198 protein-coding genes and 2 pseudogenes (1 of these 200 only partly in view) are annotated in these 229,245 nt (G+C 66.3%); 91 read left to right on the top strand and 109 right to left on the bottom strand.

Features of this window, described 5'->3' with window-relative positions; all coding sequences use genetic code 11:
* Positions 1–1,451, bottom strand: the 5' portion of a protein-coding gene (locus DEQ92_RS13355) for a pectate lyase (protein WP_199522913.1). Its footprint begins 649 nt before the window's first position; only the first 1,451 of its 2,100 coding nucleotides appear in the window; it begins with the start codon at positions 1,449–1,451; its stop codon lies off the left edge, out of view.
* Between the two features lie 375 nt (positions 1,452–1,826).
* Between DEQ92_RS13355 and DEQ92_RS13350 the strand changes: the two genes are divergently transcribed.
* Positions 1,827–2,975, top strand: a complete 1,149-nt coding sequence (locus DEQ92_RS13350; protein ID WP_049968777.1) for a Gfo/Idh/MocA family protein — start codon at positions 1,827–1,829, stop codon at positions 2,973–2,975.
* Positions 2,976–2,998: 23 nt separating this feature from the next.
* On the top strand, positions 2,999–4,375 hold the full coding sequence (locus tag DEQ92_RS13345; RefSeq protein ID WP_004041218.1) for a DUF362 domain-containing protein: 1,377 nt from the start codon (positions 2,999–3,001) through the stop codon (positions 4,373–4,375).
* Between the two features lie 48 nt (positions 4,376–4,423).
* Here DEQ92_RS13345 and DEQ92_RS13340 read toward each other — a convergent pair whose 3' ends face one another.
* The 3 genes from DEQ92_RS13340 to DEQ92_RS13330 form a co-directional block, all read right to left on the bottom strand.
* Positions 4,424–5,962 (bottom strand): glycoside hydrolase family 28 protein, encoded by a 1,539-nt coding sequence (locus DEQ92_RS13340; protein WP_115820949.1) that lies wholly within the window; start codon positions 5,960–5,962, stop codon positions 4,424–4,426.
* Between the two features lie 117 nt (positions 5,963–6,079).
* Entirely contained in the window at positions 6,080–7,135 is a 1,056-nt protein-coding gene (locus tag DEQ92_RS13335; protein WP_115820948.1) for a S9 family peptidase, read from the bottom strand.
* 490 nt (positions 7,136–7,625) lie between these two features.
* On the bottom strand, positions 7,626–7,868 hold the full coding sequence (locus tag DEQ92_RS13330) for a hypothetical protein (RefSeq protein WP_229722663.1): 243 nt from the start codon (positions 7,866–7,868) through the stop codon (positions 7,626–7,628).
* A gap of 154 nt (positions 7,869–8,022) precedes the next feature.
* Between DEQ92_RS13330 and DEQ92_RS13325 the strand changes: the two genes are divergently transcribed.
* On the top strand, positions 8,023–10,119 hold the full coding sequence (locus DEQ92_RS13325) for an ABC transporter substrate-binding protein (RefSeq protein WP_008097178.1): 2,097 nt from the start codon (positions 8,023–8,025) through the stop codon (positions 10,117–10,119).
* A gap of 207 nt (positions 10,120–10,326) precedes the next feature.
* Positions 10,327–12,453: an ABC transporter permease subunit gene (locus DEQ92_RS13320; protein ID WP_115820947.1), complete on the top strand. Its 2,127-nt coding sequence runs from the start codon at positions 10,327–10,329 to the stop codon at positions 12,451–12,453.
* Positions 12,454–12,687: 234 nt separating this feature from the next.
* On the opposite strand, the gene DEQ92_RS13315 is transcribed toward DEQ92_RS13320, so the two are convergent.
* The gene (locus DEQ92_RS13315) at positions 12,688–12,906 is read right to left on the bottom strand and encodes a hypothetical protein (RefSeq protein ID WP_004971551.1); all 219 of its coding nucleotides are present in this window, start codon (positions 12,904–12,906) and stop codon (positions 12,688–12,690) included.
* Between the two features lie 215 nt (positions 12,907–13,121).
* Here DEQ92_RS13315 and DEQ92_RS13310 point away from each other — a divergent pair, with 215 nt between their 5' ends.
* Together DEQ92_RS13310 and DEQ92_RS13305 are read left to right on the top strand one after the other, a co-directional pair.
* A complete protein-coding gene (locus tag DEQ92_RS13310) occupies positions 13,122–14,183 on the top strand; it encodes an ABC transporter ATP-binding protein (RefSeq protein ID WP_050460214.1) in 1,062 nt (353 codons plus the stop codon).
* Positions 14,180–15,295 carry an ABC transporter ATP-binding protein gene (locus DEQ92_RS13305; RefSeq protein WP_004971547.1) on the top strand — a complete coding sequence of 372 codons (1,116 nt, stop codon included), beginning with the start codon at positions 14,180–14,182 and terminating at the stop codon, positions 15,293–15,295. The genes DEQ92_RS13310 and DEQ92_RS13305 overlap by 4 nt, the downstream gene beginning before the upstream one ends.
* 113 nt (positions 15,296–15,408) lie before the next feature.
* Here the strand turns inward: DEQ92_RS13305 and DEQ92_RS13300 are convergent, their stop codons facing one another.
* The 7 genes from DEQ92_RS13300 to DEQ92_RS13270 all read right to left on the bottom strand — a co-directional run bounded on the left by DEQ92_RS13300 (position 15,409) and on the right by DEQ92_RS13270 (position 23,900).
* Positions 15,409–16,530, bottom strand: coding sequence for a Gfo/Idh/MocA family protein (locus DEQ92_RS13300; protein WP_115820946.1), 1,122 nt, complete (start codon positions 16,528–16,530; stop codon positions 15,409–15,411).
* A 157-nt stretch (positions 16,531–16,687) separates the two neighbouring features.
* Positions 16,688–18,553, bottom strand: coding sequence for a hypothetical protein (locus tag DEQ92_RS13295; RefSeq protein WP_115820945.1), 1,866 nt, complete (start codon positions 18,551–18,553; stop codon positions 16,688–16,690).
* Between the two features lie 194 nt (positions 18,554–18,747).
* Positions 18,748–19,773, bottom strand: a complete 1,026-nt coding sequence (locus DEQ92_RS13290; protein ID WP_115820944.1) for a Gfo/Idh/MocA family protein — start codon at positions 19,771–19,773, stop codon at positions 18,748–18,750.
* Positions 19,774–19,900: 127 nt separating this feature from the next.
* Positions 19,901–21,085, bottom strand: coding sequence for an MFS transporter (locus tag DEQ92_RS13285; protein WP_115821012.1), 1,185 nt, complete (start codon positions 21,083–21,085; stop codon positions 19,901–19,903).
* Between the two features lie 150 nt (positions 21,086–21,235).
* Complete coding sequence (locus DEQ92_RS13280; RefSeq protein ID WP_115820943.1) at positions 21,236–22,405, bottom strand: UxaA family hydrolase; 1,170 nt, start codon at positions 22,403–22,405, stop codon at positions 21,236–21,238.
* Positions 22,402–22,713, bottom strand: coding sequence for a UxaA family hydrolase (locus DEQ92_RS13275; protein ID WP_004971538.1), 312 nt, complete (start codon positions 22,711–22,713; stop codon positions 22,402–22,404). Before DEQ92_RS13275 ends, DEQ92_RS13280 begins: the two co-directional genes overlap by 4 nt.
* Positions 22,710–23,900 carry a UxaA family hydrolase gene (locus DEQ92_RS13270; protein WP_004971537.1) on the bottom strand — a complete coding sequence of 397 codons (1,191 nt, stop codon included), beginning with the start codon at positions 23,898–23,900 and terminating at the stop codon, positions 22,710–22,712. The genes DEQ92_RS13275 and DEQ92_RS13270 overlap by 4 nt, the downstream gene beginning before the upstream one ends.
* Before the next feature lie 86 nt (positions 23,901–23,986).
* On the opposite strand from DEQ92_RS13270, the gene DEQ92_RS13265 reads away from it, so the two are divergent.
* The 3 genes from DEQ92_RS13265 to DEQ92_RS13255 all read left to right on the top strand — a co-directional run bounded on the left by DEQ92_RS13265 (position 23,987) and on the right by DEQ92_RS13255 (position 25,723).
* Positions 23,987–24,670, top strand: a complete 684-nt coding sequence (locus tag DEQ92_RS13265) for a carbohydrate-binding family 9-like protein (RefSeq protein WP_004971534.1) — start codon at positions 23,987–23,989, stop codon at positions 24,668–24,670.
* 93 nt (positions 24,671–24,763) lie between these two features.
* Positions 24,764–25,417: a ThuA domain-containing protein gene (locus DEQ92_RS13260; RefSeq protein WP_115820942.1), complete on the top strand. Its 654-nt coding sequence runs from the start codon at positions 24,764–24,766 to the stop codon at positions 25,415–25,417.
* Positions 25,418–25,477: 60 nt separating this feature from the next.
* Positions 25,478–25,723 (top strand): hypothetical protein, encoded by a 246-nt coding sequence (locus DEQ92_RS13255; RefSeq protein WP_004971529.1) that lies wholly within the window; start codon positions 25,478–25,480, stop codon positions 25,721–25,723.
* Positions 25,724–25,779: 56 nt separating this feature from the next.
* Here DEQ92_RS13255 and DEQ92_RS13250 read toward each other — a convergent pair whose 3' ends face one another.
* The 6 genes from DEQ92_RS13250 to DEQ92_RS13225 all read right to left on the bottom strand — a co-directional run bounded on the left by DEQ92_RS13250 (position 25,780) and on the right by DEQ92_RS13225 (position 32,627).
* Positions 25,780–26,862 (bottom strand): LLM class flavin-dependent oxidoreductase, encoded by a 1,083-nt coding sequence (locus DEQ92_RS13250; RefSeq protein WP_115820941.1) that lies wholly within the window; start codon positions 26,860–26,862, stop codon positions 25,780–25,782.
* An 83-nt stretch (positions 26,863–26,945) separates the two neighbouring features.
* The gene (locus DEQ92_RS13245) at positions 26,946–28,379 is read right to left on the bottom strand and encodes a glycoside hydrolase family 4 (protein WP_050459983.1); all 1,434 of its coding nucleotides are present in this window, start codon (positions 28,377–28,379) and stop codon (positions 26,946–26,948) included.
* 65 nt (positions 28,380–28,444) lie between these two features.
* Positions 28,445–28,894, bottom strand: a complete 450-nt coding sequence (locus DEQ92_RS13240; RefSeq protein WP_008097155.1) for a universal stress protein — start codon at positions 28,892–28,894, stop codon at positions 28,445–28,447.
* Positions 28,895–29,013: 119 nt separating this feature from the next.
* Complete coding sequence (locus DEQ92_RS13235; protein ID WP_115820940.1) at positions 29,014–30,150, bottom strand: mandelate racemase/muconate lactonizing enzyme family protein; 1,137 nt, start codon at positions 30,148–30,150, stop codon at positions 29,014–29,016.
* A 98-nt stretch (positions 30,151–30,248) separates the two neighbouring features.
* Positions 30,249–31,490 (bottom strand): mandelate racemase/muconate lactonizing enzyme family protein, encoded by a 1,242-nt coding sequence (locus DEQ92_RS13230; RefSeq protein ID WP_115820939.1) that lies wholly within the window; start codon positions 31,488–31,490, stop codon positions 30,249–30,251.
* Between the two features lie 84 nt (positions 31,491–31,574).
* Complete coding sequence (locus DEQ92_RS13225) at positions 31,575–32,627, bottom strand: Gfo/Idh/MocA family protein (RefSeq protein ID WP_004971515.1); 1,053 nt, start codon at positions 32,625–32,627, stop codon at positions 31,575–31,577.
* Positions 32,628–32,741: 114 nt separating this feature from the next.
* On the opposite strand from DEQ92_RS13225, the gene DEQ92_RS13220 reads away from it, so the two are divergent.
* The 3 genes from DEQ92_RS13220 to DEQ92_RS13210 all read left to right on the top strand — a co-directional run bounded on the left by DEQ92_RS13220 (position 32,742) and on the right by DEQ92_RS13210 (position 37,012).
* Positions 32,742–33,680, top strand: coding sequence for a dihydrodipicolinate synthase family protein (locus DEQ92_RS13220; RefSeq protein WP_115820938.1), 939 nt, complete (start codon positions 32,742–32,744; stop codon positions 33,678–33,680).
* Positions 33,681–33,864: 184 nt separating this feature from the next.
* Complete coding sequence (locus DEQ92_RS13215; RefSeq protein ID WP_004971510.1) at positions 33,865–35,799, top strand: hypothetical protein; 1,935 nt, start codon at positions 33,865–33,867, stop codon at positions 35,797–35,799.
* Positions 35,800–36,289: 490 nt separating this feature from the next.
* Entirely contained in the window at positions 36,290–37,012 is a 723-nt protein-coding gene (locus tag DEQ92_RS13210; protein ID WP_004971509.1) for a ThuA domain-containing protein, read from the top strand.
* A gap of 197 nt (positions 37,013–37,209) precedes the next feature.
* Here the strand turns inward: DEQ92_RS13210 and DEQ92_RS13205 are convergent, their stop codons facing one another.
* Positions 37,210–37,635: a DUF5518 domain-containing protein gene (locus DEQ92_RS13205; RefSeq protein WP_115820937.1), complete on the bottom strand. Its 426-nt coding sequence runs from the start codon at positions 37,633–37,635 to the stop codon at positions 37,210–37,212.
* A gap of 253 nt (positions 37,636–37,888) precedes the next feature.
* On the opposite strand from DEQ92_RS13205, the gene DEQ92_RS13200 reads away from it, so the two are divergent.
* Together DEQ92_RS13200 and DEQ92_RS13195 are read left to right on the top strand one after the other, a co-directional pair.
* The gene (locus DEQ92_RS13200; protein WP_004971504.1) at positions 37,889–38,242 is read left to right on the top strand and encodes a hypothetical protein; all 354 of its coding nucleotides are present in this window, start codon (positions 37,889–37,891) and stop codon (positions 38,240–38,242) included.
* A gap of 42 nt (positions 38,243–38,284) precedes the next feature.
* Entirely contained in the window at positions 38,285–39,115 is an 831-nt protein-coding gene (locus tag DEQ92_RS13195; protein ID WP_115820936.1) for a carbon-nitrogen hydrolase family protein, read from the top strand.
* Positions 39,116–39,142: 27 nt separating this feature from the next.
* Here DEQ92_RS13195 and DEQ92_RS13190 read toward each other — a convergent pair whose 3' ends face one another.
* The 7 genes from DEQ92_RS13190 to DEQ92_RS13155 all read right to left on the bottom strand — a co-directional run bounded on the left by DEQ92_RS13190 (position 39,143) and on the right by DEQ92_RS13155 (position 47,868).
* Entirely contained in the window at positions 39,143–41,446 is a 2,304-nt protein-coding gene (locus tag DEQ92_RS13190; RefSeq protein WP_050459990.1) for a pentapeptide repeat-containing protein, read from the bottom strand.
* A gap of 201 nt (positions 41,447–41,647) precedes the next feature.
* Positions 41,648–42,619 (bottom strand): hypothetical protein, encoded by a 972-nt coding sequence (locus DEQ92_RS13180; protein ID WP_050459991.1) that lies wholly within the window; start codon positions 42,617–42,619, stop codon positions 41,648–41,650.
* 22 nt (positions 42,620–42,641) lie between these two features.
* On the bottom strand, positions 42,642–43,172 hold the full coding sequence (locus tag DEQ92_RS13175) for a hypothetical protein (protein WP_115820935.1): 531 nt from the start codon (positions 43,170–43,172) through the stop codon (positions 42,642–42,644).
* A 6-nt stretch (positions 43,173–43,178) separates the two neighbouring features.
* Positions 43,179–45,014, bottom strand: a complete 1,836-nt coding sequence (locus DEQ92_RS13170; protein WP_115820934.1) for a spermidine synthase — start codon at positions 45,012–45,014, stop codon at positions 43,179–43,181.
* A gap of 58 nt (positions 45,015–45,072) precedes the next feature.
* Positions 45,073–45,798, bottom strand: a complete 726-nt coding sequence (locus DEQ92_RS13165) for a hypothetical protein (RefSeq protein WP_004971491.1) — start codon at positions 45,796–45,798, stop codon at positions 45,073–45,075.
* A gap of 93 nt (positions 45,799–45,891) precedes the next feature.
* A complete protein-coding gene (locus DEQ92_RS13160) occupies positions 45,892–46,482 on the bottom strand; it encodes a hypothetical protein (protein ID WP_004971489.1) in 591 nt (196 codons plus the stop codon).
* A 123-nt stretch (positions 46,483–46,605) separates the two neighbouring features.
* The gene (locus DEQ92_RS13155; RefSeq protein WP_115820933.1) at positions 46,606–47,868 is read right to left on the bottom strand and encodes a glycosyltransferase family 2 protein; all 1,263 of its coding nucleotides are present in this window, start codon (positions 47,866–47,868) and stop codon (positions 46,606–46,608) included.
* Positions 47,869–48,073: 205 nt separating this feature from the next.
* Here DEQ92_RS13155 and DEQ92_RS13150 point away from each other — a divergent pair, with 205 nt between their 5' ends.
* From DEQ92_RS13150 to DEQ92_RS13140, 3 genes are read left to right on the top strand one after another with little or no spacing between them, the layout of a single operon-like run.
* Positions 48,074–48,547, top strand: coding sequence for a molybdopterin-dependent oxidoreductase (locus tag DEQ92_RS13150; protein ID WP_115820932.1), 474 nt, complete (start codon positions 48,074–48,076; stop codon positions 48,545–48,547).
* 4 nt (positions 48,548–48,551) lie between these two features.
* On the top strand, positions 48,552–49,514 hold the full coding sequence (locus DEQ92_RS13145) for an extracellular solute-binding protein (protein ID WP_115820931.1): 963 nt from the start codon (positions 48,552–48,554) through the stop codon (positions 49,512–49,514).
* Entirely contained in the window at positions 49,495–50,304 is an 810-nt protein-coding gene (locus DEQ92_RS13140; protein WP_115820930.1) for a molybdenum ABC transporter permease, read from the top strand. The genes DEQ92_RS13145 and DEQ92_RS13140 overlap by 20 nt, the downstream gene beginning before the upstream one ends.
* A gap of 181 nt (positions 50,305–50,485) precedes the next feature.
* On the opposite strand, the gene DEQ92_RS13135 is transcribed toward DEQ92_RS13140, so the two are convergent.
* From DEQ92_RS13135 to DEQ92_RS13125, 3 genes are all read right to left on the bottom strand, one after another.
* Positions 50,486–51,157, bottom strand: a complete 672-nt coding sequence (locus DEQ92_RS13135) for an SdpI family protein (protein WP_115820929.1) — start codon at positions 51,155–51,157, stop codon at positions 50,486–50,488.
* Positions 51,158–51,285: 128 nt separating this feature from the next.
* On the bottom strand, positions 51,286–53,466 hold the full coding sequence (locus tag DEQ92_RS13130; protein WP_115820928.1) for a cation-translocating P-type ATPase: 2,181 nt from the start codon (positions 53,464–53,466) through the stop codon (positions 51,286–51,288).
* 123 nt (positions 53,467–53,589) lie between these two features.
* Positions 53,590–54,018 carry a universal stress protein gene (locus DEQ92_RS13125; RefSeq protein WP_004971475.1) on the bottom strand — a complete coding sequence of 143 codons (429 nt, stop codon included), beginning with the start codon at positions 54,016–54,018 and terminating at the stop codon, positions 53,590–53,592.
* A 318-nt stretch (positions 54,019–54,336) separates the two neighbouring features.
* On the opposite strand from DEQ92_RS13125, the gene DEQ92_RS13120 reads away from it, so the two are divergent.
* On the top strand, positions 54,337–55,545 hold the full coding sequence (locus DEQ92_RS13120) for a CBS domain-containing protein (protein ID WP_115820927.1): 1,209 nt from the start codon (positions 54,337–54,339) through the stop codon (positions 55,543–55,545).
* Between the two features lie 331 nt (positions 55,546–55,876).
* Here DEQ92_RS13120 and DEQ92_RS13110 read toward each other — a convergent pair whose 3' ends face one another.
* Positions 55,877–56,305: a hypothetical protein gene (locus tag DEQ92_RS13110; protein WP_049904867.1), complete on the bottom strand. Its 429-nt coding sequence runs from the start codon at positions 56,303–56,305 to the stop codon at positions 55,877–55,879.
* A 24-nt stretch (positions 56,306–56,329) separates the two neighbouring features.
* Between DEQ92_RS13110 and DEQ92_RS13105 the strand changes: the two genes are divergently transcribed.
* Positions 56,330–57,016, top strand: a complete 687-nt coding sequence (locus DEQ92_RS13105; RefSeq protein ID WP_004971469.1) for a diadenylate cyclase — start codon at positions 56,330–56,332, stop codon at positions 57,014–57,016.
* 38 nt (positions 57,017–57,054) lie between these two features.
* Here the strand turns inward: DEQ92_RS13105 and DEQ92_RS13100 are convergent, their stop codons facing one another.
* The gene (locus DEQ92_RS13100) at positions 57,055–57,294 is read right to left on the bottom strand and encodes a hypothetical protein (protein ID WP_049904866.1); all 240 of its coding nucleotides are present in this window, start codon (positions 57,292–57,294) and stop codon (positions 57,055–57,057) included.
* Between the two features lie 381 nt (positions 57,295–57,675).
* On the opposite strand from DEQ92_RS13100, the gene DEQ92_RS13095 reads away from it, so the two are divergent.
* On the top strand, positions 57,676–57,891 hold the full coding sequence (locus DEQ92_RS13095; RefSeq protein WP_004971465.1) for a hypothetical protein: 216 nt from the start codon (positions 57,676–57,678) through the stop codon (positions 57,889–57,891).
* An 88-nt stretch (positions 57,892–57,979) separates the two neighbouring features.
* Here DEQ92_RS13095 and DEQ92_RS13090 read toward each other — a convergent pair whose 3' ends face one another.
* Positions 57,980–58,543 (bottom strand): hypothetical protein, encoded by a 564-nt coding sequence (locus tag DEQ92_RS13090; protein ID WP_233516867.1) that lies wholly within the window; start codon positions 58,541–58,543, stop codon positions 57,980–57,982.
* Between the two features lie 316 nt (positions 58,544–58,859).
* Here DEQ92_RS13090 and DEQ92_RS13085 point away from each other — a divergent pair, with 316 nt between their 5' ends.
* The 4 genes from DEQ92_RS13085 (at position 58,860) to DEQ92_RS23895 (ending at position 61,396) form a co-directional block, all read left to right on the top strand.
* Positions 58,860–59,597, top strand: a complete 738-nt coding sequence (locus tag DEQ92_RS13085) for a sporulation protein (protein ID WP_115820926.1) — start codon at positions 58,860–58,862, stop codon at positions 59,595–59,597.
* A gap of 81 nt (positions 59,598–59,678) precedes the next feature.
* A complete protein-coding gene (locus tag DEQ92_RS13080) occupies positions 59,679–60,689 on the top strand; it encodes an aldo/keto reductase (RefSeq protein ID WP_050460006.1) in 1,011 nt (336 codons plus the stop codon).
* 171 nt (positions 60,690–60,860) lie between these two features.
* A complete protein-coding gene (locus tag DEQ92_RS13075) occupies positions 60,861–61,202 on the top strand; it encodes a type II toxin-antitoxin system death-on-curing family toxin (RefSeq protein ID WP_004972278.1) in 342 nt (113 codons plus the stop codon).
* Between the two features lie 53 nt (positions 61,203–61,255).
* Positions 61,256–61,396 carry a hypothetical protein gene (locus DEQ92_RS23895; RefSeq protein ID WP_169330631.1) on the top strand — a complete coding sequence of 47 codons (141 nt, stop codon included), beginning with the start codon at positions 61,256–61,258 and terminating at the stop codon, positions 61,394–61,396.
* 100 nt (positions 61,397–61,496) lie between these two features.
* Here DEQ92_RS23895 and DEQ92_RS13070 read toward each other — a convergent pair whose 3' ends face one another.
* Positions 61,497–62,516, bottom strand: coding sequence for a GNAT family N-acetyltransferase (locus DEQ92_RS13070; protein ID WP_004972276.1), 1,020 nt, complete (start codon positions 62,514–62,516; stop codon positions 61,497–61,499).
* Positions 62,517–62,801: 285 nt separating this feature from the next.
* On the opposite strand from DEQ92_RS13070, the gene DEQ92_RS13065 reads away from it, so the two are divergent.
* Positions 62,802–63,194, top strand: a complete 393-nt coding sequence (locus DEQ92_RS13065; protein WP_004972274.1) for a pyridoxamine 5'-phosphate oxidase family protein — start codon at positions 62,802–62,804, stop codon at positions 63,192–63,194.
* Between the two features lie 47 nt (positions 63,195–63,241).
* Here the strand turns inward: DEQ92_RS13065 and DEQ92_RS13060 are convergent, their stop codons facing one another.
* Genes DEQ92_RS13060 through tenA form a run of 3 tightly spaced genes read right to left on the bottom strand, consistent with a single transcriptional unit; the run spans position 63,242 to position 66,287 of the window.
* Positions 63,242–64,771: a sodium:solute symporter gene (locus tag DEQ92_RS13060; RefSeq protein WP_004972271.1), complete on the bottom strand. Its 1,530-nt coding sequence runs from the start codon at positions 64,769–64,771 to the stop codon at positions 63,242–63,244.
* Positions 64,765–65,625: a TenA family protein gene (locus DEQ92_RS13055; RefSeq protein WP_004972269.1), complete on the bottom strand. Its 861-nt coding sequence runs from the start codon at positions 65,623–65,625 to the stop codon at positions 64,765–64,767. Before DEQ92_RS13055 ends, DEQ92_RS13060 begins: the two co-directional genes overlap by 7 nt.
* Positions 65,622–66,287, bottom strand: a complete 666-nt coding sequence (tenA, locus tag DEQ92_RS13050; protein WP_115820925.1) for a thiaminase II — start codon at positions 66,285–66,287, stop codon at positions 65,622–65,624. The genes DEQ92_RS13055 and tenA overlap by 4 nt, the downstream gene beginning before the upstream one ends.
* Before the next feature lie 284 nt (positions 66,288–66,571).
* On the opposite strand from tenA, the gene DEQ92_RS13045 reads away from it, so the two are divergent.
* The 3 genes from DEQ92_RS13045 to DEQ92_RS13035 all read left to right on the top strand — a co-directional run bounded on the left by DEQ92_RS13045 (position 66,572) and on the right by DEQ92_RS13035 (position 70,563).
* Complete coding sequence (locus DEQ92_RS13045; RefSeq protein WP_004972266.1) at positions 66,572–67,138, top strand: TATA-box-binding protein; 567 nt, start codon at positions 66,572–66,574, stop codon at positions 67,136–67,138.
* A 919-nt stretch (positions 67,139–68,057) separates the two neighbouring features.
* Positions 68,058–69,290, top strand: a complete 1,233-nt coding sequence (locus tag DEQ92_RS13040; RefSeq protein ID WP_004041152.1) for a Cdc6/Cdc18 family protein — start codon at positions 68,058–68,060, stop codon at positions 69,288–69,290.
* Positions 69,291–69,405: 115 nt separating this feature from the next.
* Positions 69,406–70,563: a M20 family metallopeptidase gene (locus DEQ92_RS13035; protein ID WP_050460009.1), complete on the top strand. Its 1,158-nt coding sequence runs from the start codon at positions 69,406–69,408 to the stop codon at positions 70,561–70,563.
* A gap of 60 nt (positions 70,564–70,623) precedes the next feature.
* On the opposite strand, the gene DEQ92_RS13030 is transcribed toward DEQ92_RS13035, so the two are convergent.
* On the bottom strand, positions 70,624–71,043 hold the full coding sequence (locus tag DEQ92_RS13030; RefSeq protein WP_115820924.1) for a heme-binding protein: 420 nt from the start codon (positions 71,041–71,043) through the stop codon (positions 70,624–70,626).
* Positions 71,044–71,285: 242 nt separating this feature from the next.
* On the bottom strand, positions 71,286–72,533 hold the full coding sequence (glyA, locus tag DEQ92_RS13025; protein ID WP_050460010.1) for a serine hydroxymethyltransferase: 1,248 nt from the start codon (positions 72,531–72,533) through the stop codon (positions 71,286–71,288).
* Between the two features lie 372 nt (positions 72,534–72,905).
* Here glyA and ilvA point away from each other — a divergent pair, with 372 nt between their 5' ends.
* Positions 72,906–74,147, top strand: a complete 1,242-nt coding sequence (gene ilvA, locus DEQ92_RS13020) for a threonine ammonia-lyase (RefSeq protein WP_004972259.1) — start codon at positions 72,906–72,908, stop codon at positions 74,145–74,147.
* A gap of 122 nt (positions 74,148–74,269) precedes the next feature.
* The gene (locus DEQ92_RS13015; protein ID WP_004972257.1) at positions 74,270–74,650 is read left to right on the top strand and encodes a Rid family detoxifying hydrolase; all 381 of its coding nucleotides are present in this window, start codon (positions 74,270–74,272) and stop codon (positions 74,648–74,650) included.
* A 6-nt stretch (positions 74,651–74,656) separates the two neighbouring features.
* On the opposite strand, the gene DEQ92_RS13010 is transcribed toward DEQ92_RS13015, so the two are convergent.
* Positions 74,657–75,529 carry a hypothetical protein gene (locus tag DEQ92_RS13010; protein ID WP_049904922.1) on the bottom strand — a complete coding sequence of 291 codons (873 nt, stop codon included), beginning with the start codon at positions 75,527–75,529 and terminating at the stop codon, positions 74,657–74,659.
* A 248-nt stretch (positions 75,530–75,777) separates the two neighbouring features.
* Here DEQ92_RS13010 and DEQ92_RS13005 point away from each other — a divergent pair, with 248 nt between their 5' ends.
* Complete coding sequence (locus DEQ92_RS13005; protein ID WP_004972252.1) at positions 75,778–76,428, top strand: helix-turn-helix domain-containing protein; 651 nt, start codon at positions 75,778–75,780, stop codon at positions 76,426–76,428.
* Between the two features lie 31 nt (positions 76,429–76,459).
* Here the strand turns inward: DEQ92_RS13005 and DEQ92_RS13000 are convergent, their stop codons facing one another.
* A complete protein-coding gene (locus tag DEQ92_RS13000) occupies positions 76,460–76,834 on the bottom strand; it encodes a hypothetical protein (protein WP_004972251.1) in 375 nt (124 codons plus the stop codon).
* Positions 76,827–77,969: an aromatic ring-hydroxylating dioxygenase subunit alpha gene (locus DEQ92_RS12995; RefSeq protein WP_004972249.1), complete on the bottom strand. Its 1,143-nt coding sequence runs from the start codon at positions 77,967–77,969 to the stop codon at positions 76,827–76,829. Before DEQ92_RS12995 ends, DEQ92_RS13000 begins: the two co-directional genes overlap by 8 nt.
* A gap of 198 nt (positions 77,970–78,167) precedes the next feature.
* Between DEQ92_RS12995 and solA the strand changes: the two genes are divergently transcribed.
* From solA to DEQ92_RS12980, 4 genes are all read left to right on the top strand, one after another.
* Complete coding sequence (gene solA, locus DEQ92_RS12990) at positions 78,168–79,310, top strand: N-methyl-L-tryptophan oxidase (protein ID WP_004972248.1); 1,143 nt, start codon at positions 78,168–78,170, stop codon at positions 79,308–79,310.
* Positions 79,311–79,594: 284 nt separating this feature from the next.
* Complete coding sequence (locus tag DEQ92_RS12985; protein ID WP_004972245.1) at positions 79,595–81,349, top strand: BCCT family transporter; 1,755 nt, start codon at positions 79,595–79,597, stop codon at positions 81,347–81,349.
* Between the two features lie 34 nt (positions 81,350–81,383).
* Positions 81,384–81,542: a hypothetical protein gene (locus DEQ92_RS23890; protein ID WP_199522912.1), complete on the top strand. Its 159-nt coding sequence runs from the start codon at positions 81,384–81,386 to the stop codon at positions 81,540–81,542.
* 140 nt (positions 81,543–81,682) lie between these two features.
* The gene (locus DEQ92_RS12980) at positions 81,683–84,199 is read left to right on the top strand and encodes an FAD-dependent oxidoreductase (protein WP_004972239.1); all 2,517 of its coding nucleotides are present in this window, start codon (positions 81,683–81,685) and stop codon (positions 84,197–84,199) included.
* A gap of 152 nt (positions 84,200–84,351) precedes the next feature.
* On the opposite strand, the gene DEQ92_RS12975 is transcribed toward DEQ92_RS12980, so the two are convergent.
* The gene (locus DEQ92_RS12975; protein ID WP_115820923.1) at positions 84,352–84,762 is read right to left on the bottom strand and encodes a hypothetical protein; all 411 of its coding nucleotides are present in this window, start codon (positions 84,760–84,762) and stop codon (positions 84,352–84,354) included.
* A complete protein-coding gene (locus DEQ92_RS12970) occupies positions 84,759–85,622 on the bottom strand; it encodes a ParA family protein (protein WP_115820922.1) in 864 nt (287 codons plus the stop codon). The genes DEQ92_RS12975 and DEQ92_RS12970 overlap by 4 nt, the downstream gene beginning before the upstream one ends.
* Before the next feature lie 262 nt (positions 85,623–85,884).
* Here DEQ92_RS12970 and DEQ92_RS12965 point away from each other — a divergent pair, with 262 nt between their 5' ends.
* From DEQ92_RS12965 to DEQ92_RS12940, 6 genes are all read left to right on the top strand, one after another.
* Positions 85,885–87,255 (top strand): SLC13 family permease, encoded by a 1,371-nt coding sequence (locus DEQ92_RS12965; RefSeq protein WP_004972233.1) that lies wholly within the window; start codon positions 85,885–85,887, stop codon positions 87,253–87,255.
* Positions 87,256–87,400: 145 nt separating this feature from the next.
* A complete protein-coding gene (locus DEQ92_RS12960) occupies positions 87,401–88,054 on the top strand; it encodes a helix-turn-helix domain-containing protein (RefSeq protein ID WP_004972231.1) in 654 nt (217 codons plus the stop codon).
* Between the two features lie 183 nt (positions 88,055–88,237).
* Positions 88,238–90,103 carry an ABC transporter substrate-binding protein gene (locus DEQ92_RS12955; RefSeq protein ID WP_004972229.1) on the top strand — a complete coding sequence of 622 codons (1,866 nt, stop codon included), beginning with the start codon at positions 88,238–88,240 and terminating at the stop codon, positions 90,101–90,103.
* A gap of 51 nt (positions 90,104–90,154) precedes the next feature.
* Positions 90,155–91,150, top strand: a complete 996-nt coding sequence (locus DEQ92_RS12950) for an ABC transporter permease (protein ID WP_004972227.1) — start codon at positions 90,155–90,157, stop codon at positions 91,148–91,150.
* Positions 91,147–92,067 (top strand): ABC transporter permease, encoded by a 921-nt coding sequence (locus DEQ92_RS12945; RefSeq protein WP_004972224.1) that lies wholly within the window; start codon positions 91,147–91,149, stop codon positions 92,065–92,067. The genes DEQ92_RS12950 and DEQ92_RS12945 overlap by 4 nt, the downstream gene beginning before the upstream one ends.
* Entirely contained in the window at positions 92,064–94,178 is a 2,115-nt protein-coding gene (locus DEQ92_RS12940) for an ABC transporter ATP-binding protein (RefSeq protein ID WP_004972222.1), read from the top strand. Before DEQ92_RS12945 ends, DEQ92_RS12940 begins: the two co-directional genes overlap by 4 nt.
* A gap of 386 nt (positions 94,179–94,564) precedes the next feature.
* Here the strand turns inward: DEQ92_RS12940 and DEQ92_RS12935 are convergent, their stop codons facing one another.
* Positions 94,565–95,605, bottom strand: a complete 1,041-nt coding sequence (locus DEQ92_RS12935; RefSeq protein ID WP_004972220.1) for a zinc-binding dehydrogenase — start codon at positions 95,603–95,605, stop codon at positions 94,565–94,567.
* Positions 95,606–95,703: 98 nt separating this feature from the next.
* Here DEQ92_RS12935 and DEQ92_RS12930 point away from each other — a divergent pair, with 98 nt between their 5' ends.
* The 4 genes from DEQ92_RS12930 (at position 95,704) to DEQ92_RS12915 (ending at position 100,239) form a co-directional block, all read left to right on the top strand.
* Entirely contained in the window at positions 95,704–96,477 is a 774-nt protein-coding gene (locus tag DEQ92_RS12930) for an SDR family NAD(P)-dependent oxidoreductase (RefSeq protein WP_004972217.1), read from the top strand.
* Positions 96,478–97,216: 739 nt separating this feature from the next.
* Positions 97,217–98,086 carry a fumarylacetoacetate hydrolase family protein gene (locus tag DEQ92_RS12925; RefSeq protein WP_115820921.1) on the top strand — a complete coding sequence of 290 codons (870 nt, stop codon included), beginning with the start codon at positions 97,217–97,219 and terminating at the stop codon, positions 98,084–98,086.
* On the top strand, positions 98,083–99,201 hold the full coding sequence (gene gfo6, locus DEQ92_RS12920; RefSeq protein WP_115820920.1) for a D-xylose 1-dehydrogenase Gfo6: 1,119 nt from the start codon (positions 98,083–98,085) through the stop codon (positions 99,199–99,201). Before DEQ92_RS12925 ends, gfo6 begins: the two co-directional genes overlap by 4 nt.
* Positions 99,202–99,261: 60 nt before the next feature.
* Positions 99,262–100,239, top strand: coding sequence for a D-xylose 1-dehydrogenase (locus DEQ92_RS12915; protein WP_115820919.1), 978 nt, complete (start codon positions 99,262–99,264; stop codon positions 100,237–100,239).
* Between the two features lie 27 nt (positions 100,240–100,266).
* On the opposite strand, the gene xacC is transcribed toward DEQ92_RS12915, so the two are convergent.
* Positions 100,267–101,121 carry a pentonolactonase XacC gene (gene xacC / locus DEQ92_RS12910; RefSeq protein ID WP_049904914.1) on the bottom strand — a complete coding sequence of 285 codons (855 nt, stop codon included), beginning with the start codon at positions 101,119–101,121 and terminating at the stop codon, positions 100,267–100,269.
* A 77-nt stretch (positions 101,122–101,198) separates the two neighbouring features.
* Positions 101,199–101,960 carry an SDR family oxidoreductase gene (locus DEQ92_RS12905; protein ID WP_169330630.1) on the bottom strand — a complete coding sequence of 254 codons (762 nt, stop codon included), beginning with the start codon at positions 101,958–101,960 and terminating at the stop codon, positions 101,199–101,201.
* Positions 101,961–102,060: 100 nt separating this feature from the next.
* Between DEQ92_RS12905 and DEQ92_RS12900 the strand changes: the two genes are divergently transcribed.
* The 6 genes from DEQ92_RS12900 to xacK all read left to right on the top strand — a co-directional run bounded on the left by DEQ92_RS12900 (position 102,061) and on the right by xacK (position 108,683).
* Positions 102,061–102,825: an L-arabinose 1-dehydrogenase gene (locus tag DEQ92_RS12900; protein WP_004972189.1), complete on the top strand. Its 765-nt coding sequence runs from the start codon at positions 102,061–102,063 to the stop codon at positions 102,823–102,825.
* 297 nt (positions 102,826–103,122) lie between these two features.
* On the top strand, positions 103,123–104,433 hold the full coding sequence (locus DEQ92_RS12895; protein ID WP_193363449.1) for an ABC transporter substrate-binding protein: 1,311 nt from the start codon (positions 103,123–103,125) through the stop codon (positions 104,431–104,433).
* 55 nt (positions 104,434–104,488) lie between these two features.
* Positions 104,489–105,442: a xylose/arabinose ABC transporter permease XacH gene (gene xacH / locus DEQ92_RS12890; protein ID WP_004972184.1), complete on the top strand. Its 954-nt coding sequence runs from the start codon at positions 104,489–104,491 to the stop codon at positions 105,440–105,442.
* A 2-nt stretch (positions 105,443–105,444) separates the two neighbouring features.
* Positions 105,445–106,374, top strand: a complete 930-nt coding sequence (gene xacI, locus DEQ92_RS12885) for a xylose/arabinose ABC transporter permease XacI (RefSeq protein WP_004972182.1) — start codon at positions 105,445–105,447, stop codon at positions 106,372–106,374.
* Positions 106,375–106,377: 3 nt separating this feature from the next.
* Positions 106,378–107,529: a xylose/arabinose ABC transporter ATP-binding protein XacJ gene (xacJ, locus tag DEQ92_RS12880; RefSeq protein WP_050460031.1), complete on the top strand. Its 1,152-nt coding sequence runs from the start codon at positions 106,378–106,380 to the stop codon at positions 107,527–107,529.
* Positions 107,530–107,531: 2 nt separating this feature from the next.
* Complete coding sequence (gene xacK / locus DEQ92_RS12875; protein ID WP_050460033.1) at positions 107,532–108,683, top strand: xylose/arabinose ABC transporter ATP-binding protein XacK; 1,152 nt, start codon at positions 107,532–107,534, stop codon at positions 108,681–108,683.
* Positions 108,684–109,035: 352 nt separating this feature from the next.
* Here xacK and DEQ92_RS12870 read toward each other — a convergent pair whose 3' ends face one another.
* Entirely contained in the window at positions 109,036–110,274 is a 1,239-nt protein-coding gene (locus tag DEQ92_RS12870; RefSeq protein WP_004972176.1) for a xylonate dehydratase, read from the bottom strand.
* Positions 110,275–110,454: 180 nt separating this feature from the next.
* Between DEQ92_RS12870 and DEQ92_RS12865 the strand changes: the two genes are divergently transcribed.
* Entirely contained in the window at positions 110,455–111,903 is a 1,449-nt protein-coding gene (locus DEQ92_RS12865) for a 2,5-dioxovalerate dehydrogenase (RefSeq protein ID WP_115820918.1), read from the top strand.
* Between the two features lie 312 nt (positions 111,904–112,215).
* On the opposite strand, the gene xacR is transcribed toward DEQ92_RS12865, so the two are convergent.
* From xacR to cobN, 14 genes are all read right to left on the bottom strand, one after another.
* A complete protein-coding gene (gene xacR / locus DEQ92_RS12860) occupies positions 112,216–112,971 on the bottom strand; it encodes an HTH-type transcriptional regulator XacR (protein ID WP_004972172.1) in 756 nt (251 codons plus the stop codon).
* Between the two features lie 615 nt (positions 112,972–113,586).
* On the bottom strand, positions 113,587–115,014 hold the full coding sequence (locus DEQ92_RS12855) for an MATE family efflux transporter (protein ID WP_050460036.1): 1,428 nt from the start codon (positions 115,012–115,014) through the stop codon (positions 113,587–113,589).
* Positions 115,014–115,862: a polysaccharide deacetylase gene (locus DEQ92_RS12850; RefSeq protein ID WP_004972168.1), complete on the bottom strand. Its 849-nt coding sequence runs from the start codon at positions 115,860–115,862 to the stop codon at positions 115,014–115,016. The genes DEQ92_RS12855 and DEQ92_RS12850 overlap by 1 nt, the downstream gene beginning before the upstream one ends.
* Complete coding sequence (locus DEQ92_RS12845; RefSeq protein ID WP_004972167.1) at positions 115,859–117,838, bottom strand: IucA/IucC family siderophore biosynthesis protein; 1,980 nt, start codon at positions 117,836–117,838, stop codon at positions 115,859–115,861. The genes DEQ92_RS12850 and DEQ92_RS12845 overlap by 4 nt, the downstream gene beginning before the upstream one ends.
* Positions 117,835–119,208 (bottom strand): lysine N(6)-hydroxylase/L-ornithine N(5)-oxygenase family protein, encoded by a 1,374-nt coding sequence (locus DEQ92_RS12840; protein ID WP_004972165.1) that lies wholly within the window; start codon positions 119,206–119,208, stop codon positions 117,835–117,837. The genes DEQ92_RS12845 and DEQ92_RS12840 overlap by 4 nt, the downstream gene beginning before the upstream one ends.
* On the bottom strand, positions 119,205–119,894 hold the full coding sequence (locus DEQ92_RS12835; RefSeq protein WP_115820917.1) for a GNAT family N-acetyltransferase: 690 nt from the start codon (positions 119,892–119,894) through the stop codon (positions 119,205–119,207). The genes DEQ92_RS12840 and DEQ92_RS12835 overlap by 4 nt, the downstream gene beginning before the upstream one ends.
* On the bottom strand, positions 119,891–121,672 hold the full coding sequence (locus tag DEQ92_RS12830; RefSeq protein WP_115820916.1) for an IucA/IucC family siderophore biosynthesis protein: 1,782 nt from the start codon (positions 121,670–121,672) through the stop codon (positions 119,891–119,893). The genes DEQ92_RS12835 and DEQ92_RS12830 overlap by 4 nt, the downstream gene beginning before the upstream one ends.
* Positions 121,669–123,222, bottom strand: a complete 1,554-nt coding sequence (locus DEQ92_RS12825) for an aspartate aminotransferase family protein (RefSeq protein WP_115820915.1) — start codon at positions 123,220–123,222, stop codon at positions 121,669–121,671. Before DEQ92_RS12825 ends, DEQ92_RS12830 begins: the two co-directional genes overlap by 4 nt.
* Entirely contained in the window at positions 123,219–124,649 is a 1,431-nt protein-coding gene (locus DEQ92_RS12820; RefSeq protein ID WP_255564068.1) for a diaminobutyrate--2-oxoglutarate transaminase, read from the bottom strand. The genes DEQ92_RS12825 and DEQ92_RS12820 overlap by 4 nt, the downstream gene beginning before the upstream one ends.
* Positions 124,650–124,845: 196 nt before the next feature.
* On the bottom strand, positions 124,846–126,672 hold the full coding sequence (locus DEQ92_RS12815; protein ID WP_049904913.1) for an IucA/IucC family siderophore biosynthesis protein: 1,827 nt from the start codon (positions 126,670–126,672) through the stop codon (positions 124,846–124,848).
* Between the two features lie 99 nt (positions 126,673–126,771).
* Positions 126,772–127,968 carry an ABC transporter substrate-binding protein gene (locus DEQ92_RS12810; RefSeq protein WP_115820913.1) on the bottom strand — a complete coding sequence of 399 codons (1,197 nt, stop codon included), beginning with the start codon at positions 127,966–127,968 and terminating at the stop codon, positions 126,772–126,774.
* A gap of 75 nt (positions 127,969–128,043) precedes the next feature.
* Positions 128,044–128,868: a cobalt-precorrin-7 (C(5))-methyltransferase gene (locus DEQ92_RS12805; protein ID WP_115820912.1), complete on the bottom strand. Its 825-nt coding sequence runs from the start codon at positions 128,866–128,868 to the stop codon at positions 128,044–128,046.
* Positions 128,861–129,541: a precorrin-8X methylmutase gene (locus tag DEQ92_RS12800; RefSeq protein ID WP_115820911.1), complete on the bottom strand. Its 681-nt coding sequence runs from the start codon at positions 129,539–129,541 to the stop codon at positions 128,861–128,863. The genes DEQ92_RS12805 and DEQ92_RS12800 overlap by 8 nt, the downstream gene beginning before the upstream one ends.
* Positions 129,534–133,394 carry a cobaltochelatase subunit CobN gene (gene cobN / locus DEQ92_RS12795; protein WP_115820910.1) on the bottom strand — a complete coding sequence of 1,287 codons (3,861 nt, stop codon included), beginning with the start codon at positions 133,392–133,394 and terminating at the stop codon, positions 129,534–129,536. The genes DEQ92_RS12800 and cobN overlap by 8 nt, the downstream gene beginning before the upstream one ends.
* Before the next feature lie 44 nt (positions 133,395–133,438).
* Between cobN and DEQ92_RS12790 the strand changes: the two genes are divergently transcribed.
* Positions 133,439–135,559 carry a VWA domain-containing protein gene (locus tag DEQ92_RS12790; RefSeq protein ID WP_115820909.1) on the top strand — a complete coding sequence of 707 codons (2,121 nt, stop codon included), beginning with the start codon at positions 133,439–133,441 and terminating at the stop codon, positions 135,557–135,559.
* A gap of 36 nt (positions 135,560–135,595) precedes the next feature.
* Here the strand turns inward: DEQ92_RS12790 and DEQ92_RS12785 are convergent.
* The 11 genes and pseudogenes from DEQ92_RS12785 to cbiT all read right to left on the bottom strand — a co-directional run bounded on the left by DEQ92_RS12785 (position 135,596) and on the right by cbiT (position 144,273).
* A pseudogene (locus DEQ92_RS12785) lies at positions 135,596–136,851 on the bottom strand (PQQ-binding-like beta-propeller repeat protein).
* Between the two features lie 6 nt (positions 136,852–136,857).
* Positions 136,858–137,235 (bottom strand): DUF3209 family protein, encoded by a 378-nt coding sequence (locus tag DEQ92_RS12780; protein WP_115820908.1) that lies wholly within the window; start codon positions 137,233–137,235, stop codon positions 136,858–136,860.
* A gap of 2 nt (positions 137,236–137,237) precedes the next feature.
* A complete protein-coding gene (locus DEQ92_RS12775; RefSeq protein WP_004972139.1) occupies positions 137,238–138,458 on the bottom strand; it encodes a CbiX/SirB N-terminal domain-containing protein in 1,221 nt (406 codons plus the stop codon).
* Positions 138,455–139,126 carry a cobalamin biosynthesis protein gene (locus DEQ92_RS12770; protein ID WP_115820907.1) on the bottom strand — a complete coding sequence of 224 codons (672 nt, stop codon included), beginning with the start codon at positions 139,124–139,126 and terminating at the stop codon, positions 138,455–138,457. The genes DEQ92_RS12775 and DEQ92_RS12770 overlap by 4 nt, the downstream gene beginning before the upstream one ends.
* Positions 139,123–139,377, bottom strand: a complete 255-nt coding sequence (locus tag DEQ92_RS12765) for a ferredoxin (RefSeq protein WP_004972134.1) — start codon at positions 139,375–139,377, stop codon at positions 139,123–139,125. Before DEQ92_RS12765 ends, DEQ92_RS12770 begins: the two co-directional genes overlap by 4 nt.
* 1 nt (position 139,378) lies before the next feature.
* Entirely contained in the window at positions 139,379–140,359 is a 981-nt protein-coding gene (cobJ, locus tag DEQ92_RS12760; RefSeq protein ID WP_115820906.1) for a precorrin-3B C(17)-methyltransferase, read from the bottom strand.
* Between the two features lie 3 nt (positions 140,360–140,362).
* Positions 140,363–141,220 (bottom strand): precorrin-3B C(17)-methyltransferase, encoded by an 858-nt coding sequence (locus DEQ92_RS12755; RefSeq protein ID WP_049968713.1) that lies wholly within the window; start codon positions 141,218–141,220, stop codon positions 140,363–140,365.
* Positions 141,217–142,185, bottom strand: a complete 969-nt coding sequence (cbiG, locus tag DEQ92_RS12750) for a cobalt-precorrin 5A hydrolase (protein ID WP_049968712.1) — start codon at positions 142,183–142,185, stop codon at positions 141,217–141,219. Before cbiG ends, DEQ92_RS12755 begins: the two co-directional genes overlap by 4 nt.
* Positions 142,182–143,018, bottom strand: a complete 837-nt coding sequence (cobM, locus tag DEQ92_RS12745; protein ID WP_115820905.1) for a precorrin-4 C(11)-methyltransferase — start codon at positions 143,016–143,018, stop codon at positions 142,182–142,184. Before cobM ends, cbiG begins: the two co-directional genes overlap by 4 nt.
* Complete coding sequence (locus DEQ92_RS12740; RefSeq protein WP_008097003.1) at positions 143,015–143,722, bottom strand: cobalt-factor II C(20)-methyltransferase; 708 nt, start codon at positions 143,720–143,722, stop codon at positions 143,015–143,017. The genes cobM and DEQ92_RS12740 overlap by 4 nt, the downstream gene beginning before the upstream one ends.
* Entirely contained in the window at positions 143,719–144,273 is a 555-nt protein-coding gene (cbiT, locus tag DEQ92_RS12735) for a precorrin-6Y C5,15-methyltransferase (decarboxylating) subunit CbiT (protein WP_004972122.1), read from the bottom strand. The genes DEQ92_RS12740 and cbiT overlap by 4 nt, the downstream gene beginning before the upstream one ends.
* Positions 144,274–144,443: 170 nt before the next feature.
* Between cbiT and DEQ92_RS12730 the strand changes: the two genes are divergently transcribed.
* The 4 genes from DEQ92_RS12730 (at position 144,444) to DEQ92_RS12715 (ending at position 146,447) form a co-directional block, all read left to right on the top strand.
* Positions 144,444–144,629: a CbtB domain-containing protein gene (locus tag DEQ92_RS12730; protein ID WP_004972120.1), complete on the top strand. Its 186-nt coding sequence runs from the start codon at positions 144,444–144,446 to the stop codon at positions 144,627–144,629.
* 2 nt (positions 144,630–144,631) lie between these two features.
* Positions 144,632–145,486: a CbtA family protein gene (locus tag DEQ92_RS12725; protein WP_115820904.1), complete on the top strand. Its 855-nt coding sequence runs from the start codon at positions 144,632–144,634 to the stop codon at positions 145,484–145,486.
* Positions 145,486–145,827, top strand: coding sequence for a ferredoxin (locus tag DEQ92_RS12720; protein ID WP_008096999.1), 342 nt, complete (start codon positions 145,486–145,488; stop codon positions 145,825–145,827). The genes DEQ92_RS12725 and DEQ92_RS12720 overlap by 1 nt, the downstream gene beginning before the upstream one ends.
* A gap of 125 nt (positions 145,828–145,952) precedes the next feature.
* The gene (locus DEQ92_RS12715) at positions 145,953–146,447 is read left to right on the top strand and encodes an Lrp/AsnC family transcriptional regulator (protein ID WP_008096998.1); all 495 of its coding nucleotides are present in this window, start codon (positions 145,953–145,955) and stop codon (positions 146,445–146,447) included.
* Positions 146,448–146,504: 57 nt separating this feature from the next.
* Here the strand turns inward: DEQ92_RS12715 and DEQ92_RS12710 are convergent, their stop codons facing one another.
* Together DEQ92_RS12710 and DEQ92_RS12705 are read right to left on the bottom strand one after the other, a co-directional pair.
* Positions 146,505–147,917 carry an APC family permease gene (locus DEQ92_RS12710; protein WP_115820903.1) on the bottom strand — a complete coding sequence of 471 codons (1,413 nt, stop codon included), beginning with the start codon at positions 147,915–147,917 and terminating at the stop codon, positions 146,505–146,507.
* A 260-nt stretch (positions 147,918–148,177) separates the two neighbouring features.
* On the bottom strand, positions 148,178–149,557 hold the full coding sequence (locus DEQ92_RS12705; RefSeq protein ID WP_115820902.1) for an NAD-dependent succinate-semialdehyde dehydrogenase: 1,380 nt from the start codon (positions 149,555–149,557) through the stop codon (positions 148,178–148,180).
* Between the two features lie 259 nt (positions 149,558–149,816).
* Between DEQ92_RS12705 and DEQ92_RS12700 the strand changes: the two genes are divergently transcribed.
* Entirely contained in the window at positions 149,817–151,127 is a 1,311-nt protein-coding gene (locus DEQ92_RS12700) for an aspartate aminotransferase family protein (RefSeq protein ID WP_115820901.1), read from the top strand.
* 33 nt (positions 151,128–151,160) lie between these two features.
* On the opposite strand, the gene DEQ92_RS12695 is transcribed toward DEQ92_RS12700, so the two are convergent.
* The 10 genes and pseudogenes from DEQ92_RS12695 to DEQ92_RS12650 all read right to left on the bottom strand — a co-directional run bounded on the left by DEQ92_RS12695 (position 151,161) and on the right by DEQ92_RS12650 (position 162,565).
* The gene (locus DEQ92_RS12695) at positions 151,161–151,691 is read right to left on the bottom strand and encodes an Lrp/AsnC family transcriptional regulator (RefSeq protein ID WP_004972105.1); all 531 of its coding nucleotides are present in this window, start codon (positions 151,689–151,691) and stop codon (positions 151,161–151,163) included.
* A gap of 205 nt (positions 151,692–151,896) precedes the next feature.
* Positions 151,897–153,012, bottom strand: a complete 1,116-nt coding sequence (locus tag DEQ92_RS12690) for a DUF917 domain-containing protein (protein WP_115820900.1) — start codon at positions 153,010–153,012, stop codon at positions 151,897–151,899.
* Complete coding sequence (locus DEQ92_RS12685) at positions 153,009–154,097, bottom strand: DUF917 domain-containing protein (protein WP_007274224.1); 1,089 nt, start codon at positions 154,095–154,097, stop codon at positions 153,009–153,011. Before DEQ92_RS12685 ends, DEQ92_RS12690 begins: the two co-directional genes overlap by 4 nt.
* Complete coding sequence (locus tag DEQ92_RS12680; RefSeq protein ID WP_004972098.1) at positions 154,097–155,641, bottom strand: hydantoinase/oxoprolinase N-terminal domain-containing protein; 1,545 nt, start codon at positions 155,639–155,641, stop codon at positions 154,097–154,099. Before DEQ92_RS12680 ends, DEQ92_RS12685 begins: the two co-directional genes overlap by 1 nt.
* Positions 155,634–156,725 (bottom strand): DUF917 domain-containing protein, encoded by a 1,092-nt coding sequence (locus DEQ92_RS12675; protein WP_115820899.1) that lies wholly within the window; start codon positions 156,723–156,725, stop codon positions 155,634–155,636. Before DEQ92_RS12675 ends, DEQ92_RS12680 begins: the two co-directional genes overlap by 8 nt.
* A complete protein-coding gene (locus DEQ92_RS12670; protein ID WP_004972095.1) occupies positions 156,722–157,795 on the bottom strand; it encodes an ABC transporter ATP-binding protein in 1,074 nt (357 codons plus the stop codon). Before DEQ92_RS12670 ends, DEQ92_RS12675 begins: the two co-directional genes overlap by 4 nt.
* On the bottom strand, positions 157,788–158,900 hold the full coding sequence (locus DEQ92_RS12665) for an ABC transporter ATP-binding protein (RefSeq protein ID WP_115820898.1): 1,113 nt from the start codon (positions 158,898–158,900) through the stop codon (positions 157,788–157,790). Before DEQ92_RS12665 ends, DEQ92_RS12670 begins: the two co-directional genes overlap by 8 nt.
* Positions 158,897–159,796, bottom strand: coding sequence for an ABC transporter permease (locus DEQ92_RS12660; RefSeq protein ID WP_004972091.1), 900 nt, complete (start codon positions 159,794–159,796; stop codon positions 158,897–158,899). The genes DEQ92_RS12665 and DEQ92_RS12660 overlap by 4 nt, the downstream gene beginning before the upstream one ends.
* Positions 159,793–160,823 (bottom strand): annotated as a pseudogene (locus DEQ92_RS12655) (ABC transporter permease). Before DEQ92_RS12655 ends, DEQ92_RS12660 begins: the two are co-directional and overlap by 4 nt.
* Positions 160,820–162,565 carry an ABC transporter substrate-binding protein gene (locus DEQ92_RS12650; RefSeq protein ID WP_004972087.1) on the bottom strand — a complete coding sequence of 582 codons (1,746 nt, stop codon included), beginning with the start codon at positions 162,563–162,565 and terminating at the stop codon, positions 160,820–160,822. The pseudogene DEQ92_RS12655 and the gene DEQ92_RS12650 overlap by 4 nt, the downstream one beginning before the upstream one ends.
* Before the next feature lie 747 nt (positions 162,566–163,312).
* On the opposite strand from DEQ92_RS12650, the gene DEQ92_RS12645 reads away from it, so the two are divergent.
* Positions 163,313–164,176 carry an SMP-30/gluconolactonase/LRE family protein gene (locus tag DEQ92_RS12645; RefSeq protein WP_115820897.1) on the top strand — a complete coding sequence of 288 codons (864 nt, stop codon included), beginning with the start codon at positions 163,313–163,315 and terminating at the stop codon, positions 164,174–164,176.
* Positions 164,177–164,260: 84 nt separating this feature from the next.
* Here the strand turns inward: DEQ92_RS12645 and DEQ92_RS12640 are convergent, their stop codons facing one another.
* The gene (locus DEQ92_RS12640; RefSeq protein ID WP_004972082.1) at positions 164,261–164,677 is read right to left on the bottom strand and encodes a heme-binding protein; all 417 of its coding nucleotides are present in this window, start codon (positions 164,675–164,677) and stop codon (positions 164,261–164,263) included.
* A 169-nt stretch (positions 164,678–164,846) separates the two neighbouring features.
* Positions 164,847–166,463: a glycosyl hydrolase family 28 protein gene (locus tag DEQ92_RS12635; RefSeq protein WP_304999704.1), complete on the bottom strand. Its 1,617-nt coding sequence runs from the start codon at positions 166,461–166,463 to the stop codon at positions 164,847–164,849.
* Between the two features lie 56 nt (positions 166,464–166,519).
* Between DEQ92_RS12635 and DEQ92_RS12630 the strand changes: the two genes are divergently transcribed.
* Both DEQ92_RS12630 and DEQ92_RS12625 read left to right on the top strand, forming a co-directional pair.
* Positions 166,520–167,947 (top strand): sulfatase, encoded by a 1,428-nt coding sequence (locus DEQ92_RS12630; protein WP_082220701.1) that lies wholly within the window; start codon positions 166,520–166,522, stop codon positions 167,945–167,947.
* 131 nt (positions 167,948–168,078) lie between these two features.
* The gene (locus tag DEQ92_RS12625) at positions 168,079–169,209 is read left to right on the top strand and encodes an enolase C-terminal domain-like protein (RefSeq protein ID WP_004972077.1); all 1,131 of its coding nucleotides are present in this window, start codon (positions 168,079–168,081) and stop codon (positions 169,207–169,209) included.
* Positions 169,210–169,362: 153 nt separating this feature from the next.
* On the opposite strand, the gene DEQ92_RS12620 is transcribed toward DEQ92_RS12625, so the two are convergent.
* The 7 genes from DEQ92_RS12620 to DEQ92_RS12590 form a co-directional block, all read right to left on the bottom strand.
* Positions 169,363–169,581: a hypothetical protein gene (locus tag DEQ92_RS12620; RefSeq protein WP_049904912.1), complete on the bottom strand. Its 219-nt coding sequence runs from the start codon at positions 169,579–169,581 to the stop codon at positions 169,363–169,365.
* Between the two features lie 138 nt (positions 169,582–169,719).
* Complete coding sequence (locus tag DEQ92_RS12615; protein ID WP_004972073.1) at positions 169,720–170,781, bottom strand: ABC transporter ATP-binding protein; 1,062 nt, start codon at positions 170,779–170,781, stop codon at positions 169,720–169,722.
* The gene (locus DEQ92_RS12610; protein ID WP_004972071.1) at positions 170,778–171,848 is read right to left on the bottom strand and encodes an ABC transporter ATP-binding protein; all 1,071 of its coding nucleotides are present in this window, start codon (positions 171,846–171,848) and stop codon (positions 170,778–170,780) included. The genes DEQ92_RS12615 and DEQ92_RS12610 overlap by 4 nt, the downstream gene beginning before the upstream one ends.
* A gap of 45 nt (positions 171,849–171,893) precedes the next feature.
* Entirely contained in the window at positions 171,894–172,919 is a 1,026-nt protein-coding gene (locus DEQ92_RS12605) for an ABC transporter permease (RefSeq protein ID WP_004972068.1), read from the bottom strand.
* 2 nt (positions 172,920–172,921) lie between these two features.
* On the bottom strand, positions 172,922–173,926 hold the full coding sequence (locus DEQ92_RS12600) for an ABC transporter permease (protein WP_233516863.1): 1,005 nt from the start codon (positions 173,924–173,926) through the stop codon (positions 172,922–172,924).
* A gap of 73 nt (positions 173,927–173,999) precedes the next feature.
* Entirely contained in the window at positions 174,000–175,856 is a 1,857-nt protein-coding gene (locus tag DEQ92_RS12595; RefSeq protein WP_004972063.1) for an ABC transporter substrate-binding protein, read from the bottom strand.
* 123 nt (positions 175,857–175,979) lie between these two features.
* Complete coding sequence (locus tag DEQ92_RS12590) at positions 175,980–176,201, bottom strand: hypothetical protein (RefSeq protein ID WP_004041061.1); 222 nt, start codon at positions 176,199–176,201, stop codon at positions 175,980–175,982.
* A gap of 171 nt (positions 176,202–176,372) precedes the next feature.
* On the opposite strand from DEQ92_RS12590, the gene DEQ92_RS12585 reads away from it, so the two are divergent.
* A complete protein-coding gene (locus DEQ92_RS12585; protein WP_004972061.1) occupies positions 176,373–176,834 on the top strand; it encodes a universal stress protein in 462 nt (153 codons plus the stop codon).
* A 138-nt stretch (positions 176,835–176,972) separates the two neighbouring features.
* On the opposite strand, the gene DEQ92_RS12580 is transcribed toward DEQ92_RS12585, so the two are convergent.
* Positions 176,973–178,625 carry a right-handed parallel beta-helix repeat-containing protein gene (locus DEQ92_RS12580; RefSeq protein ID WP_115820896.1) on the bottom strand — a complete coding sequence of 551 codons (1,653 nt, stop codon included), beginning with the start codon at positions 178,623–178,625 and terminating at the stop codon, positions 176,973–176,975.
* A 141-nt stretch (positions 178,626–178,766) separates the two neighbouring features.
* The gene (locus DEQ92_RS12575) at positions 178,767–179,606 is read right to left on the bottom strand and encodes an NAD(P)-dependent oxidoreductase (RefSeq protein ID WP_004972056.1); all 840 of its coding nucleotides are present in this window, start codon (positions 179,604–179,606) and stop codon (positions 178,767–178,769) included.
* A 226-nt stretch (positions 179,607–179,832) separates the two neighbouring features.
* On the opposite strand from DEQ92_RS12575, the gene DEQ92_RS12570 reads away from it, so the two are divergent.
* The 4 genes from DEQ92_RS12570 (at position 179,833) to DEQ92_RS12555 (ending at position 185,038) form a co-directional block, all read left to right on the top strand.
* The gene (locus tag DEQ92_RS12570) at positions 179,833–180,771 is read left to right on the top strand and encodes a dihydrodipicolinate synthase family protein (RefSeq protein WP_081605174.1); all 939 of its coding nucleotides are present in this window, start codon (positions 179,833–179,835) and stop codon (positions 180,769–180,771) included.
* Positions 180,772–181,409: 638 nt separating this feature from the next.
* Positions 181,410–182,444, top strand: coding sequence for an SGNH/GDSL hydrolase family protein (locus DEQ92_RS12565; RefSeq protein WP_004972051.1), 1,035 nt, complete (start codon positions 181,410–181,412; stop codon positions 182,442–182,444).
* A 98-nt stretch (positions 182,445–182,542) separates the two neighbouring features.
* A complete protein-coding gene (locus tag DEQ92_RS12560) occupies positions 182,543–183,451 on the top strand; it encodes an AEC family transporter (protein ID WP_004972049.1) in 909 nt (302 codons plus the stop codon).
* A gap of 135 nt (positions 183,452–183,586) precedes the next feature.
* Positions 183,587–185,038: an aldehyde dehydrogenase family protein gene (locus tag DEQ92_RS12555; protein WP_004972046.1), complete on the top strand. Its 1,452-nt coding sequence runs from the start codon at positions 183,587–183,589 to the stop codon at positions 185,036–185,038.
* A gap of 19 nt (positions 185,039–185,057) precedes the next feature.
* On the opposite strand, the gene DEQ92_RS12550 is transcribed toward DEQ92_RS12555, so the two are convergent.
* Positions 185,058–185,831 (bottom strand): IclR family transcriptional regulator, encoded by a 774-nt coding sequence (locus tag DEQ92_RS12550; RefSeq protein ID WP_004972043.1) that lies wholly within the window; start codon positions 185,829–185,831, stop codon positions 185,058–185,060.
* A 188-nt stretch (positions 185,832–186,019) separates the two neighbouring features.
* Between DEQ92_RS12550 and DEQ92_RS12545 the strand changes: the two genes are divergently transcribed.
* On the top strand, positions 186,020–187,087 hold the full coding sequence (locus tag DEQ92_RS12545) for a glycoside hydrolase family 105 protein (protein WP_050460081.1): 1,068 nt from the start codon (positions 186,020–186,022) through the stop codon (positions 187,085–187,087).
* 102 nt (positions 187,088–187,189) lie between these two features.
* Positions 187,190–188,287, top strand: coding sequence for a Gfo/Idh/MocA family protein (locus DEQ92_RS12540; RefSeq protein WP_115820895.1), 1,098 nt, complete (start codon positions 187,190–187,192; stop codon positions 188,285–188,287).
* Positions 188,288–188,828: 541 nt separating this feature from the next.
* On the opposite strand, the gene DEQ92_RS12535 is transcribed toward DEQ92_RS12540, so the two are convergent.
* Entirely contained in the window at positions 188,829–189,131 is a 303-nt protein-coding gene (locus DEQ92_RS12535) for an L-rhamnose mutarotase (protein ID WP_004972034.1), read from the bottom strand.
* A gap of 79 nt (positions 189,132–189,210) precedes the next feature.
* On the opposite strand from DEQ92_RS12535, the gene rhcC reads away from it, so the two are divergent.
* The 9 genes from rhcC to DEQ92_RS12490 all read left to right on the top strand — a co-directional run bounded on the left by rhcC (position 189,211) and on the right by DEQ92_RS12490 (position 199,980).
* Positions 189,211–190,080, top strand: coding sequence for an L-rhamnono-1,4-lactonase (rhcC, locus tag DEQ92_RS12530; RefSeq protein WP_050460082.1), 870 nt, complete (start codon positions 189,211–189,213; stop codon positions 190,078–190,080).
* Between the two features lie 183 nt (positions 190,081–190,263).
* Positions 190,264–191,298, top strand: coding sequence for a 2-keto-3-deoxy-L-rhamnonate dehydrogenase (gene rhcE / locus DEQ92_RS12525; RefSeq protein ID WP_004972030.1), 1,035 nt, complete (start codon positions 190,264–190,266; stop codon positions 191,296–191,298).
* Between the two features lie 185 nt (positions 191,299–191,483).
* Positions 191,484–192,689, top strand: coding sequence for an L-rhamnonate dehydratase (gene rhcD / locus DEQ92_RS12520; RefSeq protein WP_004972028.1), 1,206 nt, complete (start codon positions 191,484–191,486; stop codon positions 192,687–192,689).
* Between the two features lie 2 nt (positions 192,690–192,691).
* A complete protein-coding gene (locus DEQ92_RS12515; protein WP_004972027.1) occupies positions 192,692–193,720 on the top strand; it encodes a TIGR03560 family F420-dependent LLM class oxidoreductase in 1,029 nt (342 codons plus the stop codon).
* Between the two features lie 218 nt (positions 193,721–193,938).
* A complete protein-coding gene (locus DEQ92_RS12510; RefSeq protein ID WP_004972025.1) occupies positions 193,939–194,697 on the top strand; it encodes an IclR family transcriptional regulator in 759 nt (252 codons plus the stop codon).
* An 84-nt stretch (positions 194,698–194,781) separates the two neighbouring features.
* Positions 194,782–195,633: a 2,4-diketo-3-deoxy-L-rhamnonate hydrolase gene (gene rhcF / locus DEQ92_RS12505; RefSeq protein ID WP_004972023.1), complete on the top strand. Its 852-nt coding sequence runs from the start codon at positions 194,782–194,784 to the stop codon at positions 195,631–195,633.
* A 51-nt stretch (positions 195,634–195,684) separates the two neighbouring features.
* Complete coding sequence (gene rhcB, locus DEQ92_RS12500) at positions 195,685–196,482, top strand: L-rhamnose 1-dehydrogenase (protein ID WP_004972021.1); 798 nt, start codon at positions 195,685–195,687, stop codon at positions 196,480–196,482.
* Positions 196,483–197,327: 845 nt separating this feature from the next.
* Positions 197,328–197,951 carry a rod-determining factor RdfA gene (gene rdfA / locus DEQ92_RS12495; RefSeq protein ID WP_004972018.1) on the top strand — a complete coding sequence of 208 codons (624 nt, stop codon included), beginning with the start codon at positions 197,328–197,330 and terminating at the stop codon, positions 197,949–197,951.
* Between the two features lie 79 nt (positions 197,952–198,030).
* Positions 198,031–199,980 (top strand): archaea-specific SMC-related protein, encoded by a 1,950-nt coding sequence (locus DEQ92_RS12490; RefSeq protein ID WP_049904909.1) that lies wholly within the window; start codon positions 198,031–198,033, stop codon positions 199,978–199,980.
* A gap of 133 nt (positions 199,981–200,113) precedes the next feature.
* On the opposite strand, the gene DEQ92_RS12485 is transcribed toward DEQ92_RS12490, so the two are convergent.
* Positions 200,114–200,878 carry an IclR family transcriptional regulator gene (locus tag DEQ92_RS12485; protein WP_115820894.1) on the bottom strand — a complete coding sequence of 255 codons (765 nt, stop codon included), beginning with the start codon at positions 200,876–200,878 and terminating at the stop codon, positions 200,114–200,116.
* A gap of 362 nt (positions 200,879–201,240) precedes the next feature.
* On the opposite strand from DEQ92_RS12485, the gene DEQ92_RS12480 reads away from it, so the two are divergent.
* On the top strand, positions 201,241–202,653 hold the full coding sequence (locus DEQ92_RS12480) for an amidohydrolase (protein WP_004972013.1): 1,413 nt from the start codon (positions 201,241–201,243) through the stop codon (positions 202,651–202,653).
* A 78-nt stretch (positions 202,654–202,731) separates the two neighbouring features.
* On the opposite strand, the gene DEQ92_RS12475 is transcribed toward DEQ92_RS12480, so the two are convergent.
* Positions 202,732–203,436, bottom strand: coding sequence for a creatininase family protein (locus tag DEQ92_RS12475; RefSeq protein WP_049904908.1), 705 nt, complete (start codon positions 203,434–203,436; stop codon positions 202,732–202,734).
* A 161-nt stretch (positions 203,437–203,597) separates the two neighbouring features.
* Here DEQ92_RS12475 and DEQ92_RS12470 point away from each other — a divergent pair, with 161 nt between their 5' ends.
* The 4 genes from DEQ92_RS12470 to DEQ92_RS24450 all read left to right on the top strand — a co-directional run bounded on the left by DEQ92_RS12470 (position 203,598) and on the right by DEQ92_RS24450 (position 209,934).
* Positions 203,598–205,241, top strand: coding sequence for an ABC transporter substrate-binding protein (locus tag DEQ92_RS12470; RefSeq protein ID WP_049904919.1), 1,644 nt, complete (start codon positions 203,598–203,600; stop codon positions 205,239–205,241).
* 60 nt (positions 205,242–205,301) lie between these two features.
* Entirely contained in the window at positions 205,302–206,309 is a 1,008-nt protein-coding gene (locus DEQ92_RS12465; RefSeq protein WP_049904907.1) for an ABC transporter permease, read from the top strand.
* A complete protein-coding gene (locus DEQ92_RS12460; RefSeq protein ID WP_193493815.1) occupies positions 206,302–207,282 on the top strand; it encodes an ABC transporter permease in 981 nt (326 codons plus the stop codon). The genes DEQ92_RS12465 and DEQ92_RS12460 overlap by 8 nt, the downstream gene beginning before the upstream one ends.
* A gap of 180 nt (positions 207,283–207,462) precedes the next feature.
* On the top strand, positions 207,463–209,934 hold the full coding sequence (locus DEQ92_RS24450) for an ABC transporter ATP-binding protein (protein WP_115820893.1): 2,472 nt from the start codon (positions 207,463–207,465) through the stop codon (positions 209,932–209,934).
* A gap of 27 nt (positions 209,935–209,961) precedes the next feature.
* Here DEQ92_RS24450 and DEQ92_RS12450 read toward each other — a convergent pair whose 3' ends face one another.
* Positions 209,962–210,786, bottom strand: a complete 825-nt coding sequence (locus tag DEQ92_RS12450) for a polysaccharide deacetylase (RefSeq protein WP_004971999.1) — start codon at positions 210,784–210,786, stop codon at positions 209,962–209,964.
* Between the two features lie 97 nt (positions 210,787–210,883).
* Positions 210,884–211,837 carry a TIGR03560 family F420-dependent LLM class oxidoreductase gene (locus tag DEQ92_RS12445; protein WP_115820892.1) on the bottom strand — a complete coding sequence of 318 codons (954 nt, stop codon included), beginning with the start codon at positions 211,835–211,837 and terminating at the stop codon, positions 210,884–210,886.
* 174 nt (positions 211,838–212,011) lie between these two features.
* Between DEQ92_RS12445 and DEQ92_RS12440 the strand changes: the two genes are divergently transcribed.
* From DEQ92_RS12440 to DEQ92_RS12420, 5 genes are all read left to right on the top strand, one after another.
* Complete coding sequence (locus DEQ92_RS12440; protein ID WP_004971995.1) at positions 212,012–212,737, top strand: SDR family NAD(P)-dependent oxidoreductase; 726 nt, start codon at positions 212,012–212,014, stop codon at positions 212,735–212,737.
* 606 nt (positions 212,738–213,343) lie between these two features.
* A complete protein-coding gene (locus tag DEQ92_RS12430) occupies positions 213,344–213,751 on the top strand; it encodes a PPC domain-containing DNA-binding protein (RefSeq protein WP_004971991.1) in 408 nt (135 codons plus the stop codon).
* Positions 213,752–213,958: 207 nt separating this feature from the next.
* The gene (locus tag DEQ92_RS23445; protein WP_158546594.1) at positions 213,959–214,129 is read left to right on the top strand and encodes a hypothetical protein; all 171 of its coding nucleotides are present in this window, start codon (positions 213,959–213,961) and stop codon (positions 214,127–214,129) included.
* A 170-nt stretch (positions 214,130–214,299) separates the two neighbouring features.
* The gene (locus tag DEQ92_RS12425) at positions 214,300–215,163 is read left to right on the top strand and encodes a DUF6293 family protein (protein WP_050460093.1); all 864 of its coding nucleotides are present in this window, start codon (positions 214,300–214,302) and stop codon (positions 215,161–215,163) included.
* A gap of 78 nt (positions 215,164–215,241) precedes the next feature.
* Positions 215,242–216,471 (top strand): PQQ-binding-like beta-propeller repeat protein, encoded by a 1,230-nt coding sequence (locus DEQ92_RS12420; RefSeq protein WP_115820891.1) that lies wholly within the window; start codon positions 215,242–215,244, stop codon positions 216,469–216,471.
* 66 nt (positions 216,472–216,537) lie between these two features.
* Here DEQ92_RS12420 and DEQ92_RS12415 read toward each other — a convergent pair whose 3' ends face one another.
* The 4 genes from DEQ92_RS12415 to DEQ92_RS12400 all read right to left on the bottom strand — a co-directional run bounded on the left by DEQ92_RS12415 (position 216,538) and on the right by DEQ92_RS12400 (position 220,869).
* The gene (locus DEQ92_RS12415) at positions 216,538–218,166 is read right to left on the bottom strand and encodes a hypothetical protein (RefSeq protein ID WP_058567779.1); all 1,629 of its coding nucleotides are present in this window, start codon (positions 218,164–218,166) and stop codon (positions 216,538–216,540) included.
* The gene (locus DEQ92_RS12410) at positions 218,163–218,945 is read right to left on the bottom strand and encodes an ABC transporter ATP-binding protein (RefSeq protein ID WP_115820890.1); all 783 of its coding nucleotides are present in this window, start codon (positions 218,943–218,945) and stop codon (positions 218,163–218,165) included. The genes DEQ92_RS12415 and DEQ92_RS12410 overlap by 4 nt, the downstream gene beginning before the upstream one ends.
* Before the next feature lie 86 nt (positions 218,946–219,031).
* Positions 219,032–219,898: a hypothetical protein gene (locus tag DEQ92_RS12405; protein ID WP_050460097.1), complete on the bottom strand. Its 867-nt coding sequence runs from the start codon at positions 219,896–219,898 to the stop codon at positions 219,032–219,034.
* A 152-nt stretch (positions 219,899–220,050) separates the two neighbouring features.
* Positions 220,051–220,869, bottom strand: coding sequence for an alpha/beta fold hydrolase (locus tag DEQ92_RS12400; protein ID WP_115820889.1), 819 nt, complete (start codon positions 220,867–220,869; stop codon positions 220,051–220,053).
* Between the two features lie 133 nt (positions 220,870–221,002).
* Between DEQ92_RS12400 and DEQ92_RS12395 the strand changes: the two genes are divergently transcribed.
* Positions 221,003–221,689, top strand: coding sequence for a helix-turn-helix domain-containing protein (locus DEQ92_RS12395; RefSeq protein WP_115820888.1), 687 nt, complete (start codon positions 221,003–221,005; stop codon positions 221,687–221,689).
* Positions 221,690–221,732: 43 nt separating this feature from the next.
* Here the strand turns inward: DEQ92_RS12395 and DEQ92_RS12390 are convergent, their stop codons facing one another.
* Positions 221,733–222,956 (bottom strand): PQQ-binding-like beta-propeller repeat protein, encoded by a 1,224-nt coding sequence (locus DEQ92_RS12390; protein ID WP_050460100.1) that lies wholly within the window; start codon positions 222,954–222,956, stop codon positions 221,733–221,735.
* Entirely contained in the window at positions 222,953–224,242 is a 1,290-nt protein-coding gene (locus DEQ92_RS12385; protein ID WP_115820887.1) for a PQQ-binding-like beta-propeller repeat protein, read from the bottom strand. Before DEQ92_RS12385 ends, DEQ92_RS12390 begins: the two co-directional genes overlap by 4 nt.
* Before the next feature lie 129 nt (positions 224,243–224,371).
* On the opposite strand from DEQ92_RS12385, the gene DEQ92_RS12380 reads away from it, so the two are divergent.
* Complete coding sequence (locus tag DEQ92_RS12380) at positions 224,372–225,562, top strand: PQQ-binding-like beta-propeller repeat protein (RefSeq protein WP_115820886.1); 1,191 nt, start codon at positions 224,372–224,374, stop codon at positions 225,560–225,562.
* A complete protein-coding gene (locus DEQ92_RS12375) occupies positions 225,552–226,808 on the top strand; it encodes a PQQ-like beta-propeller repeat protein (protein ID WP_058567784.1) in 1,257 nt (418 codons plus the stop codon). The genes DEQ92_RS12380 and DEQ92_RS12375 overlap by 11 nt, the downstream gene beginning before the upstream one ends.
* A gap of 45 nt (positions 226,809–226,853) precedes the next feature.
* Here DEQ92_RS12375 and DEQ92_RS12370 read toward each other — a convergent pair whose 3' ends face one another.
* On the bottom strand, positions 226,854–227,246 hold the full coding sequence (locus DEQ92_RS12370) for a hypothetical protein (RefSeq protein ID WP_233516862.1): 393 nt from the start codon (positions 227,244–227,246) through the stop codon (positions 226,854–226,856).
* 51 nt (positions 227,247–227,297) lie between these two features.
* Here DEQ92_RS12370 and DEQ92_RS12365 point away from each other — a divergent pair, with 51 nt between their 5' ends.
* Positions 227,298–228,308, top strand: a complete 1,011-nt coding sequence (locus DEQ92_RS12365; protein ID WP_115820885.1) for a HEAT repeat domain-containing protein — start codon at positions 227,298–227,300, stop codon at positions 228,306–228,308.
* An 80-nt stretch (positions 228,309–228,388) separates the two neighbouring features.
* Here DEQ92_RS12365 and DEQ92_RS12360 read toward each other — a convergent pair.
* Positions 228,389–229,245 (bottom strand): ABC transporter ATP-binding protein (locus DEQ92_RS12360; protein WP_115820884.1); only part of this gene is annotated, 857 nt, incomplete at its 5' end.

The following is a 229,245-nucleotide window of genomic DNA, read 5'->3' as shown; positions in this document are numbered from 1 at the left end:
ACGAGGCAGTTCGAGACGGTCGTCTCCGCGGTCTCGTAGCCGACCGAGAGGCACTCGTCGACGCTCCACGAGGCGGAGACGTGGTCGATGACGTTGTTCGTCGTCTCGTCGGCCGTGTTGACCGTGTCGAGCGCCCAGTCCTCGGTCGCGTCCTCGATGCCCGCGTCGCCGAGTCGGACTCGAACGTGCTGGAGGACGCAGTCGCTCGCCCCGATATTCACGCGACCCTTGACCAGGGTGACGCCCGGCGAGGGCGCGGTCTGGCCCGCGATGTAGCACTTGTCGTACGGAATCGGGAGGTCGCGCACGCCGAGGTCGATTGTTCCGCTGGTCTCGAAGACGACCAGTCGCTCGCCGTCGATGGTGACCGCCTTTTCCAGTTGGCGGCGGGTCGGTTCGGTTATCACGATGATCGGGGTGTCGTCGTCGAGCCACGGTGCGGCCTCGGCGAACCCGTCGCTCGGTCCGAAGTAGGACACGCTGTCCGGGCCGGCGTGGGCCGGAACCTTGCTGTTCGACGGGTTCGGGGTGCTGAACGTGGAAACCGAACCCCGAGCGGTGTCGCCGTCGGCCGTGTCCGCCACCGCGCGAACCTCGTAGTAGCGACGCCGCGTCAGGTCGTCGGCGTCGACGCTGAACGCTCCCGACGAGGTGAGTTCCGTCGAATCCGTGTTCTTCCACGACTCGGTGGGTACCTCCCGGTACTCGAAGTAACACTCTGCGGAGTCGGCACCGCCGAGGTCGCCGAGGTCGCCGGTGAGCGTGGCGGACCCGGGGCCGATGTCGGTCACGTCGCCGGTCGAGACGAGCGGGACGCCCGTCGTGTTCTCCACGCTCCCCGCGACTTCGACGTCGCCGATATCGCGGTTCCGGTCGGGGTCGACCCCCGAGAGACTCTGGAACGTCGCCGTCGCGAGCGTCCCCGAGAGGTGGCTGGTGACTGCCAGTCCGACGTAGACGCTGTCGCCCAGCGAGATGTCGGCGGCGTCGAGCGTGTTAATCGACGTCCACGTCTCGCCGTCCGTGGAGTGGTAGGTCTCTATCGTGTCTCCGCTTCGCTTGAGACGGAGCCAGTCGGCCGGTGTGCCGCCGACGCTATCCGTCTCAGCGCCGTCTTCGGGCCGATACTGCATCGACGCCTCGCCGTTGGGCCGGCGACGGACCATGACGTTCTTCGAGTCGGGGTCGAGCGACTCGCGGACCATCGGGCCCGCCTTCGTCCAGCTTTCGACGTTGTCGATGCCGGTGTTCTGGACGGCGACGTCGAAATCGCCGCTCAGCTCCGTATAGTAGTAGTGAAACGCGTCGGCGGTGCCCCAGATGTCGTCGCCGCCGCCCTGCATCGAAATCACGGTCGCGGCCGCGGCGCTGCCACCGAAGAGGCCAGTCGTCGCCGCACCGATACTTCCTGCTCCGAGCACGCGGAGGAACGTCCGTCTGTCGGGTCTCATGAGTGCATCACTCGAACAGACAACATATTCAACGATTGTTATAATTTATGGCAGTCTGGACCGAGGCCGACACAGCATATAAAGTTCGAGAGTGTCGAACGAATGACGCCGGCGCTGGTTCGAAATGACGAGATGAGACATAAGATATTACACCAATATGTTTGTAACACATCGCCAATTCCTTATAAAATTCGGGATATTCGAATAGAGGCGTTCACTCACACACGTCCTCGATTACGCTCTGTCGGACATCGTCGTAATCGACGGTTCGCGGATGCAGGCGACGGTCAGGCGCGCGAATCGTTCCGGCGGAAACCGAAACCATGCAAAAGGTTATTACACTCCGACCAGCAGATTGGTGCAACGAGTCAGCACATGCAAGAGCTAGGTATCATCATGAACGGCGTGACCGGCCGGATGGGAACGAATCAGCATCTCATCCGCTCCATCGTCGCGCTGCGCGAGGAGGGCGGCGTGGAACTTCCCAGCGGGGAACGAGTAATGCCCGACCCGCTTCTCGTCGGCCGTAACGAACGCAAACTCCGCGAACTGAGCGAGGAACACGGTATCGACCGGTGGACCGTCGACCCCGACCTCGAGACGTGTCTCGACGGCGACGACGAGGTGTACTTCGACTCGCAGATAACCCCCCGCCGCCCGGACAGCGTCATGAAGGCCATCGACGCCGGAAAGCACGTCTACTGCGAGAAACCGCTGGCGAGCGACCTCAGCGCCGCGCTCGACGTGGCCGGGATGGCCGAAGAGAGCGACGTGAAACACGGTATCGTCCAAGACAAACTCTGGCTCCCGGGGCTGTTGAAGCTCCAGCGACTCATCGAACAGGACTTCTTCGGCGACATCCTTTCGGTGCGCGTCGAGTTCGGCTACTGGGTGTTCACCGGCCACGGCCAGGAGGCACAGCGCCCCTCGTGGAACTACCGCGCCGAGGACGGCGGCGGTATCGTCGACGACATGTTCTCCCATTGGAGCTACGTGCTGGAGAACCTCTTCGGCGAGGTGGAGTCCGTCCGCTGTCTCCAGAAGACCCACATCGACGAGCGAATCGACGAGGACGGCGAGCCCTACGAGGCGACCGCGGACGACGCCGCCTACGCTATCATGGAGCTGGAAGACGACATCGTCGCCCAGCTCAACTCCTCGTGGACCGTCCGCGTCAACCGCGACGACCTCCTCGAGATTCAGGTCGACGGGACCGAGGGAAGCGCGGTCGCCGGCCTGCGCGACTGCAAGACGCAGGGCCACGCGAACACGCCGAAGCCGGAGTGGAACCCCGACACGCCGAAGGAACACGACTTCTACGAGGACTGGACGGGCGTCCCGAACAATCAGGTGTTCGAGAACGCGTTCAAGCTCCAGTGGGAGAAGTTCATCCGGCACGTCGTCGCCGACGAACCGTTCCCGTGGGACTTCACCGCCGGGGCGCGCGGCGTCCAGCTCACCGAGGCGAGCTATCGGTCCTCAGAGGAGGGCCGCCGCGTCGTCCTCGACGACCTCAGCGTGTAGAAAGGCCCCCGACGAACAGTTTTATGTCGAACTCGGCCGTCGAGTTCCGCATGCACACAGATGGCGACGAGAACCCCGTAGACTGGCTCTCAGTCCCGGAAGACGTTATCCTCGAAGCGTGCGGTAACCCCTCGCTCCCCGAGTTAGGTATCATCGAACAGGTCTGGGAGACGAATCCGATTCCGGCGGCCGACGTTCCGGAGGCGGCCGCGAAGGCCGTCGCCGCGCTGTCGTTCGCGGCTGTTCCCGAGGGTGGCGAGGTCGCGCTCGGCGTCGGGAGCCGCGGTATCGCGAACATACCCGACATCGTCGCGGGCGTCGTCGACGCCGTCTCCGAGGCGGGCTACGAGCCGTTCGTCTTCCCCGCGATGGGGAGCCACGGCGGTGCGACCGGCGACGGACAGCGGGAGATGCTGAACGAACTCGGCATCACCGAGGAGCGAATCGGCTGCGAGATTCGGTCCAGTATGGAGGTCGTGGAGGTCGGGCGCACGCCGGACCGCGACGTGCCCGTCGTCGCCGACGCCAACGCCGCGGGCGCGGACGCCATCATCCCCATCAACCGCGTCAAGCCCCACACAGACTTCGACGGCGAGGTCGAAAGCGGGCTGTCGAAGATGCTCGTCATCGGCATGGGCAAACAGCGCGGCGCGCAAATCGCCCACAAGTGGGCCGTCGACTGGTCGTTCCGACGGATGATTCCCGAGATAACCGAGCAACTGCTGGACTCGCTTCCCATCGTGGGCGGCGTCGCCATCGTGGAAGACCAGCACGACGACACCACGCTCATCGAGGGCGTCCCCCCGTCGGGATTCCTCGACCGCGAGCGCGAACTGCTCGAAACCGCGTACGAACTGATGCCGAAGCTCCCGTTCGAGGAGCTCGATTTGGTCGTGTTCGACCGACAGGGCAAGGAGATTAGCGGGCAGGGGATGGACACGAACGTCATCGGCCGCCGACCGTTTTCCATCAACGAGCCCGCGCCCGAGAAGCCGAACATCAAGCGCATCTACACCCACGGGCTGACCGAGAAGACCCACGGCAACGCGATGGGCGTCGGGTCGGCCGACGTGATTCACGAGGACATCGTCGCCGAGTTGGACGCGCAGACGACGCTCATCAACGCGCTCACCGCGAGCACCATCCGCGGCGTGAAACTCCCGCCCGTCGTCGAGACCGACCGCGCGGGCGTGGTCGCCGCGCTGTCGACAATCGGCGTCGTCGAGCCCGACACGGTCCGGGTCGTCCGCGCGGCCGACACCATGCATCTCCACCGGCTGTACGCCTCGCCGGCGCTCGTCGAGGAGGCCCGCGAGCGAGACGACCTGCGCGTGGTCGAAGATCCCACACCGATAGCGTTCGAGGACGGCCAGTTCGCCGCGCCGTCGCTCCGGGACTGAAGAACGCGAGCGCGTCTTTTTCGGAAAAACGAGTGCGTCGGGCGTCGCCTACTGCTCGACCGTTTCTGGCTGCACCGAGACGACGGCCTCGTCCATGTCGCCGTAGTTGCCGGCGAGGAGTACCGAGGACTCGCCGTCGCTCTCGCCGCGGACGCGGGCGAACGGCTCGCCGTCGTCCGGGGCGACGCAGCCGCCGATTCGGAGGTTCTCGACGCCGTCTGCCTCGACTGCCGGCCCCTCGTCCGCCTCGGCCTCGAAACCGTCGAGGACGACGGTCGAACTCGCTTCCGCGGTCAGCGGGGTCCCGCTCCCGTCGGGGACCGTCACGCGAACGTCTTTGAACGAGACGCGACCGAGCGACTTACAGAAGACGCCGTGTCGCTGGTCGTACCCCTTCGCCATCGCCGGCGAGAGGTCCGAGGCGTCGAACGGGCGGGTCGCGTCGATGTCCACGTCGGTAAAGGAGATTCCCTCGAACCGCTGTTCGGGGAGGCCGGCGAGGAACGCCGCCGACTCGACCTCCTCGGCGGTGATGTGGTGGAAGTCGACGTTTCGGACGTTCGGCGTCGCCTCGGTGACGGGCTTGGGGTCGCTGTCGATGTCCGTCTGGTAGTAGCCGTTGATGACGAACGGGCAGGCGACGCGGCGCATGATGATGGTGTCGAACCGGAGGTCCTCGACCGTCCCGCCGCGGCCGCGCTTGGACTTGATGCGGATGCCGCGGTCGGTGTCGGTGAAGGTGCAGTTCGTGACGGTGACGTGCCGCACGTCGCCGGCAGTCTCGCTCCCGATGACGACGCCGCCGTGGCCGTGTTCGACCGTACAGTTGGTTACGACGACGTTCTCGGTCGGGCGTCCGACCTCGCGGCCCTGCTCGTCCTTGCCGGACTTCAGGCAGATGGCGTCGTCGCCGGCGTCGATGTGGGTGTCGCTGACCCTGACAAAGCGCGAGGAGTCGATGTCGATGCCGTCGCCGTTCGGAGCGTCCGGCGGGTTCTGAATCGAGACGTCGTGAATCGTCACGTCGTCGGAGTAGACCACGTGGGTGTTCCAGAACGGGGAATTCCGGAGCGTCACGCCGGAGACGGTCACGTTCTCACAGCCGTCTATCTGGAGCAGCGGCGGGCGAACCGTGAACGTGCTCACCTCGTCCTGCTGGTTGCCGCTTCGAATCTCCTCGAGTCGCGCGGCGAGTTCGGAGGGGTACTGCTCGGGCGGTAACGACACGAACTCCCACCAGTAGGAGCCGCCGCCGTCGATGACGCCCTCGCCGGTGATGGTGACGTTCGAGGCGTCGGCCACGTGGAGACACGGGTGGAAGCCGTCTTGGTCCCACCCCTCCCAGCGGCTCTCGACCGTCGGGAACTCGGTGAAGTCCTGGACGAACCGGAGTTCCGCCCCGTTTGCCAGTCTGAAGGTCGTGTCGTCGCCGACGCGGAGCGGGGCGCTGCGGTACGTCCCGGGCGGGAGATACACCTCGCCGCCCTCGCCGGCGCAGTCGTCGAGCGCCGCCTGAATCGCCGCCGTGTCGAGCGAATCGTCGTCTTCGATACCGTAGTCGCGCACGTTCCGCTGTTCGAGAGTCACGCCTGAAGCATCCGCGAGCGCGTTCATAAACGTTGTGCCGAGGTACCACGACGCACCGAAATCGGCGACGAGAGGCGAGACGAGAGACGGAAGCGGGGGCGGAGAGAGCACGCCGACTCAGAGTCGGTCGCGCAGGAAGGGCCACGCGCCGGCCTCGAAGAAGCGGTGGCCGCCGTCGCCGACGAAGAGGCTGCACTCTCCCTCGGCGTCCGCAGCGCGGTACCGACCCTGGATGCGGTCGAACGCCCGTCTCGTCCCGGCTATCGGGAAGATGGGGTCGGATTCGCCCGCGACGATGCGGAGCGGTCGCGGGGCGACGAGGCCGGCGATGTCCCACGCCTCGCCGAGGCGTCGGAGGCCGGGGACGTAGTTGCACAGGCAGTGGTCGATGGGGACGATGGAGTCCTCGAACGGACAGACCGACGCGCAGGCGACGACGTGCCCGATTCGGTCGTCGAGCGCGCCCGCGAGCAGCGCGACGGTCCCGCCGCCGGAGTGGCCGCAGACGGCCAGTCGGTCGGCGTCGAGCGCGGAATGCCCCTCGACGAAGTCGACCAGACGACGCACGTCCCACACGCGCTCGCCGACGAGCGACCGGCCGAGGAGTTGGGCGCGCTTCTGCCAGCGCGTACACGCGCTGACGGCGTCGGACGAGTCCGAGTCGTCGGATGTGTCGGGTGACAGCTCGCCGAAGGCGCGCATGTCGGGAGCGACGACGGCGAAGCCCCGCCGGGCCGCCTGTCGGGCCATGTCTCGTCGGTCGTCGGCGATGTGACGGCCGGCCGCCTCGCCCTCGGCGACGCCGGCGGCGAGGTCTTTGCCGTGTTCGGTGTGGCCGTGAAGCGCGACGGCGACGGGGTACGGCGGGTCCACCGAGTCGGGGAGAAGCAGGTAGAACGGGACGCGGAACCCCCGTTCGGTGCGGACGCTCCACGTCCGTCGCTCGTAACTCCGGTGTCGAACCGTCGCTTCCGGATGCTCCCGTCGCCTCGGGTCGATGTCCTCGACGGCGCTGTCGCGAATCGCCGGAAATCCGAGCACGTCGCGCAGTTCGGCGCGGAACGACTCCTGCCACGCCTCGAATTCCTGTCCTGTCTCACCCGCGTACGCGGCCGAGCCGTCGGTCGCTCGGAGGACGTCGTCGAACCAGTCGTCGTAGTCGAAGCCAGTCATTCGGTGTCGTTCCGACGAACGCAACGGGTTCACAAGTGCGTGTCGACGTCGCGGATCGGAGGATTGTTCCCCGTAGGCGAACAAACCTAAATGCGAATGAAATCGGTCGTAAAACCCATCACTCGTCGGTTTTCGGTCGTTTTCGATGGAGAACGAACCGACCTGAAATCGGGAGAATGAGCATTACGGTTGTAGCGTCGTCACGGCGCGTGGCGAACCGAGTCAATCCCCATTTCCGCTAGTAGAGGCCACAAATGCCACGATTCTGATGTTCGCGGCGGCGACTGGGACGCCACTCAGCGAGGACGCCCAACCGAATTCGGATGTTGAGTTCCCCATACGCGAACAAAAACTAACATCTAAATTACAAATTAGGAACGAAAATCGGAAGACAGCGGCGAGATAGCGATGAAAGTGATACTATGATATGAAGAACAGTGATGAGCCGAGTCGGGAGAGACGACGGGAGAAAACAGAAAGCCGAAAGCGTTCAGTCGAGGGCGTCACTCAGGTAGCCGCACCGCCAGAAGACGACGCCGACGGTCGCGAGGAGCACGCCGGCGAGGGCGAAGTCCATCATGAGGACGACGTACGACGCGGTCCCGCGTTCGATGCCCGTCATCGCGAGGAGGCCGAGGACGACGATGAGCAGCGTAAACGAGAGCACGCTCGTCCACAGCATCTTCTTTCGGCAAATCCAACATTTGAAGTACGACCGTTCTGAGGTTCCCATTACCGGCGATTTCGCAAAACGGGATAATAGTCCTTTGGGGGACCGCCCCGCGCGTCGCGAGAGTCACGGGCGCGGCCGCGTAATCAAATAATGTCAGTAGATAATTACCATTATCGATGGGTATATATGGGATAGTCATAATGGGTACTGTGTGATGGATTCGCAAAGCAGCGCTGAGTCCGACAAGTGGATCAGCGACGACGAGTGGGAAGACGTATCGCCACAGACGCGCCGTCGTCTGCTTCGAAACGCGTTCGGTGCCACGGCCGGCGCCGCTGCGCTGGCTGGCTGTAGTCAGGGCGGGAACGAGGATACGCCGACGCCGCTCGAGAACGAAGGCGGTGGCGGCGGGAGCACGACGACTGACGGCGATTCGACCAGCCAGTCGTCGGGTCGAACGCTCGACCACATCATCTCGCTCGCGCCGACGAACGCCCGGTTCAATCCGTACGGCAACGCCGCGAACTTCTCGTTCCGGTGGTACTGGGCGATGTTCGACCAACTGGCCGTCCACGACAAGGTGTCGAACAAGACGAAAGGGATGGTCGTCGAGGACTGGGAGTACGCCGACAACGGACAGGTCGCGTGGAACATCCGCGACACCTACACGTGGCACAACGGCGACGACCTGACCGCGGAGGACGTGGCGACCCAGCTCAAAATCGGCAAGCTGATGCAGACCGTCCACAAGGGCTACGGCGCGCAACCGCTGTACGAGAACGTGGAGACGACCGGGAAGTACGAACTCACGTTCGACCTGGTCGAGCCCGACATCAGCCGGGAGATATTCGAGTTCGGTCACATGAAACGCCGCGCGTGGCTCTGGGCGCACCGAGACATCTGGGGGAAGTACGCCGAGATGTTCGACGACGCCACCACCGAATCGGAACGGACCTCCGCCCAGCAGGAGATGATGCAGGCGGTTCAACAGAACGTCTGGGACAACGCGAACGTCCCAGGGAACTCCGTCTGGGAGTTCGTCAGCGGAGAGGAGAACGTCGCGCACTTCGAACCCTACGACGACTACGTCAGCCCCTTCAGCGACGCCGAGTGGTCGAACGGCGAGATTACGGGCGACATGATAGACTACAGCCTCGACTGGCACCGCTACCCGAACCAGCAACAGCGGACCAAGGCGATGCAGGAGGGCGTCATCGACGTGAGCTACCCGCCGGAGTCGCAGTCCGCTCGTGACCGGCTCAAGGAGAACGGGTGGGGGCCGGCCGACAGCCTCTCCGAGGACCAGATTACGCCGCAGATGCGCAGCGGGGCGATGGGCGTCCTGCTCAACTGTCAGAGCGACATCACCGGCGACCCGCGCGTCCGGAAGGCGATTCACCACATCGTCCCCCGGAAGCCGCTCGTCGAGTGGGTTCCGGACTACGGCACCTACTGGGTCGAAGACCGCATTCCGTCCGGCATCGGGCAGGACAAGGAAGTGCCATGGTTCGGCGGGAACTCGAACTGGCCGAGCGGCGACCTCGCGAAGCTCGAGCGGTACGCCCACACGGAAGACGACGTGGACGAACAGCGGGCGACCGAACTCCTCGAGGCCGCCGGCTTCTCGAAGTCGGGCAACCGCTGGAAGGACCCGAACGGGGAGAACGTCACCCTTCGGTTCTACACGGCGACGTCCGACGAGGAGCCGATGGCCCTACGGTTCGCACAGATCGCGAAGTCCTACCTGGACGACTTCGGTCTCCAGACCGAAGTGACCGCACAGGAAGCGACCATCCGCGCCGGCAAGACCATGGAGTCCGGCGACTGGGAGTTACTGTTCGACAACTGGGGCGGTGCGAAGTCCGGCCCGCCGTTCCTCGGCTTCTCGAACTCCTTCAGAGTCCAGGAGTCGCTGTCCGGACAGCCGCTTCCGAGCAACGACAGCTGGGCGATGGACCGCGTCGTCGAGGTTCCGTACCCCATCGGCGACCCGGCCGGTGACCTCCAGGAAGTCGACGTCATCGACAAGCTCAACGAGCTCCGGACGCAGATGTCGGACGAAGAGCGCAGACAGAAGGTCGCGGAAGTCTCGTGGATATTCAACCAGTCGCTGCCGATGATGCTCATCAACGAGGAGGGCGGCACGGGCGGCTACTGGCTGAATCACGACAACTGGGCGACGAAGCCCCCGAACGACAACCTGAACCCGGCGTACCGCTACGAGATCGTCGAGATCGGTCAGTACTCCTACTGCCAGTACATGGCCAAGATGGGAACCGAATACTTCCACCCGGCGGAGGGAGGCCAGTAACCGCGCCGAGCGCCGCCACCTGAACGAGAAACCGTCGTCTCACCGAGTCAGTCAGAACGTATCAGCCATACGGTGAACTCCCCGTCCGGAGGCGCAACGCGCCGCCTCCGGACGCGACGACGGCGAGGTCGGTTCGGTCGAGTGCGGACGAAAGTAGCCCTATTCATAATGATTAAGTACCCACATGAGAGGTAAGAACTAGCAAGGATGGTCGAGAAAAATTACTACGTGCGCCGGATAGCGCAGGCCCTGATAACGGTCTGGGCGGCGATCACGTTCTCGTTCGTGACGGTTCGGCTCATTCCCGGCGGGCCGATGGACTACATCGCCGCGCAGATCAGACAGCGGTCCGGAGGGGCGGTTTCGTCGACCCGCCTCAACCAGATGGTCGAGATGTACTCGAACATCAACCCGGACAAGCCGATGCTGCAGGCGTACGTCGAATACATCGTGTCGGTCGCGCAACTGGACTTCGGACGGTCTATCTTCTACGCGGACCCGGTCTGGAACGTGCTCGGACCGGCAATCCCGTGGACGATGTTCGTCTCGCTTTTCGCCCTCGTCATCGGCACTATCATGGTGTTTCTCATCGGCGGCTTCCTCGCCGTCCACGAGGGCGACACCTGGGACGTGGTCGGGAGTTACTTCGTCATCTTCTCCGACGCCGTCCCGTACTACATCGTCGGGCTCGTACTGCTTTTCACGCTCGGATTCGGTACCGAGTTCTTCCCCAACGGGGGGCGGTACGACAACGCGCTCACGCCCGGGTTCAACATCGAGTTCATGGCCAGCGTGCTGCGACACGCGGCGCTGCCTATCATGTCGTTCGCGCTGACCTCGTGGGGCGGCCTCGAGTTCCGCGCGCACTGTACCCGCATCATCGGTGAGGACTACGTCGACGTGGCGGAGCTCAGGGGACTGCCCGACAGCCGGATTCAACTTCGGTACATCGGGTGGAACTCGATGCTGCCGATGTACACCGGCCTCATGGCCGGCCTCGCCAGCCTGTTCGGCGGGTCGGTCATCATGGAGCAGATATTCCGCTACCGCGGCATGGGCTTCTACTTCTACGAAGCCACGATGGCGCGAGACTACACGACGGTCATGGCGGCGGTCATCCTGTTTACCATCGTCACCGTCGTCGGCCTGCTCATCGCCGACTTCACCTACGGCTTCATCGACCCCCGCGCCGGGCACACCCAGCGCGAGTCCTACTCGCGGTCGTACCGCGAGACGCTCCAGCGGTTCGTCAACCGCCTGCGGGGCGGCGGCGCGGACGAGACGGAAACCATCGACGACCGCATCGAAGGGAACCGCATCTCGGCCAGCGGCGCGATGAGCTTCGACGTCGATAGCTCCGACTTCTCGCGCGGAGAATACATCAGAGAGCGAATCGACCAGAGCCTCCTGACCCCGTTCCGCATCATCTGGACCTCGCCGCGGGCGCGGGTCGGGGCGATAATCCTCGGCATCTTCGGCTTCCTCGGGCTGTTCGGGCCGTACATCGTCCCCGAAGTCAGGCCGATGCAGGGGCCGATTCTCCTGCAACCGCTGGAGAACATGCGCTACCCGCTCGGCACCGACGACATCGGCCGCGACCTCCTCGCACAGCAGGTGCTCGCGACCCGCCCGATGCTCATCATGATGCTGTCGGGCGCGGCGGTGACGCTCGGCCTGGCCATCCTTCTCGGAGTCACGGCCGGCTACCTCGGCGGCGTCATCGACAAGGTGCTCATGACGGTGACGGACGTGATGATGAACATTCCCGGCCTGGCGCTGGTCATCGTCCTCGCCGTGATTCTCGAACCGAAGAGCCCGGTGTTCGTCGGGTTCGTGCTGGCTATCGACAACTGGCCACGGTTGGCCCGACAGCTCCGCTCGCAGGTGCTCACTATCCGCAGTGAGTCCCACGTCGAGGCCTCGCGCGTGCTCGGACTGCCAACGTCGAGCATCCTCTCGAAGAACGTCATGTCCCGGCTCATGCCGATGCTGACGATGGGGACCGTCGGCTCCATGCGGAACATCCTGATGGAGTCCGTCGGCCTGTACTTCATCGGCGTGCTGCCGTTCACGACGAGCAACTGGGGCGTCGTCCTCAACATCGCCCGCAACGGCGGCGCGCTGTCCGGCATGGACCGCTTCCACTGGCTGCTCGCGCCGATACTGTTCATCGTCACGATGACGTACGGCCTCCAGCTGTTCGCGCAGGGGACGGACCGACTGTTCAACCCCCGCCTCCGCGCGCGGCACGCGGCCACCGTCTCGACCGACGACATGGAAGGCGGTCGCGGCGGCTCGGAAGGCGGCGACGGTGCCGCACCGGCCGCGGACTGACCGACCGGACCAGCCGGTCCGTTTCGCGTCGCTGTTTTTTTTCGATGATCTCGACCCGAGAGCGGTCGTGCCACGCTGTCTCAGGGAAAAGGTTAACACACGCGCTATCGACCTACGAAACGGACTTCAACCATGAAAGTGGAGAAAGAAGGAAATACGACGCGGTACCTGCTCGGCCTCGTGATACTCGTAATCCTGCTCGTCGGGGTGTACTACGGATTCACCATGATGTGATCAGAACAGCCGGTACGCCCAGAGCAGTACCCGGAACGCGACGGCAACGAACACCAGCAATCCACCGATTATTCCGAACATTCCCGCCCAGACGCCGGTCTGAAGTGCGGCACCGAAGAGAATCAACAGCGCGCCGAGGAAGACCACCGTCGAGGTGATACCGCCGATTTTGGAGCGAACTGTCCACAGCACGTTCTGTCGCGTTTGCGCTTGCGCCATGTCAGCACGGACATCGCGGACGAACTTATAGTTTGCCGGTATCGGCAGCCGAACCCGGCGAAGACTCCGATATCGGCGCTCCTCGACTGCGGCGGCGGAAAGTATTAAGTAGTATTGAACGTGATAGATTCCTACTACGGTCACATGTTGACGATAGGCACGCGTGACGGGTGGGGTCGCTCGCCCGCCGTACGAACCGACGAGAGGGACTGACCATGGCGACACAACACACCAAACAGAAGATGCCAGACGAACCGACGGCCGAGCACAACGTGCTAGAGATAACGAACGCGAGCGTCGCGTTCGCGATGGAACGCGGGGACGCCCGAGTCCTCGACGACGTGTCGATAAACGTCCGGCGGGGAGAAGTCCTCGGCGTCGTCGGCGAGTCGGGCTCCGGCAAGTCGATGCTGGCGGACTCCATGCTCGACGCCATCGACTCGCCGGGGACGCTCACCGGCGACGTGGTGTTCAACCCGCCGGAGGGCGGCGAGCCCATCAAGGTCAACGACCTGAGCAAGGAGGAGCTTCGCCGGTTCCGCTGGGAGCGCGTCTCGATGGTGGTCCAAGGGGCGCTCGACTCGTTCAATCCGACGCTCAGCATCGGCGACCACTTCGTCGAGACGCTCCGCGCGCACGACTACGACATCCAAGAGGGGATGGAGCGCGCCCGACAGCTCATCTCCGACGTGCACCTCGAACCCGACCGCGTCCTCGACGCGTACCCCCACGAGCTATCCGGCGGGATGAAACAGCGCGCGCTCATCGCGCTGAGCCTCATCCTCGACCCCGACGTGCTCGTGATGGACGAGCCGACCGCCGCGCTCGACCTCCTGATGCAGCAGTCGATTCTGAAGCTCCTCTCGGAGCTGAAAACCGAGTACGACCTCACCATCGTCATCGTGACGCACGACCTGAGCCACGTCGCGCGCATCTCCGACCGCCTCGCGGTGATGTACGCCTTCGAACTGCTCGAACTCGGCCCGGTGCAGGACATCGTCATGGACCCCGCCCATCCCTACACGCGGGAGCTACTCAACTCGATACCCGACATCGACGCCGACCTCGACGAGATGGCGTCCATCGAGGGGACGAGTCCCGACCCGCTGAACGTCCCGAAGGGCTGTTCGTACCACACCCGATGCCCGCTCGCCGACGAGCAGTGCCGGGAGACGAACCCGGACCTCATCGAGGTGTCCGAGGACCACGGGGCCGCCTGCTTCTACACCGACGAAGCCCGCGAGACGATTCCCCTCAAGAAGGAGGTGTCGAAATGAGCGACGACCCCCTGCTCCGCGTCGACGACCTGAGCGTCCACTTCGGCGGCAACAATGGCATCCTCGACCGATTCCTCGGCGACGACAAGGGCGTCGTCCGCGCCGTCGACAACGTCTCGCTCGACATCGGCGAGAACGACGTGGTCGCGCTCGTCGGCGAGTCCGGTTGTGGCAAGACGACGCTCGGAAAGGCCATGATCGGCCTCCAGCGCCCCACCTCGGGGACGGTCCGCTTCCGCGGACAGGACATCTGGAAGTCCGACCTCGAACCCGGCGACATCCCGTACAAGGAGATTCGGAAGTCACTCCAGATGGTCCACCAGGACGCCGGGAACTCGCTGGACCCCAACCGGACGATATTCAAGAACCTCAACCCGGCGCTCAAGAAGTGGCGGCCGGAGCTCAACCTCGTCGAGCGCCGGGAGCTCGTCCACCAGATGCTCGACACGGTCGGGCTCACGCCCGCGGACGACTACGCCTCTCGATACCCCCACCAACTGAGCGGCGGGGAGGCCCAGCGGACCGTCATCGTCCGGTCGATGCTCCTCGAACCGGACCTCATCCTCGCCGACGAGGCCGTGAGCGCCCTCGACGTGTCGCTGCGGGTGAACCTGATGGACCTCCTCCTCGAACTGCAGGAGATGTTCAGCACCTCGTTCGTCTTCATCTCGCACAACATGGCGAACGCCCGGTACCTCGCCGGTCGCGCCGACGGCCGCATCGCCGTCATGTACCTCGGCCGTATCGTCGAAATCGGCCCGGCGGACGAGATTATCAAGAACCCCCAGCACCCGTACACCAAGAGCCTCCTGTGGGCGACCTCCGGCCTCTCGGAGATAAACGACCCCATCGAGACACCGCCGGTCAGGAAAATCGACATCCCGGACCCGGAGAACCCGCCGAGCGGCTGTCGGTTCCACACCCGCTGTCCCGAGGCGCGGGAGTACTGCACGTCGAACACGCCGGACCTCTCCGGCATGAGCGGCCCGTCTGACCGCCACGAGGCGGCCTGCTTCGACGCGCACGACAGAATCGACTACCGGAACAGCGAGCCGCTCACCGACGACCTCGACATCGACGTCGCGGACGACGCGGAACAACCGGCCGACTGAAAGAAAAGCCTCGATTGAGACTGCTGTTCAGACGCCGTCGCCAACACCGAAACCGGTACCGGCACCGATGCCTGTTTTCGCTCCCGCACCGATTCCTGCGTTCACTCCCGAATTCACTCCGCGTCGCCCGCCGGGCCGACGTCAGTCGGGAAGCCGTCGGGAACCGACGGGGGACGCTCGCACTGCGCCGAGAGTTCGACGTACGCGGCCTCCTCGGCGGACTCGCGGATGCCGTCCATCGCTTCGAGGACGTGGAACCCGAGGTCGCCGCTGGTCCGGTGGTCCCAGTCGGAGTCGAGCGAGTACGCGAGGTCGACGAGGCCGAGGCCGCGCTGTTGGCCGGGATGGTCGCGCTCGACGGAAATCTCTCGCCACTCGCCGTCGTCGTCGTCGCTGAGGTGGACGCGGGGCGTCCCGTCGAACCGATTGGGGTCGGTGACGCTCAGCGTCCCCTCGGTCCCGTAAATCTCGAACCCCGGTAGTTCGGACCCCCACACGTCGAAACTCGTCAGAAGCGTCCCCGTCGCGCCGTTCTCGAAGGTCACGACGGCCGTCTCGTGGGTCGGCACCGACACCGGAATCCGCTCGCCGCGGCGCGGCTCGCTCGTTATCTCGCGCTCTGCGAACGGCGTGTTCGCGGTCCCGGCGACCGACCGAATCGGGCCGAGGAGCGTCACGAGCGACGTGAGATAGTACGGCCCCATGTCGAAAAGCGGGCCGCCGCCCTCCGCGTAGAAGCCGTCGGGGTCCGGGTGCCAGTGCTCGTGGCCGTGGTTCGACCAGAACGCCGTCGCGCCGACGGGGTCGCCGATGCGGCCCTCGTCGATGAGGTCGCGACAGGTCTGGATACCGGTGCCGAGAACGGTGTCGGGCGCGACGCCGACGGTCAGTCCGCGCTCGGCGGCGGTCTCCAGAATCGCCTCGCCCTCGGCCTTGGTCGCCGCGAGCGGCTTTTCTGTGTAGGCGTGCTTGCCCGCTCGGAGGGCGGCGGACACGAGGTCGCCGTGGGTTCCCGCCGGCGTGAGCACGACCGCAACGTCGATTTCGGGGTCTGCGAGCAGGTCCTCAGTCGGGAGGACGCGGGGGACGTCGTACTCGTCCGCCTTCGATTCCGCGCGGTCCGCATCGAGGTCGGCGCAGGCGACGATGTCGAGGGCGTCGAAGCGGTTCCCCGCCTCGAAGTACACGTCGCTAATGGCTCCACAACCGATGATACCGAGAGTCACACTCTCCATACCGGGGCGACGTGGGAGAAGTCCTAATAGTTGTTGACGGGGCGAGCGCGAGAGCGTCATCAAGCAGTTGTTACAACTGGAAAAGATGGCGCACACGGCGGCTGGTCGAGTCTCGATTCGAGTCGGGGTACGTCTACAGTCGTGTCAGCACGGCGGGTCAGGGAGGGCTCGCGCCCGACTCTTCGACGGCGAGCGCCCACTGGTCGACCCAGTCGCGCAGACCGCTGTCGGGGACCGAAAGCGAGCGCGTGCTTCCGCCGTGGTCGGGGTAGCCGCCGACTTCGCCCTCGTCGCCGGGGATGCCGGGGGCGTTCGCCGGGTCCGAGACGTCGGTGTCGAGGCTTCGGTTGCGAATGTTGTCGATGACGCGCTGCTCGTGGCTGATGCGGTCGACCGGGCGAGCGCCCGCGTACGCGAGGTTGTGGCTCTCGACATCGGTGGCGGGCATCGCGGTGAGCCCGTTCGGCCACAGGGGCCGCGAACCGAGTTGCGTGGCCGAACAGAACGTCCGCCCGTTCAGGCCGGGGTCGGCGACGATGTTGTCTTCGATGTAGACGCTGCCGTCGCCCTTGACAATCGCGTCGGACCAGTCGAACCGTCCCAGGTACGCGTTGCCGACGACGCTGGACTGAGCGCCGGGAGACGCCCAGATGGCCTTGTCGAAGTAGTAGACGATGCTGTTGGCGATGACCGACTGGGTGTCGTCTTTCAGCCGCGGGTTGCGGTCGTTGTTCGCGGCGTAGACCGTGCCGAGGATGGCGACGTTCTGCGCGCCGTTACCGACGAGCGAGCCGTTGGAGTTCTCCTCGGGTTCGTCGAGCCCCTCGGCGACGAGGCAGTTCGCGAAGGTCGTGTCGCTCGTGTTGTAGCCGACAGAGAGGTTCTCGTCGCGGCCCCAGTAGGCGCTGCAGTGGTCGAAGATGACGTTCGAGGTGTCGTCGGCGTTGTTCATTGGGTCCGCGCCCTCGGCCGCGCCGCCGTCTTCCCCGCGGAAGATGCGGAGGTGCTGGACGACGCAGTCGTTCGCGTCGACCTGAATCATCCCGTTGATGAAGGTGATGCCCGGCGAGGGAGCCGTCTGGCCGGCCACCCAGCACTTGTCGTTCGTGATAGAGAGGTCGCCGCCGCCGAGGTCGACGACGCCGCTGGCCTCGAAGACGACGAGGCGCGGGCCGCTCGCCTCGAACGCCGCGCGGACGGCGCTCTCGGTCGCCTCTTGGACGCGGTGAACGGTCACGCTGTCGTCGAACCACGAGGCGTCAGCGAACCCGGCGTCCACGTCGAAGTAGGACCCGCCAGACGTGTCGTCGCCCGATCCGCCGTCGTCCGAGCCACCGTCGCCGGACCCGCCGCCGCCGTCGCTGGTCGAGACGCTACCGGCCACGTCCACGTCGCCCACGTCGCCGTTGCTCGACGGCGACAGGCCGGAGAGACTCTCGAACTCGGCCGTCGAGAGCGTGCCGGCGCTGTGGCTCGTCACCGCGAGGCCGACGTAGGCGTCCTCCGCGAAGTCGATTTCGCCGGGGGCGATGTCGGCGATGAGCGTCCAGTTGCTCCCGTCGGTCGACCCGTACGCGGAAATCGTGTCACCGCTTCGTGTGAGGCGGAGCCAGTCGGCGGTAATCGACCCGCCGCTCACCTCGCTCTCGCCGCTCCCGCCGTCGGACGTCGTGCTGACCGTGTCCGCGCCGGCGGCCGAGCGCCACTGGAGCGACGCCTCGCCGTTGGGTCGGCGGCGAACCATGGCGTTCTCGGCGTCGGCGTTCAGCGTCTGCCGGACCATGAGGCCCGCTTTGGCCCAGCTATCGGTGTTCTCCAAGGCGGTGTTGTGGACGACGACGTCGAAGTCGCCGCTCACTTCCTCGTGATAGTAGTGGAACCCGTCCGCGGCGTCCCAGATGTCTTCGCCCGCCCCCTCGACAGTGACGGTGGTCGCCGCCGCAGCGGTTCCGCTGAACGTCGCGACGGTACCGATACTACCTGCTCCGAGTGCACGCAAGAACGTGCGTCTGTTGGGAGTCATGTTATGACACCAACAAGACTCAGGGCCCGCCCCGTAATAAAAATTGTTGGCGAATAATCATTATCGAGACGTAAACGGTCGAATACCAGCCGCTCAGGGCGTATCAGGCTCCGCGAAAACGCCGCGTCGGTCGAACGACCGGTTGCGGTGAGGTCGAATCGATCGTGAGGTCGCAGTCGAGCGCGTCAGCGAACTCAGTCGTCCGCGTCGCGGAGGTCGCCGACCGACGACACCGATACCCACTCGCCGCGACTGTCCGAGCGCTCGGCGGCGAAGATGATGTCCACTCCCTTTCTCGCCTCGTCCGGCGGCACCATCGGCGGTCGGCCCGCGGAGACGGCCTCGACGAAGTCGCGTATCTGGGCGACGTGCGGGCCGTCGGGGCGCGGGTCGGGGAGGTCGACGGGCTGTTTCTCCCCGTTCACCTCGAACAGTTCGACGCCCGTCTCGGTGACGCGAAGCGTTCCCTCCGTCCCGTTGAATTCGAGGCTGATGGGCTGTTGGGGCCGCGTCGCCGTCGTCGCCGACACCTGCCCGAGCGCGCCGTCTTCGAACCGCAGCGAGAGCGCGGCCGTGTCGGGAGCTTCGATGTCGTGATACAGCGCGTCGCCGGTGCCGGCAACCCGTGACACGTCGCCGGCGACCCACTGGAGCAGGTCGATACCGTGGAGCGCCTGCGTGAACAGGACGCCGCCGTCGAGGTCCGCGCTGCCGTGCCACGACGAGTCGTCGTAGTACGATCGGTCGCGGTGCCACTTCACCCGCACGTCGGCGAACACGAGCCGTCCGAGCCGGCCGTCGCCGACCACCTCGCGGGCGAACTGCATCGTGGGGAACAGCCGTCGCTGAAGGATGCAAGCGAGGGTGACGCCGGCGTCGCGGCAGGCGGCGACCATGTCGTCGACGCGGCCGGGCGTGATTTCCAGCGGTTTCTCGCAGAGCACGTCGATACCCGCCGCCGCGGCGTCGACGACGATGTCGCGGTGGGCCCCGTTGGGCGTGCAGACGCAGACGGCGTCGAGCGCGGCGTCGGCGAACAGGTCCGCGTGGCTGGTGTACGACGGACAGCCGTGCGTCTCGCCGAACGAACGAGCGGTCTCCGGGGTGTGGTCCGCACAGCCCACGAGTTCGGCACCGTCGGTGTCTGCGAGCGCTTCGGCGTGGGACCGCCCCATGCTCGCACAGCCGACGATGCCGAGCCGAACCGGCGTCTCGGTCATCGGCGCTCACCGTCGGGCGAAAGCGTGACTGTGACTGTAGGCGTCATCGACTGGAACGTCAGCGGGCGGCGTGATAAGCGTTTACGAGCGGGGGTCGCGGCCGGGCGGTCGTACGGCGTGGCGCGGCTCACTCGGGTGAGAAGCTCTCCCTGAGCGTCCGCCCGACCAGCCCGGCGGCGACGAACGCGAGGACGCTGGTACAGACGAACGCCGTGGCGTAGTCGAACCGGGTGGCGAGCACGCCGACGAGGAGCGGTCCGAGGACGCCGCCGAGGCCGCGGGCGGTCGACCGGAGCCCCATCAGTTCCGACTCGCGGTCGACGGGGGCCACGTCGGCGACGAAGGCGATGGTGCCCACGGTGAGCATCGAGAACGTGACCGCGTGGACGACGAAGGCGGTGCTGCTGATACCGATGCGGGCGAGTTGCCCGTCGGGGAGGAGCGCGAGAACGACGACGAGCGCCTGCACGCCGCTGCCGGCGAGTCCGCCCACGATGAGCTTCTTCCGGCCGATGCTGTCGCTCAGGCGGCCGAAGCCGTACATCGAGACGACTCGGACCGCGGGACTGACCGCGAGCACGGCGCCCATGACGACGTTCGAGAGCCCCACGTCGGCGACGAGGAACACCGGGACGACCGAGATGAAGCCCTTCTCGGTCATGTTCCGGAGGACGATACCGACGTACAGCCAGCCGAGTCCGGTCCGCTCGAACAGTTCCCGCCGCGCGCCGCCGGGGAGGAGTCGCCCGCGGACTTCCCCCAGGAGTCGACCCGTGGTCAGCGTCTCTTCGGACGGCGGCGTCGGGTCGGCGATGCGGAGCGTGAGGAGCGTCGCCACGAGGCCGAGGCCGACGACGACGAGATAGAGGTCGGTCGGCACGAGCAGGCCGACGAGGTAGCCGACGAACAGCCGACCGCTGATGGCTCCGGTAGAGCGGGCGCTGCTGTAGAAACCGATGGACCGCCCGCGCTCCGACTCGCCGCCCGACTCGCTCACGATGGTGAGAATCACCGACTGGAAGCCGGCGGTGAACACCGCGAAGAGGCCCCGACAGACGATTTGGAGCGGGACCGACGCTGTCACGGTCAGCGGGACGATGGCGAGCGTCGAGAGGAACGCGGTCCCGATGAGTATCGCCCGCCGCCGCCCCGTGATGTCGGCGATTGCGCCCCAGACCGGGGCGAACACGAACAGTCCGAAGGAGAACGCCGCGTACGCGAGGCTCACCGCGAACGGCGACCCCTGTTCTCCGATGTAGAGTGCCATCGCCGTGCCGAAGAGCGACCCACACGCGACGCGAGAGATGCCGATGAGTGCGAGTGCGCTCCGCTGTCCACGACCCGCTGGTCGAGCCTGCTGATTGACTACCACTACGACCGGGTGTGACACTACCACCCAATAAAGATTGGCGAGCCGGAAGACGATGCGACGAGGGCGGCGGTGTGGGACTCGATACGACCGTCAGGTCGACGGGCCGGCACGGGCGATTGCGAACTCCGTGAGCCCGTGTCGCTCGGCGCACGTCCGGTCGCCGTCGGCGACGCCGAGAAGGAGCGATTCGAGGTCGTCCGCGTCGGCGTCGCGGGCGTCGAGGTCGATATCGTCGGGGACGGCCGCGAGCGTGTCCGCGTCGCCCGAGAGTTTCACCACCGGAACGACGGGATGGCCGGCGGGCGTTCCCTGTCCGGTGACGTGGAGAACGAGGTGCGCGCCCGCGGCGGCGAGACCGGTCGCGGCCTCCTCGACCCGAGAGGGCGCGTCGAGCAGCGTCACCGCGCCGGCGGCGGCATCGGCGGCGTCAGCTTCATCGACTCGTTGGCCGTACGCCGCGACACCCGCGACCGGCGCGTCGCCGATGAATCCCGTCGCGGCCGCAAAGCCTCGGGCCGCCGCCTCCGTTCCGACGCGCGTCGCCCTCGCGGGGCGACCGGCCGCGTCGAGCAGTCGGTCGGCGGCCGCGTCGCCGACGAGCGACCGGGTCTCCTCGGGGTGCGCGGCGAACCGCTCGTTGCCGGCGACGACGACCCGTCCGCCGGCTGACGCGACCCGCTCGACCAACTCGGCGACGAGCGGGTAGGCGTGCCGTCTGGTCGAGTCCGCGAGGTCGTCGACGACGACGCCGACCGTGAGATCACCGAGGGTCGCCGGCGGTTCGTCGGCTGTCGCGGTCGCCCCGTCCGTCCCCTGAGCGGCGGCCGACTCCCGGAGGTCGGCGACGGCGTCCGTGCCGCGGTCGACGCAGGCGTCGGTCCCGCCGGCGTCCTGTATCGTGAGTTCGCGGACCGGAAGCCCGCGTTCTTCGACCGCCGCGGCGACGACGTCGCTCCGGACCGTCTCGCAGCCGAGACCGACGACGACCGTACCCGCGACGTTCGGGTTCCCGGCGAGACCGACGAGCGTCCGTTCGGTCTGCTCGGCGTCCGCGCCCAACTGCCCGCAGCCGTGGTCGTGGGGCGCGGCCACCGCACCGGGCGAGCCGGCGGCTATCTCCTCGGCGACGACGTGCGAGCAGATGACCGACGGGAGGACGAGTACCCGGTTTCGGATTCCGAGGTGGCCGTCTGGTCGACGGTAGCCCGCGAACGAGTCTGTGGTGACTGGGCGGGGGTCCGGGTGTGGATTCCGGGTCATCGCTCCACCTCCGCCGCCGCCACGTCGCCGCGGCCGCGGGTGCTCTCGCAGTTGTGCGTGTGGACCCACTCGCCGGCCGCGACGGCCTCCGTGGTCCGCCCGATGACCTCGCCGTACTTACGGACCGTCTCGCCCGCGGACAGCGGTTCGAGGGCGAACTTGTGGCCGAACGGAACGTCGTCTGCGAGCGTCACGGCGCGGTCTCCGTCGCGAACCTCACGCCCGGCGTCGAGGTCTTCGAGCGCCGTCGCCACGCTGTCGCCGTCGGCCAACACGAGAGCGGCCCCGTCGAGGACGCGGCCCTTCATCTACCCCGCACCTCCGCGAGTTCGCGCGGGTGGATCTCCGTGATGGCGAACTCCTCCATCCGGCGCGTCTCGGCCCCGGTTCGCTTCCCGTCGGCGACGGCGAGCACTTCGTCGAAGATGCGCTCACCAACCTCGGAAATCGTCGCGTCACCCTCGACCACCGCCCCGGCGTTCACGTCCATGTTCGACCGCATGCGCTCCCACGTCCGGGGGTTGCCCGTGACCTTCACCACGGGCGCGACGGGGTTGCCGGTGGTACTCCCGCGCCCGGTGGTGAAGACGATAATCTGCGCCCCGCCGGCGACCTTGCCGACGACGCTCTCCACGTCGTAGCCCGGCGTGTCCATCAGAACGAGGCCGCCGCCGACCGGCAGGCGCTCGGCGTAGTCGACGATGCCGCGCACGGGGGTCGTCCCGCCCTTCGAAATCGCCCCGAGGCTCTTTTCCTCGATGGTCGTGAGGCCGCCCTCCTGATTGCCGGGCGAGGGCTGTGCGCCCCGGAGGTCGACGCCCATCAGGTCGGCCGTCGCCTCGCGGCGCTCGACACGGTCGAGCAGTCGGCGGCGGGTCTCCTCGTCGGCGCATCGCTCCGCGAGGACGTGCTCCGCGCCGATGAACTCCGGCGTCTCGCTGAACGAGGCGGTTCCCCCGGCCGCGACGAGGCGGTCGCAGGCGTCGCCGACGGCGGGGTTGGCTGCGATGCCCGAGGTGGCGTCGCTCCCGCCGCACTCGACGCCGACGACGAGTTCGCTCGCGTCGGCCGACTCGTGGCGGGCGTCCGCGGCCGCCTCGTTCAGCGAGTCGAGGGCGGTTCGCCCGCGCTGGAGGGCCGCCGCCGTCCCGCCGACCTCGCGGACCGAGAGCGTCTCGACCGGCTTACCGTCCCGGGCGATTCGGTCCGCGAGGTCGGCGGCGTCGATGTCCTCGGTCCCGAACTCGACGACGAGCGCCGCGCCGACGTTCGGGTTGCGCCCGACGCCGACCAGCACCCGCTCGGTCTGCGCTCGCGCCTCGTCCGGTTGATTCGCCCCCATCTGGTGCGGCGTTGCGCGCGCCCACGCCCCCGCCTCGGCCGCGATGCCGCGGGCGACGCAGGACGACGCGACCGAGGTCGGAAGGACGGCGACGTGGTTTCTGACCCCGATGCGGCCGCTCTCCCGGCGGTAGCCGGTGAACTCTCGTCTCATACCACGCGATTCGGTAGCGCCCGACAAAGTGGTTTCGTCGGGCGCGGGCGGAACGCTCTTGCGGGCGGGTCGAGTGAGTGAGTCGTATGCGAACCTACGAAGTCAGCCGCATCGACGCGGACAGAGCGGTCCCGCTGACCGGTGCGGTCGACGGGACGGTGTGGGAGCGGGCGAACGTCGCCCGACTGGACGAGTACGCGTGGGGCGACGAGCCCGGTCCGGAGACGACGGTCAGGGCGCTGTTCGACGCGGAGGCGCTCTACCTGCAGTTCCACGTCGAGGACGACGAGATAACCGCCGACGTGACGGAGCTGAACGGACCGACGTTCGAGGACAGTTCGGTCGAACTGTTCGCCACGCCGGCCCCGCCCGAGGACGGCTCGCCGGGGCGGTACTTCAACTTCGAGGCGAACTGCTGCGGCACGTTCAAACTCGCGTGGCAGGAGCCGAACTGGCGCGAGCGCGACGTCGGCCGCGACCTCGTCTCGCCGACCGACGCGGCGGCCGTCGAGGTGGAGACGTCCGTCCCCGGCCCCACGAAGACCGCGTCCCCGGACGACGACTCGTGGTGGCTCGCGGCGCGGCTCCCGCGGTCGACGCTCCGGTCGCTGACCGACCTCCCGCTCGAACTCGACTCGGGGACGGTCTGGCGCGGGAACTTCTACCGGAGCGGTCTACCCGACGCGCAGAAGGGGACGTGGAACCGCATCGAGCTGCCGGAGCCGACGTACCACTCGCCGGCGTACTTCGGGCGCATCGAGTTCGAGTGAGCGGTCGCCTCGGGCGGGTGCCCCGGCCGGTCGTGCCGAGCAAGCCGCGGTGGCACCGAAACGACTTTTCGCGCGGGAACTGAACGACAGCCCATGCAGCAGCCGTCCGCGTTAGTCATCGGAGAGACGACCTTCTCGTTCCACGACTTCGAGGAGATGCGACCGCACATCGAGTCCGCCATCGACGACGCCGCCGAGATGACCGCGACGACCGACAAAGACGCCCTCGCCGACCTCGCGGGCTACGACCTCGTCGTGGACTACCTGACGGACGCCACCCTGACACCCGAGCAGTTAGACGGTCTCCTCGGGTTCGTCCGCGACGGCGGAGCCTACCTAGGCCTCCACTGCGCCGCCGACCTCATCAACGTCCACGACGGCGACGGCGGCCTCGACAAGCGCGACGAGCCGTTTCCCGACCTCCGCGACCTCCTCGGCGGCCACTTCCTCACCCACCCCGAGCAATCGACGTTCGGCGTCGAAATCGTCTCCGACCACGCCGTGACCGACGGCGTCGGCGACTTCGAGGTGTTCGACGAGCCGTATCAGGTCGACGTTGACGACGACGTGACCGTACTTGCGCGCATGGCCCACCCCGACCTGACCGACTACCCGGTCGCGTGGGTCCGCGAGTACGGCGCGGGGCGGGTCTGTTACGCGTCGCTCGGACACACCGCCGAGGCCTTCGAGAACGACGACTACCGGCGGCTGCTCCGCAACGCCGTCGGCTGGCTGGTCCGCGACTGAGCGAGGCGCTCGCGCGTCGCCGTGTGAACGTTTATCCCGGTCGGTTCCGAACGTCGGTACATGAATCTTCGAACCGCCGACCTGACCGTGTTCGTGTTCGTCCTCGGCGTCATGCTCTCGGGAATGTGGCTGGCCCAGCAGCTCGGCATGGAGTGGTCGCCGACGCTGTTCGCCATCGTCGCCGTCGTAGCGGCCGTCTGGACGGCGTACTACCGGTTCGGCGTGGAGCCGCGAATCGAAGCGAGCAGAGGAGACGACGACGACAACCGGCAGGAACCCGGCGTCAGCGACGGCGCACGGGAGTGACCGACTGACCGCATCGGCCGGTGTCGGCGACCGGCGCACCCATTCGCCCGGCCGCGCTACCGCTCGCCGAAGTACGGAATAATCTCGTTTTCGTAGTGCCGCATCGTCTCCTCGTAGTCGCCGACGGGGATGAGAACGAGGTTGTCGACCCCCGCGTCGCGGAACGCCTCGATTCGCTCGATGGCGCGCTCGGGGTCGCCGGCGACGCAGATGTCGTCGACTGCCTCGTCCGGGATGCGCTCGGCCGCCGCCGACAGCTGACGCTCCTGTTCCTCGTCGAACGCCATCTGCCACATGATGGGCGTCGACTCCGCGATGTCCTCGTAGCCCATGTCGGCGAGGAGCGGCGGTCGGAGCGCGAGGTTCACGCGGTTGCGCTCGATACCGGCCGCACGGGCCTCGTCGCCGTCCTCGGAGACTGTCGTCGGAACCATGACCGCGCGGTCGATGGCGTCGGGGTCGCGGCCGCGGTCCGCGGCCACGTCGAGGACTTTCCGAAGGTCGGCCGCGTACTCGTCGGGCGAGTAAATCCACGGGAACCAGCCGTCGGCGACCGCGCCCGTCAGGCCGCGCATGCTCTCGCCGTAACCGCCTATCCAGAGCGGCGGACGCGGCTCCTGTGCGGGCTTCAACCCCATGTGCGCCTCGTCGAGGTCGAAGTAGTCGCCCGCGAACGAGAACGGCTCGTCGACCGATGAGTTCCACAGGCCGTCGATGACGGCGACGCACTCCCTGAACCGGGTGTACGGGTCGTCCCAGTCGATGTCCGAAATCGGGGCGAAGTTGAACGCCTCGCCGGCCCCGATACCGAGACCGGCGCGGCCGTCCGTCATCCGGTCGAGCGTGGCCGTGACGTGCGCGAGTTCGGTCGGGTGACGGCGCACCGAGTCCGCGACGCCGGGCATGAGGGTCACCTCCTCGGTGCGCTGGGCTATCGCCCCGAGGACGGAGAACGCCTCCCACGGCGGGTCCACCAGATACTCCTCCGAGCCGGTCGGGTGAAACAGGTGGTCCGGGACGGTGACGGTGTCGAACCCGGCCGTCTCGGCTCGGACCGCTCGCTCGATGGTTTTCTCGACGTTTCCGTAGCTGACAACTTGACAGCCGAAGCTCAGACCGCGGCTATTGGCGCTCGACATCGCGTGTACCGACAGTGCGGCGGAATAAATAGCTGGCCCCGAAAGCGGGGGTTGACCCGTTCGCGAGGGTTCGAAACGCCGGCTTACGCCCGCAGGACCGACGCGTCGAGGTCGTAGTCGGCGAAGTACTCGCGCTCCAGTTCGACGAGTTTGGCGAACAGCTCCTGGGCCTCGTCGCGCGAGACGGTGACGAGCGGTTCGTTGAGGAACGCCTGAAACGCGAGGTCGAGGTCGCCCTCGAAGCCCGCGCGCACGAGCGTCTCCTGATTCGTGACGTGGGTTTCGACCATGCTCTCGACCTCGTCGGGCAGGCCGCCCGCACAGAGAGGCGTCACGTCGTCGCCGGAGAGGAGCGCGTTCGTCTCCACGACCGCGCCCTCGGGGATGCCGTCGACCTGCCCCTCGTTGGGGTAGTTGAGGTGCGTGACGAACGTCCCCTCGCCGGAGAGCGCCCGCATGATGTCGACCGCCTCCTCTCCGGACTCGTGGAACTCGAACTCCGCGTCGCCTTCGAGGTAGCGCTCCATCTCGTCTGGCCCCTCGTCGTCGGAGACGCGGGCCGAACTCGGCGTGAGCCGGATCCCGTAGCGCTGGATTTCCTCCGGCTCGTCGATGCTCAGATACCACGGGACGAACTCCACGAGGTGGCGGTCACCCGCCGCGCCGAGGACGCCGAAGCGGTCGTAGAGGTCGAGCGCGACTTCCTCGTTGTTCACCCAGTAGGACTCGGCGTCGAGGTCGCCCGGCTCGCGGTCGAAAAGCGGTTTCCGACGCTCGAGTTCCTCGTCGAGGTACTGGAACACGTCGCGGTCGCGCCACCGCGCCTCGTCGACCCACGTGAAGTGGTTGACGCCCTTGACGTTGACCCGAACCTCGTCGCGGGCGACGTCCTCGGCCTCGTCGATGTAGCGCTCCGCCATCTCGGCGAACAGCTTCTGGGTCTTGAACACCTCGTGGCAGAGCCCGATGGCCTTGATGTCGGGGAACTCCTCGTAGAGCGTCCGCGTGCAGACCGTCATCGGGTTGGTGTAGTTGATGACCCACGCGTCCGGGCAGCGCTCGCGGACCGTCGCGGCGATTTCGCGGTACTGCGGAATCGCTCGCAGCGCCCGAATCGCCCCGCCGGGGCCGACGGTGTCGGCGACCGTCTGATAGATGCCGTACTCCTGGGGCACGTCGATGTCGTGGACGAACGTCTCACCCGGCGGGTCCTGAATCGAGCAGATGACGAAGTCGGCCCCGTCGAGCGCCTTGTCCATGCTCCGGGTCGCCTCGAACGACCAGTCGCCGACCGCTTCCTCGCGGTCCATCACGCGGTTGCCGAGGAGGGCGTTCTTCGACGCCATCTCGTAGTTCACGTCGTACAGCGTGACGCTCCCCGCGAGGTCCGGACACTGCGCGAGGTCGTTGATGAGCGTGTGGGCCCACCCCTGACTCCCGCCGCCGATGTAGCCGATGTCGATGGTTCGGGACGAACCCGACGGTACAGGCTCCGCTTGCTCCGACAGCTGATACATGTGATAACACGTGACGAGTCGCGGTCGCAAATAGCTGTCGTTTCGGGGGGGTTCCGGCCGCTCCGTCACTCGGTCAGGATGGTGACCGGCCCGTCGAAGTTGAGGACGACCCGCTGTGCGGTGTCGCCGAACAGCGCCTTCCCGGTTGGCGAGCGCTGTCGACCGGCGACGTAGACGTGGTCACAGCCGCGCTCGTCGGCGACGCGAATCACCTCGTCCGCGAACTCGCCCTCGTCGGCGACGACGGTGACGGCGTCGTATTCCACGGTTCCGTCCACCGACTCGAACGCCTCGTCGGCGGCCTGCGACGCGAATCGCGTGGCGACTTCCCGCGCCGAGTTCGACTCCAGCGGCGTGTTGGCGGCGTCGCTCATCGCCTGCAACGTCTCGGCGTTCTCGACGATTTCGTCCTCGGTGATGCGCGTGAGGAGCACGAGCGGCGTGTCCGTGCCGGCCGCGATTTGCCCCGCCTCGACGAGGAGGCGCTCGTTGGAGTCCGTGCTGTCGACTACCACTAGCGATGACTGCATACCGGTGCCACGGTGCTTTAACGCATAAAACTATCCCGCGAGTCGGAACAGCGCGAGGTCGGTTCGGCGGTGCAGCGGCGGGGAGACGAACGAGCGACCCGCGCTCAGCGGTCGGCGCGGTACCGTTCGACCGCGTCCTCGTCGATTTCGACGCCCAGGCCGGGGGCCTGCGGCACGTCCACCTCGCCGCCGGTCGGGTCGAACGGGGTCCGCAGAATCTCGTCGCGGAGCGGATTCTCGCTCCGGTCGAACTCGACCATCATCGGGTCCGGGACGTGCCGCGTGTGCGGGTAGTCCGAGACCGACGCCGCGAACTGGACCGCCGCGGCGAGGCCGACCGCGCTGTTCCAGATGTGCGGCCGGACCGCCACGTTCTCCGTGCTGGCGAGGTCGGCGATGCGACTCGCCTCCGAGAGCCCGCCGCATCGCCCGAGGTTCGGCTGGACCACGTCGACCGTCCGGTCGTCCACGAGGCGCTTGAACTCGAAGCGGCCGTAGTGCGCCTCACCGGCCGCGAGGGGCACGTCGACGCCGCGTTTGACCTCGCGGTAGCCCGAGAGGTTCTCCGGCGGGACGGGTTCTTCCATCCACGTGATGTCGAACTCCTCGATGGCCTTCGCGGTGCGAATCGCCTGTCGCGGCCGGTAGTTCCCGTTGATGTCGACCATCAGCCGCGCGTCGTCGCCGAGGAGTTGGCGGGCGGTTCGAACCCGCTCCACGTCGGAGTCGGTGCCGTTGCCGATTTTTATCTTGGCCGCGGAGAATCCTTCGTCGACGGCGTCCCGAATCGGCTCGGCGATGTCGCGGTCCGCCTCGGTGAAGTACATCGTCGAGGCGTAGGCGGTGAGCGTCTCCCGCGGCGTCCCACCGAGGAGCCGGTGGATGGGCTTGCCGGTCGCCTTGCCGACGAGGTCCCACAGGGCCACGTCGATGCCGCTGAGGGCGCTCTGGACGAAGACGCTCCCGCCGAAGTGGTATGGGTCTGTGTACGACGCCTCCGCGAGGCGCCGCACGTCGAAGGGGTCCATGCCGACCACGTCGTCGCGGAAGAACTCGTCGACGACGGGCGCGATAACGCTCCCCGGGGCGAACGCCTCGCCCCAGCCGACGTCGCCGGTGTCGGTGTCGACGCGGATGAGCGTCGTCGCCCTGTCGTGGCCGAACCCGCGCGCGTCGCCGAGGCCCTCGCCCTCGGGGAGGCGGTGCGATATCGGGATGACTTCGATGTCGGTTACGTGCATGAAAAATGTACCACGGAGAGACGCATTATAGCTTGTGCAGACGGCGAACGCGGCGAGACAGACGGGACGAAGGCGGCGAGTCGCTTCGAACCGTCGACTCAGTCCTCGTCGTAGTGGAACTCGGTCCACGGCCCGTCGCGGAACGGGTAGTCGTCGAGCGCGTCGAAGTTCACTTCGATTCCCAGTCCCGGCTCGTCGGACAGCGAGAGGACGCCGTCCTCGACGGCGGGTTGGCCCTCGATGATGTCGAACGCGAGGTCGAAGGGGTACATTCCGGGGTCGGTCTCGGCGTCGAGGAGCGGGTCGTCCTCGAAGACCGGGTATTCGAGGAGCGACACCTCGGGCGCGGCCGCGACGAGGTGCGCGTTGGCGAGCAGGCCGACCCACGTCCCGAAGTTGTGCGGGACGAACTCCACGTCGCGGCCGACGCAGGACTCGACCGCGGGGCGACAGCCGGTGTAGCCGCAGTGGTGCCGAACGTCGCCCTGCAGGAAGTCGACCGCGCCCGTCTCGCCGAGCGCGACGAGGCCCTCTGGCGTCGGTTCGCTCTCGCCGCCGGCCAGCGGCGCGCCCGTCTCCGCGAGTTCGACGTAGCCCGCGTGGTCGTCGGGCGAGACGGGCTCTTCGACCCAGTAGCAGTCCCGCTCGGCGGCGAAGGTGACGAGGTCTTCGACCGTCTCGCGGTCGTAGCCGTCGCGAATCTTCCACCACGTGTGCACGTCGAGCATCACTTCCATGTCGCCCGCGACGTCGGCGAGCAGTTCGACGGTGCGGCGGTCCCCGTCGGGGCCGATGCCCGGTCGGTACTTGTAGCCGAAGAAGCCGAGGTCGCGGATGGTCGCCGCCTGTTCGGCGTACCCCTCGGGTTCCATGTACATCCCGGCGCTCGCGTACAGGGGCATCTCCGTCGTCGGGTCGGTGCCGTACTCGTCGGCGAGCAGTTCGTAGATGGGCGCGCCGACCTCCTTCCCGCGGATGTCGTACAGGGCCACGTCGAGCGCCGAGATGGCCTGATGGCGGAGCCGGTCGGGGAGGTCGGTGTCGCGGAGCATCGCGTGCGCGTCCTCGACTTCCTCGACGGTCTCGCCTTCGAGCGCGTCGGCGACCGCGCCGTTGACGACGTCCGCGAAGGTTCCCTGCGATTCGCCCTCGAAGTACTCCCGCATCGCGGAACTGCTCGCGCCGGCGGTGGCGATACCGCGGGTTCCGTCGGCCGACTCGACGACGACGAGCACCACGTCGCGTTTGAGGAGGCGACGGACGCCGCCGTGGAAGGAGCGGTCCTGCGGCGGTTCGATGGGTGACGAGAGAGCGTATCCGCTGATAGTCGCGATTCGCATACCTCTACAGAATCGGCCACCACGATAAAACTCCGCCTCGCGCGGGAGAACAAGCGGGGACAGCCGAGAGAAAACGATGGCGCGCTACTGGAAGACGTCGGACGCGAACGGGTAGAGTTCGTCGAGGGCGACGCGTTCGTTCCGCCGACCCGACTCGTAGGCCGCCATCGTGATGAGCACCGCCTTGAGGCCGTCGCGGGCGGTCGCGGGCGGCGTCTCGCCGGTCTCTATCGCGTCGAGGAACGCGGTGCCCTTGCTCAGCCACCGCTCGTAGCCGTCGTAGGGGTGGTGTTCGGTCCCCTCGTCGTCGATGACGTAGCCGGTCCGGTCGTCCCACTCGTGGCCTTCGAGGTATATCGCCCCCTCGTCGTCCCAGATGTGGACGTGCTCGCGGGTCCGCGCGACGACGCCCGTGTCGGAGACGTTCGCTATCGCGCCCTCCGCGAACTCGATGTTGATAGAGGATTGGCGGTCGAACACCTGCTCGTCGTCGTGGAAGTCGACGTAGGCGTTGACGTGGGTCGGCGTGAGACCGGTCGTCCAGAGGATGGCGTCGATGACGTGCGTGCCGACGTTCAGGAGGTGGCCGCCGCCGCTCAGTTCGGGGTTCATCCGCCAGTCGTCTTCCTTCTCGTAGTAGGACTGCCAGTCGTGGGTCACCTCACCGGTGATAAACCGCGGGACGCGGTCGCCGTCGGCCCACTCGTCGCGGGCGCGCTTGTAGGCCGGGTTGAAGTGTCGCTGGTAGCCGACCATCACGGTTTGGTCGCTCGCCTCGGCGCGGGTCGTGAGTTCGTAGGCCTCCTCGGCGTCGGTCGCGAGCGGCTTCTCGCAGAGGACGTGCAGGCCGCGGTCCAACACGGCCGAGGTCTGCTCGTAGTGCAGGCCGTTGGGCGTCGCGACGGCGACGGCGTCCATCGGGGCCGAATCGAGGAACGCCTCGAACGACCGGTAGCGGTGCGCCTCGGGAACGTCGAAGGAGTCGCCGACCTCGGCGAGGCCGTCCGGGTCCACGTCGGAGATGGCGACGAGTTCCGACCGAGGGAGTTCGACGAACTGTTGACAGAGCCGACGACCGAGGCTTCCGAGGCCGACGACTCCGACGGCGATTGGAGACGAGTCTGTCTGACGCGGCATGGGTTCGACTACAGAGATGGGGCAGATAACTGTTTTGACGGTCCTCGGGCGCTCGTGGTCGCTCGCGACCCCCCTGTCCGAAGATTTTATGCGCGAGTGCACGGTGGTTCGGGTATGCCACTCGCAGAGAGCGGTGTGCGCGAGCACCTGCGCGGCGTCGCCGCCGGGCTCCTCACCCCGTTCGACGACGACCTCGACATCGAACACGACGAACTGGCAGCGAACGCGACGACCCTCTACGACGAGGGAATCCGCACGTTCCTCGCGTCGGCGAACATCAGCGAGTATCACTCGCTGTCCCAGCAGGAACGCGTCGACGTGACGGAGACGGCCGTCGATGCGCTCCCGTCCGACGTGTGCGTCCTCGCCGGCGTCGGCGGGAGCACGGCGGGCGCGCGGGAACTCATCGAAGCCTACGACCGCATCGGCGTCGACGGGATGATGATAATGCCGCCGGACCACACGTACGTCCACGAGCGCGGGCTGCTTCGCTACTACGAAAAGCTCGCCGAAGCCTCGTCGGCCCCGCTGGTGCCGTACGTCAAGGGGTTCGACCCGTCAATCGGCTACCTCCGCGACCTCGCGGGGCTCGACGGCGTGGTCGGCATCAAGTACGCCATCGAAGACGCCGTGAAACTCGGCGCGGCCGCCAGCGCCACCGGCGACGACGTGGTCTGGGTGGACGGCCTCGCCGAACCCTTCGCCGTCTCGTTCTGGAACGAGGGCATCGAGGGATTCTCGGCGGGCGTGAGCAACTTCCGGCCGGAGGTCGGGCTCGAACTCTTCGACGCACTCACCGAAGAGAACTGGGAGCGCGCCCGCGAGCTTCGGAACATCTGTCTGCCCTACCAGAGCTTCCGCGACCAGACTGGACAGAACAACACCCTCGATGGCGCTATCAGCGTCCCGGCGGTGAAGAAAGGCCTCGAACTGGCCGGCCTGCACGGCGGGGGAGTCCGCGAGCCGATTCGCCCGCTGTCGGCCGAAGACGAGCGCCAGGCGGAGGAGCTGTACGACCATCTCGACGACGACATCGAGCGCCTCATCGACTGAACGAGACTCACAGAAGACGCCGACCGACGAGGTCGAGCCGCGCGGTGTCGGCACGGTGAGTGACGACTGAATCGGGAGGTTCGCCGACGACGCAGTCGGACGGAGCGTAGTCGCCCGAACCGACCGGAGCGCCGCGACTCGCGCGACCCAAATATTCATCACCCGAGACGCGGGGTATGTTGGCATGCGCGAGTTCGAAGCGACCGCCGAGGCGACTCGACCGCCGACGTGGGCGCACAAACAGCGAGCACTGTTCGACCTGACGGCCGACGCGGTCGACCGGTTCGTCGACGACTACACCGGCCCCGACGGGGAGCCGTTCTGGCCGCCGGACGACCACGTGGGCGTCGACGGCTTCGACGACGTGGTCGAGGGGTTCTACAACTGGCCGCTCGTGTACGCGATGGGCGGCGACGAACGCCTGCTCGACCACGCCCGTCGCGTGTACGAGTCCGCGTTGGAACGCGGCGCGGCGACGGAGACGCCGTTCGGCCATCCGATGGTCGTCGACGAGTTCGAACAGTGTCGCGACTGGTTCCACCTCGGGGAGGGCAACCTCTACACGTACAACATGGGCCTCGCCGCGCCCGACGACGACGCGGTCGTCGACCGAGCGACGAAGTTCGCCGACCTCTACACCGCCGACTCGGAGACGGGGAACTACGACGCCGAAAATCGGGTAGTCCGCGGGCCGATGAACGGGAGCATGGGCCCGGAGTTCTGCGACTTCTCCGCCTACGAACACCACCCCTACGGCGCGGACTATCGCTGGGCCAGACACGGCCTCCCGTGGCGGGATTTAGAGTTCGACGAGGCCGCGGACCTCCTCGACCGGGCGAACGAAGAGCGCCTGTTCGAGGTGCTGAACGAGCGCTGCGCGAAGGGCGATATCCCGCTGAACCTCAACATCACGAGCCTGATGACGAACGCCTATCTCCACACGGGCGACGACGACTACCGGGAGTGGGTGACCGACTACCTCGACGCGTGGCGGGAGCGGACGGCCGAAAACGGCGGCATCATCCCCGACAACGTCGGGCGCTCCGGCGAAATCGGCGAGTACACAGACGGGTCGTGGTACGGCGGCTACTACGGCTGGTCGTGGGGCGGGTGGCACTACATCGGCATCGGGCCGACGGTCGCCGCCGAGAACGCGGTCCTGCTCGAAGGCGACCGGGAGTACCTCGACTTCCCGCGGTCGCAACTCGACGTACTCATCGAAAACGGCATCGAGGTCGCCGAAGACGACGTACACAGCACCCTCCACATCCCGCACAAGTACGGCGGCGAGGGCGACTACCACTACGACGCCTCGGGCGTCCTCACGGAGGACGACGGGGAGGTGCTGTGGCGGGACGGCTGGTACGAGTTCCAGCCGCCCACGGACGACCCCTACGCGGTTCACCTCTGGTACATGTCGATGCGCGACGAGGACCGAAATCGGGTCCGTCGGCTCCGCGACTGGGGCGAACAGGACTGGCGACGCGTCGACCCGCGGGCGAAGACGAAACACGACGACGGTCACGAGTACGCGTGGCTGGCCTACCTCGACGGGGAGTTCTCGGACTACCCGGACCGAATCCTCGAAGCGACGCGCGAGCACGTCGACGAGCGACTGCGACTGTTCGACGCCGAGGGGAACGAGCCGACGACCGTGGACGAAGACTACCTCAGAGACCGAAACCCGGCGTTCCACAAGGCGCTGCTCCAACTCACCATGGGAGCGCCACAGCCAGTCTACTACGGCGGCCTCGTCATGGCTCAAGTGCGGCACTTCGACGCCCGCAGGGAGCGGCCGGGACTGCCGACGGGCGTCGCCGCGCTCGTGGAGTCGGTGACGAAACAGGGAATCGAACTGACGCTCGTCAACACCGGGGCGAGACAGGAGGAGGTCGTCGTCCAAGCGGGCGCGTACGGCGAACACCGATTTACGACGGTCGAGACCGACGGCGCGGAGCGTGGCGAGGAGGACTCCGACAGCGCAAGTGACGGCGACGAAGGGACGGGCGCGCTCCGGGTGCGGCTCCCCGCCGGAAGTCGGATGTCGATTCGCGCCGGTCTCGACCGCTTCGCGGACGACCCGAGTTACGAACACCCGTGGTCGGAAACGGCGTCGTAAGGTCCCGCGGCGGCGACGCGCGGGGTTCGGGAGAAGCGCACGAAAAATCGATATAGTAGTTCTCGTTCCCCTCGGGGGAACGACGATATTCGGGGTGTGCCGACAGACATTCAAGAGAGCGATTGGTGAGGCACGAGGCGGGCGATTCGACGTGGAAGTGACTCACGAGAGCTGGGATCGAGTCGAGAGACGTTCCCCTGTTGGGAATTATTAATCGAGAACTATTCTCGAAGCCGTCTCGGGAACGTCGAAGAGACGTTTCGGCAGTCAGATTACAACCATATAACCGTAATGCTTGTCGGCCGGGGAGACGAGGATATTCCCTCGGTACGCGGCGTTCAAAACCACAAGATTCCAGATTCTGCAGCGACAGCCCATGTGTCGACAATCGGCAGTGAGTTCCCATTAGGGGAACAGTCTGGAGCAGCGAGTGGTAGCCAATATCTCGCTCGGGAGGAGAATTTATCAACGGGGGCGAACACTATGGCGCATGCCGACACGAGTCACCGTCTGGAACGAGAACGTCCACGAACGGGAAGAACCAGAGGTCGCAGAGCGGTATCCGAAGGGAATCCACGGCACCATCGCGGAACATCTGGAGGGGCCGAACCGCGAGGTTCGGACGGCGACGTTGCAGGAGCCCGAACACGGCTTAGACGAGGAGACGCTGGACGCGACGGACGTACTGGTCTGGTGGTCCCACTGCGCCAACGACGAGGTGAAAGACGCCGTCGCGGAGCGCGTCGTCGACCGCGTCCACGAGGGGATGGGCTTCATCCCGCTGCACTCGGGCAAGAACTCGAAACCGTTCACGCGGCTGATGGGCACGACCTGCAACATCAAGTACCGCCACGGCGGCGAGCGCGAGCGCGTGTGGGTCGCAGACCCCGGCCACCCCATCGCCGACGGCCTCGACGAGCAGTTCGTCATCCCGGAGACAGAGACCTACGGCGAGCCGTACGACATCCCGGAACCCGACAGAACCGTCTTCATCTCGTGGTTCGAAGGCGGAGACGTGTTCCGCTCGGGCGTCTGCTATCGCCGCGGCCGCGGGCGAATCTTCGCCTTCCGACCGGGCCACGAGGAGTATCCCATCTTCCACCAGGACGAGGTCAAACGGGTCATCGACAACGCCGTCGAGTGGGCGACGCCGACCGAGGGCGCGTCGGCGCGGTGGGGGAAGACCGACCCGCTCGAACCCGTCGACGAGTGAGCACGAGAACGCGCGTCACGATGGGTCCGTTCCCTACAAAGGAACAAACGCGACTATTGTTGCTGAACGAGTTCGAAATCACTTCGCTGTGAGAACGGAGGCGATGTTCGAACCCAAAAGCGAGTTTCATGGCTCACACATCAGTTTTCGATATATCTTTATTATTTGGTAATTCTGCGAAAAGTGTCACAAGGGATCTACGACGTACTCGCAGTGGGATTCCACCGTGAGGCGACGGTGCGCACCGTCCATCCGCCGACTCGACCGCATCCCAGACCGAACATGGAGGCGAGACAGAGGACGACCCCGCCGGCGAGCCCGAAGAACGCGATTCTGGACGGCGGCCACGCCGCCGTCGTGCCCGCGGTCGCTGCGAACACCAACAACTCCAGAACGCCACCGAGAAGGCCGGCGCGGAGTCCGGCGGCGTCCGGGTCCGCCGAGCTGAGCGCGGCGACGGCCCCCGCGATGAACGCGCCGAATACCATCATACCGGCACCGACGGTCGACTCCGGCTCCGGCAGCCAGTTGACAACCGCGATGACGGGGAGCGAGGCTATCACCCCGATAAGTGCGGATTTCCATGCTGGAGGGAGGGTTCTGAAACGGGGGGTCGAGACCATAGTCGCGTATGTAAAATTGCTAAGGATTCATATATCTTGGCAGGGCTGGACCTCGAGATTTCGAGTTGCGAATCGGCTTCCGGGTCGCTCGTGTGACGACTCGCAGACAGCGGACCCGCCGAGCCAACGAGCCCTCGCGAACGATATTGTCTGTAATAGTATATGAACTCGTTTTACAAATTTTTCTTACAGGAGATAGTTATGTCGTCAGCACCGACGTAAGAGCTACTACCGTCCCCGGAGAACGTGTTTTATGGCAGACAGTACCGAAGTCGACGAGCTAGTCGTCACGGAGCTTTCCGACGCGGAATCCACAGCGCTCGAAGCCGGCCGCACGGAGTCGGTCGACCTAAGCGACGTGGCGGTCACGCGGGCGACGTTGGAACCGGGATGGGGAACAGAGGACGGCCACGGTGAGACAGAGCTCGACTACTGCCAGAACGCACACGACATCTACGTCGTTTCGGGGACGCTCGGCCTCGAACTGGACGACGGGACGCAGACTGAGGTTGCCGCCGGCTGCGCCGCGACCATCCCGCCGGGACACCGCGGATGGACGGTCGGCGACGAGCGACTGGTCTACCTCGAGTTCGACCCGAGCGAGTAACCGTGACTACCATATCGTCGGTCCACGTAGCCTCCCGACGAGATGTCCCGATTCGTGGCGGCCGCGTGCCAGCTAGACTCGCGAGACGACAAGGCGGCGAACGTCGAGCGGGCGCTCGGCCTCCTCGACGAGGCCGCGTCCGACGGCGCGGACTTCGTGGCGTTCCCGGAGATGACGACCTTCATCGGTCCGGAAGAGCGGTTCGCCGAGGTCGCAGAGCCGCTCGACGGACCCACCGTACGACGGTTCTCGGAGAAGGCCCGCGAACACGGCGTCTTCGTCCACACGGGGAGTTTCTTCGAACGGATTCCGGACGGCGACCGCGTCTACAACACGTCGACGCTCATCGGCCCGAGCGGCGAGGTGCTCGACACCTACCGGAAGGTCCACCTGTTCGACATCGAAATCGGCGGGAGCGTCGAACACCGCGAGTCCGACCACGTCGCCCCCGGCGACCGGGCGGTGACGGTCGACACCGACCTCGCGACGTTCGGCCTCTCTATCTGCTACGACCTCCGGTTTCCGGGGCTCTACCGAACGATGGCGCAGTCCGGCGCGAACGTCCTTCTCGTCCCCGCGGCGTTCACGATGCACACCGGAAAAGACCACTGGGAACCGCTCCTTCGCGCCCGAGCCATCGAGAACCAGGCGTACGTCATCGCGCCCGGCCAAATCGGCGACAAGCCGTCGTGGGTCGAGACCTACGGCCGCACGCTCGTCGTCGACCCGTGGGGGAACGTGATTTCGAAGGCGCAGGACCGCGAGGAAGTCGTCACGGCGACTATCGACCTGTCGCATCTGAACGACATCCGCCGCGACATGCAGACGCTCCAGCACGCGCGACCGGACGTGTACGAGCGGTCGGACGAGTGAGGAGGGGACGCGGGCGACTCGGCTCGATTAGCTCCCGCCGAGCACGCGCTTGAACAGCGTGAACGTGAGCAGGGTGAAAAACAGCCCGTTCAACATCCCCTGGCTCGCCGCGAGCACGCGCGCCGCCGGCCCGAGCGGGTTGATATCGCCGTAGCCGACCGTGCTGAAGCTGATGTAGCTGTAGTAGACGTTGTCGAAGAGGACCTCCATCGTCGTCTTGTCGACCGCGGCGGGGTCGAAGACGCTCCCCGCCTGCGTCAGAAACGGCCCGCCGAGGGCGTAACACAGCCCGAACAGCGCCGGGAGGAGGAACGTGAACGCCGCGATTCGCGGGAGGCGGTTACCGTAGCCGCAGGTGACTTGCATGAGCGTGTTCAGCCCCACGCTTGCGACCTTCTTGCCGCGGGCCCACGTGTTCAGCGAGTACTCGTTGAGGATGATGTCGAAGTTCTTCTGGCGGTTGTAGTAGTAGCGCTTGAACTCGAACTCGCGGCTCGCGGGGGTGTCACCGACGGCGTTGGCGCTGTCCTGCGCCTTCCGGTACGTTTCTTCGATGATATCGGGCGTCAGTTCCACGGCGAACTGGCCGGTCGCGCCGTTACCCACGAAGTCGTGGATGGTCCAGTCGTTGCGTTCGAGGTAGCCGTGGTGGTCGCTGAAGTCGAAGCGGTCGAACTCGGTGAGACAGAAGCGGAAGTGGTCAAGAAGCTGGTGTTCGTTGCCGTCGCCCTCCAGCGTCAGGTCGCCGATGGTCGCGCGGGTGAGGTCGTACGGCGTCGGCTCGCCGGAGCCCTGCGAAATCGTGCCGCCGGAGAGCGTCGCGTCGGTGAAGTCGAGGTAGGTGTCGCGGTCGCCGACGAGCACGCGGAAGCGCGCCGTCTCGAAGTCAGACTGCCGGAAGTCCGCCCGGTCGTGGAACGTCGTCTCCCAGAACGACGCGCTCGTGAAGTTCGCGGCCTCGAACTCCGCGCCGGCTTCGAAGGTCGCCTCGTTGAACGAGGCGTTGGCTTCGAGGTGCTGCAGTTCGCCCTCGAAGAACGCCCCGCGGAAGGTGGCGAGACCGTGGAACGCCGCGGTCTTGAAGCTCACGTCCTCTTCGAACCGCGCCTCGCCGAACCGAGCGTTCGCTTCGAACTCGACCCCCTCGAACGAGGCGTCGCACCCGAACGTCGCCTCCTCGGCGACGACGGCGTCGCGGAACTCGCTCTCGTCGAAGTTCGCCTGTCCGTCGAACGACGCCAAAGAGAGGTCGAACGCGCCGTCGACGCGGAGGCGATAGCAGTCGGTGCGGGCGGTGAACGTCGCGCGGTCGAAGTTGACCGCGCCCTTGAACACGGCGTCCTTGAAGTCCGAATAGCGGAATCGCGCGAGCTTGTAGTCCGCTTCGCCCTCGAACGTCGCGCCCTCGAACGTCACGTCGTCGTGGGTCGTCCGGCTCCCGCCGTTGAACTCGACGCCGCGGAACTCGGCCAACTGCATGAACCGGGCGTCGGCGAAGCTCGCGTCGTCGTCGAACCGCGCCTCGTCGAAGTCGGCCATCTCGTCGAAGCGGACGCCGTCGAACCGGGCGTCGCCCTCGAACTCGACGTGTTCGAAGTCCGACCCCGCGGTGAACCGCGCGCCCTCGAACGTCACGTAATTGAAAATCGCCTGTCTGAAACTCGCGTCGTCGCGGAACGTCGCGTTCGCGAAGGTGATGTTGTCGTCGAGGACGTGGCTGCTCCCACTGGTCTCGACGTTGCGGAAGCGCGCCGTGCCGTGGAACGTCGCGTCTGCGAAACTGGTGTCGCCCTGGAACACCGTCTCGTCGCAGCGGACCTCGCCGCGGAAGGTCGCCTCCGAAAAGCGAACGTCCTGTTCGAACGTCGCCTCGTTGGTCGTCACCGCGCCGGTCACGGTGACCTCCCGAGCGTCCACGTCGCCGGTGACCACCGCCTCGTCGAGTTTGAGGCGGCCGACCGTCGCCTCGCGGAGAATCAACCCCTGGTCGAGGCGGCCGTGGGTGAGGTCCAAGCCCTCGATGTCGGCGTGCTGGAAGTTGAGGACGTGGTTCGTCGCGCCGTTGATGTCCTGATAGGTGAGCGAGAGGTGCGGGAGGTCCGCGCCGACGTACTCGTTGACGCGGGTGTCGGGCGACTGGAGGTTCGCCCGGAGTTCGCCGACGATGTCGTCGCCGGTCACGTCGAGCGAGGCGCGCTCGTCGCGGCTCATGTGGAACACGCAGAACTCGCTTTCGGGGTGGGCTTCGTGCGGACACTCCCACGTCGTCTGGAGGTGGGCGTCGGTCTGGACCGACGGGTCGAACGTGTACCGGCACGACGAGGAGGACATCAGCGCCGGCGTGGACTCATTTCTCGACATGGCTGGGGAGGGGCGGACGGATGCGCCGGGGACAGCGGGCGTGGCGGGTGCGGCTGAGGGTGCAGACCCGGCGAGCGCGTTCGAACACGGGTGCGACGTTCGAACGCGGGGACAGTCGTATGTGCAACATTGTCTGGTGTTTTGATATATATCTTCGGACCGCCGACGAGGTCAGTCGAATATCTCGCGGCGCTCGGACGCCGAGAGTTCGGCGTGAATCGCGTTGGGCGAGCAGTGTTCGCACTCGCGGGCGGGGTTGGTGCTCTGCTCGAAGGTCCAAAGCGGCCAGCCGAAGAGGAAAAACGCCTCCATCTGATGGCGCTCGATGATGGCCTCGGCGGGCTTGCCGCAGTTCGGACACCACTCGTCGCCGTCGGCCGGCTCTTGGAACGTCACCTTACGGCGGCCGAACCCGGCGTTCGAGTAGGCCTCGCTTCGGGACATCTCGACGAGGTCCTCGGCGGGGTAGGGGTCGGCGTCGACCGCGTTGTCGAATCCGGTGTCGGTCTCGACGCTCGACGCGAGGTACGGCCCGACGCTGACGGTGTTGTCGTAGCCGACGAAGTGGACGGAGACTGCCGCACCTCGACCCTCGACCCGCACCTCGTGGCCGTGGCCGACGAGGTAGAGTTCCACGTCCGAGTTGACGTTCGTGAGGTCGACGTCGTGGGCCATGCCGACGGCGTAGACGCCGGTATCGGGGTCGGTCGCGCTCCCCGACTGCTTCCAGCCGAAGGTGGACACGTCGTAGTCGTCGGGGGCGGTAACGGGCGTCCCCTCGCCCGCGTAGACGTTCTCCGCCCCGGGTGCCGAGACCGCGCCGTCGGCGGCGTCGGCCGCGATGAACACGTCTTCGGCGTCGCCGAGGAGCACGTCGCCGTCGACCGACTGGACGTAGCCGTCTTCGAGGCTGCCGCGGATTTCGGTCTCGACGGCCGCGTCGCCGGCCGTCGCGTCGCCGACGGCCGCGTCGTCGGTCACCGGCGCGTGGGTGAAGACGTACTCAGCGTTCTGCACGGTGAGGTCGCCGGCGACGCTCGCGCCGCCGACGAACACGTCCGCGGGGTCGCGCAGTTCGACCGGGGGTCGTTCGGAGCCGTTGAGCGTCACGTCGCCGTCGTAGGTGGTGGCGTTTCGGGTCATCGTTGGGTAGTTCGTTCGGGAGTCATCGCTGAGCCTCTCGTTCGGGCGTCATCGTCGTCTCGGTGTACAGCGCGAGGTCGTACTCCGGGTAGGTGTGGTACGTCTCGTAGCCGCCGTCGCCGACGCGGATGGTGGTCCACGCCTCCGGGCCGAACCGATAGGCGACGGTCGCGTCGTCCGGGCCGGGGAAGGCGTCGAGCGAGCGCCCCTCCACGACCGTCCGGGCGTCGAGTCGGTCGCTCTCGAAGCTGAACTCGCGTTCCGCGCCGATGGAAAGCGGCGTCTCGTGGGTTCGTTCGTGCGGCAGCGGCTTGCACGAACACAGCTCGTGGAAGTCGAGCGCCGGCAGGCCGACGTAGTGGGACTCGCCGATGACGGTGAGGACCGCCGGTTCGCCCGCGAGCGTCGCCGGGGAGACCATCTTCACGTCCACGGTCGTCAGGTCCGGTGCGTCGGCGCTGTAGCCGAAGTACAGCTCGGTCGGTGTCTCGACCGGCGGAGACGGGTCGGAGGCGGCGGGCGGTTCGGTGGTGGAAGGTGGTTGGGAGGGCATGGGTAATCAGGTGTCGACGAGGATGTCGTAGTTCGGGTGGAAGATGGAGTTCTCGCGGACGCCGCGGTAGTGCGGGACCGCGCGCCACTCGGCGGAGCCATAGTGCTCCTCGCGGGCGCGGACGTACCGCGTCGCGCCGTCGCCGGTGAGCCGGGGGCGGTCGCCGGGCGCGAGCACGTAGAACTGCTCGACGCGCTCGGTCTCGCCGTCGTCGTCGAGGTCCTCGCGCACCCAGTAGGAGAGCTCTCGGGTGAAGCCCGCGGCCCCGACGGTGTTGACGAACGCCTTGTGGTGTTCGGGGTAGGCGTCGGGCGAGTAGCCCCACGTCACCGCGACGCCGTCCTCGGAGAGGTGCGTCCGGACGGAGCGGTAGAACTCGGTCGAGTAGAGCGTGAGCAGGTCGTCGTCGGTCGCGCCGGGCACGTCGAGCAACACGAGGTCGTACGTCTCGTTCGTCTCTTGGAGGTACCGGTAGCCGTCGGCGACCGTCGTGTTCAGCCGGTCGTACTCGTGGGCGTCGTCGTGCCAGCGGCGGAAGAAGGGGTCCGTCTTCGCGTCGCGCATGAACTCGCCGTCGAGGTCGACGTGGTCGACGGTGACGCCGTACTCCCGCAGGTGGTCGATCGCGATCCAGTCGCCGCCACCGACGACGAGCACCTTGGTCTCCGGACCGGGGTCGACCAGCGACATCGGCACGTCGACCAGCCCCCGATGGTAGCTGTCGGCCCAACTCTCGCAGAGTTGGACGGCCGCGCCGAGCCGGAGGCACTGTTCCGTCCGCCCGTCGAAGTGCGGGTTCGGGCCGGTTCCGGTCCACGTGCGGTTGTACCGGATGACGTGCTGGTAGGTGGTCGTCTCCTGCGAGGTGACCGTCGCGCGCATCGCGCCCGGCGGGTACTCGTTTTCTATCTGCTGCTCGAGGTAGAGTTGCGACAGGCGCTCGTCGGCGACGCCGTGCTTGGCGACGACGCCCGCGTAGGTCGCCGTCAAGAGGAGACAGACCACGAGGAGCGTCTTCGAGACACGCGCGGCCGAGAGCGACCGGTCGGCTCGGGCGCTGTCAGTCGCGTTCCCGCCGGGTTCGGCGCTGGCGGACGAGGTGGGGCTTGCGGACGGGGCGGCGTCGCTGAAGGGCCACCACGACCACTCGCCGAAGTGGGCGACGAAGACGAGCGCGGCGACCCCGTTGAGGAGCGCCAGCACGAATATCGTCGGGATGAGGCCGAGACCCGGGTAGAGGACGCGGGCGTAGACGACGGCACCGGCGAGGCCGCCGACGTAGTCCATCGCGAGGATGACAGACAGCCCGCTTCTGCGGCCCTCGGTCCGCTCGACGGTCCAGAGGGTGCCGACGGCGGCCACGACGAAATCGTGGATTCGCGCGCCCGCGGTTCGGAGCCACGAGGGCGTCGCCGACCCGTCGTCGTCGAGCTCGTCGAACATGCGGGTCAAAAGCGGGAGTTCGAACCCCGAGAGGAACCCGACGACGACGACGGGGAGGCGGGCGACGGTCCAGATGACCTCCGCGGGCACCGCCTGCGGGATGCGGACGCTGTTGAGACCGACGATGAGCAGGAAGCCCGCGGGCGCGGCCGCGGCCAGGAGCACCTCGGTGCGGAAGAAGTTCCCGCCGAGGGTCGCGCCGTCGAGGTCGTCCGAGAGCGCCGCGCCGATGCCGAGGCTGAAGAAGTACAGCCCGACCGTGATGACGTACTGGGTGACCGTCCCGCCGTACATCACCGTCAGCAGTTCCGAGTAGACGAACTCGTAGGCGAAGCTACAGAACGACACCACGAAGGTGAGCGTCAGGAGCGTCGCCGTGTCGGTTCGCGTGTTGGACATCGATGGAGGGCGAGTGGGTGAGTTATAGAGGGCGAGGGAAAGCGCGCGTCAGCCGCGCTCAGATGCGCGGAGAGACTTTCCACTCTTCCTCGATGGAGTACCCCGCGTCACCGATACCGTCGGTGACTTCGAGGTCGTAACACTCCCAGCGGAAGTCGTGGTTCACGTCGTCGCCGACGACGTGCGCGCCGACGCGGTACCAGCCGTCCTGTCCGAACTGGCTGCCGTCGTCGATGTCGTACTGGACGGTATCGTTCGGGTCCTGTATCTCGCGGTCCCACGGCACCGGGCCGGCGTCGGGCGCGTCGTCTCGCATCGCCGCGGTCGATCCGAGGTAGGCGATGCCGAGCGCGGCGACGCCGACGGGGAATCGACTCACTTTGCCGGCGTTGTTCTCGTACCAGTCGTCGGCGTAGTCGCCGCCGTGGTACCACGCGTGGCCGTGGACCGTCCGCGGGGCGGAGGCGTAGCCGCCCGTGCCGCGGCCGGTCGCGCCGCGGCCGCCACCGCCGCCGCCCTTGCCTTTCGCGCTCGCAACCCCGACGGGGCTGAGCGCGGCCAGCGACTGCGGGTCGAACCCTGACAGCGACGACTGGTCGGCGGCTTCGTAGCGGGACATCACCCACGTCTGGTCGGCGAGGTCGACGACGAGCGAGCCGTCGGAGACCTCGAATTCGGAGACGACGCTCGACTTTCGCGGGGGAGGGGAGTTCGAACCGAGACAGCCGGCGAGTCCGCCGACGGCCCCGAGGCCGGTCAGTTGGAGGAACGTACGACGCTTCATGGGGACTCTCGTCTCTGTCAATCAGAAAACTAGGATAACAGTCTTGTGGTTCGATACGTCTCGTCGGAGAGAACGTCGTGTCCGCTGACGGGTTTACGGGCGGACCGTCGCGAACGCGGTCCTGACGCTCCCGATGACCACCCTGTCGAGCGAGTGCGTCGCCGCGCCGAACGAGACGAAGAAGACGACCATGACGAGGAACTCGACGAGCGGGACCGCGCCGAACGGGAATACGCCGGCACCGAGGCCCGTGACGAGCCGGATGAACGCGATGCCCGCGTCGACGGCGCGGTCGAACGTGAGCACGGCGATAGAGCCGCCGACGACGGTGACGACGCCGTACAGGAGAAGTCGCGGGACGCTGGGGACGGCCCGTCCCGACGCTACGCGGTCGAGTCGGCCGGCGTCCCCGGCGACGACCCCGAGCGCCGCGAGTTGCCGGCGGAGTTGGTCGAGCGTCGTCACGACGAAGATGAACCACAGGAACGCCGCGAGTCCGAAGCCGACCGCCGACGCCGAGAGCCCGGGAACGACACCCGTCACGGTGTCGACGATAGTCGGCGTGGCGCGCTCGACGAACAGGTAGAAGACGACGAACCCGAGCGCCGCGTCCACGGGTCCGTACGCCGGAAAGGGCTCGTGTTTGCGAGCGCGGTCGGGACCGGTGTTCGCGTGCGCGTTCATACAGCGAGTAGACGTGCCGTGAGCGCATCAAACGGTGGCTCGATTGTCACGGCGCGGGAGTCAGCCCCAGGAGAGTGGTCACCGGATGCCGATCGGGAATGGTTCGGCACGCAACCGCCGCGGTCAATCGTCAAAGACGTGAACAGACTCCCGGAGCCCGCTCGTGAGTCGATTCACGTCCAGCCGCTCGGGTAAGTCGTTCCGCCCGTCGTGTTTCGTGAGCGAGCCGGGCTCGAACGCGGGGTTGCGCTTTTCGACCGTCTCCAGCGGCACCTTGGTCGTGACGGCGAAGTGCTCGACCGGGGAGACGAACCCCCAGAGCGCGCCCGCCGTGTTGAGAACGACGAGAATCGGTGTCCACGGGACCGCGAGGAGCGTGAGTTTCGACTCCGACCAGTAACTTGCCACGCCGGCCCCCGTCACGACGAACAGCGTGGCGAACTCGAGAAGGGAGCCGACCCGATAGAGCATCAGATCCGGGAGCGCGCCGGGGACGAGGAACGTGATGAACGTTATCACCGGGATGAGCGGCGAAAAGCCCCACGCGACGAGGCGGAACTGCAGGAACATCTGATAGTGCAGCGGTAGGAGGTCCGAATCCTGTCGCGTCCCGGAGAACCACCGGCGACGCTGCTTGAGCATCGTCATCACCGACGGCGGGGCCTGATTGCGGAACTTGCAGTTCAGCACGCTGAAATCGAGGTCGGCGGCGGCGGCGGCGCGCCACGCGAAGTCCGTGTCCTCGGTGATGGTCTTCGAGTCCCACGTGATGCGGTTTTCGAGGCTCGTCCGAATCGCGATGCCGCCGCCCCACGCGTACAGCGGGAAGCTGAAGCGGCCAAACGCCCGCTGTTCGCGCTGGTAACCGATGCGGAACACCTCCGAGAGGTACGTCACCCACGACCCGGTGTACACCGGCAGTTCGGTTATCTGGATGATGTCGCCCTCCGGCAACCCCTCGAAGTTCGCCATCAGCGTGTCCTCGTCGAGGTAGAGGACGAACTCCTTGTCGCAGGGGACCTCGCGGCGCGCCCATTCGAGCGCGCGGCCCTTGTGAGACGCCGTGCAGGTGAACTCCTCGGGAACGGCGTGGACCGTCGCGCCGTCGACCGAAATCGGTTTCTCCGCGATGACTCGAACGTCGGCGAGGTCGTCGGGAACCGCGTTGACCGTCGATTGGACGATGTTCGCCGCGTCGATAGTGATGATGCGCACTTGGATGTCGTCGTAGCCGTAGGCGACGTCGTCTGCGGGGACGGTCTGTCGCCACGCGAGGACGAGCACCTCGACGAACCACGTGAACACCGAGGCCGAATACAGCACGAAGACGGTCCAGACGAGCATCAGGAGGATGAACACCGCCAGTTCGGACTGGGCCCCAAACATATAGATTAAACATACATTCTTGAAATAATGAATGTTCGGACGTCGGAATCGGCCGACTCGCAACCGAGTCGAAACCGCGCGCCCGGGTTCCGACGTCCGTCCACCCAGCACGTCGGGAGACTCATTTTCAGACAGTTATAAACCCTTAATTGTTTGAGGTTACACACACCGTTAGAGTCAACCAATATCGGACTAGTGAATACACATGCACGCACAACACGACCGGTCGCGTCCGGCGACCGCCCCGTCCGAGCCGATTCTCCTCCACGGCGACGGCCGAGCGTCGCTGTCGGGCGCGGAGTTACTCGACTTCCCCGCCGAGGACCGAACGGTGACGGTCGCGTGCGCGTCGGGGGCGCGGCACACCGCGACGTGGACCGGGATTCCGGTCTTCGACCTCTTCGCTGACGTCGGCCTCGACGACGAGACGACGCACCTCGTCGTCGAGAGCGCCGACGGTTATCGCGTCTGTATCGACGTGTACGACGCTCTCGACGCCGTGCTCGCCTACAGCCGCGACGGGACGCCGATAGGCGAGGAGCACGGCTACGAGACGCGCTTTATCGCGCCCGACATTGACGGGTCGCGGACGGTGAAAGGCGTCCGCGCCGTCGAGGCGCGCGCGCTCGACCCGTCTACCGACCCCGAATCGCTCGAAGACATCTCCAAGAAACCCTGACCAGATGACGCGAGAGAGACGGAATCGGCCGGCCCGAACGGACGCGGCGGAGAACACCGGCGAGTCCGCCAGGGGGTCGGGCAGGCGGGCGTTTCTCGCGTCCGTCGGCGGGGCCACCGCGGCCGGCCTCACCGCGACAGCGGGCTGCCTCGGCCGAGCGGGGACGACGCCGACCGTGTCGATTCTCGCCGCCGGGAGCCTCCAGCGGGCGCTCACCGCCGAGTTCGAGCCCCCGGAGGGAACCCGCGTGGAGGTCGAGGCACACGGTTCCGCCCGCGTGGCGCGGATGGTCGCCGACGACCAGCGCGACCCCGATATCGTCGCCCTCGCGGACACGACGCTGTTCGACGCGCCGCTTTCTGTCCCGTGGTACGCGACGTTCGCCAACAACGCGCTCGTCGTCGCGTACAACCCCCAGACCGACGGCGGCGAGCGAGTCGCCGACGCCGCGTCGTGGCCCGACGCCCTCCTCGACGACGACGTCAGCCTCGGCCGAACCGACCCCGACCTCGACCCGCTGGGCTACCGGACGCGGTTCGCGCTCGCGCTCGCCGCCGACTACTACGACCGGCCGGCACTCGCCACCGACCTGCTTCGCCGCGACCAGATATACCCCGAGACGCAACTGCTCGCGCAGTTCGACGCCGGCGGCGTCGACGCGGCGTTCGTCTACCGGAGCATGGCCGTCGAGCGCGACTACCCGTACCTCGAACTCCCGGCCGAAATCAACCTGAGCGACCCTGAACACGCGTCGGCGTACGCGTCGGTCTCCTACACGCTCCCGGAGGGTATCACCGTCCGCGGCGGCCCAATCCGGTACGCCGCGACGCGACGAACCGACACGGCGGCGTCGAAATCGGTGTTCGAGGCGCTCGTCGGGACCGCCGGCGAGTTCCTCGAACCCTCCGGGTTCGCCGTGCGCGCGAGCCACCCGCACTACTTCGGAGATGTCCCACCGAGAGCCTAACAGCCGCGAGAGCGGCGTCACGCGGCTCCTGCCCGAGACGTGGCGAGGCTTGACGCTGCTTCTCGCGGGGATGCTCCTCGTCTACTACCTGCTTCCCATCGGCGCGCTCGTCCTCGCGCAGTCGCCGGCGTCGCTGGTCGGCGACGTGACGAGCGACGTCGTCGTGACCGCCGCCACCAACTCCGTCGTCGCGGCGACGCTGAGCACGCTGGTCGCCGTCGCCTTCGGCCTCCCCTTGGCCTACTGGCTCTCGCGCACGTCGTTCCGCGGCCGCGACGTGATTCTGGCGATGGTCATGCTCCCGCTCGTCCTCCCGCCGGTCGTCAGCGGGATGTTACTGCTCACGCTGGTCGGCCCCGCGGGCCTCGGTCAGCTGACGAGCGTCCCGCTGACGCGCTCGCTGGTCGGGGTCGTCCTCGCGCAGACCTACGTCGCCTCGCCGTTTCTGGTCGTGACCGCGAAGACGGCCTTCGACGGCGTGGACAGGCAACTCGAAGCGGCGGCCCGTTCGCTCGGCGAGGACCGCATCGGGAGCGTCCGGCGCGTGACGCTCCCGCTGGCGAAGCAGGGCATCCTCGCCGGGGTGACCCTGACGTTCGCGCGGGCGATGGGCGAGTTCGGCGCGACGCTCATGCTGGCGTACTACCCGCGGACGCTCCCGGTGCAGATCTGGGTGTCGTACCTCTCGACCGGCCTCGACGCCGCGTTCCCGGTCGCGCTCGTCCTCGTCGGCATCGCCGTCGGGGCGATTCTGTTAGTCCACGCGCTGGGGACGAACCCGTGGGAGTGAGGGCGAACGGACCGCAGGAGTCGTCAGGAGACGGAACGTAACCAACGACAGTCGTCCAACCGAGAGGTAGGTTCGCCCATCCACCAGACGGCCGGTTCGCGTTAAACGATGCGAAAAAAGCGACCGGTGCGACGTCCAGCCGCGCTATTCAGCACGCCGCTCCTGTTGCTCTCAGAGTGACTCACAGATTCGAGCCCGGGGCGGTATCCGAGCTTCCGTCGATTCGCTCGTACAGGTAGTACGAGTAGACGACGGTAACGCCGGCTGTCAAAAGCGCAGGAACGAGGAGGAAGTAGAGCGCGTAGTCACCGAACAACAGACCGACGAGCGTGAGGACGGCGGTGAGTTTGAAGAGTCGGCCGCCGAGTGCGTGAGTCCGTGCCCAGACCTCTTCGCTACTGAGAGTCCACGGCGTCCGGATACCGACGAACCAGTTCTGCTCGGCGTGCGCGAGTACGACGCCGCTATAATAAAACAGCCCAGCCACGGCGACGAGAATCAGGGAGGTGAAGTCGAACTCGTAGCCGAGATTGAAGGCGACGATGCCGACGTGAACGACGGACATGTAGACGGTGAAGATGACGACGAACCAGTCGTAGTAGGACCGGAACTCGGCGATGTTCTCTCGGAGCGGGTCGATTCGCGGGATGGCGGCGAACGTGACAAGGAGCCCCGCGGTCAGAGCGGGAATGAGCCAGAGGGCAAGCAGCTTCGGCATCGTCCCGTTGGGCTCGCCACCCGACCCCCAGTTCGTGACGAGCTCAGCGGGGAGCGATGGCGCGGCAAGCAAGCTCACGATACCGGACAGCGCGACGAAGCCCGCAGCCGCGAGGAACCGGTGAATCGTCTTCATACTGGAACGTACGGCCTGCGTGTAGATGAACGGGCGGGTGGGAAAGTCCGCCGGCCTCTCGTCATCGCGACAGGCCGGCGGTCCTCCGAGCGACCGGGGGGAGTTCGCCTCCGTCGCCCGTGACGTACTCACCCACGAAAGCCGAGCAGCCGAAGACCGTTCAGTGAGACGATGACTGTCGAGCCCTCGTGGCCGACTACTGCGAGCGGGAGCGGGATTCCTCGGAGGAGGATCGCACCGACCATGAGTGCAATCGCGCCGAAGGCGATTGCGAGGTTGATGGTGAGCGTCCGGCGAGTCCTGCGTCCGAGACCGAGCACGTAGGGAATCTTGCTGAGGTCGTCGCCCATCAGCACCACGTCGGCGGTGTCGAGCGCGACGTCGGTTCCCGCGCCGCCCATCGCGATGCCGAGGGTCGCCGTGGCGAGCGCCGGCGCGTCGTTGACGCCGTCACCGACCATCGCCACGTTCTCGAATCGCCCGACCAGGTCCTCGATGGTCGCCACTTTCTCCTCCGGGAGCAGTTCGGCCTGTACCTCGTCGATGCCGACTTCGTCGGCGATGCGCTGTGCGACGCGCTCGTTGTCGCCCGTCAGCATGACGATGTGCTCCACGCCGAGCGAGCGGAGGTCATCGATCATCTCGGCCGCGCCGGGGCGAACGGTGTCGGTGAAGGCGAGCCACCCCGACACGCTGACGTCGCCGTGGCGCTCTCGGGCGACGAGGACGCTCGTTTTCCCCTCTTCCTCTAACGTCTGGAGACGGTCGAGGCCCGGTTCGAGACCGTCGATCGCCGCGTCCCCGAGGATGGTCTCGAAATAACTTCGGTTCCCGATGTGCGTCGTCGTGCCGTCGACGTCCGCTTTGACCCCTTTCCCGGCGACCGACTGGAACCGCTCCGCGTCGGGGACGTCGAGTGACCGAGCATCTGCCGCCCGCACGGTCGCGCGGGCGAGGTGGTGCTCCGAACGGGCCTGCACCGCGGCCACGACAGAGAGGAGTTCGTCCTCGGTCAGCGTCTCGTCCGCCGTGTCGTCACGGACGAACACGTCGGTCAACTGCGTGTCCCCCTGCGTGAGCGTCCCGGTCTTGTCGAAGGCGACCGCATCGATGCGCGCGGCGGTCTCGACGTGCTCGCCGCCCTTGAACAGGACGCCCTGTCTGCCTCCGGAGGCGATAGCTGAGAGGACTGCCGCGGGCGTCGAGATGATGACCGCACACGGCGAGGCGGCGACCATGAGCGTCATCGCGCGGTAGAACGTCCCGGTGAACTCGTTCCCGAGCGCGACCGGAACGGCGATAGCTGCAATCGTGAGCCCGAACACGCCGAGGACGTACGGTTGTTCGAGACGGTCGATGAGCCGCTGTGTCGGGGCCTTCTCGCTTTGGGCGCGTTCGACCATGTGGATGAGGCGGCTGATCGCCGATTCGTGTGCCTGCCGCGTGACTTCGATTTCGAGGCTCCCGCTCTCGTTTATCGTGCCGCCGAACACCTCGTCACCGGGCACCTTGGGTACGGGAACTGATTCGCCGGTGAGCGAGGCTTGGTCCACCGTTCCCTCGCCGGACGTGACGATGCCGTCGAGCGGGATTCTGTCGCCGGGGCGGACGACGAACACGTCGCCGACGGCGACCTCCTCGATGGGAACCGTAACCTCCTCACCATCGCGGAGGACCTGCGCCTCGTCCGGCCGCATCTCGACGAGGGACTTGATCGCCCGGCGCGAGCGGCCGATCGCGTAGTGTTGGAGCGTGTTCGACAGCGAAAACAGGAAGAGCAGCATCGCTCCCTCGAACGGTGCGCCGATAGAGAGCGCCCCAAGCGCGGCGACGATCATCAACAGGTCGATGTCGACAGCGCCGTGACGGAGCGTCTCGATCGCCCCCTTGAGCCCGTACCAGCCACCGAAGGCGTACGCGACGCCGTAGCCGGCCCACATGAGGAGTGACGGTCCACCGAGCCATCCCGTCGCCAGGCCGGTCACCATGCCGACCAGCGTCAGCCCGACGAACACGGCCTCCCGCCTGAGGTCCGAGCGGGTGGTCGCCTCGTCGGGCGTCGTGTCGGGGTCGTCCCGAATCGAGACGTCGCGGTCGCGAACCGCTTCTCGAAGCTGTTCCTCCGAGGTGACGCTCTCGTCGTAGGTGATTCGAACGCTCCCCGTTCGGAACGAGACGTCGACGTCGTGGACGCCGGGCGTGTCCCGGAGGTATCGTTCGAGGGCTCGCGCTCCCGCTTCGCCGCGACCGCCTCGTCGCTCGATTTGGACAGCACACGTCGAGAGCGGGGACGATTCAGTAACGGTCACGCGGTCTCTCCATACACTGCATCCTGATTCTGTATTGTCGGTCTGTCATCGTGTCCCTGTCTGAGTGCAGACGAAGCGGGCCCCCACTGTCGACCGCCCTCGCGCCCTTCTGGTCCGAATGGTTCAACTGACGATCGTCACCGGAATCCGCGCTCGGCGGGTAACCGTCTCGGCAACGCTCCCGAGGAGCGCACGGTCGATTCCCGAGCGACCGTGGCTGCCCATGACGATCTGATCGATGTCGTGGTCGTCGGCGTATTCCAAGATTGCTCGTGCCGGTTTGCCGACCTCCGTGACGGTAACGAGTTCGGTATTCCGGTCCGCCGCGAGGTCCGTGGCCGTCGTGTGGATTTCGGTTGCGACTTCTTTCGCGTTCTCGTGCCAGTCTTCGGCGACTGGTAAGCCGCCAGCCTCCACGTCGATAACCGAGTCGAGCGGATTAATCACGTACATCGACGTGATGGACGCGTCCGGGAAGGTCTCGATGGCGTATGCGAGCGCGCGCGCTGAAAGCGGAGAGCCATCGAAGGCGACGAGAACGGTGACCGGCATGAGAGAACACTTCGTGGTGAGTAGGGATGAACGTACTGCCGCGCGGGTGGCGCACCGACGATTCGCGAAGGAGGGGCGTTCGCACAGACCGAGTCGCGGACATCACTCGGCCGGATTCGGCGATTGAACGCACTCACCTGCCTCGCGTGGCGACGTGAGTGTGCTAGCGATAGGCGTCGTCGCCGTCGGGTGTAGCCTTCTCGTCGGACTGCCGGCGTTCTCCGTCGCCCTAACCTCGCCATTCGGACGCCTCTACCACTCAACGAAAGGGTGGGACAGGCATAACCGTCCTGCACCGCTCTGTCTAGAGAGTTACTCATGAATATCTCTGAAATTCTCTCCACGAAGTTCACCGAGTTCGATATCGGGACGCCGCTGTCGAAGGTCGCCGGCGCATTCGAGAATCAAGAACTCGATGCCGTCGTGGTGACCGACGGTGACGAGTATCGTGGTGTTGTCAGCCGCCGACAGTTGGCCTCCTCGTCCAATCAGCCCTCCGCAAAGGTCGGCTCGCAGGTCCAGCACGTCCCGACCGTCGAGCGCACAGAGGACGTTCGAGAGGTCGCACGACTCATGATCGGGAGCGACGCTAAAACGCTTCCCGTACTCGATGAAGACCGTATCTTCGGTGTGGTGACCGCAGATGCTATCCTCGAAGCCGTGCGTCCGTTTCTCGATGCCGTGACCGTCGAAGACGCGTATTCGACGAAACTCGTCAGCACGACTCCCGAGGCGACGATCGGAAAAACGCTTAACGTGCTTCGGGAGTCCGGTATCGCCCATCTTCCCGTTATCGACGGGGACGAACTCGTGGGGATCGTAAGCCTGTACGACGTTATCGAATTCACGACGCGAGGTGGAAGCAAGAGCCAGGGAGGGTCGTCGGGCAGTTTCGGTGGCCGCGGACGCTCTGGGGGGTCTCACGGCGGGTTCGGTGCTCGCGAGGGCGACTCCGACCGGATGCTCGACCTTCCGGTCCGAAACCTGATGTCCGATGTCGTTGTGACGGTCCGCCGAAGCGCCCCGCTCGACGAGGTCGTCGAAACGATGTTCGAACACGAGGTCTCGTCGCTCGTCGTCACGGCCGACCAAACGGGCGAGCCAGTCGGAATCATCACCAAGACGGACGTTATTGAGGCGCTCACCTGGGAACGCGACGACCGGAATGCCGTGCAGGTGTTCGGACTCGACTTGCTAGAGGTGATGGACTACGACGACGTCTCCGCGTTGATCGAGAGCGTCACCTCGAAGTACGGCGAGATGAGCGTCATCAAGGCCAGTATCGAACTACAGGAACACAAAGAACAGAGCCGGGGCGTACCACTCGTGTTGGCACGGATTCGACTGGTTACTGACCGCGGGTACTTCACGGCCGACGGCGAAGGGTACGGCGCCACCCACGCACTCCGACTCGCCGCAAACGCGGTCGAACGCCAACTCCTCAAGGGGAAGACGTACGGTCAATCGAAGAAGCAATCCGACGCCGAGTCTCAAGAGCACCTCTACGGGTGGTGGCTCAGCGGGTGACGAACTCACCCTCCCACGAGAAGGCTGGTCGGCGTCGATCGACGGACTACCAGTGTGGTCGGTCGACCGTCACGGGACGAAATCGTTCATCGAGTTCGTGAGCACATATCTCCCGGACCATCCCGAACACCGTCCAGTATGCGGGAACGAAGCCCGCGCTCAGTCGGAGTGTCGGAGCGAAAAGCGCGATGACGACGGATTCCACTTCATGCACGCCTGTCCGGAGTGCGGGGCTGAGGAAGACGTATTTTTAAATCTCGCACCGGAACGCGGACGAACCAGACGGTAGTCGCACACCGATGACAGTGTAGTAAAAGCGGCGAGACGAACCTCAGCTCTGTGTTCGACGGGTGAACTCGTGGAGTTTCTCTTCGATGAGCGTCGCAACCCGTTCACTATATCGCCAGAGTGCCGCGTTGAGTCGCTCTTCGGCTTCGTCGTCGAGGTCGTCTGCCCCACGGAGGACGGAGTCTTTGGTGATCTGTGGGTGGTACACACAGACGACGCCGAGTGAGGTGTCCGAACTCGAGGTTCCCGCCGTGTGGATTCCGTACTGATCGGTTCCCCAGACACCATCGCCTCCCTCTCGTTCCAGTTCGGAGTCGAGCGCATCGAGCAGTTGCACTTCTTCGAGGGAGAGGATGGGGTCGTCACCCTCGAACAGTTCAGTGTACGCCTCCATCCTGGCACTTCTCGTCCACTGGTCCAACTGGGAACGCGCCCGTAGTACGAGTTGTCGTTCGTCTGGGAACTCGGCCATGCTTCTAGAAGGTGTGCAAGGCGAATGAGTGTTTGTACAGCGTCCACGGATGGTAGGTGCGTCAGTAGCGGTGGTGTACCTCAGGCGTCTCTATCACGGGCAGAGCATTCAAACAGAGTCTCCCCGTACATCGAGTATGTCGGTGAGAGAGCTATCGTAAAAGCCAACGACGGTCAGGCGGAGTACGCCACAATCCCGGAGACTATCGACATCCTCAGATATGTCGCGGAGAGTTTGAGTCTCTCTTTCAGCCGGTGGGACGAGCCGTACGTGACCGGACCGAGTCTCTATTTTATTGTCGTCGCTGACATCGATTTCGGAAGATACACCGATCCACTGGGAGACAACACGTGGCCCGTCGAACAGTGCCGGTCAGTCGGTATCACATCCAATGAGTTCATCGACGCAGCCCGCAACGTGGCATTCAGCTGCGATGGAGCAGTCGTCATTGCCGCGGATAAGACAATCCAAGAACAGATGGTTCGCGTTCGGACTCCAAATACTACTGAAGCGGTCGAAGAGACACCCATCGCCTCTGCCGCTTGGATGGGAACCAAACATCTCAGTGCGTTGGAAGTGTCTCTCCGGGAAGAAGTCCTTGCCAGTGTAACGCTGAGCGAAGAGAACGGCCGTGTGACCGTCTTTCGGAGTGGAGAGTATACTGACCGCGAACGTGAGGAGCTTGGGGGACGCTGGCGGACCGCACACTGAGGCTGCGCGTCTCTTCCGGCGGCGGATGTTCCGCGAACTCAGTTCTCGAACCCGTCGTCGTATTGTTCGTAGGTGATGGTTAGCTTGCCTGCCGTTGGACGTTTCGCTGCGTCTCGAAGCGTTTTGAACGATTCGAGGAGTTCGCTTGTGTCGGTCGAGTCCCCTCGGCCGCTCGATGACTCTTCCCGTATCGTATCGTAGACTCGCTCCAGGATACGTCGAGCGGCGTACGAATCGGTCTTTGAGTCGATGTCGAAGGAAGCCACGTGACGAGACATACGCAGATATCGTGCCCCACGATGTTAACAGCCATCATGGTTCAGCCGGTAGCGTGTCATCGCCCACCGTCGGAGGTGATTCTCGTCCACTCGGGGTCACCGGTTCGGACAGCGGTGAGGATACACTCTGGCTCGGTTCTACCGAGAACTACCGTTTCGCAGTGTGCACGGTGAGCCCCCTTCGCGGCGAGAAGGTCGGCCAGTACACCGTTTCCGGCAGCACCGCCGATATGGAGAACGGGGCCAATGGGTTGGCTCGGGCGGGACTCCCCAACGAGTCGAAAACGGAGAGGGAAGCGCCTCGGAACCCGGCCACCCCGCAGACCGAATCGGCACCCACCTTCTTTACGGAGCGTTCCGTGGTCGCGAATAGAGGACTCGATGACATCGAAACAGGGCGGACACACGCCGCTTTCTCCTCGCGCGACGCGAGCGTTCGAACACCTTCGGCCTCTCGTCGCCGACCGCGACTCGGGGATGCCCGTGGCGGACGCGCGCCGTCGGGTGCGCTCGGCGGGCGAAGACCCCGAAACCGTCGACGAACTCCTGAACAAGGGCTACCTCTACGAAGTCGAAGGCGACGTGTACGTGACGTGAGGCGTGTCGCGCTGGGCTGTGAGGCGCGCGAGTGCGGACCGTCGACAAAAAAGCCGAAGCGAGACGAACTCATCGCGATGACGGCGACTTATTGTCCCGGTGGTGACGTCGGCCGAGTGACCTGATTACCGACGCCGGAGACGACGTACGTCTGGTACTCCCAGTCGCCGCCGAACGCGGGCGGGCGGTCGCCCGTGTACCGCGGGTCCGTCTCGTGGACGATGTTGTAGTTGTAGTTCCCGTTGTCGTCGTAGCCGCGGCAGTTGATCTGGTTTCTGACCCAGCCAGTGTCCAAGAACGGGTCGTTCGCGTACGTTCCCCGGTACTGGACTTTGTACTCACAGACGGTGAGACGGTCTTGGTCAAGCTCATCGATGCTGTCGACCGTCCCGCTGACCCGACCGTCGCCGAGGTCCCAGTACCAGTCTTCCTGCGGATACGCTCCCGAACCGTACTCGCCCTCGTACGCCAAGACCGACTTGTACGCGCCGGTAACGACCTCCCCCTCGTCAGGGATACCGTTGCCGTCTTCGTCGTCGAACTGGCTTTTCGCGGTCGAACTCGCGGTGCCGACGCCGGCGAACGCGACGAGACCCACAAGTCCCGCCGCGTTCCGAAGGACGGCTCGTCGAGTTCGTGGTTTTGTTGTCACTTCTGAACACCTCGGGTGATAGACAATGTCGGCGGGTAAATAGATATTTATCTGTCATATCTGGACACTATCAAAATCACCTGAGTGAACTGGTTCGGTGGCTATTATACAATTTTGAATTTCTCACCCGTCACAAAATTCATAATTCTTATTTTTTTAGGCGGGTCAACAAGTCCCGGTCGGGAGACAAGTCCATATCCTCTGGAGGCTCGACGCGTGTGCATCAACGAATCGGTCGCACAGGAGATCAACTGTCGCTCGGAAAGTAGCGAGCCACGAGATACTTACACCGCGAACGAGACGGTCGGTGTGCATCATGAAGAAGGTCCTCGCACGAATCGGAATCGGCAACGCGACCGTCGATACCGTCCTCCCCTCCGACACCGTCCGCGCCGGCGAGACGGTCGATGCAGAAGTGCGCATCGAAGGGGGTTCGACAGAACAGGAAATCGGGAAGATTCGGTTCGAACTGGAGACCCGCTACCGGACCGAAGAGGGCTACCGAGAGGTGGATATCGCGCAGTACACCCTCGCGGAAAGCCTCACTATCCAACCGGACGAGCGGGAGACGCGAGCGGTCTCGCTCGACATCCCTCGCGGAACGCCCGTCACTCTCGGGAACGTCGACGTGTGGGTCGAAACCGAACTCGACATCGAGTTGGCCGTCGACCCCGAAGACAAAGACTACCTGAACGTCCAGCCGACGCCGCGGCTTCAGGCCGTCTTCGACGCGCTCGACGACCTCGGCTTCTCGCTGCACAGCGCCGAATGCGAGGCCGACCCCCACGGCGTGTTCACCGCGAGCAGGCGCTTCGTCCAGGAGTTCGAGTTCCGACCCACGTCGGGGCCGTTCGCCGGCGAGTTGGACGAACTCGAAGTCGTGCCGCGACCGGGCGAAGACGCGCTCGAACTGCACCTCGAAGTCGACCGTCGCGGCGGCGTGCTGAGCGAGCTTAGCGACTTGGACGAGCGGACGGTCCAGACGACGGTCCGGACCACCGACGCGAGCCAGGTGCGCGACGAACTGGAATCGCTGATTCGCGCGAACGCCTGACGGCGGAACGCGGGGCGACTCACCCCAATCGCCTTCCGGCTACCCAACGCTTTTGCGTCGATTCGGCGTATCTGTGCGGGCATGACGACACCCGAAGACATCGACCTGGACTTCGTGCCGTTCGGCGAGACGGGCCTCCAGACGAGCGAACTCCAGTTCGGGACGTGGCGGTTCGGCAAGGAGACCGAACAGGGCAACGTCGAAATCGACGAGGAGCGCGCGCACGAACTGCTCGACGCCTACGAGGCGGCCGGCGGACGCTTCATCGACACCGCGGACATCTACGGCGGCGGCGCGAGCGAGCGCTGGATCGGCGACTGGCTCGACGACCGAGACCGAGAGCGGTTCACCATCGCGTCCAAGATTTACTGGCAGATTCGCGACGGCGACCCGAACAGCCGCGGGACGAACCGGAAGAACATCCGGCACCGCATCGACGCCCTACTCGACCGCCTCGACACCGACTACGTGGACGTGCTCTACATCCACCGCTGGGACGACGAGACCCCTACCCGCGAGATGATGAAGACGCTCAACGGCCTCGTCGAGGACGGAAAGGTCCACTACCTCGGCGCGTCGACCCTCCGACCGAACGCGTGGAAAGTGGCGAAGGCGAACGAAATCGCCCGCGCCGAGGGCTGGGAGCCGTTCACCGTCGCCCAGCCGCGGTACAACCTCGTCGACCGCGAAATCGAGGGGGACTACCTCGAGATGACCCGCTCGTACGGCATCGCGGTCTGTCCGTGGAGCCCGCTCGGACAGGGCTTCCTCACCGGGAAGTACACCCGCGAGGACGGCCTCACCGGCGAGTCCCGCGCCGCGGAGTCCAGCCGGTTCGAGGAGTCGTATCTGACGGAGGAGAACTTCGACGTGCACGACGAACTCGACGCGGTCGCCGAGGAAGTCGACGCGACGCCCGCCCAGACGGCACTCGCGTGGCTCATGCACCGCGACGGCGTCACGGCCCCCATCGTCGGCGCACGTACGGTCGAGCAACTGACCGAGAACCTCGAAGCCGCCGCTATCGACCTCACGGACGAGCAGGTCGACCGCCTGACCGAGGCGAAGCCCGACCCCTACGCGGGGCTCTAACTTCAGCGTCGAAGGAAACGGTGAGACGGCCTCCGGGAGAACACAGCGTTCAATGAGTCGCCCACTCTGGTACCCGACCGTCGACGATGTCATCGAGATACACGATGACATCGTTTCAGAGTCTGCGGAGACGACGCGCGGGGTTCAGAGCGAGGGGGATATCGAGTTCGCGTGGAGTATATCGAAACGGGAAGCTTCGGCGCAGCACCGGAGACCATACACGAGAAAGCGTACCATCTACTCCGACTCCTCGTCGCTAACCATCCGTTCGTCGACGGGAATAAACGAACCGCGCTGAACACGACAGTCGTATTCTACCTGCTCAACGGGTATCGATTGGAGTACGGCCACGAAGTCAGAGAGATTCTCAAGCAGTTCGGAACCGATGAAGCCGCCACGGACGAGGACGGCGTTATCGATTATCTCCGGACACACACACCAAAGAAGTCGACCTCAATGACGTGGTCGAACAGTGGCGAAACGGACTCGTTCGGCACGGACTCGACCAGTTAGACGACGACGCATCAGACCCGAAGCAATAACTCTACGGAAGACACAGTAGGCGTATGGCAACGAAAGACGGCGCGAACAATGAATCTGAACTCGACAGGGTGATGGAAGACATCCGTCGAGAGCTCGTTCTCCGCGTCGCGAAGGCCGACCGCGACGACCACCGGGGCGTGTACGACGCACTCGAACACGAGTAAACCCGGGTTTTCCGTGCGACCGCCGAGTTGGGTAACTAGTAGGGTTTCTGGGACTTCTTGAGTCAATATCCGGACGGAATTCGGGACGAACCGTACTCCGTTACACGCCCTCCCGAATCGTCTTGTAGAGGTGCGCGAGCGTCTTCATTCCCGCCGCGTTCCGTTCGAGGCTGTAGAAGGGGTGGAGTTCGGGATTGAACTTCGCCTTGTACCGGTTGATACGGCGGTTGTTCGCGCCGACGAGGTCGTACGTCGTCCGCCCGCGGTCCATCGCGTCGCGCATGATGTGCCAGTCGAGCAGGTCGTTGACGGCGAGGTCGGTGTCCACGTCGGTCCGCACGCCGCCCTGCCACCGCGACACCGTCTCCTTGTAGTCGACGGCGAGGATGCCGCCGACGAACTCGCCGTCGGTTCGGAGGACGTAGGGGCGAATCTGTCCCTCGGGAAGGGTGGTGTAGAGGTCCTTGACGAACGACGGGGTCGACCGGTACGAGATGCCCTGTGCCTCGTAGCGCGAGGCGACCTGTTCGACGATTTGCTCGATTTCTTCGGGACCGCCCTCCTCGATGGTGTACGCGTCGTCGGGCGCGTTCCGGATGTTCGACCGAGCGTCGCTGCTGAAACTCATGAACACGTCGTCGGCGCCGGGCGAGAGGTCGACGTGGTAGGTGTACTGCGGCGTTATCGCGTAGTCGTTCCACGAGAAGGCCCTGAGGTCGTCGTACCGGCCGTCGAGGCGGATATGGGTGTAGCGCGGTCGAATTTCGTCGCGGACCCATTCGAGGCAGTCGTCGATGAACTCGTGGTGCCGGCCCTCGCGCTTTCGCTGTTTCATGTGGTCCATGTTCAACAGGACCGGTCCGAGATACGCGACTCGCAGTTCCGGCGGCGGCGAGAACACCGTCGCGATTGGTCCTTTGTCGATGCGGAACATCGGAAACAGTCCGACGACTTCCTCACCTTTGCGTCCGACGAGCGGTATCAACTCCGCGCCGGCGTGGGCCGCCTGAATCTCAAGCGCGTCGTACTGATGGAACGCGTTGCCGTGCGGGGACTGTTCGACGAACGCGTCCCAGCCGTGGACGTCGTCTCCAGTCGCCCGTCGAACCTCGATGCTCATGAGTAGGGTGCCTGAACTGTCGCGTCTGACCCCTTTGTTATGCACCCGTTATGAGGCCCCTTTCACCGAATTTGGACGGAGTCAAACCGCGTTTCGGCTGGCGTTAGGAGCGAGTGAACAGGGCAGAGAGGTGAGAGAGACTACGCGAGTCGCGAGCGTTCACGAGGCGGGACGTGGCGCGACCAGCGACTCGACGGGACGCGGCCAGCAGCGCGGGGACTACCCTCGCGTTTGTAAAACCGGAGCGAAGTCACCGTTTTACGCCGACACGACGATAATTAGCATATGGCAGGCCTCTCCGAACGCGCCGCGGCGCTCGTGACGAGCGAACCGGTCATGGCGCACCTCGCGACCAGCGTCGACGACCGCCCCCACGTCGCACCCGTCTGGTTCGACTACGCGGACGACCGCGGAGTAATCGAGGTGCTCACCACGGGTCGAAAGCTCGAAAACATCCGCGAGAACCCGCGCGTCGCGCTCTCAATCCAGAAAGACGAGAACGGACAGGCGCAGTGGAAGGTGACGATTCTCGGGACGGCCACCGTCGTCACCGACGACGACGCCCGGAAAGACGCGACCCAGCGAATCAACCGGAAGTACGGGGCCGAAGAATCCGCGTGGCCCGAAAACGAACTCGTCCGAATCTCGGTGGGGACCGCGACGGTCAGCGAGTACTGAAGTCGTCCAGCCGGGATAGTGAGGCGAGCGAGTCGGACGACGGTGCCTCAGTCGGACGACGGCGCCTCAGTTCGGCCGTCGTCGAACCGGCGAATCTCTCGCGAGAGCCGACCGAGGTCGAACCCGGCGTCCGTGAGTCGGGCGGCGACGAGCGCCGCCGCCGTCGACACCACGAACGCCCCGCCGAAGGACGTGAGATACAGCGGGTCGGCGGCGGGGAGCAGGCCCCCGACGACCGGAATCGACGTGATGACGCCGCGGAGGTCGGGGAAGAACGCGAGGCCGACGGCGAGTCCGGTGAGACTGCTCGCGAGCGCGCCGGGGCCGGTGATTCGCGTCGAGTACAGCCCGTAGACGAGAGGGAAGGCGACGGCAGCGCCGAGCAGGTCGGCGAAGAAGAACAGCCGGAGGACGCTCTGGGCCCGGAGGCTGACGTAAATCGCGGCGACCGCGACGACGACTGTGAGCGCTCTCGACCCGAGCGCGAGGCGGCGGTCGCTCGGTTCCGCGAGCAGGCGCGCGAGGTCGGCGGTCACGAGGCTCGAAAGCGCATTGAACAGCGTGTCGATGGAGCTCATCACGAGCAGGAGCGCGAGGAGGACCGCCGCGAGGACGAGCCACTCGGGGAACGCCTCGCCGAGGAGGACGAAGAAGGCGGCGTCGGCGTTGTAGCCCGCGCTCGCGGGGTCGGTGACGACGGCGGCGTTACCGACCGCGACGACACCGAAGAAGGCGGTGACGAACACGATTGCGCCGTTTGCGAGCGCCGCGGTTCGAAAGCTCCGCCCGACCGTCTCCGACGAGTCGGCCGCGTAGATGCGTTGCCACCACGTCTGGTTGATGAGTTCCGCGCCGAGGATGGCGAACGCGAGCGCGAGGCCGAACTGCAGGCCGGCGACCGCACCGAGGTCGAGAAGCGCGGGGTTCGTCGCCGTGATACCGTCGATGGCGGCGGCGGGACCGCCGAGCGCGACGAGCGTGCCGGCGAACGCGAGCAACAAGAGCGGGATAACGATGACCGCTTGGACCGCGTCGGTCGCGATGCTGGCGCGGAGGCCGCCGTAACTCGTGTAGAGCAGGACGAAGCCGCCGACGAGGAGCGCGGTCTGCCACTGCGGGACGCCCGCGACGAGCGAGAGCGCGCCCGCGATGCCGGTCAACTCGGCGGCGAGGAAGATGAACATGTAGAGCGCGCTCACGAGGAGGACGAACGCGTACATCGCTGACCCGTATCGGGCGTGGGCGTACTCGGTCAGCGAGTGACCCTCGGGGATGAGTTCCCGAATTCGCGGGCCGAGGCGGGCATAGACGAGCATCGGGACGGCCTCGCCGACCGCGTAGCCGACGACGGCCGCGATACCGAAGCTCGCACCCGCCTCCGGAGCCGAAAAGAGCACCCACACGCCCATGACGGACGCGACGAGCGTCGCCGTCGTCCGCCGGCTCCCCGCGGAGTCGCGGGCGCTGATGAGGTCCTCGACGGAGCCGACACGACCGCGAGAGAACCACACGCCGACGCCGGTAAAGGCGACGAGCGTCGCGACGGTCAGCCCGAGCGCGACGGTCGAACTCACCATCGACCGTCACCCGGTCGAGAAGAGCGACCGCCCGACTTCGAGGACGCGGATGAAGTCGTAGGTGCCGTCAAGTCGCCGGACGGAGCCAGTTCGTACGCCTCGTCGAAGAACGCGACCTCCAGTTCGACCGTGCGACGGAACAGTTGTTCGAGCCGCCGCTGCCGACGCGGGGAGGCGGCCGCGCCCTCGCGGTCGAGTTCGGTCCGGAGCCACTCGACGAACGCCGCGAAGTCGTCGACCGCGTGGAGGTCGATCCACTCGGAGAGGTAGAACCGCGAGGGTGATTCAGAGGGGTTCGAGCCGGTATCGTCCGCGGCGGTCGCCCACGACAGGTAGACCCACTCGGCGGGGACGAGCACCGCCAGCGTCTCGGCGTACCCGCCCTGCCCCGCGGCGCGTTCGAGGAGGTCGATAAAGGCGCGCGTCGCCGGCGTAGTCTCCGGGTCGGAGTAGACGGATTCGGGAACGTCGAGCGCGTCGAACGCCCGGAGGAAGTAGTCGTCCTCGTCGTCGGTGAGAACGCCGAGGAACGAGACGAGTTCCGACTTCGACTCCATGGTCGGCGCGGTGCCGACGGCGTGGCCGAAGACGCCGACGAGGGTCTCCACGAAGGCGTAGTCCTGTACCAGGTACTGTCTGAACACGTCGTCTGCGAGTTCGTCGGCGGCGAGTTCTCGCGTCAGTCGGTGTCTCGTCGCGTCGTCCCACGAGTCGCCCGCGCGCTCGCGGAGCCAGTCGGTAAAGCGCGGGTCCGACCGCGACGCGGCGAACTCGTCGTACGTCTCGGGGGCCGACGGGTCCGCGTCGGACGAGTCGGGCGAATCAATCGAATCTGACTGATCGGCGTCGGTCATAGCGGCCACTCCTCGCGACGCCAGGCGGCGTCCCAAAACAGGTACTCGTACTGCGCCGACGTACGGAACAGGTCGCGGTAGCGCTCGCGGTCCGACTCGGTCGCACTCGCGGCCACGTCGTCCATGAGCGACTTACACCAGTCGGTGAGTTCGGTGAACTCGTCGCCGGCGTACATCTCGACCCACGCGGCGTACTGTTCGTGGTCCGGAGTCCCCGCGTCGGCGAGTCGGCGTCCCGTCTCGTTGAACCCCCACATACAGGGAAGCAGGGCGGCGACGATGTCGCCGAAGGAGCCGAGGGTCGCGGTGCGAACGAGGAAGTCAGTATAGGCGCGAGTCGTCGGCGACGGCGTCGTGGCTTCGAGTTCGGCGAGGTCGATGCCGAACTCGGCGGCGTAGCTCCGGTGGAGGTCCATCTCCTCGTTGACGGTCGATTCGAGGAGGCTCGCGAACGTTCCCATGGAGTCGAGCGTCGGGGCCTTCGCGGCACCGAGCGCGAAGAGGCGACTGTACTCGACGAGGTAGACGTAGTCCTGCCGTACCCAGTAGCGGAACGGCTCCTCGTCGAGGCTCCCCTCCCCGAGTCGAACGACCATCGGATGGTCGAGGATGGCCGACCAGAACTCGTCGGCCTCGTCGTGTATCGTGTCTGTGAACGCCATGGCGAGTAATCGAAGAAGACGCTGAAAAGAATTATGATAGGGTGGTATTCATTGGTTATTCACGCGAGAGAGCGGATGTCTCGGACCATCGTATCGGATTTGTTCGGCGGGGTTGCCGCCCGTTTCGACTGTTGCCAAGTTCGGGGCGTTGCCCGGTTTCGACTGTTTTTCCGACTGCCGGTCTCGAATGTTAGTTAGTCGCCCGACTAGCCAGTTGTCCGGTGAGTAACGCGTTCGAACGACCCCGGTAGTTTAAGACGAGTGAGTGTCAACTAATTCACAAGATGTCGCACGTGAACGCCGTCGGGTCCATCGAGATTCAGAACGTCGTCGCTTCGACGGAGGTTCCGGTCGAACTCGACCTCGAACGACTCTCGCTCGACATGGACGGGACGGACTACGACCCCGAGAACTTCCCGGGACTCGTGTATCGAACCCGAGACCCGAAGTCGGCGTGTCTCGTCTTCCGGTCTGGGAAAGTCGTCTGTACCGGTGCGGACAGCGTCGACGACGTGGGCACGGCCATCGAAACGCTGTTCGACGAGTTCACCGACCTCGGCGTACCCGTCCCCGAGGACGCGGACATCACCGTGCAGAACATCGTTTCGAGCGCCGACCTCGGGGCGGCGCTCAACCTGAACGCGCTGGCTATCGGACTCGGTCTCGAAGACGTCGAGTACGAACCCGAGCAGTTCCCCGGACTCGTCTATCGCCTCGACGAACCGAGCGTCGTCGTCCTCATGTTCGGAAGCGGGAAAGTCGTGATTACGGGGGCGAAGCGGACTACCGACGCCGAAGCGGCGCTCAAGACGGTCGACGAGGACGTTCGCGAGCTCGGACTGCTCGGGTAAGGTCTCGGTGTCCGTTGGGGCTGCGTGACCGTGCTAACAGTGTCGGAGGGTGTGTGGACCGAGACTCGTGTTGCCGTGACGGTCAGCCGTCTCTCGGTCATCTCTCGGCCGGTTCTCGATCGTCTCTTGGTTGCTCACCGTCCGTTCTTTGTTCTTCGTTCCTGTTTTCTTGTATATTGTTATAGATTGTATTTTATTGTATGTCGAGTAGTAATAGTAGTAATAGTGGTAGTAGTAGCAGTAGTAACTACTAGTCTACTCTAGCTACTAGTGATACCTGCACACTAGCGGTGTCACTGGGTTCGTTCGAGGTTCCCGTTTCTTCGTTTGGCGGTTGCCGAGTAGTCGTGGTTTTCCCCCGGTCCAGTCGCTGTTCGCGGATAGCCGGCTAGAAGCCGTCGGCTCGTTTCGTTCGGCCTGTCCGTGTTCGGGAGTACACACACACACCCCCCTCGCGTTTGTAACGGCTACGCCAGACCCTAGGGGAATTCGACACACCCCCCTCGCGTTTGTAAATATAGAAGCAAAAACATCCGAGAACCACTCGACCTGCGAACCGCCCCCACGCCGATTCGCGTTACATTCGCGAGGGTGGTGTGTCTGCACCGGTGCTTTCGACGCTCAACGTTACAAACGCGACGGTACTCCCCCCGTTCAATTACAAACGCGAGGGTGGTCTCTCGCGACTCGAGTTACAAACGCGAGCGTACCCCTCCAGTGAGTGGTTCCCCCGAGACCGTCTCGCGCGTTACAAACGCGAGGGTGGTGTCTGACAGCCTTACTTGCGCGATACTACTCGTTGATCGTCGAATCCAAAACCGGGACTGAAATACCGCTCAAACGGCCGTATTTGTCGCTGTTACAAACGCGAGTCCACCCCTTCACCTTTATTACGGGTGAGTATGAATAGCGAACTCACATGACATCGGACGAGAGCGAGGGTGGGACTCGCGACCCGCTGTTTCGCTACGACCAGCCTATCTTCGCGAACGAGGATATCCTCAAAATCTCTCACCTGCCGGGTCCCGACAAGATCGTCGGTCGCGACGAGCACATGTCGAAAGTCGCACAGGCGCTCAACCCCGCCATCTTCGGACGCGAACCGACCCACCTGTTCATCTTCGGGAAGACGGGGTCGGGAAAGACGCTCACCGCCCGACTCGTGAGCGAGCGACTCCAACACGAGGCGGTCCGCGAGGACGTCGACGTTCGCATCGCCGTCATCGACTGCGGCGAACAGCACACCGAGGCGTCGGTCATCAAGACGCTCGCCTCGCAGGTCAACGACCCGTCGAAAAGCGGGATGACGATTCCCGAGCGCGGGCTGTCGACCGGCGACTACTACAATCGACTGTGGCAGGTGCTCGACACCTGTTCCGACGTGACCATCGTCATCCTCGACGAAATCGACATGCTCCGCGACGACGAGGTGCTTCGAAAGCTCTCGCGCGCGGGCGAGAACCAGAAGATAGTGGACTCCCGTATCGGCATCATCGGCATCTCGAACAAGATCGACTACCCCGAGGAACTCACAGAGCGCGTCAAGTCGAGTTTCGCCCACGACGAACTCGTCTTCCCGTCCTACGACGCGAACCAACTCCGCGAAATCCTCGAAAACCGGAAGGACGCGTTCAAGCCCGGCGTCCTCACCGACGACGTGATTCCCCTCGCGAGCGCGCTCGCCGCCCAGGAACACGGCGACGCGCGGAAGGCAATCGACATCCTCCGCAACGCCGGTCGTATCGCCCGAAACGAGAGCGCGGAGACCGTCACCGACGACCACGTGCGGGCCGCCAAAGAAAAGAGCGAGGCCGACCGCTTCAGCGAACTTCTCGAAGGGACCGCCACGCAGTCGAAGGCCGTCCTCTACTCGCTCGTCCTCCAGACCGGCGGCCGAAAGACCGCCGAGATCACGACGAACAAGATTTATCGACAGTACCTCACCGTCGCCGACGACCTCGACATGGACCAACTCTCGGAGCGCCGCGTTCAGGAACTCCTGCAGGAACTCGACTTCCTCAACGTCATCCAGTCCGAAGTCCGGGGTCGCGGTCGCGGGCAAGGCGTCCACGGGACCCACCGCCTTCTCGAGGACCCGGACATCGTCAAGCGGGTGCTTCTCCGAGACAGTCGTATCTCCACGCTCGAATAGCGACGCCCGACGCGTGCGTTCGCGCGGAACCTTCCACGCCGACGGTCGAGTTGGAAAAAAGCTATCGTACGAACCCTTAACACACGCCCGTCTCTGTCGATAGACGACCGAAATCATGGACGAGGAGTTACTATCGTTGCTCACGAGTCTCGTCGAAATAGAGACCGAGAACCCGCCGGGAGACGAGGCGGCGGCGGCGACTTTCGTGTACGACTGGCTCGAATCTCGGGGCGTCTCGGCGACGCTCGTCGAGGAACCGTATCCCGACCGACCGCAGGTCGCAGCCCGCGTCGGCGACGGCGAGCCCTCGGTCGTCCTCAACGGCCACCTCGACGTGGTTCCGGCGGGCGACCGCGACCAGTGGGACCTCCCGCCGTACGAACCGACTGTCAGAGACGGTCGGCTGTACGGTCGCGGGAGCGCGGACATGAAGTGCGGCGTCGGCCTCGCGATGCTCGCGACGGTCGAATTCGCCGACGCGCTCGACTCCGGAGCCCTCGACGGGTCGCTCGTGTTCCACGCGGCCGTCGGGGAGGAGACGGCCGAACCGGGAACGAAGGCGCTCCTCGAACGCGGCTACGACGGCACCTACGGCGTCGTGCTCGAACCCACGTCGCTGCGAACCGCGACGAGCGCGAAGGGCCTCGGCTGGTACGAGATTACCGTCGGCGGCGACCCGTCGCACGCGAGCCGGCCTGACGAGGGTGACAACGCGATCGGGAACGCCCGACTCGTTCTCGACGCGCTCGCGGCGTACGACGAGCGGATTCGACAGCGGTCTGACCCCCTCGTCGGCCGGCCGACGGCGACGGTCACGCAGTTCGAGGCGGGGACCAAGGAGAACGTCGTCCCGGAGGGCGCGACGATAACGGTCGACAGGCGGTTCGTTCCCTCGGAGTCCGTCGAGGAGGTCGACGCCGAAATCGACGCGGTACTCTCCGACGTCGCGGCCGAACACGACCTGCACGTCGAGTGGACGCGAACGCGGGTCTACGAGTCGGCGGCGATTCCGACCGACAGTGACATCGCGACGCGCTTTCGGGACGCGGCCGCCGAGCGGGCCGACGTCGACCCCGAGCCGTGGGGCATTCGGGCGGCGACCGACGTTCGGAACCTCGTCAACGACGCCGGGATGGACGCGATTACGTGGGGTCCGGGGTCGATGGCGCAGGCCCACGCCTACGACGAGTACATCGAGCTGTCGGAGGTCGAAGCCGGGTACGACATTCTCTGCACGGCACTCCGCGGACTGTTCGAAGACGTGGAGAACTGACGGTCCGAACGTCGGCCCTCGGCCGAACGACTCGAAAAAATCGGCTGACGGCGACTTCGATTATTCGACGAGCTCTTCGAACCGCTCGACTGCGGCGCTCGCGACCGCCATGTCTTCGGACACCTCGCCGCCGCTGACGCCGACGGTCCCGACGATTTCGCCGTCGACTTCGAGGGGATAACCGCCGCCGAAGACGACGAACCGATTCTCGTCGGTCGTCTGGAGTCCCCAGAGCGACTCGCCGGGGTGTGTCGGCTCGGCGAGTTCGTGCGTGGGCGTCTGTAGCGCGGCCGCCGTGTACGCTTTGTTCCGAGAGATGTCGACGCTCGCGAGCCACGCGTCGTCCATTCGGTGCTGTGCGATGAGGTTACCCTCCGGGTTCGCGACCGTAATCACCATTCGCAGTCCCATCGATTCGGCCTCCGCCTCGGCCGCCTCGATGAGTACCTTCGCAGTTTCGAGATTGATTGCATCGGACATATCGCTTCGTCGAAACGGGTCTCGACGGGCTCACTTATACGTAAGCCGAGGGGACCGACCGTTCGGCTGATTTCGTCTCTACGCCCCGATATCGGGCGTTTGAGTCGTCTCGAACCGCTCTGGTGATAGAACAATAAAAGTAAACTACGTGACAATACGTGTCGGCCTTCGGCGAGTGGGGGCCGGAGGGCGTCGTTGCGGCTCACCGCGATTCGCGACTCCGCGCACGTCTCGGCGTCCGGTCAGTCGTACAGCGGGTACTCGTCGGTCAGTTCGTCGACCTTCTGGCTGACGAACCCCTTGACGGACTCGTCGTGCGGCGCTTCGACGACCTCGTAGATGAGGTCGGCGACGGTTCGGCAGGCCTCCTCATCGAAGCCGCGGGTCGTCAGCGCGGGCGTGCCGGCGCGAATCCCGCTCGGGTTGAACGCCGAACGACTCTCGCCGGGGACCGTGTTGGCGTTGAGGACGATACCAACCTCTTCGAGGGCCGCTTCGACGTCCTTGCCGGTCGTGTCCGGGTGCGACGGCCGGAGGTCGACGAGGACCAAGTGGGTGTCCGTGCCCCCGGAGACGAGTTCGAGGCCGCGCTCCTGTAGCCGCTCGCCGAGGGCGGCGGCGTTATCGACGACCTGCGACGCGTACTCCTCGAACTCGGGAGTCAGCGCCTCGCCGAAGCCGACCGCCTTACCGGCGACGTTGTGCAGTATCGGCCCGCCTTGGAGTCCGGGAAAGACCGCGGAATCGACGTCGTCGGCGTGCTCTTCGTCGCACATGATGATGCCGCCGCGACCCGAGCGAATCGTCTTGTGGGTCGAGCCGGTGACGAAGTCCGCGACGCCGACGGGCGAGGAGTGTTCGCCCGCGGCGACGAGGCCGGTGATGTGGGCGATGTCGGCGAGGTGGTACGCGTCGACCGCTTCGGCCGCGGCCTGCACGCGCTCCCACTCGACCTCCCGCGGGTACGCGGAGTACCCCGAGATGATGATGTCCGGGTCGAACTCCTCGGCCTTCTCGGCGAGTTGCTCGTAGTCGACGTAGCCGGTCTCGGCGTCGACTTCGTACTGTTCGACCTCGTACGTCTTCCCCGCGACGTTCACCGGGTGGCCGTGGCTCAGGTGGCCGCCGTGGGTCAAATCGAGCGAGAGAATCTTGTCGCCGGGGTCGAGCACGGCGAGGAACACGCCCATGTTCGCCTGCGACCCCGAGTGCGGTTGGACGTTGACGTGGTCGGCACCCCAGAGTTCCTTCGCGCGGTCGATGGCGAGCTGTTCGACTTCGTCGGCGTACTCGCAGCCGCCGTAGTACCGGCTTCCCGGGTAGCCCTCGGCGTAGTTGTTCGTCAGCTCCGAGCTTTGGGCCTCCATAACCGCCTCGCTGACGTGGTTCTCGCTCGCTATCATGGCGAGCGTGTCGTTCTGCCGCCGGCGTTCGTCCGTTAGCGCGTCGGCGACTGCCGGGTCGGTCTCTCGAACGGTATCGTAAGGCATCGTGGGTGCATCTCGACTCTGCGGTATAACGCTTCGCCGACCCCCGAGACGGGGGCGGAACGTCGAGCGAGAACCACAACCTAACAGAACACGTATGTTCTGTGGTCGGGTCGATAGGCGTGACGATTGCCCGTGGTATCTATCTACGAATAATTCGAATTGAGTCCGTTGACTGCCGAAATCAGTACATAACGTGTTCGATGACCTCATTGAATTCGACCGACCGACGATAGTTCTATATTGGAACTTCGTCACGTTCGTCTCACAAACCGTGCTAAGAACTATCACAGCTTGCGAACAGTCTCGAACCCGGGGCGACGCGCGCGTGCCGTCCCGGCGTGCCGCGCGACCGACCGTCGGGGTGAGTCGCCGATGAGCGAGGCGGAGTCGCTCCCGGTGCAGTACCGCGATATTCAACGCGCGCGCGAGCGACTCGAAAACGACCGCGTCGTCAAGCGAACGCCGATAGAGCGGAGCACCTCGCTCGGCGACCTCGTCGGCGCGGACGTCTACCTGAAGATGGAACACCTCCAGTGGACGGGGTCGTTCAAGACGCGGGGCGCGTACAACAAGATACGACAGGACACCGACCGCGGAATCGACGAGTTCGTGGCCGCGAGCGCCGGCAATCACGCGCAGGGCGTCGCGCTCGCCGCGACCGAGTGCGGGGCCGACTCCACGGTCGTGATGCCGGAGAACGCCCCGCAGACGAAAATCGACGCCACGCGCGACTACGGCGCGGCGGTCGAACTCGTCGGCGAGGACTTCCAGGAGACGATGGCGTACGCGCAGTCGCTCGCCGAGGAGTCGGACGCCGAGTTCGTCCACGCGTACGACGACTGCGACATCGTCGCCGGGCAGGGGACGCTCGGCGTCGAGATGTACCGCGACCTCCCCGAGATGGACACCGTGGTCGTCCCCATCGGCGGCGGCGGACTCATCTCGGGTATCGCGACCGCCATCAAGCACCACGACCCCGAGATTCGCGTCGTCGGCGTGCAGGCCGCGGGCGCGGAAACGGTCCACGAGAGCCTCGACAAAGGCGTTCCCGTGACGCTCGACGACACGAACACCATCGCCGACGGCATCGCGACCGGCGGCATCTCGGAGTTGACGCTCCGAACCATCGAGGAACACGTCGACGAGGTCGTCACGGTCTCCGACGGGGAAATCGCAGAGGCCATCCTCCTCTTGCTCGAACGCGCCAAACAGGTCGTGGAGGGCGCTGGTGCCGCCTCGGTCGCCGCCGTGCTGAGCGACGACCTCGACGTCGAGGGCGAGACCGTCATGCCGCTGCTCTGCGGGGGGAATCTGGACATGACGATGCTCCAGACGGTGCTCGTCCATGCGCTCACCAGCCGCCGGCAGACGCTGCGCCTCCGGGTCCGAATCCGGGACGAGCCCGGCGAGATGGCGCGGCTCTCCCGACTCATCGCCGACCGCGACGCGAACATTCACGACGTTCGCCACGTCCGCGCCGTCGACGCCCTCGACGTCGGCGAGGCGCACCTTCTGTTCCGCATCGAGACGAAAGGGGCCGAACACGCGGCGGCCGTCGTGGACACGATAGAAGACGCGGGCTACGCGGTCGACGACGTTTCGGCCCGGCGATAGCCCGCGTCGCTCGTCGGTTTCGGTCGCTCTCGCGGTCTCAACACAACCTACCTTTATTTTGATAATTCGTGCGAGTTCCGTCGGGACACAGCTTGAAGGACGGGAACGCCGACACTCTCCCCGTGAAGCGAATCATCGATACCGACGAAGCGCCCGCCGCGGTCGGGGCGTACAGTCAAGCGACGACGAACGGCTCTATCCTCGTCACGGCCGGGCAACTCCCGCTCACCCCGGACGGGGAACTGCTCGACGACGAGTCGGTCGAAGAACAGACGCGTCAGTGCCTTCGGAACGTGGAGGCCATCCTCGCCGCCGAGGGACTGACGCCGGAAGACGTGCTCAAGACGACTGTGTTCCTCGACGACATCGACGACTTCGACGCGTTCGACGAGGCGTACAGCGCCTTTTTCGACGTGGAACCGCCCGCTCGGAGCGCGGTCGGCGTCGGCGACGTGCCGAAGGGCGCGGCCGTAGAAATCGAGGCCATCGCCGCGGTCGAATAACGCCCGCTACTTCTCTCCGGCCGACGCTCTGATGCGCGCCACGACGTCCTCTCGGCTCACATCGGGGTCGTCGTCGGTCGTGAGGCGGCCCATCACGAATTCGAGCAAGTCGAGGTCTTGGAGCAGTTCGAGCGCGTCCATACGTTCGAGGCCAAGCACCTTCCCGAACTCGTAGACGGTCTTGGCGTCGTTGGCGGCGTCGGCGAGTTGGTCGATTGTGACGGACTCGGGAAGGCCGATGCCGTCGGCGAGCGCCTCGGGAGATTCGCCGGCGTCGCTGGCCGGCGTCGGCGCTCGCTCGATAGCCGCCGGCTCGCCGGCGAGCGACGTTTCGTACGACGACGGCTCGTGGACGCCTTGGTCTATCATGTACCTGCGGACCGTCTCGTCGGTCACGTCCATCTCGAAGGCGTCGGCCATCCGCTCGAACGTCTCGTACCGCGCGTACACGGCTTCGAGGTACGGCGTGTCTTCGAACGCCGGCACGTTCGGGTCCCGGACGGTCTCGGGTGACTCGGTATCGGCGTCGCCCGTCTCCTTCGGAGCCGCCGGCGCCGCATCGGCCGCAACCGTGACGACGACCGAGGGCTCCCCGTCGAGCGAGACCTCCGCGGCATCGATGGCGACGTGTTCGCGGCCGCTCGGCAACACGTCGTCGACTTCGAGCGTGAGCCCAATCGTCCCGTCGGAGTCGAGTGAGGTCCCTCGGACTCCGACGCCGGAGCCGCCGCCGGCGCTCGACGAGAGCGTGAACTCGACGTCGGCCGACGCGCCCGTCTCCGTGACCGCCACGGACGACTCTTGGACGTTCGCGGCGTCCGTCCGCTCGCATTCTTCGAGGAATTCGCCCAGTCGCCGAAGCGATGTGCCCACACTCATTGTCCGTCTCGGTCTCGACGGACGCGCCGGGACTCCCTGAAAAGCGGTGTGGAATACTGAGTGGATTTATATAGCCCCACAGAATATGCGGCGAAAACTATTAACAAGAATCTGCTGTTCAAACTACTATATCGTGCCCACGAGAAACGTTTCTACCGCGAACGTCGAAACGACTTCGCGTACTTCAACCGATCCGACGCTCTGGTTTGCCCGGTCTCGAACCCCTTGGACTACGAGGTAAAGACACGATGAGTTTGATAACTGTTGCCGACATCGCGCACGACGACCTCGCGCTGACGCCGACGATTCGGTCGGACGCCGCGAGCGAGATAGACGTCATCTCGCAGTCCGCGACGGACCCCGAGACCGGCCTGTTCTTCTTCGTCGTGAAGGGCGCGGAGTGCTCGGCGTTCGAAGAGGCGTTGGAAGTCGACCACACAGTCAGCGACTGGCGACTCGTCTCCGAGCGAGACGACGCCGCGGTGTATCGCATCGGACACACGACGGACGCGATTCTCCTTTCGCCGGTCATCACGGAACTCGGCGGACTCATGCTCGACGCGTGCAGCAACGACACGGCGGGCTGGCGGGTCCGTCTCCAGCTCTCGGACCGCGAGGCGCTCTCGGAGCTGTGGGAGTACTGCGAGGCGAAGGACATCACCTTCGAGCTGAACCGGATGTTCCGACAGGACGGCTGGATGAACGGCGAGCCGAGCAAACTCACCGACGCACAGCGCGACGCGCTCGTCGCCGCCTACGAACACGGGTATTTCGAGGAGCCGCGAGAGGCGGCGTTAGACGACCTCTCGGAGGTACTCGACATCTCGCCGACGGCCGTCAGCGGGCGCATCAGGCGGGGGACCGCGGAGCTGGTCGAGTCGATTCTTCTCGACGAGTGACCGGGTGAGCCCCGCAGAAACGGTGTGGGAGTCAGACCGCGAGGACGTAGTCGTCCTGCGGTTCGTAGATCTCGCCGCTCATCCGCAGGTCGCGGACGGCGTCGAGCGTTTCGCCGATGGCGACGCCGTTGTCTGTGAGCGCCGCGGCGAGTCGCCCGAGCGCGACGCCGTCGGGGTGGTCCTCGCCGAGTTCGATGAGCGCCTCTTTCACGTCGTCGCTCTCGGCCTCGGCGTCGAACGCGACGCGCTCCCACTCGACGTCGTGGCCGGTGACGTTCGCGTGTCGTCGGTACAGTTCGACTGCCTCGTTCGGCTCCGAGACGGAGACGTGGAGGTCGCACGCCGGGCAGGTGACGACGCCGGCGCGTGGTTTTTCGGCTAGTTTGGAATCCCCGTCGTCAGGCATTGTAAGCGTCCTGTGCGAGTCGATGGAGTTTGTGGACGGTGTGTTCGTTCGGACCGAGCTGTGCCTGTCCGAGCGCGCCGGACTTGAGGCCCTCGTACTGCCGTTCGACGAGTTCGAAGTCCTCCTCTTGGAGCTGTCGGCTCGTCTGGACGAACTTCTCTTCTTCCTCGGAGAGGTCGGCATCGCGGAAGTAGTAGTCCGCGATGAGTTGGAAGCGCCCCTCGTCGATGGGGTCGATGATGTACGTGCCGTAGCCGTCGGCGGTGCCGTACATGTTGACCGTGAAGTTCGGCCAGAAGTAGTAGAACTTGGCCTCGTGCTCGGGATGGATGCGCATCTCGTCGTCGACGTCCTCTTTGTGCTTGTAGTGGAGCACCCAGTGGTAGTCGTTGACTTCGAGTTCGGAGTCCATGAGTTCGAGTCCCCGGACCCAGTCTTGGTGGTTCGCCTGACAGTGGTCGCACTCCGAGTAGTTCCCGCTGAACGTCTTCCAGTTGCACTCGACTTCGGAGACGTAGCGGCGGGCGTGTTCGTACTCGCCGAGCGGCAGGTCCTCGAGTTCGGTCTTCATCGACCCGGCCTGTTCGGCCAGCGAGAGGCTCGGTTCGTCCTCGAAGTTGACGAACACGAGCGGCCCGATAGCGTCCGTGTGGACCTCCATGAGGCCGTTCTCTTCGGGGTCGAGTTCGCTGACGGCGTCGTCGTCGAGGTCGGGGTTCAGACTCGCCTCCTCGAAGCTCTTCGGAGTGCTCTGGAGCGACCCGTCGAGTTCGTACGCCCAGAGGTGGTACGGGCAGGTGATTCGACTGAGGCTTCCGGGGTCGGTCATCGGCGTGTCGTCGAGCATCTTCGACCCGCGGTGGGCACAGACGTTGTAGAACGCCCGCACGTCGCCGTCGTCATCGCGGGTGACGATTATCTGCTTGCCGCCGATGGTTCGCGTGAAGTAGTCGCCGGCGTCCGGGATGTGGGTCGCGTGACCCGCGTAGACCCAGTACTGACCGAACACTTTCTCCTTTTCCATCTCGTGGACCTCGGGGTCCGTGAAGTACTTCGCCGGCAACGCGTTCGTTTCCGCAGTGATGTCGGCGCTAACCGCACCGATTTCGTCACGATTGTTGTTCCACCGTGTCATGGGAGGAAGAAACACACATCTTTGGAAAAGGGTTCGTCGGAAATAGTGGACCCGTATAAGTGGCGGTGGATAGTCGCAGTGGCGCGGCGATTCGGCCGTCAGCGACGGTCTCGACGGGTTTTGAGTCGGACATCGGAAAAAGGTGCTTTGTGATACAGGTCAAGAGTGAAGGGGGGACGTTCCGAACCGCCGAGCACAATGAGTGTCCGTGACGACCGATACGACGTCGCCGTCGTCGGGGTCGGCGGGATGGGAAGCGCGACCGCGTACCACCTCGCCGACCGCGGCCTCGACGTCGTCGGTCTCGAACGATACGACATCCCCCACTCGCAGGGGTCGTCTCACGGTATCACGCGCATTATCCGGCGCGCGTACTACGAACACCCCTCGTACGTCCCGCTCATCGAACGGGCGTACGACCTCTGGGACGACCTCGCCGACGAGACCGGGCGCGAGGTCATCCACCGAACCGGCTCTATCGACGCCGGCCCGGTCGACAACGACGTGTTCGCCGGCTCGAAGCGCTCCTGCGAGGAACACGACATCCCGCACGAGGTGCTGACCGGTGCGGAGGTCAACGAGCGGTTCCCCGGCTACGAACTCCCCGAGGAGTACCGCGCGGTGTATCAGGAGGACGGCGGATTCATCGTCCCCGAGCAGGCGATTATCGCGCACACCGAGGCGGCGCAGGCGCGGGGTGCGGAGATTCGTGCCCGCGAACGGGTCGAAGACTGGGCGGAGACGAACGACGGGGGAGTACGCGTCCGCACCGACCGCGGCGTGTACGTCGCGGACGCGCTCGTGCTCGCCGCGGGCGCGTGGAACTACAAACTCGCCGACGCCCTCGACGGGCTTGCGGTCCCCGAGCGACAGGCGCTCGCGTGGTTCCAACCCGAGTCGCCGGCGACGTTCGCGCCCGAGGAGTTCCCCGTCTGGAACCTCAGCGTCCCCGAGGGCCGGTTCTACGGGTTCCCGGTCCACGACGTGCCGGGCTTCAAACTCGGCAAGTACCACCACCGCGACGAGGAAGTCGACCCCGACGACTTCGACCGCGAGCCGAACCGCGCCGACGAGGCGATACTCCGGGACGTCACGGAGAAGTACTTCCCGGAGGCCGCGGGGCCGACGATGTCGCTCGCGACGTGCATGTTCACGAACTCGCCGGACGAACACTTCATCCTCGACACGCTCCCCGACCACCCGCAGGTCGCCGTCGGGGCCGGCTTTTCGGGACACGGCTTCAAGTTCGCCAGCGTCATCGGCGAAATCCTCGCCGACCTCGTCGTCGACGGCGAAAGCGACCTGCCGCTCGACATGTTCTCGCTCGACAGGTTCGAGTGACGACCGCGGCTTTCGGTTTCACCTCGTCAACCGATTTGAGGGTATAACTTTCGCAACGTCCCTCTATTTGCGTATAAATGCCACTATTATCGAAGACTATCGGTTAAGATGTGTAATACCGATGGGTTGGTTGAATCGTGAGGGGTGTGGGCTCGTGTCACGGTCCGAGTGGACGCGCCGGAGCAGGCGCCGACCTCGACGGTGACCGCGGGTGGCCCCAAAGCGGGACAACGATATGAGCGTACACGAATTCCAGAGGCGGTTCCTAACGGAGGGTGTATCGAATGCCGAATAGCAACGACTCGGCCGACCGGTCTACGAGCGAACTACAGGCGGACCTGTTCTACCCGGAGACCGAGCGCGAACCCGGCGATGGGAACATCCAACGCTGGGGGCTCGACATCCACCCCGTCGTCTTCCCGGCCGCGCTCTTGATAATCGGCGCCTTCGTCGCCGTGACGCTCGTCCTCGGCGAGCAGGCGGCGAGCGTCTACTCGGGCGTCAGGGGTTTCTTCGAGGGTAACTTCGGGTGGTTCTTCCTCCTGTCGGTCAATCTCTTTATCGTCGTCTTGGCGTACTTCGCGCTGAGCAAGTACGGCGAGATAACCCTCGGCGGCGTCGAGGCCGAAAAGGAATTCAGCGACTTCTCGTGGATGGCGATGCTGTTCAGCGCGGGCATGGGTATCGGACTCATGTTCTACAGCGTCTCGGAGCCGCTGTACTACTTCACCAACGTCCCCGGCTTCTTCGACGCCGAAGCCGGGTCCGGTGGCGCGGGCATCGCCGCGATGACCCAGACGTTCTTCCATTGGGGGTTCCACCCGTGGGCCATCTACGGCCTCGTCGGACTAGGGCTCGCGTTCTTCTCGTTCAATCGGGGGCTGCCGCTCACCTTCCGGTCGATTTTCTGGCCGCTCCTCGGCGAGCGAATCTACGGCTGGCCGGGCCATCTCATCGACCTCGTGTCGGTGTTCGCGACGCTGTTCGGCCTCGCCACGTCGCTCGGCCTCGGCGTCGCACAGATAAACACGGGTCTATCGTACATCCTCGGCGAGAGCATGCTCGGCATCCTGAGCGTTCCGAACAACACCGGGATGCAGATTGCGCTCATCGCCGCGATTACCCTCATCGCCACCGCGTCCGTCGCGGCCGGCCTCGAAGGCGGCATACGACGCCTGAGCACGCTGAACGTCTTCTTGATGTTCGTCTTGCTGGCGTTCGTGCTCGTCGCCGGTCCGACGATGAGTATCTTCGGCGCGTGGGTGCAGGGGCTCGGAAACTACTTCAGCGACTTCCTCTCGTTGGCGTTCTTCACCGGCACGCTCGGCGGCGGTGCGTCCACCGTCAACGGTTGGACGGTGTTCTACTGGGCGTGGTGGATTGCGTGGTCGCCGTTCGTCGGCATGTTCGTCGCGCGCATCTCGAAGGGACGGACGGTCCGCGAGTTCGTCTTCGGCGTGTTCGTCCTGCCGTCGCTGTTCTCGACGGTTTGGCTCTCGGCGTTCGGCGGGAGCGCCCTGTTCAACTCGCTTCAGGGCAACGGCGTCGTCCTCGCGACCTATGGCGAGGCCGGACAGACCGTCGCGATGTTCGCGCTACTCGAACAGTTCCCCTTCAGCGCCGTCTCGGGACTGCTCGCGGTGACGCTCGTAGTGACGTTCTTCGTGACCTCCTCGGACTCGGGGTCGCTCGTCGTCGACCATCTCACGTCGGGCGGCAAACACAACGTTCCGCGGACGCAGCGTATCTTCTGGGCGGTCACGGAGGGCGTCGTCGCGTCGCTTCTCCTCTACGGCGGCGGGCTCGACGCGCTCCAGACGGCGGCTATCGCGACGGGATTCCCGTTCGCTATCGTCCTCGTCGTCACGTGCTACACGGTCTATCTCGGCCTCGACAAGGAGTACGAACTCCTGCAGTCCGAGGAGTTCGCCGAGCGGATAGAGAACCTGGGCGACGAAGACATCGACATCGACGTCGGTCGGTCTCGGACGTCGGTCGTGACCGACATCCGAGAGAAATCCGGGACGACGGACGACTGAACGGAAGCACCGAATCGATGACTCTACGCTATCGATGAACGCGCTCGCTGTCGTTTCGGCGGCGTTCGCGGTCTTCCTTTTCGTCGTCGCGCTGTTCGCGATGACTGTCGGTGAGCTACAGGTCGCGGGTCTCGCGTTCCTGAGCGCCAGCCTCGTTATCTACCTCAGAGAGAAGTACCTCGTCGGCGAGTGACGCTCGTCGGCGAGAAATACTCGTTGGCAACTGACGCTCGTCCGTGGCCAGACCCGGTTCTCCTCTCCCCCGGAACTTATACACCTCAGATAGTGGACCCGGAGAGACATCCGAAGGCCGGAGTCACTACTGTTTGGTATATGAGCACATGGTCTACGTTTCCCGAACGCGCCGGAACGGTCGTCGTCGGGGCCGGCTGTGTCGGCTGTAGCGCGGCGTATCACCTCGCCGAGTCGGGTCGCGACGACGTCGTCGTCCTCGACCGGGGACCGCTGTTCGAGACCGGGGGCTCGACGTCTCACGCGCCCGGACTCGTGTTCCAGACGGCCGGGAACAAGCTGATGACAGAGATGGCGTCGTACACGCGCGACCTCTACGACGGGTTCGGCGACTTCCGGACGTGCGGTGGCATCGAAGTCGCCTACACCGAGGCGCGCTGGGACTTCCTCAAACGCAAGCGCGAGTGGGGGCAGTCCTACGGCATCGACGAGGGCGAACTTCTCACGCCCGAGGAGGTCGAAGCGCGCGTCCCGCAGATAAACTCCGACGTTATCTACGGCGGGTACTACGTCCCGTCGGACGGAAAGGCGGACGCCGTTAGCGCCGCCGAGTCGATGGCGGAGCAGGCACGCGAGGTAGGCGTCGAGTTCTACGGCCACACCGAGGTCACGGACATCGACATCTCTGGCGGCAGTATCGATGCGGTCGATACCGAACACGGTCGAATCGAGGCCGACGAGGTGCTCGTCGCCACGAACATCTGGGGGCCGTTGTTCGGCGAGATGGTCGGCACGGACATCCCGCTCGTGCCCTGCGCGCACCAGTATCTCGTCTCCGACGAACTGGACGAACTCGATGGCGCGTCGCGCGAAATCGAACAGCCGCTGCTTCGGCACCAGGACCACTCGCTGTACTACCGCCAGCACGGCGAGCGCTACGGTATCGGCTCGTACAACCACGAGTCGCTCCTCGTCGACCCGGCGGACATCTACGGTCCCGACAAGCTCGACGACCTCGGACTCGAATATCCGTCTCTCCGCGAGTTTACGGAGGAGCACTTCTACGAGAACACCCACCCGGACCACGACCGCTCGGCGTTCGACGCCGCCAGCGAACTCGTTCCCGGCTTCGAGGACTGCGAGTGGACCTCCGCCATCAACGGCATGTTCTCGTTCACGCCCGACGGCATGCCCATCCTCGGGCCGGACGAGGACACCGAGGGACTCTGGTGGGCGCTCGCCGTCTGGGTCACGCAGTCCGGCGGCGCGGGCGACATCGTCGCCAGTTGGATGGAGGACGGGACGCCGCGGCTCGACGGCTCCCGAGTCAACGCCTCCGGAGCGCACGTCTCCCGGTTCCAGTCTCACACGGGCAGCCGAGAGTACACCTACGGCCGCGGAGCACAACAGTACCGGGAGGTGTACCAGCTCATCCACCCGCGTGAGCAACCGAGCGGACAGCGTTCCCTCCGCCGGAGCCCGTTTTACGACCGGCAGGCCGACCTCGGCGCGGAGTTCTACGACAGCGACGGCTGGGAGGTCCCACAGTGGTACGAGTCCAACGAGACGCTCCTCGAAACGTACGACGTTCCCGACCGGCCGGACTGGCTCTCGCAGAACTGGTCGAAGGTCCACGGCGCGGAGCACCAGCACCTCCGCGAGAAGGTCGGCATGGTCGATATGACGACGTTCACCCCCATCGAAGTGACGGGACCGGGTGCGTTGGAGTTCCTGCAGGGTCTCCTGACGAACGACGTGGACGTCACGCCGGGCCGGATGCGCTACTCCGCGATGCTCAACGAAGACGGCGGCGTGCTCGCCGACCTGACGGTCGCTCGCCTCGGAGACGAACGGTTCGTGCTGTTCACCGGGGGCGGAAGCTCGGCGACGCTCCACTCGCGGTGGGTCACAGAGCACGCGCCCGACGACGGCTCCGTCGACGTGACCGCGCACGTCTCCAGTCGGACCGGCATCGGCGTCTTCGGCCCCGACTCCCGGAAGGTGCTTTCGGACCTCGTCGAGGCCGACCTCTCGAACGACGAATTCCCGTTCTACTCCGCACAGGAGACCTACCTCGGGAGCATCCCCGTGACGATGCTTCGACTCTCGTACGCCGGCGAACTCGGTTGGGAGATTTACGCCCCGACCGAGTACGGGTGCCAGCTCTGGGACGCGATTCGGGAGGCCGGCGAGGAGCACGACATCGCTCCCGTCGGCTGGGCCGCGCTCGACTCGACGAGCATGGAGAAGGGGTACCGTCTCTGGGGGACGGACCTCACGCCCGAACACACGCCCTACGAGGCCGGAATCGGCTTCGCTGTCGACCTCGACACGGACTTCGTCGGGAAGGCGGCGCTCGTCGAAGACAACGCAGACGACAGCACGCCGAGCGACCGAATCGTCCCGATAACCCTCGACGAGGAGGGCGCCGTCGTCGACGCGGGCCATCCGGTGTTCGCCGACGGCGACGTCGTCGGTTACTGCTGTCGGGCGGATTACGGCTACACTATCGACGCCGGCATCGCGTACGCCTACCTCCCCGAACAGTACGCCAGCGCGGGACAGGAAGTCGAAATCCGGTACGAAGGTGACGCCTACCCCGCAACGGTCCGGTCAGGGCCGCTCTTCGACCCCGACCGCGACAAGCTAATCCGGTGAGGGACGATTGCCGGTGCGTCACCGCCTCCGGTCTCCCACATCCCGCTTCCTACCCACTCGGTAGGGTCGTCTCCGTTGCTGACTTCACTCGCTGTCCGTCTCGCGAAATCCCGTCCGGCTCTACGGAGTTCAGCAGAGTCGGATTATCCGAATTATTCAGAGTTCTCGTCGTCGACGCCGCGCTGTTCGAGGACGCGCTCGACGATTTCTTCGGGGTGTTCGGTGGCCACGTCGAGCGCGGCGTTGTGGAGTTCGCTCTTCGTGACGCCCTTGAGCCCGTGGTCGCGGGTCAGTTCGCGCTCCACGTCGTAGGTGATGATGTCGTCGAACTCGTCGGCGACCGATTCGAGCACGTAGAGCGCCTTGTGAACGGTCTCGTCGAACTCGAACGCGGGGCGCTCTCGGGGGTCGATTTCGTCGAGCGGTTCCGGTTCTGGCTCCGGTTCGGATTCGGCCGCGTCGGTGGCGTCAGTGCCCTCGGGCTCCGGTTCTGATTCGGGTTCCGACGCGGACTCCCCGCCTCCCATCGCGGCGTCGAGGTCGCCGAAGGGGTCTTCGCTCATCGGGCCACCTCGCCTTCTTCGACGATTTGCGCGAGTTCGTCGTAGCACGCCAACTGGTCGCAGGTGCTGTCGTAATCCCGCAGCGGCATGTGCTCGCGAATCGACGCGTCGATGGCCGAGCGGTGCCGAATCCCCGGCTTCGGCAGGTCGTCGTTCCACTCGCCGTCGTCGATGGCCTCGAACACCTCCGGGTCGGTGTACGCGAAGTTCGGGAGCTTCGACGCGATGTTCGGCTTCGAGACGAGCGCCTCCACGAGCCGTCTCGTCGGGCGGTCGTGGTCGATTCGGTCCCGGAGGTCGGTCGGTACGACGGCGAGGATTTCGAGGTCGAAGTGCTCCCGCGCGGGCGTGATAAGCCGCTTGACCGTCTTTTCGAGCCCCGAGAGCGCGCCCGACTCGGGGCGCATCGGCAGGACGAGGTTCTGCGTGGCGTACAGCGCGTTGTCGTTGAGTTTCCCGCGCGCCGCGGGGCAGTCCACGACGACGTAGTCGTAGTCGTCGCCGAGAAGCGGGTCGATGACGCGCTGTTTGAGCCGCGCCGACCCCATCATCACGCCGCCGAGGTCCGACTCGACCTGTTCGATGCGGTCGTTCGACGGGAGGAGGTCGATTTCGAACCCGGTCTCCAGGATGAGCTCCCGCGGCTCCAACTCGGCGTCGTCGAGGAGCACGTCGCCGAGGTGCGCTTCCGAGTAGAACTCCTCGCCGAACCCGAGGCCCGTCGTGGTGTGTCCGTTCGGGTCGAGGTCGACGAGCAGCACGTCGCTGCCCCGGTGTGCGAGCTCGCGGGCGAGGTTGATGGAGGTCGTCGACTTTCCGATACCGCCTTTGAGGAGACAGACGCTGACTGCACGTGACATGATGGGGATATCCGTGATAGCGAGATTCTCGGCACAGTTGAAATAATTATGGTTACTCCGACTCTTTGAGAAGTTCAAATAATCCAAGTAATTCTAATAGTTTCTATTCGGGTCGTGTCAACTCGATTCGCGCTCTCTCCTTCGACTGGCGGCCCGAATTGTCGCCGGCAGTAGCTATTTGGGCCCGTTGTGTGCAGATAAATTCGTGACAGATTGGTTGCCCGGCCGAGGGCTACGCGCCCCCGAACTCTCGCCGCAGACGGTGACGCTCGCGGTCGCCGCCGCCTTGCTCCTCGCAGTCGTCGGGCTCCACCCAGTCTCCGTCCTTCCGGTCCGGTCGCAGTACGCGCTCTCGGTTTTCGTCGTCGCGCTCCTGCTTTGGTTGACGAAACCGGTTCCGTACGTGATTTCGAGTCTGGCCTGCGTCTCCCTGTTGTACGCCCTCGGCGTCGTGGACTCCTTCGAGGCCGCGGTGAGCGGCTTCACCTCCTCGCTCGTGTACTTCCTCCTCGTGCTGTTACTCCTCGGCAACGCGGTCCGGTCGGTGGGGTTGGATACCCGGTTAGCGAGCCGACTGCTGTCCCCGGACAGCACCCCTCGCGGGGCGTTTCGTTCCATCGCGCGAAACGTCCTCGTGCTGGCGCTGTTCATGCCGTCCGCGATGGCCCGTGCGGTCGCGTTCATCCCCATCGTCGAGGAGGTGACCGAGGAGTTCGACCTCCCGGCGCGAAGCGGGTTCGAACGGGCGACGTTCCTCCTCTTGGGTCACATCAATCCCATCGCGTCGATGGCGCTCATGACCGGCGGCGGGATGGCGCTGGTCACCTCGGGCATCCTCGCGACGAGCGTCCGACCGCTCTCGTGGGTCGAGTGGGCCGTCTTGATGATTCCGCCGACAGTGGTTCTCTACGCGCTCGCCGCCGCGGCCGCCGGTCTCTTCAACGCCGTCGATGCCGACTCGACTGTCGACCCCGGCGAGCCGGGGATTGCGGACGCGCCCCCCGACGGCGAGTTGACCCGCGAACAGGGACTCGTCGCGGCGGTGATGGCCGGTACCGTCCTCGCGTGGGTCGTCGGTTCGTTCGTCGGACTCCCCGAGATTCTCCCGGCGGTCGTCGCGGTCACAGTCCTCGCGCTTCCGGGAGTCGACGTTATCGACGCCGACGACGTCAAGCAACTCAGTTGGGGCGTCCTCTTTCTCATCGGCGCGACGCTGTCGATTCTGGACGCCCTGGAAGCGACCCAAACCATCGCGCTCGTCGTCGACCTCCTCGCGCGGTTCGTCCCGTTCGAGGCGTTCAGCCACTGGCAACTCGTCGGGCTGCTCCTCGGGTTCGCGGTCGTCGTTCGCGTGCTGTTTTCGACCGGGTCGGCCGCCATCGTGGTGATTCTCCCCATCGTGCTGCGATTCGCGGAGACGTTCGGCGTGACGCAACTCTATCTCGGACTCGCGGTCCTGCTCGTGGTGGGGTCGACCACGATTCTCCCGTTCAACACGACCGCCGTCCTCGTCTCGCTAGACCGCGGACCGCTGACGAACCGGGACGTGACGCTGTTCGGGTTCGTGACGATGGGCCTGTCGCTCGTCGTCGTGACCCTCTCGTGGCTCTTCTACTGGCCGCTCGTCGCCTGAAACGTTGACGAGGGCGTCGCGAACTCGGGCCGGTATCATCGCCCGTTGCGGTAACCACCGGTCTATTTGTAGGTGAACGGTATCTGCCCGGTACGGGTGAGTTCGCATCTTACGTGTTGAGTTTACGACGGCTCCGACCGGCGTCATGTCGAAGATAGATCGCCGCCTGCGAGACGCCCGGAGCATCGAGTTGGACAACGCGTTTTACGTCGAGGACGGGACGTGGATCGAGTCGCTCACTATCGCCTCGAACGGCCCCTTCGACGTGGAGTCCCTCCTCGCCGACATCTCGGGCGTGACCGTCTTCTACGACGAGGAGATTCCGACCGCCTCGACCGACGTGCAGATACGTCGAGTGACGATTCTCGCCAACGAGTCGTACCCGTTCATCCTCGGACTGGTTCTCAGACAGGAGACGATTCCGAACCGCATCGTCCTCCAAGACGGCGTCTTCGAGGTCGTCGCCACCGCCCAGGACTGGGACCACTTCAGGGAACTCGCCGACGAGATTCAGGAGACGCTCGGGGAGTTCGAACTCCGCTCCGTCACGCAGGACGAAGCCCCGGGTGAACCGCTCGACAGCGGCCGATTAAAGGAGGTGTTAATCTCCAAGCTGACCGACGACCAACTCGCGGTTCTGGAGACGGCATTCAACCACGGCTACTTCCACATTCCGCGGGAGACCTCTGAGACCGAACTCGCCGAGGAACTGGGTATCGCGCAGTCCACGCTGAGCGAACGACTCCGGACCGCGGAGCGAAATCTGCTCGAACTCATCTACGGTCCGCGACAGGAGTAGCTCACTGCTTGTTGGAGAATATTGCCGCATCCTGCCGACCGAGTATATAAAGAACGATAGATATCGGGCCGTATCGGGAACAGCACCATGGAAGATACTCCATAACAAGCGGTCGCAATGTCGGAGAAAAATCGTGATAGTTCGGGTGTCGAACGTGGAACTGGCCTTACGCGACGCGACTACGTGGCGGCGACTGCGACCGCCCTCGGCGTGACCGGACTCGCCGGGTGTACCGGTGGCGGCGACGGAAGCGGCGGGAGCGACGGCGGGTCGAGTCTCACCCCCGAGGTCCCGTCCGGAACCCCGGAGACGGTCGAGACGAAGTACTGGCGCGAGTGGGAGACCATCGACGCCGACGAACCGCCGCTCGACTACAGCGCGACCGCCGGCGCGGTGTTGGACCCCGTCCCGGTCGAATTTTCGAGCGAGGACGACCCGTGGATGCGGGAACACGCGCTCATGGTCCAGCGCGGGCTTGACGCCCTCGGCGTCGGGACGCAACTCAACGACCGACCGCTGAACCAACTGTACGCCCAGAGTTGGGACACGAAGGGGCTCGAAGCGATCATCTCGATGAGCACCCACGGTCCGGACCCGCAACGCGGGCTGGACCCGAACCCGCTTTTGATGCGGCGGAGCGAGACGAGCCTCTCGAACTACGACAACTACTACCACCCCGACCTGCAGGAGGTGCTGACGGAACAGAGTCAGACGACCGACCGCACCGAGCGCGAGGAGCTCGTCGCCGAGGCGCAGCGCATCTTCAGCGAGGACGTGGGCGCGCTCATCACGCTGTTCCCCGATATCATCACCGCGGTCAACACGGAGCGCTGGAGCGGCTACGTCCAGACGCCGGGCAACGGGCCGACGAAGGACTCGTTCGTCTGGTCGGAGGTGAACCTGCAACCCCAGACCGACGACCGGACCTACATCAAGGGCGTGACCACCTCGATGAACTCGCTGAACCTCCCGTGGGCCGCCGGCGGCGCGGAGGCGAAGCGGCTGACGTTCATTTACGACGGCCTCTTCGACGCCACGCCGGACCTCGAAGTCGTCCCCGCGCTGGCGACCGGCGGCGGGTTCGTCGACGACACCACCGTCGAACTCACTCTTCGCGAGGGCGTCGAGTGGCACGACGGCGAGCCGTTCACCGCGGAGGACGTGAAGTTCACCGTCGAACTGTACAAGGAACACTCCTCGACCAGTCAGACGCCGTTCTACGAGCCGGTCGAGTCGGTCGAGGTGCTCGGCGACCACGAGGTTCGGTTCAATCTGAAGGGCCCCGACGCGGCGTTCATGACCCAGCGCGTCGTTCGCAGCGTCATCATCCCCAAGCACAAGTGGGAGGACGTGGAGAACCCGTCCCAGCACAACCCCGAGTCGCCCGTTGGCACGGGGCCGTTCACGTACGAGAACTGGGAGCAGGGAACCCGCTTCGAGGTCTCGAAAAACGAGGGCCACTGGATGTTCGACGACGACTGGCGGGCAGACGTGCTCGGCGACCAGGCCACGACCGGCGAGGGCGTCGACCGCGTCATCTGGATAAACGTCGGCAACATCGACTCCATGATCGGCTCGCTGCAGGGCGGCGAAATCGACGCCATCGGCACGACGCTCTCGAACTCGCAGGCCGACCGCGCCGCGAGCACCGCCGGCGTCGAAAAGATGACCTCGGGCAACTTCGCGCCGCTCGACACGAAGCTGATGTTCTCCTGTCCGCTCGTCCGCGACAAGGAGTTCCGCGTCGCCCTCGCCAAGTCGGTCGACACCGAGGGCTTCGCCGCCGACGTGCTGCAGGACCGCGCGACCGTTCCGAGCGGGGAGAACCCGATTTCGGACCTCACGCCGTGGCACACGTCGGACACGACCCACTACGAGTTCGACATCGACGGGGCGAAATCGCTCCTCGAACAGGCCGGCTACACGCGGGATGGCGACGGCAACCTCCGGTTCCCCAACGGGGACGCGTGGGCCGCCTTCGTCGAGCGCATCCAGCCCGGGAACATGCACAAGCGCCGCGACGAACTCGGACAGGCGGACTTCTCGTGAGGTGACACGCATGTCGAACACTATCCACTCGTGGCGTTGGGGGGTCCGGCCATGAGCGAGTTCCAGCGGTTTCTCGCAAAGCGGCTCGCCATCTCCATCGTGCTCACCCTCGTGGCCGTCTCGGTCATCTTCGTCGTCCTGCGGCTGCTTCCGGGGAGTCCGTTCGAATCTCTCGTCACCGCGGGCAACCTGAGCCAGCAGCAAATCACCGAGATTAGAGCGATGTACGGCCTCGACCAGCCGATGTGGCGGCAGTACCTCAGCTACCTCCAGAGCATCCTGCTGTTCCAGTTCGGCTACTCCATCCTGCGGAGCCAGCCCGTCTGGGGGGTACTGGCCCCGCGGCTCGTCAACACGCTCATCCTGCTCGTCCCCGCGTTAGTGACGACGGCGGTCCTGAGTTCCCTCCTCGGGATGTACGTCGGCTGGAACCGCGGAAGCAAACTGGAGAAGCTCAGCATCATCACCACGACCTTCCTCCGGTCGACGCCGGTGTTCATCACGGGCATCCTGTTCGTCATCGTCTTCGCGTACAACCTCGAACTGGTGCCAGCTTTCGGGATGCGCTCTATCAGCGCCTCGCCGGAGGGCTACGTCGAGACGTTCGCCTCGCTCGACTTCCTGCACCACTACATCCTGCCGTTTACCGTGTCGGTGCTGTACTACAGCGGCGACTTCCTGCTGTTGGCGCGCAACGGCGTCGTCGAAAAGCGGGGCTCTGAGTTCCTCAAGCTCCACCGCGCGAAGGGGCTCTCGGAGATGCAGCAGCTCGCACGCGCGGGCCGGAACTCCATGCTGCCGATTCTGACCTACTTCGCGCTGCGTCTCGGGATGATATTCCAGGGACTCATCCTGCTCGAAGTCGTCTTCGGCTGGCCCGGCATCGGCCGCGAACTCGTGCTCGCCATCCAACAGCAGGACTACCCGCTGGTGCAGGCCGCCGTGTTCATCATGGCGCTCGCGGTCATCGTGGCGAACCTCGTCGCCGACGTGCTGTACGCCTACTTCGACCCGACCGTCTCGACCAGCGGAGGTGGTGCCGCGTGAGCACCGAGACGAAGCCCGAAGCCGAACTGAAAAAGCGCGTCGAGGGGGTCGCGGAGACGCTCCGCGACCAGTTCACGTTCCTGCGACGCGACCGCCTCGCGTTCGCCGGCGTCCTCATCGTCGCGGCGTTCGTCTTCCTCGGTCTCCTCGGCCCCGCGCTCGCCCCGCACGACCCCATCGAGCACACCGTCCGCGACGACGCCGGCTCGATGCTGCGGCTGTCCGAACCGACCGGCGCGGCTCCGTTCGGGACGACCGCCTACGGCAAAGACGTACTGAGCCAGTTCCTCGCCGGCGCGCAACCGACGTTCATCGTCGGACTGTTCGGCGGCATCGGGACCGGTGCGCTCGGCTTTCTCGTGGGACTCGTCAGCGGGTACTACGGCGGCTGGGTCGACGAGGTTCTCATGCGTATCACGGACCTCACGTTCTCGCTGCCGTTCACGCCGATGGCGCTGTTACTCCTGACGTTCGTGACGCCGAGCGTCTGGCTCATGACGGGTATCATCGTCGCGTTCCTCTGGAAGATGCCCGCCCGCGTCGTCCGCTCCGAGGTCCTCTCCGTCAGAGAGCGCACCTTCGTGAAGTCGGCGCGCGCCAGCGGCGCGAGCGACTTGCGGACGATGCTCTACCACGTCGCGCCGAACGTGCTCCCCATCGGCTTTCTCTACACGGCCTACGGCATCGCGTGGGCCATCGCCGCGCAGGCCAGCCTGGCGTTCCTTGGATTCGGCGACCCGACCGTCACGAGTTGGGGCCGGATGCTCCGACAGGTGTTCGAATCGGGCAACATGCGCGTCGCTTGGTGGTGGGTGCTCCCGCCCGCACTCGGCATCGCGGCCATCACCACCTCGGTGTTCCTCATCGGCCGCGCCTACGAAGAAGTCATCAACCCGGAGATTCAGACCGAACAATGAGCCTCCTCGATATCACAGACCTCACGGTCACGTACTCGACCGACAGCGGAACCGTCCACGCCGTCAACGACGTGTCGTTCAGCATCGACGAGGGCGTCAACTACGGCCTCGCCGGCGAATCCGGCTCGGGGAAATCGACGCTCGCCGAGGCGGTTCTCGGTCTCCTCCCCAGCAACGGCTCCGTCGAATCCGGCAGCATCGAATTCCAGGGCCGGGACCTGACCGGCCTCAGCGAGCGCGAGCGTCGCGACGTGCTCTGGGAGGACATCGCCTACATCCCCCAGAGCGCGATGGACTCGCTCGACCCGGTGATGTCCACCGGCGCGCAGATTCGGCAGGCGATTCAGACCCACCGGAACGTCACCGACGACAAGGCGCGTTCGCGGGTCCGAGAGCTGTTCGAAATCGTCGGACTCGACCCCGACCGAATCGACGACTACCCCCACGAGTTCTCCGGGGGGATGCGCCAGCGCGTGACCATCGCCATGGCGCTCGCGCTCGAACCGGACCTCATCATCGCCGACGAGCCGACCACGGGGCTCGACGTCATCGTTCAGGACAAGATTATCGACAAGATTCTGGAGATACAGGACCGGATGGACAGCTCGTTGCTGCTCATCACCCACGAAATCGGCGTCATCGCCGAGACGTGCGACGAGCTTTCGATACTCTACGGCGGGAAGGCCATGGAACAGGGAAGCGTCGACAACGTCCTCGTGAACCCCACGAACCCGTACACGATGGGGTTGAAGAACTCCTTCCCGGAGATAGAAGAGGGCGACCAGGACCCCGTCTCGATTCCGGGGTCGCCGCCGAACCTGAGCGAGGCACCCGGCGCGTGCGTCTTCAAGGACCGGTGTCCCTTCGCGACCGAGGAGTGCGAGGCGTCCCATCCGGACCTCGTCGACCTGCCGAACCGAAACCACCGCTCGGCGTGTCACCACGTCACCAAAGCCGCCCAGATGCGGCGCGACGCCACCGACCCGGAGACGTGGGGCATCCCCGACAGCCACGACGAATCGGACCGCGGCGAGGTGCTCCTCGAAACCGACGGTCTCGAGAAGTACTACGAGCAGAGCCAGTCGCTCTTGGAGCAACTCAGGGGGAACGACCCGAACTACGTCCGCGCCGTCGACGGCGTCTCCCTGCGCGTCCGGCGGTCCGAAATCCTCGGCATCGCCGGCGAGTCCGGCTGTGGGAAGTCGACGCTCGGCGAGACCATCGCGCTCCTGAAACAGCCGACCGGCGGCGAGTTCGTCTTCGACGGCGAGCCCTACGAGCACTACGTGGACGGGAACATGCGCGAGTTCCGCCGGAAGGTTCAGATAATATTCCAGGACCCCTTCGACTCGCTCAACCCGAGACAGACGGTTCGGCAGTTGGTCGGCGAACCGCTCACCATCCACGACTACCGGACCGACGAGCGCGAACGGGCCATCATCGAGACGCTGGAGAAAGTCGGGCTCACGCCCGCGCGGAAGTTCCTCGACCAGTACCCGCACCAGCTATCGGGGGGCCAACGTCAGCGCGTCGCGGTGGCCAAGGCGCTCGTCCTCGACCCCGACTTCCTCATCTGCGACGAGCCGGCGTCGATGCTCGACGTGTCGCTGAAGGTGAACCTGCTGAACCTCCTGCGTGAACTCGCGGACACCGAGGACATCGGCATCGTCTACATCTCCCACGACCTCGCCAGTCTGGTGCAGGTGTCGGACCGACTGGCGATTATGTACCTCGGTCGGGTCATCGAGGAGGGGGACGTCGAGTCCATCGCGGCCGAGCCGAAACACCCGTACACCACCTCGCTCCTCGCGGCCGCTCCCGAGAAGGACCCGACGGTCGACCGCGACCGCGTTCTGCTCGACGGCGAGCCACCGAACCCGGTCGACCTCCCGTCGGGCTGCGTCTTCGCCCCGCGGTGCCCGAAGGCCGAAGACGCGTGTCGCGAGAATGAACCGGGTCTCGACACCGTTCGTGACGGCGAACACCGCGCCGCTTGCTACTTCCCGGACGGGGAGATCCCCGCCGACGACCCCGCCGACGACCGCTCCGGCTCCGCATACGGGAACCCCGAGTTCTCGTCGCCGGCTAGTGGCGATTCGGCGAGCGACTGACGCCCTCCTTCGGTTCCTCTCGCTTCGTCTCTTTGGCGACCGCTCGGTAGCGCCGCGTCCCGACTCGGGCCTGGGGTTCGACCCGGCGCGACAGAATTGTCTAAAATAGAAAATTCTACCGAAGAAAATATTTGAACAGTTTTCAAATCATTGGGCGCATACTCCCGAAAAAGACCTGCAATACAAATTCTAAAATCCAATCATGGGTCACTTATCCAAGAAATTTAGAAAGAATGTATTGATTATCTATTCAGGCCGGTTAAAAACGCGAACTATATGCTATGGGCGTGCCTTAGTGGTTGAATTGCCGCCTCCGACCGAATATAATATTGTAGTATGTTTGAACTTCTATCTCTAGTTTGAACTGCTATCGACCGACACTCTCCTTACGCCAACTCCGAGATATCGAACACCGGCTTGCACGTCCCGCCCTCGATGAACGTCTCGAAGGCCTCGTCGGCTTCGAGCAGCGAAAACCGGGTGTCGACGAACGTCTCGCAGTCCACGTCGCCGTCGCGAATCAGGCGGAAGGAGCGCTCGAAGTCCTCGTACATCGAGGCGTACGAGCACTGCAGGTCGATTTCGGCCCGGACGAGCGGGGAGTAGGGCATCGAGGTCTCGCCGGTCTGACCGACGAGGACGATTTGGCCGCCCTTGCGGACCTCTTCGACGGCCGTCGTGAGCCCCGAGGGGTGGCCGGTCGTGTCGAACACCACGTCGTAGCCGACGCCGTCGGTGTGTCGCTCGCGGCGCGCCTCGGTGTCGTCGTCGGCGACGTTGACGGTCTCGAAGCCGAGTTCCTCCGCGAGCGGGAGCCGATAGTCGGCGTCCTGTCCCACGCCGGAGACGACGACGGTGCCGCCCTGTGCGGCCGCGACTTGGGCCGTGAGCAGACCGATCGGGCCGGGTCCTTCGACCAGCACGCGGTCGCCCGCGCCGACGCGAGAGTTCTCGATGACGGCGCGCGCGGCGATGCTCGTCGGCTCCGCGACCGCGGCGTGCCGCTGTTCCACGTCGTCCGGAATCGGATGGAGGGCGCGTTCCGGGACGGCGATGAACCGCTCGTAAGCGCCGTCGTGGTCGACGCCGGTGATGACCGCGTCCTGGCAGACGTTCTCCTCGCCGATGCGACACTGATAGCACTCGCCGCAGCCCCGAATCGGCCGTTCGACCACGCGGTCGCCGACGCCGAACTCGGTCACGCCGTCGCCGACTTCGACCACGCGCCCGGCGTACTCGTGGCCGATGACGGTCGGGAGCTCCATCCGCTCGAAGGCGGATTCGAACTCGTAGATGCCCGCGTCGCTTCCGCAGAGGCCGGCGTAGTCGACCTCCACGAGCACCTCTCCGGCGCCCGGTTCCGGTTTCTGTCGCTCGACGAACTCCATAGCGCCGGAGCTACGCTCCACTTTGGCAAGTCCTCGCATGAGAGCACATGTGGCACGGGTCCGTAAAAACGTATTGCATGCGGCACTCCCATCGCGCGTTCCGCAACTATCATGTCGGCACCGTGCGGACTGGAACCATGGTCGCATACGAGCACACGCCAGTCTCCGTCAGTGACAAGCGCGCTGTCGTCGTCGGCGGGACAAGCGGCATCGGACAGGCAATCGCTCTCGGATTCGCCAGCGAGGGGGCGGACGTACTCGCAACCAGCCGACGCCAGTCGGCGGTCGACGAGACGGCCGACGCCATCGAGGAGTTGGGCGCGAACGCGGTTCGGGAGACGTGCGACGTGACCGACCCGGCCTCGCTCGAACGCGTCCGCGAGCGCGCCGTCGAGGAGTTCGGCGGTATCGACGTGGTCGTCGCCTCGCAGGGCGCGATCTCCCGCGACTCGGTCCGCGACATCGACGACGACGCCTGGGACCACGTCACCGACATCGCGCTCGGGGGCGTCCGCCGCGTCACGCAGGCGATGGCCCCGGCCGTCGCCGACGGCGGGTCGATTATCAACATCTCCTCTCTGGCCGCGCGGCTCTCGATGGCGAACCTCCCCGCATACTCGGCGGCGAAGGGCGGCGTCGAGGCGTTCACCCGCGCGTCGGCGAAGGAACTCGCGCCCGAGATACGCGTCAACGCCATCGCGCCGGGGTTCGTCATCACGCCACAGAACGCCGACACCTACGCCGAAGGGACCGAAAAACGCACGCGAATCGACGAGCGAACGCCGCTCGGTCGAGTCGCGGAGCGAGAGGAAATCGTCGGCGCGGCGGTCTACCTCGCGAGCGACGCGTCTTCGTTCGTGACCGGTGAGGTCGTCACCGTCGACGGCGGGTTCGCCGACAGCGCCTTCTGACGCGACCCTCCGTATCTTCTTCCGCACGTCGTCATCCCGTCGCCGGCCGAGAGGGTTCTCTCGAACACCCGTACTGCCGTCGACGCGCGGTCACCGCCGGTTCCGAAGGGCGACTCGATAGGTGTTCTGTAATGGAGAACGCAGTCTACGGCGCGGAATCACGCTCGGTCTCGCATCATGACTCTCCTCGGTGCTCGCCCAATCCGGTCGCTTTCGCCCGCCTCCGCCCTTCTGCATTACAAGCGTACCTGTGTAATTTGGGCCGCGACCGTCCAGCGTCAAGCGCTTGCGTTGTGAACATTCCCGGTCGATATCGACGACCCATCGTTCTGTGATAGAGAACTTGTTGATTCGGCCGCCCCCGGGGCGAAGATACGCTGAATGTCAACGATACGCACGCAAAGACGGACTATCTCTCCTGTCTCTGGTAGACGTGTCTCTTCGGGGAGGCGGCAGACCGTGAGAACACGTCCGAAACGGCCGAAATCACGAACGTCGAACGTTCCGTCTCTCTGTGCCCGTGTTCTGACTATGAGAACAACACTGTCGGATGCCAGCACGACGGTTCCGAGCCCTTGGCGGCCACGTCGCGGCCGCCGTTCGGCGGTCGGCTCCTCGTCGCTCGGATACGACCTCCTCTCGAACTCGCTCTCGTCCCGCGATTCCGCGCCGTTCGCCGCCAGTTGGTGTCCACGTCGGGACGTACTTTTATAACAATAGATGGTAATGGGGATACTGAATGCAGTACCACCAGCTTGAGGTGTCGGGAGAGCGCTGTCTCACGGCAACTCGCGACTCCACGACGTACGACCTCACGAGCGCCGACGAGGATCTCCGGACGTTCGGGGATTTGGCTCGGGTGGCCGGTATCGCCCGAATCCCAATCGACCGACTTGCCGCCGAACTCTCCGAAAACGCCGACGTGATCGACCAAGAGTTCGTCGACCAGCACACGACCGTCCCAGTTGACGCCGAAGAAGTCTGGGCGGCGGGCGTCACCTACCAGATCAGCGAGCAGGCGCGCGAAGAAGAGAGTTCCATGCCGGACATGTACTACGACGTGTACGATGCCGACCGGCCGGAGATTTTCTTCAAGGCTACACCGTCTCGGACGGTCGAACCGGGCGACGCCATCGGCGTCAGAGACGACTCCGAGTGGGACGTTCCCGAACCCGAACTCGGTATCGTCCTCCGGCGCGGCGAAATCGTCGGGTATACTGTTGGCAACGATGTGAGCAGTCGGTCGATTGAAGGCGAAAACCCACTGTACCTGCCGCAGGCGAAAGTCTACGACCGCTGTTGTTCGCTCGGCCCGTGCGTGGTCACGCCCGACGACATCGACGACCCCCACGAGTTGGAGATGAGCATGACCATCGAGCGCGACGGGGAAGTCATCTACGACGACGCCACGAACACCAGCGAGATGGTCCGCAGTTGCGAGGAACTCGTGTCGTACTTCACGCGGCACAACACGGTCCCCGAACTTGCGGTCATCCTCACGGGTACCTCGCTCGTCCCCGAACAGCCGTTCGACCTCCAAGAAGGCGACCGCGTCGACATCACCGTCGAAGATATCGGCACCCTCTCGAACGGCGTCACCACCGTATGAACCCCACACCCACCGACAGCCTCGAAGAGTTCACGCGCCGCGATTGGCAGGGCGAGGACGTGACGGGCACCGTCAGGCTCGCCATGATCGGTCTCGGCTGGTGGACCCGCGACGAGGCGATTCCCGCGGTCGAGGAGTCCGAGTTCTGCGAGACGACGGTCGTCGTCAGTAGCTCGAAGGAGAAAGCCGAGGGCGCGAGGGAGTTGGCCGAGTCGATAACCCACGGGCTCACCTACGACGAGTTCCACGAGGGCGTCGCGGCCGACGCCTACGACGCGGTGTACGTCGTCACGCCGAACGGGCTACATCTCCCGTACGTCGAGACCGCCGCCGAGTTGGGGAAGGCGGTCCTCTGCGAGAAACCGCTCGAAGCGTCGGTCGAGCGGGCCGAGAAGCTCGTCGCCGCCTGCGACCGCGCCGACGTGCCCCTGATGGTCGCCTATCGGATGCAGACCGAACCGGCCGTCCGACGCGCCCGCGAACTCGTCGAAGCCGGCGTCATCGGCGATCCGGTGTTCGTCCACGGCCACATGTCCCAGCGCCTGCTCGACGAGGTCGTTCCCAACCCGGACCAGTGGCGGCTCGACCCCGACCTCTCCGGCGGCGCGACCGTCATGGACATCGGGCTCTACCCGCTGAACACCGCCCGGTTCGTCCTCGACGCCGACCCCGTCCGCGTCAGGGCGCGCGCCCGAGTCGACGACGAGGCGTTCGAGGCCGTCGGCGACGAACACGTCAGTTTCGGCGTCGACTTCGACGACGGCACGCTCGCGGTCTGCACCGCCAGCCAGTCGGCCTACCAGTCGAGCCACCTCCGGGTGACCGGCACCGAGGGGGAACTCGAAATCGAGCCCGCGTTCTACAACCGCCAGAAACGCGGCTTCCGGCTGTCGTGGGGGGACCAGTCCGCCGACTACGACTTCGAGCAGGTGAACCAGATGACCGAGGAGTTCGACTACTTCGCGTCCCGCCTCCTGACGGAGACCGACCCCGAGCCCGACGGCGACCACGCGCTCGTGGACATGCGCGCGATGGATGCGATTTACGCCGCGGCGGAGCGCGGCACCGACGTCCCGGTCGACACCGACGTCGACTCCGCCTCCGACGAGGCGTAAGTCCCGATTCGACGCGTTTTCGCCCGGAGTTTTATTATCGGGGTCGCCGCACCTCCCCGCATGCAGTTTGGTATCCTCGGCACCGCAGGTATCGGCATCGAATCGGTGATTCCGGCGATTCAGGCGAGCGACCACGCGGCGGCGGCCATCGCGTCCCGCGACGAGACGCAGGCGAGCGCGGTCGCTGACGAGGTCGGCATTCCCACCGCGTACGGCAGTTACGAGGCGCTGTTGGCCGACGACTCCCTCGACGCGGTCTACATCCCGCTTCCCAACAGCCTCCACGCCGACTGGGTTCGAGCGGCCGCCGACCACGGTCTGCACGTCCTCTGCGAGAAGCCGCTGACCGCCAGCGCCGACGAGACGGCCGCGGTCTTCGACTACTGCGAGGACGCGGGCGTCACGCTGATGGAGGGGTTCATGTACCGCTTCCACCCGCGGACCGAGCGGGCCGCCGAACTCGTCGCGTCGGAACTCGGCGAGGTCGTCTCGGTCACGTCGAACTTCTCGTTCCGGCTGCCCGACGGGGCGGAGAACATCCGCATCGAACCCGAACTCGCGGGCGGGAGCGTCATGGACGTCGGCTGTTACGCCATCAGCGCGGCGCGGCTCTTCCTCGGGACGCCCGACCGGGTGTACGCCACCACGACCGACACGCGCGACTGCGGCGTCGACACGCGGATGTCGGGCGTCTTGGAGTACGACTCCGGCGCGACCGCCAGCGTCGAATCGTCGTTCGACACGCCCGAGACGCAGTACTACCGCGTCCAGACCACCGACGGCTGGCTGGAGGCGAAGACCGCGTTCAACATCGAGCCGACGGCGTCCGCCGAACTCACCTACGCGACCGACGGCCGCGTCGTCACGGAGACGTTCGACCCGATAGATAACTACCGACGCGAGGTCGAGGCGTTCGCCCGCGCCGTCGAGACCGGCGAGACGCCGCGAATCGACCGCGAGGAGTCCGTCGACCTCATGCGGACCATCGACGCGGTTTACGAGAGCGCCGACACCGGGCGCGCGGTCGACCTGAACTGACCGCCCGCGGCCTCAGTCCGCTTCGGCTCAGTCAAGTCGAACGTCAGAGCGGAACTCGGGGCGACCGGACGCTTCCACGTCGAGGCGGAACAGCGCCCCGGCCGCGTCGTCTGCTCTGCCGTCCGGGTCGCCGCCGGCGGTCGTCACGTAGAGCGCATCGAGGTCGGACCCGCCGAACGCGACGCTCGTCACTTTCTCCGTCGGCACGTCGAACCGTTCGAGTTCGGTTCCGTCGCCGTCGTACTTGACCACGCAGCCCCCCTCCCAGCGGGCGGACCAGATGTTGCCCGCCGAATCGACCGTCATACCGTCCGGCAGTCCGGGCGTCTCCGGCGATTCGACGAACCGCTCGCGGTCCGAGACGGCTCCCGTCTCCTCGTCGTAGTCGTACCGATAGATGGTGTGCGCCTCGGTCTCCGTGAAGTAGAACCGCTCGCGGTCGCGGGTGAAGCCCATCCCGTTCGGGATTCCGACGCCGGTCTCGACCGTCGTCACCGTCCCGTCGGTGTCGAGGCGGAACAGCCGCCCGTCCCCGGACTCCGCGGGCATCGTCCCGCAGAACACCCGCCCCGCGGGGTCGGCGATAACGTCGTTGAACCGGGTCGGCGAGTCGACGATTTCCGTCGCCCCCGTGAGTTCGCCGTCGACGACGCGGCCGACGCGACCGCGGTCCATGAACGCCAACAGCGACCCGTCGCGCTGCATCGTCACGCCGGCGAGAACCGACGTTTCGACGGGACAGTCGTGCGCTCCCGTCTCGGGGTCGTAGCGGTGGAGCCGCCCGGCTTCGATGTCCACCCAGTACAGCCGCTTTTCGTCGGGGTGCCAGACCGGCCCCTCGCCGAGGCGGCACGACGTGTCGACCACTCGTGTGACAGTCATGGCCGTTCGTTCGCAACCGACCGCAAAATACGCTTCCCCCGAGTTCGCGGGGGTCGCCGCCACTCCCGTCGTCGCCTTCAGAAGTGCGAAATCTTGTCTCGCCGGTAGAGGTCGAGCGAGAGCACCGTGTTCGGCGACCGCTGGCGGACCGCGTAGGCGATGGCGTCGGCGACCTCTATCGCCTCCGTCACCTCGCCCTCGTCGAACGACTCCGCCTGCGTCTCGCCGCTCTCGGAGCCGAACTCGGTCCTGACCTCGGTCGGGTTGACGCAGGTCACGCCGACGTTCTCCTCGCCGATGGACCCCTGCAGGCTCGACGCGAACCCGCGGACCCACCACTTCGTCGCGGCGTACACCGGGTTGTGGGGTCGCGGGTGGTTCCCGGACATGCTCCCGAGGAAGACGATATTGCCCTCCGACTCCACGAGGTGCGGAATCGCCTCTCTCGCCGTGAAGAACATCCCGTCGACGTTGACGCCGGTCATCAGCCGGTACTCCTCGTCGGTGAGTTCCGCGACGGGCTTGTCGACGCCGAGGCCGGCGTTGCAGACGACGATGTCGAGCGAGCCGAACCGCTCGACGGTCGCGTCGACGAGCGCCCGGACCGCGTCGGGGTCGGTCACGTCGGTCGGCACGACGCTCACGGCGGCGTCCGTCGCCGCGCGAATCTCGTCCGCGAGCGATTCCAGTCGCTCGACTCTGCGGGCGGCGAGACACACGTCCGCGCCGTCTTCGGCGAGCACGCGCGCCGTCGCCGCGCCGATTCCCGAACTCGCTCCCGTGACGAGCGCCGTCCGCCCGTCGAGCGGGTCTTCCAAAGCGGTTGGTCGGTCGACCATACTCCGTGATTGTGACCCTGTCGCATACGTGTTTTCCCCGTGGCAATCCGGCGACGGGCGCTTGGAACACGTTTATTAGACTTCCGTCGATTGTCATCGTATGGCACGTATTGCGGTTACCGGAGCGGCTGGCAACGTCGGAAGAGTCACGGTCGAGACGCTGGACTCGGACCACGACGTGACGCCCATCACGCACCGAGAACGCGAGGGACTCGATAGCGTCATTCTCGACGTGCGCGACGAAGACGCGCTGACCGAGGCGTTCGAGGGCCACGACATCGTCGTTCACCTCGCGGCCAACCCGAACCCCGACGCGGCGTGGGACAGCGTCTACGAGGTCAATATCGGCGGCACGTACAACGTCTACGAGGCGGCGCTGGCGGCCGACGTCGACCGACTCGTCTTCGCCAGCACCAACCACGTCCACCAGATGTACAACATCGCCGACCCGACCCGACCGGAGACCCTGGCCGCCGACGCCGAGGCGGTCGGCGTGTCGGACCCGGCGCGTCCCGACTCGTACTACGGCGTGAGCAAGGTGTTCGGCGAGGCGCTGGGCAACTACTACGCGGACCGACACGGACTGGAAGTGCTCAACCTCCGCATCGGGTGGCTCCTGACGGCCGAGGAGGTCCGCGAGAAGATGGACGAGGAAGAAGACGTCGCGCGCTACGTCCGCGCGATGTGGCTCAGCCCCGACGACTGCGCACAGGGGATGCGCCGGGCCGTCGAGGCTCCCCTCCCGGACTCGCCGCTCGCGGTCAACCTCGTCTCCGCGAACGACGACCGGTACCTCTCGCTCACGGAGACGATGCGCGCCATCGGCTACCGCCCGCGGGACAACTCGGCGACTGTCGTGGAGTGAGCGCGGACCGAAGCGAACTGTGAGTGAGGTGTCGACCCGCCGCGAGGCGCGCCGCGGCTGACGACGCCCGTCCCCGCTCGCCGGTTGGTTCACCCGTCGAACGCGGTTCCGAACTATTATTCGAAAGGATGAGATGAGAAATATTTTCGAGACGAGCTTATTCAACCCCTCCGTTTTTATATCATCAACAGTCATTCACAACCTATATATGAGGGAAGATAACATGGGTACAACATGGCTGAGCATGGCTGTAGCGATGAAAGTGTGAACCGCCGAAAGTACCTGAAGGCCCTGTCCGTGGGTGCCGCCGCCGGCCTCGCTGGATGTACCGGGGGTGGCGGCTCCGAGACCGAGGCCACCGAGAGCGGGAGCGGTTCCGACGGCTCCGGCGGAGACACCGAGACCGGCGGGGACAACTCGGGCAGCACGTGGGACTCGGAACTCGAAGTCCTTCACGGCTGGGCCGGCGGCGACGGCGAGGCGGCGGTCACCGCGCTCATTGAAGCCTTCGAGGAAGAGCATCCCGAGATGGATACGAACTTCCAGGCGGTCGGCGCGAGCGCGAACGTGAACCTCAACGCGACGATTCTCCGACGGCTCGCGAACAACAACCCGATGAGTTCGTTCGCCAACTGGCCGGGGAAGAACCTCGAACGGTACTCGGGCGCACTGATGGACCTCGAAGCCGACGTGTGGGACGCCGAGGGGTTCAAAGACACCATGCAGTCCCGCGCGGTGGAACTGTGTAAGTTCAACGACAAGATGCCGGCGGTCCCAATCGGGTCTCACCGGATGAACAACCTGTTCTACAACACCGCCGTCTTCGAGGAGGCCGGCATCGACGCCTCGAGCCTCGACAGCGTCGACGCGCTCCTCGACGCGCTCGAAACCATCGACCAGAACACGGACGTGACGCCGATGGCGCAGGCGATGGTCGCGCCGTGGACGAACCTCCAGCTCTGGGCGCAGATTCTGACGAGCCAAAGCGGCGTCGAGGCGTACATGAACTTCATCGAGGGCAACCCCGACAGGGCGGCCGTCGTGGAGGCGCTCGAGGCGCTGAAGACCATCAACGAGAACTACATCACCGCCGACGCCTCGTCCATCAGCTTCACGACGGCGGGCCAGAAGGTCATCTCGGGGAAGGCGGCCACCATCCACCAGGGGAACTGGGTGTACGGCATGTTCCGCGCCGACGACAGCTTCAACTACAAAGAGCAGTGGGACTGGATACCGTTCCCGGGCACTGAAGGTATCTACTTCTACCACGTCGACTCCATCGTCGCGCCGAGCAACAACCCGAGCCGCGAGGAGACCGTCGCGTGGCAGAAGTTCGTCGGCTCGAAGAAGGCCCAGATCGCCTTCAACAACCCCAAGGGGTCGGTTCCGCTCCGCACCGACATCGACCCGAGCGAACTGACCGACTTCCTCGCGATGACGTACGAGGACCTCACCGATTCGGAGGCCTACCCGCCGACCATCGCCCACGGGCTCGCAGTCACGCCCAAGACGATGGGCGCGTGTAAGACCGCCTTCGGCGACAACTTCATGGGGCCGTTCAAGGTCGAAGCCACCGCCGACGCGCTCATCGAAGCGGTCTCCGAGTAGGGCTTCGGTCGAAACTACACCTTTATCACTCACAAATAAAATAATAGGTATATCCATGGCCACACACGACAACACGGAGCACGTCTCCGACGCGACCGACGAGGCGGTCGGGTGGGAGTCGAAGCTCCAGTATTTCCTCAACAGCGACTTCGTTCGCTCCGCGCCGTACTGGGGAATCCCGTTCGTCCTCATGAGCATCGCCGTCTACGGCGGCATCGGCTACAACTTCGCCATCTCGTTTACGGACTACGAGGGCCTCGGGACCCCCGATTACTCCGTTCTCGACCTGGAGATGTACGCCCAGGCGCTGTCGAGCGATGCGTTCATCGCCGCCGCACAGAACAACTTGGTCCTCCTGGTAGGCTTCACGACTATCTGTCTGGTACTCGGACTGTTCCTCGCAATCCTGTTGGACCACGGCATCCGCTTTTCGGAGAAGTTCCAGACGGTCTATCTCCTCCCGATGAGCCTCTCGTTCGTCGTCACCGCGCAACTGTGGCTATGGATGTTCAACGTCGAAAGCGGCATCCTCAACCTCGTCGTGACGACCCTCGGGTTCAATCCCGTGGACTGGCTGGGGAACCCATCAATCGCGCTCGGCGCGGTGATATTCGCCCTCATCTGGCAGTTCAGCGGGTACACGATGGTCGTCTACCTCGCGGGGCTCCAGTCGATTCCCGACGACCAGTTCGAGGCGGCCCGCGTCGACGGCGCGAGCATCACTCGGACCTACCTCCGCATCATCGTCCCGCAACTGAAGGAAGCGTCCGTCAGCGCGGCCGTCGTGCTGATGGTGTTCGCGCTGAAGGCCTTCACCTTCCTGTACGCTCTCGTCGGCCGCTACCGCCCGCCGAACGGGACGGACATCCTGGCGACGCTCATGGTGCGCCGCGCGTTCAAGTTCGGTGAGTGGGCCTACTCGGCCGCCATCGCGACCATGCTCCTCATCATGGCGCTCGGCGTCATCGGACCGTACCTCTACTACCAGTACAAACAGGGGAGTCTCTGACCATGTCACAGTCGTCATCCACAGGCAGTTTCGACGTCGCATCGCTCGTCGAGGACGTGAACCTCCGGCGCGTCGCCCAGTACGCGCTCGTCGTGTTCTTCCTCGGCTTCTTCCTCGTCCCGCTGGAGACGGGAATCATGACCGCCATCAAGACGAACGAGTCGGTCGCCCGTTCGCTCCCCTTCGCGCCGCCGGTCGGCGAGGGCTTCACCCTCGGTAACATCCAGTTCGCCCTCGAACAGCTCTCGGGGTCGTTCTTCAACTCGCTCATCATGTCGATTCCGGCGACTATCGGGAGCGTCCTGTTCGGGAGCATGGCCGCCTACGGCCTCACGATGGTCAACTGGCGGGCCCAGATGGGCGTGCTGATGCTCTTCGTCGTCGGCGTCTTCGTCCCCTACCAGGCCGTGTTGGTCCCGCTCGCGCGCTTCTGGAACAACATCTTCCCGCTCGCGCGGATGATAGAGCCGATGGTGGCGTCGATACCCTTCTTCCAGGGGTACCACGCGGAACTCGTCCCGCTCGTCATCACCCACATCGCCTACGGGATTCCCATCTGTACGATACTGTTCCGGTCGTACTACCAGAGCCTCCCGAACTCGCTCGTGGAGGCCGGTAAAATCGACGGCGCGAGCATCACGAAGATTTACCGGCGCATCATCCTGCCCATCTCGAAGCCGATGTTCGGCGTCGTGTTCATCTACCAGTTCACGCAGATTTACAACGAGTTCCTCTTCGCGTTCACGCTCGTCACCGGGTCCGACGCGCCCGCGGCACCGGTCACGCTGGTGCTGCCCGCAATCGGGGCGTCGACCTCCGGCATCGACTTCGGTATCAGGATGTCCGCGGCGTTCCTCGCCGCGGTTCCGACGCTCATCCTGTACGTCGCGTTCGCCGAGCAGTTCGCCAAGGGACTTCGCACGGAGGCCTAAGCTATGGGACAGATTCAACTCACCGACCTGACGAAGCGCTTCGGCGATACGGTCGCCGTCGACGACCTCTCGCTCGACATCGCCGACGAGGAGTTCCTCGTGCTCGTCGGCCCGTCGGGCTGTGGGAAGTCGACGACGCTCCGGATGCTCGCCGGCCTGGAGACCCCGACCAGCGGGGACATCTACATCGGCGGGGACCACATGAACTACCGCGTCCCGCAGAACCGCGACATCGCGATGGTGTTCCAGGACTACGCGCTGTACCCTCACATGACCGTCCGGCAGAACATCCGGTTCGGGCTGGAAGAAGAGGAGGGATACACGTCTGCGGAGCGCGACGAGCGCGTCGTCGAGGTCGCGGAGACGCTCGGCATCGCCGACCTGCTCGACCGCAAGCCCGACGAACTCTCGGGCGGTCAGCAACAGCGGGTCGCGCTCGGGCGCGCAATCGTGCGCGACCCCGAGGTGTTCCTGATGGACGAGCCGCTGTCCAACCTGGACGCCAAGCTCCGCGCGGAGATGCGAACCGAACTCCAGAACCTGCAGGACCAACTCGCCGTCACGACCGTCTACGTCACCCACAACCAGACGGAGGCGATGACGATGGCCGACCGTATCGCCGTCATGGACGACGGCGAACTCCAGCAGGTCGCCTCTCCCTTCGAGTGCTACCACGAGCCGAACAACCTGTTCGTCGCGGAGTTCATCGGCGAGCCGATGATAAACCTCGTCCGCGGAACGCGCTCGGAGTCGACGTTCGTCGGTGAACACTTCTCGTACCCGCTCGACGAGGACGTGATGGAGTCCGTCGGCGACCGCGACGACCTCGTCTTGGGGGTGCGCCCCGAAGACATCGAAGTCGCCGACGCGGCCCCCGACGACGCCGCGCTCGGCGATCACGAACTCCGGATGGACGTGACCGTCGTGGAACCCCACGGCGACCAGAACGTCCTCCACCTCTCGCATCCGGACCAACCTTCCGACGACGACGCGCTACAGGCGGTCACGGAGGGAATGCACCTCGTCACGCGGGGCGACCGCGTCACGGTGAGGATTCCGCCGGACACGATTCACGTGTTCGACGCGGAGACCGGAACCGCGGTGCACAACCGCCGACACGACCAGGAAGCCGACCTCACAGAACTCGAACAGTAGCCATGGCACGATTGACACTCGACGACGTAACGAAGGTTTACACCGACGACGGCGGCGGCGACATCGTCGCCGTCGAAGAGATATCGCTCGACATCGACGACGGGGAGTTCCTCGTGCTCGTCGGTCCCTCGGGGTGCGGGAAATCGACGACGCTCCGGATGATGGCGGGACTCGAAACCGTCACGGAGGGCGAACTCCGACTCGAAGACCGCGTCCTCAACGACGTGTCCGCGCAGGACCGGGACATCGCGATGGTGTTCCAGTCGTACGCCCTGTACCCGCACAAGAGCGTCCGCGGCAACATGTCGTTCGGCCTCGAAGAATCGACCGACCTCCCGGACGACGAGATACGAAAGCGGGTCGAGGAGACGACCGATATGCTCGGTATCTCCGACCTGCTCGACCGCAAGCCGAGACAGCTTTCGGGCGGTCAGCAACAGCGGGTCGCGCTCGGGCGCGCCATCGTGCGCGACCCCGAGGTGTTCCTGATGGACGAGCCGCTGTCCAACCTGGACGCCAAGCTCCGCGCGGAGATGCGAACCGAACTCCAGCGCCTCCAAGAGGAACTCGGCGTCACCACCATCTACGTCACCCACGACCAGACGGAAGCGATGACGATGGGCGACCGCGTCGCCGTCCTCGACGACGGCGAACTCCAGCAGGTCGGGACGCCGCTGGACTGCTACCATCGGCCGAACAACCTGTTCGTCGCGGGCTTCATCGGCGAGCCGTCGATGAACTTCTTCGACGGGTCGCTTTCGGGTGACACCTTCCGCGGCGACGGCTTCGACTACCCGCTTTCGGACGCGACCAGAGACCAACTCGGCGACGCGAGCGCCCTCACGCTCGGCATCCGACCCGAGGATATCGAGGTCGGCGAGCGGCGCTCCGGCGACCGAACCTTCGACGCCGAGGTGGTCGTCGTCGAGCCGCAGGGTAACGAGAACACCGTCCACCTGCGGTTCGCCGAGGGCCGCGAGGGGGCTCGGTTCACCGCGACCACCACCGGGCGGTCGAGGGTCGAATCGGGCGACCGGACGACCGTCTCGTTCCCCGAGGACGCGATTCACCTGTTCGACGGGGAGACCGGCAACGCGCTGAAGAACCGAGAGCTTCCGTCGAACCGCGCCATCGGCGCGTTCATCTCCGACTGACGACTCGGCCGACACCCCCTGTCGCCGTTCATTCTTTCACCCCTGCGAGCCGTCCGGGCGTCCCACTTCCTCGGACTGACATCCACCCCACTTCCTCGGACTGACCATCCACACCTTCTCTCGCCTTCTGTTCGCAAGCGCTGCTCCGGTAGTCGTCAGTACTCGCCTCCCGGCAGCGCGGTAGCTACGTCCGCGAGTCGCGCCGCTCCGGTGTCGAACGACTGCGAGTAAAAGGCGGCCACGGCGGACGCGCCGCGAGCGGTGAGACGCTCACTTCTCTCGGCTGCGGTGTCGCGTCCAGTCGGTGTGTTATGTCAGGCTGATGCGGCCGCTGTGGGACAGTTTCCTCGGGTTACTCCTCGTCGAAGAGGGTCTCTCCTTCGACCATGTGTTCTCCGACGGCGTCGAGGTCGAGCGTCAGCCCGAGACCGGGCTTCTCGGGAATCTCCATGCGACCGTTCTGAATCAGGTCGTCCTCCTCGACGAGGTCCTCCCACCAGCCGAGCTGATAGGAGTGGTACTCGAGGGCAAGCGAGTTGGGGATGGCCGCGGCGACCTGCGCGGAGGCCATCGTCCCGATGGGCGACGAGACGTTGTGCATCGCCACGGGGATGTAGTACATGTCCGCGAGGTCGGCAATCTTCCGCGTCTCGCGCATGCCGCCGACGCGGGGCAGGTCGGGCGCGATGATGTCTACCGCCTGCGGTTCGAGCAGCGTCCGCTGGCCGAACTTCCGGTAGACGTTCTCGCCGACCGCGATGGGCGTCGTCGTGGACTGGGTCACGAGCTTCTGCACGTCGTGGTTCTCCGGCGGCACGGGGTCTTCGAGCCACCACACGTCGTAGTCTTCCAGCTCGGACGCGAGGCGCTTGGCGCTCCCGCCGGTAAAGGACCAGTGGCAGTCGAACGCGACGTCGGCGCGGTCGCCGACGGCCTCGGTGACGGCCTCGACGATTTCGACCTTGTGGTCGATTTCGGGGTTGCGGAGGTGGCGGTTCGCGCGGTCCTTCTCGTGGCCCGAAGGCACGTCGAGGTCGAACTTGATGGCGTCGTAGCCGAGTTCCTCGACCACGCGGACGCCCTCCTCGGCGCAGGCCTGCGGGTTGGCCTCGTCTTCGGTGTGGAGGTCGCAGTAGACGCGCACCTCGTCGCGGTACTTCCCGCCGACGAGCTGGTAGGCGGGCACGTCGAGGAGCTTCCCGGCGACGTCGTGAAGCGCGATTTCGATGCCCGAGATGGCGGAGATGACCTTGCCCGAGACCGAGCCCTCGCCGGACATCTTCTGGACGAGGTGCTCGTAGAGACGGTCGATGTCGAGGGGGTTCTCGCCGACGAGGAACGGTTTCATCCGCTCGATGATGGCGGTGTCGCCGCCGCCCCAGTAGGCCTCGCCGGTGCCGACGACGCCCGCGTCGGTGTAGACGCGGACGAGAATCCACGGGTAGTTCCCGTCGACCATCGTCGTCTGTACGTCCGTGATTTCGGCGTCGCGGACGCCGCCTCGCGGATTCGTGATATCCATCGTCTCCGCGGACAGGTCGCGCATCGTGTACTCCGCGTTCGGGTCGCTAAGCTTCGCTTGCTCAACCATTGCGCACGTATATCTCGAAAGCCACTACAAAAGTGTGTGGGTTGGTAGTTCGTCGCTCAGTTCGCGTGTACTCCCCGAGCAGTAACCGTCGCTGTCGCCCGAGCACCGGCGGTCGTTGACGGCTTACAAATGGTGACAATTTCGCAAGAATTGTATGTCGGAAGAGAGAACACACGACCGATGACGGAACCCAGTAAAAACTACGTCAACGGTGAGTGGGTCGCTTCGGAGACCGGCGAGACGGCCGAGGTGACGAACCCCGCGAACCCGAGCGAGGTAGTCGCGACGTACCAGCACTCGAACGAGAACGACGCTGCGGCGGCCGTCGACGCCGCCGTGGCGGCCGAAGACGAGTGGCGAAACACGCCCGGCCCCGAGCGCGGGCGCATCCTCCGCGAGGCGGGCACGCTCCTCGCCCAGCGGAAGGACGAACTGACGGAGATTCTCATCGCCGAGGAGGGGAAGGCGCGGCCCGAAGCGGCGGGCGAGGTACAGCGCGCAATCGACATCTTCCACTACTTCTCGACGAAGGCCGCCGACCTCGGCGGCGCGAGGAAGGGTGCGAGCGGACCGAACACGAACCTCTACACGCGACAGGAGCCCGTCGGCGTCGCGGCGCTCATCACGCCGTGGAACTACCCCATCGCCATCCCCGCGTGGAAGCTCGCCCCGGCGCTCGCCGCCGGCAACACCGTCGTCCTGAAACCCGCCTCCATCGCGCCCGGCGTCGTCGTCGAAATCGCCCGCGCGCTCGACGAGGCCGGGCTCCCGGACGGCGTCCTCAACGTCGTCACCGGCCCCGGTAGCTCGGTCGGCAGCGAGTTCATCGGCAACGAGGGCACGGACCTCGTCTCGTTCACCGGCAGCAGTCAGGTCGGCGAGATGGTCTACGAACAGGCCACAGACGCCGGCAAGCGCGTTCAGACCGAACTCGGCGGGAAGAACCCGACGCTCGTCGCCGACTCGGCCGACCCCGCCGAGGCCGTCGACATCGTCGCTAACGGCGGGTTCGGCACCACCGGCCAGTCCTGTACGGCGTGTTCCCGCGCCATCGTCCACGAGGACGTGTACGACGACTTCGTCGCCGAACTCGTCGACCGCGCGGAGTCCCTCGACGTCGGCCCCGGAACCGACCACGAGATGGGCCCGCAGGTCAGCGAGTCCGAGCTCTCCTCGACGCTGGAATACATCGACATCGCCGAGGGCGAGGGCGCGACCCTCGTCGCCGGCGGCGGCGTCCCCGAGGGCGAGGAAGTCGAGACGGGCCACTTCGTCGAGCCGACGGTGTTCACCGACGTCGACCCCGACATGCGCATCGCACAGGAGGAGGTCTTCGGTCCGGTCGTCGCCGTCATCGAAGTGAGTGACTTCGACGAGGGACTGGCGGTCGCGAACGACGTCGACTACGGCCTGTCGGCCAGCGTCGTCACCGACGACCACACCGAGGCGAACCGCTTCGTCGACGAGGCCGAAGCCGGCGTCGTGAAGGTCAACGACAAGACGACCGGCCTCGAACTCCACGTCCCCTTCGGCGGGTTCAAGCGCTCCTCGTCCGAGACGTGGCGCGAGCAGGGCGACGCCGGTCTCGACTTCTACACCATCGAGAAGACGGTCTACGACAACTACTGAGCGGCTCCCGACGGTCGTCGACAGCGACCGTCTGCAATCGTCTCGTTCTTTTCTCTCGTCTCCTCTCGTTTCCTCTGCTGTCGTTTTCTCACCCGTCACTCGCACCCTCACCCGGCCGAGACTGTTGGCACAGCCCGCTCCAAACACGATTCTCTATAACAGAACGGCACTCTACGGGTGACTGCAGTATGGGTTACACGACTAGCTGTGTAATTTTCACTCGTAATCACACGCCGAGAGCTGTGTTAACACGGCTCTACATCGAGAATTCGAGGGGCTCGCGGTCTGTTCCGAGATAGCGAACAGGGTGCGTCAGTAGTTGATGTTGAGCTCGACGACGTTCGCCGCGCTCAGGACGCGTTCGGGGAGCGACCCGTGGAGGTCTTCGTCGCTGACCCGACTGGCGGGTGCCGAGACGCTGATGGCACCGAGCACCTCACCGGAGGACGATTTGATGGGTGCCGCGAGGCAGCGCAGCCCTTCGAGGCGCTCGCCGTCGTCGATGGCGTAGCCCCGCTCTCGGACCGCTTCGAGCACCTGAAACAGCTCTTGTCGCGTGCCGATGCTCTTCGGGGTCTTCTGTTCGAGACCGTGCCGCTCGATTATCTCGTCCACCCGCGACTCCGGGAGGTTCGCGAGAATCGCCTTCCCGAGGGCGGTCGTGTGTAGGTTCGTTCGGAGGCCCGCGTAGGTGTCGAGGTCGACGGCGTCGTCGCCTTTCGCCCGCATCAGGTAGACGCCCATCCCCTGTTCTTCGACGAGGAGGTTGGCGAGTTCACCCGTGTCGGCGGCGAGCGACTTGACCTCGGGTTCGGCGACCTGATACACCTCCATCGACTTCCGACTGTGACCGCCGACTTCGAGGAACTTCAGACCGACGCGGTAGTCGTCGCCGTCCTTGAGAACGTACCCGTGTTTCTGGAGGGTCGTCAGGTGGTTGTGGACCGCGCTCTTTCCCATGTCGAGGTCGCTCGCTAACTCCGTGACCCCACAGGGTCCTTTCTCCATCAACTCCTCGACGAGCGCCAGTGTCTTCTCGGTGGTTCGCACCGGATGTTTGGCGTCCATAGCTACTCGTTGTCAAGTATCTGAATAAGTGTTCTGGTCCGGAGAACGGTGACGCCGAGTCGCAGAAAGGCGTCCCGTTCGACTCGGAAAACCGCTTTCGATGGTTGATGCTGAGCGTAACGCGAGAATCGGCGGTGGGCGTTCATGAGTTGGACTTGTCACGGCGTCCACCGCCGCCTCGCGCGTACTGGTATGACTGACACGTCACACGGTCGGACCGCTCGCGCCGACCACGCGTAACCTCGTGCCGGAGCGTGATAGTTTTTGGCATGGGTGTAGAGCTTGCCCGGCGGTCGTCTCCTCGGCGCGACCGGTTTGCCGTCGCGACCGCTGGTTCCTCACCGACGCTCACCCCGAGTATCGACCGAATTTATTTATGGATATTTACATAGTTCCTATAAAATAGTCAACGTATCTCGATGATTCGATTCCGTTTGACTCATATCTGAATAGTCGTTTTTGTCGCTGAGAATGGGCTCTTACAGGATTTCTGAGCCACACGTGAGTCTGCGAATAATCTCGTCTACCCCTACTGCGTAAACGTGTCAGATACCTCGGCACAAAACATATTCAATCTGTGATTTTGTCGATGAGTCCTCGGCCGCCCCGCGGGCGTCAGTCGTCGCCGGCCACGGCCCCCCTCACACCGCTTCGAGCGAGTGAGCGCCGCCGGGCGGCCCGGTAGAACCACAGCGACGCGACGCCGCCGCCGACGACGTTCGAGGCGGCGAACGCGACCCAGATGCCGCCGGGACCGAGGGCGCTCGCCCCCAACAACGCGGCCGGAATTCGCACGACGCCGAGCGCGAGGATAACGATGAGCGACGCCGCTGTCGTCCGCCCCGCCCCGCGCAGTCCGCCGGTGAACACGCGCATCAGCCCGACGAATCCGAACGAGGGGGCAATCGTTCGGAGGAAGGAGACGCCGGCGTCGACGACGGTCGCGTCGGCCGCGAACAGACCGACGAGCGGACGGGCGGCCACCCAGACGACGACGCCGCAGGCGCTCATGGCGCCGAACAGGAACGCCGCGGCGAAGCGGTTAGTCGCCGTCGCGCGGTCAGTCGCTCCCGCGCCGAGGTTCTGTCCCGTCATCGTCTCGACCGCGCTCGCGAACGCGACCGTCGGGAGGACGACGACCGAGAATACGCGCGTCCCGACCCCGTAGCCCGCGACCACGCCGGTCGAAAACAGCCCGACGACGGCCAAGAGGAGATTGATTGAGACCGCTCGTCCGGTCTCTTCGAGGGCGGTCGGCAGGCCGAGTCGGAACAGCCGCCTCGCGGCCGCGGCGCTCGGGACGAACTGTCCCGGTCGGAGCCGAAGCCCGCGTCGTCCGTCGAGGAGGATACCGACGCCGACGACGGCCGCCAGCCCGCGACAGCACACCGTCGCTATCGCCGCCCCGCGGATGCCGAGTTCCGGCGCGCCCCACCAGCCGAAGATGAGAATCGGGTCGAGGACGACGTTGAGCGCGACCGACCCCGCCATGACGAGCATGGGCGTGACGGTGTCGCCGCGGCCCCGCATGAGCGAGATGAACGCGTAGAACGCGAACACGAACACCATCCCCAGCGAGACGATGCGCATGTAGGCGGTCGCCAGCGGGAGGACTGCGGGTGACGCGCCCATGAACGCGAGCACGTCGTCGACCGCGACGTAGGCGACAGCGCCGACGCCGACGGCCGCAATGGCCGTGTACGTGAGCGTCTGCGCCGCCGCCCGCTCCGCGTCGAGCGATTCGCCCGCGCCGGTGTGTTGGGCGACGAGAACGCTCCCGGCGATAGAGAGCCCCAGCCCCAGCGAGAGGAACAGGAACACCAGCGGAAACGCGAACGAGATGGCCGCCAGCGCCTCGGTACCGTAGCGCCCCAGCCAGAGCGTGTCCGCGACGTTGTACGCCGTCTGGAGCAGGTTCGTGACGACGATGGGGAACGCGAGGTAGCAAAGCGGCCTCGCGATGCCTCCCTCGGTCAACTCGAGTTCGGACGGGCCGACGAACAGGCCGTCGAGGCGCGCTCGGAGCTTCGTCACGCGACCCATCAGTCGTATCGGTCGCGCCAGTAGCGCGCGAGTTCCGCGCAGGTCGTCACCCACGTGTCGCCGGTCGAGAGCATCCGCTGGAGCAGGGATTCGAGCGCGTCGACGCGGCTCGCTCGGCCCACAATCTGCGGGTGCATCGTCAAGACGAACAGCCGGCCGCGCTCGCGAATGCCGTCGAACTCGGCTTCCCACGTGTCGAAGACGGGATCGTGCGGCGAGATACCCGACTGAAACTCGAACGTCGGACCCATGTTGAACCCCCAGTAGACGAAGTCGTCCAACAGGTAGTCGTTGGGAATCTCCACGAGGTCGCGGTCCTCGCGGAGGTACGGCATGTCCGTGTCCTGCCACGAGGCGTCGTACAGCATCCCGGCGTCCTCGACGAGGTCGAGCGTCTGGTCGCGCATCCCGCCGACGGTCCGGTAGCCGACCGGTGGCTCGCCGGTGAGGTCTTCGAACACCTCGATGGTCCGTCGGAACTCGGTCGCCTCGCGCTCGGCGGACATCTCGCGGGGCGAGACGTGCGTGTAGCCGTGGTGGGCGATTTCGTGGCCGTGTTCGTGGAGGAGCTTCACCGCCTCGGGCCACTCCGCCGCGACCTTGCCGGGGACGAAGAACGTGCAGTTCACGTCGTACTTCTCGAACAGTTCGACGAGCCGCGGCACGCCGACTTCCGGCCCGTAGTCGCCGCGGTAGTCCAACCGGGCGAACTCCGGGTCGAGCGCGGCGGCCGCGCGCCACAGTTCGTTGGCGTCGAGGTCGAACGTGAACGTCGCCGCGGCGCGGTACTCGCCCCACGGGTCCGGCTTGTAGTTCGAATCGACGCGCGCGAACAGTTCGTCGCTCATCGGTCGCCTCTCGCGTCGCTCTCCGATCGCCGGTCTCCGTCCTCGCCTCCCGCCCGTGCCGCCGGTTCGAGGTCGAAAAGCGCGTTCGAGACGGTTCCGTGGGCCGTCACCGCCGGCGGCGCGTGGTCGTCGTCGTAGCCGTACTCCACGAGCCGATTCCGGTTCAGACAGAGCTTGTCGTACTCCGGTTTGAACAGGTCGAACAGCTCGAAGCGGTCTTCCAGTTCCGGGAACCGCTCGTGGTACCGCTCGATGCTCGCGCGGACCTGTCGCCACAGGCGCGTCTCGTCGTAGCCCTCGCGGCGCTCCAGCAGGTCGGCCACGTAGCGCAGGACGCAGACGAACAGCGTGCCGACGATGTGCTGACACATCCCGTCCGGCGACTTCCGGTGGACGATGTCGTCGTGTTCGTACAGGCCGTCGGGGAGTCTGTCGAGTTCCGGTAGTCGCGTCTCACTGACCGCGATCTCGTCCACGTAGTCCTTCACCGCCAGCCGGGTCGGCCGGCCGTCCCGAAGGACGAGCATCGTGTTCGTCCCGTGGGGCATGAACACCATCCCGTAGCGGTAGAGGTAGTGCAACAGCGGCGGCAGCAGCACGTCGAAGCAGTCGGCCAGCCACTCGTCGATGGAACAGCCGGCCCGCTCGGCGAGCTTGGAGACGACGGGCGTTCCGTCGGCGTCCTCGTGCATGAGCGCCGAGAGCGTGAGCACCTGCTCGTCGTCGTCGACGAGGGCCTCGACGCTCTCGCGCCACACCGCCCCGAGCAGTTCGTGGTACTGGTACGGCGCGTCGTCCAGTTGCGAGAACTCGGGGTGGTCGTAGTTGAGACTCGCAATCTCGCCCGGCAGCACCAACTCGCAGTCGTCGCGGAGGAACGGGTCGTCGTCGCGAATCGACTGCACGTACTCCGTGACCCGGGGCGCGGCGCGCGCCTGCTCGCCGGGCAGTCCCCGATAGACGATGGTGTTCAGCACGCGAATCGGGACCTTGACGTGCGGCTTTTCTGGGTCCGTGAGGTTCGTGAGCGTCCGCACCGACTGCTGCGGGAGGTAACTGTCGGGACCGGTCCCCAGCGGGACGATGTCGCCGGCTGCGACGTCCTTGGCGAACAGCTGTGCGACGGTGTTTTTCCACTGCCACTCGTGGACCGGGAGGTAGTAGTAGTCGTCGGGGTCGTGACCGCCGGCCCGGAGCGTCGCGTCGAACTCCGCCGCGGCCTCGCCGAGTTGCTGGGCTATCAGCGACTCGTACCGCAGTCCCTCGACGCTCCGGAAGTCGGCGCGGTCGCGGCGCGCGGCGACCCAGACGAGGGACTGCGGCGTCTTGCGCTCGGGGGCGTACGCCCGGTAGTCGTCGTAGCCGAAGCCGATGCGGCCCTTGTTGATGGTGAACCACGGGTGGCCCTCCATCTCGCCTTCGACCGCGGCGTACGGCATGTCCAGCAGGCTCTCGTCCGTCTCGGCCTTGCGGGCGTCGATGTGGGCGTCGGCGACCAGCGTGTTGTTGTACTCCCGGACGAGGTGACTCGCCGTCTCGGGGGCCACGCCGAGCGACTCCCGCGCGTCGAGGAGGAACTGGACGGGGTCGGTCGCGGGCCGCCAGCCCTCCCCGTCTCCGGTTTCGGTCGGGTTCTCGTCGGCGTCTCCGCTCTCCGTCTCGCCGCCGGCGTCTCCGTCCCGCCGCTCGATGCTGTCGGGGTCGACCCGGTAACTGTCGAACGGCCGCGATTGGGCCGCGAACCGGTATGCCGCGCCGTCGTAGTCCAGCCGGTACCGGGTCCACTCGCCGTCGGTGCCGCGTGCTTCGGGGTCGAGCAACTCCTCGTACAGGAACTCCTCGAACAGCTTCGTGAGCAGGTCGCGGCTCACGTCCGCCCACCGGTCCGCGTCGAGCGCGGTCCGGAGCGTCTCCAGTCCGTCTATCTGTCCTGTGCGTCCCGTCCGTCCGTTCGTCCGCAGTTCCGGTCCGTTCATTCGTCTTCCTCCGCCGTCGATACCGCCGCAGTCGCGCCGCCGGTCGTTTCGAGGAACCGCTCGACGGCGAAGTCCTGAAACACGGTGTCCTCGTCTTCGGGGTAGACCGTCCGGTCGCAGAGTCGGTTCACGATGTGCGCGTTGCGATAACAGCCGAGGCCGAGGTCGGGCGCGCCGACGCCGTGGGTGTGGCGTTCCGCGTTCTGGACGAAGATGCGCCCCGTCACGTCGTCGTCGAGGCGCAGTCGGTAGTCGTCGGTGACGCGGTAGCGACCCTCGTCGTCCCACTCGATGCGCGATTCGAGCGACGAGAGGAAACTCGGCGTCGGCCGGTGGTAGCCAGTCCCGAGGACGACGACCTCGCTCTCGTGAGCGAACGGCGTCTCGGACTGCCACTGCTCGCAGTCGAGGCGGTAGCGCGGTCCGTCGGAACCGGACACCCGCTCGATGCCCTCCACCGAGGTCATGGCGAACAGCCCCACGTCGGGGTCGCGGTCGCCGATGGAGCGACGGTAGAGCGCGTCGTATATCTCGGCGCTGGTGTTCACGTCGATGCCCTTGTACAGCAGGTCCTGTTCGGGGTACACCTCGTCGCGGGTCTCCTGCGGGAGGTCGTTGAAGTACGACGTGTACTCCGGCGTGAAGTGCTGGAGTCCGAGCTTCGAGTACTCCATCGGGAAGAACCCCTCCGAGCGCGTGAGCCAGTCGAGTCGGTAGTCCGCGTCGGCCTGCGCCTCCAAGAGGTCCAAGAACACCTCCGCGGCGCTCTGGCCCGACCCGACGACGGTTATCGAGTCGGCGTCGAGACACCGCTCTTTTCGGCTCCGGTACGCCGCGGTGTGGAACACGTCGCGCTCGGGCTGTCCCCCCAGATTCTCGGGGACGTGCGGCCGGCTTCCGACACCGAACACCACGTCCTCGGCCCGGTAGCGGTGCTCCTCACCGCTTTCGGGGTGGCGGGCGGTCACCTCGAAGTAGCCGTCTTCGACCCACTCGACGTCCGTCACGCGGCGTTCGAACCGGCAGGCGTCGAGTCGCCGGCTGACCCAGCGCAGGTAGTCGTCGTACTCCCGCCGGGGAATCTGGAACGTCTCGTAGAAGTAGAACTCGTAGATGCGGCCCGTCTCCCGCAGGTAGTTGAGGTAGCTGTGGGGGTTCGTCGGGTCGGCCAGCGTCACGAGGTCCGCGAGGAACGGCACTTCGAGAGTCGTCCCCTCGATGAGCATCCCCTCGTGCCACGCGAACTCGGCGTCCTGTTCGAGGAATACCGCGTCCACGTCGTCGGGCGCGCCGTCGAGCATGGCGGCCAGCCCGAGGTTGAACGGCCCGAGGCCGACGCCGACCACGTCGTGGACGGGTGTCTCGCTCATCGCCCCACCTCCGACTCCGCGTCGGCCGCGGTGTCGGCGTCGGAACCGCCGTTCACGTCCACGTCCGCGGGTTCCGCAACCGCGTCGAAGAACCGCTCGCGCTCGCAGTGCATCAACAGCGCCTCCTTGTCGGGGAGGTCGATGCGCCCCTGCGGCTCGTAGCCGCACCGCTCGAAGACGCGGATGGCGATTTCGTTGCGAACGTCCGGTTCGCTGACGACGCGACCCGCGTCGGTCGCGCGGAACTGAAACGCGGTAATCGCCCGCAGGAGGGGAACTGCGTAGCCGTGTCCGAGGTACTCCGGCGGCCCGATGAGCAGGTGGACGCCGCGGTCTTCGGGCTCCGCGTCGTAGCGCTCGCCGACCGCGTCGTCGGCCGCGCGGTACGTCTCCCAGTAGCTCATCGGCGTGTGGTCCAACAGGCCGACGTAGGGCGTGAGGTGGTCGTCGCCGAGCTTCGCGTCGAGCTTCGCCCGAAACGCCGCCTCCGGCAGGTCGAGTTGCCAGTACGGCTTGACGTGGTCGGAGCCGAACCACGCGCGAAGCCGGTCGAAATCGAGGGTCGGGTCGACCTCGGCGAACGCGACGGTCCGGTCGATGCGCTCGTTTCGAGCCCGATACGCGTACTCGCGCCCTCCGTTCGTTCGCGTCGCCGCGGCCGCAGCACCCGCGTTCGACCCGCTCATGGCGTCGGCACCTCCAGTTCCGTGACCAGCGGGTTGTCGATGTCGGCGTACACCGACTGATTCGCCAGCGAGCCCTCCAGTTCGTCCATGTCGTGGAACCGCGTGAGCAGGTTCGCCTTGCAGGGAATCGTCTCCCTGGTGAGGAGGTCGTCGAGCAGCGACGACGACGGCCGGTCGTACCGGCGGAGCGATTCGAGTTCCTCGCGGAGGACGCCCAGGAGGCGCCGTTCGTCGACCAGTCCGGCCGTGCCGAAGGCGTTGACGAGGCCGAGGGCGTTGTTGATGATGACGTAGTAGCGGATGCGCTCGTCGGCGACGGCGTCCGGGCAGACGGTGTCGGCGCGCTCGCCGATGCCGGGCAGGAGCGCGTCCACCTCCTCGTACATAGATTCGGGGAGGTAGTAGCCCTGATTGTCGCGGTAGCGGAACGTCTCGGGATAGCCGCCGTCGAGCGTCAGGACGCTGTTCTGCTGGTGGGCTTCGACGCCCAGTCCGCGTTCGAGATAGAGCCACAACACCGGCCGAACCGACAGTTCGAGGTACTGGCGGAACCAGTCTTCAGCCACCGCACCGGTCGGTCTGCCCTCGTGCTCGGCGATTCCCTCGACGAGCGTCGCCAGCCGCGACGACCCGTCGCCGAGGTGGTCCTGACAGAGGCCGACCACGGGCGTCGCGTTCGCCGCCGCGTTGCCGCGGAAGGGGTTCTCGCGGAGGACGGTCTCGAAGCCGGACTCGCCGTCGCCGAGGTCGACCGTCAGGTACGCCGGGTCGCGGACGACGTCGAACGCCGGGAACCGCTCTTCGAGGTCGTCGCCGAGTTCGGTGTCCAGCAGTTCGGTGACGGCGACGCCGCGCTCCAGTTCTGGGAGTTTGTTCGTCCGCTCGGAGTTGGTGATTTTGACGTTCAGCGAGCCTTTGACCATGAACGGCGCGTCCGGCGAGTACAGCGTCCGAACCGAGGAGGTCGGATAGAACTCCCTGCCGACTTGGCCGACGTATTCGAGGCCGTCGCCGAGGTGCGCCTGCACTTCGGGTTGCGCGCGGAGGTAGTCGGCCTGCCACGGGTGGACGGGAACCAGCACCTCGTCGGCGTCGACGCGTTCGGCGACGAACGACTCGGGGACCGACTCGTCCGCTCGGAGCGCCGACGCGACCCACTCGGCCGCCGAGTCGTCGCGCGCGGAGTCCTGCGAGACGAGCGAGGGGTCGGCGCTGAAGTACGCCAGCGGGAACGACCCGCGGAGTTCGGGCGCGTAGGTCCGCGACTCGTGGTCGGGGATGCCCTGTCTGCTCTTCGGCGTCGGGTGTAGCGGGTGGCCGAAGACGAGCGACTGCTCGGCGTCGCGGAAGGTGGTGTCGAAGCCGTAGAGTCGCTCCTCGTCGCCTTCGCGGGCCTCGACGAACTGTTCGATATTCTGACAGCTCTTGACGACTCGCAGGAGGAGTTCGTCGGCCGCGCCGGTGTCGTCGCGGTCGAGTCTGAGTTCGGTCGTGACGAGCGTCACGAGCATCGTGTACTCGAGCGGGAGCGTTTCGCCCCGCGGAAGCCGGTAGACGCCGGGGAGGTCGAACAGGTGGCGGTCCGTCGGCGACCGGTACGAAAGCGGGACGTAGAGGTCGACGCCCTGGTGGAACAGCGGCGCGTGGACGACTTCGTCGGCGTCCGTCTCGACCGGTGCGTCCCCGGCGGGGACGACGGTGTAGTCCCCCGTCTCCCGGAGGTAGCAGTTCAGGAAGCTGTGCATCGTCGCTGACTCGGCCGTGTCGTTCGGATTCATGCGTGTCGGTCGTCGGTCGTCGTTTCGAGTGCGGTGCCGCGGGTCGAAACCTCGCGCAGGAGTTCTCGGAGGTCCTCGCGCGTCGTTCGGGGGTTCAGGAGCGTCAGCTTCAGGCACGTCTCGCCGTCGACGGTGGTCCGGGCCACCACGGCCTCGCCGTCGTCGAGGAGGGAGTCGCGGATAGCTTCGTTCACCTCGTCGGCGCCGCGTCTGTCGGGGTCACCGTCCCGTCCGTCGCCGGGGACGTACCGGAAGACGACGACGTTCAGCTCGGAGTCGTGGACGAGGCGGAGGTCGGGGTCGGCCTCGACGAGCCTCGCGGCGTCGTCGGCGAGGTCGATGGTGTACTCGACCATCGACGCCAGTCCCTCGCGGCCGAGCGCCTGCATCGTGACGAAGGGTTTGAGCGCGTCGAACCGCCGGGTCGTCTGGACGGACTTCGAGACGAGATTCGGCACGCCCGCTTCGTCGTCGCGCTCCGGGTTCAGGTAGGCCGCGTTGCGGTCGATGAGGTCGTACGCCGACTCGTCGCGCACGAGGACCGCGCCGCAGCTAATCGGCTGGTAGAACAGCTTGTGGAAGTCGACCGCGACGGAGTCCGCGGCCTCGACGCCCGCGAGTTTGTCGGCGTGGTCGTCGCTCAGCGCGAGCGCGCCGCCCCACGCGGCGTCGACGTGGTACCAGCAGTCGAGTTCGGCCGCGCGGTCGGCCAGCGGCCCCAGCGGGTCGATGCTGCCGAAGTCCGTCGTCCCGGCGGTCGCGACGATTGCGAACGGGCGCTTTCCGCGCTCGCGGAGGTCCGCGACCGCCTGGTCGAACGCCTCCATCGACAGGCGGCGGTCGTCGTCGGTCGGGACGGTGACGACGGCGTTCTCGCCGAGGCCGAGGTGCGAGGCGGCCTGCGTGGCGGTGAAGTGGGCGTCGGCCGAACAGAGGATTCGCAGGTCCCGCGCCTCCGGCGGCAGCCCCTCGCGCTGGACGTCGACGCCGAACTCCTCCAGTACGACCCTGTTGCGCGCGAGGAGCAGGCCGACGAAGTTCGACTGCGTGCCGCCGCTTGTGAACACGCCGTCGCCGTTTTCGTAGCCGAACAGCTCGCACAGCTCGTCGACGAACCGCCGTTCGAGCTGCGTCGCGGCGGGGCTCTGGTCCCACGAGTCCATCGACTGGTTCGTCGCGGTCAGGAGCACCTCGGCCGCGAGCGCCGGAATCGTCGGCGGACACTGGAGGTGCGCGACGCAGGCCGGGTCTGAGACGCCGACGGAGTTTCGCAGAACCGGCTCGGTACGGTCGAGCGCCGCGGCCACGCCGTCACCCTCGTGGGGCAACATCTCGAATCGGGCGAGCACGTCGTCGAGCTCCTCGGGCGTCGCCCCCGAGTACGGCGTCGCCTCGTCGGCGAACTCGTCGAGGACGAGGTCGCACGCCCGGCCAATCGCGTCTCGGTAGCGCGCTCGGTCGTCGTCGCCGCCGCTCAGGAACCACTTCGCGGCGTCCGGCCGCGGGTCGCGCCGCTCGCCGACGCCGTCGACGCCGCCGACGTCGTTCATGCGGCGACCTCCCGGCGGCCGTCGGCGTCGACCGCCTCGATTGCGGCCTCGACGGCGTCCGCGAAGATGCTCCCGATGGCGTCCACGTCGTTCGGGGTGACGACGAGCGGCGGGAGGAACCGGACGACGCTCCCGTGGCGGCCGCCGAGTTCGACGATGAGTCCGCGGTCGAAACACGCCGCGCGGACGGCGTCGGCGAGGTCCGGATGCGCCGGGAAGCGCCCGCAGGCGTCGGGCGCTCCCGCGGGGTCGACGAGTTCCACGCCGAGCATCAGTCCGCGACCGCGCACGTCGCCGACGGCGTCGTGGGCGCGCTTCGTCGCGTCGAGGTGGCCGCGGAGTCGGTCGCCCATGCGCGCGGCGTGGTCGTCGAGGTCGTGTTCGAGCACGTGTTCGATGGTGGCGATGCCGGCGGCCATCGCGAGTTGGTTCCCCCGGAAGGTCCCGGCGTGCGCGCCCGGTTCCCAGACGTCGAGCGACTCGTCGTAGACGACGACCGAAAGCGGGAGCGACCCGCCGATCGCCTTCGAGAGCGTGACCGCGTCGGGGACGATGTCGGCGTGCTCGAAGGCGTACAGCTCGCCGGTCCGGCCGAGGCCGGTCTGAATCTCGTCCACGACGAGCGGGATGTCGCGCTCGCGGGTCATCCGCCGCATCTCTCGGGTCCAGTCGTCGGGCGCGGGAATCGCGCCGCCCTCGCCCTGCACGAGTTCGACCACCATCCCGGCGGGGTCAGTGATGCCGCTTTCGGGGTCGTCGAGGGTGCGTTCGACGTACCGGGCGGCGAGTTCGTGACACTCCTCGCCGCCGACGCCGAACGGACACCGATACTCGTACGGATACGGCAGGTGGTGTACGTCGGGCATCAGTCCCGGCACGTCCTCCTTCGGGTCCGTGTCGCCCATCAGGCTCAGCGCGCCGTTGGTCATGCCGTGGTAGCCGCCCTGAAACCCGAGGACGCTCCGGTTGCCCGTCGCGGTCTTGACGAGCTTGAGCGCGGCCTCGACGGCGTCGGTCCCGGCGGGGCTACAGAACTGCACCCGCGCGTTGTCGCCGAACTCGTCGGGGAGGCTGTCGAACAGCGTGTCGACGAACCGCTCCTTGACGGGCGTCGTGATGTCGAGGGTGTGGAGCGGGCGGTCCTCCGCGAGGACGCGCTCCATCGACTCGACCACCCTCGGGTGGTTGTGCCCGAGGGCGAGCGTGCCGGCCCCCGCGAGGCAGTCGTAGTACTCCTCGCCGTCCATGTCGGTGACGGTGACGCCCGAGGCCTCCCGTATCGCGTGCGGGAGGTGCCGGGGGTAGGTCCGCGCGCTCGACTCGCGGGCGGCCTGCTGTTCGAGTAACGCCTCGTTGCCGGCCGTCGGGTCGGTCATCGCCCTTTCCTCCGTCGGTTCGTCGTCGGTCTGTCGCTGCCGAGCATACAGCTTTAGGCTAACCTAAAAATACAAAAAGTTTACTGCAGGCATATTGAATTTGAATAATATCGGGACAGCGCGGCCGCTACTCGATCGCCGCGGAGCGTCCGCGACGACCCGCCGCCCGCCGCGTTCGACGGTTTTCTCTGTCCGCACGCCGGCCGCGCCGGGTCGAGTCGGCCGCTCGCGTCGCCGCCGCGTTAGCTCACCGCACCCCGTCGAACGCCGTCACCAGCGGGTTGTCGACCTCGACGAAAAGCGGCGCGTCGTCGAGCGAGTCGTCCAGTTCGTCGATGTCGTGGAACCGCGTCAGGAGGTTCGACTGGCGGGTCAGCGTCGGCTCGGCGAGCAACCGGTCGAGGAGCGACGACCCCGGCGCGTCGACCCCGCGGAGCGATTCGAGTTCCTCGCGGAGCGCCGCGAGCAGTCGCCGCTCCTCGACCAGCCCGCTCCGCCCGAGCGCGCTGACGACGCCGAGCGCGTTGTTGAGAACCGTCCAGTATATCATGCGCTGGTCCGCGATGTCGTCGCCGCAGACGGTGTCCGTGCGCTCGCCGACGCCGGGGAGGAAGTCGTCGAGTCGGTCGTACCGCGACTCGGGGAAGTAGTAGCCCTGATTGTCGCGGTAGCGGAACGCGGTCGGATAGCCGTCTTCCAACAGGACGACGCTGTTCTGCTGGTGGGCCTCGACGCCGAAGCCGTACCGGAGGTAGAGCCACAGCACCGGCCGGAGCCCGACCGAGAGGTACCGCCGAAACCACGACTCGGCGACCGCGCCAGATGGGCGGCCCTCGCGTTCCGCGAGCGTCCCGACGATGGTCCCGAGCCGGGAGCGATGCTCGCCGATGGGATTCTGACAGAGCGCGACCACGGGCGTCGCGTTCGTCGCCGCGTCGCCGCGGAAGGGGTTCTCGCGGAGGACGGTCTCGAAGCCGGACTCGCCGTCGCCGAGGTCGACGGTGACGTAGGCCGGGTCGTCGACGAGACCGAACTCGGGGAACTCGGCGTCGATAACGTCGCGGAGGCCGGCGTCGAGCAGCTCGCTGACGGCGACGCCGCGGACCAGTTCGTGCCGCTTGTTGACCCGCGCGGAGTTGGTGATTTTGACGTTCAGCGAGCCTTTGACCATGAACGGCGCGTCCGGCGAGTACAGCGTCCGAACCGAGGTGGTCGGGTAGAACTCTCTGCCGACCTCGCCGAGCGACTCGATGCCGTCGCCGAGGCGCGCTCGAACCGCCGGCTGTGCGAGGAGGTAGTCGGCCTGCCACGGGTGGACCGGGACGAGTCCGTCGTCGGTGTCGCCGTCGAGGTGTTCGGCGGCGAACGACTCGGGCACCGCCTCGTCCGCTCGGAGCGCGTCGGCTATCCACGCCGGGGCGCTCCGGTCGAGCGTCGAGTCGTGGTCGAGGAGGTCGGACGCGACCCGGAAGTAGTGGAGCCGGAACGACCCGCGTAGCTCCGGCGCGAACCGCGGTTCGTCGTGCGGCGCGATGCCCTGCCTGCTCTTGGGCGTCGGGTGTCGGTGGTGGCCGAAGACGAGCGACTGCTCGGCGTCGCGGAACGTCGTCTCGAAGCCGTAGAGTCGCGCTTCGTCGCCGCGGCGGGCCTCGACCGCCCGGGCGGTGTTCCGACAGCTCTCGACGACCCGGAGGAGCAGTTCGTCCACCGCACCCGGCGCGTCGCGGGCGAGCGACAGCTCTTCGAGGAGCAATCGCGCAAGCCGGAGGTAGTCGAGGTCGATGACCCGGCCGTCCGGGAGGACGGAGACGCCGGGCCCGCCGAACAGGTGTCGGCCCCCGTCGGAATAGTACGAAAGCGGCACGAAAACCTCGATTTTCTGCTCCGGAAGCGGGAGTCGAACTCCACGTTTACAGTCGGCCTCGAGCGGCGCTTCGGCCGCGTCGACGACCTCGTGACCGCCGATTTCGTGGAGGTAGCAGTTGAGGAAACTGTGCAATGTCGCTGACGCGGCGCGGTCGTCCGGGGCCGCGTCGGCCGCCGGTGTCCGCCCGATATCTCGGCTGGTCGCCATGTGTTTTAGGCTGGCCTAAAAACATATAAGAATTCTGGCGGAACGCGCCGCTCGACGGCGGAGCGAAACGGGAAAAGCGGGGCCGCGAAGCGGGACCGACTACAGGTCGCCGTTGACGATGTCGCTGACGCGCTGGGCGTCGAACAGGCGCTCGTCGGCGTCGTACAGCGTCTGCGCGAGGCGGTCCGTGACGACGAGGTTCGTGATGGGGCCCTGGTAGAGTCCGCCGGCGCGGTAGACGTCGTCGTTCTTGACGGCGGTGAGCTCGCTCGCGACCTCGTGGTTCTCCATGAACGAGATGACCGTGTTCTGGAACTCCTCGCGGTCCTTGGCCTCCTGTCCGCGCAGGAGGATTATCTCGGGGTCGACGTCCAAGAGCGTCTCGAAGTCGACCGCGCCGCGGTTGCTGAAGAAGTCCTTCACGTCGGTCGCCGCGAGCGCGTCGTTGACTTTCAGGTCGTTGAGGTGCTTGAAGCTCGTTCCCTCGTCGATGATGTAGGGGTAGAACTCCTCGGGTTCGTCGCCGCCGCCCCAGACGACGGCGGCCGAGGGCCGCTCCCCCTGCCCGGGGACGACCGACGCGAGGTTCGCCTGGAACTCGTCGTGGACCTGTTCGAACGCCTCGAAGCGGTCCTCGCGCTGGAACACCTGCGAGAGCTTCTCGAACGCCTCGTAGAGGTCGTAGTAACGGTAGTCATCGTGCCACGCGTAGCCGCGCGAGAAGATGCTGTTGCCGAAGAACGGACCGACCTGCGTGCTGATCTCCTCGACGTCGGCGTCGCTCCACTGACCGCGGTTCTTGAGGAAGTTCGGGTCGGCGATGTGCACGTCCGCGTCCATGTCGTAGAACTGCTCTTTGCCGACGCCGCTGTCGCCCCAGAGCTGTCGAATCGACGATTTGTCCACGCTCACGCCCGGAATCTCGTCGTAGTACTGCGTGTGGTACCGGCCGGTGAGCCAGACCCCCATCGGCGCGTCGAGGCCGAGCGCGACGCCCATGTCGGCCCAACTGCCGTTGTTCGCGACCCACGTCTCCGGGACCGAGTCGAACGTGACCTCCCCCATCGGCTCTATCGATACCGAGTAGGACTCGGATGTCTCGGTCGTCGTCTCAGTCTCGGCCTCGGTTGTCGATTCGGTCGTCGCCGCCGTGGTCGTCTCGGTTTCGGATTCGGTCGTCTCCGACCCGCCGCCACCGGTACAGCCGGCGAGCAGACCACCCGCAACGACCGCCCCGCCGTACTGCAGATACTCGCGCCGCGTCGATTCTCGACCGCTGTGTCCGTCGTTTGCCATGTGTTTTAGGCTTCCCTAAATGGTTAAAACGTCTTCGAAATTTAGGCGAGCCTAACTACCGCCGTGTGGGGCGGCTCAGTCTGTCGCGTCGACGGGCGCTCTGACGGCGAGGACCGAGAGATCCGAGTACGGCGTCGAGTCGGGACCGCTCCCGCCGGCCGACTCGCGGAGGTCGCCGAGCGTGGTTCGGGTGATTCGCTCGTCGTCGTGGGTCAGCCGTTCGAGCACGAGCGCGTCCAGCGATTCGTCCGCGCCCGAATCGACGAGGAACTCCGCGATGTCGCCCGGCATCCAGTCGAACGGCCGCGGCAGGACGAGCAGGTGGCGCTCGCCGACCGCCCCGGCCAGTCGGTCGAGGTCGGCGTCGAGCGACCCGCTCTTGTGGAGCGTGACGAACCGCGTGTCCTCCATCGGCGTCCGGGCGCGACTCGCGGCTATCTGGAGCGACGAGATACCCGGAATCACCCGCACCGGTCGCTCGACGGCCCGCTGGACTTTCCCGAGGAACTGGTAGCCCGAGTGGTTCGGGTCGCCCATGAGGACCGCCGTCCCGCGCTCGCCGGCCGCGACGCGCCTCCCGAACTCGGACAGCGCCTCTGCTTCGTCGGCGTAGCCGCAGGTGAGCAGGTCGGCGTCGGTCTCGTCGGCAACGAAGTCGACGACCGTCTCGAAACCGACGACCACGTCTGCCTCCCGAATCGCTCGCCGCCCGCGAGGCGTCATATACTCCGGGTTGCCGGGGCCGATTCCGACCGCGTAGACCGGCGCGTCGGCGACCGCGGAGCCCTCGGCGTCCTCGCCGCTCCCGTCGATTCCGTCGATGCTCGGTTCGGGCGCGGCGGCCGCGAACGCCGCCGGGTCCGGCCCGGAATCGAGGTCGTACGGGTCGTCCTCACTCATGGTTTGCGAGGTCCACGTCGCCGTTTCGAACGTCGCTCGCGACGTGAATCAGCTCGTTCGTGAGCGCGGCCGCGAGGCCGCTCCCGCCGCGTTTCCCGACGTTCGTCACCGCGGGCACGTCGTACTCGTCGGCGATTTCGCGGACGCGTTTTCGGCTCTCTTCGGCCTTCACGAACCCGACGGGCGTCGCGACGACGGCCGCCGGTCGGGTCCCGTTTTCGATGCAGTCGCACAGCGCCAACGCGGCGGTCGGCGCGTTGCCGACGACCGCGATTGCGCCGTCGTAGACGCCCCGCTTGTCGAGTTCGAGCACCGCGGCCGCGGTCCGGGTCATGCCCGTCTCGGCGGCGAGTTCGGCTCCGTTGCCGATTGCCTTCCGCACCGGGCAGTCGTGGCCGCGGCCCGTGACGCCAGCTTTCGCCATCGTGATGTCGGTCACGATGGGTCGCTCGTCGAGGACGGCTCTCGCGCCCGCGACGACCGGGTCGTTCTGGCACCGGATGAGGTGCTGGAACTCGATGTCGCCGGTCGAGTGGACCGCCTTCTGTCGCAGTCGGTCGGTCAGCGTCTCGTCGGGGACGAACGTCCGGACGATGTCCATGCTCGTCTCCGCGATGTCCATCGCTTCTTGCGTCGTCGCGCCGAGGTCGGCGTAGGCGTCTCGTTCAGTCATCGGATTGGGTCTGCGTCATGGCGTTCGTCGTGCTCGCTTCGAGGTCGCCCTCCACGGAGAGGTTGATGTCCTGTAACCGCTCTCTCACGCCGTCGTCGGCGTCCCACAGGTCGCGGTCGATGGCTTCGAGGAACGTCGCGGTGATGCTTTCGAGCGCCCACGGGTTCACGTCGCGCAGCCACTCCCGTCGGTCCTCGTCGAAGGCGTAGGCGTCGGCGAGGCTCTCCCAGAGGGTGTCGCTGACGACACCCGTCGTCGCGTCCCAGCCGAGCGCGACGTCGACCGTGGTCGAGAGGTCGCCCGCGCCCTTGTAGCCGTGTTCCTCCATGCTGTCGAGCCAGTCGGGGTTGAGGACGCGCGCCCGCATCGCCTTGCGGACCTTCTCCTCGTTCGTGTAGACGCTGACGTTGTCGGGGTCGCTGGAGTCGCCGACGTACGAGGCCGGGTCGCTCTCGGAAATCTCGCCGACGGCGGAGACGAACCCGCCGTGGAAGGCGTACCAGTCGGAGGAGTCGAACTCGTCCTGCTCTGCGGTGTCCTCGATTTTCACCGTGGCTTCGACCCCGCTCAGGCGTCGCTCGAAGGCGTCGTGGGCCTCGGTCACGCTGCCGCGACTCCCGAGGGCGTAGCCGCCCCACTGGACGAACACGTCCGCGAGGTCGCTCCGGTCGTCCCACTCGCCCTCGTCGACGGCCTTGTTCGTCCCCGCGCCGTAGCCGCCGGGCGTCGTCGTGAACACGCGGTGTTTGGCCAGTGTCTCGGCCTCGTCGGCGTCGACGCCCTCCGATTCGAACTCGGCGGCGTCCTCCTCGACGTGCTTTTTCACGTAGTTCATCTCGTGGGGCTCGTCGAGTTCGACCACCGCGTCGACGGCGTCGTTGACGACGCTCGCGGCCTGCGGGAACGCGTCGCGGAACAGCCCCGAGACGCGGGTGGTCACGTCGATTCGCGGGCGGTCGAGTTCGTCCAGCGGAATCGGCTCCACGTCGTCGACGCGGCCCGCGTCGGTCCACACCGGTTCGACGCCCATGAACGCGAGCACCTGCGCGATGGTCTCGCCCCGGGTCCGGACCGTCGGCGTCCCCCACGCGACGACCCCGAACTCCTCGGGGTACTCGCCGTGGTCGTCGTAGTGGCGGTCCAGAACGCCCTCGGCGACGCGCTCGCCGACGCTCCACGCCGGCTTGGCCGGGACTTTCCGCGGGTCGAGCGTGTAGAAGTTCCGCCCGGTCGGAAGCAGGTCCACCCCGCCGCGGGTCGGCGCGCCGGAGCCGCCGGGGCGGACGTACTCGCCGTCGAGGGCGTCCGCAGTCTGCGGAATCTCGTCTTCAGCGGCCGCGATTCGCGGGGCCGCCTCGTCGCAGACGAACGCCAGCACCTCGCGGAGGTCGTCGTGCGCGCCGCGTTTCGCCCGCGCGTCGCCGAGTCGGTCGATATCGACGACGAGCAGGTTCATGTTCACCTCGTCGTCGGGGTCGGCGTCGGCCTCCGACTCGGGCACGTCGAAGTCGCGTTCGGCAAGGGCCGACACCAGTTCGACGCACTGGTCGTAGACGCGGTCTGCGGCCTCCGAGAGGTACATCCCGAGGTCGTCGTCGTACGTCCCCGGCTCGTCTCGCATCCGGTCGTAGTCGACGCCCATGACGCCCGCGACGCTCTCGCGGAGGCTCGGCGTGTCGGCGTTCGGGAGGCGGGTGAGCGCGACGAGGTACTCCACGAGTCGGTCGCGCTCGGGCGGTTCGCCCATCGTGTGGAGACCCATCCGAATCTGCGTCGTCTTCACGTCGGTCAGGTACTCGTGGACGCGCTCGACGAGGTCGTCGAAGTCCACCTGCTCGGAACTGACTTCGGCATCCGCGTCGCCGATTGCGTCACCGACCGCGTCGGCGTCTTCGAACCCGAGTTCGACCGCGAGGTCGAGGTCGTCGACCGCGTCGAGGAGGAGTTCGCGGAGTTGGTCGCCGCGCTCCGGTCGGGCTTCATCCATGCCGGCCTCGCGGTACTCGCGGGCGAGTTCTTCGAGGTCCGCGAGGTCGTCGTAGGTCCCCGCGGTGCGCATGACCGGCGTGAGGTAGTCCACGATGGCCGCGTAGGACCGGCGCTTGGCCTGCGTCCCCTCCCCGGGGTTGTTGATGATGTACGGGTAGACGTTCGGGAGGGCCGAGACCAGTTGGTCCGGGGCGCTCTCGCCGTTCAGGCCGACGGTCTTGCCGGGGAGCCATTCGAGGCTGCCGTGGGTGCCGAGGTGGACCACGGCGTCGGCCTCGAACGCCTCGCGGAGCCACGCGTAGAACGCCACGTAGTCGTGCGGGGGCTGGAGGTCCGAGTCGTGGTACACTTTCGAGGGGTCCATCCCGAAGCCGCGCGGGGGCTGGACGGTCACGAGGACGTTCTCGAACTCGACGCCCGGAATCGCAAAGGGTCGCTCGGGCGGGTCGCCCCACTCGTCGACGACGTTGTCTCGGAATCGCTCGTCGGTGTCGGCGAACCAGTCGGCGTACTGGTCGGGTGAGACCACGTCGACGCTCAGGTCACGCACGTCCTCGGGCGCGACCCAGCGGTCGTCGAGAGTCAACTGCGAGGTGAGGTCGTCGATGAGCGCCTGCCCGTCCGCGGGGAGGTCGCCGACGGCGTAGCCCCGACCCCGGAGTTCGGACAGGAGGTTGACCGTGCTCGCGGGGCTGTCCATCCCGAAGGCCGTCCCGATGCCGTCGTCGCTCGGCGGGTAGTTGTGGAGGACGACCGCGACGCGCTTCTCGTCGTTCGGCAGGTGGCGGAGCCGCGCCCAGTTGACCGCGAGTCGGGCGACGTGGTCGACCCGGTCCTCGATGGGGAAGTGCTGTTTCGGCGCGCTCCCGACACCCGCCTCGTCTTCCATCCGCTCTTTCCCGCTTATCGGGTGGGTGATGACGTTGCCGTCGAACTCGGGGAGCGCGACCGACAGCGCGAGTTCGAAGCCCATCACGCCCGTGTCGCTCGACTCGTACCGGCTTCGGGAGCGCATGGTCGTGACGGCCTGTAAGACGGGAACGCCGAGTTCGGTGAGGAACACGTCCTCGGCGTCCGCGCCCTCGTCGTCGGCGTCGCGGCCGCGCTCGCTCATCGACAGCGAGAACATGAAGGAGCTGACGACCGCGTCCACGACGGGGCCGTCGTCGTCCGAAAACCAGTTTCGCGCGACCCACTCGGCGTTCTCCTGTCCCTCCTCGTCGGTCGCGGGGTTGCAGAACGCGGGCAGGACGTTCGCGCCGAGCGACTCGAGTCGCTCCACGAGCGCGTCCACGTACCGGGTGTTCGCGTGCGTCCAGTGGGACTCGTAGAACCAGACGCCGATGGTCGGCTTGTCGGGATCGTGAGTGTCGAGCAGTTCGTCGTACTCGACGCCGGGGTAGTCCGGGTGGTAGACGCCCTCTGTCGGGAGTTCGACCGGGTCGTCGACTTCGGTCTCGACGCCGGCGTACTCGGCGGCGAGGAACCGACAGAGGTTCTCGACGTTCACCGCGCCGCCGCGGTCGAGGTAGTCGCAGACGCGCCGGCGGTCCGCGTCGGCGACGGTCGTGTCCCGCCGCGCGAAGGCGTCGCCGGTGGCCTTGACGACGAGCGGCACGCCGGCCGCTTCGAGCCGTTCGACCGCGTGGTCGTAGCCGGGCATGCTGTCTTCGGCCCCGTGGAGCCAGAAGACGGCCGCCGTCGCCGACTCCAACTCGTCGACGAAGGCGTCCGCGTCGATCACGTCGTCCAAATCGCTCGCGGAGCGGACGACGAGGTCGATTCCGTCGAGTCGGCGCGCGGCCCGCTGGACCGCGCCCAACTCGTTTTCCGTCGCTGTGTACAGTCCGATTGTCGGTGTCATTGATAAAGTGTTATTGTCTTACTGCAAGTACGATTTCGCATTCGATGACGACTCAGACGCTGCCGTTCTCGGCTATCGTCGGGCAAGACGAACTGAAACGAGCGTTGCTGGCCGTCGGAGCCAACGACGACCTCGACGGACTCCTCGTTCGCGGCGAGAAGGGAACCGCGAAGTCGACCGCGGTCCGCGCGCTTTCCGACCTCCTGTCCGAACAGGAAGTCGTCGCTGGCTGTCCGTACGGCTGTCCGCCGGACCCGGACGATCCGGCCCGCCAGTGCGACTCGTGTCGCGCCCGCGACGACCCCGCGGTCGAGCGCCGGTCGGTCCCGCTCGTGACGCTCCCGCTCGGCGCGACCCGCGACCAGGTCGCGGGCACGCTCTCGGTCGCCGACGCGCTCGACGGGGAGGCGTCGTTCGACCCCGGGCTCTTGGCCCGCGCGAACCGCGGCATCCTCTACGTGGACGAGGTGAACCTCCTCGACGACCACCTCGTCGACCTGCTTTTGGACGCGGCCGCGAGCGGCGTCAACCGCGTCGAGCGCGACGGCGTGAGCGTCGAACACCCCGCCGAGTTCACCCTCGTCGGGACAATGAACCCCGAGGAGGGCGACCTCCGCCCCCAGCTCCGGGACCGCTTCGCTCTCCAGGCGACCGTCGTCGGCAGCCGCGACATCGACGACCGCGTGGAGATTATCGACCGGGCGCTGGCGGACGGCGACGACCCGGAGACGGTCGCCGACGCCCACCGCGAGGGGACGGCGGCGCTCGCAACCGCGCTCCGCGAGGCGACGGACCGCCTCGACTCGGTCGCGCTCCCGGCCGAGTTCAAGCGCGATATCGCCGAACTCTGCGTCGACGCCGGCGTCGAGGGCCACCGCGCCGACATCGCCATCGCCCGCGCGGCCCGCACCCTCGCGGCGCTCGACGGCCGGACGAAGGTGCTCGAAAGCGACGTGCGCGAGGCGGCCGCGCTCGCGCTCCCGCACCGACTTCGGAGCCGCCCGTTCGACGACGACCCGAACGTCGACGACGTGCTCGACGACCACTTCGACGGGGAAGACGACCGGGACGACGGTGACGGCGAGGAGGATGGTAGCGGTGACGGGAGCGAAGGTGCCGGTGGCGACGGCGATAGTGACGGGGGAGACGACGGCGATGGTGGCGATAGAGACGACGACGGTGGAGGCGACGGCCGCAACGACGACGGTGGCGAGGAAGCCGGTTCCGACGCCGCGGGAGATTCTTCTGATTCCGATGCCGGGGACGACGATGACGGGGACGATGCCGGCTGCGACGACCGAGGTGGAGCGGTCGGCGGAGCCGACGAGAGCGCCCCCGAAGACGACGACCCCGACGAAGCAACGCCGCTTCTCCCCGGGCAGAGCCGGGCCGCCATCGGCGACTCCGAGCGCCCGCCGGTCGAAGAGGCGACCCTCGACGCGGAGACGCCCGGTGACGGGAGCCGCGCCGCAGTTCGGGAGTCGCGGCAGGGCCGAGGCTCGCGGGTGCGGACCGAACCGGCGACCGAGACCGACGACATCGACGTTCCCGCCTCGGTCCGGGCCGCGGCCTCGGCCGGGCGCTCCCGCGTCACCCGGTCGGACCTCAGAACCGCGGTCGCCCGCGGGTCGGCCGAGACGCTCGTCGTGTTCGTCGTGGACGCGAGCGCGTCGATGCGCGCCGCGATGCGGCGGGCGAAAGGCACCGTGCTGTCGCTCCTCGAAGACGCCTACGAACAGCGCGACGAGGTCGCGTTCGTCGCCGTCGCCGGCGACGACGCCGAGGTGTTGCTCCCGCCGACCGACAGCGTCACGCTGGCGGCGCGGCACCTGAAGGAGCTCCCGACGGGCGACAGGACGCCGCTTCCGTCCGGGCTGGACGCCGCGCGCCGGGTCATCGACCGCTCGGACGCCGACGCCGCGCTCGTCGTCGTCGTCACCGACGGCCGGGCCAACGTCGCGGACGGCAGTCCCACCGGACAGACCCGGTCGGCGGCGCGGCACCTCGCCACCGCCGACGCCTCGGTCGTCGTCGTCGACGCCGGCGACGACGGTATCGGCGTGACCGACATCCTCGTCTCCGAGACGGGCGCGCGGCGCATTCCCCTGTCCGACCTGTCGGCCGAGCGGGTCGCCGAGGCCGCGCGCTCGGCAGACGGTCAGTAGCCGGGACTCGGTCGTCTCTTTTGGCATGGTGTGCTCCTATCGAATCGGTCGCGTGCGGAGTCGGTACGCCCCGCGAGTGACGCCCTCGTCGTGGTACTCGACCGGCTCTTCGACCACCGCGAGGACGCCCCCGCCCGCGGCGACGGCGGTCGGGATACCGGGGAGTCCCTCCGTTTCGACGTGCCCCGCGTCGGGGGCGAAAACGTGGACGCCGTGGCGCTCGGCCTCTCGCTCCCGGAAGTGCTGGGCGGACGGCACGAACGCCGCGAGTCGGTGGCGACGGCCGCCCGTGCGAACCCGCCGGTGTCGCGGGTCCACAGGCGCTCGCCCTCGTCGACCGAGACGCCGACCGCGGTGTGTTCGTCGGGGTGTCGCGCGTCCGGGTCGCGGGTCGACTCGGCGAACGTGTTCCCCGTGACGAAGACGGCGGTTCCGTCGGCGACGCAGACGTGGTTCGGGTAGGCGTAGACGGTCTCGTCGCCGACGCGGCGCTCGGTCGCGAGGTCGAGTCGCCACCGCGTCTGCCCGTCGAAATCGATGAGGTAGCCGCGTTTGTCGCCGTGGCTGGCGACGGCGACGGCGTCGCCCGCGAAGGCCACGTCGCCGGCGCGTCGGTCCCCGTCGGTGTCGGGGTCCCACGACGCGACCCGCGCCCCGGAGTGTGCGTCGAGGAGAACGAGACCGTCCTGTTCGGGGTTCGGACAGCGGTTGTACGCGACGGCGACGCGGTCCCCCTCGGCGGCGACCGCGATGGGCGACGCGTGGACGTGTCTGCGCCACGCGAGCCGTCCGTCTCGGTCGAACCCGAGGACGACGCTCCGCCAGGCCCTGTCCTCGCCGTCCCGCTCGTAGCGCCGGGCGGCGACGACGACCCTGTCGCCCGTCACCGCGAGGTCGACGACGTACGGCCGGAAGAACAGCGAGTCCTTCGTCGCCGTGCCCACGTCGTCGGCCGTCGCGTACGTCCAGCGGGCGACGCCCGTTTCGGCGTCGAGGACGCGAACCAGCCCGTCGCCGCCGCGCTCGCCGACGACGAGGGCGTCGTCTGTCGCGGCCATCGACACGACGGAGTGCTCACCGCGCGCCCGCCAGCGCTCGCCGGCGTCGGGCGCGGCGTCGGAGGCACTGGTCGCGTCGGTAGCAGTCTCCAGCGCGACGACGCGGCCGTCCGCGGTCCCGACGAAGACGGCGTCGGCGGTCGCTTCGACCGCGGAGCGCGCCCAGTTGTGGCGACTGCTCGCGGGCTCGACTTCCCCGAGGTCGCGGCGGGCCGTGAGTGGGGACGGTGCCATCGGGACTCAGTCCTCGACGGGGAAGGCGTCGTGGAGCGTGTGGTGCGTCTCTCCGAGGTCGTCGAGGAACGTATCGGCTCCCTCGCGGATGCGGCGAAGCGACCGCTCGGCGTCGCGGACGGCGACGAGCCGTCCCCGAAGGTAGCCCGATTGCGGGTCGTCCTCGTCGATTCGCGTCGCCTCCTCTTCGAGGTCGACGAGCGCGGCGTCGAGATGCCGCTGGGCCTCGTCGAGGGTGGTCGCGTTCGCGAGCGCCTGAATCGGGCCGGGGTCGTCGAGGTAGTCTTCGAGTTCGGCTTCGGCGTGTCGCTTCGCGTGTTCGTCGGTCGTTCCGGTGATGTTCAACAGCGCGAGTCGGAGCGCTTCGAGTTCTGCGCAGGCCATGGTTAGAGTGATTGGTGGACGAGGTTCGAGACGATGCGGTCCCGTTCGAGGTGGGACGAGACGATGCGGTCGGTGTCGTCGGGCGTCACGCCGCCGTACCAGACGCTGTCGGGGTAGACGGCGACGATCGGGCCGTCGCCGCACTGGCCGAGACACGAGCTACGAGAGACGTGCACGTCGCAGTCATCGGCGTCGCGCACGCCCTGTCTGAGCTCTTCGAGGACGGTCGCCGCGCCGCTGGCGGCGCAGGTCTGGTTCGTGCAGACCGCGACGTGTTTCTCGGGGGCGTCGTGGACGTGCGGGTCGTCGTCCACGTCGGTTCGGTCGGCGTGTTCGGCCTGATGGACGAGCGAGCGGAGCATCGCGCGCGCGCCGCCCTCGTCGTCCTCGTAGCCGGCGAGTTCGACCTTGTACTTGCAGGTGTCGCAGGACATCTCGACGCTCCCGGAGCGGGCCTCTCGATACCGGTCGGCGAGCGTCTCGACCACCCGGTCGTCCGCGCCGAGCGGTCCCGACGCGCCGGCGTCGACGTAGGGGTACTCCTCGTCGAACGTCTCGGCCGTGTCCACGATTCGCCCCGTCAGCACGCCGTCGCCGAGCATGTACGGGAGGACGACGACCGCGTCCGGGCGGTCCTTGGCGACGGTGTGAAGCGTCTCCTCCAACCGGGGCGTGGTGACGCCGATGAACGCCGATTCGACGCGGGTGAACCCGCGGCCCTCGTACAGCAGGCGCGCCAGTTTGTGCACGTCGCCGTTCGAGTCGGGGTCGCTCGACCCGCGGGCGCAGAGCACGACCGCCACGTCGTCGTCCTCGCGGTCGACGCCGAGGTCGGACTCGACCGCCCGCGCCCGCTCGTCCAGCAGGTCCACGAGCGAGGGGTGGATGCCGAGGTGCGACCCGAACCGGAACTCGGTGTCGTCGTGGGTCGCGCGGGCCCGCTGGACCGCCAGCGGCACGTCGTTTTTCACGTGGCTCGCGGCGAAAAGCGAGAGGGGGACGACGGTCATCGTCCGGCAGGTCGGTGCCAGCGACTCGATTGCGTCGTCTATCGACGGCTCGGCGAGTTCGATGTACGCCGCGTCGACCGGAACCGATAGCCGCGACTCCAATTTCGCCGCGAGCGTCCGCACCTGCTCGTTGGACGCCTCGCGGCGCGAGCCGTGGCCGACGAGGAGCACCGCGTCGTCGTCGAGCGCCGGGTCGGGCCGTTCGAGGCTCATGCGTTCTCGGCCTCTTCGAGACTGCGGACGAGCTTTCGCCGCCGCGTCGGCGCGAACAGGCTCGTCCCGTCGCTGCCCTCGTAGACCCACTCGCCGAAGCCGGCGGCCGCGTCGTCGTCGATACCGAACCAGTGGCCGCCCGACGAGGTCTCCTGAATCGGGCCGGTCGGCGCGTCAGCGGGGCAGGCGTCGAGCAGTCGGTCCACGGTGTCGAGGAGCGCCCGGTCGTCGTGGACGAACGAGATGCCGACCGTCCCCACCGAGGACTTGAAACAGACCGTCCCGCAGGATTCGAGGAGCCCCCGAAGGAGCTGTTTTCGCCGGTCTTCGAACGCGTCGAAGCGGTAGCCGCCGGCGTCGTCGCCGACGGGGAGGCCGAACGCGGCGCTCGCGCTTCTGACCACGTCGCCTTCGACCATGACGTGGTACTCGTCTTTGACGCGGGTGACGGCGGTGTTGTGCGCGTATTCTCGTTCCGTCTCCCGGCGGTCGATGTCGCCGCCGCCGGCGATGGCCGCGAGGCGGTTCGCGCAGGTCTCGTCGTTCGTCAGCGCCGTGAACTGCCCCGGCTCGACGCGGCCGCCGCCGGCGACGTGGCCCCACAGGTAGGCCGTCTCGGGCGCGCTCTCCAGGAGGTCGTCCGCGGGGTCGACGCCGACGTCGCTCACGCGTCCACCTCCCGGACCGAAATCGCGCCGGGCGGACAGGCTCGGGCCGCGAGCGCCGCGTCTTCGTCCGCCTCGGCGTCTCCTTCGAGGAGAGCGACGACGCGTTCGTCGGTGCGCTTGACGCGCACGACGCCCGCCGCGTCGGGGTCGATCGTGGCGAGGCCGTCGTCGTCCTCGACGAACCGCCCGTCGCGGGCGAGACAGGCGAAGATGCCGTCGCAGGCGTCTCGGTCGATTGCGATTTCGAACATCTCAGTACTCGTACTTCTGCTCGTAGCCTCGCGGCGTCACCATCCGGTCGTCCCAGACGTAGGTCTCCTCGTTGCCGACAAGCAGCGTCGTCGTCATGTCCACGAGGTCGGTCTCGCCGAGGTCGGGCAGTTCGCGGAGTTCGACGATTTCGACTTCCTCGTCGTCGCGGCCCGCGCCGTGGACGATGCCGACCGGCGTGTTGGGCGCGCGGTGTTCGAGGAGAATCTCGCAGCACTTCTCGTAGTTCGACCGGCGCTTGCGGCTCCACGGGTTGTAGATGGCGATGGTGAAGCCCTCCTTGGCGGCCGTGTGGAGTCGCGACTCGATGGTCGGCATCGAGGTCAAGTGGTCCGAGAGGCTGATGGTCACGGTGTCGTTGACGAGCGGCGCGCCCAGCCGGGCCGCGCAGGACTGCGCCGCCGGGACGCCCGCGACCACGTCGAAGTCGACCATGCTCGCGGTTGCGCCCTTCGATTCGAGGATTTCGAGCGCGAGCCCGGCCAGCGCGTACACGTTGGGGTCGCCGCTCCCGACGATGGCCACGTCGTTGCCGGCGAGCGTTCGGTCGACCGCCTCCTCGGTCCGAGAGACCTCGCCGCACATCGGCGTCGAGTAGATGTCGTCTGCGCCCTCGACGATGTCGTCTGGGAGGAGTTCGATGTAAGTCGTGTAGCCGACGATGTGGTCGGCCTCGCGGAGGGTGTCTTTCGCCAGCGTGGTCATCTCGCTCGCACGACCGGGACCGAGGCCGACGGCGACGAGTTGCCCCGGTTCGCCGTCGAAGTCCTCGATGGTCGCTTCGACCTTCTCGGCGGTCTGTCCCTTCTTCGAACCGCCCGAACTGCCGCCGCACTTCGAAGCAGCGTCGCCGTCGCCCTTCGAGGACGACGCGCCACACCTCGATTCTGAGTCGGCTGCGTCAGTCGATTCCGCCGTCGCTCCGCCGCACTTCGATTCGGATTCCGTGTCTGATTTGCTCATGCGTTAGAAGTCGTCGACGTCGCGCCCGCCGCGGGGCGTGACGAGATACGTTTCGTAGTCGTTGCTCCAGGGTTCGGTCTCGTGGGTGCCGATGAGAATCGAGGTTCCCATCCCGCCCACGTCGTCGTCGTGGGCTTTCGCGTCGCCGAGGGTCGTCACCGAGAACGTCTCGTCGTCCAGATTGCGGCCCGCCTCGCCGCGGCCGGCGTCGTTGAAGATGCCGACCGGTACGTCGTCGGCCCGCTCCTCGCGGACCACGTCGATGGCGCGTTCGTAGTTCCGCCAGCAGTTGTACAGGACGATGACGAAGCCGCTGATGGCGGCCGCGCGCAGTTTCTCTTCGATTTCGTCCCAGCCGCGCCACTTGTCGGACAGCGAGACCGTACAGAAGTCGTTCGACAGCGGCGCGCCCATCATGGCCGCGCCGCCGAGCGCCGCGGTGACGCCGGGGACGATTTCGATTGGCACGTCGGTCGCCTCGTCCGTCTCCGCCATCGTGAACACGAGGTCGGACTTCCCGTAGACGTTCGGGTCGCCGCCGGAGACGTGGACCACGTCCTCGCCGTCGCGGACGCGCCCGAACGCCTCGCGGGTCAGTTCGACCTGCTTTCCCATCGACGAGCGGACGACTTCCGGCCCCTCGTCGCTTTCTTCGGGTGGGAGCGTTCCGTCGTCGCGAAGGAACTCCTGATAGAGGTTCGAAGCGACCACGCAGTCCGAGGTCGAAACGAGTTCCTTCGCCCGCTGGGTCATGTGGTCCGGGAGGCCCGGGCCGATGCCGACGACGTAGAGCGTCCCGTAGTCGTCGGGCACCTCGTCGCGGCCGCTGGAGCCGGACGCCGGTTCGCCGCCGTCGCTCATCGTCCCACCGCCACGGTCACGGCGTCGTCGTAGCGCCGCTTTTCGACGACCAGTTCGTGGTCGCGGCCGCCGGCGATGGCGCTCGCCTCGGCGATGCCGGGCCAGCCGATGAGTTCCTTCGACCGCGAGGGCGTCGGTCCCTCGAACTCGGAGAGGGTCTCCTTTTCGAAGTAGACGACGCCCGCGCCGATTTCCTCGGCAGCGTCGAGCATACCGGGTTCGTCCGCCTTTCGCGTGCCGGTGGCGACGAACTCCACGTCGTCCCAGTCGCGGTCGGCGTCGTCGAGCGCCCGCTCCCACGCCGTCAGGAACTGCGCTTTCTTCGCGCCGGAGACGCTCCCGGTCCCGAGGACGACGCCGTCGTCGCCGTTGCGCTTCAGGACTGTCACGTCGTCGCCGACGAGGACCGCCTTCGGGCCGTCGAGTCGGGCGACCGGGCCGAGTTCGTCGTTGAGGACGGCGAGGTTCGTCGCCACGGTCGAATCGCCGTTGACGACGTGGGAGTCGAGCGCCTTCGCCTTGCTCTCGACGCCCTGTTTGCCCGCGGCCTCCGAGGCGGTCGTCATCGCCGGGACGGCCCCGAGTTTCGAGAGGTCGTAGGCGACTTGGTTCGCGCCGTGGTGGCCGCCGGTGAGCGGAATCGCCCACGTCAGTTCCTCGTCGACGACGACGACCGCCGGGTCCTCCCACTTGTCGTCGAGGAGGCCCGCGGTCTTCCGCATGGCGATGCCGCTGGCCATGAGGCCGACGAAGCAGTCGTACTCGCCCCAGTGGTCGGCGAACACGTCGCCGTGGTAGGTGAGAACGTCTATCCGGTCGTAGTCGTCCGCGAGGTCGCGCTTGATTTCTTCCGCCGTGTCGAGCTTTCGTTCGAAGCTGACGATGGCGATTTCGTCGGCGACCTCGCCGTCGCTGTCGGGAGTACTACAGTGGCCGCTTTCGGAGTCTGTCGAGTTGCCGCTCATTGTGTCTGCCCCTCTGTTTCAGAATCGGGTTCGTCGTTCGGCGCGTCGCCGCCGCGGGCCCAGTCGCCGTAGAGGAACGACCGCTCGTAGTTCGAGCCGTTCACCGCCTCGCCGATGATGACGAGCGCCGAGGCGCGGTAGCCCGCGTCTTCGACCCGCTGGCCGATGGTCTCGATGGTCCCCTCGATAACGTCTTCGTCAGGCCACGAGGCGTGGTAGACGACCGCGACGGGCGTGTCGGGGTCGTGGCCCTCGTCCAGTAGTCGGTCCATCGTCTCGGCGACGGCGTGGGTGCCGAGGTAGATGCAGACCGTGGTGTCGCCGAAGCCGACGAAGTCGCCGATGTGGTCTTCCTCGGGCGAGAGCGTCCGACCCCGCGGTCGAGTGAAGACGACGTGGTTCGAGACCTCGTTCAGCGTCAACTGGGTGCGGAGCGTCGCGCTCGCGGCGAACGCGGAGGTGACGCCGGGGACGAGGTAGCTCGGAACGCCCGCCTCGGCCAGCGCGTCCATCTGCTCCAAGGCGGCCCCGTAAATCGCCGGGTCGCCGCTGTGGAGTCGGACGACGGTCCGGCCCGACTCGTAGGCCTCCGCCATCAGGGGAATCAGCTCTTCGAGGTCCTTGCCGACGCTGTTGACTCGTTCGGCGTCGGCGCAGAACACGTCTAAGAGCTCGCTGTTGACGAGCGACCCCGCGTGAACCACGAGGTCGGCGTCCTCGACGAGTTTTCTTCCGGCGACAGTGAGCAGGTCCGGGTCGCCCGGTCCCGCGCCGACGAAGGGGATTCCCTCCTCGTCGGTGAAGCCGGTGTCCGCGTCGCCGTCGACGCTCACGCCGACCCTCCCGATTCGACGCCGTCGAACGCGGCGGTCGCCACCTCGCGCTCGACGCCCTCGCGCTCCGCGTAGGCCAGCGTGTAGTAGTCGCGCTCCGCGAGTTCGTCGGGGTCGTCGGTGACGACCGTCTCGCCTTGCTCCATGAACAGGCGGCGGCCGAACCGAACGTCGTAGCCCGCCTCGGTCAGTTTCTCGTGGGTCGTCGGCGCGTCGGTGACCTTGAACAGCACCATGCGGTCGGGGCCGGTCGGCGCGGAGCCGTTCGCGGCCTCGCGGAGCGCGAGCCCTGTCCCGGACTCGATTTCGACGCCGAGCACGGTCGTGAAGGCCGTCATCGCGCTCACGCCGGGGACGACTTCGAGGTCGACCTCGGGGTGGAACGCGTCGAGGGTGCGGCGGAGGTGCCCGAACGTCGAGTAGACGTTGGGGTCGCCGAGGGTCACGAACGCCACGTCCTCCGTGTCGGCGCGGGCGGCCACCTCGGCGGCGGCCTCCTTCCACGCGCGGCGGAGTTCGTCGGGGTCGCGCGTCATCGGGAAGTCGAGGTCGCCGATGCGCTCCTCGGGGACGTGGTTCAGCGCGACCGTCCGCGAGAGTCGGCCGGGCGAGTAGACCACCGCCGCCGATTCGAGCAGGCGTTTCCCCTTGACGGTCACGAGGTCGGCGTCGCCGGGGCCGAGGCCGATGCCGTAGACGGTCATAGCCCCTCCGCGCCCCGCCGACCGACGACGACGTAGACCGGGTTGTTCGACCGGAAACTCGTCGCGCCGGCGAGTTCGTAGCCGTGGCTCACCTGCAACTGGACGACCTCCGAGAGCAGGTCGCGCTCGCGGAACGCCTCGATGGCGTCGCCGGCTGGTTCGACCCGCGAGACGTTCATCACGACTCGGTCCACGCCGGTCTCGACGGCGTGGTCGAGGACGGCCTCGAAGTTCCGGCTCCCGCCGACGAACATCGCGTCGGCGTCGGCCGGAAGCCCCTCGGGGGCCTCCGCCTCGCGGAGCGTCACGTCGGCGTCGTAGTCGTTCGCCCCGAGGTTCTTCCGCGTCACGTCCAGCCGCTTCGGTTTCCGTTCGACGGCGGTCACGCGCTCGGCCCGCCGGGCCGCCTCGATGGTGACCGAGCCGGTACAGGAGCCGACGTCGACGAAGTGGTCCGTCGGCCGCAAGCCGAGTTTGTCGAGCGTGACCGCTCTCACCTCCGGTTTCGTGGGTCCCGCCTTGGCGTCGTGCGGGAGCGTTACCTGTGACATTCGACTCGACAATCCGGGCGCGGTTTGAAAACAATTGTGCTTGGAGTACAGCAAATCAACTTTCATAAAATCGACCCGCCGAGTTATTAAATTTCAGTTGCTGAAACACAATCTGGCTTGTCTTCGAAAGTTTTACAATCAAACTTGGTTTTCATCAATCTGAGTTTACCATGGCTACGGCGAACACCGTCAACGGTCGAATCGAACGCGCCCGAACCGAACTGGCTCCCACGCAGATGGCCGCGGGAGCCCTCTTCATCGCCGCGCTGGGCTTTACGCTCCTGTTCGTGCAGGACCCGCTCGTCCACGACTCGCTGCACAACTTCCGCCACGCGGCCGGTATCGCCTGCCACTGACGATGTTCGCCGAGTACCTGACGCGGGGAGTGAAGGCGGGGCTGGTCGCCGGACTGGTGTTCGGCCTGTTCATGGCCGTCGTCGCCAACCCCCTCGTCGCCTACGCGGACGAACTGAACCACGCCGCCGTCGAGGAGAGCGGTCACGGTCACGAGGCGGAGAGCGCCCACAGCCACGATTCGGAGGGGGCTCACAGCCACGAGACCGACGGCGCTCACAGCCACGACTCCGGTGACTCGCACGCCGGCGAAGGCGGCGGCCATCACGACACCGCGGTGTCGATGGCGGTCACGAAGGCCGTGAGCGTCGCGGCCGGCGGGCTGTGGGGCGTCGTGCTCGGCGGCGCGTTCTTCGGGGTCGCGTTCTTCTTCCTCGAACCGGCGATTCCCGGTCCAGACGCCACGAGGAGCTACCTGATGGGGCTCGCGGGGTTCGTCACCGTCTCGGGCGCGCCGTGGCTGGTCCTCCCGCCGGCCGCGCCGGGCGCGGAGCAGTCGCTTTCGGTGGCGACGCGGCTCCCGCTCTACGCCGGGATGATGCTCGCCGGGGCGCTCGCCTGTCTCTCGGCCGGTTACGCCTACGCCCGCCTGCGCGAGTCGAGCGGCCTCGTCGCGGCCGTCGTCGGTGCGGTCGTTCCGTTCGGTCTGCTCGCGGCCGTCGCCGTCGTCGCCCCCGAAAACGCGGTTCACGGGGCGCTGTCGCCGACGCTCGAAACCGGACTCGCCGGACTGTTCGCCTTTGGACAGCTCCTCTTGTGGCTGGTCCTCGCGGCGGCGCACGCCCAGTTCCGGTCGTCGGGCGAGTCCGAGTCGGCGACCCCGATTGCGGGCCGGGACGCGGCTCCCGCGGCCGACTGATGCGCGACCGAACCGACGAGGTCCGCGAGCACGGCTTTACCGACCACGTGCTGGTCTGTACGAACAGCCGAGAGTCCGACTACGCCGACTGCGCCGAGGCCGACGGCACGGCGGTGTACGACGCGGTGACCTCGTGGTTGCGCGACCGTGGCGTCTTCTGGTCGCGGGTCCACGTCGTCGAAACGAGCTGTCTCGGGCTCTGTAGCACCGAGGGGGCCGCGGTCGCCATCCACCCGCGAAACCGGTGGTACTCCGACGTTCGTCCGGACGACGTGCCGGCGCTGTTGGCCGACGAGTTCGGTCCCGACGCGTCGAACCTCGGCGTTCGACCCAATCGCTGACCGTCTCGGCGACGACCTCCGGCGTCTGCGCCGCGCCCGTCTCACCACCGTCTTGCCGCTATCTCCGTGACGAGGCCGGGATTGGACGCAGAACAATAATATCGTTGCACTTCTGATTACGGTTCATGGACGAGAAGGACCTTCGAATCCTCAAGGCTATCGGGACGCTCGAATCGGGGAGTCCCGACCGGATAACCGAGGAGACCGGCATCCCGAAGTCGACCGTTCACTACCGCCTCGAACGGCTCCAAGAGCAGGGAATCATCAAGAACGACATCTTCGACATCGACTTCGAGAAGGCCGGACTGAATCTCACGCTCATCACCGAGGTCTGGGCCGAGTACGGCTCGGAGTACCACAAGGAGGTCGGCGACAAACTCGGCGAGGTGCCCGGCGTCAACCAGGTGTATTTCACGCTCGGCGACACCGACTTCGTCCTGATTTCGCACCTCGCCTCGCGCGCGATGGTCGAGGACCTCATCTCGGAGTTCGAGGAGATAGACGAGATTTCGCGGACGAGTTCGACGTTCGTCATCACGACCATCAAGGACGAGCCGAACCCGCTGAACGACTACGAACTCGAAGAACTGAAAGACGCGCTGCTTCCCGACGTGTCGTAACGCGGTCCGCGTCGCATCCGAATTCTACCGCACCGCGCTTCGACCGCCGGAGGCGGCTTAGTCTTCGAGTTGCTGGGCGCTCAGGTGCGCCTTGGCCTCCGTCCGGGTCGGAAGCCCGCCGGCGACGGCCAACAGGACGACGCCGAGCAGGCACCAGCCGCCGACCATCGCCCACTCGTAGGGCCACGCCAGCGCCGAGAGCGAGCCGGGGAGGTAGAGGCCGACGAAGAACACCGTCAGCAGCAGGCCGAGAGCGCCGACCGCGTAGCCCGCCGGGAGCTTGAACGGCCGGTCGAAGTCGGGGTCGCGGTACCGGAGCACGAGGAACGAGACGACGACGAGGAACCACGCCGACACCATGCCGAGGCCCCCGGCGTTGACGACCCACACGAGCATCTGCTCGCCGAACAGGGGCGCGAGCGCCGCGAGGCCGCCGACGAGCACGATTGCGGTCGACGGCGTGTCGTGGTCGTCGTGAATCGTCGCGAGCCGCTCGGGGAGCATGTTCGAGTCGGCCATCGCGTAGATGGCGCGACTGGCTCCGAGGACGAAGCCGTTCCAGCTCGTGAGGATGCCCGCGAGGCCGGCCAGCGCCATGATGCGGCCGATGGTCACGCTGTCGAACGCGATTTCCATCGCCGTCGCCGCGGGGAGCGAGCTCTCGACGAGCGTCGCGCCCGTGGCGACCTGTCCGGCCGCCCAGATGACGGCGATGTAGAACGCGGCGGCGCAGGCGACCGAGAGGCCGATGAGCCCGCCGAGGAGCTTCGGCGACACGTCGGCCTCGCCCGCGGCCTGCGGAATCACGTCGAAGCCGACGAACATGAACGGCGTCATGATGGCGACCGTGAACACGCCGCCGATGCCGGCTCCCGCGAGCGGCGGCGACGACGGCGAGGTGCCGTTGAACAGCGCGCCGAGGAGGAGCGTCAGGCCGGACAGCGTGATGACGAGCGCGAGAATCGCCTGGAACTGCGCGGCCGGGCGGACCCCCCGGTAATTGAGGTACGTGATGACCACGGAGCCGATGACGCCCGTCGCCACCCACGTGCCGTAGACCGGCTGGCCGGCGACCGTCCAGAGTTCGAACACGTTGAAACCGGGGACGATGTACGCGAGGGCGCTCGGGAGCGCCACCGCCTCGAACGCGACGACGCTGATGTAGCCGAAGATTATCGCCCACGTGCAGACGAACGAGCCGGCCGGCCCCAACGCCCGCATGCTGTAGACGTGTTCGCCGCCGACGAAGGGCATCGCCGAGGCGAGTTCGCCGTAGATGAGCGAGACGACGAACACCATGAACCCACCGAGGACGAACGCCGAAATCGCGCCGGTGACGCCGCTCTGGTCGATGAAGTACCCCGTCTGTACGATCCAACCCCATCCGATCATCGCCCCGAGCGCGAGCACGAACACGTCGCGCTTCGAGAGGACGCGTGAGAGTTCTCCTGTCATGGTTATGATTGACATCACCACATTCTAACTTACTCACTATATATCTTACTGTGTTCAATTTTTAGAGGAAATAAGGAACACAGTTCAATAGAGAATCATGGTCTGGAACGACAAACTGGCCGACGATTCACCGGAAAATCGGCAAACGGCCGGCGGTTCGAATGGTAGTCAACTCGCAGAATCGAAAAAAAGCGTCCGCGTTCGATTCGGTTTGATTCGCCTTCCGGGCGTCGCCGCCGGTGTTGTCGCGGCTGTCGCGCCGAGTTCCTGTTCGGTTACTCGTCGGCGGGCGCGTCCTCGACCCAGACCGTCTTCGTGTTGACGAACTCTCGAATCCCGTGTTGGGAGAGTTCGGTCCCGTAGCCCGAGTTTTTCGTCCCGCTGAACGGGACCCGCGGGTCCGACGCGACGATGTGGTTGACGGCGACGTTGCCCGCGGTGAGCCTCGTCGTGAGCGCCTCGCCGCGTTCGGCGTCGGCCGTCCAGACGCTCGCGCCGAGGCCGAAGGGCGTGTCGTTCGCCACGCGGACCGCGTCCTCCTCGTCTTCGACCCTGATGACGGTGGCGACGGGACCGAACAGTTCCTCGGTCCTCGCGGGCGCGCCGTCGGGCACGTCGGTCAGCACCGTCGGCGGATAGTAGTGGCCGGGTCGGTCGAGCGGTTCGCCGCCGAGTCGGAGCGTCGCGCCGGCGTCGACGGACGCCGTGACCTGTTCGTGGAGCGTCTCCATGAGGTCTGCTCTCGCCTGTGGCCCCACATCAGTCTCGGGGTCCGTTGGGTCGCCGACGGTCAGCGCGCGCATCTCTTCCGTGAAGCGTTCGACGAACTCGTCGTAGACGCCCTCGTGGACGAGGAAGCGCTTCGCGGCGATACACGACTGGCCGTTATTCTGGGTTCGCGCCCGCGCGGCCTGCTTCGCGGTCGCTTCGAGCGGCGCGTCGTCGAGGACGATGAACGGGTCGCTCCCGCCGAGTTCGAGCACCGTCGGCTTGAGTTCGCGGCCGCTCGTCTCCGCGACGGCCCGCCCGGCGCGGGTGCTTCCGGTCAGACTCACGCCCCGAACCCGGTCGTCTTCGATGACGCCGGCGACGCGCTCGGCGGGAATCTGCAGCGAGGTGAACACGTCGTCGGGATAGCCCGCCCGCTCGAAGACGGAGGCGATGGCGTCGGCACAGCCGAAGACGTTCGGCGCGTGCTTGAGCACGGCGACGTTGCCGGCGGTGATGTGCGGGGCCGCGAACCGGAACACCTGCCAGAACGGGAAGTTCCACGGCATCACCGCGAGCACCGGGCCGATGGGCTCGTAGGAGACGTACGTCTTCGACCCTGGCACGGTGCCGATGTGCTCGTCCTGCAGGAACTCCGAGGCGTGTTCGGCGTAGTAGTCGCAGACCCACGCGCACTTTTCGACCTCGGAGACCGCCTGCGCTATGGGCTTGCCCATCTCTTCTGCCATCAGGCTCGCGTACTCCTCGCTGTGCTCGCGCAGCACGTCGGCCGCGGACGCGAGCAACTTCTCGCGCCGCGAAATCGGGGTCTCGCGCCACGATTCGAACCGGTCCCACGCGGCGTCCAAGCGCGCGTCGACCGTCGCCTCGTCGTGTTCCTCGTGCGTCTCGATGACTTCCTCGGTTGCGGGGTTGATGGATTTCATGGTCGGCTCTCGGGAGCGCGGCGGTCGCTCGCGACTCCCGCTTGCCCCGACTGTCGTCCCATATATTGATAAATGTTCCAGTAGAGTGGGATTATTTGGACTGTGTTCAACACGTCCTCGGTGGCGAACGGAGTCGAGTACGAGGTATCCAGCCACGTTCGAGTTCCGCGCGACCGTTTCGTGACCGAAGCCGACGAGTAGATTTGAACTTTATCCCATACAGAATAATTTATTAGGATTCAGTTTAGACTTTGTGTTCATGAGAGAACGGGAGACGAACTCGTCGGTCGAGGCGGCGTACGACGACTACCTCATGCCGATTTGGAAATCGCTGAACGTCCCGGTCGAACGGGCGTCCGGTTGCACCCTCGAGGACTTCGACGGCAACGAGTACCTCGACGTGTTCTCCGGCATCTCGGTGACGAACGTCGGACACAACAACGAGGCCGTCGTCGAGGCCGCGACCGAGCAGTTAGAGGAGTTCGTCCACGGCTGTTCGTACGTCCACCCCAACCGGCCGGTGGCCGACCTCGCGGAGACCATCGCCGAGGTGACGCCGGGCGACCTCCAGAAGTCCTTCTTCTGTAACTCCGGCACCGAGGCGGTCGAGGGGGCCATCAAGCTCGCCCGGAAGTACACCGGCTCCAAGGAGGTCATCTCGCTGGAGATGGGCTTCCACGGCCGCACCCTCGGAAGCCTCGCGCTCACCGGCAACAGGGCCTACAAGCAGGACATGGCCCCGACGATTAACGACGTGGCTCACACCGCGCCGCCGTACGCTTACCGCTGTCCCCGCTGCGACGGCGACACCTGCGGCGCGGACTGCGCCGACGCGCTCGAACGAGTCATCGGCTCGCACACCAGCGGCGACCTCGCGGCGGTCGTCGTCGAACCCGTCATGGGCGAGGCCGGCATCGTCGTCCCCTCGGAGGCGTGGCTCAAGCGCGTCCGGGACATCGCCCACGACCACGGCGCGCTCCTCATCGCCGACGAGGTCCAGACCGGCTACGGCCGCACCGGCGAACTGTTCGCCAGCGAGCACTTCGGCGTCGAACCGGACATCCTGACGCAGGCGAAGGGCATCGCCAACGGCCTGCCCCTCGGCGCGTTCACGGCCCCCGCGGAAATCGCCGACACGTTCGGTTCCGGCGACCACCTCTCGACGTTCGGCGGCAACCCCGTCGCCTGCGCGGCCGCGCTGGCGACTATCGAGGAACTGCAGAACGGTATCATCGACAACGCCCGCGAGAACGGCGAGTGGCTCTCGGCCGAACTCGCCACGCTCGAATCCGACTACGACGTGGTCGGTGAGGCCCGCGGCCTCGGACTGATGCAGGGAATCGAACTCGTCGACCCGGGGACGACCGGCCCGCAGCACGTCGCCCCCGCGCCCGACAAGGAACTCGCGGCCGCGGTCGGCGAGCACCTCCGCGAGGAGTCCAACGTCGTCATGGGCGTCGGCGGCTACTACAAGAACGTCATGCGCTTCCAGCCGCCGCTGACGATTTCGCAGGCGCAACTCGGCGAGGCCGTCGACGCGCTCCGAGTCGCGCTGGACGACCTGGCCTGAACAGGAGTCCTCCTTACCGCGCACTCGACCGATTCAGGGGCGGTCCAGCTCTTTGTCCCACGCCTTCCACGTCTTCAGAAGCGGGATGATGGTGTAGTCGTCGACGATTTCCTCGCCGTCGAAGAGGTCCCAGATGTACTCCTTCAGCGCGTTCAGGTCGGTGTGCCACGCGCTGAAGACGAGGTCGTACTCGCCGAGACAGGAACTCGTGTTGTAGACGAGTCCCTCGTCGATGAGCATCGTGATGAACTCGGTCCGCACGTCGGAAGAGACGTGCTGATTGAACGAGACGAGCACCTGCGCGTCGGCGAGGTCGGCCTCCTGGAGGACGATGACCGCGAGGATTTCGAGCACGTCGCTCTCCTGAAGCTTCTCGCGGCGGCGACGAACCGCGGTCCGGGAGAGACCGACGCGCTCGGCGAGCTCCGTGTCTGAGATGCGGCCGTTCTCGTTGAGCGCGCGGAATATCTCGTAGTCGTGCTCGTCGAGGTAGTTTTCGAGGACCGCCTCCGGCGTGTTCGGGTCGGACGGGGCGTCGGCGGACGTGAGGTCGGGGTTTTCCATGGTCGGATGTATTCGGGGGTTCGATTTGAAACTGCTGGTGACGTAAACGAATCAAAACGACACGTGGATTGTGCCGAATTGGCTAGTCAACGCGTCGGGGCGGGGTGGTGGTACGAGTTGGTTCGGTCGCGGGACGCCGCGCGAAACGCGGCGCCGAGGGCGATTCAGCGGTTAGGGCGGCGGTGGGACCGCGGCGACCGCGGCGTCACCACCCGGTCTCGTCCCGCGGGAGCGGGTCGTAGGGGATGTCGTAGCCGAACGCTTCGGGGCCGATGACGTCGAGCGCCTCGGGCGTCGTGAGCAGTTCGGGCGCGGGCACGCCGAGGACGCGGACGCGCTGGCCGTACCGCAGGGCGTCGGTCATGACCGGCGCGCCGGTGTCGGTGTCGACGAGGCAGATGAGGTCGGGGACGGTCGTGAGAAGCTCGCCGTCGTCGTCCCGCGCGACGAGGAACTCGTTTTGGAACTCGATTTCGAGGGTCGCGTCCTCGTCCAACCCGGTGAGCGTGACGCTCCCGAGGGCGAAACCGTCGCGGTTGCGCCGGTGTACGTCCACGATTTTGCCGGCGAACAGCTCCTCGCCGCCGAGGAGTTCGCGGCCGGCGTCGACGGGGTCGGTGCCGGCGTCGCGGGCGCGTTCGACCGCCCGCCCGAGTTCGGTGGCGAGCGAGACGGTGTGGGGGACCGCGTACTCCGAGACGAACTCGCCGGTCATGAGCGGGAAGGCGTAGCCCGAGCGGCCGCCCATCTGGACGGTGATGGCCCGCGCGAGGTCTTCGAGGCGCTTGGCCGAGTCGATGTCCCGGTAGACGACCTGATTGCCGCGCTCGTCGGTCGTCGCCGCGTAGTTCACGGGCGTGCCGTAGATGAAGAACGTGTCCATCTGCAGCTCGGGGAACGCCCGACCCATGCCGTCGGCGTCGACCACGGGGAGGTCGGTCATCGCCGCCACGCACAGCGGGGCCATGCTGTTCGCGCCGCCGATTTCGCCGGGGATGAGCGCGTCGACCGTCTCGCCGGAGAGTTCCTCGATGGCCCGAAGCGACTGCACCTCCTCGTCGCCGCCGGCGAACTTCTCGACGCTGATGGTGGGCGCGCCCATCCCGCCGACGCTCGCCACGGTGGCGTCGGCCGGCAGGTCCCGCGGGTCGACCAGTTCGACCGAGTCGGGGTAGGCGTCGTCTTCGAGGAGCGTCTGGAGTCGCAGGCGGCCGAGGCGGGGGTTGCCGCCCCCGCCGGTGCCGAGGATTCCCGCGCCGGTGCCGAGCGCCTCGAGGTCGTCGAGCGTTATCTCCGTCAGGTGTGGGATGTCGAAACTCATGGGTGGTCCGCGAGTGGTTCGTAGGTCGCTTCGAGGCCGAACGACGCCGGCCCCCACACGTCGAGCGCGGCGGGCGTCCGCATTATCTCGGGCGTCCGGATGCCGAGCACGCGGACCCGCGCCCCGTACCGGAGGCTCTCGGTCGGAATCGGACCGCCCGTCTCGCGGTCGAGGACGGTGATGAGGTCGGGGACGGTCGCCACGTAGCTCCCGTCGACCGCCGCGCCGAGGTTCTCGTTTTGGAACTCGATGCGCATCGTCGAGCCCTCGTCGCCGTCGAGGCCGTCGATATCGACGTGGCCGAAGACGAACCCGCGCTCGGTGCGGCGCTGGACGTCCACGATTTTCCCCTCGAACAGCGACCGCGCCTCGCCGTAAATCGACTCGCGGGTCACCTCGCGGATGGCGCTCATCGCGTCGTCCTCGGCGAGTCGGAGCGCGCGGCCGAGGTTCTTCGCGAGCGACATCGTGCCGGGGATGGCGGTCTCTTTGACCTGCGTCCCGGTCATCGGGTAGTCCGAGACGTAGGCGACGCCGCCCATTCTGACGGTGACGCCGCGGGCCAGCCACTCCAACTGGTCGTTGTCCTCGGTCTCGATGAGGCAGGTGCTCCCCTGCTCGTCGCTGACGGCCGCGGGCGTCCCGCTGACGCCGTAGATGTTGAACGTCTCGTGTTGGAGTTCGGGGAAGGCGCGTCCCATGCCGTCGGCGTCCACCACGGGAAGCCCGCGGCGGGCCGCGACGGCGAAGGGGAACGTCGAGTTGATGCCGCCGCACTCGATCGGCATCGTCGCGTCGGCGGTCTTCCCGAGTTCGCGCTCGATTCGCTCCATCGAAGTGACGGCTTCCCGCCCGCTGGGGAGCTTCTCGACCGAGACGGTCGGCGCGCCCATCTGGGCGGTCGGGATGACGAAGTCGTCCGCGTCCAGTTCGTCCGGGGGGAGAAGTTCGACGGGGCCGAACTCCTCGATGGCCTGCTTCGCCACGAGCTTGCCGACGTGGGGGTCGCCCCCGCCGCCGGTCCCGAGGACGGTCGCGCCGAGCGCGATGTCCTCTATCTCCTCGACGCCGATTTCGACCGTCATCAGTGGTCGAGCGCCCCGGCGGCCTTCACCTTGATTCGCACCGCGTTGCCGGGCAGGTACGAAAGCGGGACCTCCTCCACGTCGACGATGTCAACGCTGTCGGGGTCCGCGCCGGCCGCAAGCGCGTTGTCGGTGGCCTCGTCTTTCGCGTGCTGGATGGCCTCCTCGCGGTCCATCTCGTCGAGGCTGTAGATGCGGTCGACCTCGCCGGAGACCTGCGCGATGGCGACGCCGACGGCGTTTGCGACCTCGTAGTGGTCGGGCTTGTGGACCTCGCTCGCGCCCGCGATGTCGTCGGGGACGAGGATGCTCCCGCCGCCGACGATGACCACGGGGACCGGCTCGGCGCTCGTCTTCATTCGGTCGACCTCGCGCTCGACGCGCTCTCTGACGTACTCGCGGGCGGCCTCGACGATTTCACCGTCGACGTCCGGCGTCTCGGAGCCGATGTCGATGGTGCCCGCGGCGACTTCGAGGTCGGTCGCGGTCAGCGTCTCCCCGCCGAAACACTTCGCCTCCTCGGTCAGCTTGTAGCCGACGCTCTGGGGGCCGACGGTGACGCCGCCGTCGGTCGAGACGATGGAGCCGCCGCCGATGCCGATGGCGATGATGTCGGGCATGCGGAAGTTGGTCTTCACCTCGCCGATTTCGACGGCGACGCTGCTCTCGCGGGGGAAGCCCTCGGTGACCGCGCCCACGTCGGTGGTCGTGCCGCCGACGTCGACGATGATGCCGTTTTCGACCGCCGAAAGGTACGCCGCGCCGCGGACCGAGTTCGAGGGGCCGCTGGCGACCGTGAAGATGGGGTAGCGGATGGCGTAGTCGACGCTCATCAGCGTCCCGTCGTTCTGGCCGAAGTAGAGATTCGCGTCGATGCCGCGTTCGTTCATCGCGTCGACGAAGGCGTTCGCGGCCTCCGAGGCGACGCTGGTGAGCGCGGCGTTGAGCGCCGTCGCGTTCTCGCGTTCGAGCAGGCCGACGCTCCCGATTTCGTTCGAGACGGAGATGGGCACGTCGTCGCCGACCTCCTCGCGGATGAGTTCGGCGACCCGCGTCTCGTGGTCGTCGCGGACGGGCGAGAAGACGCTCGTCACGGCGAAGGCGTCCACGTCGGCGAACTCGCGAACCTGCGCTCTGACCTGCTCCTCGTCGAGGTCGTTGAGGAGTCGGCCGTCGAACTCGTGGCCGCCGTCGAGGATGGCGACGTTGTTGCCGATTGCCTCGGCGAGGTCGTCGGGCCACTCGAGGAGCGGGCGGATGCTCTGGGTCGCGGGCGCGCCGATGCGGATGACGCCGACCTCGTTGAGGCCGCGGCGCTCCGTGATGGCGTTCGTCGCGTGGGTGGTGCCGAGCATCACGTAGTCGAGTTCGTCCTCGGAGACGCCGCTGTCGTCGAGGACCACGTCGAGGGCGTTGAGGATGCCCGACGTGATGTCTTCCGTGGTGGGGGTCTTCGTCTTCGCGAGGAGGTTGTCGTCGCCGTCCATGACGACGGCGTCCGTGTTGGTGCCGCCGACGTCGATTCCGATTCGGTAGTCAGTCATGTTTGGGTTGCTGGAGAGTTTCGATTGGTTCGTAGTCGATGCTGTAGTCGAAGTACCCCGGCCCGACGAGGTCGAGTCCCTCGTCGGTTCGCCACTTCGGCGAACACGGCATCCCGATGACCCGCACCCGGTGGCCGTAGGCGAGTCGCTCGGTGGTGACGGGGTCGCCCGTCTCGGCGTCCAGGACGGTAATCAGGTCGGGGGTGCTCGCCACGACGCCGCGCTCCGAGTCGCGGGCGACGAGGTTCTCGTTCTGGAAGTCGAGGGTGAACGTCCGGTCCTCGCAGTCGTCGATGCCGTCGAGGGTCGCCTCGCCGACCGCGAAGCCGCCTTCGGTTCGGCGCTCCACGTCGGTTATCTTCCCCGCGAACAGCTCGTAGCCGTCGGTGAGGTCGAGAACCGCCTCGACGGGGTCCTGCGAGCGGTGCTTGGCGGTGCGAATCGACTCGCCGATGTCGTGGGCGAGGGACATCGAGTCGAGAATCGCGTGCTCGCGGACCTCCGAGCCGGAGAGCGCGTAGGTGCCTATCATGCACGCGCCGCCCATCTCGATGCTCGTCACGCGGGCGAACGCCTCGGCGTACTCGTTGCTGACGGTGTTCACGAGAAGCGAGTTGCCCTTCTCGTCGGCGATGCTCATCGGGGTGGCGCTGACACCGCCCATCGTGAGCGTCACCATCTGCACCTCGGGGAACGCCCGGCCCATGCCGTCGGCGTCCACGAGAGGGAGTCCGAGCGCGGCGGCGACGGCGATGGGGACGGTGCTGTTCAGCCCGCCCGCCTCGATGCTCATCGTCGCGTAGGCCTCCTGTCCGAGGTGCGTTTCGAGCGCCTCGAAGGCGGAAAGCGCCTCGGTTCCCTTCGGCATCTTCTCGACCATCACGGTCGGCGCGCCGAGCATCGCGCTCGGGATGACGAGCGCGTCGTCGGGCACGTCGCGCGGGTCGATGAGGTCGACGGGGCCGTGCTCTTCGATTGCCTGCTGTGCCATCAGCTTCCCGATGTAGGGGTCGCCCCCGCCGCCGGTCCCGAGGACGGTCGCGCCGGTGGCGAAGTCGTCGATGTTGTCTGTGGTTATCTTCATGGTTCGTGGGTGTTCGATGCGACTGTCTCGTCGGCGACCGCCGCGACGGCCACCTCGGGCACGTCGTCGAACGCGTCGGCGTACGCCTCGTCGTAGATGTGACACCGGACGCTGGGGCCGGCGTCGACCGCGACGAACTGCGGTTCGTCGGTCGAACACGCGTCCGTCGCGTAGGGACACCGCGTGTGGAACCGACAGCCCGCGGGCACGTCCCGCGGGCTCGGAATTTCGCCCCGGAGCGGTTCGTGCCGCGGCTTGTACGCCTCTTCCTCGTCGGTCGTGACGGGAATCGCGGAGAGAAGCGCCCGCGAGTAGGGGTGTCGCGGCCGCTGGAAGACCTCCTCCGTGGGGCCGCGTTCCTGAATCTCGCCGAGGTACATCACGGCCGTCTCGTCGGCGAAGTTGCGGACCAACGAGAGGTCGTGGGTGATAAAGAGGTAGGTGAGCCCGAACTCCTCCTGTAAGTCCTCGAGGAGCGCGATAATCTTCGCCTGCACGCTCACGTCGAGGGCGCTCGTCGGCTCGTCGAGCAAGAGCAGTTCCGGCTCGACCGCGAGCGCGCGGGCGATGTTCACCCGCTGTTTCTGGCCGCCGGAGAGCTCGTGGGGGTACTTGTTCCAGTACTCGTCGTTCAACTCGACGCGTTCGAGCAGGTCGACCACGCGTTCCCGGAGGTCGGACTTCGCCACGCCGCGGGCCTTCAGCGGGACCGCGAGCGACTTGCCGATGGTCCGCCGTGGGTTCAGACTCGACGTGGGGTCCTGAAACACCATCTGGACGCGCGACCGGAGGCGAGCCAGTTGCTCGTCGGTCGCGTTCGTGATGTCCTCGCCGTCGAACCTGACGGTCCCGCCGGTCGCGCCGGTCAGACCGATAATCGTCCGGGCGACGGTGCTCTTTCCGGACCCGGACTCGCCGATGAGCGCGAGGGTTTCGCCGCGCTCGATGTCGAACGAGACGCCGTCGACCGCCTTCACGTAGTCTGACGTGCGCTTGATGATGCCGCTTTTGACGGGGAAGTACTTCTCGAGGTCGTCGACTTCGAGCAGGGGTTCGGACACGTCAGTCACCCCCCGTCTGCTTGCCCGGTCGCCGGGTCATGTGGCTCCGGGTCTCTTCGACGGTCGGCCGCTCGGACGCCGGGACGGCCTCGTCGTAGAGGACGCACTCGACGCCGGTCTGCGGGCCGCGCTCGTACATCTCCGGGCGGGCCTGCTCGCACTCGGCGGTGGCGTAGGGACACCGCGGCGCGAACCGACAGCCCGGCGGCGGGTCGAGGTACTCGGGAATCGAGCCGTCGATACCGGTCGCCATCTCGTCGCCCGTCAGGCGCGGAATGGACGCGATGAGCCCCTGCGTGTAGGGGTGTTTCGGATTCTCGAACAGCTCGTCTGTCGGCGCGGTTTCGACGATGCGGCCGCCGTACATGACGTACACGCGGTCGCTCACCTGTCGGGCGACGCCGAGGTTGTGGGTGATCATCAGGACGCTCAGGTCGTGGTTCTCGATGAGGTCCTTCAGCAGGTCGAGAATCTGGTCGTGAATCGTCACGTCCAGCGCGGTGCCGATCTCGTCGGCGATGAGCAGGTCCGGCTCGTTCAGCAGGGCCTGCGCGATGAGCGCGCGCTGACGCATCCCGCCGGACAGCTGCGACGGGTACGAGTCCATGATGTTCTCGGGGTCCGGCATCTGGACCTCGCGGAGCATCTCCAAGACGCGCTCGCGCGCCTCGTCGCGCTCGCCGCTGAAGCGGCGGCGGAAGAACTCCACGACGCCCGTGCCGCTGTCGCCGCCGAACTGCGCGGTGTCGGTGAGCTGTTCCCCGATGGTGAACGTCGGGTTCAGACTCGACATCGGGTCTTGGAAGACGAGGCTCATCCGCTGGCCCTTGACGCGCTCGAACTCGCGGTCCGAAAGCGACAGCAGCTCCGTCCCGTCGAACGTGATTTCGCCGTTCACGCGGGCGGGCGGCTGGTTGAGCAGGCGGAGGATGGACTTCATCGTCACCGACTTACCGCAGCCGGTCTCGCCGGCGATGGTGACGACCTCGCCCTTGCCGATAGAGAGGTTGACGCCGTCGATGACCTCCGCGAAGCCGTCGAACGACTCGAAGCCGACTTCGAGGTTCTCGACGGTCAAAAGCGGGTTCTCGGCGACCGGCTCGTCGAGTTTCATCGGTTCACCTCCACGTCGAAGAGGTCGCGAAGCCCGTCGCCGAGCATGTTGAACCCCATCACGAGGACGAAGATTGCGAGCCCGGCGAAGACGCTCACCCACCACGAATCGGGCAGGTAGGACGTTCCTTGGCTGACCATCGTGCCGAGCCCGGGCTGGGGCGGCTGGACGCCGACGCCGATGAACGACAGGCCCGCGCCGATGAGGATGACGAAGCCCGCGTCGAGGGTCACCTTGACCAGAATCGGCGACAGCGTGTTCGGGAGAATCTCCCGGAAGAGGATGTGCGGCGTGCTCGCACCGGCGAGCTTCGCGGCCTGCACGTACTCCTCGCCGCGCTCGCTGGCGACGATGCTCTGGACGAGGCGGGCGTGCCACGTCCACCACAGCGCCGCGATGGCTATCATCGCGTTCGTCAGCGTCGGCTCTAAGGCCGAGGTGATTGCCAACGCCATCACGAGCGGCGGTAAGGCGAGCGCCGTGTCGGTCGCCCGCATGATAATCGTCTCAGTCCAGCCGCCGTAGTAGCCGGCGACGAGGCCGAGTAGCACGCCCACGGGGACGCCGAAGCCGAGGACGACGCCCACGAGCATGAGCGACAGTCGGTAGCCGAAGAGGATGCGCGAGAGCACGTCGCGGCCGACGTGGTCGGTCCCCAGCGGGTGGTCGAGGCTCGGCGGCTGGAGCGTGTTCGAGAAGTCGGTGAACTTCCCGGCGTGTTCGGGGTACGGCGCGACGACGGGTGCGAAGACGGCGAGCAAGATGATGGCGATGATGATTCCGAGACCGATGACGCTCATCGGCCTGCTCGTAAAGCGCTTCCACGACCGCTGCCAGAGTTCGCGGCGCTCGGCCGAGACGAACCGGTCGAGGACGCCCGCTGACTCGGCGCTCATGTCGCCTCCTCCATCGCCAGCCTGATGCGCGGGTCAACGCGACCCAAGAGCACGTCGACGAGGAAGTTGATGCTCACGAACGCGACCCCGATGGTCATCGTGACGCCGACGACGGCGTTGAAGTCGTTGTTCAGCACCCGGTGACGCCGTAGGACGCGAGGCCGGGCCACGAGTAGACGAGTTCGATGAGGAACGCGTTCCCCAGAAGCGAGGCGTACAGCAGCCCCAGAATCGTGAGCGTCGGAATGAACGCGTTCTTGAGCGTGTACTTGTACGTGACGAGCCACGAGGGGAGGCCGAAGCCGCGTTCGGCCTCGACGTAGTCCTGGTCTTTCACGTCAATCATGCTCGACCGGGTGATGCGCATCACCTGTCCGATGCCGGCGAGCGAGAGCGCGAGCGCCGGGAGGATGATGTGCGCCCACGCGTCGACGTGGGCCGCGAGGTTCCCGGACAGCAGGGTGTCCACGAGCAGGAAGCCCGTGAACCGCGAGACGCCCGAGCCGAACTCCGAGCCGAGCCGCCCCGTGATGGGGAGCCACTCGAGGAGGTAGCCGAACAGCAGCTGGAACATGATTGCGATGAAGAAGCCGGGCACGCTCACGCTGAAGAACGCGACGAGTCGCGTCGCGTTGTCGGTGAGCCCGTCTTTGTTCTGCGCGGCGACGACGCCGAGCGGAATTCCGATGACGACGGTGAGGAACATCGACACCGTGATGAGTTCGAGCGTCGCCGGCAGGTAGTAGACGATGTCGGTGCTGACCGCGCGCTTGGTCTCGAGACTCGTCCCGAGGTCGCCGACGAGCAGCCCCCGCATGTAGTCGAGGTACTGCAGGGGAATCGGCTTGTTCAGTCCCATCTCGGCGGCGAGCGCCTGCACCTGTTCTTCCGACGCGAGCGCGCCGAGGGCCATCCGCGCGGGGTTCCCGGGGAGCACTCGTGACGTGGTGAAGATGATTATCGACAGGCCGATGAGACTCACGAGGATGCCCGCGAGCCGGCGCACGAGGTACTGCCAGTACTTCATTCTTGGTAGAAGTCGGGGAACCAGTAGTCGAAACTCATCGACGGCCGGAACGTGTAGCCCTTCACGTCGTCCGCGAAGGCGTGTTTCTTCGACTGGACGAAGATGAACAGGGCGGGGAACTGGTTCGCGATGCGCTCTTGGACTTCGGCGTACAGTTCGGCGCGGGCGTCGGCGTCGACCGTCGAGCGCGCCTCGTCGATGAGGGAGTCGACCGCCTCGTCTTCGAGGTGTTCCATGCTCATCCACGTCGAGGCGGCTTCAGAGTGGTACTGGTTGTAGAACACCGTGTCCGGCGAGGGATACACCGGGCCATAGAACACCTGGTTGATGTGCGGCGTCCCCTCGACGCTCGTCGCGAGCTCGGTCATCGTCCCCCACGTCTGGGGGTTCAACTCGACGTTGATGCCGATTTCGTCCATGTTCTGCTGGAAGAGCAGGCCCATCTTCTCTTCGAGGCCGTAGTCCTTCACGTAGGTGTTCTGGACGGTGATGTCGCCCTCCTCGTAGCCGGCGTCGGCGAGAATCTGCCGCGCCTTCTCGGGGTCGTAGGTCGGCTGGACGATGTCGTCGTTGTGGACGCCGAACGAGGTTGGGAGCGGCCCCTGCGCGGGGAGCGACCCCGGCGCGATTTCGTTGCGCGCCGTCTCGTAGTCGAAGCCGTAGGCCATCGCCTCGCGGACGGCGGGGTCGTCGGTGGGGGCCTTCTGGGTGTTGATTTTGAAGTAGAACGTCGTCACCGTCGGGACCGACTCGACGCGGATGTCGTCTTCGGCCGCGAGAGCCTCGTAGGTCTCCTCGCTTTGGTACTGGCTCGACATGTCGAGTTCGCCCGTCTTCATCAGCGAGCGAACCGTCGGGTCGTTGGTGATGATCTGGACGACGACGTTGTCGTACGCGCCGTCTTTGAACGAGCCCCAGTAGTCGGCGTAGCGGCTGAACGAAATCTGCGCCTGCCGCTCGAAGCCCGCGAGCTCGTACGGGCCGGAGCCGGCGTCGTTGTCGTTGAGGAACGACTGGGCGTAGTCGCCGCGGTCGCCGAAGTCGCCGTCCTCGGCGTTGTCGAGGACCTGCTGTTTGTCGACGACGAACAGTAACACGAGCGTCGCGAGGAACGGCGAGTGGACGCGGTCGAGCGTGAACGACACGGTCCGCTCGTCCTCGACGGTCACGTTCTCCTTCGAGAGCACGTTCCCGAGCAGCGACGAGTAACCCTGGTTGATATCGAGGAACCGCTCGGCAGAGAACTGCACGTCCTCCGCCGTGACGGGGTTGCCGCTGTGGAACGTCGCGCCCTCGCGGAGCGTGAACGTGTAGGTCTGGTTGTCGTCCGAGACGGTCCAGTCCTCGGCGAGGTGTCCCTGTAGGTTCCCCTCCGTGTCGGGGAACACGAGCGGGTCGTAGAGGTTGACCAGCGCGAGCACCTGCGTGTAGTCCGTCCCCTTCGCGGGGTCGACCGTCCCGAAGCGTTGGGTCGCGCTCATGCGGAGCGTCGAACTCCCGGAGTCGCCGCCGGACGACGTCTCCGTCTCCGTCCCCTCGCCGTCGCCGCCCGAGGCCGTCGTCTGCTCTTCACCGTTGTAGCTCTCACCGCCGCCGGAACAGCCGGCGAGACCGGCGATGCCGGCCGTCCCGAGGACCTTGAGGAAGTTCCGACGACTCGCCGCGTCTCCGAACCGAGCGCGGATTGACTCCGATTTCGACCCCACCTGCGACCGCGTCTGTGTGATGTCTTTTCTCGACATACGTTACTCATTCTCACAGAGTTGCAATGGCACATAAAGATACCGTATAGTAACCTAAAACAATATTCTCGGTTCAAAGTGGAATGCTGTATGAACAATATGGAACAACGTGGTTGTGTGTCTTCTAGCACACCACTCGGTTTGCGGTGGTAATCGACCGACGCCGCCCTCCTCTACGGAACCACGTCCTGTCGCGGGTAACGACCGGGGTCGGTTTCTCCGCCGTCGACTGCTCTCTCACGCGCGCATCCGCGACTCATCGTTTGTCTCCGCGACGAGTCGCGATTCCCGGGGATACCGTTATCGGTTGGTTTCTCACGAAGAGTTATCAAAATAGTATATAAAAATTCTAGTTGATATTTCTAAACGAGATATACCTAAACTAGAACAATTCCCCGAAAAACAGTACATTTAGAATCTATACCCGACTAAATATGGACAAAATTGTTCAGTTAGGGTATATATTCGAGCAAAGTATTCTAAAATATATTCTTCTCGAAAACTCAATATGACATTTCGAACGTTGCTTACTCAACCTATCAAAATAATTTATACTTCTTCTCGGATTCTGTTCTGTGCCGAGTCCGTAATTCGGACAGTGCTGTGTCGCTTCCGTTGGACAACGTCCCTCTCTATCTTGTTTCTAAAATTGGAATTGCAATTGACAAAACGGGGCCTCACGACCGGGCGACCGACTCCGAGCCCGTCGGACGACGTTTAAGCCCCCGTGGAAAGAACGACCACTCGATGGCATGGAAGTTCGAGCGAGTCGCGGGTCCGTTCCGGGCGACTGAGGGCCCGATTTGGACCGGCGACGCGGTTCGATTCACGGAGATAACGGAGCATCGGGTCCTCGAATACGACCCCGAGACGGGGGAGACCGGCGTCTACATCGACTCGACCGCCGGCGCGGTCGGGCTTCACGAGGGCCTCGACGGCGAGCTGTACGCCTGTGAGGCCGAGGGCCACCGCATCGCCGCGCTCACCCCGGACGAGCCCGCGTCGGTCGTCGTCGACGAGTTCGAGGGGACGCCGCTCAACGGGCCGAACGACCTCGAAATCGACCGAGACGGCGACGTCTGGTTCACCGACCCCGACGACAAGGACCGGGGGTTGCTCGGCCACACCTCCGTCTTCCGGGCCGAGCGAGCGGACCCGAGAGACGACTGGCGACTCGTCCAGCTCACCCACGAGATGGACCGGCCGAACGGCATCCTCCTCTCGCCGGACGAGACGCGACTGTACGTCGCGGAATGCACCTACGGCCCGGACCAAGAGACGGACCTGCGAGCCTACCCGATTCGGGACGACGGGTCGCTCGGCCCCCGCGAGATACTGCACGACTTCGGCGACCACCGCGGCATCGACGGCATGACGCTCACGGAGTCGGGCGAAATCGTCGCCTGCGCCGGGTGGGAAAAGGGCGGACCGGGGCCGTCGATTTACGTCTTCTCCCCGTCGGGCGAGGTGCTGGAACGCCACCCGTTCCCCGAGAACCGCCCGACGAACTGCACGCTCGGCGGGCCGGACGGCTCGACGCTCTACGTCGCGGACATGACGGGGTGCCTCTACGCGGCCGAGACCGACCGCTCGGCGTACGTCCGCTTCTGACCGAAAAGGGACCGTGAGGACAGATACGCTGGATTGGGTGTCGTCGGAACCGAACCCGAACTCGGCGACTCCGACGCGGGCGTCTCAGCGGAGCGGTTCGAACGCCTCGAGCCCCGCCTGGGACGCTTCCATGTCCTCGGACACCGCGCCGCCGCTCGCGCCGACCGCGCCGACGACGACGCCGTCGTGTTCGACCGGGAACCCGCCGCCGAAGACGACGACGCGACCGTTGTCGGTGGTGTGGAGGCCGTACACGTCGCCGCCGGGTTCGGCTCCTTCCTTCAGTTCGTGGGTCGGCTTCTTGACCGCGGCCGCGGTGTAGGCCTTGTTCTGTGCGATGTTGCTCGCGACGAGCTTCGCGCCGTCCATCCGGCGGAACCCGAGGAGGTTCCCCTCGCTGTTCGTCACCGCGAGGTTCAGCGGGACGCCGAGTTCTTCGGCTTTCTCCTCCGCCGCGTCGAGAATCGTCTTGGCTTCGGCTAGCGTTAGCTCTTGAACCATCGACTCGACCGTCGACCGCTCGGGAGAAAAAACCACCGTTCACGGGGAGAACAGCCGTCTTAGCGGACATAGCCGGCGATACGGCTATCCGAACCGAATCGAACGCCGCGCGCTCGACTGCGCGTTTTCGCGTTCGTCTGTCGTTGTCGCGTCGGCTTGAACGTACGGGTTACCGCGGGAGGGCGTTCCCCGACCGCTCGAACGACTCCACGTCGCCGGCGTCGGCGGCGTCGATGAGGTCGTTGTTCACGAACAGGCGTTCGCCGTCCGTGTTCGAAAGCGAGAGGAACGTCCCCGTCCCCGCTGTCGCCCGGGAGTTCCGAACCGTGATGTCCGTCGTATCGACGAGCGAAATCGCCGCCGCGTCGTCGTCCCGGTGGGCCTGTCGGCCGACGAAGCCGTCGACGAGCAGGCCGTCAACGTCCTCGCAGGCCAGTCCGCTCCGGTAGTAGTCTGGCAGGTCGTCGCTGTCGTCCCATTCGACGGTCACGTCGCGCATCGTCACGTCGCGGGCGTTCTCGACGTGGACGCCGGCGATGTCGTTGGCGAAGATGGGCGTGACGACCGAACTCGGCTGGAGGTCGAAGTTGCCGCCCACCTCGTCGGCGTGCTCGCTCCCGGTGAGTTCGATGCGGACGTTGTCGAACTCCACGGTCTCGATGTCGGAGTCCTCGGAGCCGTAGACGAGCGCCCCGTTCTCGCTGCGCGCGACGATGTTCGAAAAGCGCACGTTCCGAATCCCGCCGAGGTCGGTGTCGTCGTCCCGCGGGACCGACGTGACGTAGATGGGTTCGCCCTTGCCCCACCACGGGCCGGGGAGCATGTTGGAGTTGACGACGATGTCGGTGAAAAGCACGTTCTCGACGACGCCCGAGTCGCGGTGCTGGATGCCGAGGCCGCGGTTCGACTCCTGGACGACGATGTTCTGGAACAGGCAGTCGCGAATCGTGTCGTCGGTGCCCGAGCCGAACTTGATTGCGCAGGCGCTCGACCGGAGCGTGCAGTTCGTCACGACGATGCCCTCGCAGGTCACCGGCTCGTCGGGTCGCGCGCCGAAGGTGATGCTGTCGTCGCACGACTGGATGGTGCAGTCGGAGATGTGGACGTTCTTCGTGTCGCCGAGCGCGATGCCGTCGCAGTTCGGGATGAGCAGGTGGTTGAGGATGTCGACCCCGCGGATGTCGACCTCCTCGGTCCCGTGGAACGACAGCGTCCACGCGGGCATGTCGCGGATGGTCACGTCGCGGATGCGGACGTTCGTACAGTTGTTGAACCGGAACATCGGACCGGGGCGGAAGTCGGGCTTCGCGACGGGCCAGCCCTCGGTCCCCTTCGTCCGCGAGAGGTAGGCGTCGCCCTGTCGCGCCTCGTGGGGGCCGTTCGAGATGAGCGGGTGCGACGCGCTCTCGTTGGAGTGGCCCTGAATGGGCGTGTCCATCCGCATGAACTCGGTTCCGAGGCCGTCGAACTCGCCCTCGCCGGCGATGGTGACGTTCTCGACGTCCTCGGCGAGGAAGAAGATGCGCTCGTTGTCGGGGCCGATGAACTTGTCCGTGTACTCGGCTTCGTCCTTCGCGGGGCTGACGACCGCGCCGGCCTCCAGATAGAGCGTCACGTTACTTCGGAGATGGACGGTTCCGACGGTGTACGTCCCGCTGGGGACGGTGACGGTTCCGCCGCCGGACTCCGAGCAGTCGTCGATGGCCGTCTGGAACGCCTCGGTCTGGAGGTCGTCGGTCGAGTCGGCGTAGGCTGTCACGTCGAAGGCACTCGCTGCGGGTGGCATGTACCCGTACCGTCGCGGTGGCCTATCTTTATACTACTGGTGGTCGGAGTTCGGCCGTGAGTGATGCTCGCCCAAACGTCCTGTTCGTGATGACTGACCAGCAACGGTCGGACACGATTCAGGCGCTCGGAAACAGTCGAATCCACACCCCGAACATCGACCGACTCGTCGACCGCGGCGTCTCCTTCACCAACGCCTACTCGCCCGACCCAATCTGCATTCCGGCGCGACACACCATCCGAACCGGCTGCGAGGCCGTCTCGACGGGCTACCTCGGGAACGAAAAGCGCGACGCGCGACATCTCGAAGACCGGTGCGGCCCCTTCCTCGCTCGGAGCATGCGCGAGCGTGGCTACCGGACGTTCCTCGTCGGGAAGTATCACGCCCACCCCCGCGACATCGACCTCGGCTACGACCACCACCTGAGCTTCGAGGCGTTCCGCGAGGAGACCGGCCACGAGGTCAAGACGACCGCCCGGCAGGGCGCGATGGTCCACCTCCCCCAACAGAACCGACTCCCGCCGGACGACAACTACGAGGCGTGGATGACCGACCGCGCGGTCGACCTCGTCGGCCGCGACACCGACGAGCCGTTTTTCGGCCTCGTCTCGTACGAACCGCCGCACCCGCCGTTCGCGCCGTCACCGCCCTTCGACCGGATGTACGACCCCGAGCGGCTCGGAAACCCGGTGAAAGGCGACATCGAAACCGACCACATGGACGAGAAGATACCCGCCCAGAACCACCACTTCTGGACGACCCGCGAGGGCGGAATCGACGACACCACCGTCCGGGTCATCAAGGCGTACTACTACGGGATGATTTCGGAGGTCGACCGGCGCATCGGTCGCCTGCTCGACGCGGTCGAGGCCCGCGACGACGCCGACAACACCCTCATCTGTTTCTTTTCGGACCACGGCGAACTCCTCGGCGACCACCGAGGCTGGGAGAAGTCGTCGTTCTTCGAGTCGTCGTGTCGCGTCCCGTTCCTCGTGAGCTGGCCCGCGGAGCTTCCGGAGGGCGACCGCCGCGACGACCTCGTGGCGCTGACCGACCTGTTCGGCATCGCGACGACCGCCGCGGGCGACCAGGAGCTCCGCGACGGCGTCGACGTGCTCGGGACGATTCGGGGCGACGCGGAGCCCCGCGAGCGGCTGTTCGGCTACCACCGGACGCCGCGGCTCCCGCCGAACTTCACCGGGATGGTCCGCGAGGGCCGCTGGAAGTACGTGTTCATGCGCAACGGCGGCCGCGAACAGCTGTTCGACCTCGCGGCCGACCCGAACGAACTCGACGAGTGCGCCGCCGACAACCCCGAGGTCGTCGCCGAACTCCGCGACGCGCTGGCGGAGAAGCTGACCGACGCGGGAGCGGACGAGTTCGTCGAGAACGGGACGCTCCGGCGCGCGCCGTACCAGGAAATCGACATGGGTCGGCTCGTCCGCGAGCCGTACCCCGAGGAGCCGGCCGACGTGCTGGACTGACCGACCGGCGTCACCGGGTTCTTTCCCCCGCTCTCCCCGGGTTCTCTCCCCCGCACTCCTCGCCGTCCGGTCCCCGAAATCGCCGGTCCCGCCGTACTTTTATGAGCGTTCCGCGTAACCGACTACCACGAATGGAGATCAGCGACATCCGTACCATCCGGTTCAGCTGTGAGTCCCACATCGACCCCGACGAGAAGGGCCACGGCCACCCCGGCGAGCCGAGGGAGTCGACGCGGACCATCACGCACGTCGTCGTCGACGGCGGCCCCGACGGCTACTGCCGCGGCGGTCACGAGGCGGCCAACGAGTTCGCGAAAAAGCACCTCGTCGGCGAGAACCCGCTGTACCGCGAGAAGCTCTGGCAACTGCTCTGTCGGGCCGAGCGACTGAACAAGGGAACGCTCACAGACAAGCGCGTCGCCCCCATCGACTGCGCGCTCTGGGACGTCGCCGGCAAGGACGCCGGCCTCCCGGTCTACCAACTCATCGGCGCGGCCCGGGACTCGGTCCCGGCCTACGGCAGCACGATGGTCGGCGACGACGACCCCGACGGACTCGGCTCGCCCGAGGCGTACGCCGATTTCGCCGAGGAACTCGTCGAGGAGGGCTATCAGGCCGTCAAGCTCCACACGTGGATGCCGCCGTTCGGCGACGACCCCGAACAGGACATCGCCGCCTGCCGGGCGGTCCGCGAGCGCGTCGGCGACGACATCGACCTCATGCTCGACGCCCACCACTTCTACAGCCGAAGCGAGGCCAAGAAAATCGGGAAGGCGCTCGAAGACCTCGACTTCCGCTGGATTGAGGAGCCGATGGACGAACACTCGATGTCCTCCTACGAGTGGCTCTCGAACGAACTCGACATCGCCGTCGTCGGCCCCGAGACCGCCGAGGGTCGGATGCACACCCGCGCCGAGTGGATAAAGCGGGACATCGCCGACATCATCCGCGTCGGCGTCTACGACGTGGGCGGCATCACGCCGGCGCTGAAGGCGGTCGGCCTCTGCGAGTCGTTCAACATCGAGTGCGAGATTCACGGCCGCGACGCGCCCAACCTCCAACTGCTCGGGACGATGGCGTTCCCCGGCCGGTACTACGAGCGCGGCCTCCTGCACCCGAAACACGACTACGAGACGTACTTCCCCGGCCTCGAACACCCGCCGGACGAAATCGACGAGAACGGCGTGGTCGAACTCCCGCAGACGCCCGGCCTCGGCTACGCGTTCGACTGGGACTACATCGACGCCAACCGCGTCGAGTAACCGCGCGAGAACGCGCGGCGAAACGGAGTACGGAACAACTGACGAGGGCCGCTACGAAACAGAATCGACTGCGGTCGCTGGCGCGGCGTTGCGCGCTGCTTTTCGGTTCGGTGTGTTAGTTCGACGTTCGGTGCCGGTGACTGAGCTCCGCGGTCAATTGTACGAGCCCCAGAGTCGGAGCAGCAGGTAGCCGCCGATGCCGACGCCGACGAGCGAGATGCCCCAGACGCCGAACATGCCCGCGAGCGTCCCGCCGAGGACGAAGCGCGCGAGCAGAATCATGAAGACGCCGGAGAGCACGGTCATGATGAAGTTCCGGTTCGACGACGCGGCCTTCCGGAGCGAAGGCACGCGCGATGCGTTGACTGACATACGTACTCACACGGTAGCTCTCCGCACACAAATAGATACTGTTCGCGGGCACGTCGTTCGACCGGCTCGAACGGCTCTGCGGGTCGAAAACGGATAGTTGAAAACTGGGTCTGGGTCGCGGCGTCCCGAGCGGCTGGCTCAGTCGTCGACGATGCTCGGACTGTCCCAGTACTCGTGGGTGTCGTCGGCGCGGAAGCACCGCGCGGCGTGGCCGTCCTCGTCTTCGAACGCGCCCGGGTCGTCGGTCTCACAGACCTCACGCGCCTTCGGACAGCGCGGGTGGAAGTGACAGCCGCTCGGCCGGTTCGTCGGGTCGGGGATGTCGATTTTCCGAATCGGGAGGTCGTCGTCTCCCTCTCCCTCGTAGAGGTTCGGCGTCGCCCACTTCAGCGCCTGCGTGTAGGGGTGCTGGGGGTTGCCGATGACCTGCTCTATCGGCCCGACTTCGACGATGCGGCCGAGGTACATGACGGCGATGCGGCCGCCGGACTTCTCGGCGATGTACCGGGCGTTCGAGAGGTCGTGGCTGATGAAGACGTAGGAGGTGTTGAACAGGTCCTGCAGTTCGAGCATCAGGTCCATCATCTCCACCCGGAGGCTCACGTCGAGGGCGCTGATGGCCTCGTCGGCGAGGATGACGTCCGGGTTCAAGAGCAGCGACCGAACGAGTACGACGCGCTGTTTCTCGCCGCCCGAGAGCTGGTGGGGGAACCGCTCGACGAAGTCCTCGGCGGGCGTGAGCCCGACGCGTTCGAGGAGCGCGTAGACGCGCTTTCTGCGCTCTTCCTCGCCGAGGTTCGGGTTCCACTTCTTCAGCGGGAGCATCAGCGAGGTGAGGATGCGCTGGTTCGGGTTCAGCGCGCTGCCGGGGTCCTGGTGAATAATCTGGAGGGACCGCCGAATCTCCGAGAACGGGATGTCCGGGTCGCGGCTGTTTTTCGCCTCCCAGATGTCCTGTCCTCGGAAGGTAATCGACCCGTGAGTCGGCTCTTGTGCGCCGATGATGGTCTTTCCGAGCGTCGACTTGCCGCAGCCGGACTCGCCGATGAGCGTGACCACGTCGTTCTCGCCGATGTCGAGCGAGATGCCGTCGACGGCGCGGACCGTCTGCCGCTCGCCGAACAGGCCGAGGAAGCCGCTGCTGTCGGTGAAGTGGACCGACACGTCGTCCACCGAGAGGATGGAGTTATCGACGCTCATTCGCCCTCACCGCCCTCTTCGGCCGCTTCCATCGCGGGAATCGGGATTTCGTCGGACACGTCGTCGTGGTAGAAACACGCGGTTCGGTGGCCGTTGCCGCGGTCCGCCATCGGCGGTTCCGCCTCCGCGCAGGACTCGTCGGCCATCGGGCACCGCGGCCGGTACGAACAGCCGGGGATGTTGGTCACCGGGTCGGGCTTCGAGCCCGAAATCGACTGCATCTCCTCGATGGGCGCGTTCAGGTCCGGGGTCGCGTTGAGGAGCGACCGCGTGTACGGGTGCGCCGCGTCGTAGAGAATCTCTTCGGTCGAGCCGACCTCGACGATGTCGAACGCGTACATCACGACGAGCCGGTCCGCGAGCTTAGTGAGAAGCGGCAGGTCGTGCGTGATGAAGATGATGGTCAGGTCGTACTCCTCTTTGAGGTCCTTGAGCAGCGACACGATAGAGCGCTGCATCAGGAGGTCGAGCGCGGCGGTCGGCTCGTCCATCACGAGCACCTCCGGTTCGAGGATGAGCGCGAGCGCGACGAGCGCGCGCTGTTTCATCCCGCCGGACAGCTCGTAGGGATACGAGTCGAGGACGCGGTCGGGGTCCAAGTAGAGGTCGCCCAGAATCTGGTGAGCCCGTTCGAGCCCCGCCTCGACGTCGCGGTTGTGGTCTTCGAGGGTCTCCTTGAAGTGGCCGCGGACCTTCTTGACGGGGTTGAACGAACTCATCGCGCCCTGGAACACCATGGCGACTTCGCCCCAGCGGAACTTCCGAAGCTCCTCTTCGTCGAGTTCGAGCACGGAAATCGGCTCGCCGCCGTCGGGCGGGTAGTAGGTGACCTCACCAGAGGTCTCGCCCGGGCTGACGACCGCGTTCATCAACGCGGACGAGGTCATCGACTTCCCGCTGCCGCTTTCGCCGACCATGCCGAGCGTCTCGTTGCGGTAGATGTCGAAGTCGACGTTGCGGACGACTCTCGATTCGCCTCGGTTGGTCCCGAAGGTGACCTCCAGGTCGCGGACTTCGAACACGACGTCTTGGTCCGGGTTCGAGTCGTTCTGATTCGACGTTCGCATTGTTTGGTTGGTAGTCATCGTCTGGTAATAGGTGTTGGCACGGGGTCAGTCCCCGCCGGTCGCCTGCGATTGGTTGTTCTTCGAGGTGCCTTTCTTCTTCGAGGTTTTCGCGTGGCGTGCCCGGAGACGGACGTTGAACAGGCTGTCGAGCCCCTGCGATAGCAGGACGAGTCCGAACGACAGCAGGAAGATACAGACCATGGGCGCGACCATCCACGGGAGCATGTCCGGTCGGGTGAGTGCGTTGCCCTCGTACGCGAGGTTCATCATCACGCCCCAGTTGAACGTGGTGAAGGGCAGGATGCCGAGGAAGTACAGACCCACGGACTCGAAGATGATGCGTCGAGAGGTGAGCGCCCCGTTAATCATCACGTACGGCATGAGCTGCGAGAGGATGTCCCGCCGGAGAATCGACGACAGCGGGATGCCCATGATTTCGGACGCCTCGACGTAGGACTCCTCGCGGATGCTCAGCACCTGCGAGCGGACGGTCCGCGCCAGTCCCGGCCAGTTGTCGATGCCGAGGAACACCCCGACGATGTAGGGGTTCTCGGGCTGGAAGATAGCCGTGATGACGATGATGAGCGGCAGCCCCGGAATCGTGATGACGACGTCGGTGATGGTCATCAGGAACGAGTCGATGCGAGTGCCGTGTTCGAAGCCGGCGACGACGCCCACGAGGGCGGCGAAGCCGACGCTCACGACCGCGCCCGCGAAGATCATCTTGAACATGCCCGGCGTCGCGTGGATGAGTTGGGCGTGAATCGGCTGGCCGAACACGTCGGTGCCGAGCGGGTACGCGAGCGATTCGAACGGCGCGGCGAGGACGGGGGCGTCACCGCTTGTCGGCCGCTCGACGAGCCAGACGCCGACGGTTCCCATGAGGAGGAAGAACGCGAGAATCGCGCCGCCGACGAGCGCGCGCCAGTCGTCGACCGCGATGCGCGCGGGGGCGACGATATTCATTTCGAGGAATCGCTTTGCGCGGTCGGCCCGCGATTCCGGGTCCGGGTCGATGTCTTCGTCGTAGAGGTCCTTCAGGTCGAACGAGTCGGAATGTGCTTCGCTCATAGTTACTCCTCACCCACCGAGATGCGCGGGTCGATGAGCGTGTACGTGAGGTCGGCGATGAAGATGGCGGTCAGCGAAATCGCCGTGAACACGATGAGCGTGCCCATCAACAGCGGGTAGTCTTGCGTCTTGACCGCCTCGAACATCAGGAGACCCATGCCCGGGTACGCGAAGACCTCCTCGACGATGACGGCGCTGCTGAAGACGCCGGCGATGCCGATCATGAACTGCGTGTACATCGGGAGGATGGAGTTGTGCCCGAGGTACTGCGTGGCGATGCGGGTCTCGCGGAGCCCGCGGAGCTGCGCCACGCGGATGTAGTCCTCGCCGAGGACGCGAATCGCGTTGCCGCGCATGGCGAGCGCCCCGGAGGTCGCGAGCGCGCCCATCGAAATCGCCGGGAGCGCCGCGTGCTTCACGAGGCTGAGCATGAACTCGGGGTTGTACCCCGCCACGATTCCCGAGCCGATGCGGCCGCCCGTCGGGAAGTAGTTGTTCTGGATGGCGAGGAAGTAGATGAGCACGACACCGACGATGTAGTACGGAATCGAGTTGAGTCCGATGATGAGAGATGACACCGTGGAGTCGAACCGCGACTTCTCGCGGTAGGCCGTCATCACGCCGAGGAAGATACTCAGCGAGTAGCCCAGCGCGAGCGCGTAGACGCTGATGAACATCGACCACGGGATGCGCTGCATGATGAGCGTCGTGACCTTCTCGTTCTTGAAGAACGAAGTGCCCAGGTCCTGCCGGAGAATCACGTCAGACGCGTAGTTGAAGTACTGTACGTGCATCGGCTGGTCCGGATTCACGTTCGTGTAGAGCTGTATCATCCTGTTCAGTCGGTCGATGTCGACGCTCCCGCCGCTCTGCGAGAGAATCACGCTCCGCATCGCCTCCGTCGGACCACCCGGCATGGCTTGGTACAGCAGAAACGAGACCGTCATCGTGACGAGAAACGTCAGTATCGCTTGCCCGAGACGTTTCAACAAATACTTTGGTGTCATTATTAATAGTTTGGCTTCTAGCGTGAGAGGGCTTAATTGTGGTGGTTAAGCCCGTTGGGGGTGCCGTCTGACCTTACTCCGAGTTCGAGCTAATCCATCCGTTCTTGAACGAGAACTCGCCCGGCCGGTTCGTGTTGAGTTCGTAGTCGTCGCCCGTCGGCATGGAGAAGTCCTGCGTGTCGCCCCAGTAGCCGGAGTCTTCCTCGACGAAGACGAAGTCCGGAAGCGCGTAGTTGAACCACTGGACGAGGTCGCGGGTCCGCTCTTTGACCTGTTCTGCCGACTCGGAGTTCGGCAGGTCGTTCATGAGCTGTGCGGGCTGGATCTCCTTGCCGCTGCCCGAAACCTCGGTCGCGCCGACCTCGCTCGGGATGGTCGTCGTGAAGGGCTTGCCCGTCGGGCCGGTCTCGTTCCCGCTGGACGGGTCGCCGACCTCGATGCCGTAGAAGTTGTTCGAGAAGTACGCCGTCGGGTGCCAAAGCGCCTTCGCGACGTGCCATATCCAGAAGATGTCCGCCTCGTACGTTTGGAGGCGCTGGTAGTAGTCGGTCGAGCTGACCGTGCTAATCTTCGTCTGGATGCCGAACGCGTTGAGCTGGTCGTTGAAGACCTTCGTCGCCTGCACCTGGGTGTTGTTGTTCTGCGTGAGGACGGTGAACGTGAAGGACTCGCCGTCGGGGTCGACCCACGTCCCGTTCTCCTTGGTGTAGCCGGCGTCTTCGAGCAGCTGCGTCGCGGTTTCGAGGTCCTTGCCGACCGGGTAGTCGATGAGCTGGTCGACGAAGTCCGAACCGAGGTACTCCTCGTGAATCGTCGAGCGCAGCGCCGTCTGGTTCTCGGCGGGCGCGCCGACGGTTCCGGCCTGCCGCATCGCGGCGACCATCGATTCGAAGTCCACCGCGTTGACGATGGCGCGTCGGACGGGGAGCCTCGCGATGTGCTCGTTCTTGAAGTTGAACGTGAACTTCTGGGTGCGGAACCAGTTGAGCCGGTAGACGTTCTCGATGTTGTCCGGGTACCGGGACTGCTGGGACTCCGACATGAGCACGTCGGGGTTCATGTCGAGTTGGTCGTTCACCGACAGCGACTCCACGTCGGAGGTCGTCTCGGGGATGATGCGGACGTTCGGGATGTCCGTGCGGCTCGCGTACGGGTGGTCTTCGAACTTCTCGAGGATGGTCTCCGAGGAGTTGAAGCCGGTGACGCGGTACAGCGCGTTGCCGAGTCCCTCGTCGATGAGCTGTTGGGTCGTGATGCTCATGTCGAGGAGGTCGCTCGTCACGCTCTCGCGCTCGCTGTCACTCGATGCTTCCTCGTAGCGCGTGAGGTATTCGCGGTAGACCGACCGCGGGGTGTTGACGAACGTCTCGGCGACGTTCGCCTTCATGAGGTTGGGCGAGACGGCCGTCTTGAACGTCCGCTCGATGGTGTAGTCGTCCACGAGCGTGTTGCTCTCGATGGGCGACTGCTCGGGCGACTGCAGGCGGTCGATTTCGAGGCCGATGTAGTAGTCCTCGGCCGTCAGGTCGTCGCCGTTCCACCACTTGAACCCCTCGGGGAACGTCAGCGTGAGGGTCCGCCCGTCGACGGTCATGTCTTCGAGCAGGTCGGGTCGGACCGTCCCGTCGGCGTAGCCGCGCGCGACTTCCTCGAACAGTTGGTCCTGCAGGGTGTGCGCGTAGTTGCCGAGACTGTAACGGTTGAACTGCACGTCCGTCGCGGGTCGGCCCGCGGGGTAGTCGAGGGTGTCGTCGGCGATGGTCGCGCCGCCCTCGGTGCTCGTACCGCCGTCCGTGCCGCCTTCGGTGCCCTCTTCCGTCGTCGTCTGCCCCGAGCTATCGAAACAGCCTGCCAGACCCGCTGTGCCAGCGACTGCCCCGTATTTGATAAGGTCTCGTCTACTCCAGTTGGTTGAACGCTTTCCAGCCATGCGGTATCATCTATCATGATACTCCCGGTTAATATAGATACTGGATTTGTCCATACTGGCCGTGCCAGAGAAAATAACTATCATAGTTGTGATTCCTGACTGTCAGGGTTCGATGAACGTCTCTCACGCGCTTCTGGCCGTCCACAGGAGGAGTCCGAGCATCAGGACCGCCAACCCGCCGAACGTCGTCAGCTGGAGGTAGACGAGCGCGTGGGTCGTCGTTCCCGGCTCGATAGACGGGAGCGAGATGAGCAGCAGGACGATAGAGGCCAGCGAGATGACGAGGACGAACTTCATCCGGGTCTCGTAGTCGCGGAGCACGTCGGCGAGACTCGTTTCGGGCATGCCTACGTAGAGTACCGCGGTGTATTTCAGTATACTGCCCCGCCGGGCGACGAGTCGCGCGTCGCACGCGAGTGAGAAGAGCGCGGTCCGGTGGGTCGCACTCCCGCCGACCCCGCCCGCGCCGTCCGTTCCTGCGGTAGACTTAGATAAGACGAGACGAAATGCAGGTGCATGGACAGAGGATTAGTACTCATCGAGAACACCGACTTACACGCGGACCTCCTCCGGGAGGCCAGAGAACACGCGCTCGGCGCGGACGCCGACCTCGTCCTCCTCGTCACGCTCACCGAAGACGAGTTCGAGGAGACTCAGGAGGTCCTCGACACCATCGGCGACGTCGAGCACACGTCGTACACGGAACAGGACGCGTTCAAGGGCGCGATGAACGACGCCGAGGAAGTCGCCCGAGAGGTCTTCGGGACCGACGACGAGGTGTCCTACGAAATCGTCCCGCGAATCGCCAGTGAGAAAGAGCGCGCCGAGACGGTCATCGAAGTCGCAGAAGAGGAGGGCGCAGACCACGTGTTCATCCTCGGTCGGAACCGCTCGCCGACCGGGAAGGCGCTGTTCGGCGACCTCGCGCAGTTCGTGATTCTCAACTTCGACGGCTACGTGACGCTTCACACCGAGTGAGCGTCGCCGCGGCGGTCTGAACCGTCACCTGTTTTTCGGACTCATCGACCCGCGCAGTCGTTCGTCATCAGCCGTCGGCAATCGTCCACGTCGGCAGTCGTCCACGTCGGCCGTCAGCCGCCGGGTGCGACGGCCGCTTCAGCGCGTCTTGTCCACGACGTAGTCGAGCGGCACGTCGACGCCGGGGTCGGTGTGCCACTCGAAGACGAGGTCCCAACTCCCGGCGGAGCCGTTCCATTCCACGTAGCTCTCCCACGCGTACGTCTCCGACGACCCCGTGGTCGCGGGCTTCGCGCGGACCGAGAGCGCCGACGCCTCGAAGTCCTCCGGTTCGTCGACGCTCCCCGGGATGGTCACGTCGGGGAACTCGCTGATTCCCTCGACGCGGGCCGCGGGCGACTCGCCGGCCGAGAGCGTCACCTCGCCGTCGGCGAAGCCGCCGCCGACGTTGTCCCGCACGACCGTGGTGTTCGAGAAAATCCCGATGTTCCGGGTCGTTCCGCCGCCCCGCACGTCGTTGTTGACGATGCGGTTGTGGTTGCACGCCGGGCCGGTTTCGAGGATTCCCCACGTCTGTTTCGGCTCGTCGCGGTCGTCGTAGACCCGGAGGTTGCTGATGGAGATGCCCTCCGCGGGAAGCTGTTCACCGTCGTTCCGCGAGTCGATGCGGACGCCGTCGCCGTTCGTGTTCTTGACGACGCCGCCCTGCACGGTGAAGTCCCGGCAGTTCTGGATGAGAATACCCTGGTCCTCCGCGCCCTCGATGTTGACGTGGCCGATGGTGATGTCGTAACACTCGGAGACGCCGAAGACGCCTCGATTGCCGCCGCGGCTGACGACCTCGCCGACCGTCACGTCGTGCGCGCCGTTGGCGACGCGGAACGTCGCGTAGCCCGCGGGGCCGCCGGGTTCGAGGCCGACGACGCTGTTCACCGTCGCGTCGACGGTGTCGTTGAGGAGGACGACGCAGCTCGCGGGGTCGTTGCCGACGACCTGCTCGATTTGGATGCGGTCGACGCCGTAGGTCTCGACGCCGTGGTGGCCGTTCCCCTCGATGTATATCTGCCCCATCTGGATGTCGGTCGACCGGGGCGCGTCGCCCCGCCCGTCGATGCGGATGCCGTCGCTCGTCACGCCCGTGATGCGGATGTCGCCGAGACGGACGTTCGAACAACTGGTGAGCCGGACACCCATCGCCGCGGGCCCGTCGACGACGAGGGACTCTACCTCGACGTGTTCCGCGCCGACGGCCCGGACGACCGGCGGCACCGACTCCCCGTCCGGAATCGAGAGCGTCACCGGCGCGTCGAGGGTCGTGTAACTCGGGAGTTCGAGGTTACCGTCCCCCCCGGTAATCTCGCCGGGCGAGGCGATGAGCACCTTCTCGTTCCACGTCCGCCCCTCGGTGAGGCTGTCGACGGCCGCCTGCGCGACCGGTACGACGCCGTCGCCCGACGCGACTTCGCCGTCCGCGCCGTCCGCGTGGAACGTCCCGTCGTCGTCCTTCCAGACGATGACATCGGCGTCGCGCGCCGAGGTGTAGAGGTGGTCCACGTCGAGCGACGCGAGGTTATACAGGCTGTTCCCGTTCGCGTCGACGTCTCGATTCCACGGCTTTCCGTCGGTTCCGCGACCGTTCCCGCGACTCTCGTCGCCCTCGCGTTCGTCGTCGGACTGGGCGGCCGCGGTGCCGGACAGCGCCGCGACACCCGTGCCCCCGAGGAGCGCGAGCGCGGTTCGTCTGGTGAGCGAGGCTCGGTTCGAATCGCTGGCTGTGGGTGTGTCTTTCATACCCACGAACCCGTTTTTAACAAATACACATAAAGTTAATTGCAGAATCAGGTCGGCTTGCGTCAGCGACGACGCGTCGGCAGAAGAATCGAAAATGGGACAGACGGGACAGACAGCGGGACGTGGCTCGGACGTTCGGGACTACTCCGGCGGGCTATCCCACTCCTCGCCGTCGTCCTGCGGGTGGTACCCGATCTGCGAGCGGGCGTGTTCGAGGTCGTACCACCGGCGCTGGTTGTCGCTCACGCCGCTGAAGATACCGAACTCGACGTTGTCGTCCTGCAGACAGCAGTCGATTTCGTGGGCGAAGTCGCGGCGGGACTGCCACATTGCCTTCATGCGCCCGACGGTCTCTTCGTACTCGGCGCTCCCGCGCTCGAACTCGCCGTTCTCGACGGCCTGCTCGGCGTCGCCGTAGGGGTGGTCGTACTCCGGCATCCGGACGCTGCACACCCGGAGGGCGTAGAACTGCTTGGGGTATTCGTAGTTCTCGACGTAGTATCGGCCCATGTCCTCGCCGTAGGCCTTCGACGCGCCGTAGAACGAGTCGGGGCGGACGGGGTCGTCGTGGCCGACGACGAGGCCGTGACCCGGCTCGTAAATCTCGGGGGAGAACTCGTCCTCGTAGCCGCCCATGACGTGGTTGGTCGAGAGGAAGACGAACGACTCGATTTCGTTCTCGCGGGCGACTTCGAGCGCGTTGTACATCCCGATGATGTTGGGCTCGAAGATGTCCTCCCACGTGCCGTCGGTGTAGGGGTACGCCGCCATGTGGATCATGGCGTCCTGTCCCTCCGCGGCGTCGTTGAGGGCGTCGTAGTCGGACACGTCGCCGACGACGGTGTCGTAGCCACCGTAGGGGTGGTCGTCGGGACGGTCGGAGCGGTTGAAGTACGTGAAGTCGTAGTCGTCGTCGTCGTGCAGGTGGTCTATGACTGCGGTGCCGCACCGGCCATAGACGCCGGTCATCAAGACGTCCATACGAATCCACTCTGACCAAATCGTAATAAATTGATGGGTGACCGCGAAATCCGACTTCGCGCCGGCGTCGCTCGTCGGCCGGGAATCGACCCCCCGACCGTTTCGATAGTTCACAAAGCCTGACTGTTGATTCGCGGATGGGCCACTCGCGGGCGCTCTCGCGCGCGAACACCGGATTCAGGGGTTGACGATGCCTTTATCACGGTTGACTCAGATTGACTGTACCATGCCACTCGCAGACGACCGTGTACGTAGTCGTCTCCGTGGCGTCGCCGTCGGCTTGCTCACGCCGTTCGACGACGACCTGGAGATCGAACACGACAAACTCGAAGCTAACGCGAAGTCGCTTTCCGGCGACGGTATCTCGTCGTTCCTCGCGGCCGCGAACATCAGCGAATATCACTCGCTGACCCAACAGGAGCGCGTCGACGTGACGGAGACGAGCGTCGAAGCGCTCCCCGACAGCGCCTGCGTCCTCGCCGGCGTCGGCGGGTCGACGAAGGCCGCGACCGACCTGATGGAAGCCTACGACCGCATCGGCGTGGACGCGATGATGGTCATGCCGCCGGACCACACCTACGTCCACGAGCGCGGACTGCTCCGCTACTACGAGAAGCTCGACGCCGCGACCGACACGCCGCTCGTTCCCTACGTCCGCGGCTTCGACCCCTCGGTCTCCTTCCTCCGCGACCTCTCGCGCATCGAGGGCGTCGTCGGCGTCAAGTACGCCATCGAGGACCCGGTCAAACTCGGCTCCGCCGTCGCCGCCGCGGACGACGACGTGGTCTGGGTGGACGGCCTCGCCGAACCCTTCGCCGTCTCGTTCTGGAACGAGGGTATCGAGGGATTCTCCGCGGGCGTCAGTAACTTCCGCCCGGAAATCGGCCTCGCGCTGTTCGAGGCGCTCACCGAGGAGAACTGGGAGCACGCCCGCGAGATTCGCGACCTGACGCTTCCCTTCCAGGACTTCCGCGGCGAGACGGGCGAGGACAACGACCTGCCCGGCGCGATCAGCGTCTCCGCGGTGAAGAAAGGCCTCGAACTGGCCGGCCTGCACGGCGGGAACGTCCGCGAGCCGATTCGGTCGCTGTCGGCCGCCGACGAGCGCCGCGCCGAGGAACTGTACGAGGAACTCGACGACGGCATCGCCCGCGTCATCGACTGAACCGACGACTGCGACCGGAGCGCGAACCGACGGCTCCGACCGCAGCGACACCGACTGACCACGCTCACCACACCTGTCTGACGCCACCCGGCCGCATCGGTCGGACGCGCCCCACCACCGCTTTTCGTCGTCTCGCCGTCCTCACTCCGTTGCCGAGCCGTTGTCTCATCGGTCCGTTTGTAACCATCGGCTCTCGACCCGTGACAACTGCGTTACTCCTCACTTCGGGCAGCCGAGCGGACAGCCCTCCGGAGACTGAGCGCCGCGCGGTCCGCGTACCACCCGATTTTGTTCGCCACTAGCGAACGAACAATCGCCGAATTGTGCCTCATTGTTCACTCTCGATGGGTTCCCCGTTCCCTGCTTGCGAACGGGTCGTTTCGAGCCTCTAACTGCGTTGAATCGGGGGTTTAGCTGGTTTGAGGTTCTTTTTGGCTCGCCGCTCCGAACGGCGAACGCGCGAATTCGGCGCTATAGCCACCGATAAATTACAAACATATATCTGTAATTTTCCCGCCTCGGGAACCCGACTGCCGGACGAGGGCTCGTCTCGCGCCGAATCTCGCCGCGCTCGCCGCCGCGCGTCGGTCGCTGGAGGTAGCGATAAGTAGGTGCGGCGTGTGCGAGACTCACACGGTATGCAGCACGACGATATCCAGCACGACGACATTCAGTTCCACAACGTCAGGGCGCTCCAACGGGTTCGGCCCCGCGAGGGACTTCGATTGCTCCGCGTTCCGGAGGCGGTCAGGAGCGGCCTGAACACCGGCGCGCAGACGCGGATGTCTCACCCGGCGGGGACCGAGATACGGTTCGTCCCGGAGGAGACGGTTCGTATCACGCTCTCCTCCGAGGAGCGAAACAGCCTCGTTCGTCCGTTCTGGGGGGACTTTCAGGCGACAGGCGAGGAGTTCACGCTCGGGCCGGAACCGAAGACGGTCGAACTATCTCCCCCGGAGTCGCTTTCCGACCTCGACCCCGAAGCGACCGGCGAGATGCGCTACGCGCCCGACGTGTGTCGACTCGTCTTCCCCGGCGACCACCGCGGCGGCCACATCTACTACCACGACGTCGAGGGCGCGCGGCGGCCGCCGACCGCCGACGAGGTGCCGAGCCTCCGATACCTCGCGTACGGCACGTCGATTACCGAGGGCGAGGCCCCGTCGGCGGAGATGCTCACGTACGTCAACCAGACGGCGCGGCGACTCGGCGCGGACCCGATAAACCTCGGCTCCTGCGGGACCGCCTACTGCGACCCCGCGATGGCCGAGCACATCGCCGCCCGCGACGACTGGGACGTGGCGACGCTCTCGCTTTCGGTGAACATGGTCGGTCGGTTCTCGCCCGACGAGTTCCGCGACCGGGCCGCGGACATGGTCGAGACCGTCGCCGCGGCGAACCCGACGAAACCCGTCGCCTGCATCACGCTGTTCCCGCACGTGCGCGAATACAAACGAGACCACGAGGAAGCGACGCTCTCCGAGACGTTCCGCCAGCACCTCCGCGACGTGGTCGCCGAGTGCGGCTACGACAACGTCCACCTCGTGGAGGGTCCCGACCTCCTGCCGACCGCCAGCGGGATGACGACCGACCTCGTTCACCCCGGCGACGACGCGATGGTTCGCATCGGCGAGCGCCTCGCGCGCGAGCTCGAATCTCTCATGGACGATTGACCGGGATGTGCGCGACTCAGACGCTCTCGTAGTCGAATTTTCCGAACGAAATCTCCGCGAGCGTAACACGGAAGGACCCCCCTGTTCGATGGGAGGGTATGACCGTCGCCGCAAATCTGGGCTACATGCTCGGGGTGCTCTGCCTCGGGGCGCTAGCGAAGCGTCTCGGCCTCCTCGACAGTAGCCGCCGCGACAAGCTCACGTTCTTCGCGTTCGCCTTCGCGCTCCCCGCGCTCGTGTTCACCTCGACGTACGACCAACCGATTCGCGAGGTCATCGAGCCGACGCTCCTTCTGGGCTTCTGGCTCGTCCTCTTCACCATGCTCGCCGTCGGCTGGGTCGTCCACCGCCGGGTGTCGCCGGACTCGGTTCGGAGCGTCGCCATCGTCCAGTCGTACTACTCCAACCTCGGTTTCCTCGGCCTCCCGCTCGTCGCTTCGACGTTCGGCTCGCTGACGACGGCGAAGGCGAGCGTCATCCTCGGCGTCGGCGCGCTCACCCACGTCCCGCTCACCATCACCGTTCTCGTCCTCGTCAACGGCGCTGACGTGTCGTTCAAAGAGGAGTTCATCGGCGTGCTCAAGACGCCGGTCATCCCGGCGCTCGTGTTGGGGCTCTCCTTTTCCGGGCTCGGCCTCGGCGTCCCCGGGGTTCTCGTGACGGGCCTCGACGCGCTCGCCTCGCTCGCGCTCCCCGTGGCGCTGCTCTCCATCGGCGCGTCGCTCACCGTCTCCGCCGAGTCGCTCGACCTCCGCACCGTCGGGGCCGTCGTCGGTAGCAAGGTCATCTTGATGCCGCTCGTCGCCTTCGCGGTGTTCTCGACGCTCGCGTCGAGTTGGACGACGGTCCAAGCCGGCGTGACGATGCTCGCGACGCCGACCGCCGTCTCGTCGTTCATCTACGCGAACGAACTCGGCGGCGACGCCGACCTCGCGTCGATAAACGTGTTCGCCACCACCGCCGTCTCGGTCGTGACGCTCTTCGTCGTCCTCCAGTTCCTTCTCTGAGGCGGCGGCTCGTCGGCAGTTCTCCGAACGCCCGAATTCGATTCTCTCGCGCCTTGTGACGGTCACGAACGCGTGGCGGCCACCGCCGCCGGCATGAGAAGCTTACTTAGTGATGGGTGTGCATGGCTAGGTCGAATGTCGAGAACTTACGGTAACTTCATCGACGGCGAATGGACAGACTCCCAGTCGGGAGAGACGTTCGAAGTCACGAACCCCGCGGCGGCCGGCGAAGTCGTCAGCGTCCACCCGGCGTCCTCCGAAGCGGACGTCGAGGCGGCGCTCGACGCGGCCGTCGCCGCACAGGACGAGTGGGCGTCGACGCCCGGCCCGTCCCGCGGCGCGATTCTCCGCGAGGCCGGCAACAACCTCGAAGCGCGCAAGGAAGAGGCGACCGAGGTGCTCGTCCGCGAGGAGGGCAAGACGCGCTCCGAGGCGGGCGGCGAGGTACAGCGCGCCATCGACATCTTCCACTACTACGGCGCGAAGGCGCGGGACTTCGGCGGCACCGTCAAGTCCGCGAGCGCCCCCGGAAAGGACCTCTACACGAAGCACGAACCCCTCGGGACGGTCGCGCTCATCACGCCGTGGAACTACCCCATCGCCATCCCGGTCTGGAAGCTCGCCCCGGCGCTCGCCGCCGGTAACACCGTCGTCCTCAAGCCGGCGTCCGAAGCTCCGGCCGTCGTCTCCATCGTCCTCGAATGCCTCGACGACGCGGGACTCCCGGCCGGCGTGGCGAACACCATCACCGGCTCCGGCAGCGAGGTCGGCGGTCCGCTCATCGAGAGCGAACGCATCGACGGCGTCTCCTTCACCGGCAGCACCGCCGTGGGGACGATGGTCGCCGAGACGGCCGCGGTCGACCTCAAGCGTGTCCAGTGTGAGATGGGCGGCAAGAACCCGACCGTCGTGATGCCCAGCGCGGACATCGAGGCGGCCGCCGAGACCGTCGGCGTCGGCGCGTTCGGCACGACCGGCCAGTCGTGTACGGCCACCTCGCGCGCCATCGTCCACGAGGACGTGTACGACGAGTTCGTCGCGGCCATCGCCGACTACGCCGAGTCGCTCGTCGTCGGCGACGGGCTCGACGACCCCGACATGGGCCCGCACGTCTCCGAGAACGAACTGTCCTCGACGCTCGAATACATCGACATCGGCTCCTCGGAGGGCGCGACGCTCGAAGCCGGCGGAAGCCGGCTCTCCGGCGACGACTACGACGACGGCTACTTCGTCGAGCCGACCGTGTTCTCCGGCGTCGGAAACGACGCCCGCATCGCCCAAGAGGAGATTTTCGGCCCCGTGCTGGCGGTCGTCGAGGCCGACTCGTTCGAGAACGCGCTCGACCTCGCCAACGACGTTGACTACGGCCTGTCGGCCAGCATCGTCACGCAGGACCTCAGCGAGGGCAAGCGCTTCGTCAACGAGGTCGAAGCGGGCGTCGCGAAAATCAACGAGAAGACGACCGGTCTCGAACTCCACGTCCCCTTCGGCGGCTACAAGGACTCCTCGACCAACACGTACCGCGAGCAGGGCGACGCCGGCCTCGACTTCTTCTCGTCGGTGAAGACCATCTACGAGAACTACTGAGCCGCGGGCCCCCGCGCGCTCAGGAGAACTTCGTGTTCAGTTCGATGACGTTCGCGGCGCTCCGGACGTAGTCTGCGAGTTCGCCGTGCAGGCGGTCCTCGGTGAACCGGCTCGACGGGCCGGTGATGCTAATCGCGCCGAGGATTGTCTCGTCGTTCTTGACCGGCGCGGAGACACAACGCAGGCCGTTGATGTTCTCCTCGTCGTCGATGCCGTACCCCTGCTCGCGGATGGTTTCGAGTTCCTCGAACAGCTCCTCGGGCCCGGTGATGGTGTTCGCCGTCTTGGGCTCGTACTCCATCGCCGCCGCGATCTCCTCGATGCGCTCGGGGGGAAGGTACGCGAGAATCGTCTTGCCGAGCGACGTGGAGTACATCGGCTGTTGGGTTCCCACCCGTGACAGCGTCTCGACGGCGTGTTCGCCCTGCGCCTTGTGGAGGTACGAGACCATTCCGTACTCCTCGACGCCGAACTGGACGATTTCACCCGTCTCCTCGGCCAGCGAGTCGACCTCCTTCTGGACGATGTCGAAGTTGCCTATCTGGTCGCGGACGTGCGAGGCGACGTCGAGGAAGCGCAGGCCGAGGCGGTAACCGTCGCCCTCGCGCACGATGATGCGCCGCTCTTCGAGCGTTCGGAGGTGGCTGTGGACCGTGCTCTTCGAGTGGCCGAGTTCGTCGGCGATTCGCGTCACCCCGATGCCCGCCTCCTCCTGCAGGAGGTCGATGATATTGAACGCTATCTGGACCGAGCGGATCGTTCGGCCGGGGCGTTTGTTCGGTTGGGGGCTCATGGTGTGACAGTCGAACCCGAGCCGTATATATCTGTTCCCGCCTGGGGAACGTTTCCGTTGCGACGAACGAGCGCTTCTCGGTTTCGGACCGGCTGACCGACCGGCGCGCACGGCCGCCGTCCGGTGGTGGCGCGACGCCATGGGATACATTTTTCATCCTCGCACGTATTCGTGTGGGTACTGTACCCATGCCAGCAGACGAGCTTACACCAGTCCAGCGCGCCGCGTCGTATCTCCGGTCGTTGGACATCGACGGTCAATCGTGGATCACCGGCGTCGCCATCAACGGCCTGCTCGCCGAGGGCGGAGACGAGTCGGTCGAGCGCGCGAAGCACTTCGTCGACACCGCGGTGGCGACCCAGAACGACGCCGGGCAGTTGAGCTACGGCCCGAGCTACCCGATCGAGGTCTTCAGCCACGGCCGCGAGTACGAGGCGAGCTGGGAGCTGACCGTCAAGAAGTGCATGAACACGAACAACAGCACCGCCATCGGTCACGGCGTCCTCGACTTCTACGACCGCACGGGCGAGGACCGCTACCTCGACGCGGCCGAGCGCGCCTACGAATCGCTGCTCTCCTTCGAGCGGACCGAAGACGGCGGCATCCCCCACCACGACCCCGAACTCGCGGGCATCAAGTCGCTGTGGATCGACTCCGTCTACATGATGTGCCCGTTCCTCGCGCGCTACGGCGCGGCCGCGGGCGACGACGACGCCTTCGACGAGGCGGTCGAGCAGATTCTGATTCACGCGGCGCACCTCCGCGACAGTCACACGGGCCTGTTCCGACACATCTGGGTCGAACAGCCGAACCACTACCCGCAGGGCGCGTTCTGGGCGCGCGGCAACGGCTGGGCCGCCGCCGCGTCGGCTGACGTGCTCGAACGGCTCCCCGAGGACCACCCGAAGCGCGACGACCTCCTCGACCTGTTCCGGTCGCACTGCGAGGCGCTCCTCCCGCTGCAGGACGGCAGCGGCTTCTGGCACAACCTCGTCGACGACCCCCACACGCCGCTTGAGTCGTCGGGGACGCTCATGTTCGCCTACGCCTTCGCCCGCGGCATCGACCTCGGCATCCTCGACGAGGAGACCTACCGCCAACCCGCCGAAGACGGGCTTGCGGCCGTCTCCCGCGTCGTCGGCGAAGCGGGCGCGGTCAACCGCGTCGCAGGGCCGCCGGGCGGTCCCGAAGCACCCCTGACGGACACGCCTTACGGGCAGGGCTGGTTCCTCATGGCCGCGGCCGCGCTCGACTGAACCTCTCGACCCCCGGTATCCTTCTCGGCGCTTTCGGAGCCGGCACCACAGTTATGCGCTCCGGCGAACATTGACGAACGAACGCGAGCGACAGAAGACACCATGACCTACCACGCAGGCATCATCGGCACGGGCGGCATCGCAGGGATGGGCATCCTCGGCATGCACGACGAGGAGGCCATCGGCAGAGAGAAAATCGACGCGAGCCACGCGGGCGGGTACGCCGCGACCGACGACATCGAACTCGTCGCCGTCGCCGACGTGGACGAGGCGAAACTGGACACCTTCGGCGAGGCGTGGGACATCCCCGCGGACCGCCGGTACGTCGGCCACGAGGCGATGCTCGAGGCCGAGGACCTCGACGCCGTGTCGGTCTGCACGCCGTCGTTCCTCCACCGCGACCACGTCGTCGACGCCGCGCGCTCCGCGGCCGACCCCTCGGTCATCTGGTGCGAGAAGCCCATCGCGTCGTCCGTCAGCGACGCCGAGGAGATGGTCGCCGTCTGCGAGGAGGCCGACACGGAACTCGTCATCAACCACTCCTTCCGGTTCACGGACAAGCTTCGCCGACTCCGCGACCTCGTCCGCGAGGAGGGCATCCTCGGCGACGTGAAGTCCGTGAGCGCGCAGTACCGGATGGAACTCATGCGGAACTCCACGCACGTCCTCGACACGCTCGTCTACCTCCTCGACGCGCGGGCGTCGCGGGTGAGCGGCCACATCACCGGCGAGAACGAGGCGCTCGACGCGCTGGACGCCACGGAGTCGGTCGTCGACGCCGGCGGCGGCGGACACGTCGTCATGGACGACGGCACGTTCGTCACGGTAGACTGCACGATTCCGCGCGATATCTCGTCGATGACGCTGAGCTTCATCGGCACCGAGGGCAAGCTCTACATGAACAACGACGACGGCGAGTGGCGCTACTGGTCGCTCGAAGACGGCGAACACGTCGAGCGACCGCTCCCCGGCATCGAGGGCGCGTGGACGTGGGAATCGGACTACAAGGGGTCGTTCGCCAACGCGGCGGCCCACGTGCAGGACCTCCTCGACGGGACGGCGGAGAACTACTCGCCCGGCGTCGCGGCGACCCGCTCGCTCGAAATCATCGTCGGGTTCTACCTCTCGCACTACACCGATTCGACGGTCGATATCCCGCTTCCAGGGCCGATCCGGGAGGTCCCAATCACGTCGTGGTGAGGCGCGGTCGGTCGGTCAGTCGCTCACGCCGGAAAGACTTCCGGTATGGCCGGATGGTCTCTTGACGCCGGTTCTCGAACTGAATCGGGCGTATATTGCGGATAGAGGCCCACATAGTGCTGTATCGCGTTTTCCATTGCTCTCTCCCGCGTTGATCTTCTCGTCCGGCCGGTCGAATCTGCGCTCCGGGATATATCCGCGTCACTCCGCGTAGAAACAATTCCAAATTACAATTCTATGGTAGTAATGATTAGGGGCGTACAACCCGTTTGGACGGCAATCGCGTACATCGAGCCGTCGTACCACTCGGTTAGCGGATGACGCTCCACGGTCGATTCGAGCCGCGCCGATTTTCCGCCAGTGGCGGATACGTATCCGGAAGGACCGGAGCGAACGGTTATCTCGGGAAACGGCTATTTGTGCGCCGCTGCTCCGCGGTAAATGCGACTTTGGGGTAATTCGTCCAGTACTGTTCCCGGTGAGAAATTCATCGCTGATGGCGGACGCTCCGCCATGGCCGGACAACTGTCTCCTTCGAGCGTCAGATCATCCGATAGACTTCGTCCATCCAACTGTCGTCGGTCTCGACGGTGATGCCGCTCATGAGCTCCGCCCAGTCGGCTTGCGCCTCGCTGTTGTCCATCACCTCTTGGATGGCCTCCGGGTCGTCGACCTCCATGAAGCCGAAGACGTGGCCGTCCTTCTCGAAGACGCTGTAGGTCTGTAGCCCGGCGTCGGAGTCCAGGTAGGCGGATTCGAGCGCCTCGGGGACGTTCTCGTGTTTCGTTCGGTACTCCTCTCGCTTGCCGTCCTTTATCTCAAGGTGGAACGCGATTCGCGCCATACGACCCCCGATTCGACGGCACCCGTCTTAGCTCTTCGGCGGGTAAGATTTAGTACGGGGTCGCCCGTCATCGACTGTAATGATAGATACCCACACCCACGCGTGGGGAGCCGCGAGCCCGGAGCATCCGTGGACCAACGGCCCCATCTTGGACCTCGTGGACAGCTTCGACGTGCACACCGTCTACACCGCCGAGCGCCTGCTCGCCGACATGGACCGAAACGGCGTGGACGAGGCGGTCGTCGTGGGCTACCCTATCTGCGACTGGACGGACAACTGGTACACCCGACGGGTCGCCGCCGAGTACGACCGACTCCACGGCATCGTGATGCTCGACCCCTTCGCCGACGACGCCGTCGAGCGCCTCGACCGCTGCATGGAGACCGACGGCGTCCTCGGCTTCCGACTCGGCGCTGCCTGCCCGTACGACCGGATGTGGGAGACGTTCGACCCGAGCGTGACGTGGCTCCGAGAGAGCATCGAGGAGACCGCCTTCTGGGAGGCCGCGGTCGAACACGACGCCGCCGTCCAGATTCTCTGCGACCACGGCCAACTCGACCAGGCGCTCGACCTCGTCGAGGCGTATCCCGAACTCACCTACCTGTTCGACCACTTCGCTCACGCCGGCCCCGAGACGCCCACCGACGAGGGCACGTTCAGCCGGTTCGCCGACCTCGCGGAACACGACTCGGTCGCGGTGAAGGTCTCGGAAATCGTCCACATGTCGGACTCGGCGTTCCCCTACGTCGACATGCACGACCACGTCCGGTGGCTCCTCGACACCTTCGGGCGCGAGCGGGTCGTCTGGGGCTCGGACTACCCCAACGTCAGCGACGTCGCCAGCTACGCCGAGGCGTGCAACTGGCTCAAGCAGGTCGACTCGCTGTCGGAGGCCGACCGGTCGTGGCTGACCGGGAAGTCGTTCCGGCGGCACGTCGACCTCGGGTGAGCCGCCGTCTTATGGTTCGTGCTGGCGGACGCGGGGCGTGTCGCCGGATATAGCCGACAGCTCGCCCCGTGTAGCCGCGGCTTCAGCCGCGCTATCACCGAAATTCTCCGCCCGCACCCAAACATATTAATCGGTGTGTTCACATGGTGTAAACGAGACGAACCCACACGGTTATTCGCAACTATGAAAGCCATTATTCAGACCGGGCCGCGCTCGGTAGAGACACAGGAGCGAGAGGTCCCCACCCCCAGTGCAGACGAACTGCTCATCAAGGTCCACACGGCGGGCCTCTGCGGCAGCGACGCCCACGCCTACAAGTACGACGGCGGCTACGAGTGGATTCCCATCCCGCGTATCATGGGCCACGAGTACTCCGGGACGGTCGCCGAGGTCGGCGGGAACGTCGAGACGTTCGAGGTCGGCGACAAGGTCGTCGAGGAGCCGATTCACGACTGCGGTCACTGCTTCCAGTGTCAGAACGGCCAGCCCAACGTCTGCCAGAACTTCTCCATCACGGGCATGCACCGCGACGGCGCGTACACGGAGTACGTCACCGTCGCGCCCGAGCACGTCCACGCGGTGCCCGAGGGCGTTCCCCTCCGGCACGCCGCCATCACCGAGCCGACGAGCATCGCCACGCGCGCGGTCCTCGACCAGTCGGTGACGACCCCCGGCGACAACGTCCTCGTCGAGGGGCCGGGCCCCATCGGCATGCTCGTCGCCGCCGTCGCCGACTCCCTCGGCGCGAACGTCGTCGTCTCCGGGCTCGGACAGGACGCGGCGTATCGCCTCCCGCTGCTCGAAGACCTCGGCATCGACACGGTGAACCTCCAGGAGGAAGACGGCCTCGACGAGCGGGTCGAGAGCCAGACCGACGGCATCGGTTTCGACGTGGTCTTCGACGCGACGGGCCACCACAGCGGCGTCGTCTCCGGGAATGACGTGGTCCGCAAGGGCGGCCAAATCGTCGTCGTCGGCATCCCGAACTCCCCGAGCGAGCTCAGCCTCACGTCGACCGTCCGCGGCGAAGTCGACATCAACACCTCCTACGGCTCGACGTGGACCAACTTCGAGCAGGCGCTTCGCCTGATGGAGCGCGGCGAAATCGCGGTCGACAAGATTCTCGACACCTCCTACAGCGTCGACGACCCGGCCGAGGCGTTCGAGGCGTTCCTCGACTCGGAGACCTGCAAGCCGGTCTTCCAGTTCGACGGCTGAAGCGACACGACAACAGGCACCCCACCGAGGCGGCGCCGCCGCGTCACCGACTGATTCGAGTCTCTGACCGACTGACGGCGGGCCGACCGACCGACGAACCAGCGACCTCTCCGGGCCACAGGTCGCCCAACGACAGAAACTATTTTACCCGTGCCGATTGGATGTGAGGTCGTACCAAACAAATCATGGAGATTACAGACATCTCAGCGACGAAAATCAGTAACGAGTCGTGGGGCGAGTTCATCGAATTCCCGCTCGTCACCATCATGTCGAAGTACGACGAGTACCGCAACGTCGACGGCGAGAACCCGCAGGCCCGCCGCAAGTGGATGGGCCCCGTGGGCGACGTGGTCGTCGAGGTCGAGACGGACGCGGGCATCACCGGCGTCGGCGTCGGCAACTGGGGAACCGGTGCCATCGCCACCGTCGTCGAGGAGACGCTCTCGAAAATCGTCGTCGGCGAGGACCCGATGCAGCGCGAACTGCTCTGGGAACAGATGTACCGCGCCACGCTCCCGTTCGGTCGGAAGGGCGTCGCCGTCATGGCCATCAGCGCGGTCGACCAGGCGCTGTGGGACATCGCCGGGAAGGACGCCGGCAAGCCGGTGTACGAACTGCTCGGCGGCCCCACTAAAGACGAGATTCCCGCCTACGCGTCGAACCTCCACCCCGTCGACATGGAGAAACTCGAGCGCGAGGCCATCCAGTACGTCGAGGAGGGCTTCGACGCGATGAAGCTCCGCTTCCTCCACGGCCCCGAGGACGGCCGCGCGGGCATGAAGAAGAACGAGGAAATCGTCGCGACGGTCCGCGACGCCGTCGGCGACGAAATCGAAATCGCGGGCGACGCCTACATGGGCTGGTCGGTCAAGTACGCCAAGGAGATGACCCAGCGCCTCGGCAAGTACGACATGGCGTGGGTCGAGGAGCCGGTCATCGCCGACGACATCTCCGGCTACGCCGAGGTCCGCGAGGCCGCGCCGATGCCGATTTCGGGCGGCGAACACGAGTTCACCCGCTGGGGCCACGAGGACCTCCTCGAGGAGGGCGCGGTCGACATCCTCCAGCCCGACGTGGGTCGCGTCGGCGGTATCACGGAGCTGCAGAAAGTCGCCGACATGGCCGAAGTCCACGACGTGCCCGTCATCCCGCACGCCGGCACGAACCCGACGCTTCACGCCATCGCCGGGCACACGAACATGCCGATGGCGGAGTACTTCCCGACCCCCGAGTGGTTCGAGGAGCGCCAGGAGAAACGCGAGTCGACCTACGCCGACGCCATCTTCCAGAACCCGCCGTCGCCCGAAAACGGGTCGATTCCGCTCCCTGACGAACCCGGTGTCAGCACCCAACTGAACCGCGAGGCGCTCGAACACTTCGCCATCGAGTAACGATGTCTGACATCAGCTTCGAGTACAACGTCCCCGTCTTCGCCGGCGCGCCCGACGAGGGGACCGAGCCGACGCACCGCGACACCCCGGAGTACGAGGCGCTCGACTGGGAGACGACCAAGATGGGCGTCCAGAAGGCGGAGGAACTCGGCTTCGACGCGGTGTGGGCACCCGACCACCTGCTGTTGGGCCGCGACCACGCCGAGTACGAGTGCTGGACGCTGCTGTCGGCCATCGCCGGTTTCACCGAGGACATCAACCTCGGCTCGCTCGTCCTCTGTAACGACTACCGCAACCCGGCGCTCGTCGCCAAGATGGCGGCCACGCTCGACGTGATTTCCGACGGGCGGCTGGAACTCGGCCTCGGCGCGGGCTGGCACGAGCCGGAGTACGACGCCTACGGCTGGGAGTACCGCGACGGCTTCGAGCGCCTGATGCGCCTCGACGAGTCCATCCGCCTCATGAAGCGCATGTGGGCCGCCGGGACCGACGGTGCGAGCTTCGACGGGAAGCACTACCAGATAGAGGACGCTTACTGCGTCCCCGGGCCCGTACAGGACCCCCACCCGCCCATCCTCGTCGGCGGGCAGGGCGAGGAGGTCACGCTCAAACTCGTCGCCAAGCACGCCGACGTGTGGAACACCGACGTGTTCAACGGCGACGTGGAGACGCTCGAACACAAAATCGGCGTCATCGAAGACCACTGCGAGACCGTCGGCCGCGACCCCGACGAAATCGAGTACTCGTGGGACGGCCACGTCATCTGCACGCGCGACGAGGAGAAGTTCGACCGCCTGCTCGACCTGATGACGCCCATCCAGTTCGAAGAGGAGTATCAGGACCAAGCGCCCATCGTGACCGAGGAAGACGCCCGGGAGTACTTCATCATGGGGACGCCCGAGGAGTGCGCGGAGGCCATCGAGCGCCGCATCGACGCGGGCGTGACGAAGTTCCAAGGCTGGTTCATCGACTTCCCCGACACCGACGGGATGGAACTGTTCGCGGACGAAGTCATCCCGCAGTTCAGCTGAGACGCCCCCGCGGGTCGAGCGCGTCGCGCTCGCGTCTCCCCCGGGCACTCGTTTTCTTTTTTGCCACCCTCGCGTCATACGTCTACTTGAATACCCCAAACTATCTGGATTATTTGAATTATTTAGGTACTCTCAAACCCGGCTCGTCGCTCGTGACACCTCCATCATTTCCGGCCATAGCGGAAAGACATTTGAGGGATGAGGATTCATAACCAACTATGGCGAAGGACGTTCCGGTCAACGCGGTCAAAATCTCGCTCGAACTCGTCGACCTCCTGCGGGAACTCGACGGGGCGGGCGTCTCGGAGGTAGCCAAGCGGCTCGATAAGCCGACCAGCACGATTCACGACCACCTGCGGACGCTGGAGCAACAGGAGTACCTCGTCAAGGAGGGCGACACGTACTACGTCAGCACGCGGTTCCTCCAGTTGGGCGCTCACGCGCGGTCCCGCCAGAAGGTGTTCAAAATCGCCCGTCCCGAGATAAACGAGCTCGCGCAGGTGACCGGCGAGCACGCGAACCTGATGATAGAGGAACACGGCGTCGGCGTCTTCCTGTACCGGTCTCGGGGGCCCGACGCCGTCCGGCTGGACACCCATTCGGGGATGCGTGTTCCTCTGCAGACGACGGCCCTCGGAAAGTCTATCATGGCGAACCGGCCGCGAGAGGAAGTCGAGCGAATCCTCGACCGCCACGGGTTAGAGGCGGTGACGGACCGCTCCATCACGGACCGCGAGGAGCTGTTCGACGTGCTGGAGCAGGTCCGCGAGCGCGGCTACTCGTACGACGACGAAGAGCGCGTCAAGGGCATGCGCTGTGTGGCCGCGCCGATACTCAACGAGGACGACTACGCCATCGCCGCCGTGAGCGTCTCGGGGCCGAAAAGCCGGATGCGCGAGGAGCGGTTCACCGAGGAACTGCCGAACCAGATTCTCAAGAGCGCGAACGTCATCGAGGTGAACCTGACGTACTCGTAGTCGGCGGGCCGCGGACCTATCCCCGCCGTCGCAATGCTGCGTAGAGCGCAACAGTTACGTATCACGGTGTGGCATCGTGTAACGATGCAACTCGTTCGATACACCGCAGGCGGCGCCCCAGAGTGGGGTGCCCATCGCGACGGCGAGGTCGTCCCGCTTTCCGGCCTCCGCGAAGACGTCACCGTCCAGAACCTGAACAGCCCCGGCTTCCTCACCGTCGTCGAGGACGCCGCGGACGCCGCCGAGGACCAGTCGGTCCCCGTCGAGGACGTGAAGCTCCTCGCGCCCGTCCCGCGCCCCGGCAAAATCGTCTGCGTCGGGCTCAACTATCACGACCACGCCGAAGAACAGGACGAAGAGGTGCCCGAACGTCCGCTCCTGTTCGGTAAGGCCGGCACGTCCGTCACGAACCCCGGCGACCCCATCGTCCACCCGGCGGCCATCGACGAGGTCGACTACGAGGTCGAACTCGGCGTCGTCATCGGCCAGACAGCCAAGAACGTGGACGCCGAGGACGCCTTCGACTACGTCGCGGGCTACACCGCCATCAACGACGTGAGCGGCCGCGACGCCCAGTTCGACGACGGCCAGTTCTTCCGCGGCAAGAGCTACGACACGTTCGCCCCGATGGGGCCGACGTTCGTCCCCGAGGCAGACCTCGACCCGCACAACCTCGACGTCGCCTGCCGCGTCAACGGCGAGACGAAACAGGAGTCCAACACCTCCGAGTTCATCTTCGGCGTCGACGAGGTCGTCGAGTATATCAGCAACATCACCACGCTCCGACCCGGCGACGTCATCTCCACCGGCACGCCCGGCGGCGTCGGCATCTTCCGCGACCCGCCGGAACTGCTCGCGCCGGGCGACAGCGTCGACGTGGAAATCGAGGGCATCGGCACGCTCACCAACCCGGTCGTCGCCGAGCGCGACGAGTAACCGGCCGCCGTACAGCGCAATTATTTATACGATATCCCGGTACTACCGACTATGAGCACGCACACAGACACCCGATTGAGAGACAGGCATATCGTCGTCACCGGCGGCGCGCGCGGCATCGGCCGCGGCATCGCGGTCCGCTGCGCCCGCGCGGGAGCCGACGTATCGATTTTCGACACGAAGCCCGAGGTGGCCGCGGAGACGGCCGAACTCGTCCGCGAGGAGGGCGGCGAGGCCGAGGTGTACGAGGTCGACGTGACCGACGCCGAGGGCGTCGAAACCGCCGTCGACGCCGCGGTGGAGTCGCTCGGCGACATCCACGGCCTCGTGAACAACGCGGGCGTTCAGCAGGCCATCCCGCTTCTCGAAACGACCGAAGACGACTGGGACCTCCACTTCGAGGTGAACGCCAAGGGGACGTTCCTCGTCTCCAAGGCCGTCGCCGCTCGGATGGTCGACCGCGAAATCGAGGGGAGCATCGTCAACATCTCGTCGGTCGGCGCGGAGCGGCCGTTCGCCGGACAGGGGGCGTACGGCGCGTCCAAGGCGGCCGTCCTCGCCTTCACGACCGTGCTGGCGAAGGAGCTGAGCGACCACGGCATCACCGTCAACGCGCTCAAGCCCGGAACCGTCGAGACGCCGATGGTCGAGGCGTGGCTCGACGAACACGCCGAACAGTCGGGCAAGTCGCCGGACGAAATCCTCGCGGAGACGCTCGACGCGCACATCCTCGACCGAATCGGCCAACCCGAGGAAGTCGGTCACGTCGCGGTCCTCCTGCTCTCCGAGGAGGGTGACTGGATAACCGGCGAGTCAATCGCCGTCGACGGCGGCTACCTCAAGCAATAGCCCGCATTTCGACGGGCTTCCAGACGTTTTACCGCCACCACCATCGCCCGCGTCCCGTTTTCCTCGCGTCGGTACGTCCCCCTCGTCGACTGCTGTCCGACACTGATACGGCCGAGATCGGTGCTTTAGCTTTCAATACGTCGGTTTCGCATCGACGCTCACTGCGGACGATTCTCATCCGGCATCGTCGGACATATTTTTGCGTAGTACCCCGGGAGTCAGTCGGTCCGGAGGCTCGACGCGAACTGACGCGACGGCGCGGAGCCGGAGTGCTCGGAGATATCGGTGCCGAGCAGTATCGACCCGCCCGCGGAACGTCGCCGACGCCGCGGTGTCTCCCGGTCGCCTTCGGGTATCGGCGTCGAACCGGCGGATTCGGGCGGGGATTCGCACCCGACTCACAACGGTTGCCAAGTACATAATTATTATATAGGTGTGATTCATAGTAGCACATGGTCGGAGCAATCTGACCCATGTGTGATCAGCATCCCGTGCGACCAGCACGATAGCCATCAGTACGTCAGTCATACTGTACGCGTGGTAGCCCCCACCGAGTACGCCTGCCCAACTGGTACTCATGAACGCGTGGGGTGACTACCTCATCGAGCACAACGTCCCATTGATGCTCCATTTTTCGGCTGTTTCCCGTCCGCTACGTAGCATCTGCGTTCTCGACTCACGTTTCGCGCTACTGCTCGGTCTCGCGTGAGTCGCCCAATCCGATTCGATCTCATCCGATATTACCGGACATCGTCGGCTCAATTCTGACGAACGCGCCTCGCCGGGTGTGACGAACCGCCCTCCAAACCTGAAGATATTTTACGTTACCGTGTGAATCACGGGTAATGGGTACCGACCAAAGCACGAACCGTCGCCTAAGCAAGGTAGAACGGGTCATCGAGACGTACGATTTGGACGGATTCGGCGAGCAACTCGCCGACCGCTGGACGGCTCCCGAGGACAGCGACAGCCTCCGTGACCTCGCGGACCTGATGAACGAGAAGGTGCTCGACGCCGCGCTCCGCGAGGCGGGCGAGGACGTTCTCGAAGGCGAAGTAGAGAACCTCTACACGCTCCTCACCGGAGACGAGACCACCGAGGGGATGCGCGTTCAGGCGAAGAACACACTCCAATCTCGCGGCGTCGACGTCGACCAACTGCTCTCCGATTTCGTCTCTCACCAGGCGGTCTACACCTATCTGACGGAGATTCGCGGCGTCTCGAAAGAGTCCTCCTCCGGGAACAGAATCGACAACGTCGTCGAGTCCATCCAGCGACTCCGCGGTCGACTGGTCGCGGTCATCGAACAGAGTCTGAGTTCGCTCCGCAACACGAGCAAACTCCGGCTCGGCGACTTCGACGTCCTCGTGGACACGCAGGTGTACTGCCGCGACTGCGGGACGCAGTACGAGGTCATCGAACTGCTCCGGCGGGGCGGTTGCGACTGCGACGAGGACGTGTCGAACTAGCGGCTTACATAATTAGTTCTGTCACATTCTGTTCGATTCAACGGATGATTTTATATTGGTGTACCTATTGGGTCATGGTATGAGTTCAGAACAAGTGTCGAAATCCAAAGTCCACCTTTCGGTCGAGAACATTGGTGGCATCGACAACCTGTCAACGTCGTTCGAGCCGGGCGTGACGGTTTTGGCGGGACGGAACGCCACGAACCGAACGTCGCTTTTGCGGTCCATCATGGCCGCCCACGGGAGCGACGACGTGGCGCTCAAGGGCGACGCCGACGAGGGTTCGGTCGAGCTCACCATCGGCGACGAGACGTACACCCGGACGTTCGAGCGACAGGGCGACACGGTCATCTCCGGCGGAAACCCCGTCCTCGACGACCCGGACCTCGCGGACCTCTTCGCGTTCCTGCTCGAGACGAACGACGCCCGACAGGCGGTCGCACGCGGTGACGACCTCCGCGACCTCATCATGCGTCCGGTGGACGTCGAGTCCATCAACGAGCAGATCGAGTCGCTCCAGCAGGAGAAACGCGACATCGCCGACGAGCTCTCGACGCTCAGCAACCTCTCGGACCGCCTGCCGCAGCTCGAACGCCGGCGGACGAAACTCGAAGACCAAATCGAGGAGAAGGAAGACGAACTCGCCGAGAAAGAACAGGAAGTCGAAGAGTACGACGCCAGCGTGAGCGAGCGGCAGGAAGTCGAAAGCGAGCTCGAATCCAAGCTCGGCGACCTCCGGAGCAAGCGCCGCGACATCAACGACGTGGACCGCCGCATCGAGACGGAGAAACAGAGCCTCGACGCCCTCGAATCCGAGGAGGACGAACTCGAGGACGACGCCGAGGACCTCCCCGAAGTCGCGGGCGGCAGAATCGACGAAATCGAGTCCGAAATCAGCCGGCTCCGGACGCGACGCCAGCAGATTCAGTCGACCGTCAACGAGCTCCAGTCCGTGATTCAGTTCAACGAGGAGATGCTCTCTGGCACCTCCTCTGACGTCGTGGACGCGCTCCGGGACGCCGACGACTCCGGCGGCAGCGTCACCGACCAACTGCTCGGCGACGACCAGGTCGTCTGCTGGACGTGCGGTTCCGAGGTCGATAAGTCCGAAATCGAGGGCACGCTCGAACGCCTCCGGACGCTCCGCGAGGACAAGCTCGAGGACAACCGCGCACACCGGGAACAGCTCTCCGAACTCGAAGACGAGAAGTCCACCTACGAGCGCCGCCAGCGCGAGCGCGACCGCATCGAGCGCCGCCTGTCCGAAATCGAAAGCGAGCGCGAGACGCGCCAAGAGCGCATCGAGGAGCTCAAATCCGACCGCTCGGACCTCGAAGACGAAATCGACTCGCTCGAACAGACCGTCGACGAACTCGAAAGCGAGGAACACGGCGACCTGCTCGACCTCCACCGCGAGGCGAACCAGCTCGAATACGACCTCGGCCGCCTCCGCAGCGACCTCGAGGACGTCGAAGACGAAATCGCCGACATCGAGCGCAAACTCGACGAGCGCGACGAACTCGAAGCGGCCCGCGAGGACATCGAAGACGAACTCGCGGAGCTTCGGACGCGCATCAAGCGCCTCGAATCCGAGGCCGTCGAGGAGTTCAACACCCACATGGACGACGTGCTCGACGTGCTCGAATACGACAACCTCGACCGCATCTGGATCGAGCGCACCGAAAAGCGGGTTCGGGAGGGCCGAAAGAAGGTCACGAAGTCGGTGTTCGACCTCCACGTCATCCGGACGAACGAAGACGGCGTGAGCTACGAAGACTCCGTCGCCCACCTTTCGGAGTCCGAGCGCGAGGTGACCGGCCTCGTGTTCGCGCTCGCGGGCTACCTCATCCACGACGTCTACGAGACGGTTCCGTTCATGGTCCTCGACTCGCTGGAGGCCATCGACTCGAACCGCATCTCGCGGCTCGTCGACTACTTCGCGGACTACGCCGACTACCTCGCCGTCGCCCTTCTCGAAGAGGACGCGCAGGCCGTCGACAGCGACTACCCGCGCTACTCGCCGGCGTAACGCCGCCGCCGACGGGTTCATCTCTCGTTTTTTCGCACCCGCGTCGAGACGCACTCCGGGCTGAGCGCCCCGTTTCGAGTTACACTATTAGGTGTGTCACGAGCCGAGTGAATCCGGCGGCCGCGAACCGCGCTCAAGAGAGCGCGATGCTCAGTTCGAGTTCCTCGGCGATGCCGAGGAGGACCTCGGTGAGTCGGTCGAACTGCTCGCCTTTCATCCGATTGGACGGGCCGGCGACGCTCAGCGCGCCGAACACGTCGCCGTCCGGTCCCATGACGGGAGCCCCGACCGCGCGGACGCCGCTGATCTGTTCTTCGACGTTCAGCGCGTAGCCGCGCTCTCTGATTTCGGCGAGTTCGTCGAACAGCGCCTCCTCGTCGTGAATCGTCCGCTCCGTCTCCTGCGGGAGACCGACCCGGTCGATGATTTCGCGGACCCGCTCTGTCGGCATGTGGGCGAGGATGGCCTTCCCGCTCGCCGTCGAGTGGAGGTAGACGCGCTTTCCCACGGTCGACTGCGTCCAGACGCCGTGTTTTCCGGGCGAGGTGTGGACGTACACTCCTCGGCCGTGCTCTTCGACGGTGAAGATGGAGCGCCGCTCGGACTCCTCGGCGAGCACGTTGGTGTAGTGTTCGGCTTTCCCGAAACGGCGTTTCCGCGTCCGGACGAAGTTCCCGAGGCCGAGGAAGCGAAGCCCGAGATGGTAGGTATCGCCCTCTTTGACCACGTATTCCTGCGCTTCGAGGGTCGTCACGTGGGTGTGCGCGGTACTCGGAGCGATGTCGAGTTCGCGGGCGATTTCGGTCACGCCGGCACCGTCGCGTTCCCGGAGCAATTCGACGATTCTGAGGGTTGTGACCGTCGTTTTGAGCGAGCGGTCGTTCGCGTTTGTGGTCATTACCTGCGGGTCGTCACCACGACACATAGTATTTTCGGCTCTCCCGAATGATGATTGCTAGATGATGAATCTAGGGCGTACCGACGCCGAAACGAGTCGTTTGTGAACGATACGCACGATACGTGCCCGATTCGGAGGATACCACCCCGTCCCTGATTCGGCGAGCGAGACAATCGAAACCGGGAGATAGCGGCTCGAACGCCCCGGGTATCCGGTGCTACGCCGCTTTCTCGGTTTCGGCGTCTCCCACCGCTCACATTCGCTCCTCATGAATCACAATCTCTAACCCGAATATGGCGCCTGAACGTCCACCGCTCCGGAAGTGTTATTATGGTTTCTCCAGTCGAAGCACACGAGACGCAATGAATCACAACGAGACGTTCGAGACGGTCGAGTCGCTGGAGGCGGAACTCGTCTCGCTCACCGAGTCGCTCTGGGAGACGCCCGAGCTCGGGCTTCACGAGACCGAGTCAGCCGAGTTGCTCTCGTCGGTTCTCCGCGACGCCGGGTTCGACGTCACCGAGGGTCTCGGCGGGATGCCGACGGCGTTCAGCGCGACCTACGGCGAGGGCGAACCGCACGTCGGCATCCTCGGCGAGTACGACGCTCTTCCCGGACTGTCGCAGACGGTGTCGTCGAGCAGAGAGCCGGTCGAGGCCGGCGCGCCGGGCCACGGCTGCGGGCACAACCTCTTCGGAGTCGCCGGTGTCGGGGCCGCGCTCGCCGCGAAGCGCGCCATCGACGACGGGCGGGCCGAGGGGACGGTCACGTTCTTCGGCTGTCCCGCCGAGGAGATACTCGTCGGCAAGGTGTTCATGGCTCGCGACGGGGCGTTCGACGACCTCGACGCCGCGCTCACGTGGCATCCGAGCCACCTCAGCGCGCCGTTCATGGCCCAGACGCTCGCGATGAACTCCGTCGAGTACACGTTCTACGGCGAGTCGGCCCACGCCGCCGACAGCCCCCAGTCCGGCCGGAGCGCGCTCGACGCGGTCGAACTGCTGAACACCGGGTCGGAGTTCATGCGCGAGCACGTCTCCGACGACGCCCGCATCCACTACACCATCCCCGACGGCGGCGGCGCGCCGAACGTCGTCCCCGCGGAGGCGACGGCGTGGTTCTACGTCCGCGCGCCGACTCGCGACGAGGTCGACCGCATCACCGACTGGCTCGACGACGTGGCCGAGGGCGCGGCGCTCATGACTCAGACGACGGTGTCGCGGCGGTTCCACACCGGCTGTTACGACTACGTGGCGAATCACGCGCTGTCCGACCAACTGTTGGAGAACATGCGACTCGCCGGTCCCATCCCGTACACCGACGAGGACCGCGAGTTCGCGGCGGAGCTTCAGGAGACGCTCTCGGCCGAGACCATCGAGGCGCGGACGGCGCAACTCTCCGAAGAGCGACGCGAGGCGGCGCGCTCGTCGGTGCTGTATCCCGACGCCCAACCCTCCTACGACGTGGGGACAGTGCTCAACGGCTCCACGGACGTCGGCGACGTGAGCTGGATTACGCCGACCGCGCAGTTCTGGGCGGCGTCGTGGCCGGTTGGGACGCCGTCGCACACGTGGCAGGCGGTCGCCGCAAACGGGAGCTTCGGGTCGAAGGCGGCCGTGTACGCCGCGAAGGTCCTCGCGGCGACGACGCTCGACCTCCTCTCGGACGAGGCGCTGGTGGCGGCGGCCCGCGAGGAGTTCGAGGCGTCGGTGCCCGGCGAGTACGAGTCGGCGCTGCCGGAGGGGACGGAACCGCCGTTCCACCTCACGCTGTAGGCGGTGGACGTCGGTAAAATCTCGTTTCGTTCGGGGTTTCGCTCGCTACAGTTCGTCTCTCGGTCGTCGAGCGTCGCGTTACTCCAGTTCCGACCGGAGGTGCGTCAGGATGCGCTCGGTCGTCGCCTCGATGACCTCTTCGAGGAACTCGGGGTCGGACTGCGTCGGGTCGCCGAGGCCGCCTTCGACGGTCAGGTCGTCGAAGTGGGCGTACTGGCGGACTTCGTAGCGGTTCTTCTTCGTCTGCGGCGTCTTGCGGTCGCCGTGGACGAGTTCGGGGCGGTAGTGCTCGATGACGCTCGTCTCGTACTCGCCGGCGTGACCCCACTCGGTGCCGAACCGCTCTTCTAACTGGTCGCGGGCGAAGTCGGTCCAGTGGGCGTAGTACGAGTCGAGTCCGTGGTCGCGCTGGAGCCGGTCGAGCGCGAGCTTGTGCGGTTCGATGTTGCCACCGTGGAAGTTGGCGACGAGAAACCGGGTCGCGCCGTGGCGCTGGACCGACCGGCCCACGTCGATGATTATCTCCTGGTACGTGTCGGCTCCGAGCGAGACGGTCCCCGCGTAGTTGATGTGGTGCTCCGAGTAGCCGTACGGGAGGACCGGCAGAACGAGGAGGTTCAGGTCGTGTTCCGGGGCCGCCGCGGCGAGTTCCGCGGTCAGGTTCTCCGCCCGGATGGAGTCGACCGAGGTCGGGAGGTGCGTCGAGTGCTGTTCGGTTGCTCCGCAGGGGAGCACGACGAAGTCCGCCTCGTCGAACGCGGTTTCGGCTTCCTGCCACGTCATCTCCGCTAGGAGTGACTGTGACTCCGTTGAGTCCATACGGAGATACGCACAGTTGTCGTATATAATACTTCACGAAGCGGCAGCCTGAGGTAATAAGAGGAAACGGATGTACAGTATGCAAATGCTTATGTTGGTGATGCCGAAATGATTCGGCGTCAATGATGAGAGAGAGTGTCTCACGTAGAAACATACTGAAAGCGACGGGTGCGTCGATACCCGTCTTACTCGCCGGCTGTACGTCCGACTCCGGTTCCGAAACGACGACCGAGGGCGACGGCGGCGGCGGAACGACCACGAGCGGCGGGACGGAGACGACCACCGGGAGCTCCGACGCGACGATAAACATCGGACAGTCGCTGAACCCCGTCCGATTCGACCCGATAACGCAGCTTTCGAACCCCGACGCGCTCGTCGCGAACCGGGTGTTCAGCCAGCTGTACACCTACGGCGAGGGGACGGACGTGGTCCCGAACCTCGCGACGAGCATGCCGACCATCGAACGGGACAACACCCGTTATATCGTCGAAATCGTCGACAACGCGATGTTCCACAACGGCGACCCGGTCACCGCCGAGGACGTGGCCTACTCGTTCCGCGCGCCGATAGAAGAGGAGACGCCCCTCTTGGGCATCTTCAGCGTCATCGATTCGGTCGAGGCCATCGACGAGACGACGGTCCAGTTCGACCTCTCGAACCCCTACGCGATGTTCCAGCACGTCCTCACCCACCAGGTCGTGCCAGAGGCCGTCCGCGAGGAGGACAAAGAGGCGTTCAGCACCCAACAGCCCATCGGTTCGGGGCCGTTCAAGTTCGTCGAGTGGGAAGAGAGCAACTACGTCACGCTCGAACGCTGGGACGACTACTGGGGCGACGAACTGCCCAACGTCGCGGGCGTCGAGTTCACGCCCATCACGGAGTCGACGACGCGCGTCACCAACCTCCGGACGGGCGACGTGGACGTCATCGAGACGATTCCGCCCCGGCTCTGGGACACCGTCGAGAGCACCGAAGACACGAGCATCTCCGAAATCGAGAGCGTCGGGTACTTCTACGTCGCGTTCAACTGCAACGAGGGCCCGACCGCCGACAAGCGCGTCCGCGAGGCCATCGACTACAGCTTCTCGATGGACGACGCGGTCGACCGCTACATCGACCCGGCCGGCCTCCGTCAGTACGGCCCGCTTCCGGGGCCGATGGTCGAAGAGTGGGACATGCCGCTCGAAGAGTGGATGGAGATTCCGAACGACAAGGACGTCGAGCAGGCGACGGCGCTGTTCGAGGAGGCGGGCGTCCCCGCCGACTGGGACGCGAAGATTATCGTCCCGCCGGACGACAACCGCGAGAACATCGGCCTCTCCATCGCCAACGGCATCAAGGAGGCCGGCTACGAGGCCCACGTCGAACGGCTCGACTGGGGCGCGATGCTCAGCCGCGCGTACACCGGCAACGCCTCGGACTACAACATCTACGTCCTCGGGTGGGTCCGCTACCCCGACCCGGACGACTTCATGTTCAACCTGTTCCACGAGGAGTCCGAGGGCGTGAACCAGGGCGTCTACTACAAGAACGACGAGGTCATGGACCAGATTAAGGGCGCGCGCGAATCGACCGACCGCGACGAGCGCCAACAGCTCTACCAGTCCGCCATCTCGACGCTCTTGGAGGACAAAGTCCACCTCCCCGCGTTCAACTACAAGAACTCCTACGGCGTGAAGTCCACCGTCAGCGACTTCCAGGTCCACCCGGTCTCGCCGCAGAACCCGCGGCTCCTCACCGGCTACAACAACGTCTCTGTCGACAGATGACGTTACCTTGTCGGTAACAGTTACCAAACGTTATATGCTCACTCCCCATCCACTCCACCCATGACGACAACCGGTTACATCGGACGGCGATTACTCCAAATCGTTCCGGTCATGCTGTTCGTCGTTACGGTCACGTTCGTCCTCATCAACTCGATACCCGGCGACCCGGTTCGCATCCTCGTCGGGCCGGCCGCCGACGCGGCGGCTATCGAGGCCGCCCGCGCGAAGTACGGCCTCGACCAACCGCTGTACGTCCGGTACGTCAGGTACCTCGCGGCGGTCGCGACGGGCGACTTCGGGACGAGCATCCACTACGGTGGGGTCGCGGTGACGGAGAAAATCTTCGAGCGGCTCCCGGTGACGCTCTTGCTCCTCGCGTCGAGTTTCACCCTCGCAATCGGCACCGCAATTCCGCTGGGCATCTTCGCCGCCAAGAACCGTAACAACGGCTACGACCACCTCGCCCGCGTCACGTCGCTCATCGGCGTCAGCACGCCGAGCTTTTGGGTCGGCCTGCTGCTCATAATCGTGTTCGCGTACTACGGCGACCTCCTGCCGCCGAGCGGGCTCATCATGCCGTGGGCCGACCCCGCGTCGGTCGACGGGGCGACGTCGAGACTGGACGTGCTCGTGACTGCGGCGTCGCATCTGATACTCCCCTCCATCACGCTGGGGACGCTCCAGATGGCGGCCATCACGCGCATCGAGCGGTCGTCGATGCTCGAAGTGCTCAACAAGGACTACGTCCAACTCGCCCGCGCCTACGGCGTCTCAGAGCGGACGATTCTCCGGCGGCAGGCGTTCAAGAACGCGCAACTGCCGGTGCTCACCGTCATCGGCATCCAGATGACAACCGCCCTCGGCGGCGCGGTGCTGACCGAGACGGTCTTCAACATCAACGGGATGGGGAACCTCATCATCACCGCGGTCCGGGCGCAGGACTACCAGCTCATCATGGGCACGACGATATTCTTCGCCATCGTGTTCGTCCTCGGCGTGCTCGTCGTGGACGTGCTGTACGCGGTCATCGACCCGCGCATCTCCTACGGGGGTGGTTCCGGTGAGTGATTCGACGGCCGCCGTCGGCGACTCGGCCCGCACGGGCGGCGTCGCGGACGCCGACGAGCGCTCCGCCGTCTCGCGCTCCTCGCAGGTGCTCCGACAGCTCAAGCGCAACTCGGCGTCGCGCGTCGGCCTCTACGTCATCGGGCTCGTGACGCTCGTCGCGCTGTTGACGACTATCGACGCCGACCTGTTCGACTACCAGTTCGCGGCGACGTTCTGGTACCACCCGGAGAACGACCCGGCGGGAAGCACCATCCTGCTTCCGCCGGTCGGCATCGAAAACAGCTTCGGGACGGGGTCGTGGGCGCATCCGCTCGGGACGGACCACCGCGGCCGCGACATCCTCGTCAGGCTGGTCTACGGCACCCGCATCGCCGTCCAGGTGGGTCTCATCGCGACGGGCATCGGGATGACCATCGGGACGGTCGTCGGCGCGGTCTCCGGCTACTACGGCGGCTGGGTGGACGACGTGCTCCAGCGGTTCGTCGAATCGCTGTACGCGATTCCGTTCCTCATCCTCGTCATCGCCATCATGTCCGCGTTCGGCCGCGAACTCGGCATCGCCATCGTCGGCGTCTCCATCACGACGATTCCGGTGTTCACGCGGCTGATTCGCTCACAGGTGCTGAGCGTCCGGGAGATGGAGTACGTCGAGGCCGCGAAGGCCGCCGGCGTGCGCGACCGCCACATCATCTTCCGCCACATCATCCCGAACAGCTTCGCGCCGGTGCTCGTCCAGTCGACGCTGCAGGTCGGCGTGAACATCCTCATCGTCGCGTCGCTGTCGTTCCTCGGGTTCGGGGTCCAGCCCCCGACGCCGTCGTGGGGGCAGATGCTCGCCCACTCGCGGCAGTACATGATCGTCAACCCGTGGTTCAGCATCTGGCCCGGCCTCGCGATTCTCGCGACGGTCATCGGCTTCAACCTGCTGGGCGACGGCCTGCGCGACGCAATCGACCCGCGGTCGAACGACTGACGATGAACGGACCACACGTCTCACCGACCGTCCGCCGCGGGGCCGGGAGTAGCCCGGTCTCCGCCGCTCGCTCGCCCGCCGAACTATCGCTCCCTTCCCGGGACGGCGTCGGAACTCGCTCTCGCGGTTCTGCAGAGGCACCCATCTCACGCACCGACGCCCCCCACCACTCCACGACCAATGTCTGATACGCTACTCACCGTCCGCGACCTGCACACCCACTTCCGCACCGACGCGGGGACCGTTCGGGCCGTCGACGGTATCTCGTTCGAGGTACAGCGCGGCGAAGTGCTCGGCTTAGTCGGCGAGAGCGGCGCCGGAAAGAGCGTCGCGGCGCGGAGCATCATGCGCCTCATCGACTCGCCGGGCGTCATCGTCAACGGCGAGGTCCGCTTCGAAGACGACCTGCTCGTCGGCGTCGAGCGCGGCGACGACCCCGACGACGAACCGCGTCAGGACCCCGAGATGCTGTCGAGCCGCGAGATTCGCGAGCGCATCCGGGGCCGCGAAATCGCGATGATATTTCAGGACCCCACGGAGAGCCTCAACCCGGTGTTCACCGTCGGCGAGCAGTTGAGCGAGATTATCGGGCTCAACCGCGACGTGTCGGCGGCCGAGGCCGAGGCCATCGCCGTCGAGCGCCTCCGCGAGGTCGGCATCCCCGAGGCCGAACGCCGGATGGACGACTATCCCCACGAGTTCTCCGGCGGGATGCGCCAGCGCGTCCTCATCGCGATGGCGTTCGCGTGCGAACCGAGCCTCGTCGTCGCCGACGAGCCGACCACCGCGCTCGACGTGACTGTCGAGGCGCAGATTCTCGACCTCGTGAAGGACCTCGCGGCCCGCTACGACACCTCGTTCGTCTGGGTCACCCACGACATGGGCGTCGTCGCCGAGATATGCGACCGCGTCGCCGTGATGTACCTCGGCGAAATCGTCGAGCAGGCGACCGTCGACGACCTCTTTCACGACACGAAACACCCCTACACCGAGGCGCTTCTCGGGTCGATTCCGCGGCCCGACCGCGACGTGGACGGCCTGTCGCCCATCGAGGGCATCATGCCGGAGGCCATCAACCCGCCGAGCGGCTGTCGCTTCCACACGCGGTGCCCGCACGCCCGAGAGGCGTGTCTGCACGTCCACCCCGACGCCCGACTCGTCGACGAGGGCGGCGAAGGAGACGGCGACGTGGCGATACAGGCCGGTGACGGAACCGCCGTCACCGAAGTCGCCGCCGCGCCGCACCGGGCGGCGTGCCTGCGCAACGACTCGTTCGCCGAGGCGGGCTACTGGGAGAGCGCCCCGCTCGACGACGCCGAGTCCGCCTCCGGGTCGGCCGCCGCAGAGTCGGATTCCGCCGAGACCGGTGACGCCGCCGAGACTGGTTCCAGTTCAACGTTCGACCCCGACGCCGACCCGCTCCTCAGCGTCCGCGACCTGCGGAAGTACTTCGACGCGAGCGACGGCTTCCTCGACCGCCTCCGGTTCGACCGCGACGCGGGACTGCTTCCCTTCTCGGTCGACCGCGAGTACGTTCGCGCGGTCGACGGCGTCTCGTTCGACATCCTGCCCGGCGAGACGCTCGGCCTCGTCGGCGAGTCCGGCTGCGGGAAGTCCACGCTCGCGCGGACGCTCCTCCGGTTGGTCGACCCGACCTCCGGCGACATCGTCTTCGACGGGGAGAACCTCGCCGAACTGTCGAAAGAGGAGCTTCGCAAGCGCCGCAAACGCATGCAGTTCGTCTTTCAGGACCCGCAGGCGTCGCTCGACCCGCGGATGACCGTCGGCGAAATCGTCGAGGAGCCGATGCAGGCCCACGGGCTCTACGAGGGCGAACGCGAGGCGCGGGCGCGCGAACTGCTGGAGACGGTCGGCCTCGACGCCGACCACTACAACCGCTACCCCCACCAGTTCTCGGGCGGCCAGCGCCAGCGGGTCAACCTCGCGCGGGCGCTCTCGGTCGACCCCGACTTCATCGTCTGCGACGAGCCGACCTCGGCGCTCGACGCGTCGGTGCAGGCGCAGGTGCTCAACACGATGAAGGAACTTCAGGACGAGTTCGGGCTGACGTACCTCTTCATCAGCCACGACCTGAGCGTTATCCGCCACGTCTGCGACCGCGTGGCCGTGATGTACCTCGGCGAACTGGTCGAACTCGCGGACAAGGACGACCTGTTCGAGTCGCCGAAACACCCCTACACGCGGGCGCTCCTCTCGTCGATTCCGGTGCCCGACCCGCGGGTGTCCCGCGAGACCGTCCCGCTGTCCGGCGACGTGCCGTCGCCGATTCACCCGCCGAGCGGCTGCCGGTTCCACACTCGGTGTCCGAGCCTCGTCGCCCCGGAGGACCTCGACCTCGGCGACGAGGACTGGGACCGCGTGCGCCGGTTCGTCAGAGCCGTCCAGCGCGAGTCCCCGGATGTCGTCGCCGACGATGCTCGCGCGACCTACTTCCCAGACGGCCTCCCCGCCGGCGACGCCGGCACGACCGTGGAGCGCGCGCTCTCGCTCGCGGCCGGCGGCGCGTGGCGCGACGCCGCGTCGCTCCTGACCGAGACGTTCGTCGAACCCAGCGTCTGTACCTCCGAGGTGCCGGCGCTGGACTCGCCCGACGAACTCGACCGTATCGTCAGCTGTCACCACTACTCCTGAAAAAGCGCCGCCGGCTTTACCTCGCCCTCACGCCGACCCGAACCGGTCGGCGACTTCGTCCACGGTTTCGAAGGCGACGCCCGGCGCGTCGGCGACGTGTTCGACGAACGATTCGAGCCGGGCGAGCCGGTGGGACTGCCCGATGACCTGCGGGTGCATCGTGAGGACGAACACGCCGCCGTCGACGTTGTCCACCATCCAGTCGAACTGCTCGCGCCACTGGCGGAACACCGCTTTCTCGTTCGCGTAGCCCCGCTCGCGGTTGAAGGCGAACGCCGGGAAGTCGTCGCGTTGCCACGAGACAGGCACCTCGACGATGTCGGTCTCGGTGCCGCGTTCGAACGGCGCGTCGGCGGGCGCGGCCCACCCCTCGCGGATGCGGTACGGCTCGAAGTCGGTCGCCATCTGGCTCGAGTCCCACTCGAAGCCGAGCTCGTCGAGGATGCCGAGCGTGTGGGTCGAAAAGTCCCACGAGGGCGAACGGTAGCCGGTCGGCCGCCGACCCGTGAGGTCGACGATGCTCTCGACGCCACGTTTCACGTCGTCGTACTCCGCCGCTCGCGACTCGTACTGTCGCGGGCGGGTGTGGGACCAGCCGTGGTGCTGGACGTCGTGGCCGCGGCTCCACACCTCCTCGGCGGCCTCGGGGAAGCTATCGATGGTGTGGCCCGGCGTGAACCACGTGGTCTCCACGCCGAACTCGTCCAAGAGGTCGAGGACGCGGGGCGCGCCCACGTCGACGCCGAAGAGTCCTCTCGACAGTTTCGTCGGGCTGTCCGGCGATTCGAACGAGTGTATCCACGAGGAGACGCCGTCGAAGTCGAAGGTGAGGCAGACGCTGTGGTGAGTCACGCTTCGACGTACGAAAATAGATGTGATAGCTGTTTCCATGCCGCACTCGCGGGACGCGGCCCACGCCGGGTCGATTCGCGGACTCCCGACCCGCAGGTTACCGAAACGCCGGCGCGACGCGCTCGGCGAACAGCTCGGCGCTCGTGGTCTCGGGGAAGTCCACGAACTCCACGACGACCTCGTCGAAGCCCATCTCGTCGAACGTCTCCAGTCGCTCGCGGACTTGCTCCGGCGTGCCGACGAGCGGGTACTCGCTGTCGGCGACGTTCTCGGGTTTGAACCGCGGGAAGTGCTCGTCGAGCAGGGCGTCGAGTTCCGCCTCGTCCTCGCGGAGCAGACACCGTGCGAACCACGAGCGCTCTATCTCCTCGAACGGACGGCCGTAGCCCTCGCAGTGGCGTTCCAGCACGTCCAGTTTGTGTTGCATCACCTCCGGCGGCCCCCAGAAGTTCCACGAATCGGCGTACTGGGCGGTGATTCGGAGCGTGAACGACTCGCCGCCGCCGCCGACCATGATGGGCGGATGCGGGTCTCGGACGGGATGCGGCTGACACATCGCCTCGTCGAGGGTGTAGTAGTCGCCGTCGAAGCTGACCGTCTCCTCGGTCCACAGGCGCTTGAGCATCCGAATCGACTCCTCGAGCATCCGGAGGCGAGTCGGGGCGTCCGGCCAGTCGTAGCCGTAGGCCCGCGCCTCGCTCTCCTTCCAGCCGGCACCCATGCCGAGTTTCAGCCGTCCGTCGCTCACGGCGTCGAGCGTCGCGGCCTGCTTGGCGAGGAGCGCGGGGTTTCGGAAGTGGTTGTTCACCGTCTTCGGGTAGAGGTACACGTCCTCGGTCTCGCGGGCGATGGCGGCCAGCGTGACGAAACACTCCGTCGTCGGGCCGCTGCCGGTCATGACGTGGTCGGGGACGGCGACGCCGTCGAAGCCGAGGTTCTCCATCGCCACGGCGAACTCGACCTGCGCGTCCCACGAAATCTCGTCGCAGAACGCCAACTGGGAGTGAACGGAGTCGCCGGCGCTGGTCGGAACGTTGACTGCGAACTGCATACGAACGGCTCACGCGCGACCACGAAAACAGTTACCACTCCACTCACCGCGTTATTCGCCTCGACCGCGTCGTTCGCACCGCGCTCGGCTCCGACAGTACCGCTCGTCGGCACCCCGACAGTACCGCTCGCCGCCACCCCAACACGTACTACGGTTCGCGCCCTCCCGAACCACATGACGGACAATCAGCGCGCGGCAGTCGTGACCGGCGCGTCCAGCGGTATCGGGCGGGCGGTCGTCGAGCGACTCCGAGCGGACTACGACTACGTCGCTTGCTTCGATATCGAGACCGGCGAGACCGACTGGGACGACGAGCGCGTCCACGAGTTCGCCGTCGACGTTCGCGACCCCGACGCGGTCGCGGACGCGGTGGCGGCGGTCGAATCGGTCGCCGACGTGGCGGCGCTCGTGAACAACGCGGGCATCTCGCGGGCCGTCTCTCTCGCGGACCTCGACCCGGACGAGTGGGACCGCGTCCTCGACGTGAACCTCAAGGGGCAGTACGTCGTCGCCCGCGCCGTCGCGCCGGCCATGGTCGAGCGCGGCGAGGGTGCCATCGTCAACGTGTCGAGCGTCGCCGGCCTCCGCGGGAGCGCCACCGGCGGCGTCCACTACTCCTCATCGAAGGCGGGCGTCTTCGGGCTCACGAAGGGGCTGGCGAAACAGCTCGGCCCCGAGGTGCGCGTCAACTGCGTCGCGCCGGGGCTCGTCGAGACGCCGCTTCTCACCGAGTCGAACCTCTGGACCGAGGAGGCGCTCGCCGAGTACGCCGCCGACCTCCCGCTCGAACGCATCGGGACGCCCGAGGAGGTCGCCGACGTGGTCGCGTTCCTCTGCGACGGCGCGGGCTACGTGACGGGCACGGTGCTGACGGTCGACGGCGGGTCGATGCTCCGGTGACTCGCCGGCCGACCGCGGTCACGGACAGTTCCGAGTTGCGCCGGGCCGAACCGAGTTGGTCGTCAAATATATCGAAAACAAACATATATCAAATACCGGAACTACTGTCGCTCGTCCGAATACCTTCGGGCGATTCGCCGTCGGTCGGTCTCTCCGTCGGTTCGACACGCCCCGCCCGTCGGTCGCGATAACGCTGCCCGGCGAAAGAACGCGCTACTCCGCCTCTGTGCCGGATTCCATCCACTTTCTGTGCGTCCGAGATGACGACCGGACGAGCGCGGTCGGATTGGTTGTCGTGTCCGCGGTCATCCGTGACTTCGACGACCACCCCGCCGACCGAATCCGTCTATTAGAGGGACAAGCCGTCTATCACGGGCCGGAAACTGGGGATACTGGCGAATGGGAAGATTGGCCCGCGGTCATCGATTTGATGTGACAGTGGGCGGGCGGGGAGTCGAGAACGAGACCCGACTAACATACGTGTGAATCGACTGTTCTTGTGACTATCTAGAAGTCAAACAATTTGGAACCCCGTTCGTCCCGCAACGTTGAGCCTTTCAAAACATATTACGCCGCCGCCGCTGTACCGGACGCTCGGGCACAACCATGGACTACGTCAAAGAAGACGACACGGTCGTCGTCAGGCTGGACCCCGGCGAACAGGTCCTCGACTCGCTCGCGACGGTGCGCGACGAGTTCGACATCGAACACGGCTTTCTCACGGGTATCGGCGCGGTCGACTCCGTCACGCTCGGCCACTACGACGTGGGCGACCAGGAGTACCTCGAAGAGGAGTTCACGGGCCAGTTCGAGGTGACGAGCTTCCTCGGCAACATCGGCCCCGACAAGATTCACACGCACATTCAGGTCGGCACGCGCGACTTCGAGACGCTCGGCGGCCACTGTTCCGGCGCGCGCGTCTCCGGGACGTTCGAGGTCGTCATCCACCTCGGCGAGACGCCGTTGACCCACCACCTCGACGAGCGGACCGGTCTCGACGTGTTCGACATCTGAACCGGGCCGGACCGGGGCGGGCCGAACTGAACCGGACTGACCCGAGTGAGCCGCAGTGCGGACACTCGGTTCCTTTTCTGCGCGGCTGTCGCGGGTCGAGAGCGGCGCGCTCGTCGGGCGACGAGTGAGGTTCGGAGAAAGAAAAGACGGTGCTGTCGGGGCGTCGGCCGGCGGTGGAGGGCCGAAGCGAGGGGGGCTGGAGGGCGCGTGGTCGGCGGACTGGCCGACGCCCCGAGCGCACCGAACGAGGGTTCCGGGGGGTCGTCCGCCGACGCGGGGTCCGCCGCGGGGACGCGACCGGGGACCGGTGGTCGCGCCGCCGTCGGCGGGTCGCAACCGCCGGTCCGTTGGAGCGCGGCCGGCGGCAACTATTCGTAGTCGACAACCCACATTGGCGGTTCCTCGGTAACTACCGTAAGTTACGTGAGTAGCATGAATAGCGTGTATATATCTCTATTCGGCGTTTATGGGTCCTCTACCGTTCGCTCACGCGAGAATCTCCCAACCGAATGACTTTCGACGCGGGAAGTCGTGGCCGAGAGTGACAGATGAAACGACACCTCCGCGTTCACATCGTCCCCCTGTGGCGCGAACACGACCGCATCGTCGGCCCCATCGAGGACGACCGGCCGGACAAGGTCTACCTCCTCGAACACGAGGACCCCGCGGTCGAGCGCCCGACCTACCACGACGCGGTCGTCGACCGCATCGCCGACGTGGTCGGCACCCCGCCTGACGTCGAGTACCTCGACCTCTTCGACATGTACGAGGTGATGGGCGCGATTACGACCATCGCCGACTGGCACCCCGACGACTTCGTCCGCGTCAACGTCACCGCCGGCACAAAGCGCGCGGCCGTCGGCGCGACGATGGCCTGCATGGACGAACGCACCGACGCCGAACCGTACGTCGTCGACCCCGAGGTCCGGCCGCACGGCCTCGACGCGCCGGTCACCGAGGGCTTCGCGCAGGCGTCGCTCCTGACGACCTACCAAATCGACTCGCCCTCCCCCGACCAGGTCGCCGCGCTCGCCATCATCGAGGCCCACGACACCGACGCCAAACACGCGAAGAAGAAGACGCTCATCACCGAGGCGGCCCGCTACGGCCTCGAGTTCATGCGCGGCCGCGTCGACGGCGAGGCCGCCGACTACGAACCCGTCACCGGTGACTACAACGTCCTCGACAACCGCGTCACCGCGACGCTCGAACATCAGGGCTACGTCACCGTCACCCAGCGCGGCACCCGCCGCTACCTCGAACTCACGGAGGAGGGCAGACAGACGCTCCGCGCGTTCCGACACCGCGCCGAATCGGTCGTCTCGGACCTCGAAGCGCGGACCGACGACCCGTCCGAGAACGTCGATTTCGCCCTCGACAACCCGGTCGACGCGCTCGTCGAGGGCCGGTAAGCTGCGTCGTTAGTCTCTCCTTTTCGCTGTCGCCCCAGGGACAACTGTTAGTACGGTAGCGACGGGACACAGACATGTATGCCCTCCAACATGCACACGCGCAGAGCCGTCCTCGCGGCCGGCGGCGCGACCGCCCTCGCGTCGCTCTCAGGCTGTGTCGCCCGCGCGTTCAGCACCCTCGACGTCGAGCGCGACTACCGACGCGACGCGCCCGTCGGCGACGTGACGGGCGCGTGGCCGACCTACCAGCGCGACTTCGCCAACACCGGTTACACGACCGACCCCGGCCCCTCGGCGGACGCGGGCGTCGAGCGAATCGCGTCCGGCGACGCGGCGCTCGCCACCTCAGTCGCGGTCGCCGACGCCCGCGGCGTGCTCGGCTACAGCGACGGGGACGGCGAGGACGGCGTGTATCGCGCGCTCGACCTCGACGCCGAGACCGCTCCCGCGGACTCCGACGACGCGTGGACCGTCGACTACGCCTACGGGAAGTCCACGCCCACGCTCGCCGGCGACGCGATGTTCGTCTCGACCGCGGAGTTCGTCGCGGCCTACGACGCCCGGACCGGCGAGCGGTGCTGGCGGACGAGCGAGGGCGGGTACGGGACTCCCGCGAACGCGCCGGTGCTCGCCGCGGAAACGCTCGTCGACGGCGGCGGTTCGACCGTCTTCGGGCGCGACCCCGCGACCGGAGAGGAGCGATGGAGCTACGACGCCGGCAGGGCCTCGCCCGGTCTCGCCGCCCGCGACGGCGTCGTCTACACGCCAATCGGCGTCGACCACGAGCAGACCGGCGTCGCCGCGCTCGACGCCGCGACCGGCGAGGAGCGGTGGCGACGCGAGGACCTCCCGCAGAGCGCCGTCCCGCTCACGGTGGACGACGCCCATCTCTACTACAGCGCTCACCGCGGGAACGTGCTCGCCCTCGCCCTCGAAGATGGGTCGACGCAGTGGCGGGCGTCGGTCCCGCTCCCGGAGAACGGAAGCCCGCAGACAGCCGTCGCGGACGACACGCTTCACGTCCAGTCCTCGCGGGGGAGTCTCGCCGCGTTCGACGCCGCCGACGGCGCGACGAAGTGGACGCTGTCGCTCGATGCGGATACGTTCGCCCGCCCGCCGGTCGTCGCCGGCGACACCCGGTTCGTGGCGAGCGACGACCGCCTCTCGGCCGTCTCGGCGGCGTCCAGCGAGGTACTGTGGTCGAAGGCGCTCGACGTCCGACCCACCGGCGGCCTGTCGGTCCGCGGGTCGGAACTCTACTTCGCCGGGACGGGCAGGAACCCCGGCGTGTTCCGCGTAGCGGACTGAGGCCAGCGGGCCGTCGCCGCGGTTGCCGACGTGACGCCGAGTTCACACCTCACGACGCGCTCGCCGTCACTCGAACGTGTACGTCCGGTACCGTCGAACCGCGTACCGGTACGAACCGTAGGAGACGCCGACGGTCACGAGGAGGTACAGCCCGAGCCCGGCGGCGAGAAGCGGCGTCGCGGAGAGGTGCCCGGTGACGCCGAACCACGTGGCGACGAGGCCGATGACGGTGCCGGGGCCGACGACGAACATGAACGCCATCAGCACGAGCGTCGAGGGGACGACGGTCGTCGCGCCCCAGAACTCGCGTTCCTCGTATATCGGGTACGCCGCGCCGATGCCGACCGCGAAGGCCGCGGCGGCGACGCACATGAACACGCCGACGAGCGCGAAGCCGACCGCCGACAGCGGCGACGTGCCGAGGGCGACGGTCGCCAGCGGGAGCGCCGCGGCGACCGGCACCCCGAGAATCACGCCGGCGAGCACGCGACCGCGAACCAGTTCCCGCGGCGCAGTCGGAGTCAACAGCAACATCGGGAACTGCGGGCGGTCGTCGCCGATGGGGTTGAGACCGAACGTCGCGCCCGCGAGGTAGGTTCCCAGGCCGGCCCCGCTCGCGGCGAGCAGCGGGCCGAGGCCGTCGGCCGAAGACTGGACGATGGTCGTACCGAGCGGGCCGAGGAAGAACACCAGCATCACGAGGTGCGTGAACTTCTGGGGGTGGCGGACGCCGCGGACGAGTAGTCCCCACGCGACGTGGCCCCCGTTCGTCCCCGCGAGCGGTTTCGGCGTCGAGAAGCCGCCGGTCGAATCGGTCGCCTTCGCGCCTGCCGCCGACGAGCCTCGGTCGCCCCCCGTCGCGCGGTCGGTGAACCAGAGGGCGCTCGCCTGTCGGGTGGCGACGGCAAGGCCGACGGGCGTGAGTGCGACGATGGCCGCGAAGGTGACGACGGCGGCCGCCGAGAACGGTCGGGCGAGCGGAGTCCCGACGAATGCGAGCGCGAGGTAGTCTGCGAGCGGGCCGACCGTCAGCGTCGCCGCCAGCCACTCGAGCGGGAGCGACCCCTCGGCCAGCAACCGCCCGAACGACTGCGAGACGAGGACGAGCCCGACCATCGCGACGAAGCCGACGACCTTGAGGGTGCGCCGGACGCCGGGCAGGCGCTTGAACGCGCGGAGCACGGCGACGCCGACCGCGTAGCCCCAGACGGTCGTACAGCACGCCAGCGGGGCCGCGACGACGGCCGTCGTGAGCAACAGCGACGGCGCGCCGAGGCCGGCCGTGAACGTCGCGGCGACGACCGCGAGCGGGAGCCCGAACCAGAGTCCAATTCGACAGATTTCGGCGGTGATGAGTCCGATGACGACGGCCCGCGGATGAACCGTCGTGAGCACGAGCGACTCGTTTTCGACGCGGCCGATGCGTTCGAGCGTTCGGAACGTCGCGAGGAGCGCGAGCCCCACCGGTATCGCGGTGGCGACGAGGTCGAAGAAGGGAATCTCGGTCACGGACTGCGCGCCCCGGCCGACGACGTAGACGGCCGGGAGCGAAAACAGGAGGCTGCCGCCGAAGAACAGCAAGAGCAACAGCAGGCCGATGATTCGGCGCGTCTCGGAGGCGTACCCCCGGAGGCTCCGCACGAACTCGGCGCGCCCGATTCGCAGGCCGTGGCGAACGTCTCGTCGGAGGCTCATTCGTCGGCGACACCCGACAGCTGCGTCTCGTCGCTCGTGACCGCGAGGAACGCGTCTTCGAGCGAGCCCTCGCCGCCCGTCTGGGCGCGCGATTTCACCTCGTCGGGCGTCCCCTCGGCGACGACGCGACCGTCGAACAGGACGCCGACCTCGTCGGCGACGGCCTCGACCACGGGGAGGATGTGCGTCGAGAGGAAGACCGTCGCCCCCGCGTCGGCCACGTCGCCGATGGAGGTCCGAATCTGTCTCGCCGCGCGGGGGTCGAGCCCGGAGGTCGGCTCGTCGAGAAACAGCACGTCCGGCTCGTGGAGCACGCTCTGGATGAACGCGGTCTTCTGTTTCATCCCCTTCGAGTACGTGCCGATGCGCTTGTTCGCGTCGCCGACGAGGTCGAACTGGTCGAGCAGGTCGTCGATGCGCGCCTCGGCGGTCTCCGACGGGATGTCGCGGAGGTCGGCGACGTAGTCGAGTTGCTCGCGGGCGCTGAACTCGTCGTACAGCGGCGGCGTCTCCGGGAGGTAGCCGACGTGCGGCGCGAGTTTCCTGCGGTCGCTCACGTCGAGTCCGCAGATGCGGACCGAGCCCGAGGTGGGCTGTGAGAGCCCCGTCAGGATGCGCATCGTCGTCGTCTTCCCCGCGCCGTTCGGCCCGAGAAATCCGTACACCGTTCCGCTCGGAATCGACAGCGAAACGCCGTCGAGCGCGACCTCGGAGCCGTAGGACTTCCTGAGGTCGGTCGCTTCGACGGCGACGTCCGCGTCCGCGTTGGTGGAGGGCATGGGACGGCCCGCGTTTCGCCCCCCGGACGCCTAACGGTTGCGAATTGATACACGTCCGACAGAAATGGCGGCGGTTCGCGGCGGCGTCAGGGGTTTACTCCCTCGGGGTTCGCCGGGCGAATCGACCGGTAGAACGCGGTCGAGTACGCGGCGAAGAAGCCGCCGGTGAGACCGCTGACGAGGACGAGGCCGACCGCGATGGCGACCATGCCGACGACGCCGACGGTCGGAAGGCTCGAAAACGCCGACGCGGCGGTCGCGCCGGTTTCCGACCCGGCCACCGCGGCCCCCTGATGCTGGAGCGACGGGGTGAGTAGGAGCGAGGCCACGCCGCCGACCACGCCGGCGAGGAGGCCGCCGAGTCCGACGATGACGGAGTAGCCGAAGACCGACACGAGGTTGTTCCTGACGCACGAGATGCTGCGCTTGACGCCGTCGACCGCGCCGAGGTCGTCGATAACGATGGCGTGACCGAAGAACTGCATGACGAACACCACGGCGAGGTAGGTGAGAGTCACGGCGAGGACGATGACGGCCAGAACCGCGAGCGTGGCGGTCCCCGGTTGGCTGCCGCTCCCGATGAGGAGGAGGCCAAAGAACAGCGAGGCGAAGACGCCGATGAACGCCAACACGAGGTTGACCGCGAGCAGGCTGAAGTAGACCGCGAGCAGCGAGACGTAGTGCGACTTCCCCTCGTTGACGAGCGTCCCGAGCGAGGTGTGACCGTCGATGGCCTCGTTGGCCATGCCGAGGACGCCACCGAGGAAGAACGGGACGACGAACACGGTGAGGCCGCTGAATCCCAGCGAGACGATGCTTCCGATGAGCGGGCTGACCGCCTGCGCGAACAGCGACGGGAGTTGGATGAGGCTGAACGCCGCGGCGACGACGAACAGTATCGGGTTCCGTCTGAGAGAGCCGGCGGCTGTGCCGATGGCTTGGAGGGCTGCCATACCGACCACGTCTCCGCACCGAGCAAAGAATGTTGGGTTGACAGGTCGTCTCGCGCGTCCGGTCTCCGACCCTCGATTCGGTCGCAAACGAGCGCGAGACGGCTCGTGTCTCTGAGATTGCGATTACACCTGTACCCGTGTAATCGACGTTTTCACGCGTGACTGGCCCGATCACGGAGGAACGAATCGACCGCGGCCGCGACCCGCTCGGGGTCGTCGCCGGGGCCGCCGTGACCGAGCGCGTCGAACTCGACGAACCGACTGGTCGGCAGGGAGTCGTGGACGTTTCGGGCGCTCTCGCGGAGGAAGTCGGGGCCGCCGGTGCCGGCCATGACCACGGTGGGTGCGTCAACGTCCAGGCGGGCCGGAAGCCGGTAGCGTTCGACGGCGCGGTTCATCCGGACGACCTCCTCGGCGAGGGCCACGCAGTCGGGCCAGACGGGCCACTCGTCGAGCCACGCGTCGAGGTCGTTGATGCCGTCGGGGTGGAGCACCTGCTCGACGTAGCGTTTGACCGCCTCGCGCCGCTCTCCCGCCTCGACGAGCGCGGCCATGCGCTCCGAGAGGTCCGCCTCTCTCCGGTACGCCTCCGGGAGCACCGCCGGCTCGTAGGCGGCGACGGCGGCCACCCGCGCGTCGGTCGCCGCTTCGAGAGCCGTGAGCGCGCCGAAGGAGTGACCGAACAGCGCCGGGTCGCGTCCGGTCGCCTCGCGAATCTCGTCGACGGCTTCCCGGACGTACTCGACCTCGCGCTCCAGCACCGCCTCGGCGGGCGTCGTCTCGACGTCGTCCAGACAGGTGCCGAAGTCGGGTCGCTCCGGGACGACGACCTCGTAGCCGTCGAGGTGCGGGACGACCGCGTCCCAGTACGCCGGCGGTGCCATCCCGCCGTGACAGCACAGAAGCGGCGCGCCGCTCCCGAATCGCTCGTCGGACAGTTCTGTTCCGCGTTCGAATCGAATCGGTTGCATCGCGGCCTCGCTTGTCGCCGGCGGCGACTAAGTCGCACTCTCAGCCGTGCGGTCGTTTAAGTGGCCTCCGAGGGCGGGCGACCGCCTCGGCCGCTTCGACACGTCCATGACCGACCGCCGAGACAGCGGACGTATGGGTCTCATCGCCGAGTTCGACATCGACTGCGACGCGCTCCCGCTGACCGGGGTCGCGGCGGCGGTTCCGGAGGCGACGCTCGCGTTGGAACTCCAGTACAACCACGGCGAGCGGCCGATGTTCATCGTGACGGTCACCGGCGGGGCACACCGGGCACTCGAAACCGCCATCGACGACGCCGTCGACGTGGCCGACTGGACGCGAATCGGCGAGTCGGGCGAGACCCGCCGGTATCAGGCCGTCCCGGCGCTGAGCTTCGAAGAACAGCTCGGTGACAGCCTCGACGACCTCACCGGGCTGGAGGCCCTCGCCACCGCCGACGCCATCATCGAGCGCATCGAAGTCCGACGGGGTGGTTGGCGACAGACTGGTTGGTTCGCGGACCGCGACGCGTTCGGGCGGTTCGCATCGTTCTGGCGGCGGAACGCCGGCTTCGGGCTCCGGCGCCTCGCCCGCGACGGCGACCCCGAACCGCCGGGCGAGGGGCTCACCGACCGACAGGACGAGGCGCTCCGGACGGCGTACGAACTGGGCTACTTCGACATCCCCCGCGGGGCCACCCTGCGGGAGGTCGCCGACGAACTCGGCATCACCGCTTCTTCGACCTCCGAGCGACTCCGACGCGCGCAGACCCGGCTCATCGCCGAGACGGTGGCGACGACGTGGCCGCCGCTTCCGAACTGACGGGTCGACGAACCACTCGGGTCGGTCCCGCCCGAAGACCGACCTAACTGAGTCGGACGACGGCGCCCCGGCCGGCGAAGTAGACGCCGCCCTCGGCGACGCTCGGGCCGATGTCGAAGCGCTGGCGTTTGCCCGCCGCCAACTCTTGTCGCGTGTTTCCGGTGGGGGCGTCGAGGACGGTTATCGCTCCCCCGCTGTCGTCGTGCGTCGGGACGAACACGGTCCCCGCGCCGACGGCGATGCCGCTCGCGTAGCTTCCGGCGTAGTTTCGGTTGTCCCAGCAGCGGGTCCCGTCGGCCAACGCGAGCGTGACCAACCGGTCGTCGGTCGCGACGTACACCCGGCTGCCGTCGGTCGCGATGGTCTCGGGCCGCCTCGGTCGACTCTCGCCGCCCGCCCGCTGCGGTTCGAGTCGATAGCGCCAGCGCTCCGCGCCCGTCTCGGCGTCGAGTCCGAGCACGCTCCCGGCACCGGTCCCGACGAGGACGGTTCCCTCGACCACCGAGACGTTGCACGCGATTCGGGCGCTCGTCTTCGCGCGCCAGCGCTCCGTCCCGTCGGCCGTCGCCAGCGCCCGGACGTAGGTGTCGTCGCCGGCGGTGTAGACGGTGTCGCCGGCGACGGCGGGCGTCGAGTCGGAGGGGAATCCGGTCGCGGCCCGCCAGCGGGTCTCGCCGGTCGAACGCGACAGCGCGTGAGTCGCGACGCCCGCTTGGACGTAGACAGTGTCGCCCGCGACGATGGGGCTCGCGCCGAAGATGCCGCCGCCGAGTCCCTCCCGCTTCCAGCGTCGGTCACCCGTCGCCGCGTCGAAGGCGTGGGTCTCCTCGCGGGTCACGACGACGAGCGTTCCGTCGCCGACTGCGGGCGCGGGCTCGGGGTCGGTGAGCGGTCTGGTCCACGTTCGCTCGCCCGTGTCGGCGTCGACCGCGGAGAGTTCGTCGTCCATGTCGTGGACGTAGACGGTGCCGTCGGCGACGACCGGGACGTGGTGGCCCACGTAGGTCTCCACGGGCACCGTCCAATCGACGGCGAGGTCGCCCTCGGGGACGGCCTCGGACGCGACGGCCCCGGTGTTCGTCGTCGGACCCATCACGCCGCGCCAGTCCGCGGTCGCCGGCTCGACGGGGTCGTACTCGGGGCACTCCCCGCTCGTCGGGTTGTGCTCCGACCGCGTTCCGAGACAGCCCGCCGCGCCGACGGCGGCGGCGCTTCCGAGACTCGCCAAGAGTCGACGCCGAGTCGGTCGCTGGCCGGTGTCGGTCATGCGACCTTCACCACCCCGTGGTGCGCGTGGGTTAGATACATCGCCTCCTCGGTGATGACCGGCGACGCCATCGGCCGCCTGTAGTACGGTTCGGCGAAGTAGTTCCCCGACTGGAGCCACTCGTCGGCGTCGCCGCCCCACAGGCGCGTCCCGTCGGCGGCGTCAACGGCTCCGGTTCGGAGGTAGACTCGCCCGTCGGCGACGGGCGGGCGAGCGAGATACGGGAGGGTCGTCGGGTCGCGGTCGTGGCTCGGCGGCGCTTCGTTCACCACGCGCCAGCGCTCGCCGCCATCGGTCCGGGAGAGCGCGTAGAGGTTCTTCGCGCCGACGTAGACTCGCTCGCCGTCGACCGTCGGCGGGCCGGCGGCCTCCGAGCCGGTCACGAACCGCCAGCGCTCCTTGCCGGTGTCGGCGTCGAGCGCGTAGACGGTTCCGCCGACGGTCGCGTACAGCGTGTCGTCGGTGACGGCGAGGCCGTTGGGCGACCGGCCGTACCGGCCGTCGAGCACCGTCCGCCAGCGCCGCCCGCCGCCGTGGTCGTAGCCGAGGACGACGACCGCCTCGCGCTCCCGCTCGAACGGCGTGAAGGCGGCGTAGACGCCGCGGTCGTCGGCGACGGGCATCGTCGTCTCGACCGGCTCGTCCGGGCCGACGAGGAGTTCGAGCGCCCCCGGCCGGTCGGCGGTCCACAGCCGGTTCCCGTCGCTTCCGACGGCGTGCAGGCGGCCGTTCCCGCTTTCGACGTACAGTCTGTTTCCGTACGCCGTCGGGGTTCCCAGCCGGCCGCCGAGGTCCGCGGCCCACTCGCTCGACCCGTCGCTTCCGACGGCGTGGAGGGTGCCGTCGTAGCCTCCGACGACGACGATTCCCGGGTCGTCGCCGACGACCGCGGGGCCGCCGCTGAGCCCGTCCGGGAAGCCTTCGACCCACCGGACCGACCCGGACTCGGCGTCAATCGCGGCCAGCGGGCTGGTGAAGTCGTCCGGCCTGTAATAGTGGGTAGCGAGTCCGGTGACGTAGACGGCCCCGTCGGCGACGACCGGCGGGGCGAGCGCGCCGTAGAGCGGCGGGTCGAGGCTCCCCCGCGAGACGCTCCACGAGACGGTTCCCTCGGGCGGGCCGGCCGGTGCGTGGCCCGTCGCCTGCGGGTCGTAGCCGGTGGTCGGCCACGCCGTCGTCGGCGCGTCGAACGTCGCGTCCGGAGACGGTGGTGAGCCACCGCACCCGGCGACCCCGCCCGCGAGCGCGACTCCGCCGGCGGCCAGTACCTCGCGTCTGGAGAGCATACGACCGCCGTCTCGGCGCGGGATAAAAACCTTCGTGGCTCCCCGCTCGAAGGGTTCGCCGGCCGCGGCCGGTCGCGCCGCCGTCGAAACCAACAGGAGTATTATCAGCCGGTCCACACGTCCTCGCTGATGCCCTCCTATTCGCGACGCGACGCGCTGAAGGCTCTCCCGGCGCTCGCCGCTGGCCTCGCCGGCTGTGCGAGTCTCACGGGCCACGAGGACTCGCTCCCGATGCCGACCGCGTGGACGGCGGGCGTTCGGACTCCGACCCGCGCCCTGCGCCCGCCGTCCGGCCCCCTGCTCGTCGGAACCGGGAGCCCGTTTCACGCCGACCCGATGGTGTCCGCGCTCGACCCCGAGACCGGCGAGGAGCGCTGGGCGGTGACCGGCCGGAAGGGCTACCGGTCGCCGCTCGGCGTCGACGACCAGTATGCGTACCTGTTCTCGAAGGCGGGACGGGCCACGGCGGTCGATTACGAGGCGGGCGAGCGAGCGTGGAACATCGGGCTGACGGGCGTCGGTAGCGCCGACCCGGGCGTCGTTCAGTACCCGCCGGTCGTCGCCGACGACACCGTCGTCTTCCCCATCTCGGGCACCGAAAACGACGTGGTGGACCGACTGCTCGGGCTGTCCCGCGAGGACGGCGAGCAGCGTTTTCGCGCCGAACTTCCGGCGTCGCTGGCCGGCGCGCCCGCGTCCGCACCCGCCGGAGGTGGCTCCCAAGCCGGTGTCATTGCGCCCATTCTGGACGGAACAGTCCGCCGGTTCGCCACGGATGAGTCCGAATCGTGGCGCGCCGACGTGGGGGCGTCCCCGTCGTCGGTGGCGGTCGCCGGCGACACCGTCTTCGTCGGGAGCGCGACCGAGGAACTGTTGGCGCTCGACGCGGCGACCGGCGAGCTTCGGTGGCGCGGGTCGCTCCGAAACACCGTGTTCGCCCGGCCGCTCGTCTCCGACGGCCGCGTGTACGTCGGCGGCGCGGACTACTTCCTGTACGCCTTCGACGCCGAGACGGGAACCCGACTGTGGCGGCGCGAACTGGCCGGCCCCGTGACCTGCGGACCGACCCGCGTCGGCGACCGACTGGTGACCGTCGTGGGGTCGGACCTCCTCGTCCGGGGGCACAGCGGGACCGTCCCGTTCGAACCGACCGCGCTGTACGTCCACGCGACCGACGGCACCCTCCTCGGCGAGTACCGGTTCGAGGGCTACCTCGACGGCGGCACGGTGAACTGGGTCGTCGCCGCGGGCGACGGCGTCTACGTCGGACAGGAGTGGCAACTCGCTCGCCTCGACGCGGAGGTGCTCGATGCCGAGTGAGCGTCCGGAGCGGACGGGTTCGGCCGGAAGCCGGGAGCAAACCGTCACCCGCCGCGAGGTGCTCGGGACGCTCGCGGCCGTCGGCTCGCTCTCCGTCGCCGGCTGTAGCTCGATTCCCGGACTCGGCGGGAGACGACCGGTCTGGCGACGCGATATCGACGGGGCGTTCATGGCCGGCCCGCCCGCCGTCACCGACGAACTGGTCCTCGCCGGGATGCAGGACAAGGCGTTGTACGGCCTGCGGCGCGAGGATGGGTCGACCGCCGTCCGGTTCGAGACCGGCGGCCCGATAGAGACGCGACCCGTCGCCCCGCCGTCCGGCGGCCCGTACCACGTCCACAGCACCGACGGCGACCTCTACGCCGTCGATTCCTCGGGCGACGAACTGTGGCGCGACGAGGGCACGGCCCATCGAGCGAGACTCGTCCGCACCGAGTCGCTCGTCGCCGAACTCGATTTCGCCGGCCCCGAGAACACGCTCACCGGATACGACCCACAGACTGGCGACCGACGCTTCCAACGGGCGGTTTCGTCGTACTCCCTCGACGGTGTCGCCGACGACTCGGTCGTGGTTCGCGTGCCGGTGAGCGAGACTGAATCGCGCGTCGTCTCGCTCTCGCCGGCGGACGGGAGCGTCCGGTGGCGGACCGAATCCCAGCCGCGGCACCCCGCGGTCGTCGCGGACTCCCGACTCGCCGTCGCCGTGTGGGACGGGACGCTGGTGGCCTACGAACCGTCGAACGGGAGCGTTCGCTGGCGAACCTCTGTCAGCAGCCCCGGGCGCACGATGGTCCTCGGGTCGCAGTTGTACCTTTCCCACGACCGACCGGACGGGCACGCGGAACTGCTCGCGTTCGACCGGAAGACGGGCGAGAAGCGGTGGGCGAATCCCGTGGGCTATCAGATCCGGTCGGTCGAGGCCACGGACGACGCGGTGTTCGTCGGGAGCCGCGTCGACGACCCCGACGGCGGGATTCTCGGCCGAGTCGACTGCTTCGGCCTCGACGGCACGCGGCGGTGGCAGACCGTAACCGGACTCCCGTCGCTGGACTCGCTCGCCGTCACGGGCTCCCGCGTCGTCGCCGGCTGGGACCGGGGCTTCGAGGTGCTTTCCCGGGAGTCGGGCCAGACGCGGTGGTCGTACGAACCAGACTCGCACAGCCGACTCTCTCTCCGCGTCGAGCCGTCGTCGGTGTTCGTCTCGTACGTCGACGACGGCGCAGTCGCGCGGTTCCCGCTGGAGTGACCGCGAGGACGACGCGGCTCGTTGCCTCGCGTCGCTTCGACTCGACTACGCGGCCACCGCGGCACGCCGGTAGTGGATGAGTGCCGTCGCACCGGCGACCAGCCCAACAGCGATAGTCACGCCGTGGAACGCCACCGGAGGGACCGCCTCGACGACCCCAGCCGAGGACGTGGCGACCAGCGTTGTTCGGACGGCGCCGAGCCCCACTTCGGCCGCGAGAAGTGGCGCGAGCAGGAACGTTGCTCCGACCTCCGCGCTCCACCTCGTCGGGTTTCGGTCGCGGCGTCTCGCGTGTCGATACGTCGCGGCCGCGGTCACACTCCCAAGGAGCGCCGCCGCGGCAAGCGTAATCGGGCTCACGGTTCTGTCGTCGCTCCGCGAAAATGTAGTCTTTTTGTCTGTTCTGTTCTGTTCGGTGTCGACGACGCGGTCTCCCACTAACTTATTGACGTACCGAGGAGATACTTCGCTAACGAGGCACACGAACCGATGGACGACACACGTCACGCGCCCCCGCTGGAGCGCCTCGTCGAATCAGCCGAAAACCGCGCCTACGAGGCGGTGAGCGGGGCGCTCGGGGAGCTCCGAACGGCGTCGACCGAGGACCGAAAACGGGCGCTCCGAGAGCTTCGGCGCCTCGCCGACGACCGGCCGACCGCGTTCGAGTCGGTCCTCCCCGCCGTCACGCCCTTTCTCACCGACGACGACCGCGCCGTCCGGCTGTTGACCGCGAAGGCGCTCGTCGCGGTCGCGGAGGCCGCTCCCGACGCGGTCGCTCCCGCCGTTCCGTCGCTCGCCGAGCGACTCGCCGACGAGGACGAGTTCTACTACGTCCGCGCCCGGTCGGCCGAGGCGCTGGGCTACGTCGCGCTCGAACACCCCGACGCGGTCGCCTCGCCGGAGGTGCTCGCGGACCTCCGCGTCGGTCTCTCGTTCGACGAACCCGAGGTGAAACAGAAGCTGGCGAAGGCGCTCGAATGCGTGGCGCTCGGCGACCCCGGTCGACTTCGCCACCGCGTCTCGGCGCTCGCCGAACACCTCGACGACCGGGACGAACTCGTCCGCTATCACCTCTGTACGGCGGTGGCGGTCGTCGGCTGCGACGCGCCGGATTCGCTCGCCGAGGCTCGGACGGCGCTCTCGGCACGGCTCGCCGACGAGAACGCCTTCGTCCGGGGCCGCGCCGCCGAAGCGCTCGGACTGTCAGTCCGTGGGGGCGGCGAGGCGGTTCGGGTACCGGATTCGGTGCTCGACGCGGAATCCGACGAGGCGGCCGAGTTCGTCGCCGAACGGGTCCGCTTTCTCCGGGCGGCGTCGGAGGGAGAATCACTGGAGTCACCGGCCGAAGGCGTTGGGTCGCTGGCCGGCGTTCGGGGCACGACCGACGACGCGGTCGACGAGATGACGTCGCCAGACGCCGACGGGAAGTGCCCCCACTGCGGCGTCGACCTCCCCGAGGGCGCGCCGCCGATGTGTCCGAGCTGTGGCGCTCCGTACTGAGTCGAGCGCGCGGTTACTTCCGGTAGCCTCCGGGAGTTACTGCGTCTCGCCGTCGCCGACGGCGAGGTTGCCGGGTCGCTTCAGTCGTCTGCGTCGGCCGTCGTCTCGGTCTCTAACTCGGCTGAAACGGGGGGAAGGCCGTGGACGAGTGCGTCGCCCGACGCCGTATCGAAGAGGTGGACGTTCCCCCGGTCTATCACCACTTCGACGTCCGTGTCTTCTCGAATCGTCGAGTCGGGCTCAACGCTCATCAGCAACTGGTCATCAGCCCCTGACTGGTCCATCGAGGTTCGGCCTTCGCCCAACAGCATGTACGCGAATATCTCGTCGCCCATCGGTTCGAGAATATCGACGCGCGTGGCGATGAGCGAAGAGGGGTCTTCGACTTCGACGCGCGCTCCGCTGGGATAGATGTCTTCGGGACGAATCCCGATGGTTACCTCGTCACCCACGTCCACAGCCTCGACAGACGCCGGATCGAACGCGAGCGAGAAGTTTGCTGTCGAGAGCGCGTCTTCTGTGACCGTCGCCTCGGCGAAGTTCATCGAGGGCGAGCCGATGAAGCCGGCGACGAACAGGTTCGCGGGCTCGTTGTAACAGACGAGCGGCGGGTCGATCTGCTGGAGTTGGCCAGCGTCAAGGACGGCGATACGGTCCGAGAGCGTCATCGCCTCTTCTTGGTCGTGGGTGACGTAGATGATGGTCGTGTCCAGTTCCTTGTGGAGGCGCTGGAGTTCGGTTCGCATGTGGACCTTGAGCTTCGCGTCGAGGTTCGCTAACGGCTCGTCCATGAGAAAGACATCGGGCTCACGGACGATGGCGCGGGCGATGGCGACGCGTTGTCGCTGGCCGCCGGACATCTCGTCGGGCATGCGTTCGAGCATGCCCTGCAGCTGGACGATTTCGGCGGCGCGCTCGACGCGGCGCTCGATTTCCT

Source organism: Haloferax sp. Atlit-6N (assembly GCF_003383195.1).
GTDB lineage: Archaea > Halobacteriota > Halobacteria > Halobacteriales > Haloferacaceae > Haloferax > Haloferax gibbonsii.
The sequence above is the reverse complement of the archived record's forward strand: the minus strand, read 5'-3'. Positions and strand labels throughout refer to the sequence as shown.

Bases quoted from the DNA above. Each gene is read 5' to 3' on its own strand.
- DEQ92_RS12480 (WP_004972013.1), top strand. From the start codon at position 201,241: ATGAATCACAACGAGACGTTCGAGACGGTCGAGTCGCTGGAGGCGGAA.
- DEQ92_RS12730 (WP_004972120.1), top strand. From the start codon at position 144,444: ATGGCTACGGCGAACACCGTCAACGGTCGAATCGAACGCGCCCGAACC.
- DEQ92_RS13085 (WP_115820926.1), top strand. From the start codon at position 58,860: ATGAAGAAGGTCCTCGCACGAATCGGAATCGGCAACGCGACCGTCGAT.
- DEQ92_RS12420 (WP_115820891.1), top strand. From the start codon at position 215,242: ATGCCCTCCAACATGCACACGCGCAGAGCCGTCCTCGCGGCCGGCGGC.
- rhcF (WP_004972023.1), top strand. From the start codon at position 194,782: ATGCAACTCGTTCGATACACCGCAGGCGGCGCCCCAGAGTGGGGTGCC.
- DEQ92_RS12625 (WP_004972077.1), top strand. From the start codon at position 168,079: ATGGAGATCAGCGACATCCGTACCATCCGGTTCAGCTGTGAGTCCCAC.
- DEQ92_RS13000 (WP_004972251.1), bottom strand. From the start codon at position 76,834: ATGCCTGACGACGGGGATTCCAAACTAGCCGAAAAACCACGCGCCGGC.
- DEQ92_RS12640 (WP_004972082.1), bottom strand. From the start codon at position 164,677: ATGGTTCAAGAGCTAACGCTAGCCGAAGCCAAGACGATTCTCGACGCG.
- DEQ92_RS12940 (WP_004972222.1), top strand. From the start codon at position 92,064: ATGAGCCTCCTCGATATCACAGACCTCACGGTCACGTACTCGACCGAC.
- DEQ92_RS12545 (WP_050460081.1), top strand. From the start codon at position 186,020: ATGCCAGCAGACGAGCTTACACCAGTCCAGCGCGCCGCGTCGTATCTC.
- DEQ92_RS13180 (WP_050459991.1), bottom strand. From the start codon at position 42,619: ATGACCCGAAACGCCACCACCTACGACGGCGACGTGACGCTCAACGGC.
- DEQ92_RS12905 (WP_169330630.1), bottom strand. From the start codon at position 101,960: ATGGTCGACCGACCAACCGCTTTGGAAGACCCGCTCGACGGGCGGACG.
- DEQ92_RS13045 (WP_004972266.1), top strand. From the start codon at position 66,572: ATGTCGCACGTGAACGCCGTCGGGTCCATCGAGATTCAGAACGTCGTC.
- DEQ92_RS12430 (WP_004971991.1), top strand. From the start codon at position 213,344: ATGGACTACGTCAAAGAAGACGACACGGTCGTCGTCAGGCTGGACCCC.
- DEQ92_RS12490 (WP_049904909.1), top strand. From the start codon at position 198,031: ATGAGTTCAGAACAAGTGTCGAAATCCAAAGTCCACCTTTCGGTCGAG.
- DEQ92_RS12710 (WP_115820903.1), bottom strand. From the start codon at position 147,917: ATGTCAATCATAACCATGACAGGAGAACTCTCACGCGTCCTCTCGAAG.
- DEQ92_RS13170 (WP_115820934.1), bottom strand. From the start codon at position 45,014: ATGTCCAACACGCGAACCGACACGGCGACGCTCCTGACGCTCACCTTC.
- DEQ92_RS12855 (WP_050460036.1), bottom strand. From the start codon at position 115,014: ATGGGTCGCGTGACGAAGCTCCGAGCGCGCCTCGACGGCCTGTTCGTC.
- DEQ92_RS12685 (WP_007274224.1), bottom strand. From the start codon at position 154,097: ATGACGGTCGAAATCGGCGTCGAGGAGATAGAGGACATCGCGCTCGGC.
- xacI (WP_004972182.1), top strand. From the start codon at position 105,445: ATGTCACAGTCGTCATCCACAGGCAGTTTCGACGTCGCATCGCTCGTC.
- DEQ92_RS12565 (WP_004972051.1), top strand. From the start codon at position 181,410: ATGCAGCACGACGATATCCAGCACGACGACATTCAGTTCCACAACGTC.
- DEQ92_RS12810 (WP_115820913.1), bottom strand. From the start codon at position 127,968: ATGGCAAACGACGGACACAGCGGTCGAGAATCGACGCGGCGCGAGTAT.
- DEQ92_RS12800 (WP_115820911.1), bottom strand. From the start codon at position 129,541: ATGACTGAACGAGACGCCTACGCCGACCTCGGCGCGACGACGCAAGAA.
- rhcC (WP_050460082.1), top strand. From the start codon at position 189,211: ATGATAGATACCCACACCCACGCGTGGGGAGCCGCGAGCCCGGAGCAT.
- DEQ92_RS13290 (WP_115820944.1), bottom strand. From the start codon at position 19,773: ATGACCGAGACGCCGGTTCGGCTCGGCATCGTCGGCTGTGCGAGCATG.
- DEQ92_RS12725 (WP_115820904.1), top strand. From the start codon at position 144,632: ATGTTCGCCGAGTACCTGACGCGGGGAGTGAAGGCGGGGCTGGTCGCC.
- DEQ92_RS13305 (WP_004971547.1), top strand. From the start codon at position 14,180: ATGAGCGACGACCCCCTGCTCCGCGTCGACGACCTGAGCGTCCACTTC.
- DEQ92_RS12510 (WP_004972025.1), top strand. From the start codon at position 193,939: ATGGCGAAGGACGTTCCGGTCAACGCGGTCAAAATCTCGCTCGAACTC.
- DEQ92_RS12995 (WP_004972249.1), bottom strand. From the start codon at position 77,969: ATGACACGGTGGAACAACAATCGTGACGAAATCGGTGCGGTTAGCGCC.
- DEQ92_RS12925 (WP_115820921.1), top strand. From the start codon at position 97,217: ATGCAGTACCACCAGCTTGAGGTGTCGGGAGAGCGCTGTCTCACGGCA.
- DEQ92_RS13070 (WP_004972276.1), bottom strand. From the start codon at position 62,516: ATGAGCATCGAGGTTCGACGGGCGACTGGAGACGACGTCCACGGCTGG.
- DEQ92_RS13060 (WP_004972271.1), bottom strand. From the start codon at position 64,771: ATGGTGAGTTCGACCGTCGCGCTCGGGCTGACCGTCGCGACGCTCGTC.
- DEQ92_RS13120 (WP_115820927.1), top strand. From the start codon at position 54,337: ATGAATATCTCTGAAATTCTCTCCACGAAGTTCACCGAGTTCGATATC.
- DEQ92_RS24450 (WP_115820893.1), top strand. From the start codon at position 207,463: ATGTCTGATACGCTACTCACCGTCCGCGACCTGCACACCCACTTCCGC.
- DEQ92_RS12425 (WP_050460093.1), top strand. From the start codon at position 214,300: ATGAAACGACACCTCCGCGTTCACATCGTCCCCCTGTGGCGCGAACAC.
- DEQ92_RS12650 (WP_004972087.1), bottom strand. From the start codon at position 162,565: ATGTCGAGAAAAGACATCACACAGACGCGGTCGCAGGTGGGGTCGAAA.
- DEQ92_RS13055 (WP_004972269.1), bottom strand. From the start codon at position 65,625: ATGACCGACGCCGATCAGTCAGATTCGATTGATTCGCCCGACTCGTCC.
- DEQ92_RS12935 (WP_004972220.1), bottom strand. From the start codon at position 95,605: ATGCGAGGACTTGCCAAAGTGGAGCGTAGCTCCGGCGCTATGGAGTTC.
- DEQ92_RS12470 (WP_049904919.1), top strand. From the start codon at position 203,598: ATGAGAGAGAGTGTCTCACGTAGAAACATACTGAAAGCGACGGGTGCG.
- DEQ92_RS12680 (WP_004972098.1), bottom strand. From the start codon at position 155,641: ATGACTGACTACCGAATCGGAATCGACGTCGGCGGCACCAACACGGAC.
- xacH (WP_004972184.1), top strand. From the start codon at position 104,489: ATGGCCACACACGACAACACGGAGCACGTCTCCGACGCGACCGACGAG.
- DEQ92_RS12835 (WP_115820917.1), bottom strand. From the start codon at position 119,894: ATGAGCGGGTCGAACGCGGGTGCTGCGGCCGCGGCGACGCGAACGAAC.
- DEQ92_RS12605 (WP_004972068.1), bottom strand. From the start codon at position 172,919: ATGAGCGAAGCACATTCCGACTCGTTCGACCTGAAGGACCTCTACGAC.
- DEQ92_RS13260 (WP_115820942.1), top strand. From the start codon at position 24,764: ATGCAGCAGCCGTCCGCGTTAGTCATCGGAGAGACGACCTTCTCGTTC.
- DEQ92_RS12375 (WP_058567784.1), top strand. From the start codon at position 225,552: ATGCCGAGTGAGCGTCCGGAGCGGACGGGTTCGGCCGGAAGCCGGGAG.
- DEQ92_RS12390 (WP_050460100.1), bottom strand. From the start codon at position 222,956: ATGACCGACACCGGCCAGCGACCGACTCGGCGTCGACTCTTGGCGAGT.
- DEQ92_RS13200 (WP_004971504.1), top strand. From the start codon at position 37,889: ATGGCAGACAGTACCGAAGTCGACGAGCTAGTCGTCACGGAGCTTTCC.
- DEQ92_RS13080 (WP_050460006.1), top strand. From the start codon at position 59,679: ATGACGACACCCGAAGACATCGACCTGGACTTCGTGCCGTTCGGCGAG.
- DEQ92_RS12620 (WP_049904912.1), bottom strand. From the start codon at position 169,581: ATGTCAGTCAACGCATCGCGCGTGCCTTCGCTCCGGAAGGCCGCGTCG.
- DEQ92_RS12845 (WP_004972167.1), bottom strand. From the start codon at position 117,838: ATGAACGGACCGGAACTGCGGACGAACGGACGGACGGGACGCACAGGA.
- DEQ92_RS13150 (WP_115820932.1), top strand. From the start codon at position 48,074: ATGCACGCACAACACGACCGGTCGCGTCCGGCGACCGCCCCGTCCGAG.
- DEQ92_RS12570 (WP_081605174.1), top strand. From the start codon at position 179,833: ATGCCACTCGCAGACGACCGTGTACGTAGTCGTCTCCGTGGCGTCGCC.
- DEQ92_RS12365 (WP_115820885.1), top strand. From the start codon at position 227,298: ATGGACGACACACGTCACGCGCCCCCGCTGGAGCGCCTCGTCGAATCA.
- DEQ92_RS12765 (WP_004972134.1), bottom strand. From the start codon at position 139,377: ATGTTCGAAATCGCAATCGACCGAGACGCCTGCGACGGCATCTTCGCC.
- rdfA (WP_004972018.1), top strand. From the start codon at position 197,328: ATGGGTACCGACCAAAGCACGAACCGTCGCCTAAGCAAGGTAGAACGG.
- DEQ92_RS13165 (WP_004971491.1), bottom strand. From the start codon at position 45,798: ATGAAGCGTCGTACGTTCCTCCAACTGACCGGCCTCGGGGCCGTCGGC.
- DEQ92_RS13010 (WP_049904922.1), bottom strand. From the start codon at position 75,529: ATGAGTGTGGGCACATCGCTTCGGCGACTGGGCGAATTCCTCGAAGAA.
- DEQ92_RS13005 (WP_004972252.1), top strand. From the start codon at position 75,778: ATGAGTTTGATAACTGTTGCCGACATCGCGCACGACGACCTCGCGCTG.
- DEQ92_RS12865 (WP_115820918.1), top strand. From the start codon at position 110,455: ATGACGGAACCCAGTAAAAACTACGTCAACGGTGAGTGGGTCGCTTCG.
- DEQ92_RS12870 (WP_004972176.1), bottom strand. From the start codon at position 110,274: ATGGTTGAGCAAGCGAAGCTTAGCGACCCGAACGCGGAGTACACGATG.
- DEQ92_RS13225 (WP_004971515.1), bottom strand. From the start codon at position 32,627: ATGCCGCGTCAGACAGACTCGTCTCCAATCGCCGTCGGAGTCGTCGGC.
- DEQ92_RS13315 (WP_004971551.1), bottom strand. From the start codon at position 12,906: ATGGCGCAAGCGCAAACGCGACAGAACGTGCTGTGGACAGTTCGCTCC.
- DEQ92_RS13245 (WP_050459983.1), bottom strand. From the start codon at position 28,379: ATGTATCAGCTGTCGGAGCAAGCGGAGCCTGTACCGTCGGGTTCGTCC.
- DEQ92_RS12410 (WP_115820890.1), bottom strand. From the start codon at position 218,945: ATGCCCTCCACCAACGCGGACGCGGACGTCGCCGTCGAAGCGACCGAC.
- DEQ92_RS13105 (WP_004971469.1), top strand. From the start codon at position 56,330: ATGAGTGTTTGTACAGCGTCCACGGATGGTAGGTGCGTCAGTAGCGGT.
- DEQ92_RS12585 (WP_004972061.1), top strand. From the start codon at position 176,373: ATGGACAGAGGATTAGTACTCATCGAGAACACCGACTTACACGCGGAC.
- DEQ92_RS13155 (WP_115820933.1), bottom strand. From the start codon at position 47,868: ATGTTTGGGGCCCAGTCCGAACTGGCGGTGTTCATCCTCCTGATGCTC.
- DEQ92_RS12555 (WP_004972046.1), top strand. From the start codon at position 183,587: ATGTCGAGAACTTACGGTAACTTCATCGACGGCGAATGGACAGACTCC.
- DEQ92_RS13320 (WP_115820947.1), top strand. From the start codon at position 10,327: ATGGTCGAGAAAAATTACTACGTGCGCCGGATAGCGCAGGCCCTGATA.
- DEQ92_RS13040 (WP_004041152.1), top strand. From the start codon at position 68,058: ATGACATCGGACGAGAGCGAGGGTGGGACTCGCGACCCGCTGTTTCGC.
- DEQ92_RS13030 (WP_115820924.1), bottom strand. From the start codon at position 71,043: ATGTCCGATGCAATCAATCTCGAAACTGCGAAGGTACTCATCGAGGCG.
- DEQ92_RS13110 (WP_049904867.1), bottom strand. From the start codon at position 56,305: ATGGCCGAGTTCCCAGACGAACGACAACTCGTACTACGGGCGCGTTCC.
- DEQ92_RS13330 (WP_229722663.1), bottom strand. From the start codon at position 7,868: ATGGGAACCTCAGAACGGTCGTACTTCAAATGTTGGATTTGCCGAAAG.
- DEQ92_RS12645 (WP_115820897.1), top strand. From the start codon at position 163,313: ATGGCATGGAAGTTCGAGCGAGTCGCGGGTCCGTTCCGGGCGACTGAG.
- DEQ92_RS12385 (WP_115820887.1), bottom strand. From the start codon at position 224,242: ATGCTCTCCAGACGCGAGGTACTGGCCGCCGGCGGAGTCGCGCTCGCG.
- DEQ92_RS12915 (WP_115820919.1), top strand. From the start codon at position 99,262: ATGCAGTTTGGTATCCTCGGCACCGCAGGTATCGGCATCGAATCGGTG.
- DEQ92_RS12695 (WP_004972105.1), bottom strand. From the start codon at position 151,691: ATGGAAAACCCCGACCTCACGTCCGCCGACGCCCCGTCCGACCCGAAC.
- DEQ92_RS13345 (WP_004041218.1), top strand. From the start codon at position 2,999: ATGTCGAACTCGGCCGTCGAGTTCCGCATGCACACAGATGGCGACGAG.
- DEQ92_RS13250 (WP_115820941.1), bottom strand. From the start codon at position 26,862: ATGTCGAGCGCCAATAGCCGCGGTCTGAGCTTCGGCTGTCAAGTTGTC.
- xacR (WP_004972172.1), bottom strand. From the start codon at position 112,971: ATGGACGCCAAACATCCGGTGCGAACCACCGAGAAGACACTGGCGCTC.
- DEQ92_RS13350 (WP_049968777.1), top strand. From the start codon at position 1,827: ATGCAAGAGCTAGGTATCATCATGAACGGCGTGACCGGCCGGATGGGA.
- DEQ92_RS13220 (WP_115820938.1), top strand. From the start codon at position 32,742: ATGCCACTCGCAGAGAGCGGTGTGCGCGAGCACCTGCGCGGCGTCGCC.
- DEQ92_RS12540 (WP_115820895.1), top strand. From the start codon at position 187,190: ATGACCTACCACGCAGGCATCATCGGCACGGGCGGCATCGCAGGGATG.
- rhcE (WP_004972030.1), top strand. From the start codon at position 190,264: ATGAAAGCCATTATTCAGACCGGGCCGCGCTCGGTAGAGACACAGGAG.
- DEQ92_RS12815 (WP_049904913.1), bottom strand. From the start codon at position 126,672: ATGGCGACCAGCCGAGATATCGGGCGGACACCGGCGGCCGACGCGGCC.
- xacC (WP_049904914.1), bottom strand. From the start codon at position 101,121: ATGACTGTCACACGAGTGGTCGACACGTCGTGCCGCCTCGGCGAGGGG.
- DEQ92_RS12975 (WP_115820923.1), bottom strand. From the start codon at position 84,762: ATGAGCGAAGACCCCTTCGGCGACCTCGACGCCGCGATGGGAGGCGGG.
- DEQ92_RS12615 (WP_004972073.1), bottom strand. From the start codon at position 170,781: ATGAGCGTCGATAACTCCATCCTCTCGGTGGACGACGTGTCGGTCCAC.
- solA (WP_004972248.1), top strand. From the start codon at position 78,168: ATGAGTGTCCGTGACGACCGATACGACGTCGCCGTCGTCGGGGTCGGC.
- DEQ92_RS13205 (WP_115820937.1), bottom strand. From the start codon at position 37,635: ATGGTCTCGACCCCCCGTTTCAGAACCCTCCCTCCAGCATGGAAATCC.
- DEQ92_RS23890 (WP_199522912.1), top strand. From the start codon at position 81,384: ATGAACGCGCTCGCTGTCGTTTCGGCGGCGTTCGCGGTCTTCCTTTTC.
- ilvA (WP_004972259.1), top strand. From the start codon at position 72,906: ATGAGCGAGGCGGAGTCGCTCCCGGTGCAGTACCGCGATATTCAACGC.
- DEQ92_RS13295 (WP_115820945.1), bottom strand. From the start codon at position 18,553: ATGACTCCCAACAGACGCACGTTCTTGCGTGCACTCGGAGCAGGTAGT.
- DEQ92_RS13270 (WP_004971537.1), bottom strand. From the start codon at position 23,900: ATGAGACGAGAGTTCACCGGCTACCGCCGGGAGAGCGGCCGCATCGGG.
- DEQ92_RS12535 (WP_004972034.1), bottom strand. From the start codon at position 189,131: ATGGCGCGAATCGCGTTCCACCTTGAGATAAAGGACGGCAAGCGAGAG.
- DEQ92_RS13310 (WP_050460214.1), top strand. From the start codon at position 13,122: ATGGCGACACAACACACCAAACAGAAGATGCCAGACGAACCGACGGCC.
- DEQ92_RS12445 (WP_115820892.1), bottom strand. From the start codon at position 211,837: ATGCAGTTCGCAGTCAACGTTCCGACCAGCGCCGGCGACTCCGTTCAC.
- glyA (WP_050460010.1), bottom strand. From the start codon at position 72,533: ATGCCTTACGATACCGTTCGAGAGACCGACCCGGCAGTCGCCGACGCG.
- cobJ (WP_115820906.1), bottom strand. From the start codon at position 140,359: ATGAGCAAATCAGACACGGAATCCGAATCGAAGTGCGGCGGAGCGACG.
- DEQ92_RS13325 (WP_008097178.1), top strand. From the start codon at position 8,023: ATGGATTCGCAAAGCAGCGCTGAGTCCGACAAGTGGATCAGCGACGAC.
- DEQ92_RS12675 (WP_115820899.1), bottom strand. From the start codon at position 156,725: ATGAAGATAACCACAGACAACATCGACGACTTCGCCACCGGCGCGACC.
- DEQ92_RS12755 (WP_049968713.1), bottom strand. From the start codon at position 141,220: ATGAGCGACGGCGGCGAACCGGCGTCCGGCTCCAGCGGCCGCGACGAG.
- DEQ92_RS13095 (WP_004971465.1), top strand. From the start codon at position 57,676: ATGACATCGAAACAGGGCGGACACACGCCGCTTTCTCCTCGCGCGACG.
- DEQ92_RS12950 (WP_004972227.1), top strand. From the start codon at position 90,155: ATGAGCGAGTTCCAGCGGTTTCTCGCAAAGCGGCTCGCCATCTCCATC.
- DEQ92_RS13215 (WP_004971510.1), top strand. From the start codon at position 33,865: ATGCGCGAGTTCGAAGCGACCGCCGAGGCGACTCGACCGCCGACGTGG.
- DEQ92_RS13190 (WP_050459990.1), bottom strand. From the start codon at position 41,446: ATGTCCTCCTCGTCGTGCCGGTACACGTTCGACCCGTCGGTCCAGACC.
- DEQ92_RS13255 (WP_004971529.1), top strand. From the start codon at position 25,478: ATGAATCTTCGAACCGCCGACCTGACCGTGTTCGTGTTCGTCCTCGGC.
- DEQ92_RS12380 (WP_115820886.1), top strand. From the start codon at position 224,372: ATGCCCTCCTATTCGCGACGCGACGCGCTGAAGGCTCTCCCGGCGCTC.
- tenA (WP_115820925.1), bottom strand. From the start codon at position 66,287: ATGGCGTTCACAGACACGATACACGACGAGGCCGACGAGTTCTGGTCG.
- DEQ92_RS12690 (WP_115820900.1), bottom strand. From the start codon at position 153,012: ATGAGTTTCGACATCCCACACCTGACGGAGATAACGCTCGACGACCTC.
- DEQ92_RS13195 (WP_115820936.1), top strand. From the start codon at position 38,285: ATGTCCCGATTCGTGGCGGCCGCGTGCCAGCTAGACTCGCGAGACGAC.
- DEQ92_RS13125 (WP_004971475.1), bottom strand. From the start codon at position 54,018: ATGCCGGTCACCGTTCTCGTCGCCTTCGATGGCTCTCCGCTTTCAGCG.
- DEQ92_RS12900 (WP_004972189.1), top strand. From the start codon at position 102,061: ATGGCACGTATTGCGGTTACCGGAGCGGCTGGCAACGTCGGAAGAGTC.
- DEQ92_RS12840 (WP_004972165.1), bottom strand. From the start codon at position 119,208: ATGAGCGAGACACCCGTCCACGACGTGGTCGGCGTCGGCCTCGGGCCG.
- rhcD (WP_004972028.1), top strand. From the start codon at position 191,484: ATGGAGATTACAGACATCTCAGCGACGAAAATCAGTAACGAGTCGTGG.
- DEQ92_RS12415 (WP_058567779.1), bottom strand. From the start codon at position 218,166: ATGAGCCTCCGACGAGACGTTCGCCACGGCCTGCGAATCGGGCGCGCC.
- DEQ92_RS12715 (WP_008096998.1), top strand. From the start codon at position 145,953: ATGGACGAGAAGGACCTTCGAATCCTCAAGGCTATCGGGACGCTCGAA.
- DEQ92_RS12830 (WP_115820916.1), bottom strand. From the start codon at position 121,672: ATGAATCCGAACGACACGGCCGAGTCAGCGACGATGCACAGCTTCCTG.
- DEQ92_RS12405 (WP_050460097.1), bottom strand. From the start codon at position 219,898: ATGGCAGCCCTCCAAGCCATCGGCACAGCCGCCGGCTCTCTCAGACGG.
- DEQ92_RS13265 (WP_004971534.1), top strand. From the start codon at position 23,987: ATGCGAACCTACGAAGTCAGCCGCATCGACGCGGACAGAGCGGTCCCG.
- cbiT (WP_004972122.1), bottom strand. From the start codon at position 144,273: ATGTCACAGGTAACGCTCCCGCACGACGCCAAGGCGGGACCCACGAAA.
- DEQ92_RS13160 (WP_004971489.1), bottom strand. From the start codon at position 46,482: ATGAACGCGCACGCGAACACCGGTCCCGACCGCGCTCGCAAACACGAG.
- DEQ92_RS12475 (WP_049904908.1), bottom strand. From the start codon at position 203,436: ATGACGTGGCAGGAAGCCGAAACCGCGTTCGACGAGGCGGACTTCGTC.
- DEQ92_RS12635 (WP_304999704.1), bottom strand. From the start codon at position 166,463: ATGCCACCCGCAGCGAGTGCCTTCGACGTGACAGCCTACGCCGACTCG.
- DEQ92_RS13280 (WP_115820943.1), bottom strand. From the start codon at position 22,405: ATGACCCGGAATCCACACCCGGACCCCCGCCCAGTCACCACAGACTCG.
- DEQ92_RS13275 (WP_004971538.1), bottom strand. From the start codon at position 22,713: ATGAAGGGCCGCGTCCTCGACGGGGCCGCTCTCGTGTTGGCCGACGGC.
- DEQ92_RS13065 (WP_004972274.1), top strand. From the start codon at position 62,802: ATGGCAGGCCTCTCCGAACGCGCCGCGGCGCTCGTGACGAGCGAACCG.
- DEQ92_RS12740 (WP_008097003.1), bottom strand. From the start codon at position 143,722: ATGACCGTCTACGGCATCGGCCTCGGCCCCGGCGACGCCGACCTCGTG.
- DEQ92_RS12780 (WP_115820908.1), bottom strand. From the start codon at position 137,235: ATGGCCTGCGCAGAACTCGAAGCGCTCCGACTCGCGCTGTTGAACATC.
- DEQ92_RS12550 (WP_004972043.1), bottom strand. From the start codon at position 185,831: ATGAGCCCCCAACCGAACAAACGCCCCGGCCGAACGATCCGCTCGGTC.
- DEQ92_RS12930 (WP_004972217.1), top strand. From the start codon at position 95,704: ATGGTCGCATACGAGCACACGCCAGTCTCCGTCAGTGACAAGCGCGCT.
- DEQ92_RS12575 (WP_004972056.1), bottom strand. From the start codon at position 179,606: ATGGACGTCTTGATGACCGGCGTCTATGGCCGGTGCGGCACCGCAGTC.
- DEQ92_RS13300 (WP_115820946.1), bottom strand. From the start codon at position 16,530: ATGGAGAGTGTGACTCTCGGTATCATCGGTTGTGGAGCCATTAGCGAC.
- DEQ92_RS12790 (WP_115820909.1), top strand. From the start codon at position 133,439: ATGACGACTCAGACGCTGCCGTTCTCGGCTATCGTCGGGCAAGACGAA.
- DEQ92_RS12960 (WP_004972231.1), top strand. From the start codon at position 87,401: ATGTCGAAGATAGATCGCCGCCTGCGAGACGCCCGGAGCATCGAGTTG.
- DEQ92_RS12465 (WP_049904907.1), top strand. From the start codon at position 205,302: ATGACGACAACCGGTTACATCGGACGGCGATTACTCCAAATCGTTCCG.
- DEQ92_RS12705 (WP_115820902.1), bottom strand. From the start codon at position 149,557: ATGAAATCCATCAACCCCGCAACCGAGGAAGTCATCGAGACGCACGAG.
- DEQ92_RS12590 (WP_004041061.1), bottom strand. From the start codon at position 176,201: ATGCCCGAAACGAGTCTCGCCGACGTGCTCCGCGACTACGAGACCCGG.
- xacJ (WP_050460031.1), top strand. From the start codon at position 106,378: ATGGGACAGATTCAACTCACCGACCTGACGAAGCGCTTCGGCGATACG.
- DEQ92_RS12560 (WP_004972049.1), top strand. From the start codon at position 182,543: ATGACCGTCGCCGCAAATCTGGGCTACATGCTCGGGGTGCTCTGCCTC.
- DEQ92_RS12660 (WP_004972091.1), bottom strand. From the start codon at position 159,796: ATGAGCGCCGAGTCAGCGGGCGTCCTCGACCGGTTCGTCTCGGCCGAG.
- DEQ92_RS12805 (WP_115820912.1), bottom strand. From the start codon at position 128,868: ATGAGTGAGGACGACCCGTACGACCTCGATTCCGGGCCGGACCCGGCG.
- DEQ92_RS12850 (WP_004972168.1), bottom strand. From the start codon at position 115,862: ATGAGCGACGAACTGTTCGCGCGCGTCGATTCGAACTACAAGCCGGAC.
- DEQ92_RS12775 (WP_004972139.1), bottom strand. From the start codon at position 138,458: ATGAGCCTCGAACGGCCCGACCCGGCGCTCGACGACGACGCGGTGCTC.
- DEQ92_RS12700 (WP_115820901.1), top strand. From the start codon at position 149,817: ATGAGAGAACGGGAGACGAACTCGTCGGTCGAGGCGGCGTACGACGAC.
- DEQ92_RS12980 (WP_004972239.1), top strand. From the start codon at position 81,683: ATGAGCACATGGTCTACGTTTCCCGAACGCGCCGGAACGGTCGTCGTC.
- DEQ92_RS12515 (WP_004972027.1), top strand. From the start codon at position 192,692: ATGTCTGACATCAGCTTCGAGTACAACGTCCCCGTCTTCGCCGGCGCG.
- DEQ92_RS13145 (WP_115820931.1), top strand. From the start codon at position 48,552: ATGACGCGAGAGAGACGGAATCGGCCGGCCCGAACGGACGCGGCGGAG.
- DEQ92_RS23895 (WP_169330631.1), top strand. From the start codon at position 61,256: ATGGCAACGAAAGACGGCGCGAACAATGAATCTGAACTCGACAGGGTG.
- DEQ92_RS13135 (WP_115820929.1), bottom strand. From the start codon at position 51,157: ATGAAGACGATTCACCGGTTCCTCGCGGCTGCGGGCTTCGTCGCGCTG.
- DEQ92_RS12610 (WP_004972071.1), bottom strand. From the start codon at position 171,848: ATGCGAACGTCGAATCAGAACGACTCGAACCCGGACCAAGACGTCGTG.
- DEQ92_RS12665 (WP_115820898.1), bottom strand. From the start codon at position 158,900: ATGAAACTCGACGAGCCGGTCGCCGAGAACCCGCTTTTGACCGTCGAG.
- cbiG (WP_049968712.1), bottom strand. From the start codon at position 142,185: ATGAGCGGCAACTCGACAGACTCCGAAAGCGGCCACTGTAGTACTCCC.
- DEQ92_RS12720 (WP_008096999.1), top strand. From the start codon at position 145,486: ATGCGCGACCGAACCGACGAGGTCCGCGAGCACGGCTTTACCGACCAC.
- DEQ92_RS12600 (WP_233516863.1), bottom strand. From the start codon at position 173,926: ATGACACCAAAGTATTTGTTGAAACGTCTCGGGCAAGCGATACTGACG.
- DEQ92_RS12970 (WP_115820922.1), bottom strand. From the start codon at position 85,622: ATGTCACGTGCAGTCAGCGTCTGTCTCCTCAAAGGCGGTATCGGAAAG.
- gfo6 (WP_115820920.1), top strand. From the start codon at position 98,083: ATGAACCCCACACCCACCGACAGCCTCGAAGAGTTCACGCGCCGCGAT.
- DEQ92_RS13100 (WP_049904866.1), bottom strand. From the start codon at position 57,294: ATGTCTCGTCACGTGGCTTCCTTCGACATCGACTCAAAGACCGATTCG.
- DEQ92_RS13230 (WP_115820939.1), bottom strand. From the start codon at position 31,490: ATGCGAATCGCGACTATCAGCGGATACGCTCTCTCGTCACCCATCGAA.
- DEQ92_RS12395 (WP_115820888.1), top strand. From the start codon at position 221,003: ATGGGTCTCATCGCCGAGTTCGACATCGACTGCGACGCGCTCCCGCTG.
- xacK (WP_050460033.1), top strand. From the start codon at position 107,532: ATGGCACGATTGACACTCGACGACGTAACGAAGGTTTACACCGACGAC.
- DEQ92_RS13140 (WP_115820930.1), top strand. From the start codon at position 49,495: ATGTCCCACCGAGAGCCTAACAGCCGCGAGAGCGGCGTCACGCGGCTC.
- DEQ92_RS13235 (WP_115820940.1), bottom strand. From the start codon at position 30,150: ATGCACGTAACCGACATCGAAGTCATCCCGATATCGCACCGCCTCCCC.
- DEQ92_RS12440 (WP_004971995.1), top strand. From the start codon at position 212,012: ATGACGGACAATCAGCGCGCGGCAGTCGTGACCGGCGCGTCCAGCGGT.
- DEQ92_RS12485 (WP_115820894.1), bottom strand. From the start codon at position 200,878: ATGACCACAAACGCGAACGACCGCTCGCTCAAAACGACGGTCACAACC.
- DEQ92_RS12825 (WP_115820915.1), bottom strand. From the start codon at position 123,222: ATGAACGACGTCGGCGGCGTCGACGGCGTCGGCGAGCGGCGCGACCCG.
- DEQ92_RS12985 (WP_004972245.1), top strand. From the start codon at position 79,595: ATGCCGAATAGCAACGACTCGGCCGACCGGTCTACGAGCGAACTACAG.
- DEQ92_RS13035 (WP_050460009.1), top strand. From the start codon at position 69,406: ATGGACGAGGAGTTACTATCGTTGCTCACGAGTCTCGTCGAAATAGAG.
- cobN (WP_115820910.1), bottom strand. From the start codon at position 133,394: ATGACACCGACAATCGGACTGTACACAGCGACGGAAAACGAGTTGGGC.
- rhcB (WP_004972021.1), top strand. From the start codon at position 195,685: ATGAGCACGCACACAGACACCCGATTGAGAGACAGGCATATCGTCGTC.
- DEQ92_RS12400 (WP_115820889.1), bottom strand. From the start codon at position 220,869: ATGCAACCGATTCGATTCGAACGCGGAACAGAACTGTCCGACGAGCGA.
- DEQ92_RS13175 (WP_115820935.1), bottom strand. From the start codon at position 43,172: ATGCCCTCCCAACCACCTTCCACCACCGAACCGCCCGCCGCCTCCGAC.
- DEQ92_RS12595 (WP_004972063.1), bottom strand. From the start codon at position 175,856: ATGGCTGGAAAGCGTTCAACCAACTGGAGTAGACGAGACCTTATCAAA.
- DEQ92_RS12580 (WP_115820896.1), bottom strand. From the start codon at position 178,625: ATGAAAGACACACCCACAGCCAGCGATTCGAACCGAGCCTCGCTCACC.
- DEQ92_RS13335 (WP_115820948.1), bottom strand. From the start codon at position 7,135: ATGACTGGCTTCGACTACGACGACTGGTTCGACGACGTCCTCCGAGCG.
- DEQ92_RS13210 (WP_004971509.1), top strand. From the start codon at position 36,290: ATGCCGACACGAGTCACCGTCTGGAACGAGAACGTCCACGAACGGGAA.